The sequence below is a fragment of the Amycolatopsis sp. lyj-23 genome, assembly GCF_046549135.1.
In the GTDB taxonomy this organism is placed as follows: Bacteria; Actinomycetota; Actinomycetes; order Mycobacteriales; family Pseudonocardiaceae; genus Amycolatopsis.
Window position 1 is genome coordinate 1 of the sequence record NZ_JAJPWN010000013.1, and the last position, 224,205, is coordinate 224,205.

220 protein-coding genes, 1 tRNA gene and 5 pseudogenes (1 of these 226 only partly in view) are annotated in these 224,205 nt (G+C 70.5%); 111 read left to right on the plus strand and 115 right to left on the minus strand.

Features of this window, described 5'->3' with window-relative positions; genetic code table 11:
* The 6 genes and pseudogenes from ACLJPY_RS30310 to ACLJPY_RS30335 all read right to left on the minus strand — a co-directional run.
* A pseudogene (locus ACLJPY_RS30310) lies at nt 1-682 on the minus strand (hypothetical protein); the annotation flags it as partial.
* Nucleotides 679-900: a hypothetical protein gene (locus ACLJPY_RS30315; protein ID WP_410594080.1), complete on the minus strand. Its 222-nt coding sequence runs from the start codon at nt 898-900 to the stop codon at nt 679-681. The pseudogene ACLJPY_RS30310 and the gene ACLJPY_RS30315, both read right to left, overlap by 4 nt.
* A gap of 146 nt (nt 901-1,046) precedes the next feature.
* Nucleotides 1,047-1,412 (minus strand): hypothetical protein, encoded by a 366-nt coding sequence (locus ACLJPY_RS30320; protein WP_410594082.1) that lies wholly within the window; start codon nt 1,410-1,412, stop codon nt 1,047-1,049.
* A gap of 166 nt (nt 1,413-1,578) precedes the next feature.
* Nucleotides 1,579-2,163: pseudogene (locus ACLJPY_RS30325) on the minus strand (DNA cytosine methyltransferase); the annotation flags it as partial.
* A complete protein-coding gene (locus tag ACLJPY_RS30330; RefSeq protein WP_410593563.1) occupies nt 2,160-3,356 on the minus strand; it encodes a TRM11 family SAM-dependent methyltransferase in 1,197 nt (398 codons plus the stop codon). The pseudogene ACLJPY_RS30325 and the gene ACLJPY_RS30330, both read right to left, overlap by 4 nt.
* Nucleotides 3,353-4,051: a hypothetical protein gene (locus ACLJPY_RS30335; protein WP_410593565.1), complete on the minus strand. Its 699-nt coding sequence runs from the start codon at nt 4,049-4,051 to the stop codon at nt 3,353-3,355. The genes ACLJPY_RS30330 and ACLJPY_RS30335 overlap by 4 nt, the downstream gene beginning before the upstream one ends.
* Before the next feature lie 100 nt (nt 4,052-4,151).
* Here ACLJPY_RS30335 and ACLJPY_RS30340 point away from each other — a divergent pair, with 100 nt between their 5' ends.
* The 3 genes from ACLJPY_RS30340 (at nt 4,152) to ACLJPY_RS30350 (ending at nt 6,554) form a co-directional block, all read left to right on the plus strand.
* Nucleotides 4,152-4,322 carry a hypothetical protein gene (locus ACLJPY_RS30340; RefSeq protein WP_410593567.1) on the plus strand — a complete coding sequence of 57 codons (171 nt, stop codon included), beginning with the start codon at nt 4,152-4,154 and terminating at the stop codon, nt 4,320-4,322.
* 805 nt (nt 4,323-5,127) lie between these two features.
* Nucleotides 5,128-6,033, plus strand: coding sequence for a hypothetical protein (locus ACLJPY_RS30345; RefSeq protein WP_410593569.1), 906 nt, complete (start codon nt 5,128-5,130; stop codon nt 6,031-6,033).
* A gap of 155 nt (nt 6,034-6,188) precedes the next feature.
* On the plus strand, nt 6,189-6,554 hold the full coding sequence (locus ACLJPY_RS30350) for a pilin (protein WP_410593571.1): 366 nt from the start codon (nt 6,189-6,191) through the stop codon (nt 6,552-6,554).
* Nucleotides 6,555-7,576: 1,022 nt separating this feature from the next.
* Here ACLJPY_RS30350 and ACLJPY_RS30355 read toward each other — a convergent pair.
* Nucleotides 7,577-7,924, minus strand: a complete 348-nt coding sequence (locus tag ACLJPY_RS30355) for a hypothetical protein (protein ID WP_410593573.1) — start codon at nt 7,922-7,924, stop codon at nt 7,577-7,579.
* A 153-nt stretch (nt 7,925-8,077) separates the two neighbouring features.
* Here ACLJPY_RS30355 and ACLJPY_RS30360 point away from each other — a divergent pair, with 153 nt between their 5' ends.
* The 6 genes from ACLJPY_RS30360 (at nt 8,078) to ACLJPY_RS30385 (ending at nt 16,737) form a co-directional block, all read left to right on the plus strand.
* Nucleotides 8,078-8,704: a hypothetical protein gene (locus tag ACLJPY_RS30360; protein WP_410593575.1), complete on the plus strand. Its 627-nt coding sequence runs from the start codon at nt 8,078-8,080 to the stop codon at nt 8,702-8,704.
* Nucleotides 8,701-9,966: a PrgI family protein gene (locus ACLJPY_RS30365; protein ID WP_410593576.1), complete on the plus strand. Its 1,266-nt coding sequence runs from the start codon at nt 8,701-8,703 to the stop codon at nt 9,964-9,966. The genes ACLJPY_RS30360 and ACLJPY_RS30365 overlap by 4 nt, the downstream gene beginning before the upstream one ends.
* A complete protein-coding gene (locus ACLJPY_RS30370; RefSeq protein WP_410593577.1) occupies nt 9,966-11,918 on the plus strand; it encodes a VirB4 family type IV secretion system protein in 1,953 nt (650 codons plus the stop codon). Before ACLJPY_RS30365 ends, ACLJPY_RS30370 begins: the two co-directional genes overlap by 1 nt.
* Nucleotides 11,919-11,972: 54 nt before the next feature.
* Nucleotides 11,973-14,621 (plus strand): helicase HerA domain-containing protein, encoded by a 2,649-nt coding sequence (locus tag ACLJPY_RS30375; RefSeq protein WP_410593579.1) that lies wholly within the window; start codon nt 11,973-11,975, stop codon nt 14,619-14,621.
* 69 nt (nt 14,622-14,690) lie between these two features.
* Complete coding sequence (locus ACLJPY_RS30380; protein ID WP_410593581.1) at nt 14,691-15,758, plus strand: replication-relaxation family protein; 1,068 nt, start codon at nt 14,691-14,693, stop codon at nt 15,756-15,758.
* A 7-nt stretch (nt 15,759-15,765) separates the two neighbouring features.
* Complete coding sequence (locus ACLJPY_RS30385; protein ID WP_410593582.1) at nt 15,766-16,737, plus strand: NlpC/P60 family protein; 972 nt, start codon at nt 15,766-15,768, stop codon at nt 16,735-16,737.
* On the opposite strand, the gene ACLJPY_RS30390 is transcribed toward ACLJPY_RS30385, so the two are convergent.
* Nucleotides 16,706-17,143: a hypothetical protein gene (locus ACLJPY_RS30390; protein ID WP_410593583.1), complete on the minus strand. Its 438-nt coding sequence runs from the start codon at nt 17,141-17,143 to the stop codon at nt 16,706-16,708. The two genes, ACLJPY_RS30385 and ACLJPY_RS30390, sit on opposite strands and share 32 nt — an antisense overlap.
* 103 nt (nt 17,144-17,246) lie before the next feature.
* Complete coding sequence (locus ACLJPY_RS30395) at nt 17,247-18,131, minus strand: hypothetical protein (RefSeq protein ID WP_410593584.1); 885 nt, start codon at nt 18,129-18,131, stop codon at nt 17,247-17,249.
* A 320-nt stretch (nt 18,132-18,451) separates the two neighbouring features.
* Here ACLJPY_RS30395 and ACLJPY_RS30400 point away from each other — a divergent pair, with 320 nt between their 5' ends.
* On the plus strand, nt 18,452-19,342 hold the full coding sequence (locus tag ACLJPY_RS30400) for a MarR family transcriptional regulator (RefSeq protein WP_410593586.1): 891 nt from the start codon (nt 18,452-18,454) through the stop codon (nt 19,340-19,342).
* 76 nt (nt 19,343-19,418) lie between these two features.
* Here the strand turns inward: ACLJPY_RS30400 and ACLJPY_RS30405 are convergent, their stop codons facing one another.
* From ACLJPY_RS30405 to ACLJPY_RS30435, 7 genes are all read right to left on the minus strand, one after another.
* Nucleotides 19,419-19,667 carry a hypothetical protein gene (locus tag ACLJPY_RS30405; protein ID WP_410593587.1) on the minus strand — a complete coding sequence of 83 codons (249 nt, stop codon included), beginning with the start codon at nt 19,665-19,667 and terminating at the stop codon, nt 19,419-19,421.
* A gap of 424 nt (nt 19,668-20,091) precedes the next feature.
* The gene (locus tag ACLJPY_RS30410; protein ID WP_410593589.1) at nt 20,092-20,319 is read right to left on the minus strand and encodes a hypothetical protein; all 228 of its coding nucleotides are present in this window, start codon (nt 20,317-20,319) and stop codon (nt 20,092-20,094) included.
* 231 nt (nt 20,320-20,550) lie between these two features.
* Nucleotides 20,551-20,703 carry a hypothetical protein gene (locus ACLJPY_RS30415; RefSeq protein ID WP_410593591.1) on the minus strand — a complete coding sequence of 51 codons (153 nt, stop codon included), beginning with the start codon at nt 20,701-20,703 and terminating at the stop codon, nt 20,551-20,553.
* Between the two features lie 34 nt (nt 20,704-20,737).
* Nucleotides 20,738-21,076: a hypothetical protein gene (locus tag ACLJPY_RS30420; protein ID WP_410593592.1), complete on the minus strand. Its 339-nt coding sequence runs from the start codon at nt 21,074-21,076 to the stop codon at nt 20,738-20,740.
* Between the two features lie 282 nt (nt 21,077-21,358).
* A complete protein-coding gene (locus ACLJPY_RS30425) occupies nt 21,359-21,613 on the minus strand; it encodes a hypothetical protein (protein ID WP_410593593.1) in 255 nt (84 codons plus the stop codon).
* 44 nt (nt 21,614-21,657) lie between these two features.
* Nucleotides 21,658-23,415 (minus strand): VWA domain-containing protein, encoded by a 1,758-nt coding sequence (locus ACLJPY_RS30430; protein ID WP_410593594.1) that lies wholly within the window; start codon nt 23,413-23,415, stop codon nt 21,658-21,660.
* Nucleotides 23,416-23,460: 45 nt separating this feature from the next.
* Nucleotides 23,461-24,189, minus strand: a complete 729-nt coding sequence (locus ACLJPY_RS30435) for an AAA family ATPase (RefSeq protein WP_410593596.1) — start codon at nt 24,187-24,189, stop codon at nt 23,461-23,463.
* Nucleotides 24,190-24,241: 52 nt separating this feature from the next.
* On the opposite strand from ACLJPY_RS30435, the gene ACLJPY_RS30440 reads away from it, so the two are divergent.
* The gene (locus ACLJPY_RS30440) at nt 24,242-24,400 is read left to right on the plus strand and encodes a hypothetical protein (protein ID WP_410593597.1); all 159 of its coding nucleotides are present in this window, start codon (nt 24,242-24,244) and stop codon (nt 24,398-24,400) included.
* 301 nt (nt 24,401-24,701) lie between these two features.
* Here the strand turns inward: ACLJPY_RS30440 and ACLJPY_RS30445 are convergent, their stop codons facing one another.
* Nucleotides 24,702-25,151, minus strand: coding sequence for a hypothetical protein (locus ACLJPY_RS30445; protein WP_410593598.1), 450 nt, complete (start codon nt 25,149-25,151; stop codon nt 24,702-24,704).
* Between the two features lie 539 nt (nt 25,152-25,690).
* Between ACLJPY_RS30445 and ACLJPY_RS30450 the strand changes: the two genes are divergently transcribed.
* Complete coding sequence (locus ACLJPY_RS30450; protein WP_410593600.1) at nt 25,691-26,161, plus strand: winged helix-turn-helix transcriptional regulator; 471 nt, start codon at nt 25,691-25,693, stop codon at nt 26,159-26,161.
* A 70-nt stretch (nt 26,162-26,231) separates the two neighbouring features.
* Here the strand turns inward: ACLJPY_RS30450 and ACLJPY_RS30455 are convergent, their stop codons facing one another.
* The 13 genes from ACLJPY_RS30455 to ACLJPY_RS30515 all read right to left on the minus strand — a co-directional run bounded on the left by ACLJPY_RS30455 (nt 26,232) and on the right by ACLJPY_RS30515 (nt 38,474).
* Complete coding sequence (locus ACLJPY_RS30455) at nt 26,232-29,414, minus strand: BTAD domain-containing putative transcriptional regulator (protein WP_410593602.1); 3,183 nt, start codon at nt 29,412-29,414, stop codon at nt 26,232-26,234.
* A 104-nt stretch (nt 29,415-29,518) separates the two neighbouring features.
* Complete coding sequence (locus ACLJPY_RS30460) at nt 29,519-29,968, minus strand: hypothetical protein (protein ID WP_410593604.1); 450 nt, start codon at nt 29,966-29,968, stop codon at nt 29,519-29,521.
* Between the two features lie 47 nt (nt 29,969-30,015).
* Nucleotides 30,016-30,507: a pilus assembly protein TadG-related protein gene (locus ACLJPY_RS30465; protein ID WP_410593605.1), complete on the minus strand. Its 492-nt coding sequence runs from the start codon at nt 30,505-30,507 to the stop codon at nt 30,016-30,018.
* Entirely contained in the window at nt 30,504-30,917 is a 414-nt protein-coding gene (locus ACLJPY_RS30470; protein ID WP_410593606.1) for a pilus assembly protein TadE, read from the minus strand. Before ACLJPY_RS30470 ends, ACLJPY_RS30465 begins: the two co-directional genes overlap by 4 nt.
* Before the next feature lie 141 nt (nt 30,918-31,058).
* Nucleotides 31,059-31,562, minus strand: a complete 504-nt coding sequence (locus ACLJPY_RS30475) for a TadE/TadG family type IV pilus assembly protein (protein WP_410593608.1) — start codon at nt 31,560-31,562, stop codon at nt 31,059-31,061.
* Nucleotides 31,563-31,567: 5 nt separating this feature from the next.
* Complete coding sequence (locus ACLJPY_RS30480; protein ID WP_410593610.1) at nt 31,568-31,756, minus strand: hypothetical protein; 189 nt, start codon at nt 31,754-31,756, stop codon at nt 31,568-31,570.
* 36 nt (nt 31,757-31,792) lie between these two features.
* Entirely contained in the window at nt 31,793-32,686 is an 894-nt protein-coding gene (locus ACLJPY_RS30485) for a type II secretion system F family protein (RefSeq protein ID WP_410593612.1), read from the minus strand.
* 5 nt (nt 32,687-32,691) lie between these two features.
* Complete coding sequence (locus tag ACLJPY_RS30490) at nt 32,692-33,624, minus strand: type II secretion system F family protein (RefSeq protein WP_410593613.1); 933 nt, start codon at nt 33,622-33,624, stop codon at nt 32,692-32,694.
* The gene (locus ACLJPY_RS30495) at nt 33,612-35,120 is read right to left on the minus strand and encodes a CpaF family protein (RefSeq protein ID WP_410593615.1); all 1,509 of its coding nucleotides are present in this window, start codon (nt 35,118-35,120) and stop codon (nt 33,612-33,614) included. Before ACLJPY_RS30495 ends, ACLJPY_RS30490 begins: the two co-directional genes overlap by 13 nt.
* Nucleotides 35,117-36,019 (minus strand): chromosome partitioning protein, encoded by a 903-nt coding sequence (locus ACLJPY_RS30500; RefSeq protein WP_410593616.1) that lies wholly within the window; start codon nt 36,017-36,019, stop codon nt 35,117-35,119. The genes ACLJPY_RS30495 and ACLJPY_RS30500 overlap by 4 nt, the downstream gene beginning before the upstream one ends.
* Nucleotides 36,019-36,732 (minus strand): SAF domain-containing protein, encoded by a 714-nt coding sequence (locus ACLJPY_RS30505; RefSeq protein ID WP_410593617.1) that lies wholly within the window; start codon nt 36,730-36,732, stop codon nt 36,019-36,021. The genes ACLJPY_RS30500 and ACLJPY_RS30505 overlap by 1 nt, the downstream gene beginning before the upstream one ends.
* A 114-nt stretch (nt 36,733-36,846) precedes the next feature.
* The gene (locus ACLJPY_RS30510; RefSeq protein WP_410593619.1) at nt 36,847-37,884 is read right to left on the minus strand and encodes a hypothetical protein; all 1,038 of its coding nucleotides are present in this window, start codon (nt 37,882-37,884) and stop codon (nt 36,847-36,849) included.
* Nucleotides 37,878-38,474 carry a hypothetical protein gene (locus tag ACLJPY_RS30515; protein ID WP_410593621.1) on the minus strand — a complete coding sequence of 199 codons (597 nt, stop codon included), beginning with the start codon at nt 38,472-38,474 and terminating at the stop codon, nt 37,878-37,880. The genes ACLJPY_RS30510 and ACLJPY_RS30515 overlap by 7 nt, the downstream gene beginning before the upstream one ends.
* Nucleotides 38,475-38,742: 268 nt before the next feature.
* Here ACLJPY_RS30515 and ACLJPY_RS30520 point away from each other — a divergent pair, with 268 nt between their 5' ends.
* Nucleotides 38,743-39,381 carry a prepilin peptidase gene (locus ACLJPY_RS30520; protein ID WP_410593622.1) on the plus strand — a complete coding sequence of 213 codons (639 nt, stop codon included), beginning with the start codon at nt 38,743-38,745 and terminating at the stop codon, nt 39,379-39,381.
* Nucleotides 39,382-39,470: 89 nt separating this feature from the next.
* Here the strand turns inward: ACLJPY_RS30520 and ACLJPY_RS30525 are convergent, their stop codons facing one another.
* Nucleotides 39,471-40,562, minus strand: a complete 1,092-nt coding sequence (locus ACLJPY_RS30525) for an RNA polymerase sigma factor (RefSeq protein WP_410593623.1) — start codon at nt 40,560-40,562, stop codon at nt 39,471-39,473.
* 885 nt (nt 40,563-41,447) lie between these two features.
* On the opposite strand from ACLJPY_RS30525, the gene ACLJPY_RS30530 reads away from it, so the two are divergent.
* From ACLJPY_RS30530 to ACLJPY_RS30545, 4 genes are all read left to right on the plus strand, one after another.
* A complete protein-coding gene (locus tag ACLJPY_RS30530; RefSeq protein ID WP_410593624.1) occupies nt 41,448-41,657 on the plus strand; it encodes a hypothetical protein in 210 nt (69 codons plus the stop codon).
* Nucleotides 41,658-42,340: 683 nt separating this feature from the next.
* Entirely contained in the window at nt 42,341-43,159 is an 819-nt protein-coding gene (locus ACLJPY_RS30535; protein ID WP_410593626.1) for a helix-turn-helix domain-containing protein, read from the plus strand.
* 40 nt (nt 43,160-43,199) lie between these two features.
* Nucleotides 43,200-43,439, plus strand: coding sequence for a DUF397 domain-containing protein (locus tag ACLJPY_RS30540; RefSeq protein WP_103349814.1), 240 nt, complete (start codon nt 43,200-43,202; stop codon nt 43,437-43,439).
* Between the two features lie 247 nt (nt 43,440-43,686).
* Nucleotides 43,687-45,096 (plus strand): helix-turn-helix domain-containing protein, encoded by a 1,410-nt coding sequence (locus ACLJPY_RS30545; RefSeq protein ID WP_410593628.1) that lies wholly within the window; start codon nt 43,687-43,689, stop codon nt 45,094-45,096.
* Here the strand turns inward: ACLJPY_RS30545 and ACLJPY_RS30550 are convergent, their stop codons facing one another.
* A complete protein-coding gene (locus ACLJPY_RS30550; RefSeq protein ID WP_410594054.1) occupies nt 45,097-45,783 on the minus strand; it encodes an HAD family hydrolase in 687 nt (228 codons plus the stop codon).
* Nucleotides 45,784-46,143: 360 nt separating this feature from the next.
* Between ACLJPY_RS30550 and ACLJPY_RS30555 the strand changes: the two genes are divergently transcribed.
* On the plus strand, nt 46,144-47,349 hold the full coding sequence (locus ACLJPY_RS30555) for an inositol monophosphatase family protein (protein ID WP_410593629.1): 1,206 nt from the start codon (nt 46,144-46,146) through the stop codon (nt 47,347-47,349).
* Nucleotides 47,350-47,635: 286 nt separating this feature from the next.
* Here ACLJPY_RS30555 and ACLJPY_RS30560 read toward each other — a convergent pair whose 3' ends face one another.
* From ACLJPY_RS30560 to ACLJPY_RS30580, 5 genes are all read right to left on the minus strand, one after another.
* Nucleotides 47,636-48,001: a trypsin-like serine protease gene (locus tag ACLJPY_RS30560; RefSeq protein WP_410594056.1), complete on the minus strand. Its 366-nt coding sequence runs from the start codon at nt 47,999-48,001 to the stop codon at nt 47,636-47,638.
* Between the two features lie 931 nt (nt 48,002-48,932).
* Complete coding sequence (locus ACLJPY_RS30565) at nt 48,933-49,925, minus strand: SAM-dependent methyltransferase (RefSeq protein WP_410593630.1); 993 nt, start codon at nt 49,923-49,925, stop codon at nt 48,933-48,935.
* Nucleotides 49,926-50,446: 521 nt separating this feature from the next.
* On the minus strand, nt 50,447-50,773 hold the full coding sequence (locus ACLJPY_RS30570) for a helix-turn-helix domain-containing protein (RefSeq protein ID WP_410593632.1): 327 nt from the start codon (nt 50,771-50,773) through the stop codon (nt 50,447-50,449).
* A gap of 285 nt (nt 50,774-51,058) precedes the next feature.
* The gene (locus ACLJPY_RS30575) at nt 51,059-51,199 is read right to left on the minus strand and encodes a hypothetical protein (protein WP_410593633.1); all 141 of its coding nucleotides are present in this window, start codon (nt 51,197-51,199) and stop codon (nt 51,059-51,061) included.
* A gap of 935 nt (nt 51,200-52,134) precedes the next feature.
* The gene (locus ACLJPY_RS30580) at nt 52,135-52,629 is read right to left on the minus strand and encodes a hypothetical protein (RefSeq protein ID WP_410593635.1); all 495 of its coding nucleotides are present in this window, start codon (nt 52,627-52,629) and stop codon (nt 52,135-52,137) included.
* Between the two features lie 751 nt (nt 52,630-53,380).
* Here ACLJPY_RS30580 and ACLJPY_RS30585 point away from each other — a divergent pair.
* The 5 genes from ACLJPY_RS30585 (at nt 53,381) to ACLJPY_RS30605 (ending at nt 57,054) form a co-directional block, all read left to right on the plus strand.
* The gene (locus tag ACLJPY_RS30585; protein WP_410593636.1) at nt 53,381-54,361 is read left to right on the plus strand and encodes a radical SAM protein; all 981 of its coding nucleotides are present in this window, start codon (nt 53,381-53,383) and stop codon (nt 54,359-54,361) included.
* A gap of 148 nt (nt 54,362-54,509) precedes the next feature.
* A complete protein-coding gene (locus ACLJPY_RS30590) occupies nt 54,510-55,082 on the plus strand; it encodes a hypothetical protein (RefSeq protein WP_410593637.1) in 573 nt (190 codons plus the stop codon).
* A 68-nt stretch (nt 55,083-55,150) separates the two neighbouring features.
* Nucleotides 55,151-55,921 carry a hypothetical protein gene (locus ACLJPY_RS30595; protein WP_410593638.1) on the plus strand — a complete coding sequence of 257 codons (771 nt, stop codon included), beginning with the start codon at nt 55,151-55,153 and terminating at the stop codon, nt 55,919-55,921.
* 7 nt (nt 55,922-55,928) lie between these two features.
* Nucleotides 55,929-56,537 carry an AAA family ATPase gene (locus ACLJPY_RS30600; RefSeq protein WP_410593640.1) on the plus strand — a complete coding sequence of 203 codons (609 nt, stop codon included), beginning with the start codon at nt 55,929-55,931 and terminating at the stop codon, nt 56,535-56,537.
* 43 nt (nt 56,538-56,580) lie between these two features.
* Nucleotides 56,581-57,054, plus strand: coding sequence for an NUDIX hydrolase (locus ACLJPY_RS30605; protein ID WP_410593642.1), 474 nt, complete (start codon nt 56,581-56,583; stop codon nt 57,052-57,054).
* A gap of 95 nt (nt 57,055-57,149) precedes the next feature.
* Here ACLJPY_RS30605 and ACLJPY_RS30610 read toward each other — a convergent pair whose 3' ends face one another.
* Together ACLJPY_RS30610 and ACLJPY_RS30615 are read right to left on the minus strand one after the other, a co-directional pair.
* Entirely contained in the window at nt 57,150-57,479 is a 330-nt protein-coding gene (locus tag ACLJPY_RS30610) for a hypothetical protein (protein ID WP_410593644.1), read from the minus strand.
* Nucleotides 57,476-58,033 carry a hypothetical protein gene (locus ACLJPY_RS30615; RefSeq protein ID WP_410593645.1) on the minus strand — a complete coding sequence of 186 codons (558 nt, stop codon included), beginning with the start codon at nt 58,031-58,033 and terminating at the stop codon, nt 57,476-57,478. Before ACLJPY_RS30615 ends, ACLJPY_RS30610 begins: the two co-directional genes overlap by 4 nt.
* A gap of 794 nt (nt 58,034-58,827) precedes the next feature.
* Between ACLJPY_RS30615 and ACLJPY_RS30620 the strand changes: the two genes are divergently transcribed.
* A complete protein-coding gene (locus tag ACLJPY_RS30620; protein WP_410593646.1) occupies nt 58,828-59,091 on the plus strand; it encodes a helix-turn-helix domain-containing protein in 264 nt (87 codons plus the stop codon).
* 37 nt (nt 59,092-59,128) lie between these two features.
* On the opposite strand, the gene ACLJPY_RS30625 is transcribed toward ACLJPY_RS30620, so the two are convergent.
* Nucleotides 59,129-59,392, minus strand: a complete 264-nt coding sequence (locus tag ACLJPY_RS30625; protein WP_410593648.1) for a hypothetical protein — start codon at nt 59,390-59,392, stop codon at nt 59,129-59,131.
* Nucleotides 59,393-59,776: 384 nt separating this feature from the next.
* The gene (locus ACLJPY_RS30630; protein WP_410593649.1) at nt 59,777-60,157 is read right to left on the minus strand and encodes a response regulator transcription factor; all 381 of its coding nucleotides are present in this window, start codon (nt 60,155-60,157) and stop codon (nt 59,777-59,779) included.
* An 825-nt stretch (nt 60,158-60,982) separates the two neighbouring features.
* Here ACLJPY_RS30630 and ACLJPY_RS30635 point away from each other — a divergent pair.
* The 3 genes from ACLJPY_RS30635 (at nt 60,983) to ACLJPY_RS30645 (ending at nt 62,715) form a co-directional block, all read left to right on the plus strand.
* Nucleotides 60,983-61,129: an ANTAR domain-containing protein gene (locus ACLJPY_RS30635; protein ID WP_410593651.1), complete on the plus strand. Its 147-nt coding sequence runs from the start codon at nt 60,983-60,985 to the stop codon at nt 61,127-61,129.
* 202 nt (nt 61,130-61,331) lie between these two features.
* On the plus strand, nt 61,332-62,036 hold the full coding sequence (locus ACLJPY_RS30640) for a hypothetical protein (RefSeq protein ID WP_410593652.1): 705 nt from the start codon (nt 61,332-61,334) through the stop codon (nt 62,034-62,036).
* A gap of 55 nt (nt 62,037-62,091) precedes the next feature.
* The gene (locus ACLJPY_RS30645; protein WP_410593653.1) at nt 62,092-62,715 is read left to right on the plus strand and encodes a GNAT family N-acetyltransferase; all 624 of its coding nucleotides are present in this window, start codon (nt 62,092-62,094) and stop codon (nt 62,713-62,715) included.
* A gap of 324 nt (nt 62,716-63,039) precedes the next feature.
* Here the strand turns inward: ACLJPY_RS30645 and ACLJPY_RS30650 are convergent, their stop codons facing one another.
* Nucleotides 63,040-64,608 (minus strand): helix-turn-helix domain-containing protein, encoded by a 1,569-nt coding sequence (locus tag ACLJPY_RS30650; protein WP_410593655.1) that lies wholly within the window; start codon nt 64,606-64,608, stop codon nt 63,040-63,042.
* Between the two features lie 212 nt (nt 64,609-64,820).
* Between ACLJPY_RS30650 and ACLJPY_RS30655 the strand changes: the two genes are divergently transcribed.
* A complete protein-coding gene (locus tag ACLJPY_RS30655; RefSeq protein WP_410593656.1) occupies nt 64,821-66,119 on the plus strand; it encodes a hypothetical protein in 1,299 nt (432 codons plus the stop codon).
* A gap of 82 nt (nt 66,120-66,201) precedes the next feature.
* Here the strand turns inward: ACLJPY_RS30655 and ACLJPY_RS30660 are convergent, their stop codons facing one another.
* Nucleotides 66,202-67,206 (minus strand): hypothetical protein, encoded by a 1,005-nt coding sequence (locus ACLJPY_RS30660; protein ID WP_410593657.1) that lies wholly within the window; start codon nt 67,204-67,206, stop codon nt 66,202-66,204.
* Nucleotides 67,207-67,449: 243 nt separating this feature from the next.
* Between ACLJPY_RS30660 and ACLJPY_RS30665 the strand changes: the two genes are divergently transcribed.
* The 4 genes from ACLJPY_RS30665 (at nt 67,450) to ACLJPY_RS30680 (ending at nt 75,752) form a co-directional block, all read left to right on the plus strand.
* Nucleotides 67,450-68,109, plus strand: a complete 660-nt coding sequence (locus tag ACLJPY_RS30665; RefSeq protein WP_410593659.1) for a hypothetical protein — start codon at nt 67,450-67,452, stop codon at nt 68,107-68,109.
* Nucleotides 68,110-68,403: 294 nt separating this feature from the next.
* A complete protein-coding gene (locus ACLJPY_RS30670; RefSeq protein WP_410593660.1) occupies nt 68,404-69,876 on the plus strand; it encodes a hypothetical protein in 1,473 nt (490 codons plus the stop codon).
* A gap of 872 nt (nt 69,877-70,748) precedes the next feature.
* Nucleotides 70,749-72,941, plus strand: coding sequence for an ATP-binding protein (locus ACLJPY_RS30675; protein WP_410593662.1), 2,193 nt, complete (start codon nt 70,749-70,751; stop codon nt 72,939-72,941).
* Nucleotides 72,942-72,980: 39 nt separating this feature from the next.
* Complete coding sequence (locus tag ACLJPY_RS30680) at nt 72,981-75,752, plus strand: TIR domain-containing protein (RefSeq protein ID WP_410593664.1); 2,772 nt, start codon at nt 72,981-72,983, stop codon at nt 75,750-75,752.
* 68 nt (nt 75,753-75,820) lie between these two features.
* On the opposite strand, the gene ACLJPY_RS30685 is transcribed toward ACLJPY_RS30680, so the two are convergent.
* Nucleotides 75,821-76,153: a hypothetical protein gene (locus ACLJPY_RS30685; RefSeq protein WP_410593666.1), complete on the minus strand. Its 333-nt coding sequence runs from the start codon at nt 76,151-76,153 to the stop codon at nt 75,821-75,823.
* A 240-nt stretch (nt 76,154-76,393) separates the two neighbouring features.
* On the opposite strand from ACLJPY_RS30685, the gene ACLJPY_RS30690 reads away from it, so the two are divergent.
* A complete protein-coding gene (locus tag ACLJPY_RS30690) occupies nt 76,394-77,806 on the plus strand; it encodes a hypothetical protein (protein ID WP_410593668.1) in 1,413 nt (470 codons plus the stop codon).
* A 17-nt stretch (nt 77,807-77,823) separates the two neighbouring features.
* On the opposite strand, the gene ACLJPY_RS30695 is transcribed toward ACLJPY_RS30690, so the two are convergent.
* Entirely contained in the window at nt 77,824-78,834 is a 1,011-nt protein-coding gene (locus ACLJPY_RS30695; protein ID WP_410593670.1) for a hypothetical protein, read from the minus strand.
* A 108-nt stretch (nt 78,835-78,942) separates the two neighbouring features.
* Nucleotides 78,943-79,980: an SEFIR domain-containing protein gene (locus ACLJPY_RS30700; RefSeq protein WP_410593672.1), complete on the minus strand. Its 1,038-nt coding sequence runs from the start codon at nt 79,978-79,980 to the stop codon at nt 78,943-78,945.
* 802 nt (nt 79,981-80,782) lie between these two features.
* Here ACLJPY_RS30700 and ACLJPY_RS30705 point away from each other — a divergent pair.
* Both ACLJPY_RS30705 and ACLJPY_RS30710 read left to right on the plus strand, forming a co-directional pair.
* Nucleotides 80,783-84,505: a helix-turn-helix domain-containing protein gene (locus tag ACLJPY_RS30705; protein WP_410593674.1), complete on the plus strand. Its 3,723-nt coding sequence runs from the start codon at nt 80,783-80,785 to the stop codon at nt 84,503-84,505.
* Between the two features lie 144 nt (nt 84,506-84,649).
* Nucleotides 84,650-85,114: a hypothetical protein gene (locus tag ACLJPY_RS30710; RefSeq protein ID WP_410593676.1), complete on the plus strand. Its 465-nt coding sequence runs from the start codon at nt 84,650-84,652 to the stop codon at nt 85,112-85,114.
* Nucleotides 85,115-85,215: 101 nt separating this feature from the next.
* Here the strand turns inward: ACLJPY_RS30710 and ACLJPY_RS30715 are convergent, their stop codons facing one another.
* Both ACLJPY_RS30715 and ACLJPY_RS30720 read right to left on the minus strand, forming a co-directional pair.
* Nucleotides 85,216-86,391, minus strand: a complete 1,176-nt coding sequence (locus tag ACLJPY_RS30715; RefSeq protein ID WP_410593678.1) for an FAD-dependent oxidoreductase — start codon at nt 86,389-86,391, stop codon at nt 85,216-85,218.
* A gap of 26 nt (nt 86,392-86,417) precedes the next feature.
* The gene (locus ACLJPY_RS30720) at nt 86,418-87,194 is read right to left on the minus strand and encodes an SDR family NAD(P)-dependent oxidoreductase (protein WP_410593680.1); all 777 of its coding nucleotides are present in this window, start codon (nt 87,192-87,194) and stop codon (nt 86,418-86,420) included.
* A gap of 105 nt (nt 87,195-87,299) precedes the next feature.
* Here ACLJPY_RS30720 and ACLJPY_RS30725 point away from each other — a divergent pair, with 105 nt between their 5' ends.
* Entirely contained in the window at nt 87,300-87,950 is a 651-nt protein-coding gene (locus tag ACLJPY_RS30725) for a TetR family transcriptional regulator (protein WP_410593682.1), read from the plus strand.
* Nucleotides 87,951-88,045: 95 nt separating this feature from the next.
* On the opposite strand, the pseudogene ACLJPY_RS30730 reads toward ACLJPY_RS30725, so the two are convergent.
* From ACLJPY_RS30730 to ACLJPY_RS30760, 7 genes and pseudogenes are all read right to left on the minus strand, one after another.
* Nucleotides 88,046-88,376, minus strand: a pseudogene (locus ACLJPY_RS30730) (MerR family transcriptional regulator).
* Between the two features lie 823 nt (nt 88,377-89,199).
* A complete protein-coding gene (locus tag ACLJPY_RS30735) occupies nt 89,200-89,916 on the minus strand; it encodes a hypothetical protein (RefSeq protein WP_410593683.1) in 717 nt (238 codons plus the stop codon).
* A gap of 90 nt (nt 89,917-90,006) precedes the next feature.
* Nucleotides 90,007-90,393: a hypothetical protein gene (locus ACLJPY_RS30740; RefSeq protein ID WP_410593685.1), complete on the minus strand. Its 387-nt coding sequence runs from the start codon at nt 90,391-90,393 to the stop codon at nt 90,007-90,009.
* Nucleotides 90,394-90,652: 259 nt separating this feature from the next.
* Nucleotides 90,653-91,381, minus strand: coding sequence for a type 1 glutamine amidotransferase domain-containing protein (locus ACLJPY_RS30745; protein ID WP_410593687.1), 729 nt, complete (start codon nt 91,379-91,381; stop codon nt 90,653-90,655).
* Nucleotides 91,378-92,010, minus strand: a complete 633-nt coding sequence (locus ACLJPY_RS30750) for a TetR/AcrR family transcriptional regulator (protein WP_410593688.1) — start codon at nt 92,008-92,010, stop codon at nt 91,378-91,380. The genes ACLJPY_RS30745 and ACLJPY_RS30750 overlap by 4 nt, the downstream gene beginning before the upstream one ends.
* Before the next feature lie 59 nt (nt 92,011-92,069).
* On the minus strand, nt 92,070-92,993 hold the full coding sequence (locus tag ACLJPY_RS30755; protein WP_410593689.1) for an NAD-dependent epimerase/dehydratase family protein: 924 nt from the start codon (nt 92,991-92,993) through the stop codon (nt 92,070-92,072).
* Between the two features lie 17 nt (nt 92,994-93,010).
* The gene (locus ACLJPY_RS30760) at nt 93,011-93,937 is read right to left on the minus strand and encodes an acetoacetate decarboxylase family protein (protein WP_410593690.1); all 927 of its coding nucleotides are present in this window, start codon (nt 93,935-93,937) and stop codon (nt 93,011-93,013) included.
* 155 nt (nt 93,938-94,092) lie between these two features.
* On the opposite strand from ACLJPY_RS30760, the gene ACLJPY_RS30765 reads away from it, so the two are divergent.
* Together ACLJPY_RS30765 and ACLJPY_RS30770 are read left to right on the plus strand one after the other, a co-directional pair.
* Nucleotides 94,093-94,593, plus strand: coding sequence for a SigE family RNA polymerase sigma factor (locus tag ACLJPY_RS30765; RefSeq protein WP_410593691.1), 501 nt, complete (start codon nt 94,093-94,095; stop codon nt 94,591-94,593).
* Nucleotides 94,593-95,633, plus strand: coding sequence for a hypothetical protein (locus ACLJPY_RS30770; RefSeq protein ID WP_410593692.1), 1,041 nt, complete (start codon nt 94,593-94,595; stop codon nt 95,631-95,633). The genes ACLJPY_RS30765 and ACLJPY_RS30770 overlap by 1 nt, the downstream gene beginning before the upstream one ends.
* Before the next feature lie 49 nt (nt 95,634-95,682).
* Here the strand turns inward: ACLJPY_RS30770 and ACLJPY_RS30775 are convergent, their stop codons facing one another.
* The gene (locus tag ACLJPY_RS30775; RefSeq protein WP_410593694.1) at nt 95,683-96,153 is read right to left on the minus strand and encodes a MarR family winged helix-turn-helix transcriptional regulator; all 471 of its coding nucleotides are present in this window, start codon (nt 96,151-96,153) and stop codon (nt 95,683-95,685) included.
* A gap of 78 nt (nt 96,154-96,231) precedes the next feature.
* On the opposite strand from ACLJPY_RS30775, the gene ACLJPY_RS30780 reads away from it, so the two are divergent.
* The 3 genes from ACLJPY_RS30780 (at nt 96,232) to ACLJPY_RS30790 (ending at nt 98,431) form a co-directional block, all read left to right on the plus strand.
* Nucleotides 96,232-96,783, plus strand: coding sequence for an NADPH-dependent FMN reductase (locus ACLJPY_RS30780; protein WP_410593695.1), 552 nt, complete (start codon nt 96,232-96,234; stop codon nt 96,781-96,783).
* Nucleotides 96,780-97,760 (plus strand): amidohydrolase family protein, encoded by a 981-nt coding sequence (locus tag ACLJPY_RS30785; RefSeq protein ID WP_410593697.1) that lies wholly within the window; start codon nt 96,780-96,782, stop codon nt 97,758-97,760. The genes ACLJPY_RS30780 and ACLJPY_RS30785 overlap by 4 nt, the downstream gene beginning before the upstream one ends.
* A gap of 122 nt (nt 97,761-97,882) precedes the next feature.
* Complete coding sequence (locus tag ACLJPY_RS30790; RefSeq protein WP_410593698.1) at nt 97,883-98,431, plus strand: RICIN domain-containing protein; 549 nt, start codon at nt 97,883-97,885, stop codon at nt 98,429-98,431.
* A 67-nt stretch (nt 98,432-98,498) separates the two neighbouring features.
* Here the strand turns inward: ACLJPY_RS30790 and ACLJPY_RS30795 are convergent, their stop codons facing one another.
* The 3 genes from ACLJPY_RS30795 to ACLJPY_RS30805 form a co-directional block, all read right to left on the minus strand.
* Nucleotides 98,499-101,378, minus strand: coding sequence for a BTAD domain-containing putative transcriptional regulator (locus ACLJPY_RS30795; protein WP_410593699.1), 2,880 nt, complete (start codon nt 101,376-101,378; stop codon nt 98,499-98,501).
* 139 nt (nt 101,379-101,517) lie between these two features.
* Nucleotides 101,518-102,045 (minus strand): CHAP domain-containing protein, encoded by a 528-nt coding sequence (locus ACLJPY_RS30800; protein WP_410593700.1) that lies wholly within the window; start codon nt 102,043-102,045, stop codon nt 101,518-101,520.
* A 138-nt stretch (nt 102,046-102,183) separates the two neighbouring features.
* Nucleotides 102,184-103,071, minus strand: coding sequence for an XRE family transcriptional regulator (locus tag ACLJPY_RS30805; protein ID WP_410593701.1), 888 nt, complete (start codon nt 103,069-103,071; stop codon nt 102,184-102,186).
* Nucleotides 103,072-103,207: 136 nt separating this feature from the next.
* Here ACLJPY_RS30805 and ACLJPY_RS30810 point away from each other — a divergent pair, with 136 nt between their 5' ends.
* On the plus strand, nt 103,208-104,092 hold the full coding sequence (locus ACLJPY_RS30810) for an XRE family transcriptional regulator (RefSeq protein ID WP_410593702.1): 885 nt from the start codon (nt 103,208-103,210) through the stop codon (nt 104,090-104,092).
* 137 nt (nt 104,093-104,229) lie between these two features.
* Nucleotides 104,230-107,199, plus strand: a complete 2,970-nt coding sequence (locus ACLJPY_RS30815) for a trypsin-like serine protease (protein ID WP_410593704.1) — start codon at nt 104,230-104,232, stop codon at nt 107,197-107,199.
* Between the two features lie 66 nt (nt 107,200-107,265).
* Here ACLJPY_RS30815 and ACLJPY_RS30820 read toward each other — a convergent pair whose 3' ends face one another.
* Nucleotides 107,266-107,925 carry a hypothetical protein gene (locus ACLJPY_RS30820; RefSeq protein WP_410593705.1) on the minus strand — a complete coding sequence of 220 codons (660 nt, stop codon included), beginning with the start codon at nt 107,923-107,925 and terminating at the stop codon, nt 107,266-107,268.
* A 387-nt stretch (nt 107,926-108,312) separates the two neighbouring features.
* Between ACLJPY_RS30820 and ACLJPY_RS30825 the strand changes: the two genes are divergently transcribed.
* Complete coding sequence (locus ACLJPY_RS30825; protein WP_410593707.1) at nt 108,313-108,885, plus strand: dihydrofolate reductase family protein; 573 nt, start codon at nt 108,313-108,315, stop codon at nt 108,883-108,885.
* A 24-nt stretch (nt 108,886-108,909) separates the two neighbouring features.
* Here ACLJPY_RS30825 and ACLJPY_RS30830 read toward each other — a convergent pair whose 3' ends face one another.
* The gene (locus tag ACLJPY_RS30830) at nt 108,910-109,902 is read right to left on the minus strand and encodes an RNA polymerase subunit sigma-70 (protein WP_410593709.1); all 993 of its coding nucleotides are present in this window, start codon (nt 109,900-109,902) and stop codon (nt 108,910-108,912) included.
* 120 nt (nt 109,903-110,022) lie between these two features.
* On the opposite strand from ACLJPY_RS30830, the gene ACLJPY_RS30835 reads away from it, so the two are divergent.
* Nucleotides 110,023-110,958, plus strand: a complete 936-nt coding sequence (locus tag ACLJPY_RS30835) for a hypothetical protein (protein ID WP_410593710.1) — start codon at nt 110,023-110,025, stop codon at nt 110,956-110,958.
* A gap of 57 nt (nt 110,959-111,015) precedes the next feature.
* On the opposite strand, the gene ACLJPY_RS30840 is transcribed toward ACLJPY_RS30835, so the two are convergent.
* From ACLJPY_RS30840 to ACLJPY_RS30855, 4 genes are read right to left on the minus strand one after another with little or no spacing between them, the layout of a single operon-like run.
* Entirely contained in the window at nt 111,016-111,771 is a 756-nt protein-coding gene (locus ACLJPY_RS30840) for a hypothetical protein (protein ID WP_410593711.1), read from the minus strand.
* Nucleotides 111,772-111,796: 25 nt separating this feature from the next.
* On the minus strand, nt 111,797-116,365 hold the full coding sequence (locus tag ACLJPY_RS30845) for an RHS repeat-associated core domain-containing protein (protein ID WP_410593713.1): 4,569 nt from the start codon (nt 116,363-116,365) through the stop codon (nt 111,797-111,799).
* Nucleotides 116,362-116,697 (minus strand): type VII secretion target, encoded by a 336-nt coding sequence (locus ACLJPY_RS30850; protein WP_410593715.1) that lies wholly within the window; start codon nt 116,695-116,697, stop codon nt 116,362-116,364. Before ACLJPY_RS30850 ends, ACLJPY_RS30845 begins: the two co-directional genes overlap by 4 nt.
* A 14-nt stretch (nt 116,698-116,711) precedes the next feature.
* Entirely contained in the window at nt 116,712-117,239 is a 528-nt protein-coding gene (locus tag ACLJPY_RS30855) for a YbaB/EbfC family nucleoid-associated protein (protein WP_410593716.1), read from the minus strand.
* A 590-nt stretch (nt 117,240-117,829) separates the two neighbouring features.
* Between ACLJPY_RS30855 and ACLJPY_RS30860 the strand changes: the two genes are divergently transcribed.
* The 3 genes from ACLJPY_RS30860 to ACLJPY_RS30870 all read left to right on the plus strand — a co-directional run bounded on the left by ACLJPY_RS30860 (nt 117,830) and on the right by ACLJPY_RS30870 (nt 120,326).
* Nucleotides 117,830-118,654 (plus strand): DUF72 domain-containing protein, encoded by an 825-nt coding sequence (locus tag ACLJPY_RS30860; protein WP_410594058.1) that lies wholly within the window; start codon nt 117,830-117,832, stop codon nt 118,652-118,654.
* Nucleotides 118,655-118,758: 104 nt separating this feature from the next.
* Nucleotides 118,759-119,121, plus strand: a complete 363-nt coding sequence (locus ACLJPY_RS30865; protein WP_410593717.1) for a YciI family protein — start codon at nt 118,759-118,761, stop codon at nt 119,119-119,121.
* The gene (locus ACLJPY_RS30870) at nt 119,118-120,326 is read left to right on the plus strand and encodes an RNA polymerase sigma factor (RefSeq protein WP_410593718.1); all 1,209 of its coding nucleotides are present in this window, start codon (nt 119,118-119,120) and stop codon (nt 120,324-120,326) included. Before ACLJPY_RS30865 ends, ACLJPY_RS30870 begins: the two co-directional genes overlap by 4 nt.
* A 1-nt stretch (nt 120,327) precedes the next feature.
* On the opposite strand, the gene ACLJPY_RS30875 is transcribed toward ACLJPY_RS30870, so the two are convergent.
* The 3 genes from ACLJPY_RS30875 to ACLJPY_RS30885 all read right to left on the minus strand — a co-directional run bounded on the left by ACLJPY_RS30875 (nt 120,328) and on the right by ACLJPY_RS30885 (nt 123,367).
* Nucleotides 120,328-121,767 carry a family 43 glycosylhydrolase gene (locus tag ACLJPY_RS30875; RefSeq protein WP_410593719.1) on the minus strand — a complete coding sequence of 480 codons (1,440 nt, stop codon included), beginning with the start codon at nt 121,765-121,767 and terminating at the stop codon, nt 120,328-120,330.
* Between the two features lie 295 nt (nt 121,768-122,062).
* Nucleotides 122,063-122,791 (minus strand): cupin domain-containing protein, encoded by a 729-nt coding sequence (locus ACLJPY_RS30880; protein WP_410593721.1) that lies wholly within the window; start codon nt 122,789-122,791, stop codon nt 122,063-122,065.
* An 18-nt stretch (nt 122,792-122,809) separates the two neighbouring features.
* A complete protein-coding gene (locus tag ACLJPY_RS30885; RefSeq protein WP_410593722.1) occupies nt 122,810-123,367 on the minus strand; it encodes a TetR/AcrR family transcriptional regulator in 558 nt (185 codons plus the stop codon).
* Between the two features lie 187 nt (nt 123,368-123,554).
* Between ACLJPY_RS30885 and ACLJPY_RS30890 the strand changes: the two genes are divergently transcribed.
* The 4 genes from ACLJPY_RS30890 (at nt 123,555) to ACLJPY_RS30905 (ending at nt 126,955) form a co-directional block, all read left to right on the plus strand.
* Nucleotides 123,555-124,436 carry an RNA polymerase sigma-70 factor gene (locus tag ACLJPY_RS30890; RefSeq protein WP_410593724.1) on the plus strand — a complete coding sequence of 294 codons (882 nt, stop codon included), beginning with the start codon at nt 123,555-123,557 and terminating at the stop codon, nt 124,434-124,436.
* Nucleotides 124,437-124,453: 17 nt separating this feature from the next.
* Entirely contained in the window at nt 124,454-124,816 is a 363-nt protein-coding gene (locus ACLJPY_RS30895) for a hypothetical protein (RefSeq protein ID WP_410593726.1), read from the plus strand.
* A 92-nt stretch (nt 124,817-124,908) separates the two neighbouring features.
* Nucleotides 124,909-126,327, plus strand: coding sequence for a fatty acid desaturase (locus ACLJPY_RS30900; protein WP_410593727.1), 1,419 nt, complete (start codon nt 124,909-124,911; stop codon nt 126,325-126,327).
* A gap of 1 nt (nt 126,328) precedes the next feature.
* Nucleotides 126,329-126,955, plus strand: coding sequence for a TetR family transcriptional regulator (locus ACLJPY_RS30905; protein WP_410594060.1), 627 nt, complete (start codon nt 126,329-126,331; stop codon nt 126,953-126,955).
* Nucleotides 126,956-126,970: 15 nt separating this feature from the next.
* Here ACLJPY_RS30905 and ACLJPY_RS30910 read toward each other — a convergent pair whose 3' ends face one another.
* From ACLJPY_RS30910 to ACLJPY_RS30925, 4 genes are all read right to left on the minus strand, one after another.
* Nucleotides 126,971-127,801 (minus strand): haloalkane dehalogenase, encoded by an 831-nt coding sequence (locus ACLJPY_RS30910; protein WP_410593729.1) that lies wholly within the window; start codon nt 127,799-127,801, stop codon nt 126,971-126,973.
* 10 nt (nt 127,802-127,811) lie between these two features.
* Entirely contained in the window at nt 127,812-128,249 is a 438-nt protein-coding gene (locus ACLJPY_RS30915; protein WP_410593731.1) for a MarR family winged helix-turn-helix transcriptional regulator, read from the minus strand.
* 77 nt (nt 128,250-128,326) lie between these two features.
* Nucleotides 128,327-129,448 (minus strand): kynureninase, encoded by a 1,122-nt coding sequence (locus ACLJPY_RS30920; protein WP_410593733.1) that lies wholly within the window; start codon nt 129,446-129,448, stop codon nt 128,327-128,329.
* Between the two features lie 77 nt (nt 129,449-129,525).
* On the minus strand, nt 129,526-129,897 hold the full coding sequence (locus ACLJPY_RS30925; RefSeq protein ID WP_410593734.1) for a DUF5997 family protein: 372 nt from the start codon (nt 129,895-129,897) through the stop codon (nt 129,526-129,528).
* Nucleotides 129,898-129,939: 42 nt separating this feature from the next.
* On the opposite strand from ACLJPY_RS30925, the gene ACLJPY_RS30930 reads away from it, so the two are divergent.
* Nucleotides 129,940-130,644 carry a LysR family substrate-binding domain-containing protein gene (locus ACLJPY_RS30930; protein ID WP_410593736.1) on the plus strand — a complete coding sequence of 235 codons (705 nt, stop codon included), beginning with the start codon at nt 129,940-129,942 and terminating at the stop codon, nt 130,642-130,644.
* Between the two features lie 4 nt (nt 130,645-130,648).
* Here the strand turns inward: ACLJPY_RS30930 and ACLJPY_RS30935 are convergent, their stop codons facing one another.
* Nucleotides 130,649-130,930, minus strand: coding sequence for an isoamylase (locus ACLJPY_RS30935; RefSeq protein ID WP_410593738.1), 282 nt, complete (start codon nt 130,928-130,930; stop codon nt 130,649-130,651).
* A gap of 205 nt (nt 130,931-131,135) precedes the next feature.
* Here ACLJPY_RS30935 and ACLJPY_RS30940 point away from each other — a divergent pair, with 205 nt between their 5' ends.
* Nucleotides 131,136-131,654, plus strand: a complete 519-nt coding sequence (locus ACLJPY_RS30940; RefSeq protein WP_410593740.1) for a hypothetical protein — start codon at nt 131,136-131,138, stop codon at nt 131,652-131,654.
* A 49-nt stretch (nt 131,655-131,703) separates the two neighbouring features.
* On the plus strand, nt 131,704-131,871 hold the full coding sequence (locus ACLJPY_RS30945; RefSeq protein WP_410593742.1) for a hypothetical protein: 168 nt from the start codon (nt 131,704-131,706) through the stop codon (nt 131,869-131,871).
* A 531-nt stretch (nt 131,872-132,402) separates the two neighbouring features.
* On the opposite strand, the gene ACLJPY_RS30950 is transcribed toward ACLJPY_RS30945, so the two are convergent.
* On the minus strand, nt 132,403-133,362 hold the full coding sequence (locus tag ACLJPY_RS30950) for a hypothetical protein (protein WP_410593744.1): 960 nt from the start codon (nt 133,360-133,362) through the stop codon (nt 132,403-132,405).
* Between the two features lie 178 nt (nt 133,363-133,540).
* On the opposite strand from ACLJPY_RS30950, the gene ACLJPY_RS30955 reads away from it, so the two are divergent.
* The 4 genes from ACLJPY_RS30955 to ACLJPY_RS30970 all read left to right on the plus strand — a co-directional run bounded on the left by ACLJPY_RS30955 (nt 133,541) and on the right by ACLJPY_RS30970 (nt 139,152).
* Complete coding sequence (locus ACLJPY_RS30955) at nt 133,541-134,506, plus strand: hypothetical protein (protein ID WP_410593745.1); 966 nt, start codon at nt 133,541-133,543, stop codon at nt 134,504-134,506.
* Nucleotides 134,507-134,817: 311 nt separating this feature from the next.
* On the plus strand, nt 134,818-135,705 hold the full coding sequence (locus tag ACLJPY_RS30960; protein WP_410593746.1) for an NAD(P)H-binding protein: 888 nt from the start codon (nt 134,818-134,820) through the stop codon (nt 135,703-135,705).
* 310 nt (nt 135,706-136,015) lie between these two features.
* Complete coding sequence (locus tag ACLJPY_RS30965; RefSeq protein WP_410593748.1) at nt 136,016-137,218, plus strand: cytochrome P450; 1,203 nt, start codon at nt 136,016-136,018, stop codon at nt 137,216-137,218.
* Between the two features lie 5 nt (nt 137,219-137,223).
* A complete protein-coding gene (locus ACLJPY_RS30970) occupies nt 137,224-139,152 on the plus strand; it encodes a multicopper oxidase family protein (RefSeq protein WP_410593749.1) in 1,929 nt (642 codons plus the stop codon).
* Nucleotides 139,153-139,379: 227 nt separating this feature from the next.
* Here the strand turns inward: ACLJPY_RS30970 and ACLJPY_RS30975 are convergent, their stop codons facing one another.
* A complete protein-coding gene (locus tag ACLJPY_RS30975; RefSeq protein WP_410593751.1) occupies nt 139,380-140,216 on the minus strand; it encodes an LLM class F420-dependent oxidoreductase in 837 nt (278 codons plus the stop codon).
* A gap of 91 nt (nt 140,217-140,307) precedes the next feature.
* Here ACLJPY_RS30975 and ACLJPY_RS30980 point away from each other — a divergent pair, with 91 nt between their 5' ends.
* Entirely contained in the window at nt 140,308-141,192 is an 885-nt protein-coding gene (locus ACLJPY_RS30980; protein ID WP_410593752.1) for a LysR family transcriptional regulator, read from the plus strand.
* A 19-nt stretch (nt 141,193-141,211) separates the two neighbouring features.
* Here ACLJPY_RS30980 and ACLJPY_RS30985 read toward each other — a convergent pair.
* Nucleotides 141,212-141,288, minus strand: a tRNA-Ile gene (locus tag ACLJPY_RS30985).
* A gap of 190 nt (nt 141,289-141,478) precedes the next feature.
* On the opposite strand from ACLJPY_RS30985, the gene ACLJPY_RS30990 reads away from it, so the two are divergent.
* Together ACLJPY_RS30990 and ACLJPY_RS30995 are read left to right on the plus strand one after the other, a co-directional pair.
* Nucleotides 141,479-141,742 (plus strand): hypothetical protein, encoded by a 264-nt coding sequence (locus ACLJPY_RS30990; protein WP_410593754.1) that lies wholly within the window; start codon nt 141,479-141,481, stop codon nt 141,740-141,742.
* A 156-nt stretch (nt 141,743-141,898) separates the two neighbouring features.
* Nucleotides 141,899-142,891 carry a teichoic acid biosynthesis protein C gene (locus tag ACLJPY_RS30995; protein ID WP_410593756.1) on the plus strand — a complete coding sequence of 331 codons (993 nt, stop codon included), beginning with the start codon at nt 141,899-141,901 and terminating at the stop codon, nt 142,889-142,891.
* A gap of 37 nt (nt 142,892-142,928) precedes the next feature.
* Here the strand turns inward: ACLJPY_RS30995 and ACLJPY_RS31000 are convergent, their stop codons facing one another.
* Nucleotides 142,929-143,453, minus strand: a complete 525-nt coding sequence (locus tag ACLJPY_RS31000) for a dihydrofolate reductase family protein (RefSeq protein ID WP_410593758.1) — start codon at nt 143,451-143,453, stop codon at nt 142,929-142,931.
* A 64-nt stretch (nt 143,454-143,517) separates the two neighbouring features.
* On the minus strand, nt 143,518-144,486 hold the full coding sequence (locus ACLJPY_RS31005; RefSeq protein ID WP_410593760.1) for a bile acid:sodium symporter family protein: 969 nt from the start codon (nt 144,484-144,486) through the stop codon (nt 143,518-143,520).
* Between the two features lie 96 nt (nt 144,487-144,582).
* Here ACLJPY_RS31005 and ACLJPY_RS31010 point away from each other — a divergent pair, with 96 nt between their 5' ends.
* Complete coding sequence (locus ACLJPY_RS31010; protein WP_410593762.1) at nt 144,583-145,416, plus strand: LysR family transcriptional regulator; 834 nt, start codon at nt 144,583-144,585, stop codon at nt 145,414-145,416.
* A gap of 100 nt (nt 145,417-145,516) precedes the next feature.
* Here the strand turns inward: ACLJPY_RS31010 and shbA are convergent, their stop codons facing one another.
* Nucleotides 145,517-146,113: an RNA polymerase sigma factor ShbA gene (gene shbA, locus ACLJPY_RS31015; protein ID WP_410594062.1), complete on the minus strand. Its 597-nt coding sequence runs from the start codon at nt 146,111-146,113 to the stop codon at nt 145,517-145,519.
* Nucleotides 146,114-146,259: 146 nt separating this feature from the next.
* The gene (locus ACLJPY_RS31020; protein ID WP_410593764.1) at nt 146,260-146,748 is read right to left on the minus strand and encodes an RNA polymerase sigma factor; all 489 of its coding nucleotides are present in this window, start codon (nt 146,746-146,748) and stop codon (nt 146,260-146,262) included.
* A 509-nt stretch (nt 146,749-147,257) separates the two neighbouring features.
* On the opposite strand from ACLJPY_RS31020, the gene ACLJPY_RS31025 reads away from it, so the two are divergent.
* The gene (locus ACLJPY_RS31025; protein ID WP_410575302.1) at nt 147,258-147,521 is read left to right on the plus strand and encodes a WhiB family transcriptional regulator; all 264 of its coding nucleotides are present in this window, start codon (nt 147,258-147,260) and stop codon (nt 147,519-147,521) included.
* 161 nt (nt 147,522-147,682) lie between these two features.
* Here ACLJPY_RS31025 and ACLJPY_RS31030 read toward each other — a convergent pair whose 3' ends face one another.
* A complete protein-coding gene (locus ACLJPY_RS31030; RefSeq protein ID WP_410593766.1) occupies nt 147,683-148,669 on the minus strand; it encodes an RNA polymerase subunit sigma-70 in 987 nt (328 codons plus the stop codon).
* 40 nt (nt 148,670-148,709) lie between these two features.
* Between ACLJPY_RS31030 and ACLJPY_RS31035 the strand changes: the two genes are divergently transcribed.
* Entirely contained in the window at nt 148,710-149,453 is a 744-nt protein-coding gene (locus ACLJPY_RS31035; protein ID WP_410593768.1) for an SDR family NAD(P)-dependent oxidoreductase, read from the plus strand.
* A 207-nt stretch (nt 149,454-149,660) separates the two neighbouring features.
* Nucleotides 149,661-150,875 (plus strand): LCP family protein, encoded by a 1,215-nt coding sequence (locus ACLJPY_RS31040; protein WP_410593770.1) that lies wholly within the window; start codon nt 149,661-149,663, stop codon nt 150,873-150,875.
* A 4-nt stretch (nt 150,876-150,879) separates the two neighbouring features.
* On the opposite strand, the gene ACLJPY_RS31045 is transcribed toward ACLJPY_RS31040, so the two are convergent.
* The 7 genes from ACLJPY_RS31045 to ACLJPY_RS31075 all read right to left on the minus strand — a co-directional run bounded on the left by ACLJPY_RS31045 (nt 150,880) and on the right by ACLJPY_RS31075 (nt 157,592).
* Entirely contained in the window at nt 150,880-152,076 is a 1,197-nt protein-coding gene (locus ACLJPY_RS31045; RefSeq protein WP_410593772.1) for an acyl-CoA dehydrogenase family protein, read from the minus strand.
* Nucleotide 152,077: 1 nt separating this feature from the next.
* On the minus strand, nt 152,078-152,983 hold the full coding sequence (locus ACLJPY_RS31050) for a 3-hydroxyacyl-CoA dehydrogenase NAD-binding domain-containing protein (RefSeq protein WP_410593773.1): 906 nt from the start codon (nt 152,981-152,983) through the stop codon (nt 152,078-152,080).
* A complete protein-coding gene (locus ACLJPY_RS31055; protein WP_410593774.1) occupies nt 152,980-153,726 on the minus strand; it encodes an acetoacetate decarboxylase in 747 nt (248 codons plus the stop codon). The genes ACLJPY_RS31050 and ACLJPY_RS31055 overlap by 4 nt, the downstream gene beginning before the upstream one ends.
* On the minus strand, nt 153,723-154,472 hold the full coding sequence (locus ACLJPY_RS31060; RefSeq protein WP_410593776.1) for a crotonase/enoyl-CoA hydratase family protein: 750 nt from the start codon (nt 154,470-154,472) through the stop codon (nt 153,723-153,725). Before ACLJPY_RS31060 ends, ACLJPY_RS31055 begins: the two co-directional genes overlap by 4 nt.
* 48 nt (nt 154,473-154,520) lie before the next feature.
* Nucleotides 154,521-155,660: a CaiB/BaiF CoA transferase family protein gene (locus tag ACLJPY_RS31065; protein WP_410593778.1), complete on the minus strand. Its 1,140-nt coding sequence runs from the start codon at nt 155,658-155,660 to the stop codon at nt 154,521-154,523.
* A gap of 116 nt (nt 155,661-155,776) precedes the next feature.
* Nucleotides 155,777-156,682 carry a LysR family transcriptional regulator gene (locus ACLJPY_RS31070; RefSeq protein ID WP_410593780.1) on the minus strand — a complete coding sequence of 302 codons (906 nt, stop codon included), beginning with the start codon at nt 156,680-156,682 and terminating at the stop codon, nt 155,777-155,779.
* A gap of 358 nt (nt 156,683-157,040) precedes the next feature.
* Nucleotides 157,041-157,592, minus strand: coding sequence for a TetR/AcrR family transcriptional regulator (locus ACLJPY_RS31075; protein ID WP_410593782.1), 552 nt, complete (start codon nt 157,590-157,592; stop codon nt 157,041-157,043).
* Between the two features lie 83 nt (nt 157,593-157,675).
* Between ACLJPY_RS31075 and ACLJPY_RS31080 the strand changes: the two genes are divergently transcribed.
* Complete coding sequence (locus ACLJPY_RS31080; RefSeq protein ID WP_410593784.1) at nt 157,676-158,038, plus strand: ester cyclase; 363 nt, start codon at nt 157,676-157,678, stop codon at nt 158,036-158,038.
* Here the strand turns inward: ACLJPY_RS31080 and ACLJPY_RS31085 are convergent.
* The 6 genes from ACLJPY_RS31085 to ACLJPY_RS31110 form a co-directional block, all read right to left on the minus strand.
* A complete protein-coding gene (locus tag ACLJPY_RS31085) occupies nt 158,013-159,368 on the minus strand; it encodes a sensor histidine kinase (RefSeq protein WP_410593786.1) in 1,356 nt (451 codons plus the stop codon). The two genes, ACLJPY_RS31080 and ACLJPY_RS31085, sit on opposite strands and share 26 nt — an antisense overlap.
* Nucleotides 159,365-160,051: a response regulator gene (locus ACLJPY_RS31090; protein WP_410593787.1), complete on the minus strand. Its 687-nt coding sequence runs from the start codon at nt 160,049-160,051 to the stop codon at nt 159,365-159,367. Before ACLJPY_RS31090 ends, ACLJPY_RS31085 begins: the two co-directional genes overlap by 4 nt.
* A 45-nt stretch (nt 160,052-160,096) precedes the next feature.
* A complete protein-coding gene (locus ACLJPY_RS31095) occupies nt 160,097-160,288 on the minus strand; it encodes a hypothetical protein (RefSeq protein WP_410593789.1) in 192 nt (63 codons plus the stop codon).
* Nucleotides 160,285-160,704 (minus strand): hypothetical protein, encoded by a 420-nt coding sequence (locus ACLJPY_RS31100; protein WP_410593790.1) that lies wholly within the window; start codon nt 160,702-160,704, stop codon nt 160,285-160,287. Before ACLJPY_RS31100 ends, ACLJPY_RS31095 begins: the two co-directional genes overlap by 4 nt.
* Nucleotides 160,705-160,773: 69 nt before the next feature.
* Nucleotides 160,774-162,525 (minus strand): CocE/NonD family hydrolase, encoded by a 1,752-nt coding sequence (locus tag ACLJPY_RS31105; RefSeq protein ID WP_410593791.1) that lies wholly within the window; start codon nt 162,523-162,525, stop codon nt 160,774-160,776.
* Nucleotides 162,526-162,537: 12 nt separating this feature from the next.
* A complete protein-coding gene (locus ACLJPY_RS31110) occupies nt 162,538-163,080 on the minus strand; it encodes a TetR/AcrR family transcriptional regulator (protein ID WP_410593792.1) in 543 nt (180 codons plus the stop codon).
* Between the two features lie 23 nt (nt 163,081-163,103).
* On the opposite strand from ACLJPY_RS31110, the gene ACLJPY_RS31115 reads away from it, so the two are divergent.
* The 3 genes from ACLJPY_RS31115 to ACLJPY_RS31125 all read left to right on the plus strand — a co-directional run bounded on the left by ACLJPY_RS31115 (nt 163,104) and on the right by ACLJPY_RS31125 (nt 164,719).
* Nucleotides 163,104-163,529, plus strand: a complete 426-nt coding sequence (locus ACLJPY_RS31115; RefSeq protein ID WP_410593794.1) for an SRPBCC family protein — start codon at nt 163,104-163,106, stop codon at nt 163,527-163,529.
* 40 nt (nt 163,530-163,569) lie between these two features.
* Nucleotides 163,570-163,941 (plus strand): winged helix-turn-helix transcriptional regulator, encoded by a 372-nt coding sequence (locus ACLJPY_RS31120; RefSeq protein WP_410593796.1) that lies wholly within the window; start codon nt 163,570-163,572, stop codon nt 163,939-163,941.
* A gap of 70 nt (nt 163,942-164,011) precedes the next feature.
* Nucleotides 164,012-164,719, plus strand: coding sequence for a M50 family metallopeptidase (locus ACLJPY_RS31125; protein ID WP_410593798.1), 708 nt, complete (start codon nt 164,012-164,014; stop codon nt 164,717-164,719).
* Here ACLJPY_RS31125 and ACLJPY_RS31130 read toward each other — a convergent pair.
* Together ACLJPY_RS31130 and ACLJPY_RS31135 are read right to left on the minus strand one after the other, a co-directional pair.
* Entirely contained in the window at nt 164,713-165,366 is a 654-nt protein-coding gene (locus ACLJPY_RS31130) for a response regulator (protein ID WP_410593800.1), read from the minus strand. The two genes, ACLJPY_RS31125 and ACLJPY_RS31130, sit on opposite strands and share 7 nt — an antisense overlap.
* Nucleotides 165,341-166,576 carry a sensor histidine kinase gene (locus ACLJPY_RS31135; protein ID WP_410593802.1) on the minus strand — a complete coding sequence of 412 codons (1,236 nt, stop codon included), beginning with the start codon at nt 166,574-166,576 and terminating at the stop codon, nt 165,341-165,343. Before ACLJPY_RS31135 ends, ACLJPY_RS31130 begins: the two co-directional genes overlap by 26 nt.
* Nucleotides 166,577-166,733: 157 nt before the next feature.
* Between ACLJPY_RS31135 and ACLJPY_RS31140 the strand changes: the two genes are divergently transcribed.
* The 4 genes from ACLJPY_RS31140 (at nt 166,734) to ACLJPY_RS31155 (ending at nt 170,594) form a co-directional block, all read left to right on the plus strand.
* Entirely contained in the window at nt 166,734-167,387 is a 654-nt protein-coding gene (locus ACLJPY_RS31140) for a GOLPH3/VPS74 family protein (RefSeq protein ID WP_410593803.1), read from the plus strand.
* 432 nt (nt 167,388-167,819) lie between these two features.
* A complete protein-coding gene (locus ACLJPY_RS31145; RefSeq protein WP_410593805.1) occupies nt 167,820-168,593 on the plus strand; it encodes an isocitrate lyase/phosphoenolpyruvate mutase family protein in 774 nt (257 codons plus the stop codon).
* A gap of 278 nt (nt 168,594-168,871) precedes the next feature.
* Nucleotides 168,872-169,885: an aminotransferase class V-fold PLP-dependent enzyme gene (locus ACLJPY_RS31150; RefSeq protein ID WP_410593807.1), complete on the plus strand. Its 1,014-nt coding sequence runs from the start codon at nt 168,872-168,874 to the stop codon at nt 169,883-169,885.
* Nucleotides 169,886-169,997: 112 nt separating this feature from the next.
* Nucleotides 169,998-170,594 (plus strand): DUF1634 domain-containing protein, encoded by a 597-nt coding sequence (locus tag ACLJPY_RS31155; protein WP_410594064.1) that lies wholly within the window; start codon nt 169,998-170,000, stop codon nt 170,592-170,594.
* Nucleotides 170,595-170,709: 115 nt separating this feature from the next.
* Here the strand turns inward: ACLJPY_RS31155 and ACLJPY_RS31160 are convergent, their stop codons facing one another.
* A complete protein-coding gene (locus tag ACLJPY_RS31160; RefSeq protein ID WP_410593809.1) occupies nt 170,710-171,648 on the minus strand; it encodes a ferritin-like domain-containing protein in 939 nt (312 codons plus the stop codon).
* A gap of 122 nt (nt 171,649-171,770) precedes the next feature.
* Here ACLJPY_RS31160 and rimP point away from each other — a divergent pair, with 122 nt between their 5' ends.
* The 7 genes from rimP (at nt 171,771) to ACLJPY_RS31195 (ending at nt 178,517) form a co-directional block, all read left to right on the plus strand.
* Nucleotides 171,771-172,304 (plus strand): ribosome maturation factor RimP, encoded by a 534-nt coding sequence (gene rimP, locus ACLJPY_RS31165; RefSeq protein ID WP_410593811.1) that lies wholly within the window; start codon nt 171,771-171,773, stop codon nt 172,302-172,304.
* Complete coding sequence (gene nusA / locus ACLJPY_RS31170; protein ID WP_410593813.1) at nt 172,301-173,347, plus strand: transcription termination factor NusA; 1,047 nt, start codon at nt 172,301-172,303, stop codon at nt 173,345-173,347. Before rimP ends, nusA begins: the two co-directional genes overlap by 4 nt.
* Before the next feature lie 140 nt (nt 173,348-173,487).
* Nucleotides 173,488-173,754: a YlxR family protein gene (locus ACLJPY_RS31175; RefSeq protein ID WP_410594066.1), complete on the plus strand. Its 267-nt coding sequence runs from the start codon at nt 173,488-173,490 to the stop codon at nt 173,752-173,754.
* A gap of 78 nt (nt 173,755-173,832) precedes the next feature.
* Nucleotides 173,833-176,832 (plus strand): translation initiation factor IF-2, encoded by a 3,000-nt coding sequence (gene infB / locus ACLJPY_RS31180; RefSeq protein ID WP_410593815.1) that lies wholly within the window; start codon nt 173,833-173,835, stop codon nt 176,830-176,832.
* A 70-nt stretch (nt 176,833-176,902) separates the two neighbouring features.
* Nucleotides 176,903-177,196 (plus strand): DUF503 domain-containing protein, encoded by a 294-nt coding sequence (locus ACLJPY_RS31185; RefSeq protein WP_003083991.1) that lies wholly within the window; start codon nt 176,903-176,905, stop codon nt 177,194-177,196.
* Nucleotides 177,197-177,215: 19 nt separating this feature from the next.
* Nucleotides 177,216-177,695, plus strand: a complete 480-nt coding sequence (gene rbfA / locus ACLJPY_RS31190; protein WP_410593817.1) for a 30S ribosome-binding factor RbfA — start codon at nt 177,216-177,218, stop codon at nt 177,693-177,695.
* A 3-nt stretch (nt 177,696-177,698) separates the two neighbouring features.
* Nucleotides 177,699-178,517 carry an alpha/beta hydrolase gene (locus ACLJPY_RS31195; protein ID WP_410593819.1) on the plus strand — a complete coding sequence of 273 codons (819 nt, stop codon included), beginning with the start codon at nt 177,699-177,701 and terminating at the stop codon, nt 178,515-178,517.
* Between the two features lie 15 nt (nt 178,518-178,532).
* Here the strand turns inward: ACLJPY_RS31195 and ACLJPY_RS31200 are convergent, their stop codons facing one another.
* From ACLJPY_RS31200 to ACLJPY_RS31210, 3 genes are read right to left on the minus strand one after another with little or no spacing between them, the layout of a single operon-like run.
* A complete protein-coding gene (locus ACLJPY_RS31200; protein ID WP_410575270.1) occupies nt 178,533-179,627 on the minus strand; it encodes a hypothetical protein in 1,095 nt (364 codons plus the stop codon).
* Between the two features lie 25 nt (nt 179,628-179,652).
* Entirely contained in the window at nt 179,653-180,270 is a 618-nt protein-coding gene (locus tag ACLJPY_RS31205) for a class I SAM-dependent methyltransferase (RefSeq protein WP_410593821.1), read from the minus strand.
* Nucleotides 180,267-180,809, minus strand: coding sequence for a TetR/AcrR family transcriptional regulator (locus ACLJPY_RS31210; protein WP_410593823.1), 543 nt, complete (start codon nt 180,807-180,809; stop codon nt 180,267-180,269). The genes ACLJPY_RS31205 and ACLJPY_RS31210 overlap by 4 nt, the downstream gene beginning before the upstream one ends.
* Nucleotides 180,810-180,963: 154 nt before the next feature.
* On the opposite strand from ACLJPY_RS31210, the gene ACLJPY_RS31215 reads away from it, so the two are divergent.
* Entirely contained in the window at nt 180,964-181,191 is a 228-nt protein-coding gene (locus tag ACLJPY_RS31215) for a hypothetical protein (RefSeq protein WP_410593825.1), read from the plus strand.
* Nucleotides 181,192-181,212: 21 nt separating this feature from the next.
* Nucleotides 181,213-182,358: an SPFH domain-containing protein gene (locus ACLJPY_RS31220; protein WP_410593827.1), complete on the plus strand. Its 1,146-nt coding sequence runs from the start codon at nt 181,213-181,215 to the stop codon at nt 182,356-182,358.
* Nucleotides 182,359-182,367: 9 nt separating this feature from the next.
* Here the strand turns inward: ACLJPY_RS31220 and ACLJPY_RS31225 are convergent, their stop codons facing one another.
* Nucleotides 182,368-183,399 (minus strand): TRM11 family SAM-dependent methyltransferase, encoded by a 1,032-nt coding sequence (locus ACLJPY_RS31225; protein ID WP_410593829.1) that lies wholly within the window; start codon nt 183,397-183,399, stop codon nt 182,368-182,370.
* A 25-nt stretch (nt 183,400-183,424) separates the two neighbouring features.
* Here ACLJPY_RS31225 and ACLJPY_RS31230 point away from each other — a divergent pair, with 25 nt between their 5' ends.
* The 3 genes from ACLJPY_RS31230 to ACLJPY_RS31240 all read left to right on the plus strand — a co-directional run bounded on the left by ACLJPY_RS31230 (nt 183,425) and on the right by ACLJPY_RS31240 (nt 187,422).
* The gene (locus ACLJPY_RS31230) at nt 183,425-184,414 is read left to right on the plus strand and encodes a DHH family phosphoesterase (RefSeq protein ID WP_410593831.1); all 990 of its coding nucleotides are present in this window, start codon (nt 183,425-183,427) and stop codon (nt 184,412-184,414) included.
* 82 nt (nt 184,415-184,496) lie between these two features.
* Nucleotides 184,497-185,816: an MATE family efflux transporter gene (locus ACLJPY_RS31235; RefSeq protein ID WP_410594068.1), complete on the plus strand. Its 1,320-nt coding sequence runs from the start codon at nt 184,497-184,499 to the stop codon at nt 185,814-185,816.
* Nucleotides 185,817-186,099: 283 nt separating this feature from the next.
* Nucleotides 186,100-187,422, plus strand: a complete 1,323-nt coding sequence (locus tag ACLJPY_RS31240) for an MFS transporter (RefSeq protein WP_410593833.1) — start codon at nt 186,100-186,102, stop codon at nt 187,420-187,422.
* Here ACLJPY_RS31240 and ACLJPY_RS31245 read toward each other — a convergent pair whose 3' ends face one another.
* The gene (locus ACLJPY_RS31245; RefSeq protein ID WP_410593835.1) at nt 187,423-187,803 is read right to left on the minus strand and encodes a VOC family protein; all 381 of its coding nucleotides are present in this window, start codon (nt 187,801-187,803) and stop codon (nt 187,423-187,425) included.
* Between the two features lie 179 nt (nt 187,804-187,982).
* Here ACLJPY_RS31245 and truB point away from each other — a divergent pair, with 179 nt between their 5' ends.
* From truB to ACLJPY_RS31290, 9 genes are all read left to right on the plus strand, one after another.
* Nucleotides 187,983-188,888 (plus strand): tRNA pseudouridine(55) synthase TruB, encoded by a 906-nt coding sequence (truB, locus tag ACLJPY_RS31250; RefSeq protein ID WP_410593837.1) that lies wholly within the window; start codon nt 187,983-187,985, stop codon nt 188,886-188,888.
* Between the two features lie 28 nt (nt 188,889-188,916).
* Nucleotides 188,917-189,900 carry a bifunctional riboflavin kinase/FAD synthetase gene (locus ACLJPY_RS31255; RefSeq protein WP_410593839.1) on the plus strand — a complete coding sequence of 328 codons (984 nt, stop codon included), beginning with the start codon at nt 188,917-188,919 and terminating at the stop codon, nt 189,898-189,900.
* A 79-nt stretch (nt 189,901-189,979) separates the two neighbouring features.
* Nucleotides 189,980-190,453 carry an XRE family transcriptional regulator gene (locus ACLJPY_RS31260; RefSeq protein ID WP_410575261.1) on the plus strand — a complete coding sequence of 158 codons (474 nt, stop codon included), beginning with the start codon at nt 189,980-189,982 and terminating at the stop codon, nt 190,451-190,453.
* Nucleotides 190,453-190,959 carry an RNA 2',3'-cyclic phosphodiesterase gene (thpR, locus tag ACLJPY_RS31265; protein WP_410593841.1) on the plus strand — a complete coding sequence of 169 codons (507 nt, stop codon included), beginning with the start codon at nt 190,453-190,455 and terminating at the stop codon, nt 190,957-190,959. Before ACLJPY_RS31260 ends, thpR begins: the two co-directional genes overlap by 1 nt.
* Nucleotides 190,960-191,091: 132 nt before the next feature.
* Entirely contained in the window at nt 191,092-191,361 is a 270-nt protein-coding gene (rpsO, locus tag ACLJPY_RS31270; RefSeq protein WP_003084034.1) for a 30S ribosomal protein S15, read from the plus strand.
* Between the two features lie 231 nt (nt 191,362-191,592).
* On the plus strand, nt 191,593-193,848 hold the full coding sequence (locus tag ACLJPY_RS31275) for a polyribonucleotide nucleotidyltransferase (RefSeq protein ID WP_410593843.1): 2,256 nt from the start codon (nt 191,593-191,595) through the stop codon (nt 193,846-193,848).
* Between the two features lie 81 nt (nt 193,849-193,929).
* A complete protein-coding gene (locus tag ACLJPY_RS31280; protein ID WP_410593845.1) occupies nt 193,930-195,294 on the plus strand; it encodes a M16 family metallopeptidase in 1,365 nt (454 codons plus the stop codon).
* Nucleotides 195,291-196,031 carry a 4-hydroxy-tetrahydrodipicolinate reductase gene (dapB, locus tag ACLJPY_RS31285; protein ID WP_410593847.1) on the plus strand — a complete coding sequence of 247 codons (741 nt, stop codon included), beginning with the start codon at nt 195,291-195,293 and terminating at the stop codon, nt 196,029-196,031. Before ACLJPY_RS31280 ends, dapB begins: the two co-directional genes overlap by 4 nt.
* Nucleotides 196,028-196,486, plus strand: a complete 459-nt coding sequence (locus ACLJPY_RS31290) for a tetratricopeptide repeat protein (RefSeq protein ID WP_410593849.1) — start codon at nt 196,028-196,030, stop codon at nt 196,484-196,486. Before dapB ends, ACLJPY_RS31290 begins: the two co-directional genes overlap by 4 nt.
* Here ACLJPY_RS31290 and ACLJPY_RS31295 read toward each other — a convergent pair.
* Nucleotides 196,472-197,434 (minus strand): 4,5-dihydroxyphthalate decarboxylase, encoded by a 963-nt coding sequence (locus ACLJPY_RS31295; RefSeq protein WP_410593851.1) that lies wholly within the window; start codon nt 197,432-197,434, stop codon nt 196,472-196,474. The genes ACLJPY_RS31290 and ACLJPY_RS31295 overlap by 15 nt on opposite strands.
* 58 nt (nt 197,435-197,492) lie before the next feature.
* Between ACLJPY_RS31295 and ACLJPY_RS31300 the strand changes: the two genes are divergently transcribed.
* The 3 genes from ACLJPY_RS31300 (at nt 197,493) to ACLJPY_RS31310 (ending at nt 199,437) form a co-directional block, all read left to right on the plus strand.
* Nucleotides 197,493-198,341, plus strand: coding sequence for a LysR family transcriptional regulator (locus tag ACLJPY_RS31300; protein ID WP_410593853.1), 849 nt, complete (start codon nt 197,493-197,495; stop codon nt 198,339-198,341).
* A gap of 70 nt (nt 198,342-198,411) precedes the next feature.
* Nucleotides 198,412-199,245 (plus strand): Scr1 family TA system antitoxin-like transcriptional regulator, encoded by an 834-nt coding sequence (locus ACLJPY_RS31305; protein WP_410593855.1) that lies wholly within the window; start codon nt 198,412-198,414, stop codon nt 199,243-199,245.
* A 12-nt stretch (nt 199,246-199,257) separates the two neighbouring features.
* Nucleotides 199,258-199,437: a DUF397 domain-containing protein gene (locus ACLJPY_RS31310; protein WP_410593857.1), complete on the plus strand. Its 180-nt coding sequence runs from the start codon at nt 199,258-199,260 to the stop codon at nt 199,435-199,437.
* On the opposite strand, the gene ACLJPY_RS31315 is transcribed toward ACLJPY_RS31310, so the two are convergent.
* Nucleotides 199,402-199,920 (minus strand): hypothetical protein, encoded by a 519-nt coding sequence (locus ACLJPY_RS31315; RefSeq protein ID WP_410593859.1) that lies wholly within the window; start codon nt 199,918-199,920, stop codon nt 199,402-199,404. The two genes, ACLJPY_RS31310 and ACLJPY_RS31315, sit on opposite strands and share 36 nt — an antisense overlap.
* 242 nt (nt 199,921-200,162) lie before the next feature.
* Here ACLJPY_RS31315 and ACLJPY_RS31320 point away from each other — a divergent pair.
* Nucleotides 200,163-200,468, plus strand: a pseudogene (locus tag ACLJPY_RS31320) (GtrA family protein); the annotation flags it as partial.
* A 66-nt stretch (nt 200,469-200,534) separates the two neighbouring features.
* On the opposite strand, the gene ACLJPY_RS31325 reads toward ACLJPY_RS31320, so the two are convergent.
* Nucleotides 200,535-201,092, minus strand: coding sequence for a GNAT family N-acetyltransferase (locus ACLJPY_RS31325; RefSeq protein WP_410593861.1), 558 nt, complete (start codon nt 201,090-201,092; stop codon nt 200,535-200,537).
* Nucleotides 201,093-201,207: 115 nt separating this feature from the next.
* On the opposite strand from ACLJPY_RS31325, the gene ACLJPY_RS31330 reads away from it, so the two are divergent.
* Nucleotides 201,208-202,422, plus strand: a complete 1,215-nt coding sequence (locus ACLJPY_RS31330) for a winged helix-turn-helix domain-containing protein (RefSeq protein ID WP_410593863.1) — start codon at nt 201,208-201,210, stop codon at nt 202,420-202,422.
* A 110-nt stretch (nt 202,423-202,532) separates the two neighbouring features.
* Here ACLJPY_RS31330 and ACLJPY_RS31335 read toward each other — a convergent pair whose 3' ends face one another.
* Both ACLJPY_RS31335 and ACLJPY_RS31340 read right to left on the minus strand, forming a co-directional pair.
* On the minus strand, nt 202,533-203,456 hold the full coding sequence (locus tag ACLJPY_RS31335) for a DUF4097 family beta strand repeat-containing protein (RefSeq protein WP_410593865.1): 924 nt from the start codon (nt 203,454-203,456) through the stop codon (nt 202,533-202,535).
* Nucleotides 203,457-203,468: 12 nt separating this feature from the next.
* Nucleotides 203,469-203,990: a toxin-antitoxin system HicB family antitoxin gene (locus ACLJPY_RS31340; RefSeq protein ID WP_410593867.1), complete on the minus strand. Its 522-nt coding sequence runs from the start codon at nt 203,988-203,990 to the stop codon at nt 203,469-203,471.
* Between the two features lie 120 nt (nt 203,991-204,110).
* Between ACLJPY_RS31340 and thyX the strand changes: the two genes are divergently transcribed.
* The 8 genes from thyX (at nt 204,111) to ACLJPY_RS31380 (ending at nt 213,434) form a co-directional block, all read left to right on the plus strand.
* Nucleotides 204,111-204,863, plus strand: a complete 753-nt coding sequence (gene thyX, locus ACLJPY_RS31345) for an FAD-dependent thymidylate synthase (protein ID WP_410575247.1) — start codon at nt 204,111-204,113, stop codon at nt 204,861-204,863.
* Nucleotides 204,863-205,258, plus strand: coding sequence for an ACT domain-containing protein (locus ACLJPY_RS31350; RefSeq protein WP_410593869.1), 396 nt, complete (start codon nt 204,863-204,865; stop codon nt 205,256-205,258). The genes thyX and ACLJPY_RS31350 overlap by 1 nt, the downstream gene beginning before the upstream one ends.
* A 160-nt stretch (nt 205,259-205,418) precedes the next feature.
* Nucleotides 205,419-206,660, plus strand: coding sequence for an Nramp family divalent metal transporter (locus ACLJPY_RS31355; protein WP_410593871.1), 1,242 nt, complete (start codon nt 205,419-205,421; stop codon nt 206,658-206,660).
* A gap of 5 nt (nt 206,661-206,665) precedes the next feature.
* Nucleotides 206,666-207,100, plus strand: coding sequence for a hypothetical protein (locus ACLJPY_RS31360; RefSeq protein ID WP_410593873.1), 435 nt, complete (start codon nt 206,666-206,668; stop codon nt 207,098-207,100).
* A 191-nt stretch (nt 207,101-207,291) separates the two neighbouring features.
* Nucleotides 207,292-208,770, plus strand: coding sequence for a serine/threonine-protein kinase (locus tag ACLJPY_RS31365; protein ID WP_410593875.1), 1,479 nt, complete (start codon nt 207,292-207,294; stop codon nt 208,768-208,770).
* 90 nt (nt 208,771-208,860) lie between these two features.
* On the plus strand, nt 208,861-209,937 hold the full coding sequence (gene dapA, locus ACLJPY_RS31370) for a 4-hydroxy-tetrahydrodipicolinate synthase (RefSeq protein ID WP_410593877.1): 1,077 nt from the start codon (nt 208,861-208,863) through the stop codon (nt 209,935-209,937).
* Between the two features lie 44 nt (nt 209,938-209,981).
* Nucleotides 209,982-211,631, plus strand: coding sequence for a ribonuclease J (locus tag ACLJPY_RS31375; RefSeq protein WP_410594070.1), 1,650 nt, complete (start codon nt 209,982-209,984; stop codon nt 211,629-211,631).
* A gap of 159 nt (nt 211,632-211,790) precedes the next feature.
* Nucleotides 211,791-213,434 (plus strand): VWA domain-containing protein, encoded by a 1,644-nt coding sequence (locus ACLJPY_RS31380; protein ID WP_410593879.1) that lies wholly within the window; start codon nt 211,791-211,793, stop codon nt 213,432-213,434.
* Here ACLJPY_RS31380 and ACLJPY_RS31385 read toward each other — a convergent pair.
* The 5 genes and pseudogenes from ACLJPY_RS31385 to ACLJPY_RS31405 form a co-directional block, all read right to left on the minus strand.
* Nucleotides 213,431-214,792 (minus strand): deoxyguanosinetriphosphate triphosphohydrolase family protein, encoded by a 1,362-nt coding sequence (locus ACLJPY_RS31385; protein ID WP_410593880.1) that lies wholly within the window; start codon nt 214,790-214,792, stop codon nt 213,431-213,433. The two genes, ACLJPY_RS31380 and ACLJPY_RS31385, sit on opposite strands and share 4 nt — an antisense overlap.
* A gap of 172 nt (nt 214,793-214,964) precedes the next feature.
* Nucleotides 214,965-216,337 (minus strand): annotated as a pseudogene (locus ACLJPY_RS31390) (amino acid permease).
* A 78-nt stretch (nt 216,338-216,415) separates the two neighbouring features.
* The gene (locus ACLJPY_RS31395) at nt 216,416-217,363 is read right to left on the minus strand and encodes an EamA family transporter (RefSeq protein ID WP_410593882.1); all 948 of its coding nucleotides are present in this window, start codon (nt 217,361-217,363) and stop codon (nt 216,416-216,418) included.
* A 49-nt stretch (nt 217,364-217,412) separates the two neighbouring features.
* Nucleotides 217,413-218,027, minus strand: a complete 615-nt coding sequence (wrbA, locus tag ACLJPY_RS31400) for an NAD(P)H:quinone oxidoreductase (protein WP_410593884.1) — start codon at nt 218,025-218,027, stop codon at nt 217,413-217,415.
* A gap of 34 nt (nt 218,028-218,061) precedes the next feature.
* Entirely contained in the window at nt 218,062-218,877 is an 816-nt protein-coding gene (locus ACLJPY_RS31405; protein ID WP_410593886.1) for a lysophospholipid acyltransferase family protein, read from the minus strand.
* Between the two features lie 156 nt (nt 218,878-219,033).
* On the opposite strand from ACLJPY_RS31405, the gene ACLJPY_RS31410 reads away from it, so the two are divergent.
* Both ACLJPY_RS31410 and ACLJPY_RS31415 read left to right on the plus strand, forming a co-directional pair.
* Nucleotides 219,034-221,523, plus strand: a complete 2,490-nt coding sequence (locus tag ACLJPY_RS31410) for a DNA translocase FtsK (RefSeq protein ID WP_410593888.1) — start codon at nt 219,034-219,036, stop codon at nt 221,521-221,523.
* 38 nt (nt 221,524-221,561) lie between these two features.
* Nucleotides 221,562-221,978, plus strand: coding sequence for a hypothetical protein (locus ACLJPY_RS31415; protein WP_410593890.1), 417 nt, complete (start codon nt 221,562-221,564; stop codon nt 221,976-221,978).
* A 102-nt stretch (nt 221,979-222,080) separates the two neighbouring features.
* Here the strand turns inward: ACLJPY_RS31415 and ACLJPY_RS31420 are convergent, their stop codons facing one another.
* The 3 genes from ACLJPY_RS31420 to ACLJPY_RS31430 form a co-directional block, all read right to left on the minus strand.
* Nucleotides 222,081-222,251 (minus strand): nitroreductase family protein, encoded by a 171-nt coding sequence (locus ACLJPY_RS31420; protein WP_410593892.1) that lies wholly within the window; start codon nt 222,249-222,251, stop codon nt 222,081-222,083.
* Nucleotides 222,252-222,490: 239 nt separating this feature from the next.
* A complete protein-coding gene (locus ACLJPY_RS31425; RefSeq protein ID WP_410593894.1) occupies nt 222,491-222,925 on the minus strand; it encodes a phospholipase in 435 nt (144 codons plus the stop codon).
* Between the two features lie 91 nt (nt 222,926-223,016).
* The gene (locus ACLJPY_RS31430; RefSeq protein WP_410593896.1) at nt 223,017-223,535 is read right to left on the minus strand and encodes an amino-acid N-acetyltransferase; all 519 of its coding nucleotides are present in this window, start codon (nt 223,533-223,535) and stop codon (nt 223,017-223,019) included.
* 87 nt (nt 223,536-223,622) lie between these two features.
* On the opposite strand from ACLJPY_RS31430, the gene rimO reads away from it, so the two are divergent.
* Nucleotides 223,623-224,205 carry the start of a 30S ribosomal protein S12 methylthiotransferase RimO gene (gene rimO / locus ACLJPY_RS31435; RefSeq protein ID WP_410593898.1) on the plus strand. It continues 845 nt past the right edge of the window, so only the first 583 of its 1,428 coding nucleotides appear in the window; its start codon is at nt 223,623-223,625; its stop codon lies off the right edge, out of view.

Consider the following 224,205-nt stretch of genomic DNA (forward strand, 5'->3'; position numbering starts at 1 on the left):
TGAAGTACAGCTCCAACGAACCCTCCGCATATCCATGATCAACAGTCATTGCGGAGGGCCTAACGAGCCACGAAGAGAGTGGCATCTGGGTGAAGCAATGAGACGGTTCCAGACAGGCTGGAGAACCGCCTGAGTCGCACGCCCACGGCCCGGTCGCGCGCGGCAGGCTGCGCCGGTCAGCCAACCTGCGGTGGGAGACCAACAGCGGGACACCGAGATCGCGGGCGAGCCAGGACGGCTGATGGGTGCCAAGGAAGAACCTCATCGCGACACCGCCCGCCGAGCGACCTTCGCCAGCAACAGCGCCGCGACGGCGAGCGCGGTCGCGGCCGTCTTGCCGAGGATCTGACCCGCGCGCCAAGCCGCGGCTGCCGTCTGGGTTGAGCACGTGCAACGGCATCGACACGAACCGGTGGGCGGGGTCGAGCGCGTCGTCGCGGATGTTGCCCGCCGACACCGTGCGCACCGGAATGCCGCACTTTGCGGCGTGCGCGCGCAGCCGGGCGAGGTTCGCGTACACCGCGTGTGGTTCCCAGCCGGTGTCGGCGAACAGCGCGACGTCGAAGCGCGGAATGACGCCCTCGCAGGCCAGCAGCAGGACGGCGCTGCTCTGGACCCCGGCGCCCAGCGAGAGGCATCGCAAGGCCGGACCGGCGTCGTGAGTGGAGGCTGGTTTGGTCATTCCGCGTTCGCCTCCTCTGCGTATCCGGAGGGCTCGGTGGAACCGGCGCCGAGGAGCGCGGCGAGGTCAGCGAGCAGCAACCCGACGGCGTACGTGGCCTGCTGCGGGACGACACCGTTGCCCAACGCACGAAGCTGCGCGGTGCGCGGCAGCGGAAGAGCCGTCACCCAGCCCGGCTCGAGCCCTTGGAGCCACTCGACGAAGGCAGGAGCCAACACGGGACGCCCATGGACACCCGGTTGCGTGGGAAACGGTGCCGGTCGCCCGAGCACCTGTTCCCAGCGCCGAACGGCCGGCGCGTAGTCGCCCCAGTCCACCTCGAGATGCACGGCTGCTGGCGAGGTGAGATCCGGGTCGGCGACGGCTACGAGATGCCGCCGCCCGCTTCCGGGACGAGTAGGCGCATCACCGCCGACGGCAGCATCAGGTCGCCCTTCGACCCCCGCTGCGCCGGACAGCCCTTCGTCCCGTCGGTCGCCCGCGGCGTCGGCAAGAACGCCTCGGGGTCCACCAGCGGCAGCACCTGCTGCGACAGCGGCGGCCGGAATCCCGCACCCGCCTGGCGTCCCGCCGTGCCCGTGTCCGACGCTCTCGGCGTCGGCAGCAGCCGCGCCTCGTCGGGCAGCGACGGACCACCACCCTGCGTCCTGCGAGTGCAGTTCTTCGCATCCGAGGCGGTCGGCGTAGGCAGCAGCTTCATCACCGCGTCCACCGCGTCGTGCAGATTCACTTGATGCCCACCAGCTCGACGCCGCACCGGGTCCGCCGGACCTCGGTTGTCGCCGTCGCGCGCCTGCGGGGTCGGCAGCATCCGGGGAGGCAACGAGGCGGGGCCAGGCGAGCAGGAACACTCGCTCGCGGCGGTGTGCCGCGCCGACGTCGGCGGCGCGGACGCTACGCCAGAGCGCGTCATACCCTGCTTCGGCCAGGTCGCCGAGTACACGGTGGAGACCTCCGCCTTTCCAGCGAAGCGCGGCGACGTTCTCCACGACGAGCAGCGCGGGTCGTAGTAGCCGAACGCCCGCCACGATGTCTGTCCACAGTCCACTGCGGTGGCCTTTCTCGATGCCCACGCGCCGCCCGGCGGCGGAGATGTCCTGACACGGGAACCCGGCTGTGAGGACGTCGACCGGCTCAACGTTCGTCCAGTCGATGGCACGGACGTCGCCGAGGTTGGGGATGCCCGGCATCCGGGCGGCGAGGATCGCGGCGATGTGCGGGTCAGGGTCGGCGCACCAGGCGAGCCGGCCCCCGCCGAGCGCGGTGATCACCCCGTGGTCCAGTCCGCCATAGCCGGTGCAGACCGACCCGACGACCGGTCCAGGGCTCGCGCCGACTGACACGTTCTGCCGTACTTCGTCCGGAACGGTCTGCGCGGTGGCCGCCCGCACCGCCCCCGCCGCCGTCGTGGTGACGGCGACGAGGGCGGGGGCGGAGTTGCGCCCCGACCGAGCTCGGGTGCGGGGTGGCCGGGTGGTCATGCCGCCCTGCTCTCCGACACACCCGGCTCGACGCTCGGGTTCCCGGCGTGCCGTGCTCGGCCGGTGAGGAACCGTCGGGAATCCTGGCGTTCCGTCGAGATTCCTGAACCCGCCGAGTGGCGCAGGGCCGTGCGGAAGATCAGCACATCCTCGTGGCTGATGAGGTGCAGCGGCAGCCCGGCTTCGCGCTGTTTGCGGATGAAGTCGCGCTGGAAGAAGCTGCCGCGCGCGACGAGGTCGTGCTCGGCCGCCCGTGCCAGCAGTGCGACGCAGCGTTCGACCGGGATCAGGCCGGCGTGCAGTCCGCAGGCCAGGATCTGCGAGGGCAGGTCGATCAGTTCGGCGTGTTCGCGCCAGGGCCGGATGGTGATGGCGATGTGCCCGCCCGGCCGCAGGAACTGGACGAGTCCGGCGAGGATACGGGTGAACCCGGCCAGCAGCCGGTGGTGCCCGATGTTGGCGAGGTTTCCGCGGTCGAGGGTGTTGCCGTAGAGGTGGTGGTACTTCTGAATTCCCTTGCCGGGGCCGTTGATTACCTGCCCGTGGGTCGACGGCCCGTATGGCGGAGACGTGACGACGAGCGCGGCCTGCCCGGCGTACTCCGGCGGGAGTAGCGACGCGATCTGGCGGGCGTCGCCGTGGAACACCCGGCCCTCGTGCTCCACCCCGGCGTCGTGGGCGAGCGCGAGGTTGGCGCGGGCGACGTCGACCCAGTGCGGCTCGTACTCGATCCCGACCGCACGGCGCCCGGCGTGCAGCGCTTCGACGAGCGTGGTGCCGATCCCGCACATCGGGTCGAGCACCAGGTCGCCCGGCTCGGTGTAGTGGGCGATCGCGTGCGTCGCGACGGCCGGGAGCATCTTCGCGGGATGCGCGGTCGACTCGGGCGTGTAGCGGCCCTTGCGCTGGGCGGCCGGTGAGGTCTGCGCGGTCGTCCACACCGACACCGCAACGTCTCCGGCCGAGTCGTCGGCAACCCGCTCGGGCGTTGTACCGGTGGTGCCGTCGAGGTCGTCGATGAGTGCGCGCGGGATGCGCTGGGTCGGCCCGTCCACCGGGTTCTCCTCACGGGCCGGGGCCGGGGTGGTAGCTGCGTTGGACAGGGCGTGCGGGAAGCGGTCGTCGGCCACGGCCGTGCCTTCCTGGCGGTGGTCTTCGGGCTGGGCGGGGTTCGGCACCTGGGCGTGGGTCATCGGATGACTCCGCTCTCGAGTGCCGCGTCCGTCGGGCTCACGCGAGGCGGCTCGTAGTCGTGTGGCTGTGCGAAGACGAGGACGTCGGAGTGGATCCGCCGATGCGGTGCGGGCAGCCCGCGCACGACCGCGCGGTGTCGAGCCCGCGCCTCGTTCCCGGCCGTCGGACCGTCGGGCTCGGTGAGGGATTCGGCAGCGAACCGGCCGCCGCGCACCGACGCGCGCAGGGCGACGATGTGCTGCAGGTAGAGCAGGTCGGCGTTCTGCGCGGAGGCCACGACCGCGCCGGTCGGGTCGATCAGCTCACCGGCGGGCCAGTCACAGTAAGTGAGGACGACGAGGATGCCGCCGACCCGCAGCAGTCGCGCCGCGACCAACGCCACGAGGTCGCTGGACTGGTCGCCGCCGTGCTCGGGGCGCAGGCTCGTGATGATCAGGTCGGTGTCCGCCGGCGCGTCCCCGGCACCGTCGAACGCCCCGTCGCCGATGCCCGTCCGCACCGACGGGAAGGCGGTCACGGCCGAGCGATCGGCGTCGCCGACAAGGTCCGCCCAGAACGGTCGCGCACCCGGACCGGTGGCGGTCGGGTCCACCGCGACGCGCACCACGCGGCCGGTCCGGTCAAGCGCCTCGACGGCGGCGAGCGCGTCGGCCAGCGCGTGGTCCGGCTCGGTTGCCGGGGCGTGGTCGATCACCCCGTCCGCGCCGATCGACGCGAGCGGCGCACGGCTGCCGGAGGTCGGCCAGGGCAGCAGGGCGACCCGCCCGCCGGACTCGCTGAACGAGCTGACGATCTTGCTGACGATAGGTTCCGGCCAGGCCGTGTCGAGCTCGATCGGAGCCGGGCCGGCCGTCCAGACCGTCGCCGGGGTGGGCGTCGCCGTGGACCCGCGCGACCGGGAGCGAGTGCTCGCCGAACCGGGCTTGGCGGGACTGACCCTGGTGGTGGTCGACGCGGTCGGATAGGGGCGGCGATCCCCGCCTCGGCGGGTGCCGGAGCGGGTGCTCGCTGGGCGACTCGTGTCACCGCGCCGCTTCGGTCCGCGGCTCGTGGGGCGGTCGGACTGGGTCATGGAATCCTCGCAGAACCTCTGGGGTGCGCGCCGCGATACGTGGCGCTCTGTGACACCCCCCGACTCCGAAAAACGACCCACTTTTCCAGGGCTGTTACCTAATCTTTATCGTCAATATTAGGCGCGATTCTGGGTCGAATAATGCACATGAGGCTCGCGCGCGCGTGCTCGCTTAGAGCTTGTGTCGAGCCGTCCGTCGCGCGGGCTCCACAATTTTCCGGCAACCTCAATGCGCGACGACAGTCCGGGCCGCCTCGCGGCCTGACCCTCGCCCCGTGGGCTTATTACCGGATCGCCACCAAAACGCCACCAAACACTGTTACTGCAGCTCAGGGCCTATTTCCGACGATCAACAAATGATCTTGTCTGACCTTCGCAGCGGGCGCTGCTCCAGGCTGTAGATGATCTTTGTGGCGCCTGGAGGCGGCTGTTCAAGATCATCGGTGGCGCTTTGGAGGCCATTTGGTGGCGGTTTCGTGGCGTTTTGGTGGACCTGATTTGGCTTCCTTGCGTGGTCACTGTTTCCCGGACCACGCAAAGGAGCCGTCATGGCCCCGAATCGCATATTCCGCCGCACGTCTTTCGAGCGTGACTCGCTTCCGCTGGATTCCGCGCGGACGGCGTTCGAGTGGTTGGTCACCGGGCCGAGCCCGGTCTCCATCGAGGGCTGGCTCTTCCCCGGTCTGCCCCGGCGGCGGGTGCCCCTGGACGAGCTGCGGGACCTGCTTCTCGACGCCAACCTTCCGATGTCCACCGTGGACCCGATCTGGGTCCACCTGGTCACCCGTTCTCGCGACGAGGGCGGCACCTGGACCGTCGCGTGCGTCGGCGTCGCGCTGCCCGCGCTGTTCGCCATTGCCGCCGAGTTGTCCGCGCCGTACGCCGACGACCACCGCGACATCCACGCCGCGATTCTGACCGGCTTCCTGTCCGAGCTGGCGAGCATCGACCTCGCCAAGCCGTGGGTCATGTGGCGGCTGCGCTGCGCGGGCCTACGCGCGGGACACCTCTTCATTCGCGAGGCACTCGACCGCCCGATGCCCACCGATGAGGACTTCCACTCCAGCGAACCCACCCCGCCGTGGGGGCATCCGGACTTCGTCCTCGCCCGCGCCGTCGCCGACGGGGCGATCACCGGCGACGAGGCCGAACTGATCGGCTCCACTCGCCTCGAGGACTACACACTCACCGCCGCCGCGGCCGACCGTGGCGTCAAGGTCACCACCCTGCACTGGGTCCGCAGTCAAGCCGAAGCGCGCCTGCTCGCATGGCTCACCGACCAGGCCCCGCACGACGATCCCGCCGACCGCCGCGAGCGCGACGTGGAGATCCGCGCGGTGTACGCGACGGCCATCACCGCCGCCGCGAGCGACGCCAACCGTGCCGCACTCCGGACGACCCGAAAGTCACGCACGGTGACCAAGATTGGCGGAAAGTCGTTGGCCACGGTTCGGTCACGCGCCTGGAAAAAGGCCCCCAAATCCGGAGTCGAGGGCTGCGGGAGGACCCCAGCCGCTCCCGCGCACACCACCTCGCTCGACCGCTCGACCGGAACACCCCGGCGGCTGCCGAGCACGACTCCGGAGGTGCCGCGATGCGCCTGACCCATTCGCCCGTCCGCCGCCGGCCAAACCGTCGCAATAGCGACCGTCGGCCTCGCCGCGGACCCGTCACCCTGCCTCGCGGGGACGCTCGCCGAGCCCGTCGGACTACCTCCTGCACCTCACGGCCGACCACTCCCGCGGCCACCACACCTCGGATGTCTTCCGTGTCGGCTTGCCGTCGTCGGACCACGCTTCGGCGGAACCTCGCGCTGCTCACCGGCGTGACCGTTGTCGCGCTGTTCGTGCCCGTCTCGGCCGCACACGCGGACACCGTGGTGGTCGCCCTGGCCGGATCTGTTGATCAGGTTCTGACCAACATCCGCAACTGGGTGATGGGCGTGCTCGCCGGTTTGGCGACCGTCTTCCTGTCCATCGGCGGGGTCCGCCGGGTGATGGGCGGCGGCGATCCCGGCGAGCAGGAAAAGGCCAAGGAGTGCTTCAAAGCCGCCGCGATCGGCTACGGCCTTGCCGCGCTTGCACCCCTGGTCGTCACTGTGCTCCAGGGCATCGTGGGGGCCTGAGCCATGTCCACGACCGGGGCCGCCCGTCGTCGGACATCGGCCGCTCCGACCGTTGCCAGCCTGCGCTCAGACGAGCCCGCCCAGGCTCGCGCGGAGGCCACCGGCGCCAACCGGGAACTGCTCGCGCCTCCGGCCGCGAGCACGCGGCGTGCCGGTGGCCGGCGCACCCGCACAGGCCGCTGGACCGGGCAGCTGCGCATGGTGCGAAGCCGAGCGCTGGTGATGCTGGCGCTGAGCCTGGTCGTCCTGCTCGGCGGCACCCTCGCCGTCAGCGCCGCCGCAACGCCCGGCGGTCCGGCCGCCGCGCAACCCGCGCCCACACCACCGCTGCCGTTGCCGACCGGCGACCCGTGCACGCCGGACTCGCCGTTGCCGGTCTGCCACCTTCCCTCGCCCACGACGGCACCGGCTCCTCCCTCGTGCACGGGGGAGGGCTGTATCCCGCAGCCGTCGACCCCGGCGCCGCCCACCGTTCCCGGCACCGGCCAGCAACCCAGCAACGGTGACGACGGCGAGGCCGACTGCGGGATCACCGACATCGGCGGCTGCATCACCAACGCGATCAACTCGTTCTTCCGGGGCATCGTCACCGCGGCGTTGAACCCGCTTCTGGACTTGCTGTCCAAGACGCTGCTGACCACCCCCACGCCCGACTCGCTGCCGCGGATCGGGGAGCTGTGGACGAACTCCTGGCAGATCCTGCTCGCCTGCTACGGGATGTTGATCGTCATCGCCGGGATCCTGGTGATGGGCTACCAGACCCTGCAGACCCGGCACTCGATCAAGGAGATCGCACCCCGGATCGTGATCGGGTTCCTCGCCGGAGCCCTGTCGCTGTGGGTGGCGACCAAGGCCATCGAGCTCGCCAACGGACTGGCCCAAGCGGTCATGGGCGATGGCGTGGACGCCAGCTCGGCCGGCGAAACGTTGAAGAACCTCGTCCTCGGGGCGTTCAACGGCGGGATCTTCACCATCTTCCTCGGCATCTTCATCGTGGGGATGCTGGTCGTCCTGCTGGTCACCTACATCGTCCGGGTCGCGCTGACGGTGATCCTGATCGCCGGGGCACCGATCGCGCTCATGTGCCATGTCACTCCACAAACCGAAGGCGTCGCCTTCTGGTGGTGGAAAGCAGGTGGTGGCTGCCTGGCCATCCAGGTCGGGCAGTCGCTGGCGTTGGTCACCGCGATGAAGGTGTTCCTCGCGCCCGGCGGGTTCACCTTGTTCGGCCCGACCGTCAGCGGGTTGGTCAACCTGCTCGTCGCGCTCGCGCTGATGTACATCCTGTTCAAGATCCCGTTCTGGGTGCTGTCCTCAGTCAAGGGCAACGGCGGTCGCTCGATCCTCGGCTCGATCGTGCGCGGCTTCATCGCCTACAAGACCTTCGGCCTGCTCGGCGGCCGAGGCGGCGGTGGCCGCAAGCCACGCCCGTCCGGCGGTGGTCGCGGAGGCAACGGGGGCGGCGGCGGTCGCGGACCGACGGACCCCTATGCCCACCCCGAACCACCGCCGACGGCCAGTACGTGCTGCCGCTGGCCGGTGTGCGCCGCAGCCGCCCGGCCGCCAAGCCCAAGCCCGCTCCCGCGCCGAAACCGAAGGCCGGGCAGGGCCGCCAGCTGGCGCTGCCACTCGGGGACGACTGGCCGGAGAACAAGCCGGTCCTCGGGCGCGACGGCCAGTACCGGTTGCCGATCGATGCCGAGCGGGTCAAGCCGGTGCCGCCTCCGGCATCACCCAACCAGCCGGGCGGTCGGCGTCGGAGCGGGCAGCAGATGGAGCTGCCGTTCGACCCGTACAAGGGCAACCGGCCGACTAGCTTCGGGCAGTACCCGCTGCCGCTGGACGGCGTGCGCCGCACGCCGCGCCCGTCGAGCCCGCCGCCTCCGGCCGCACCCCCGGCTCGGTCGCGCGGCACTCAGATGGAGCTGCCCTTCGATCCGTACAAGGGCAACCGGGCCACCCGCTCCGGGCAGTACCCGCTTCCGCTGGACGGCGTGCGCCGCACACCACGCCCTTCGAGCCCGACACCGACGACGCCACCAACGCGACCCGCCTCGCCCGCCGGGCAGCAGCTCCGGCTCCCGCTGGACCTGCCGAAACCACCGCGGCGCATTTCGCCGCCACCACTCAAGCCCGGAGGTAAGTCGTGACTTCGCCCGTTCGCATTCCCGCCGACGTCGACATGGCCGACAAAGTGATCGGCCCGTTGACCGCCCGCCAACTAGCGATCCTCGCGGTGACCGGCCTCGTGCTCTACGCCGGGTGGACCACCACTCGAGCGGTTGTGCCGCTCCCGGTGTTCCTCGCGCTGGCTATCCCGATCGGGGTGAGCGCGGCCGTCATCGCGCTCGGTCAGCGCGATGGGATCTCGATGGACCGGCTGCTGGTCGCCGCGATCCGGCAACGCATGGGACCGCGCCACCGGGTCGCCGCCCCCGAAGGCGTTCGCCCCGCCCCGGAATGGCTGACCAGCCAGACCGCCGCCACGAGTGCGAGCCGGGCCGCTGGCAAGGGCAAGTCGGCCAAGGCCAAGAGCAAGGCGGCGGCGCCCGAGCAGATCTCGCCGTCGGCGTTGCGGCTGCCCGCCGAGGCGGTCACCGACACCGGCGTGGTCGACCTGGGCACCGACGGCCTGGCCGTCGTCGCGGTCGCCTCGACGGTGAACTTCGCGCTGCGGACACCGTCCGAGCAGGAGTCCCTGGTCGCGTCCTTCGGCCGCTACCTGCACAGCCTGACCGCGCCCGTGCAGGTGCTGGTGCGCACCGAACGGCTCGACCTGTCCGGCCAGATCGCCGAGCTGCGGGCGCGCGCGGGCGGGTTGCCGCACCCGGCGCTGGAGGCCGCCGCCGTCGAGCACGCCGACTACCTGGTGCAGCTCGGCGAGCAGACCGACCTGCTGCGCCGTCAGGTGCTGTTGATCCTGCGCGAGCCGATGGGTGCCGCCGGGCCGACCGATGGGCTGGGCGGCCCCGGCCCGCTGGCGGTGCTGTCCTCGATGACCCGCGGCAAACGTCGCGCGAATGCCGAGACCACACAGGCGAGCGCCGGGGCGCGGCGGGCGGCGGAGTCACGTTTGGTGCGCCGCCTCAGTGAAGCGATCGAGCTGCTCGCGCCCGCCGGGATCGTGGTCACCCCGCTGGACGCCGGGCAGGCCACCGCCGTGCTCGCCTCGGCGTGCAACCCCGACACCCTGCTGCCGCCCTCCGCGGCCCTGGCCGGCGCCGACGAGGTCATCACCACCGCCGGCAGCACCGACCTGGACGACGGCGACCTCGCCGAGGACCGCCCGTTCTGGCAGGGCGACGACCGTGCCGCGGTCGACCAGGACGAGTACGGCCCGGACGACGGCGAGGTCGACGACTGGGACTACGAGGACGAAGACGACGACTACCCGGAGAGGGGGCGGTTGTGATGACCACCCGAACGCGGCGCGGCCAGCGCCGTCCCAGCACTCGGCCCGCCGCGCACCACCGGGCAGCCGCGTTCACGCCGGACGCGCTGTCCGTCGGTGCTCGGCACCTGGAGGTCGGCAACGAGTGGGTGTCGAGCTTCGCCGTGACGGGTTTCCCGCGTGAGGTGCACCCCGGCTGGCTCGCGCCTCTGTTGACCTATCCCGGCCGCCTCGACGTCGCGCTGCATGTCGAGCCGATCGACCCGGCCACCGCCGCCGCCAGGTTGAAGAAACAGCTCGCCAAACTCGAGAGCGGCCGGCGGCACACCGCCGAACACGGCCGCCTCTACGACCCGCAGGTCGAAGCCGCCACCGAGGACGCCTACGACCTGTCCTCCCGTGTGGCGCGCGGTGAAGGCAAGCTGTTCCGCGTCGGGCTGTACCTCACGATCCACGCCCCGTCCGAGCGCGCGCTGGCCGACGAAGTAGCGGCGCTGCGCTCCCTAGCGGCGAGCCTGCTGCTCGATGCCAAACACACCACCTACCGGTCGCTCCAGGGCTGGGTGTCGACCCTGCCGATGGGCCTGGACCTGATCGGGATGCGCCGCACCTTCGACACGAGTGCGCTCTCGGCGGCATTCCCGTTCACCTCGCCCGACCTGCCCGCGGCCGACCCGACCTCGGTGGCCGCGCCGTCCGGCGTGCTCTACGGCTACAACGTCGGATCGCAGGGCCTGGTGCACTGGGACCGGTTCGGCGAGGGAATGCACAACCACAACAGCGTGATCCTCGGGCGCAGCGGCGCGGGCAAGTCCTACCTGGTCAAGCTCGAACTCTTGCACAGCTTGTACCGGGGGATCGAGATCGCGGTCGTCGACCCGGAGGACGAGTACGCTCGCCTGGCCGCCGCCGTGGGCGGCACCTACGTCCATTTCGGTGCCCGCGACGTCCGGCTCAACCCGTTCGACCTGCCCATCCACACCCGCTCCGACGGCCGCCGGACCGCACCGAAAGACGCCCTCGTGCGGCGGTCGCTGTTCCTGCACACCGTCATCGCGGTGCTCGTCGGCAGTGAGCTGGAAGCTGCCGAGCGGGCCGCGCTGGACCGGGGCATCGCCGCCACCTACCAGTCGGTGGGGATCACCGCCGACGCCCGCACATGGACTCGTCCCTCGCCGACCTTGCGGACCTTGCGCGACCAGTTGGCCACCGCGGGCCAGGCCGGCGACCGGGCCGCCGCCGAGCTCGCCGCTCGGTTGTACCCGTTCGTCGAGGGCGCGTTCAAGCAGCTGTTCGACGGCCCGACGACCACCAATCCCGAAGGCCACCTGGTGGTGTTCAGCTTGCGGGACCTTCCCGACGAGCTGAAAGCCATCGGCACGCTGCTCACCCTGGAAGCGGTGTGGCGGCGGGTGTCCAATCCCGCGGTTCGCCGCCCGCGCCTGGTGGTTGTGGACGAGGCGTGGCTGCTGATGAAAGAGAAGTCGGGTGCGGAGTTCCTGTTCCGCATGGCCAAAGCCTCCCGGAAACACTGGGCGGGCTTGACGGTCGCGACCCAGGACACCGCCGATGTGCTCGGGAACGATCTCGGCAAAGCCGTGGTGGCCAACGCAGCGACCCAAGTGTTGCTGCGGCAGGCGTCGCAGGCCATCGACGAGATCACCCAGACCTTCGACTTGTCGGCCGGGGAACGGCAATTTCTGCTGTCGGCCGATCGAGGTCAGGGATTGCTGTCGGCGGGCACCCAGCGCGTCGCGTTCCAAAGTATTGCCTCGTCCACCGAGCACTACCTCGTCACGAGTAATCCGGCCGAACTCGCCGGATACGCCGCGGACGTCGACCCCGGCGAGTCCGACGCCGAGGAGCAGTCCTTCGTGGACCTGGGCTTTGCCAGCGAGCAGGCGTACGCGGCTGAGGGCGATGAGTTCGGTTCGTTCGGTGCTGATGACGACATCGAACTCGACGCCGCCTGACACCGGCCGTCCCTTTTCACATTGAGCATTTCCCATTTTCCGGAAGGACCCGTAATGCTTTCCTGGATACCGGCTGCCCTCAACCATCCCGAGCTGTACACAGCGCCGGCTGCTCACGGAATCGTGCGGACGAGCCTGTTGAATGGGTGGCTCGGGGACTACCTGCGCGACCCCGGTGGTGCGCTGCTCAGACTGCTGGGACATCTGCGGGAGTGGTCGATCATCTGGGGGCCGTTTGTCGGCCCGGTGCTCGCGGTCGGCATCGCGGGCTTCGTAGTTGGCCGGCGCCGGTGGGCGCGGCGCTGCCACGCGAGGCTGCTCGCCGACGCCCGCCAGGTCACCGTGCTCGCCCCGCCCACCGTCGATCCTGCGGGCGGCGCGGCGTTGTGGTCCAACCTCGTCGGGCTGCTGCGCCCGGCCTGGCGGCGTTGGTTCACCGGCCAGCCCCACGTGGCCTGCGAGTACACGTTCTCCGAGGCGGGGGTCGGCATCCGGCTGTGGGTGCCCGGCGTGATCCCACCGGGCCTGGTCGAACGTGCCATCGAAGCCGCCTGGCCCGGCTCACACACGCGAGTCGGCACCGCCGACCCGCCCCTGCCACCGTCGGAAGCCGGGCAGCGTCGCCTGGTCGTCGGCGGCGAACTCCGTCTTGCCCGCTCCGAGGCGCTGCCGATCCGCACCGACTTTGACGCTGACCCGCTCCGCGCCCTGATCGGCGCCCCGGTCGGGCTCGGCCGCGACGAGTACGCCTGTGTGCAGATCCTCGCGCGCCCGGTCACCGGCCGCCGGGTCGCCCAAGCCCGGCGCTCCGCGCGGCGGGTGCACACCGGCGGCTCCACCCGAGTGGTCGGCCGCCTGCTCGACCTGGTTACTCCCGGCGTGAAATCCAGGTCCACGCGGAACACCGCGAAGTCCGCGGCACTGCACAGCGATCCGCAGACCTCGCTCGAGTACGCGGCGCAGAATCGCGCCATCGTCGGCAAACAGCGCGGCTCGCAGTACGAGACGGTCATCCGCTACGCCGTCGCCACCCTCCTGCCCGCCGACGCCGCCGAGAACGAGGTCCGCCAGGCGCGGGATGTCGCCCGCGGCCGGGCACACGCGCTGGCCGCGAGCTTCGCCTCCTACACCGAGCACAACCACTACACCCGTCACCGCGTCCGCCACCCCGGCCCGGTGCTGGCCGACCGGCGCCTCGGCGAGGGCGACCTGCTGTCGGTGGCCGAACTGGCGGCGCTGGCGCACTTGCCGACCGACGAGGCGATCCCCGGCGTGCAGCGTGCCGGCGCCCGCGCGATCTCGCCGCCACCGGGCATCGCCACGCCCGGCCCCGAGGCCAAGCCGATCGGCGTCACCGACACCGGACACGAACGCCCCGTGGCGTTGCGGGTCCCGGATGCCCGGCACCACCTGCACGTCATCGGCGCGACCGGCTCCGGTAAGTCCACCCTGCTGGGCAACATGATCTTGGCTGACGCCGAGGCCGGGCGCGGGATCGTGCTGATCGACCCGAAGGGCGACCTCGTCACCGACATGCTCTCCCGCCTGCCTCGCTCGGTGGCCGATCGTGTCGTGATCTTCGACGCTGACTCGAAGTTGAGGCCGCCGTGCCTGAACCCGTTGGACGGCGGAGAAACCGACCTGACTGTCGACAACCTCGTCTCGGTGTTCCGGCGGGTCTACAGCGCATTTTGGGGGCCGCGTACCGACGACGTGATGCGCGCCGCCTGCCTGACTCTGCGCACCCAGGAAGGCGTCGCCACGCTCGCCGATCTGCCCAAGCTGCTGGCCGATCCCGCCTTCCGGTCGCGAGTCACCGCCGGGATCACCGACCCGGTGCTGCGTGGGTTCTGGTCCTGGTACGAGGAACTCACCGACTCCTCCCGCAGCCAGGTCATCTCGCCCCTGATGAACAAGCTGCGGGCCTTCCTGCTGCGGCCGTTCGTGCGCGACGCCATCGCGGGCGGACACTCCTCGGTGGACATGGCGGAGGTGCTCGACGGCGGGATCTGCCTGGTGCGCATCCCTAAAGGCTCGCTCGGCGAGGAGACCACCCGGCTGGTCGGATCGCTGGTCGTCGCCCGCACCTGGCAGGCCACCACCGCCCGCGCCCGCACACCGCAACGCCAACGGCGGGACGCCTCGATGGTGATCGACGAGTGTCACAACTTCCTGAACTTGCCGTATCCGATCGAGGACATGCTGGCCGAGGCACGGGGCTTCCGCGTCGCCATGACCTTGGCGCATCAGCATCTCGGTCAGCTGCCCCGCGAGTTGCGGGAAGGCATGTCCACCAACGCTCGCAGCAAGATCTTCTTCAACGCCTCTCCAGAGGATTCCCGTGAGCTGTCCCGCCACACCGCGCCCCGGCTGTCCGACCACGACCTAGCCCACCTGGGCGTCTACCACGCCGCTGTCCGGCTCGTGCTCAACGGTGAAGAGGCGCAGCCGTTCACCATGCGCACCCAGCCGCTTCCTCGCGCGATTCCCGGCCGCGCACGAGAAATCCGCGGCATCGCCCGCCGTGCCTTGCGCAGCCGAGTTCCCGGTGCCACGGCGTCAGCAAACGGTTCGCAGTCACTAACCCGGCCACCGCAGCGACCCGCCGGAACACCGGGGCAGACGCGGCCGACCAACGGCGATCACCGAGGCCAGTCCGGCGTCCGGGCACGGAGCGTCGACCCGCGCCGCCAGCAGTCCTGACCCGACTCGACCGCACACACAAAGACGGGCGAAGTCTTTTCCGCTCACCACTTCCCGGAGGTCCACGTCATGATCACCAACCCGACCAGGCAGCGCACTCTTCGAGGTCACAAGGCAACCCGGCCCACCCCTCGCGCGGCGAACAGCGCCGATCATCAGGCGGTGCTGGCGTGGCGGCTGACCCCGCGCGACCGGTGGATCATCCGAATGCTGCACGAGCACCGCGTCCTCACCTCCCACCAGATCACCGCGCTAGCGTTCCCGTCGTTCCGCTCGGGCCGGATGCGGCTGCGGGAACTGTTCCAGTGGGGCGTGGTGGACCGGTTCCAGCCGTTCATCACCGTCGGCACCGCGCCGATGCACTACGTCCTCGCACCCGCCGGGGCCGCGGTACTGGCCGCCGAGGACGGCCTGGACGTCAAGGAACTCGGCTACCGCCACGACCGCGCCTTCGGAGTAGCCCATTCGCTGCGGCTCGCGCACACCGTCGGCGTCGCCGAGTGGTTCACCGCCCTCGTCGACCGCGCTCGCCACAGCGACGCCGACGAGCACAGCACGCTCGGAGCGTGGTGGTCGGAAGCCCGCTGCGCTCGGCACTTCGGGGACCTGATCAAGCCCGACGCCTACGGCCGATGGGCCAGCGCCGACGGGGAGATCGAGTTTTTCCTCGAATACGACTTCGGCACCGAGGTCCTGGCCAAACTCGTCGGGAAACTAGCCGGCTACGCCGCGCTCGCCGAGGCCACCGGAATCACCACTCCGCTGCTGGTGTGGCTGCCGACCTCGCGGCGCGAGGCCACCGCCCGCCGGCTGCTGGCGCGGGCCTGGCGCGAACTCGACGATCCGCGCTCGGTCCCGGTGGCCACCGCCGCGGCCGAGCTGCTCAACCCCGAGGCCGCGCACCCCAGCCCGGCCGACAAGGTCTGGCTACCCCTGGACACCACCACCGGCAGCGCGGGGAGCGCCCGGCGCGAGTTGCACCGGTTGCTCGACGCCTGGCACGTCGCGCCACCCAGCACCGAGGCGGGCAGCGAGTCGGCTCTCGGGCCGGACTCGACGCTGGCGGTGATGGCCCCGGCGCCCGCGCCGATGCCGCCGGCACCCATCTCACGCGGACCGAGCACAGGCACGCGGTGAGTACCCGATGATCCTGAAAGTCGGCGCCATCGTGATCGGTGTGATCATCTTCATCCCGACGTTGATCGGGAACGGAGTGTCAGCCGCGATCTCGGCCCTGTTCGGTAGCGGAAACAGCCAGCCCAGCGCGACCGCGCTAGCCGACATCCCCGCCGACTACCTCGCGCTGTACCGCGCGGCGGCCGGCGAGTGCCCAGGGCTGGACTGGTCGATCCTCGCCGCTATCGGCAAAATCGAAAGTGATCACGGCCGCTCACCCCTGCCCGGCGTCCACAGCGGCGAAAACGGCTATGGAGCAGGCGGGCCGATGCAGTCTAAGTCTGCCACCTTCGACGGAGTGATTGCCCGCCACCAGATACCTCCAGGCGGTGCCAGCCCGCCCTCGCGTTACAACCCACACGACGCCATCTACGCCGCCGCCTTCATGCTCTGCGACGACGGAGTGCGGCGTGGTGATCTGCGGGCGGCGATCTTCGCCTACAACCACGCCGACTGGTACGTCAAACAGGTCATCGACCAAGCCAAGCAATACGCCGACGCCGCCGCGACGGTCGGCACCGGCGACTGCAACGCCATTCAGGCCACCAACGCGGTCGCGGTAGCGGCGATTAACTACGCCTGCGGGCAGAGAGGACTTCCGTACGTCTGGGGCGGCAACGGGCCTCAGGGCGGGCACGCGGGCTTCGACTGTTCGGGGTTGACCAAGGCGGCCTACGCCGCCGCCGGAGTGACCTTGCCGCGCACCGCCCAGACCCAGTTCAATACTGGTCCCCACGTTCCGCCCGGACAGCCACTTTTGCCGGGTGACCTCGTTTTCTACGGCACACCCAACAATATCCACCACGTAGGTCTCTACATTGGCGGAGGTTCCATGGTGGACGCGCCGGACTTTGGCCAGGTTGTGAAGGTGCAACCGTACCGGTACAACGGGGATGACTATGCGGGCGCTACACGTCCCACCGGTTCTGTTGCGGCGTAACAACTTCCACGTCGCCAATTCCTGCGCCGATCATAGCATTGAACGGTCGGCCGTCACTGTCGACGAGCAGGATGCGTTGGGTGAACAACGGCGGCGTGGTGGCGTCGAGTGCGACGATGTTGTGGTAGCTGGCCAGTTCGAAGAGCGCGTAGGTCACCTCGCGAATCGTCAGGCGATCGGGGTCGGCCTCGACGGACAGGCCCTCGACCCGGATCTCGATGACCCGCTGCTGCGGCAGCACCGTGGTCACAGTGCGTACGTGCGCAGGGATGCCGCCGTCGTCACGGAACTCGGCGATGTCCTCGACCAGCCGCACGGCGGCAGCCTCCAAGGTATAGCCGACGCCGACCCCGGCGCGTGCGCCCCACAGCACGAGACAATCCACCGAGGAGTCGTAGCGGCTCATGGCGATACTACCTCCGGACCGCCGGATCCGCTGTGCGACTGGCGGTTGCCCACCGCGCAGCGGATCCGATGCGGAACATGCGCGAGACGGGTTCGGCGTGGACTTAGTGCCCGCGCCGTGCGCGGAGTTCCGTGCGGAGGTGGTCCAAGGTGCGTCCGTCGGAAACCCGCCGAAAGGCGTTCCATCTATTCTGGTGGTTGCCGCCCAGAGCGGTGGTGGCACCGCACGGGTTGGCGAAGACACGGCCGTCGGCGAGGATGAGGGTGCCGTCGGCCCGGATGCGCGCGGTGTGCCGGACGCCGAGGTTACGGCGGTTCCAGACCAGTTCCTCGCCCGCTGTGACCAGTCCGGCGTCCAGCAGTTCGGCGATGCCACCGCGCGCCCACTTGATCAGCGGCGGCGAGGTCGACGGCGGCGGGGTCTCCGACCAGATGGCGGCCTCGGTGGCGTCACCGTCCAGACCCATCACGACGGCGGCGGTGGACGCGACGAGACTCGGCCAGCCATCGTCGAGCCCGTGCCACTGGCCAACCCGCTGCCAACGTCCCTGGTACGCCAGCAGCATCTCGACATCAGTGGCGTGGTCGCGGGGCAACGGGTACCTGCGATTGGCCGGGTGGGACAGGCACACGACGAGGTCGCCGTCGTACAAGCTGTCAGGCGGGGGCTGGTCGGCCACCCAGTTGCCTGCGAACAACGCCACCTCGCCCGCGCGGTCGGGATCAGCGTCGCCGACGATGTCGATCGCCGTCACGAGCATCGCCCACACGTCGTCGGGGCATCGCATCGGCGGCGGGGCGAACGCCGGGGCGAGGATCATCGTGTCCGGCGGCAGCCCCTCCCACGCCCGCATCGCCGCCTCATCGGGCGACTGTGACGCCCCGGCGATCGCGGCGGTGTCATCGGACTGGGGGTCGGTTCGCGGTGCGTCGACGGCCGCGTCGGCGGCCAATTCGGGTGGTTCGTGGATGTCGCGGTCGGTCGTCATTGTCTATACAAGCCCTTCGGTTCCGGTGTAGCCGGCCGGGTGGCCCGACGTGTATTGACGCTTCGTGATCGCGTAGTTGTCAACAGACATGTGTACAACGGGGGCCGAAGTAGACCCGTGTGGCGCAACAATCCCCAGGATCGCGCCACCGTCTACACGAGACAGACGTCTTATTTGCCGAACCCGCTTGACTTCATGGGTCGAAGGAAGCGTCCATAGTCGTGTAGCCCGAACACACCGGCAGCGCACCGGGGGCCACACCCGCTCCGGCCGGGGCATGACCACCCGCCACCGATCACGAACGCGAATCGAGGGATGTCATGTCCAGCAAGACCCGCACCCGCAAAATCCCCACTACCACCAGCACGACCGGAACCGACCGGACGCTGCGGTCGGTTTCCGAGCAGACCGTCGCCACGAAGGTCCGCACGGAAACCGAAGACAAACTGTGGGAGGCGTTGCACGCCGCCCCGAACAGCACCGCCGCCGACCTGTCCACGGCGGCGAAGATCGGGAAGTCGACCGCGCAGAAGATCCTCGTCAAATGGGTTGCGGACGGCAGCGTTACCCGCACCGCCGGGATCGTCGAGGGTGGGCGGCGCGCCGCCGACTTGTGGGCAATCACCGAAGTCGACACCACCCAGGTCGACCCGGCTCCGGTGGACACCGCTGCGGCGGACGACACCGACGCGACCGACACCACGCCCACCGAGCCGGAGGTTCCTGTCGTCGGTCCGGTCGTCCCGGACGCGCCCGCCGCCGACGACGAGGGTGACCCCGTCGAGCCGACGGACACCACACCGACCGACGCCGCAGCCGATGACGCGCAGGACCCGGTCGAGACCGAAGCGGCCGACCTCGTGAAGGCTGAGCCTGTCGTCGCCGAGGTGAGCGAGCCCGCCGCCGACGGCGCGGCGACCGACGTCGACAAGCCGACCGAGGATGGCGCGGACGCGACGGGCGAGAAAAAGGCACGGCTGGCACCCGGTGGGTTGCGGGGGATGGTCGAAGACTACCTGCGAGACCACCCCGGCGAGGAGTTCGGCCCCACCGCGATCGCGAACGCGTTGGGCGGGAAGTCGTCGGGCGCGGTGAGCAACGCGCTGGACAAGCTGGTCGAGGGTGGCGTGGCGGCGAAGACGCAAGACAAGCCGAGGCGGTTCGCGCTCGCCCCGGCAGAGCAGGAGGCTGCCCCCGCGTCGACGAACTAACGCCCGACGACATGGCGAATGTGGTTGTGTCCCAACGTAATCCCCGTTGGGACACAACCACATTCGCGTCCGCTCGCTATCCGGTCGGCAGATCTCCGGGATACGGAGACGGCGCGTGTGCCTGGTCGGCCAGATGCGCCCACCAGGAACCGGTGTGCCGGACCGACACGGCAACCCCGAGCGCGGTCAGCACCCGCAGTACGTAAACCTCGATGAACGAGATCTGGTTGCGCACTACCTCGTGCGTTGCCGCGAAATCGCCTGCGTCGAGGGCGTCGCTGAACGCTTGGTCGGCGGCGCGGTTGTCGCGGTCGGCCTCGCACAACGGCCGTCAGGGCGGCATCGGTGGCGACGGTGTGCCCGGCTTCGGCGGCCCAAGCGACAGCGGCCTCGGCGATCGCTGCCATCGCCCTGGTGTCGGCGACCGCTGCCCGGCCCGCGCTGTCGGCTGGGGCGTTGAGCACTGTGATCCACCGGTGCCCGTCAGGGCTGTCGGCCAGCAGCAGCGCGGTGTCGCTGTCCTCGACGACCGCAATCAGCACGGGCGCGGCCGTGGCCTCGACGAGTGCGGCGGCCCAGCCGGGTACGTCCGGGAAGTCCCCCATGACGGCGGCGAGCTGCCAGTGGTCGCCGTGACGGCCGACGAACTCCGCCTCGAGCGGTGCCAGCGTGTCGGTCAGCACGACCCGAGTAGAGCGAGGATGAGCGAACCGGTGAAGCCCATGATCGGAACCTTGTCGTTCGGGTGGTCAGCGCGGTGGCCACGGGTGCGGTTGGTGGGTGCGGTGGGCGGTGACGGCCTGCGCGGCGACGTCAGCGGCGGACTCCAGCAGCTCACGGGCGTGATCAGGGTTGCTGCCCTCGGCGTCGCGGTCGGCATCGAGCACGAACCGCAATACGGTCACCACCCGCTCGTGGGCGAACGGCGCATCGACAGGCAGCACGTGCAGGCCACGAGCCGAGGCGGGCCGCAGCACTCGTGCAGGACCCTGCGGATAAGCCGGAGCGGCGAGGTCGGTCAGAGGGGGGCCAAGGCCGGCCCAGCACGTTAAGGGGGTCAACTTTCCGCGGCGCCGGCCCACGGGCGAGGGCGACCTCGCCGCGGGGTTTGGCCGCGAAACGGTAGGCCGGCGGCAAGGTGGGCTCTGATCGGGATCTGCAGGCCCCGGTAGCCGGGCCAGGTGAGAGTCGCGGTCTTGGGGGTGGTGTCACCGAAACACTGAGAGCACGGCGGGCGTCTCGGTGTCGCCCGCCTCGCCGAGGCGGGGCCAGCTCGACCGGCTCGCCGACGTCGCCAGTGAGCCCCGCCAGCGGGCGTTCGGTCCGGTGCCGACGTAGAAGTCGGCGTCATCACGGGTCATGCTGGATACCACCGGGTGGTAGCGCGGCCGAGGCTCAGACGGCTTTCACCCAGAGGCACCGCGCGGGATCCCAGGTCGCCTCGGTGTAAAGCCGGTTGAGGTCAGGCAAACCAGGGCCGATCATCCAGCCGAGTTGCTCGCAGTCGACCAAGCCGGGCCACCACCCGGTCCAGACGTCCCGGCCGCAGTCGTGGTCGAGGTCGCACATCAGCCGCTGCAGCCCGGTCACCAGGCACCGCGCGACGTCACACCCGCCGTCGTACTCGTCGTATTTGTGTGGCTCGCCGACGGCGACGGCGCAGTCCGGACAGGTCGCCTCGAAGTCCAGGAGGCGGAACTGTTTGCCCTGAGCGTTTTCGTTGTTGTCGTTCATCGCGTCTCCTGCGTCCGGCGGTTTCATCGTCGGGCTCGTCCCAGAAGTTCGTTCCATGCTTTGGCCTCATGCGACGCGTTCATCCGGATGGACTTCCATGCCGGGTTCGTCTCGGCGATCGCGAGCTCGGTGACCAGTGACGACCCTTGGGTCATGACCTCGGCGATCCGCAGGTGCCCCCCCGGGCCCCCCGCGAGGCGCCGGCGAGGCCCGCCCGTTATTGGGGCCTTGGGGGCAACGGCTCGGCCAGCGCGGCGGTAAGTCCGGGCGCGGTCGTTGTCATCACGACCACCCCAGGGCGTTGGCGGCGAGCGCGGGCAGGTACCCGACCTGCGCGCCCGCGCCGAGCCACACCACGGGCGGGTCGGTGCGCGTGGGGCCTTCGTACTCGGCGTCGTCCGGGGTGCACGCGACCCGCGCGACGAAATTCTCCAGTGGGTAGCCGGGTTGCGTGGCGAGCCGTACCGGGGCGGTCGGGTCGTACTGGCCGAGGGCGGCGATCAGGTCACCCACGGTCGCGACGTCGGTGTTGGTCATCGAAGGTCATCTCCAATTCCGGCGTTCCGGGTGTGCGGGTTGTTTCAGTGGGTGGCGCGCAGGGCGGCGGTGGCGGCGCCGCCAATGGCCTGCGCGGTGGTAGTGGGGTCGGTCATCACGTGCACGGTCGCCCCGGTCATCGGCTTGCGCCCAAGGACGTCCGGGGCGATCCACAACACGGCGCAACCGGTGGCGCGCAACCGGTCGAGAAGCTGCTGCCCGTTGCGGCGGGGCGCGTCGCGGAATTTGCCGTCGGACACGATGACCAGCAACCGCGCGGCACCGGGGCGCGACAGCCCGAGCGCGCCGTCGAGGGCGTCGATCGCGGTGTCGATGGCTTCCCAGTTGTCGCGGGTGGCGAAGTCGGTCACGGCGGCGGGGGCCTTGCCGGGGCGGGTGATCGGGCGGACGTGGTGCCCGAAGATCACGGTGGCGGTATCGGCGGGCACCGGACTCTGCGCGGCGGCGTTGGCCAGAATCCACGCGGTCGAGGCGACCGGTTTCGCGAAGCTGCCCATGGAACCGGACACGTCGCACGCGATGCCCAGCCGCAGCGGCGGGGTCGGTACGGGCGTGCGGGCGGTGCGGGTGAACGGTTCGGCGGTCGGCATCGCTCCGGCGGCGAGTTGTGCCTCGCGTGCCAGTGCACCGCGCATCCGAAGGCGTCCGGGCGGAATCGGCGAGGTCGTCTTCGTCGCCACCCGGTCACGCACCCCGGCGGTGGTCAACGCGCGCCCGAGCACCCGCGCGGCGGTGCGTTCGCCCGTGGTCGGCGGGCGGGTGCCGATCGTTTCGGTACGCCCGTCAGGGGGACAACCGACCGTGAACACGGTGCGGGCGGCGTCATCGGCCTTCTTCTCGGCGGCGTCGGCGGCGGCCTTCTTGCGGGCGGCGATCTCGGCGGGGTCCTCGGGCAGCTTTGCCCGCGCCACCGCGCGCGCCACCTTTCCCAGTGCTTTGCCGATCGCGTCGGCCAGCGGGGAGGGCGACGGGGTGCCGGACGGGTCGGGGGTGGCCGACGGGTCGGCGAGGTGCGGCGGGGTGGTGTCGGGGTCCGGTCCGATGATCTCGCACCACTGGCGGCCGAGTTCGATCATGGCGGCGGTGTCGTCGTCGGCGGTGCGGAACGCCTGACGCCACACCGCGCGCAGCTTTCCGAGTTTATCCGCGCCGAGCACGTCTTCCACGGCACGCGCGACGGGCGCGGTTTCGGTGCGGGTGAGGATGCCGCCGTCGGTGCGTCCCAGGAACAGGGCGGCGGTGTGGGCGGCGTCGCGCGGGGTCATTTTCGGGGCGAAGGCGGGGTCGTCGAGTTTCATGCCGCCCGTGACGATGGTTTTCACGCACGCGCGCAACCAGTGGCGGTCGTCGGGGCGGCGGCGGATTTGTGCCCGTTCGATCCGGGGCTCTTCCAGCAGCAGGGCGGCGTCCACCACGCCGGGGCCGGCTTCGGCGGGGACGGCGGCGAGCCATTTGGTGTGTTTGCTGTGTGCGCACTCGTGGGTCAGCGCGCCCCACGTGGGGGCGTAGCGTTTCCGATCGCTCATCCGGTGCGGTTTGGCGGTGGCGGGGTCGACCGGGTGCAGGTGGGTCCCGTCGACTTCGATCATGGCGGTGGCGGGCAGGAAACACGCCGGGGCACCCTGTCCGGCACCGGGCACGATGGTGACCAGCAGGTCGTCGCGGTCGGCGATCGCGGGGACTTCGGCGGTCAGCGCGGCCGATAGCGCGTCCCATCCGGGGGCGGCGGGGAACACGGCCGAGGCGGTGGCGGCGGGGTCGGCGATCATGTGCGCGGTCATCGCGGTGTGTCCTTTCCGGACGGTTAGGGTGCGGGCGGCGGTGGGTCAGATACGGGCACCGAGTGCCAGCGGGGCAACGGTTTTGCCGAAGGCGGCCTTGACGGCGGTTGCCACGATGTCGCGGTCCTCTTCCGGGGCGGTGCCGATCAGGTTCCCGGCTGCGGCGTCGGTGCCCAACACGTCGGCGATCTTCTGGAATGCCAGCAGTTCGCGCAGTTGCGGTGCCCACCGGATCTCGCCGTTGGTCTGTCGGGTGGACAGGTTGCGCGCCACGGACACGGCGCGGGTGTCGATCTTGAGTTGGGTGGCGAGGTCGTAGTCGGTGGACACCTGGATCTGCACGGAAAACCGCGACGCCAACGCATCCGACAGCACCGCGCCGTGCACGCCGGGGTTGTGTCCGGCCACGACGTAGAAGCCGGGCGCGGCGTCGATGACCTCGCCGCCGTTGGCCTTGATCATGATCTGGCGGCGGCCGTCCATCGCGGGGTACACCACGGCGAGCACGGTCGGCGGTATGAGCGTGGCGTCGTCGATGAACAGGGTCCGGCCTTCGTGCATCGCGCGGACCAGCGGACCGTGCACGAACACGAATTTGCCGTCCGGGGTTTGGGTGTACTCGCCCACGATGTCGGCGACCGTGGTGTCCCCGTCGCCCTGAACCGTGACCAGGTCACCGAAAGCGGCCTCGACGACCGAGGTCTTCCCGGTTCCGGGTGGTCCGTACATCAGGGCGGCGACCCCGGCGTCGCGCAACTTGCGCAGCGCGGTCACGTCCGGAAGTCCGGACAACTTGCGCGGGTGGTAGAGCTGCCCGTTTGGGCGCGTGACCGGACCGGTCACGGCCGGAGTCGTTGCCGGGGCGGCGGGTGTGGTCGTCGCGGGCAGTGTCGTCGGGCGGGGTGTGCGGGGGCGGCGGGGTGTGCCGGACGGGACCGCCACGGGCGCGGCGGCGGCGTCGGCGGTGGTCGGGGTCGACCGGTAGCGGACCGGTTTGGCCGAGGTTTGTTCGGCGTAGCCTCCGGCGGTGAGCGCGGCGAGCGCGTTGCCGATCGCGCCCGATGACTTCCCGCCGAGTGCGGCGGCGATGTTGCGCGGGGTCAGTTCGGTGCCCGCCTGATCGGTGAGGACTTGCGCCACCTGTCGGCGGAGTTCGCCGTTGGGCAACCGCCCACCCGCCGGGGCGGTGGTCGTCGTGCCGGATGCCGCCGGGGCGGTCGTCGGCGTGGCTGGCGTGGTCATCGCGGGTGGGTCCTTTCGGATCTAGTGCGGGGCGGCGGGAACGGTCAGGCCGCCACGGCGGCGGTGTCGTCGATGACGTCGGGCGCGTTCTGGTGGGCTTCGGCGGCGGCGTCGGCCGATTCCGGGGTGTGGCCGTATTCGACCCACCCGCAGTAAAAAAACGCGGTCACCGTGTTGTCGGTTTCGGTGGCGGTGTCGGCGTAACACATAATCGGTCCCATTCGTCGGACATGGCTCGCGCCGGGTGTGGTATTCGGTGCGGTTTCCGGTTTCCCCGGTGGTAATTCAATTATGACTCTGCCACGCGCCGCGCGCAATAAAAATGGCCACCCATTTTTAAGACTCTTTTCGTAGTCGTCGCGGGGAAATAGAAAGCCGTCCGTACGGTCACAATTCCAGTCGTCATTGCACCAGTTTTCGCAGGTCGGCGACCCCCTTGTCGTGCGCCGGCCACCGCGGACGGGAATGTCAAGGCAAGGGGCAAGGAATGCCATCGGCAGAGGATAAGAAACAAAACAATAGGGAAAGTGAGTAAGGGTCAAGGTGAGAGATAGCCAAAAGGTGAGAACAGATGAGCGATGAGGGCGCCGGCCACCCAGTCCGCCCCGATGTGTCTACCGGCTTGTGAACAAGCGAGTCTGGGATACCAGCGGATCCCCCTGCGGCGTCACTGACCAGCATCTCCGCAGGCTGCAGGGGGTGGTCCTCTAATCTGATCCCCCGTATGAACCCCATCATGAACCCCCGTATGAACCCCCAAAGGAAGCCACTGTGCGTGTAGATGATCTCCAGTGCGACTACTGTGAGTGACATTCGGTCACGGTTCGCCTTGAGTAGGAATACGGTGGGCCGGTTCCGCCGTTCGGCGTAACGTGGAGGGCTCTACTGCTACGAGACGAGGAGGCCAGGACCGGCTCTGCGGCCGTGCTGACCAGGCACGACCGTTTAGGTGGCAGTCGCAGGGGGCACGTCGCCGGACAAGGGGACGACGGGCGCGGCGCGAGGGTCGGGTCAGTGCACACGGGGAGGCGCTATGAAGGTCGGGGACGAGGGGTTCCTTCGGGGTTTGTACAACCTGAAGTATCTTTTCGGAGACAAGTGGGCACCGGCCATCCTGGTCACGCTCTCGGGTGGCCCCATGCGGCGAAAAGAAATTCTCTCCACGATCAGCTCGTATTCCATTGGTGAAGAATGGTCGGACAAACACGCCGTCCTACACGATAGCATTCTGGCCCGCACATTGAAAAAGATGACCGAAGAAGGTCTGTTGAAGCGGGTCCGGTGCACAAAGACTTTTCCGGTCACGGTTACTTACGAGTTGAAGCCGGAAGTCTTGGAGTTCTTGACGCTGACTGAGACACTCGTGGCCTGGGCTGATGAGCATCAGGAACTCATCGCGCAGGCCCAGGCATACAGTCGCCAGAATGGCGACGAGATGGGCACCCTGACCGGAATCGCCGAGCTGGACGAACTCAATCTCGGCGATGAAGTGGACGACGAATAGGCCGAGCTGGCGCACGCCCGCACGGTCCGGGCCGGCAACGACAAGCCCTCGCCGCCGTTGCCCCACCGCCTCAGCTGGCCGCGATGCGACCACGTTCACCTTGGGCTTGTGCACTCGCGGCGTCAGCTGAGCCGACCTCGTGGCGCTGCTCCAGCCGGGCAGCCAGCCCACGAGCCTGCGGAGTCGGCGTCGCGTCGACCTCGGCGAGCCGGGTGGTCAGCAAGGTCAGCGTCCGCGGGATGGCGTCCAGCTGCCCGAGACGTTCCTGCAGCCGCATGATGTCGCGGTAGAGCAGCTCGTTGTGCGGATCGAAGGCCCGCGCGACTTCCAACAGATCCAGGGTCTGCTGTGGATCGGAGTCCACCAGCGCGCGGGCCAGCGCCGCGACAGCGTCGATGGCGTCGCGGCGGATCGCCTCGCGGGCGGGCTCGATCCACTCGTTCGACATGCCCTCGGCCAGCGGCCCGCCGTAGCTGTTGACCACGTCGCGGTACGCATCGACACGCGCCGAGTCGGTGGCAGCGGCGCGGCGGGCGGCCACGGCGTGCGCGAAGCGCCAGTAGTCACTGCGAACGCGCGCGGGATCGAGCTGGTAGCGCCCGTTGCTGGCGGAGACGACGTCGGTCACCGCGCCGTTCGTGGCCGTGGCCAGCGCGCTGCGCATCCGCGACAACGCCGTGTGCAGGGCGTTGGTCGGCCGCGCCGGCGGGTCCTGGCCCCACAAGGCCGAGACGAGCGTCTCGCGGGTGGCACCGTCCGGATGCAGCGCCAGCAGCACCAGCAACTCCTTGGTCCGGGGCTGCAAGGCGCCGGTGATCTCGCGCGCATCGCCGGTGTCACCGGGTTCGGGGTGCCAGTGCACCCGCAGGTCACCGAGCACGGTCACGGTGAGCAGCGCTCGGCTGGTGTCCGGTTCACCGCCGCTGGTGGTGGTCGGCGGTGCCTCGGCCACGGGTTTGGCAGGCTCGCTGGTGGACGCCGGTTCGTCGGCTTCGCCCTCGTCGTGGTGCTCGGTCTCGTCGGCCAAGCGCGACGGGACCTGCCGGACACCGGAGGCCGGTGGGCGCAGCCGGGCACCGGGCGGCTGAACCTGAGCGGGGCCGAGGATCTCCAGATCGGTGTCCGGGAGCGCCGGTTGCGTGACCGCGACCGTGACTTCCAGCTCGATCTCGTCCGCGCCCGAGCCGCCGGTCTCGAGCGGGTCGGCCTCGCCTGGCGCTTGGTCGTTGCCGGCGGGGTGCGCCGCCACGATGCGAGGACGCGGCACGGGCGGCGCGACGAGGTCGTCGGTGGCCGGCGGGTCAGGTTCGGCTTGACGCAGCAGGGCCAGCAGCGCGGCGGCGTCGCCGCCGCCCAGGCGGAACATCCGGGTGCCGCGCAGGGCCTCGCCCAGACCAGGGCCGGTAGCCGAGATCGAGCCATCGTCGCGGACGTAGGCGGTAACGCCGGGTTGCCACTGGCCCAGCAGCAGACCGGTGACGCCGAACGGCGCTCCGTTGTCCAGGACCGCCTGCAGTCGTGAGTGGTGTGCTGGTGGTCGTGCCACCAACACCAGCGGCGGCCACGTCCCCGGCTCGGCCTCGGGTTCCCGGCTGGCCGTGGCTCGCACCAGGGTCTCGGCCTCTACCGCGTCCAGCGCACTGTCCAGGTCGGCGACGACCCGCACGGCCGAGGGCAGGTGCTCCCGGGTTGCCCCGCGGCCGAGCACCGAGACCAGGTCGTCGGCCGGGACGATGACGATCGCCCCGGCCGACGTCGCCGGGTGGTCTGGGGAGCTGGTGAGCGCGGTGATCAGCAGAGCGCGGGCCGCGGCGGGAGCACCGGCGCCGACCAGGCCGAGGCCGCGGGCGGTCGCGAGGTCGAGGGCGACCTCGCGACCGTCGCGGACACCCAGACCCGGCGCGACGGTGGGGGGTCGGCCGGCGCCGGTCTGGGGTGCGCCCACCACAAGGGGCGGCGCGGGCGGGACACGCTGCGGACGCTGCTGGTCCTCGTCGTCCGGGTAGTCCTCGTCGAGGTCGATCTCGTCGTCGGTCTCGGAGCGCAGGTGTGCCAGCCGCAGCTGGTAGACCACCGGTGCGACGGGCAGGTCGTCGCGGTTGCCGCTGCCGGGCCGGTATCGGCTGTTGTGGCGGCGGCGGGCGACGAGCAGTGCCGCGCTGATCGCGGCGGCCAGGCCGAGCCCGACAAATAGCTCCGCTCCCCAGCGGAAGCCGGGTTCGCTCGTCGTGGGAGCCGAGTTGGTGCCGGTCGCGGTCGGTGGTGCCTGCTGGGTGGACGGCGCTGGTTGCGCTGGTGTGGACGGTTGGATGCTCGTCGGTGGCACAGCGGTGGTCGGCGGGGCGGGCGCGGTCGGCGGGGCGGGAGTGGACTGGTCCGGGTCGGCTGGCTGCTGGGGTGGCACCGTGGGCGCGCTGGCGTCGTGCGGCAGTGCGAGTTCCTCGCCGGGGAAGATCAGGCTGGGTTTGGTGAAGGTATGCCCGTTCGGTTGCGGCTTGCCCTTGTTGAGGTCGAAGATCTCCGGCCACCGCGCGCCGTCGCCGAGGCTGCGTTCGGCGATGCGCCACAACGAGTCGTGCACCCCGTTCTGCGGTGCCAGCACGACCACCGACTCCGGATATGTGGGAGCGGCGAGGATGGTGCTGTCTCCGGTGGTGGTCTGGGTGGCGAAGACCGCGTTGCGCACCATCGGGGTCTCACCGGCGGGGCCTGGGTGTTGCCGGGCTGGGGCGGTCGCCACGACTTGCGATCCGGTCCCGAGCGCCGCGGACAAGGAGGTGGATGGTGCCGGAGCGGGCCGGTTGCCCAGCACTGCCAGCAGGACCGCGCCAACCAGCACGGCCGCCAGCGCGTGCATCGGACCGGCGGCGGAGAAGTCCGGCAACCGGGCCGCGTCGAACCCGCTGCGTGCCAGGTCGACTGTGCACCGCAGGACGTCGATGGTGAACGCGGCCCAGGTGATCCAGCACAAGCAGGCGAGAAAGCTCAGCAGGAACGTGGTCGTCATCGAGCCGAGCAGCACGCCTTGGACCTCGGCCCACGTCGGGACGTGGTTCGGCAACGGCCAGCCGACGTAGTGCCACAACGCCCAGGGCAAGCCCACCACAAGCGCGAGCAGCACCGCGGCGGAGATAAGCCCTCGGAGCACCCGGCCGACGAACCGGAACATGCTGGTCAGTGCCCACCACACGCGGCGGCCCGTGCCCGGTGGCCGGGTCGGCTCCCGGCCGGACTTGTGCGATGTCGAGGTCACAGCTGACTCGTTTCCTTGGTAGTACGGGGCTTTAGGGTTCGATGCCCACCACCTCGACGAGGCAACGGATGGACGCGTCGGCGTGTCTTGGTGACAGCCGCCTGTCAGGTCACCCCCGCCGTGACGCGTTCAGGCGTGTCCGCGGTGTCGGTGCGAGGTGCGGCGGGCTCGCGCGGCACGGACGCCAGGCCGTTCGTCGGTGCCTTCGCCGCGGACGGTCCTCGGGCTGTGGTGCTCGGCGCGGTCACGGCGGGCTTTTTCTTTTTGGTGGTGCGGTTCGGTTTCCGGGTCGTGAGCCATCCGGTCAGGTCGGCTGCCGGAATGTTGGTGAACCGCGCCAGCTCGTCGATGTCCAGCACGTCGCTCGCGTCAGCGAGTACGTCGCCGAGCTGTCGTTCGACCTCGTCGAGTTGCACGGCGAGCTCGCTTCGGGTTTTGGCGAGTTCGCCGACTTGCTTTGCCGCGGCGGATCGCTTCAGACGCCGAGCCGTGTCGGCCGCCTCGACTCGGCGGTCGATCTCCTCAGCCGTGGCGATCTCGTCGGTCGTAGCCATCCTGATCTCCTCTGTGTTGACGTACTGGTGTGAGCGTTGGAGTGCCGCTATGGGTCGATGGTCACCACCCCGCGCTGGGGATGAGCGCTACCGGTGCCGTGAACGGTCAGGCTGGAGATCCCGACCATGCCCAGCAGTTGCGTGTTCTGGGAGGCGGTGATGGTGACCGTGACGGTGTCGCCGGAGACGGTCACAGTTCCGGAGGCGCCGACGGTGGCGAGATAGCTTTGCGCGTCGGCGACCGCCTGGACCCGCACCAGTTGCAGGGTGCCGGTGCTGCGGTACGCGGAGAGGTCGATGGCCTGGGCGCCGGCGCGAGCGGCGGCCTCCGCCTGCCCGTTGGCCTTGACCTTGGCGGACAAGGCCAAGCCCCCATCCAGGGTCAGCCCGGCCAAGGCGAGGATCCCGATGGCGAGCACCACGACGAACGCGGTCGCCGTGCCGTCGTCGGCCCGCCACCAGGTCCGCCGCTGCGATCGCCACCAGCGGCTCCACCGTGTCCACCGGAGTGTCGACTTATCGAGTGCCTGGCGGATCATGCGCCGCCTCCGGAGGCATGTCCCGAGACCGAGCGCCAAGTATCGACTGGTTCGATCGCGGTGGCGGACAAGCGTTTCTGACCGGGAACGCCGAGGATCAGCGCGTCGCCGAAGTCGACCGCACACGACACAGTCACGCTGACCGTGCCGCCCGGTCGCATCCCGCCGGTGGCGGTGTCCACGCTCAGCGACGCACAGGTCACTGAAGCCGAGGACAGCGCGTTCGTGGCGGTGGACTGAGCCGCCGCGGTCGCGGTGGCCGATGTGCGTTCGATGCTTGCCGCGCGGGCCGCTTGGTGCGCGGCATCGTCCAGCCGCAGCCGGGCATCCACCCCTCGGTGGATCACCACAGCGACGAACACGAGCAGCATGACCAGAAACGGCGCCGCTAGGGTGACTTCCGCAGCCACTGAGCCACGGTCCGCGCGCCACCAGGCCACCCACCAACCCCAGCGCGGGTGATCGCGCCCCAGCGGGCGTTCTGGACTACCGGACGGGCACGTGGCGCCTGTCCGGGCGGCGGGCGAGTTCGTGGTCGTCATGGTGTCGGATCACCCACCGCTGGCCAGATCGGGAACGAACCGTTCGACCGGGCCGGACGCCTCGGCGTGCACCGGCAAGCTGAGGAACGGGACCACCGACGTCGCGGTCCCGGAGATCCGGATCGACGCCGAGTTGGCGGTGCGGTCGGCACCGACACCGGTGCCAGTCAACGGGCCGCGTGCGAGCTGGTCGAGCATCTGCTGCGCGCTCGCGCTGCCCGCGGCCGCGGTGCCGTTCTGGGCTCGCGCGGCGGCGAGCCCTTGAGACGCGGCGGCCTGGGCGATGTGCGTGGCGTGCGACCACAGCGCGAACTGCACGATCGCCAGCAGCATCAACAGAAGGAGCGGCGTCGCGATCACCAGCTCCGCACTGACCGCGCCACGGTCACCGCGCAGCAGCCGCCGGATACGGCCTCGCGAGGCCGTCCTCTTGTGCGCGGGCCGCGGCCGGCTATCACCGCGGGCTCTGTCGGCGCGGCGGTGACGCCACCGCTGTGCCTGCTCCCGGCTCATCACGGTTACAGGTTGATGCCGTTGGCCTTGGCGGTGACCTTCGCGATGATGATCGCGATGATCGCCAACGCGGCCACTACCAGCAGCGCCGTCACCAGTACGGTTTCGGTCGAGTACCCGGCCTCGGGTTCCCGGCGCAGCAGTTCCCACCGCGCTTTTACCGTCGTCCACAATGTCACCAGGTAGAGGTGCATCGCGCCTTCTCCTCCCATTTCCACGTGCCCCGCAACTCACAATCCATTGAGGACCTGTGTGAGTCCGGGGTAGGCGATGAACGCCAAGAAGCCCAGGAACAACGCCATCACCGGCAGCGACATGCGTTCGGTGGCGGCCTGGGCGTCGCCTTCGGCGTCGGTGATTTGATGCGTGCGCAGCGCACCGGCCTTGGCCGCGAGCGAGGTGCGGACCTTGGCGCCCTCGGTGCCGGCCAGGCTGACCGAGGCGGCGAGCTCGGACAGCTCGGTGACGTCGAGTTCCTCGCCGAGCTGGCGCAGCGTCGCCCACGGTGTCGTGCGGGTCAGCCGGGCGGTGTCCAGGGCTCGGCGGATCTGCTCGAATGCCCAGCCGCGGCCGATGGCGATTGAGTCGTTGAGCGCGCTGTCGACCCCGGCGCCACCGGCGAGGGTGATCCACACCAAGTCGAGGTAGGCGGATAGGGCGTGGCGGAACCCGGTGCGCAGCTTCGCCGCGTCGGATTTCGCCTGCAGGTCAGGCAGAACGAATCCGGCGGCGGCCAGAACGAGTCCGGCGATGATCGGGAACTCGATCCCCAGCGACAACCCGGCCAGGGTGAGCAGCAGTTGCAGCAGGACGGGCGCGAGCAATCCGGCGATCGCCAGGGTTGCCTTCTCGGCCAGATGGGTCGCGACCGGGCGGCCGATGACCGCCAGATCGCGAGCCAGCCGGTCGCCGGGCAGACCGAGCGCGCGCAGCGGGGCGATGAACGGGCGGCCGAGCCTGGCCGCCCACCCGGTGTCCTCCGTGGCCAGGATCGGGGTCGGCGCGGGCGCCGCCGTGCTGCGTGCCAGGACCGCGCCCAGAGCGGGCCGGGGCGGGAACGCCCACACCGCCAGCGCCCACAGGCCCAGGCCCAGCCCGGCTCCCAGAATCAATGCGGTGATCACGGTGGTCACACCTGCCTCTCGGCGACGAGCGCAGGCCGGTCCTCGGAGCTGGCGGCCAGGGACAAGAACCGTTCGGGCTCGGCGACCCTGGCGACCCGCACCAACCACGCGAAACCCAGTCCGAACAGAATCCCGATGCCCAGCAGGACAATTTGCCCGGTCGGGGAGTCGTAGGCGGACAGGTACGGGCGGTTGAGCAGCACCACGGCCACGGCGAAGCACAAGGTGGTGCCGACGATCACCCGCACGCTGGTTCGGGTCCGGGCGCGTCCGGCTTCGACTCGCATCCGCATCGAGGCTTGCTCGCGGGCGGTGTGTGCCAGGGAGCCGAGCAAGTCGCCGAGCTGGCGGGCCTGCTGTTCGGCCGCGAGCACCAAGGCGGCGATGACGAGGTCGCCGGTGGGGTCGGCGAGCTGGTCGGCCAGGTGGCGCAGGGAGGGCGCCAACCGGTCTCCGTTCTCGATGCGGACGGCGAGGTCGGTGATCTCGCCGCGGATGGCCGGCGGCGCCAGCGGAGCGGTCGCGAGGATGGCCTGCTCCAGCCCAGCGGCGGCCGAGAGCGTGTCCCTGAGCATTTCCGTCCAGGTCGCGATCGCCTCGATCCGCGCCACCCGGCGTGCGTGCTCGGGGTCGCGGCCCAGGACACGGGGCAATGCCCAGACCGCGAGCCCGGCCAGCACGGCGCCGACAACCCAGCCGGTGGCAACACCAGTGAGCGCGCCCACCGCGACCGCCAGGCCGATCCGCAGCGCCTGGCGCTGATCTCGCGGCGCGGCTTGGGCGCGGCGCGTCTGCCCGCGGTGGAACAGTCCGGAGCGCCGGTTCACGTCCACACCGCGCCAGCCGATGATGACCAGCAGCAGCCCGACACCGACGCCGACGCCGAGCAGGGCCGAGAGGGCGGTGGTGGCGCTGATCGTGATGTTCACCGCGGCCACCACCCCTCCGGCTGCTCAAGCAAGCCGGGGTCGAACCCGGTATCGACGAGGTCGTCGAGGGTGTCGGTGCGCAGTGCCCCGGCCACCGGCCCGGCGCGGCGGTCCGCGCCGGGCCGGTAGACCTCGTTGGAGACCACCTGGGGGCCGTCGGCGCCGACGACCTCGCGGATCGAGGACACGACGCGGGTGGTGCGGTCGGTGCCGCGGGCCAGGTGCACGACAAAGTGCACCGCCGAGGCGACCAGCAGGTTCGTCGCGTCCAGCGGGAGGCGTTCGACGCCTTGTGCGGCGTAGGAGGCCAGCCGGGTGAAAGCGATCCGTGAGCTGGAGGCGTGCAGGGTCGCCATCGAGCCGTCGTTGCCCTGGCTCATGGCGTTGCACATCGGGATGACTTCCGGTCCCCGGATCTCCCCGACGATCACCCGGTCCGGCGACATGCGCAGGCCCCACCGGACGAGTTCGGCCTGGGAGATCGCGCCCTCGCCCTCGACGTTGGCTTCACGGGCCTGGAAGGCGGTCACGTCGGCGTGGACTTCGGGGTCGAGTTCCAGGCCGAGCTCGAAGGCGTCCTCGATGGTCACGATCCGCTCCATCGAGTCCATCTCCGAGGCCAGCGCCCGCAGCAGGGTGGTCTTGCCCGCGCCGGTACCACCGGTGATCAGGATGTTCTTGCGCGCCCGGACCAGCGCGCGCAGGAACTGCTCCAGGCCGGGGTCGATGGTGCCGCGAGCGCGCAGTTCGGGCAGGGTCACCGTGAGGTAGCCGTGCCGGCGGATCGACAGCGAGGTCACCCCGCCCGCGGTCAGGCCCATCACCGCGAACAACCGTTCCCCGCCGGGGAGTTGGAGGTTGACCGCCGGGGAGCCGTAGTCGAAGCGGCGTTCCTGGCTGGACGCGCGGGCCGCGAGCAACCGGACCAGGTCGGTCAGCTCCTCGTTCGACGAGGCGATCGGGGCGACCCGCGCGCGGCGGCCGTCGTTGTACTGCACGAAGACCCGGTCGTAGCGGTTGGCGTTGATCGTCTCCACCGTCGGGTCGTCCAGCAGCGGCTGCAGGCCGGCCATGCCGAACAGCTCGTTGATGACCTCGGTGATCACCCGCTGCTCGACATCCCGGCCGACCAGCGACCGGTTGTCCATCAGCTCGTTCTCGCTGTGCGCGGCGACCGCGTCCTCCAGGATCGTCCGCGCCAGCTCGCGGCGGGCTTCCCTGGTGACCGGGGCGCCGGTGCGGCGTTGCTGGGCGTCGACCCGCAGCGGCAGCTCGGTGCCGAGCGTGTCGCGCAGGTGCTGGCGAAGCCGCCCGACGGCCTCGGTCGCCTGCGCCTGCGCCGGCTCCGGGCCGCTCGGCGCTGGTTGCGGGGTCGCACGCGCCCAGCTGGGGTGGCCGGACGTGTTGGCCGGTTGCCAACCTGACGGTTGTCCCTGCTGCTGCGGACGCAGGGGGACCGGAGCCGGATAGCCATTGGGTGGAGGACAGTTGGGCGGGTACGTCATGACGCTTGCCCTCCGCGCGAGGTGGTCTCGGTGTTCGGTGGCAGGGGTGCAGGTGCCAGTCGCAGGCCGTTGGCCGAGACCGCGAGGGTGGGCACGCCGGGCACCGCGCGCAGCATGGACATCGGCTGGTTGTCGGCCGGTGCCTGTCGGGGCAACGCGGGCGGCGGTGTTTGTTCGGCGATGAGCACTTTCGCGACCCTGTGCGCGACCTGTCCCAGCGCGGAATGGGCCGGTTCGCTGCGGCCCCACCGCAGCGTGCTGGGCCGTCCACACAGCACAGCGGCCCCGTGCGGGTCGTCGGGAACGCGGCCCAGCGGCAGAACGCCGAGTTCGCGGGTGACTTCGGCGGTGGAGTACCCCTCGCCGACCAGCAACATCGCCGGATGCGCGGTCCACCTGCCGATCGCCGGCAGGCGACGGGCCAGGTGGGCGAGGTCGTCGGCGTGCGCACGGGTCAGCAAGACCATCGCGTCGGCCGAACGCACGATCGGCATCGCCGGAGACCCAGCGTCAATTCGGCCGCAGTCCACGATCACCACGGACTCCGGCGCGCCCGCAGCTGTCCGCAGCACCCCAGCGCCTGTAGTCGGGTCGGCCAGCGCGGACAACGCTGCTCGCGCGCGGTCGGCGTCCGGTGGTGCGGCCACCACCGGCAGCCCGCCCGGCAGGGCCTGCGCGTGCTGCCACAGCAGCGCCGGGTCGTCGCTACGCCGGGCGGCGACCGCCAAGCTCATCAGCCCCGGCGCCGATTCCAGCGAGAACCGCGTCCCGACGTCCCCGCCGGAGGGGTCGGCCTCCACCAGCAGCGCGCGCGAGGGCGATGGCCAGCGCGCGGCCAGCGCGACCGAGAACGTGGTCACTCCAGGCGACCCTTTCACCGACAGCACCGCCACCAGCATCACTGACCACTTCCCGGAAGCATCACGATCGACAACTGACCCGCGGGCACGGCGGCGATCTGGCGGGCGGCGGCCTGGCTCAGCTGCACCGACACCACCGTGACCTGCTGATTCGGCGGCGAGGTCACGCTGGTGACCACGGCCGGCCACACCGTCGTGGCGTCCGGCGTCGGCGGGCTGGCCAGCGCAGCGCCCAATTGGCCCGGCACGAACACCACTGACACGTGCGCGCCTGGCGACACCTCCACCGGGAACTGGCCCGCCTTCAACGACAAAGCCGCGATCGCTTGGCCTGTCACAGGAACACCGGCACCGCTCACCGCGTCCAGAGTCAGCAGCGCACCGGCGGGCAGACTCGCGGACATCGTCTTACCCACCACGTTCGTAGCCTGGTTCGCGTCCACAACAGAAACGCCGGGGTCGACGGCGATGTTTACCTGCTTGAGATCCTGCGCGGTCAGCACCTGCCCGACCGCAACCGGCCGCGCCAACGCCAAGACCGATTGCCGGTTCCCGGAGTTCAGCGAAACCACTAGGAACGCGGCCGCACACGCCAGCACAAGCAGCGCACCCAGCAGTAGGTGCGGGATGCTGCGACGTCGTTTTGTTCCGCGCAGCCGCGAGGCGGGCTTCTTGCCGTCCGCCACCCAGGGGCCGCTGGCCGACTTCGTGGGTCGGTCGGTGTCCGGCTGGGTCGTGATGTTCGTGGTCACGCCGGTACCTCCTCCAGGCATGGGAGTAGTGCGCCGCGTCGCCAAGGTTCTTCAGCGAGCGGAAGGACGAGTTGCTGTTGGTGTTGTCGTGAAAGGAGGTGCTGCCTGGGAAGGTCAGCCGCCGCCGTTGTTGAGGGCTTGGGACTCCGCGACACGGAAGGCCGCGTTACCGGTCGTGGTCAGGTCCGGGAACGTTCCACCTTGCCCCGCGCCCGCCCAGGTGACCGTCCATTGCACCGTCGCGGCGACCGGGAACGCTTGCCCCGCTCGCTTCGCGGACGAGGCGCGATAGGTGTGGCCACAGTCCGGCGACGGCGCCTTCGGGTCAGCCCCGGCCCGGAACGGCGTGCCCGCCCCAGTACACGTCACCGTGCTGCCGTCGCCCATGGACCACGTCACCGACGTCGGCGTCGCGGTGGCCGTCACCGACACGCCCGGCACGGAGGCTGTCGCCGATACCGGCCCCCACCCGCTCGAGAGCCACATCCACGTCGGCAAGTTCACCAGCTGATCGCCGACAGGGTTCGCCGCGATCGTCGGCGTGGGCAGCCGCAACTGCTTGCGCGCCATCTGCGCCAACTCGGCCGGCGAGGGCAACTGCGCCGCACCGGGTTGCTGTCCATCCGCGATCCACACCGGGGGCCGGTACAGCCCGTCGGTGACGCCTGCTGTCGAGCATTGCCATACGTACCAAGAACCCTGCTGGCCCTGCGCTGGTTGGGCGGCTTGCGCCAGAACCACACCATCCGCTGCTGGACGGGCGAGGACAGCGGGTTGCGCGGACGCGCCGCCGGTGCTCAGTGGCTTGGTGAAGGCGGCGGTGACCACACCACCGGACGGCGGCTGGTAGTTGCTCTTCACGTAGGAACACTTGGCCAGGTTCGAGTTCCCGCCGATGATCGTGTCGCCGGGGTTGCTGCTGTCCTTGCCTGGGTTGCCGGTGCCCGGACGTCCGGGTTTGTTTCCGTTTCCTGGGTTCCCCGGTTTGCTGTTGTCGCCGCCTTTGCTCGCACCGAGGTCACAGACCGGGGCCGGCGTCTGGTCGCACGTGGTGCTGCCGTAGCCGCCGTCGGCGAGCGCTGGCGCCACACCGCATATGCCGCCGACGACCACCAGCCCTGTCACGATTGAAACGCGTCGTAGTGTCAACATGTCCCCGCCTCATGAACCCCGTACTCCGAGACTTTCCACGGTCCATCCGCCTGCTTCTGGACGATCGCGTTGATGAGGTGCCGACCGCCCGGAGTGTCGTTAGCGAGCTGCCCGGTGTCGGCCTTGTACTTCAACCAGCGCGAATCGTCGGAGCAGTCAGCGATCACGATCTTGTTCGGGTTGTCAGGAGGTTCGACAGAGGACACCGAAGGCTCGTAAGTGGGTTCGCCTTTGGTCACCAAGCCGTTGTAGTGATCTGCGTACAAGGCCCGTGACATGTTCGTCAGCGCGATCCCGGTCGCGTACCGCCCCAGCTTCGGCGACTGCCAGTCCGACGTGGTGCCAGCGGTGACGAAGTCCTGCCACATCCCTCGGTACGACGCGAGGGCGTCCTGCTTGGCTTTGTCCACCACGGACAAAGCCGTGGTCGGCGGAGCCGACGTCGCTGGCGCCTGCCCGGACGGCTGGATCGTGCCGGACGTTGGGGTAGTCGTGCCGGAACTACACGCGGCAAGGATCGCCAACGTGGCTCCGAGCCCGAGCACCGCCTTGGCTTGGCGCCCACCAACGATCAAGACCTTGCGAGCCACCACACCCCACCCCCCAGACATCAGCGAAGATCGTCAATCTTTTTCGTGATACACACCACGTCTACACCACCGACCCCCACCGACTGCAAAGGGTGTAAGTGACTGACTTTGAAGTAGGAATGGGTTTTCTAATGAATCTTCACTCTTTCGAGCTATAGGCATCACTGTCCGAGGTTGCCTGGGGTGACACTAGGGATGTGACCAGCGGCTTCCGGGGGTGAGGGGTGGCAAATTGGCTACCGAACGTAACTAAGACCGGTCGTCTCTGATGTTCGCCGCATTCACCATGGCGTGGACAGGAGTGGGGTTCCTCGTGGGCGCCGCGCTGGCGCTCGGCATTCGTTCCCTGGTCACGATAGCTCCGCCCGCCTCCAACGCGACGCGGCTCACGGCTGCGATTCTGACCGCCCTCGCCTTCGGTGCTCTAGCCTGGCGCTTCGGACACCTGTTCGATTTGCTGCCTTACAGTGTTCTCGCCGCGATCGGCGTGGCACTGGGCGTGATCGATATTCTCGAGCAACGGCTACCGAGCGTGCTCGTCTACTCGGGCGTCGCCCTCGTCGGCGTACTGTTCGCGACCTCGGCCATCCTGCATTCCAGAGGACCGGACTTTCTGCGTGCGCTGGTCGGGATGGCGGTCATCGCCGTGTTCTACCTCGCGCTCGCGCTCATATCCAGAGGCGGGCTGGGAGCCGGCGACGTGAAGCTGGGCGGCCTGCTCGGACTCGCGCTCGGCTGGCTGGGCTGGTCGGCACTCGTCACGGCCACCATCCTCGGCTGGTTCGTAGCCGCCCTGGTGTGGCTGCTGCTTCGAGCGGCCCGACGAAGGCGGCGCGGCTCGCTGGTACCGATGGGGCCGTACCTGTTGCTCGGTGCGTTGCTCACGATCACGGTCGTTCCGACGTGACGTTCGCCGAAGGTGTGGCCGCCGTCACGATCCTTCGAGGCAGGAGCACAGTAACCCGATCGGGGGAGCCGTGGTCGGCCTGTTGCTAGCTAGCTCGCCAACTTCGTGGTGAGGAGACGGTGTCCAGTCTCCATCGTGAGGCTCTGTCGGCGGGCATCGGCCTGGCGGACGCTCTTGCTGCGCTTGGAACGCTTCGAAGGCGCCTTTGCACCGCTACGGAAGGAACTGTTGATTTCGGCAAGTTCTGCGGATAGCGCTCGGCATGGTGCGCATGCGTCGAGGTGTGTTTCAACTTCTTCGGTCTGCCGCTTGGGCAGGCCATCTCGTGTCCAAGAGCCGAGCACCTCGATCGTCGGTCCGCACTGCTTCGTCTGAGCTGCAGCCAAATGAGCCTGCAGATAGCCCTGACGGAGAGCTTCCCGAGCTCGGTATGCCAGGGCCGACACTCCGTTGGGTGTGAGGCCGAGGCTCGGCGCCACTTCCGCTGGTGTGCGCCCTTCGACCTCGGTGAGCCACAGCACCTTTCGCCAGCGATCGGGCAGTCCGACGAACGCCCTTTTCGCGAGAACTCTTTCACTGCTCGTCATCACGGTGTCATTGAAGGGGACGCTGACAAGGGCGGGATCCACCGCTTCTGTGATGTCGTCGGACAGTTCCACGCGGCGTTCCTTGCGAGTCCTGTCGTACGCCGTGCGCCGAAGCGCTGCGAGGAGATATGCGCGGAACGCTGAGTCAGGGCCACCGCCGGCGCGGAGAATTTGGAGGACCCTGATGAACGCTTCCGAAACGAGGTCGTCGGCTTCGGTTGCTGTCCGGGAAAGCTGGCGAGCAAGATTACGAGCTGAGACCACGTGTCGTGCGTAGAGGCCGCCATACGCCGCAATGTCTCCACGACGTACGGCTTGGATCAATCGAGCATCGTCACCACCATGAACGTCACAGGTCGACCGGACAGCTCCGCGAGAAGCCCTCGGACCGGAAGCTGGTGGCTGGGACGGTTGTGGCTGCTGGGCTGCGACGATTAGCTCGGGTGCTCCCACTTCTCGCTGGGGAGGACGAGTGCGACGGTCCCCGCACTGGCGTCGCGGGCTGCCAAAGGAGTCGAGTTGACCTACCTGTCCGCTGCAGCCCTCTACGAGACTGGTGGCCATAACCGCACTCCAATTCCTCATAGTTTTCATGAGCCCGCGGACTTGATCGCCGGGATCAACATGGTCTGCTCTTCTGGGCGTTCCGGCGGAGCCTGCTGACGTTGATCGGCGAGCTCGTGTCTGCCCGTTCCTGGTGGGAGAGTCAGCAGAGACTCGGAGAAGGCTGGGAACAGGGCGACCATTGCGCGGACGCAGCACAGTGGACAGAGGGTGTCCGGAACCGGCGGCCGCTGCTCCCAAATCTCTTCGATTGGAAGGCTGCACAGGCCGTAGAACTCGTTGTGGGGCCAGACGACGTGCACGCGTCCGGCATAGCGATCCGCTGTTCCGCCCTGCTGGTTGGTTCCCCAGTACAGCGGTGGTTCAGGTCCTTGCTGTGGCTCGGCCATGACTCACCGGGCCGACCTAGTTGGACAGTCGTGGCGGCGAGCAACGGCGGCCGGGAGCCTGTCTTGGCCGACAACACCATTCCTGTCACCTGGTTGTTGACGGCAACTCGCCTTGACAGGCCTCGCGGTGTCGAAAGCGTTCTCTCGCAGGGTGACCGTTGACAGGGCCAGCGGGGACTGGGAGAGCAAGATCGTTCGGCTCATCATCGATGTCCTTTCGTCCCTTACTCGACGCGGGCCGAGTCGGTTTCGGGAACCGGTGTGCCGGATCCAGGTCGGCGCCGGATCGGCACACCCGGCGATCGAGGGGCTTGGCCGCCGACGTTCGCCGGCGTGGACCCGGTCACCGTCCCGCTGAGGCCATGGCCCTCGTGGTAGCGATCACTGTCGTCTGCGGCGGGAAGTCCTTCAGTGCGTTCGGAGCGCACTCCCAGCACCAGAGACCGAGTCGCTCGTCGTCTGGGGATGGCAAGACGATGTTGTCGCCTTCGGGAGCGGCCGACACTCCCAGCCGAAGAAGGTCGGCGTGGACCACGTCGTCGAGTGCATGGCCGGGGCCGGTGATGAACGTCCATCGCTGGGTCCGCGCGCGTCCAATGACCGGACCGGCGAGCATCCGGACCTGAAGGCCGGCTTGGACACGCCGACCGAGTTCGATCGGCATGTTGATCGCGCCCAAGAGCCCACCGACGGGCATGAGGATGCGCTGCGTCGAGCGGTCAACGGTGGCTGGTAGCCCGTATTCGCTGCGATAGGAGTTGCAGCGTTCTTCGGAAGTCAGGTCCGAATGTGCGACTGGAGTGCGAGTGGTCGACGTTGTCACGGCGAGCCACCTCCTTCGACAGAGCAGGGGTTCAGGCAGCGCGAGTCAAGCTGCGCTGCGGCGATGTGCCACGCGGGGTCGCTCGGCGGCGAGCCGTCGAGCGGCTTGTCGGCACTGCGTGCCGGGGGCTGCGTGACCGGGCGACAGGTTGATCAACACCCTGGGAGGCGAGGGTGGGACCCGTCGTCAGCGGTGCCTCGGGGCGCGGGCTCGGCGGTATGTGTTCACGGCAGCGTCGGACTCGACGCCGCTCGCCTACGTACCACCAGCCGGCACCGACTCCGGCCACGCAGCCCGCCATGAGAAGGAGCGCCGCTGCGATCGCCAGCCCAGACCCCCACAACGTCTCAGTGGGGGCTTGTATGGCACTGGGGGCGACCACGGCCGTCGCAGCTGCGATGTTAACTTGTGTACTCATCGCTCTGCGCTCCTCTCTGGCCTGGGGTGCTGTCGCGTCGATGCCTAAACCGTAACTTGTGTACTCAGATTAACTAGCCGACCGATCGGGTGAATTGCGGATACGCTATGCAACCAGACACCCTGTGGAGGTGGAGGAGTCCGTGAACCAGCCGCGCCGGGAGCTACCTCCGGCTGTCATGAAGATCGTCCTCGGCAACCAGCTCGCCCGTCTACGTGAGGCAGCTGGCGTCACGCAGGAAGACGCGGCCGGTGTCCTCGGATGCACCCAGCAGAAGATCGCTCACATCGAGGGCGGCAGCGGCATCCAGTTGATCGAGCTGAATGCTCTGCTCGATCGGTACGCCGCGAACGAAGCTGACCGGGCCTACACGCGAGACTTGCAAGCTGAGAGCAAGCACCGCACGAAGCGTGGCGCCTTCAGTACCAGGTTTCGCCAATACCTGCGCTTGCTGGTCGACATGGAACCGAGCTGCAACCGGTACTTCGCGTACCAGGCCCTGGTCGTCCCCGGGCTGCTGCAGACTGAGGACTACATGCGAAGGAACGCGCGGGCCTGGCGGCCCTCGCTGTCGCCCGAGGAGATCGACAAGTACGTCGCCGACCGCATCGCCCGGCAACCCGTACTGGACCACGTCGACCAGGAGTTCTGGTTCATCATCGACGAGGCGGCCCTGCGCCGGACCGAGGGCGGTCCGGTCATGAAGGCCCAGATCGTGAAGCTCGTCGAGATCATCGACAGGCCGAACGTCGAACTCCAGATCGTGCCGTTCAGCGTCGGCTACTACATGGGGCAAGGCCACGACTACACGATCTTCGGCTATGACACGAAGCCGGCGGTTGACATCATCTACCTGGAGCAGCATGACGGCGGGGAGTACGTCGAGAACAGCAAGAGGACGGCGCGGTACCTGACTCTCTGGGACCACCAGCGGGCCGCGGCCAGCGGGCCCGAGCAGACGCGACGGACCTTGCTGGAGATCGCCGCGTCGTTGTAGCTGACCTGCGACTTGAGATCGAAAGGGCACGAGGAAGCAGATGAACATCCAGGACGCAAACAAGCGCCACCTCGACACCAACTTCACCAAATGGCAGAAGTCGCCCCTGAGCAACCCTCCGGACAACCAATGCGTCGAGGTGTCGTTCAGCAGCAACGCCGTCGGGTTGCGAGACAGCCGGAACCCGGACGGCCACGTACTGGTCTTCGATTTCGGGGAGTGGGAGGCGTTCCTCGGCGGAGCCGCGGCCGGGAGCTTCAACCTGCCGAAGAACCAGTAGTGCGCCCGGGCGGCGATCCCATCGCCGCCCGCAGGCCAGCACCCGGTTGTCTTCAGTCACAGTCTTCGGTATCCCTGCGTTTGCGCTGGTAGCGGTCCAAGATTGATCGAACCCCCACCACGGGCGAAGGACTACCGTCCAGAACCCGTCCGCTACCCGCCCATGTTCCCGCCAACGTCGCGCTCGGTTACGTCAGCTCCTACCCTCGGGCAGAACCGGATCACCAAGTCGATCGGAGGTTGGTGCAGTGGGTACACGTCGAACATCGGCGCCGAAGCACCCTCCAAACACGCGGCTGCGATGGCAACGGCTTCAGCGTGGTTGGAGCCAAGAAGAAGTCGTCGAACAGATCAAGCGGAGCCTGGAGCAGGCCCATGAAGGCGAGTGCGGCCTAAACGCCGACACCGTGCGACGTTGGGAAACCGGCGACCGCAAGCCCGACCCGCGCTACCAGAAGCACCTCGTGCTGGTCTTCGGGCTACCGGCCAGCGAGCTCGGCCTGCTCTCAGCCACGGAGATGGCACTGTACCCTGCAGATCCGGCGGTGCCTGCGCCTACGGCCAACATGCTCGTCAACGAGCAATTCATCGACGCTGTCGTGAAGAAGGTGATAATGGTGCTGCTGGGCGGCAACGCTGAGTTCAGCCGGCCGGTGTTCTTGAAGGGCCTGCTCGGGGCGAGCCTCGCAGCACTGCTCTCGAACGACATCTCGATGCCCGACGGTGTCGAAGCGCTTGCCCGTAACCAACGGACGCAGTTGGATTCGCGAGCAGTCGACGCGTTCGCTGCGATCACCGCCTCTCATCGTGACTTGTACTGGACGAGCGCTGCAGTTGAACTTCTGCCCTCGGTTACAGCTCATGCTCGCCTCGGCGAAAGCTTGATCAAGTCGACTTCGGAAGCAGACTCGCCGCATGCTCGTCGGCTAGCTTCTGCCGTCGCCGAGTCCGCGCTCCTCGTTTCCCGACTACTGTTTTTCGACCTGGGCCAAGAAGACGCGGCCGAACCGTTCTTCCAGCTTGCCGAGGACGCGTCTGCCAGCTCGCTGGATCACCCCTTAGCGGCTGCGGTACTGGCGCACCGAGCGTTCGTCCCAGGCTTCGCTGGACAGGAACAGCCCGCCCGCGACTACCTGTCGGCCGCTCATGCTCACGCACGGTACGGGGCGGGGCCGCTGCTGCGGTCGTGGCTGCACTGCGTCGACGCCGAGGTATCCGCCCGCGTTGGCCAGTCGAGTATCAGCCTTACTCGTGTCCGTTCTGCCGAGGATGCGCTGGCGAGCGCCGGAGCCGACCCCGGCTGGCTCGACTTTTTCGACACCTCTCGACTCGACGGCTTCGCCGGCAACGCCTTGCTGCTGGCAGGCCGAACCCGCGAGGCAGCAGGCCGACTCCAGAGCGCGTTGGACAGCCTCTCCGAGAGCGCCATGAAACAGAGGGCCGTCCTGCTGTTCGACCTCGCCGCGGCGCAGGCATCGATCGATCCCGAACGCGCCGTCGCAACCGTCCGACAAGCATGCGACCTGGTCAGTAAGGCTCCTTACAGCACCGCGCTCCAACGCGTGCCCGAAGTTCGTGCGGCTCTGAGCGCTACGCCCTACGTCGACGAGCTCGATGAACGAGTCCGAGCAATGACCGGGCTGGTCGCCAAGGCTTGATCAGCTGCACTCGGCGTTGTGGGCGTCAACGCGCGCAGGTAGTTCAGCGAGGCTCGTCAGCTGGAACAGGCAGCGCTCCTCAATCTCGGGCATTCGGAGGATGTGTCCCCACGGTCCGCGGCGGACGAGCGCAGTCGAGATGCCGGCCTCCTGGGCCGGCCGGACGTCGTTGTCTAACCGATCGCCGACGTACAGCACCGAACTCGCTGGGACCCCGGCCTCCTCGATGACCCGATCGAAGAATCCGGGCGATGGCTTCTCAACGCCCCAACCGTCGGAAGTACCGATGACGTCGACCGGCAGTTCTAGCGCTTTGAGGATCTCTTCCGCCCGTGCGGTTTGGTTTCCGGCCAGGCCGACCCGAAGGCCGGACTCCTGGAGCTCCCGCAGGCACGGCCGCACATCGCTGTACAGGTTCTCCTCGGCGAAGGTCTCCGGCTGGCCCGCAGCGGCCCGTCGCTCGCGTTCCACGGCGAGGTCGAAACCAGGCTTGAAGACCTGGAAGGTCTCTCGGTAGTCCTTCCCCTGAGCAATCACGGCGCCGAAAACAGCCGAGAACGTGTGACGAGGCACTCCAAGCCAGTCAGCCCAGGTTCCGTACTCGCGGGTTTCGTCGACCAGTATCTCGCCCACGTCGAAGAAGACCGCATTGATCCTTGCCACGTGAAGATCCTTCCTGCCCAGCATGACGGTCACTGCCATGGTGCCCGATGTGGTTGCGCCAATGCTCGGGAGGCTGCCCTGCGGTCGTCCAGCGGACGTGTTGTGGACGGTACCTCGTGCCGACGCTGGCGAGTTGACTATGCGTCTCGGCTCATGCACTCAACGTTATAGAAGATGTTTGTTGTATCGGGCACGCAAGGCCCTCGGCCTTCGTGGCCTGCAGTCGTGCGCGTCGACCTGGTCACGCTCTCATGAACGCACCGGCTGCGGCGAGGGACGCCCCTCGACCTCGCCGCAGCCGGTTGCCCAACTCCAACGACGACGCAGGACGCCCCGTATTCCACCTGGGACCACCCTCTCGCCAGAAGGGCAATCGGGCTCGTGATGAGTACGTTCGACGCGGCACGCCTGCTTGACGTTGCGCTCGGCGCTATGGATAAGGCGATCAACATCCTGATGCGCGAACAAGCCGGCGAAGTTCGGGCCAAGGGCGATCGCGATCTGGTGACCGACGTCGAGCTAGCCATCGAATGCTTCGTACGAGACCACCTTCAGGATCAGACACCGGACGTCGGCTTCGTCGGCGAGGAAACCGGGGCGACCGGCAACCCGGACGTGTACTGGGTCCTCGATCCCGTTGACGGGACTGCCAACTTCGTCCACGGGGTCCCGTTGTGCGCGGTGGCTCTCGGGCTCGTCCACGCGGACCAACCCCTTCTCGGCGTCATTGACGCGCCGTTCCTCCACCACCGGTACTGGGCTACGATCGGCCAGGGGGCCTTCCGAGACGGCGACCCGATAGCCGTCTCTCGCACGAAAACCCTCGAGGAAGCACTGATTTCTCTTAGTGATTACGGATCAGGAGAGGGAGGTGTAGCGCGAACGAGGGCGTCCGCCAGGTTGGACCAGGCACTTTCTCGACGCGCACAACGAGTTCGACGACTTGGGTCATCGGCGCTCGAGCTGGTCTGGGTCGCAGATGGCACTCTCGACGCCAGTCTCACGCTTGGCAACCGCAGCTGGGACACGGCGGCTGGAGCGATCATCGCCCGGGAAGCCGGCGCGCTCGTCGTTGACGCGGACGGTAGCGAGCACAACACGAGTTCGCGTTGTACCGTTGCGGTGGCCCCCAGCTTGGCGGACACGCTGCTCCCTCTTCTGCGCATCCTTCGCGGTACTCGATACTGGCCGATCTCAACGACCGAAGGCGAGACAGCCGCGACTGCGCGGCCTGCAGGAAAACGCATCGTCGGCGCCACGGCCTTCTTGGCGACGATCGGTGTGGGTCTCGGTGACGACGACACCGCAGACACGCTGGCCGAGGGGGAGTTCAACTCATTGCCCGATGCCCAGACTTGGATCGAGCAAGAACTGCCCGTGGCTCAGTTCCCCACCTGGATCCTCCAACGCCCGCGTGGTGCAGCGGGGGCGTTCCTCTTCGGTGCGATTCAGCGCGGGCGTTATGCGATCGAAGCTAGTGGTCGCGTTGCATGGCAGGCAGAAGAAAGCTCGGCGGACGATGTAGAGGCGTACCTGGTCGAAGGGCAGCTGCGATGGCGGGATGCGTCGAGTCGAGGCGCGGCTGTGTGACAGCTGGAGATCCGCGAGGTTCGTGCCGTCAACGTTGCGGCAGGCAGCCTGGGCGCATCGACGGGTGGCGTGCTGGAAGGCATGGGGGGAGCCAGGACCTTTCGGCTCGCTGTCGTGGTGTGCGGCGGCGATCGGGACACAGCGGTGTCGGGTCCGGAGTCGTTCGGCATGGACGAGGGGCTTCCTGTGCTGGTTGCCGATCTAGACGTCCCCGGACCCGTCAGGTCGGATCGGTGTGGCCGCGGCGTCGAGGTGCGCCACGGCCACACCGATCCGGGGGCCGGGGTCAGCTGGTGGCTGTGGCGGCCAAAGCGGAGTGCCTGGTGGCGGGAGGCGCGCCGGGCAGCAGCTGGTGAATCTGCTGGTTGATCCACCATTCGTAGCTTTTGAGGTTGGTGTAGATGGCGGCGCTGCCGCAGAACTCAGCGATGGTGCGGGACGCGTCCCCCAGCAAGTACCAGTCGCCACCGTGACGCTGAAGCAGCCCGGAGCCGGAGTCACCGTTGCAGACGCCGCCGCCGGTGGACGGGACCCCGGCGCACAGCTCGCCGGCACCGATAAGCGCCAGGGCTGCACTTGGCGGTGCGTAGAAGCGGGACGTCGAGCTGGCTGAGCTGAGCCGGTGCCGGACCGGTCCAGGCGGCCGGGTCAGTGGTCAGCCCCCAGCCGATCACCAGCGCGGGTTGCCACGGCCACGCGGGGGCAATGCGGGCGGGCCGGACACCATTGACGTGACCGTTGAACCGGATGAGGGCGAGGTCCCAGATCTTGCCGTCCTTGTCCGGCATGCCCCAGGCCCAGGCAAGCTAGTGGTACCGCAATTTTTGCCCCGGTGCGTACGACACCGCCTTGGAGTCGGTTCGTGGACCCGAACCGGGCGTGGTAGATCGCGGGATTTCCCCGGTCGATGGCCGGGTCGCGCAGGTCGGTGCGGAAGCTGGTGAAGATCTTCTTCGCGGCCGGGGTCATTCGCGCTTGCACTTCGGGGCCGGGCGCGTTGCTGAGGCAATGACCAGCTGAGACCGCTACCGAGGCGGGGACGCCGCCCTCGTCGTAGCCCTGAGCGAGCAGGGTGACGCCGCAGGAGTGCCAGTTCGGGTCGTCGTGATCGAGCAGCTGCAGAGACCCCGCACCGGCGTAGGCGACCGGTGCCGGGGCGCCGCCGATGATTCGTGGGGAGGCTGTGGCGGCTGGCGGTGGTGCGGTGTCTGCAGCGGTCGCGGCGGAGACCCCGACCAGCATGGGAAGAAGCGCCAAGGCAGTCGTGAGTGTTGTTCTGAAGCGCACGAGGAGAAAGATCCTTTCTCGGTACTACTTACAAGTGCTGTCGCGCAGATGCGACGCGCCGGGTGCGGCGTGGATGCCTGGCCACGCACGAGGACTGGTTTGTGCGTAGCCAGGCACCACGGATTCCCGCGAACCAAGGAGGCCGACTTCTTGACTTCGCAGGTGCACGGGAGCTGAAAGGCCAACCCCGGGTGGCTGGTCGAGTCCGGCCGATGCCGACGGATAGGTATTCGTGTGACGGCATCGGTTCGGGTTTTCTGATCATTCGCCTTATCGGGATACGGACGGTCGAGAATCTAAGTATCTGTCGGTCGCCAAGGAGGTTCCGGTAAGTCGCTGTCTGGTGCGGGTTTCTGGGCGAGGACGGCGGCGGTGAAGCTGCCGCAGACCGGCGGGTCGGTGAGTGGCCCGTCGGGATACCAGGTGAACGCCGGGACGATGCCGGGTGGCAGCTCGACCGTGCCCTCGATCATCGTCTCGATTTCGTGGCGGGTGGCTAGACTTCCGGTGCCGGGACCGTGAAACTGCAACGCCTCTTCGAATTCACGAGCCTGGGCAGCGAGGTCGGGGTGTTCGGGCAGCAGCAGGTGCGTCATGGCCAGGAACCCGCCGTCAGGCAGCCGTGCGAGATGGCCCTGCACAACGTGCGCGACGTCGGTACGGCTGCCGCCATGGAAGGACATCACCCCGCCTAGCAGCAATGCCACGTGGTCGTGGCAGAACGAGACCATTCCCGGGTTTTCGCTACTAGTATTGTAGAGGGCATTCCACATCGCAGCCGGGTCCCAGGGATCGGCGTCGACGACGTAGACGCCGTTGTCGTCGTCGGCGATCGTGCGTAGCTCGGCGAGGGTGAGCGGGTCACGTTCGACGTAGATCACGCTGGCGCGGGTGGTGTGTTGGGTGCGGTTGCGGTTGTTCGCCTCGCCACGGCGGACGTGGGAGTGCAGGTCGTCGTCACCGGCGATGTGGGGCAGCCCGGCGCCGGCGACCACGATGGCGCTGACGGACTGGTGGGCGACGAGGTAGGCGGCGACGCGGTCGAGGAACGCGCGCTCGGAGCGGAACACGAATCCTGCGTCGTGCACACGGGCGGTCATTCGACGGGCGGCATCGCGTTCATTGATATGAGCGAACTTGACGGACGCGACGGAGCGACCGTCGCTGTTTTTGGCTTCGCGGAAGGCATCGAACAGGTAAGCGAGGTTGATCCGGCCCTGGTCAACTCCACAGGGGCGCCACCACGGCGCACGGTCAGCGGGCTGGTGGCTAGTGGTGTGCGGTGTCACTTTTGTTGATGTCATTGGTGTACTGGTGCCTCAGTGGAAAGCTGGATGGTTGTGTGCGCGATACTCAGGCGGCATCGATCCGCGAGGTTCGCGAGGTCGACGGCCCGAGCCAGAAAACGGTGCTTCGCCAGCTCGCAGCTCGTCTCCGTGCCCAGCGGGCCACGGGGCGTAGCGCGTCGAGCCGAGCGGCGGCGAAGTCCACGGCGAGGTTCGGGTCCCTCCATCACACGTCCCTACGTGCGAATTTGTCGATTCTTAGTTAGCGGAATTGGTCAGCGACTGTAGGTTTTGACGTCCTCCCGTTCGACCTCCGCGACGACGCGTAGCGACACGCCGACGACGACACTCCGAGCGCGTCCGCCAGACGCAGGATCTGCCGCGCGTCCCGCAGGTCCCGGTACCCGTTCTCCAAGCCCCACAGGTGTGACTTAGAGATCCGCGCTCGCTGGGACTATCGTGTCCGCGCGCTCGCCCTGTTCCTGACGTTGCTCCCGTAACCAGCCGCCCCACCGGCATTCCGTTCACTGGTCCTCCGGCCTGCGGAAGTCCCACACCGCGCGGATCACCATCTCCTCGCGCGACACACCCAACCCGTCCGCGATCTTCACCGCGGTCTCCACCTGAGTCAGCGCCCGCCGGCCAGTCTCCAAGGCTCCCAGCGTGCCCGCCGACAACCCGATCCGCCTGGCCGCAACCTTCAGCGGGAGGTACGCGCGTTTGCGGCGCCATCGGATCCAGCCACCGACCATCCGCGTATTGGGCACCGGCACCGGCTCCTCCGGCCCGCCGAGGACCACCCAGTCCGCACACGCCCTCAGCAAAGCCGATGACGTCGCCTTACCCGCCACCGTGACCCCTCTCGAACTCCCGTAGCGCCAACACCGCAGGCACCGCGCGGTCCACCCCGAAGGCATCGGCCAACGCCGCCATATGCAGCAGCGACCACGATCGGCGATGCTCGCAAGCAATCGCGTAGATCGTGTCCACTGACACCCCGGACCGCCGCGAAAGCTCCAGATGCGACCACCCGTGAATAGCGCACGCCCTGTTCAGCCACGTTCCCAGCCGCAGTTCCGGCAGGATAGGCAGCCACACCGCCAGCGGCCGAGGTCCCGGACCGATCCGGACGTCCATCACCGCACTTCCCCTTCCCCGGCCTCGTCCGCCTTCGCCCCGTCCGGATCGGCCTTGTAGTCTTCTTTCCACTCGAGACGCTTCGTCAGCCGCTCCACACACCGCAGCTGAATCGCGTGATTGGCCAGCGCCTCCAACATGTGGTCCCGATCGGTTTCCGCCAACCGATATGAACATCCGCGCGTCCCAGGCGATGCGGCGTTCGAGCACGTACCGGCCGCTCGGAGGACCGCAACCGGGTCGAACAGGCCGGCGTCGGCGAGCTGGAGGCGGGATAATCGATGGGGTCGCCTCCTCCCGCGTGATCAGTGCTCGCGCCTTCGCCTGGTTTCCGGACCACGCGGCGAGCGCAGGGTAGGACCAGCCGCGACTTTCTCGTCGCTGCTGTAGTTCCGTGCCCACGGCGGCGATGGCTGGCTCGCCGGTATCGGTCGTGGTCATCAGGATCAACCAAGGCTTCCTGGAGCGGGGAGATGGTGTGCGGGGGGTCGGGATCGCGAGTTGGCCAATGCCGCAGTCGGGCCGTGGGTGTGCGCGCGTCGAGATAGTCGTGCAGCGGGCGCGCGCGTGCGGTGCTCCACCAGTAGGTCTCGGGTCTCGCGCCGTCGGTCACTGGCATGACGGCTCCGCGGTAGCCGCAGACTCGGTCGCATCGCCTGGCGGCTCGGCACCGGCGTTGCCCTCGCTGCATCGAGGTTTCTCGCAAGTCACAGCGGCTGAGGTGTCGCGGTAGCGAGGGCAGCGGGATCGCGCAGCATCGATGGCGTCGCGGCGGGACTCCGCTGACGCGCACGCGGGTGCGAGCACACCGGTGACGTCGAACGTAGCGCCATGGACGCGGTGGATCCGCGGATAGTTGCTGGACGGCGACCGCAGAACGGTCGCGCTCGGTCGACTGGCTAAGGCCGTGATCATGACAAGGCCCCTCGCTCCCAGCGGTGATTACGCTTCGAGACGGACGGTTGGGCCGGTCGCTTACTCGTACTCGGCGTGGCCGTGAGAGCAGCTCCCGTCTTCTTCCGGCTGGCTCTTGGATTCGCATGCCGCTGATCGGCCTGAGCTTCGGTGCAGTCCCTCATGTGGGGTCACCGTCCGAACGTCCGCCGCCGTCCTCGTCGTCGGTGGTGTCGTCGTGGTTCGCGCCGAGCGGGTTGACCTCGGCGATGACCGCGGGGGACAACCCCGCCGAAAGTCGGTACAGCCGCCCGGCGGCCTGAGCGCAATCCTCGGCCAATGCCTCGATATCCATCGCCATCGAATCGGCCTTCGTCGGGTTGTCCGCCACCTGTTCGGCCAGGCGGAGGGTGGTCCGTAACTCATCGGCCACCTCCGCCGCAACCTCCCGAGGGTCACCGGCCGACTGGTCGCGACGCGCGTAGGAGTGGACGAGGACCCGCGCTCCGGTTCCGACCAGGTCGTAGCCGAGCTGCCTGTATGACGTCCAGTCATGCCGGTCACGCTCGGCATAGGCAAGCCGAATCAACGCAGCCGTGTACGCATCGGTGATCAGGCTGAGCAGTTTGATCGGCGGTGCGCCCGGCTGATCTGGCGATCGTTCGGATCCAGTCATCAAAATGGTCCAGAGTTGTGGTCAGCTAGTCGATGCAGGCAAACCTGCGGGCTGCGTCCCGAGTGCAAGTGCGAAGTACTCCGCCAGCCACCTGCGGTACAGCGTCACGCAATACTTTCGCCCATTCAAAGGTCGAGCTTGCTGTATGTTCGGCATGTGGAGACTTCCTATGAAGTGGTGAACCAAGACGCATAGTCAACTCGTCAAGATCGTCGCGAGGTACCGTCCACAACCCGCCCACTGGGCGTCCTTGAAGCAGTCCGCGGTTCTCGGATCGGCCCCTCAGGTGCCAAGACAGCGACGTACGGGTAAGTAGGACGGATCGTCACATAGCCAGTCTTGAGGCAGCCTTCTTCGGGGCGGGTGAGGTATTGGCCAGCGAAACCGCGAGTACGAAGCCTTTGCCGACCGGATCGAAGCTCCGCATCATACGTTGTTTTCCGCTTTAGCGCTGTGATTGCGTGTGGCATGAACTGTTGAGAGACGGGCCGTCGCCAGTCAGGCCGGGAAATATTCGGCGCTGTGCTGTCGACGATCGACGTGTCTCCACAACGTCCTCCTCCGAGCGGCCCGCTGGCCTTCACCCGAAGGTAGGAGCTGGAGCGGCCGGACGCGACGTTCGCTTGAATACGGACGGTTCGTGGACGGTCTCTGGGCGGTAGCCCCTCCGCTGACCCTCAAGGTTCGATCGACGAGGGGCTGCCAGAGCAAGCGGCTCTGACGCCCTAACTTGGATACAAGAGGAGTCAGCGTGACCGAACTTGGAATGCCCACTGTGATGTCGCGCCCTTCAGCGCCGTCCGGTCCGGTAGTTTTCACGCAGGGGCATCATTTCCAACTGAACGGTGGTACTTCCGTCGATGATCTCGTCGGGAGCCTTCATGCTCCACTCTCGGTCATCCTGCAGGTGACCAAGCGTTGCGACTTCGACTGCGATTTCTGCTCGGAAATCCTGCAGTTGCCTGATCCCACGCTCGGTCAGCTCGACACCATGCGCACCAACCTGGCCGGCGTCAAGCGAGTGTTCCTTTCCGGCGGAGAACCCCTGATGCGCAGGGATTTCGGCGATGTGGTTGGCATGTACTCCGACGACTTCATCCTCGGCATCCCGACGAACGCCACCCGAGCGTTACAGCACGCCAAGCGGCTCGCCGGCAAGGTCGCCTACGTCAACGTTGGCCTGGAAGGACCACGCTCGATCACCCAACGAGTCCGCGGTGACTACGACAAGGTCATGGCCGGTATCCGCATATTCCAGGAGCACGGGCTCCCACTCTCGCTCTCGTGCGTCGTGCTGCGGTCGGATCTGCATGGCCTACCGTTCACCTACCAGATCGCCGACACCCTCGACGCAGGCAAGCTCAAGCTCATCATGCCGCTGCGCAAGGGCAATGCCCTCGACCTCGACGAGCACGAGTTCATCAGTAATACCGAGGCCGAAGCGAAGTTCAACGAGCTGGTCGGGCTCGCATCGACCTTCGCGTGGCGGCCGGCGCTGCGACTGACCGCATGGACGCCGGAGACCGAAGGGCACATGATCTGCATCGAGCCGACCGGCAAGGCCAACGCCTGGCCCGTCTACGACGCACCCGACCTGTTCGAGCCGCTGGGAAACGTGCTGGAGGAACCGGTCAGCGAGATCTGGAATCGCTACCGATTCAAACGCAACCACGTTTCGAAGTACCTCGGCACCAGCATCCACACCACGCCACGCGGCGGCAGTGATGCGTAGCACCAGCAACATCACCCGGCCGACGACACCGTTCGGTGCCGGGCAACGCCCGTTCGGGAAAGACCGGCCTATTCTCGCGGCTCTCGCAATGGGTTGGACCGGCGACATCCATCTCCCCGTCTGGGCGTGCGCTGTCTACTTGACCACGGTGAGCACTCGCACCCTCAGCCTGGACGGCCGGCACCTCAACTTCGGCTTCGAGGTGCTGAGCAGACAGGAACCGGACTCACCGACCGAGTTGGTGCACCGACTGGACAACATCTTCGTGGCCTGCCGTCGGCAGGCCAAGACGCTCGCCGGACACAACCTCGATCCCGACCTCGCGAGGCTGGCCAGCTTCGCGAGTCACCAACGACGGTTGCCCGGCGTCGACACAGTGCGCCAGCACTGGGCGAACCGATCGGTGAAGGGGCGTGGCACGGCTCGGATGCTCGACACTGCCCACGACGTCGGCCAGGCGGCGGAGAGCGACTTGACCGCCATCTGCGATCGTGTCGCGCTGAAGGCCAGCTCGGTCACCGATCCGGACAGCCGTGCCTCGCCTGCTGACACAGCTCAGCGCGCGCTGACGCGGACCTTGGCGATTGCCTTGATAGCGGCCCGAGCCGCCGGCAGATACGACTGGACCAGCACGATCGACCTCGACGAGCTGGTCCTGAGTGCGGCCTGGGACCAACTCGACCACCTCGCCACCGTGCCTCCAGCTATCCCGGCCCCCTGATTGGCCCGTGGTGGTGGCCTGGCAGCACAATGGCCGGGCCACCACCTCGACACCGCGAAGGAGCGGACGTGATTGTCAGCACCAACATCGCGGGCAGGAAGGGCCGGGCACCCCGTCGTCCCGCAGGGACGACGCTGTGGGCATCCATCGACGTCGAGTGGACCAAGAATTACCAAATCAAGAACGGGAACAAGCCGTTCTGCTACTCGGTCATCTATGCCGCGATCCCCTGTGGCACGACTACTACGAATCTGGCGGACCTCCCGTTCTCCTTCACCAGCGTCTATCTCGAAGACCCTGAAGAGACCGCCGAACTGCTGGCCTCGGCCAACGCCGCAGTCCGCACCGCCTTCGCGTCCGCAGACCGCGTGACCGGCCACCAGTTCACCAGCGACCTGGGTGTCCTGACCAACGCCAGCGTCACCCCGTTACCGGATATCGCCGCAGCCCGGGCACGCTGGCTGGACCGCCGCACCGACGCGCTCGCCGACCGCCGGGTCATCGACACCCGCTACGATACCGACCACGTTCTGACCTGCACGTCCCGTCGGCTCGTCGACGTCTGCGCCGAGCTGAACCTCGACGTCACCCAACCCGAGCTGCGCGGCACCTCCATGACCGCCCTGCACCACGCCTACCTCGAACGGCACTCCGACGAGGCTCGCGAGCGCATCAGCGTCCTCAATCTCCGCCATAGCCTCTCGACCGCTCTGGTCGCCCTGCGCGCGACCGGCCACGTCAGCTGGAACGGCACCCTCAACGTCAACCAGATGCTCGCCACCGGACTTGACGGAGCATTCTCCTGGCTCGGCCACCGCACCTTCACCGACCTGCTGTGAGAGGACCATGCCGATTCGCGAATGCCGAGTGGCAGCTGTCGACGGCACCCACGCCTCCGGCAAAACAACCCTAATCCACGCCTTGACGGCCCATTTTCGCCGCCGAAGCGTGAACGTTGCCACGATGGACGAGCCGGCGCGATCCAGTCCGTTCATGGAAGAGATCGTCATTCACGGACGCGGCACCTTCGATCTGGCCGCAGAAGTCGACGTGTTCGCCGCGCACCTTCAACTCCAGCTGCGCATAGCGCGCAACCACCAACTGCTCATCGCAGACAAGACGATCATCAACGTGCTCGCCTACGCCAGAATGCTGCTCGACATCGCCCCCGGCACCCTGGACGCCACGGTCCTCGATGCCATGGAGCACTTCTGCCGAGCGTGGGCGCCGACCTACGACGTCGTGTTCTTCACCCACGACCAGTACAGCCAGCCCAGCGACGCCTTCCGCGCCAAGGTCGCCGGCATGCAGGACACTGCGGCCACCGCGCTGCGCACGCTGTACGACCAACTTGGAGTTCCCGTGATCGACGTCCCGGTAGGCCTTGAGACGGAACAGCGGGTCGCGTGGATCGCCCGGCGAGCCGCCGACACTGGTCTCGTCCTCGCGGGATAGCCTGTGGCCTTCAACGCCGCCGAACAGCCCAGGAAGACTCGCCGTGCCCTACACCAGCTTCGTTGACGTCCTGATCATCCTGGAACGTGACGAGCAGGTCCTGCTCGCCCAGCGCGCAGGTACCGGATACGCCGATGGCCAGTGGAATTTGCCTTCGGGCAAGCTCGAAGATGGTGAGGACATGGTCGCTGCCATCATCCGCGAAGCCAAGGAAGAGATCGACGTCGAAGTAGACCGCGATGACCTGGAAATGGTCACGTCAGTTCACTACCTCAACCCTGAGGGGCAGGCCAGGGTCGGGTTCTTCTTCCGTGCTCGACGATGGCGGGGAGAACCGCGCAACGCTGAGCCGCACAAGTGCTCGCAGATCGCATGGTTCCCGAAAGATTCGCTGCCGGACAGCACCGTTCCATACACGCATGCCGGTGTGGAGCTCTACCGTCGTGACGAGCGGTTCGGGCTCCAGGGCTGGCCGCACCCAGCCATGCCGGCTTTGACTTGGACGCTGACTTGCTGATCCAGCGCAAAAGGGACCCAGGCTCGCGGCGTTGAACGTGTGTTCGCATTGAGTAAACGCCTGCTCCGTTGTGGAATGACAGGGAAGCGGGTGGGTCAGATGTGGATGGGCGGCGTGGCGCTGTAGTCCGCGTGGAAGACGTCGTCGTCGACGACGAGCAGGCGGTCGGCGGCGTGGATGATCCAGTCCTGGAAGTTCAGCGTGAGCTCGGGCTCGGGCTGGCGGGGTTGGCGGATCGTCGCGGTGTTGCCGTGGACGGTGATGGTGGTGCCAGCGTGCAGGACGGCCTGGGCGGCGAGCTGTTCGACCCAGCCGCGGATGATGTCCAGGGTGTCGGGGTCGGTGTTGCGGGCCGCTTCGATCATCAGCCCGGCTCTGCGATCGCCGTCTGCCCGGAGGGCCCAGTAGAGGTTGATCACGGTCATCGGGGGACCTCCTTGGAGGTCGGGGTGGTGCGGACGTCGCCGATGGTGGTTCCGGTCATGGCCTGGCCGACAAGTGCGACGACGAGGGCAAACAGCGGCCACGTCCAGGTGCCGGTGGCGGTTTCGAGCAGGCCAATGCCGAGGGCCAAAACGCCGGCGAAGGTGTAGCCGAGGCCTTGGACGACCGACGACAGGGCAGCGGTGGTGTCAGGGTCGCCGCGGGTGCGGCGGCCCAGGTCGACCAGGGCGAGCGCGAGGGCGCCGAGGCCAAGGCCGAGTAACCCTGTCCAGAGCCACGTGACTGTGGCGGAGCTGATCATCAGACCGGTGACGCCGGTGATGCTCGCTCCCGCGAACGAGATGGCGAGCGGGGCATGCGGGACGCGGTAGGTGAGGTAGGGGACGGCGAGGGAGACAGGGACGCCCAGCACCATGACGGCGGCGAAGTGGAGCTCGGATTCGGCCGGGGTGAGCCCGGCGGCGTGCAGGATCGCCGGGAGCCGACCCATCAGCACGAAAGTCACCGCCGACAGCAGTCCGAAATGGATCGTCAAGGTGGCAACGGTGCCGCGGGGAAAGAGGGTTCGCGGGCTGACCCGAATAGCTCGCGCCGATCCGGCCAGTGCGGTGAGGTGACGGCTGCTGCCGATCCAGATGACGAGTGCGACCGCGGCGAGGATCGCCCAGCAGCCGAGCCCGACCTGCCAGGCCAGACCGGTCGGGGTTAGAAGCGCGCCGAGCGCGGATCCAGCTCCGAGGCAGGCGGTGTAACAGGCAGCGGAGCTCGGGGTCGCGGTACGAACGACGACGGGCAGCAGGGCTCCGAACCAGCGTGGCGGCGAGGACGGAAGACAGATCGGCTGCGGTCTCCATGCGGGCGAGCAACGCTCCCATGCTCGTGACCGCGGGCCGGAGGTTGAGCGCGAGGACGGCAATGGTGAGACCGGTGGCGACAGGGCTCAGGACCGCGGCGCGGGGAACGCGGGCCGTGGTCATGAGACACCGCCAGGGCCTCTGACCACGATATTTACCAGCCGCGTCCTGGCGGAGCGGGCGCAGGTAGCGCCCGCGTAGCGCCAGGCCCTCCGCGCTGAATTGACGTCCGACGCGGTGGGGACGGCGCCGATGACGGACCGTAGGAAGAAGTCGGCGTGGGTTGAGCAGTTGGTCCCAGCCAGCGGGCAGCGCCACTCGGTGCGCAGGCTGAAGCCCATCCGGTGACCAGTTAACGCGATTGAGGTAACAGAAGGTGAAAGTGTCACCTGCAGGTGTAGTTCATGTTCGACATTTTGTGCAAGATAGTCGACGTTGTGAGGGTGAGTCTCTGGCCCGGTAGGCTTCCCGGCCAATGACGCAGCGCACGGATGAGTCGCCTGATCACGACCTAGAGCAGCACCTCGCCGCGATGGGGTTGCGTCTTCGGGCTGCCCGTCGAAGGGCGGACCTGACTCAAGGGGAGCTCGCTGACCTCAGCGGGGTGGATCGCGGCTACATCTCGCGCGCGGAGCACGGGGCCACCAACGTCACCGTGCTGACGTTGTGGCGTTTGGCTCGCGCGCTGAAGATACACGCCGCTGACCTGCTAGATGATCGGCCGAGTAGCGACGACTAGATCGGCTGGCCTGCAGCCTATTACGCTCTTCTGCCCGTCAACAGGGCTCGACCAGCCATCCGCCGCCGCGGTCGTCGGCGTCAACGAGGGCGGGGGCTGTGGTGGCCCAGCGCCAAGCTTCACGTAAGGCCGTTATCAGCTTCTCGTCGTCGGCGAAGGTGGATTGGTCTCCCATTGGCAGCCATACTTCGGTGTCCGGCAAATCGCCGCGGAGCCGGGTCAGCAGGATTCCGGTGTAAATGAGTTGCCGCTGCCCGTGTTGTTCGCCGGCGGCGTGGTTGGTCTTCTGGTCGCGGGCCAAGGGAGTCAAGGGGGCGTCGAAGATAACGCTGCGGCGCTGGGCTCGTAGGGTCACCCGGCGTGGCGGTTCGGCCATTCGGGGTGCGCTTTCTATGGGCGGCTGACAGTGGTGTGCTCCCTCCCATTGTGTAAGTCGTCACGCAGACGGAGCTAGTTGCGGCCGGACTGAGGCTTCTTGCTGGACGGACGCTGGCGGCGACCTGCGCCGTTGTCCGCTCAACCCCCCAGTTGACTCTCCAGCAGTAGGCCCGGTTCGCCCGTTCGTGCCGAGGCGGAATCCGTCGCCCGTCCCACTTGGCCACATCGGTCGGCGCGGTCACGACTGTCCTTGGATGCAGGTCGACGCGGGCCGCCGAGTCGATCGTTCACACGAGGCCGTGTGGCACTAGGGATGGTCGGCGTTGCGTGCAACTCGGCAAACCGCGTCGAGGACCAACTGGATGTGGACGCCTTTGAACAGTAGTTCGGCGATCCCCATGCTCTTGAGCTGCTTTGCCGAGAGCTGCAGATCCAGGCCGGAGAAAGCGATAATTCCGACACGGGGTTGATGCTGATGGAACAGGCGCAGCGCGCGCAGCGGTTGACCCTCGAGTTGAGCGTCGAACACCGCGACCGACGGCCGATGCCAGGTGGCCAGCCGAATGGCCTCAGCGCCGTCTCCGGTGTCGGCGACAACATCGACGTCGGGCTCGGCAGCAAGCACGTCGCGTAGCGCGGCCCGCACCAGTGGCGACTGGTCCACGAGCAGGACGCGGACCAGGCTCATCGGGTGGCTTGCCCCGGATGGGGCACGTGTGCCTCCCGGGACTTCGGCATCCCAGAACGCTATCGATGGGTCGCAGATCAGGCATGACGCAGCTGCACTACTCGGTGTGACAACTACCTGGGTGGCGCAGACTTCATCTGTTGGAGGTGATGTGGATGTGGGCGGCCGACCTGTCGTGAAACCGCTCCGCGGGGGCTCGACGTCGGCCCCTGCTGTCGCTCCCTGCGGCCAGAGCCGTTCGACTCTGGTCGATACCCCATGCCACCGCCATTCTCGGTACACGTCGTCCGGCGATGCGGGTATCCCCCCGGCCTGCTGCCGGTCGGCCAGGTCTGCCGGGCATCACTGCGCGCCCGGCAGGCCGCCTCGTTGAACGCCGGCTTTGTTCATCGGCTTGTGGCAAGTCGCTGTCATAACCCGCCCCGCCGCCCGTGAGGCGGCGTCAACATCCGGTGTCGCGGCCCGCCGACGTGGGCATCCACGGACCGCCGTCGAATGCCCCTAACCCCGAGGGGCTCGATGCACCGCGCTGCGCCGAGCATCGTTGCTGCACTCGGGGCAGCGCGGCGGTGCGGATGGCTGACTGCTTAACCACCCGCGACGCCGCGTTTACCCCAAGCTAAGGCTGGTACACCCGTAAGGCGACGTGTATCGCTTGCTCGTCGATTCGTGCGCAGTCGGCCCTGAGGGCATCCGCCTGGCGCTCGTGCACCTCTCTGGCTCGGGCAACTGCGCCGTGGGCAGCGATGACGGCCGAGCGCTTCGCCTTCGCGCTAGTGGTCCCCGGCGTTGGAGGTGGTCGCTCGGGTGGTGTGAGATTCGGCGGTGACGTCATGGAGAGAACCGGGTGATCCGGCCGTCGAGGTGGAGCAGTTGAAGGAAGCGTTGGCGACGCAGCCGGTGATCGAGCAGGCAAAGGGAATGATCATGCTGGTGCGGGCCTGCACCTCTGACGATGCGTTCATCGCGTGACGCTTGACTTCCGCGACCTCAAAGGCACACTCGCTGACCTCGACCGGACGCTGCTGACCGAACTGCGCCAGGCTGGCTCGGCTTGACAGACGTCCTCCGCGTCTCGCAGTATCCGAACAAGTGTTCGATTACTGTTCGGGTTCGCTCGCGGCTTCCCCGCGCGGGTGTCTCCGGTGCGTGTTCGTGGTGCTGGAGGTGCGTGGTGGCGGTACCGGAAGCGGTGGCCGGGCTCGCGGCGATCCCTGGGGTCCGCACGGCCGCGCAGCTCGGCGAGCCGACCGTGGACACGTCAACGTCCGCCGGTTCGTTGCCGGTGGCGGCGGCCCTCGCCGGGCTGTTTCCGAGTGGCTTGAGGCGCGGCAGCGCGGTGTCGGTCGGCGGCTCGACCGCGCTGGTCTTGGCCTTGCTGGCCGAAGCGACGCAGGAAGGATCGTGGGCGGCGATCACCGGCATGCCTGAGGTCGGTGTGGTGGCGGCGGCCGAGCTGGGGGTCGACCTCGATCGGCTCGCCCTCGTGCCCAACCCTGGAGCAGAGCTGGTCGCCGTCGTGTCGGCGTTGATCGATGGGTTCGACCTGGTCGTCCTCGGCCCGTCTGCCGTCCGCGGGGTACAGCCGCAGTTGGCGCGCCGGCTCGCCGGCCGGCTCTGCAACCGGGGCGCGGTGCTGGTGGCTGCCGGTCCCTGGCCTGGCGCTGACCTCGAACTGCGTGTGTCGAAACGCCGGTGGCGCGGTCTGACGGATGACGGTTTCGGTCACCTGGAGTTCCGTGACGTCGTGGCGACCAGCCGCGGCCGTGGCGCTGCGGTTCGTCCGCGTAGCGTCGAGCTGCGACTCCCCAGCCCCAGCGGTGCAGTCGCCGCTGTGGAGGCATCCGCTGGCCAGGCGCTGACCGAGGTCGCCGGATGATCCGCATGTCCCAGCGGTCGTACCCGAACCGGGCGGGACTCCCACGAGGTGCTCCATGATCGACCAGGCCGACGGCGCCGTTCGGCCCGGTGCGCGCGGCGAGTTCGGCGGGCTGATCCCGGTCCGACCGGCGACCGGCAAGCTCGTCGTCTGCCTCCGTGGCCACCGGCTCGACCTGGACCTCTACGACAAGCTCAAGCCCTACAGCCACTGCTACCGGCTGCACGGCACGCTCTGCGAGGTCTGCCGTGCACAGGAAGGCTGCGACCCCGTGGCCCGGCGCCTCGCCGAGTGGGCGCACCTCGATGTCACGATCCAGCACGGGCCCGGCCCGGCCCCGGGTGACGGGCTCGTCCTGGTCGCCTGTCCGCCGACTGCGGGAACGCTGGCCGGTCGGATCGAACTCCATCTCGACGCCACCAAGGTTGGCGCGGTGACCGCCAGCCTGTGCGCGAGCTGCCGGACGGCCACCCTCGACTACGTCCACGTCGCCGCCGAGTATCGGCGCCTCGGCTTCGGTCGGACGCTGGTCGCGGCTGCGGTGGCTCGTGCGCCGTCCTACCGGTGGACGGCGCCGCTGCCGGACGGTCCGGTGGCGCAGTCGTTCCGTGCCCGGATCGCCATGCGCCGAGCTGGTCAGCGATGCGTCCACGCCGGTGCGCTCGGTCTCACGCGATGAGCGCCAAGGGCGTGAGCGGGGAAGTGGTCATCGAGTGCAGTAGGCCCGGCAGCTCGACGGGCAGAAGTTTGTCGTGGAAGGCCGAGACGCAGTGGCCGACCACCGGCGGCACCCGACGAGACCGGCACGCTCGTGGCGGTATAGCCGGCCTGCGCGGCGTTCGTGTCGGTGCGGACTTTCCGGAAATGTCGGAGATTGTGCTTACCGTTGTCGCGTGACGGGGGTGCAGTTACCGCGGACGCCGTTGCGGCGGTTCCTTGGATCGGGAGCTGTCGCTGCTGCCGATCGCAGCCAGGCCCGGCCTCGATTTCCCCAGCTGAGTGCCTACGAGGTCCACGAAGATTCTGCTCGGACGCCTTGCTCCTGGATGAATACGTAGACGTCCTGGGTGTAGCCATCCCAGCCGTCGTACTGGAAGGCAGCGCGCTGGGCGTCGCGGTCGATCGTATGGAGCGCGGCGGCGAAGTGCTGATCGTCGCCTGGGTAGATGATCTCCCGCATAGCTGGCTCACGAATCAACCGTTGTGCAGCAGGCCGGGTCCGCTCGGCGTAGAACCGCGCGAAGTGGGGAAAAAGGCCAACCTTATTGGTGCTGTCAGCCATCGCGACCACGCCAGCGAGGAAGTCGAACTGGGTCAGGCCGGTGAGTACCTTCTCGTCTTCGGGTTCAACGTCGGGGCGCAGCCACTCCAATTGCCGAGCTACATTACGAGCACGGCTCAGAATGGAGTCGAGAACCTCCTGGTTACCGTCGCGAGCCGTTAGCAGTTTGGCACGGCTAGCCATCGTCATCGCGTGCCGAAGCCAAGTCGTGTACTTGTCGCGCATTTCGAGATGTCGTCGAGCCACCAAGTTCCGTACCGCCCACCAGTCGCTACGGCGAACGGCCAACGAACCGAGCGCTAGGACTCGCTCGATGATTGCCAGCCACAACACCGCGGACCGGCGTGGCGGATCGTTGACGATCGGGGCTTCGGTTTCGAGTCCGATGCCGTAGATCGACACCAGTGTGTCGATGACCTGCTCAAACCACTCGTGACGCTCCAGGTCCAGGAAAGTCGCAGCGAGAGACGTGAGCCGGTCAAGAATCCCCGTGACGCCGTCCTCGTCACCCGACCGGAACAAGTCGCGCAGGTCTGGGACGGCCCGACTCAGCAGTCGCCGGAGAGGGATGTCGTCCTTGGCGCGTAGGAGCTCGATCGCGGCCTCAACCAGCACATCGGGTTCGAGAGTGAGGTTGAACTCGACGGCTGGGCCTTGAGCAACGTGCTGGCCGGCGGAGCCAGCCCGGAGTTCGTCGGCGAGTCGTCGGTAGCTCTCGGTGTGCTCAGCCTGCCACCGCGCACGCTGGTGTTCGACTCGCCGGCGGATGACTTGTTCGAGACCTTGGTGGTTGAGCCTGACGCTCTGCGTACCGTCGCGGTAGAACACGTCTCCTTCGTGGAACACGACCTTCGGCGATCTGCCAGGCTGGTCGTACTGGCCGTCTGCCCGGAAGAACGCACAGCCTGCCGGGTTCGGAGCAATGTGCACGAGCACGACCTGGTGCCCGTCGAGGTCGTGGACCTGGGAGTAGATCTCCAGGGTGTCCGGTAGCCACTTCAGGAGCTTCGGGCGCAGGCGTGCTTCGTCGAAGAGTTTCGCCTGTTCAGCCGTCACGCTGCCCGTGGGATTGCCCTGCCCGTCGACGCCGATGACGAGGAACCCCCCGCGCACCGACATGGCACCGACGTGCTTGGCGAGGTCTACCTGGTCGTGCTTCTCCTTCAGGTCGTAGCCCGACTTGAAGTCGAGTGTCGGATACTCGGTCTCCAGGGCGAGCAGTTCCCGCAGCTTCTCGCGGTTGACAACGGGCTCGATCACCACGGGTTCAGGGGACTGCGGCTGCACCATCAGCGGAGGATACGGCGTCGAACGCGAGCGCTTGTGGAGAGCGTCGGCGTGTCCACTTCAATCTGCTTGGCCTGCTCGTTGCTTCGTGGCATCCTGGCTAGCTCGCGTCTGCTTGGTCCTCGGCGAGCAGGACGCGATGAGTTGGGATCAGGTAGATGCAGGCGTGTGAGAAGTCGCCGGTTCGAGCGGCTGTTGCGTCGTTGGTGGTCGCTGTGCTGGGTGATCTCGCGGGGCGCGACGGTGTTCCGAAGATCGACAAGATGCCCGATCTTCGGAACTGGTGGCGGTACGGCCAGGAGTCTTTCGCCGCTGTGCGGCCGGATGCTTGGTACATGCCCGAGCGGGTCACCATGGTCAACTGGTTGGACACCTTCGCCGAGATGGTCGCAGTCCGCAACTCGATCGATGCCGACCCGATCTTGAGCACCCGCATCGACACCCTGGTCGGCACCGAGTTTTCGCTTCAACACCGCAGGCTCGACTGGTTGCTGGTCGAGTGCCTGCTCGAACCGATGATCGTCACCACCCGCACCTACACGTTCGACGAAGCGGTGTTCGATCTGCACTACAACCGGCTCGAAGCCGGCCTGATGGCGGAGCCCGTCCGACTCGTCGAGGTCATCCCACTCAACGGCTTCGTGGCAACCAAGACCGAGATCCCGCTACCTGACGGCGTGGTCCTTTGCTCGATGACCGACCGGCAGATGAGCCGGGCCATCCAGGTGCTCGCGGTGCCGGTCGAGTTCGGTGGTGGGCCCAACAGCGTGCAGGTCTCGCGCTTCCACCAGTGGGCCGTGACCAAGGAGCGGAGCTACCCAGTCCGGTCCTACAAGCAGGGGGTGCCCGAGCAGCCGCAGGCCCCGAGCTTTCCCAGCCTGGAGGAACCTGCTGCACGGCTGGTCACCGCGCTGCGTGTGGTGTGCGGTGGGTCGGCGGTTGCCACACGCCCCATCCACATGCAGCACGACGAGGACTTCCCCCATGACATCGAGGGCAGCGCTGCCCTCTCCGCAGTCGTTTTCGCCGACGTCAACCGGCCGACCCTGTTGCTGGCCGAGGACCAAGTCGACGCTGTGCTCAAGGTGTACGCGATGCTCGCTGAACCCGCCGTCGTTCAGGATCGATCCTTGCAGGTCGCCCTGCGGCGGTTCGTCTTCGCCGGCTCGAAGCCTCTGCCTGCAGACCGGCTCATCGACCTCAACATCTGCTCCGAGGCCCTGTTCATCCAGCGAAACAAGATCAAAACCATGAAAAAGGCGGACACGGTCGCCGTGTCAGGCGGTCAAATGCTGGCCGATGACCCCGTGCTAGGGGTCAGCCGCGGGATCATCGAGCAGTTCCTCAGGAAGGCATATCTCCTGCGTAACGCGGAGATACACGGCAACCACACCAGTTCGAAGACGATGACGCTCCTCAATGGCGACAAGACGACCGATCTCGCCCGCTTCGTCGACGACCTGACACACCTTATGGGGCGTGCGATTCAGCTGGCACTCGCCGAACACGCGTGATCTCAGCATGCAGGTTTAACGAGGTTCGAGCAGGTAAGGCGGGGATCAATTTATTTTGCTTGCCCTGGTGTGCAGGCCGGTATCAAAATGAGAGCTCCGGCTTGATGTTGTTCGCGAGAATGGTAAGGGCCGATTGCTCCTCTGCCGGCCGGAATGTCATCCAACGGCGCACAAATTGTTCGGCGGCCATCGACGCCGCGTAGTCCTCATCGAGGTCGCCAGGAAGCCTGAGCTGCTCGATCCGTGTGACCCACTCCGTGAGGTCGTCGGCGCCGTCTGACACGGGCTCCAAGACTCGGAGCGCTTCCTCAAGCGAGTGGGCCGTCAGGGTGAGCCCACCGGCGGGATCGAACCAGAGGCCGTAGGCGAGGCCGAGACGATAGTCACGTGGCCAGGTGTTCAGATCGTCCGAGTCCAGGCACGGCTCCAGCCCGTCGCGCCGAACCACGAATGTCCCCCGCATGACGCGCTGGCCGACGGCGACACCGATACTGCGCTGATGCCGGGGCTCCAGCGCTGGGAGGTTGGCGGCAAGCAGGCGCCGTTCGAGCGTGCCGGAGTAGAAAGTCTGGGATGTCACCACGAGGTCGTTGATGAGCGAGGTCGGGCGACCCTCGGCGAAGTAGCCGAGTCGGCGTAACGCCCACCGGGCCCAGAGCAGTCCGCCATCGAGCGCCAAGGCGACCATCTCATCGCGGAGGTCCGGTGTTCGTGCTCGGCCGTGTCCGCCGCCGAACTCGTTCCTGATACCGCCGAGGTTCTTCGCGATCTTGCTTGCCTGGGTCGCGAGCTGGCCGAACGGAGACTGGTTGGCCAGCTGGTGGCCAGGTTGGCCGGTCAGCAGCGTGTGCGCCTGAGCGACGACCGTCTCGAACCCGGTGTTCGGCGCTGCGGGCGTCCCGTCGATGTCCAGCACGACGCGCGAAATGCTCTCGACCAGGCATTTGATGTCGCTGAGGGCTTGTGAACCGTCGTCGGCGGCCAGTGATCGCCACAGCCGGTCTGCTTCGCGTTCGACGCAGGCCCAATGGTCGTCACCGAGATAGTCCGGGCGGCCGATCTCGAACCGCGAGTACGGGTCGGTCATGCTTCCGAGCATTGCACGTGGTCCGTCGCTGGCTGGCTCGGCACGCCTCAACGATCGAGGGCGGAAGCACGGCATCGGGCCGCGCGCCTGCCGGACCGGGCATGGCCTTATTCCCCCAGGGCAGCCGGGGCGAGCTGTGCAGAAGCGTGCGCAAAACGAAAAGCCCAGGTCAAGCGTACCGCCACAGGGTAGCCGTTCTCTCACAGTAGGTGCTACAGTCAGCCTGCCCTTAATCTGCCTGCCATGAGCGAAAACAGGATGGGCATGCACCGACGGGGCGACAAAATCCACTTCCGGTGGCCCGATACTGATCACTGGGTTCCAGGTCGGGTTATCTCAGGTGACCCCCACACGACTCGCGTTTGCGCAAGCACCCCGCGTGCAGTTCCTGTGAACTGGGGTGTTCGGTGGCTGCCAGTCGGCACGCCGACCTATGTTGCCGTGCCGCATGACGAAGTTCATTTCGTCGAAGCCGACCCGGCATGGAGCCCCTATTCTGTCACTCCCTTCCTGGAGCCAAATGAGTACCGCTTGCTTGGCGAAGCGCCGACTCTTGTTCGCCGCTTTCGCGCGAGTCATTTCGGGGCTTATATGCCTGCGACCTACTATGCACCTAATGACCCGGTGTGGGTTTGGGAGAAATCCTGGCTTCGGGCTGTCGTCGTAGACTCATCCCGATCTTGGGTGAACGTCTGCATTCTCGACGAGCACAGCGACAAAAAGGGGAGTGTGAGCTCCAAAGGTTATCATCCTCCTTACGTGTGGCCGGCGATCTGCGATTACCCGGCACCCGTGTTGCATATCTTCACTGGAATTATTGAAAATTTGCCCGAGGACGAATCTATTTCTACGCGCAGGCGAGGCGCCTCGGTGGGTCGCTGGATGGAGTCGAGGCTTCGATGATAAGCGATCCTGACGAGTCGATGCTCGAATCTTACATAACAGGCTCATAGAGCGGAATTTCGCCGACAAGCCGTACCCATGACGCCCCTTTGGGTCTCTGGGTTACGCCGCGAACCGTGCGTCTTCATCGCCGCTGGGGCGCTCGGCGTCCTGCGCCACTAAGGACCAGGCGGGACGCCGATACTGATGCCGCCCTGGGGTTATCACCGGCGCGACACCGCTGTCAGCGTTCCTTCGCGCCACGCCGATGTCCGGCCAGCTCGATCACCGGGAGAGCGTGGGGATAATGCTCGGGTGAGCAACCACTCCGATCTTCGTAGCGCCTGCCGGGCGTTTGTCGCGTCTGCGTTCGCTGCGCTCGCCGACGAGCACGTGCTGCCCACGCCCCGCTACCAGGCGTACATGGCCGTTGGTCGCGATTACTTCGGCGGCAGCATCATGCCGCTCGCCGAGTTCACCGCGTTGGAGGCACTGCTGGACAAGCGCTACACCGAGCGTTTCGCCGAGCCGCTCAAGCGCAAGCATGCCGAGTTCGCCAAGACCTATATCCTCGGCCTGCTGGAAGCATGCATCACCCGCTGCGCGCAGACCGGAGACTTCAGTCCGACCGGGCCGACGGTCGAAGAGTCGATCGACGAACTGCTCGCGGTCTTGGGAGCCAGCACCTACGAACTGGTCTGCGCCCGGCACGTCTCCCATCTCACCACTGCGGGCAACGCCGAGATCCAGATCGGGGACATCACGATCATTCCCGAGCCCGAGGATGCCCACAGGTTCCTTGCCGACCGGATTCGACGAGAGATCCCCGGCGCACCTCGTGCCTGGAACCGCGACCTGCCGCGCCCCTTCGACCCTCCGCACGCACTGCTGCTCATTCGTGAAACCACCGACGCCGCCGACCCGTACGTCGTCCGGAGCCGGCTATCGGCCAAACTGGAGCGGTTTCTCCTGCTTGCGCGCTTACTGACCGCCGGCACCGTTCAGTCGGACTACGAATCAAGTGGCATGACGACGCTGATCGCGTGCATGAACCCGCAGATCCACACGTCCGGCAAGGGCATGCTCGACACCCTGGTTCGCCGCACGGTCCGGTTGACCGGCGACGAGGCGGCCGTCTTCACCGCGGTCAGCAACATGATCGACACCGCCGACATCAAGCGGGATGGCATCGTCGCCACCTCCTTCGATGTCGCCCTCAGTAAGTACAACCAGTCCCATACCATCGGCAGCCCCTACGAGCATCTGGTCGACCTGGCCACAGCATTGGAAGGCGTTCTCATCGGCGCCGAGAACGAGGGCGAAGGACTGACCCTTCGCCTGTGCACCCGAGCCGCCGCACTCCTGGCGAGGGACGACGACCCGGCAACTGCGGTCTTCAATGACGTCAAAGAGCTGTACGGCCTGCGCTCAAAGCTCGTCCACGGCGGTCAGATCACCGAAAAGGACCTGCGGAAGGTCTTCACCCGCGTCTCAACCGTACCCGTGGGCGATGCCGAACACCGATTTGGCATGGCCCTCGCTTACGCTGTCGACCGAATGCGCGATCTGGTTCGGCGGGCCATCCTCGCCCGCCTTTGTCTTGCCGAACACCCCAACCCCGCCTGGCCGTTCACTGGACGCGCCGCCGTCGACGCCATACTCGCCGACGACCACCAACGGGCCACATGGCGAAGCCACTGGCACAACCGCCTCGCCTCGCTCGGAGCCGAATATGCTGGCGGCAAACCCCGTGCTGCCGTCGACACCATCTCACAGGAGGATCGATAGACGAGGGCAAGCGCGGTCGGTGACGCTGAGCTCGTCGTCTGGCGCGGTGACCTGCTCGATGCCACCGGAATGGGTGAGGGAAGTTCCCGAACAGTTTGTCGAGCGTGTCGAACATGCTCCTCCGGTGGCGAACAGCACGGGCAGAAGCAGAATCGCGTACCCGGCGTAGGGGCCGGTTCGCAACGTGTAGCGTCGGGAGACTCGCCGACAGGTCCCGGTGCGATCGGCGCGTGGTCTCCGCAGCCCGGACAGCAGCTTGGCGGTTTGCTGTCTTGGCGGAAAACTGCCTGGTCGTCCAGGCCGGCGATTGTCATGGACGGGGAGTGAGGCTCACCGTCGGCGACTTCGCCTACCTGCTCAAGGCAGCGCTGGCCGTCCACGGTCACCTCGGAGGACCGGCCGATCGGCTTCCCGATCACAAGTGGCGAGGACCCCGCCGGCGTCCCGATCATCACGAGCGGTCACCCAATCCAGCCGCCTTCGCCCGCTTGGTGACACAAACGAGGGAGCATTTATGCTGCATAAACGGCGACGATCGACGTCGATTGACGCCGAATCAGGGCATGAGCGAATGCAAATATCCCAGCTAGATCGACTGACGTCGACCCACGGCTAGAACCTCCAATTAACCGGAGGGTTCTTGGTTCGAGTCCAAGCGGGGGAGCAAAAGCCCAGGCCAACGGCCTGGGCTTCTTTGTGTCCAGGACCAAAAGACCCGGACTCTCCAGAAACTGTCCAGATTCAGGAGCCTGTCTCCGGCTCGCCCCACATGCCCTCAAGCGCGGCGGCCGTCGCCTCGACCACCCCCTCGGACGCAGTGGCAGACCGTGCTGAACGGCGATACTGAGCGTCTGGCCGAGGGGGTGCGGGGCATGGACGAGAGGGCGACGTTCGGCGGCGAACTGCGGAGGCTGCGACAGAACGCCGGTCTCTCCTTGGCGGGGCTTGCGGCTCGCGTCCACTACAGCAAGAGCTACCTCAGCAAGATCGAGAACGAGCTGATGCCGCCGAATGCGGCGTTCGCGGAGGTTTGCGAGACCGAGCTGGGCGCAGCCGGCGTTCTGAAGGCGCTGCTGCCTGCAGGCCCGGCCCGGCGCCGCACCGCGCTCGACGTCGTTCCCTCGGGGCTGCCTCCCGTCACCACACTCTTCACCGGGCGGGTGACCGAACTGCGTGCGATCCGGGAAGTGCTCCGGAGCGAGGGCGGGATATGCGTTGTCTCCGGGCTCGGCGGTGTCGGCAAGACGGCGCTGGCCGTCCGGTGTGCTCAGTTGCTCGAGCCCGACTTCGCCGATGGGTGCTTGTTCATCGACCTTCGCGGACTCGGTGAACCTCCGGTCTCGCCGTCGGTGGTGCACGACCGGGTGCTGCGGCTTCTGGGGGTTCCGGCCGAGGGCGTCCCGGCCGATCCGGAAGACCGGGCGGCCGTCTACCGCGCACACCTGCGGGACCGCCGCACCCTGCTCGTCCTCGACAACGCCGGGAGCGCTGCCCAGGTCCGGTCGCTGCTGCCCGGCGGCCCGAAATGCCGGGTCCTGGTGACCAGCCGCTCGCGGCTGACCGCGCTGGACGAGGCCGGGCACGTCCCGGTCGACGTGCTGCCGCTCCAGGACGCCACCGAACTGTTCGCCGTCCTGGTCGGGGCGGACGGGGTTGCTGAAGGCGGCGCCCAGGTCGTGCAGCGGTGTGGCCGCATTCCGCTGGCCATCCGGATCGCGGCCGCGCGGTTGCGCGCCCACCCCGTGTGGGACATCGGCGACCTCGATCGCCGGCTCGCCGATGAATCGGCCCTGCTCGGCGAGCTGGACGACGGCGAACGCAGCCTCGCGGCGACGTTCCGGCTGTCCGCCCGGGACCTCGAGCCGGCCGAAGCGCGGTTGTTCAGCCTCCTTGCCCTGCACCCCGGAGCGGATTTCGACGTTGCGGCGGCGAGTGCGCTGGGCGGGCTGCCGGTCCGGGACGCCGACCGCCTCGTCGAACGGCTCTACAACGCCCACCTCCTCGGCCAGCCGGCTGTGCACCGCTACGGCTTCCACGACCTGGTGCGGACGTTCGCCGCCACCCTGCCAGACGCTTCTTCGGAGGGCCGCGAGGCACTGCGCCGGCTGTTCGACCACTACCTGGCCACCGCCTCGGCAGCTGACCGGCTGATCACGCCCGGGCGGTTCCAGGTGGCCGCCACCACGAACCGGCCGGCGGGGCCGGAGCTGCTCGACGCCGCCACCGCGATGCAGTGGCTGCGCGCGGAACTGCCGGCCCTCGTCGCTCTCGTCCAGGTCGACGAGAGCGCACTGGACCGGCACCGCTGGCAGCTCGCGTTCACCCTGCGCGGGTACTTCTACCTGGCGAAGGAACTGGAGGCTTGGCTCGAGACGCACGTGGCCGCCTTGGCGGCGTGCCGGCGGCTGGGCGACCGCCGGGCCGAAGCGCTCACCCTCAACAACCTGGGCATGGGGCTCGCGGCGGCCGGGCGGCTGGACGAGGCCACGGACCAGCACTTGGCGGCCCGCGCGTTGTTCGACGCCCTGGGCGACCGGCACGGCGTCAGCGACTGCCTGGCCAACCTCGGAGCGGTGCTGGCGAGGCAGGGCCGCTTCGCCGAGGCGCTCGAGCACCAGCAGCAGGCGCTGCAGTACTACTCGGCCGCCGGGCTGACCCGCAATAGCGGCATCACCCTGCGGAGCATGGCCACCGCGCACCTGGCCCTCGGCGAGGTCGACGAGGCCGTCCGATGTGCCGCCGAAGCCTTGGCCCTCGCGCTCGGGCGTCGGCACGACCTGGATGTCGCCCAAGCCGCCAATGCCCTCGGCGCAGCACGGGAGCGAAAGCAGGACTACTCGAACGCCGAGGTGGCCTGGCGGCAGGCGCTGGCTCACGGCGAGCGGTGCGGCAGCGTCCACGAGCAAGCCACGGCCCGATGGGGGCTGGGCAGAATCGCGATGGCGACCGGCCGGATCGGCGAAGCCGAAACGTTCCTCCGCGCCGCCCGGGAACTGTACGAACTGGTGAAATCGCCGCGAGCGGACGAGGTAGCGGAATCACTCGCGGCATTCGATCCCTCTTGAAGACCGATTTCCGCCGCGGTGATGCGTTATCGTTCGGATGTGCCGTCTACCGCTCATGCGCACCGGAAAAAGATCTTCATCTCCTATTCCGGCAAGTCGTTCCCTCGGATGGAGCAGCTGGTCGCCCGATTGGAGTCCAGGGGACACCCCGTTTTCATCGATCGCCTGGGAAACCACCTCGGCGACCCGGTCAGCGCGAAGATCGAAGAGGAGCTGCGCGGCAGCACGATCTGCCTGGTCTACTACTCGGAGCGCTATTCGGCGCGACACGCGTGCCAGAGCGAACTCATGCACGTCCTGGTCGCCGACCAGCGCGAAGGCGGGCTGGCCCGCACGCTCGTGATCAATCCCGGAAAGACCAAGGCGCACATCCACCCGGCCGCGCTGAAGGACCAGATCTACCTGCCCGACGATGGAAGCGAGGCGGCACTCGCCCGGATCGTCGACGAGGTGGAACTCCGGCTGTCGCAGCTCACCGGAACGTACCCGGGAATCGATTTCGGCGCGTTGCCGCGCATGATCGGCCGTCGACCGGGGGTCGAGCCCCGGATCCGCCGCTACGGCGCCATGTGGCAGCTCCACACGGCCCTGCACGCCGGGCGGTACGGGTTGACCCACCCGCCGGTGAACGGGATCGCCGTTCTCACCGGACTGCCCGGAGCGGGCAAGACCGCCCTCGCGGCCGACTACCTGCTCCACTTCGCCCACGAGTACGCGCTGGTCGTCCACGTCGACCTCGGCGAGGCGACCGGCATCACCAAGGACACGGCGTTGCGCGAGGCCACTGCCCAGGCCCAAGCCGAACTCGGCACGGCCACCGGGCAAGCCCTGGTCGTCATCGACAACATCCCCGCCGCGGTGGCGCACGACTCGTTCACCGCCGGGTTCGACAGCCCGGACGTCCTGATGCTGTTGCTCACCGAACACACCGAGTACGCCGCGCTCGGCAGCGAGGTCCGCCTCGCCGGACTGACCGACGACGAAGCACGCGAGCTGTTCCGCGGCCTGCACCCGTTCGACCGGAAGGACGAAACCACGAGCCGGCTGGTGGACCAGCTGCTGGCCGCCGTGGACAACCACCCCATGGCGGTCGCCCTGCTGGCCGGCTCGGCGACGGCCCGGCTCGGGCTCACCACGCTGACCGAGCACGTCGGACGGGTCCTCGACGGCTCGTCGGACACCACGGCGAGGGTGGCCGAGCTCTTCGCCGACCAGCTGGAGAGCCCCGACGCCTACGAGCTCGCGGTCCTGCGGCTGATGGCGGCTTGCGGTCCCTCGGCGGTTCCGGTCCGGCTCATCCGGGACATGCTGGCCGAACTGGGCCTGGACCCGAGTCGCGTGCCTGAGGTCCTGGAGCGGTTGCGCGCCAGGATGTTGCTCGGTGCGGACCGGAGCTTGTGGTCCATGCCCGGTCTGGTCCGGCAGGCGGTGCGGCGCCGGCACGATTCCGCGACCGTGGACTGGCTCGCGTCGGCCTGCGCCGGATACCTGGCCGGGGCGCTCGGGGCCGGCCGGGAAACCCATGAACCCGGGGAATGGGCGCTGCTCGTCCGGCACGCCCGGTACCTCGTGGACCGGCCGGGCGTGCCGGCGGCGACGGTGAACGCCCTGCTCCCGCTGATCGCCAGGGAGCTTCGCGAGGCGGGACAGCCGGCGTCGGCGGCCCGGTACCTGGATCGCCTGCTCGTGGCGGGTGCCGCGGAGCCGAGCCTGGCGGTGGACGCCGCGTCCGACCACTACGAGGTGGGCGAATACCAGGACGTCGAGCGGATCGCGGTGGCTTGCGCTCCGACGTGCCCACCCCGGGAAGGGGTGCTCCTCGCGGGCTTGCACGCTGCGGCGCTGGACGCCATGGGCCGTTTCCCCGACGCCGATCCGCCGTGGCGGCACGCGACCGGCCCCGCGAACGACGGCTCGCTGGCGGAAGCCGAGCGGCTGTGGATCCGGCTGCTCTGGCTCCGCGGCCGTCGCCTGCGGGGGACCGTGAAGGAGAACTTCGCCGAACTGGAGGAGGTGGTCGCCGCCGAAGCACGGCTGCCCGGGAAGATCGTGCACCTGGCCGAACTCGAACTCGCGCACCTGCGGATGACCATCGGAGACCAGCGCACGGCCCGTGAGCTCGCCCGCCGGGTCGTCGACTTCCACGGGCGCCGGGCGCAGCAGCACCACCCGATCGCGATCGACGCCGAATACGTGCTGGCGACCGCGGAGCTCCGGCTGCACTTCACGGACCTGAAGCCGTCCCCGGCCCAGTGGGCCGCCGCCGAGGAGAAGCTGCGCCGCATCGCCCGGCAGCGCGAAGAAGAACTGGGCATGCGCAATGTCGACGTCCTGGCGACCAAGGTGAGCATCGATCTGGCGGTCGTCTCCCAGGGCAGGCCCAAGGAGGTGCTGGCGAACACCGCTGTGCTGCTTCCCGTGCTGACCGGCCGGCTGACGGAGCAGCACCCGGTCGTTCTGCGGGAGTACTACGTGCAGGGGCTGGCCCACTCCCAGCTCCGCCGGTTCGACGACGCGGTTCGTGCGCTCGAACGTGCCCACCGCGGACAGGTCGCCGTTCTCGGCCCGGCTCATCCGGAGACCTTGCAGACCCAGTTCGAGCTGGCGATGGCTCTGAAGCTGCGCAACGGCCAGGGCGACCCGAGGCGCGGGAACACGTTGCTCGATGAAGTGAACCGGCTGGCGCCGTCCGTCGTCGGGAGGAAGACGGATCTCCCGTGGCAGGCCTTCACCGGGGCGACGCTGGCGCGTTGGGCCCCCGGTTCGGTGCTCAGGTGGGCCCATCGGAAGAACCACGAAGACAAGTGGTGAGGCCGATCCGGATACCGGCTGCCGCGGCCGGTATCCGGATCCAGGGCTCTCGGACGGTGAGCCCGGGCTCAGCAGTGCCCGACCGACGGCTGCTGGGACACGACACCGGAGCTCAGGTACCCCACCTGCGAGTAGTAGGTGGCCTTGAACCAGCGGTTCGACCCGAAGCCGTTGTCACCGGCGTCCAGCCAGCAGTTGATGTCCACCCACTGGTTGTAGATGGTCACCTTGATGGCGGCCCCGAGATTCGGGTCCGAACGCAGGTTTCCCTGCGTGACGTACCCGCGGGCGGCCTGCACCGAGTCGTGGCTCGCCGGTGCGGCGGACGCGGTCGCGGTGCCACCCGCGACGGCAGCCACTGCGATCGCCGTCGCTGCCAGCGATTTGCGCACGATCTTCATGATACCTCCTCGTATTTCGCGGTCACCGGCTCACGTTAGGACGGCGGGTGAGGTGATCGGCGTGCTCGTTGCCGAGACGAATTACTGCGCAACACGGTCTTCCGGGTCTTTCCGGCCCTTTTCTGTCCGGTTATTGTCGGCACAGTTCGGCAGGGAAGCGCGGAAAGGGTGTGGTAGCAAAGAAAGGTGGTGAATTTCGGGCGAAGCGAGAGCACCCGGAGACTGGGCTGGCTGTTGCGAGTGAGCCGGGGAACCCGCGGCTTGCGGGAGTTCGCCGCCACGATCGGCCACGCGACCGCGCCCAGCACTTTGAGCCGCTGGGAGCGGGGAAGCAGCACAGTCACCCATCTCGCGGTCCGCAGCTATGCCGACGCGCTCGGCCGGCCGGAACTGCTGACCGTCGCCGACAACATGGCGCGCTATTACGGGAACCGGCTGGGACCGTCACCCGCCCTGCCCCGGCCGCCCCTCGAACCGGCTGCGGTGTCCGCGCGGCTCGATTCGCTCATCGACCGGGCCGTCGGCAAGGACTTGTTCACCGGCCGGGACTGGGACGAGCTGACCGATCTCCTGTCACGGGGCGTCGTCGTGTTGAGCCCCCGCTCGACGTGGGAAACGCTGGCCGAGCGGCTGCTCTCGGAACTGGCGATCGCCGACGGAACCCACTGGCTGTGGCGTGCGGAGGCGCTCCACCGTCTGCTGGCCCATCGGGTGGGTGGCGAGGTCGCGGTGGCCACCGCGGCGGCGGCCGCCGCCGATCGGTCGGCCCAAAGCTTGATCGGGACCCTGTCCGTCCTCGACGCCACTTCGTCACCTCTCGCAGCATCGGTCGTCCTTCGGCACTTGAGGAACCCGACGTCGAACCGCTCCTTTTCCGGTGCGCTGTTGTCCTGTCACCGCAAGGTCCGGCTCGGCCACTTCACCGCCGAACAGCTCGCCCACGTCGGTGGCACCTTGGCCGACGTGGACGACCAGCCCCTGGTCGCCGCGATCGCCGCGTGCCTTCCCCTGCCCCTGCGCAAGCGGTTCTCGTTTCCCCGGCGGGAGGACCGCGGCCGTCCGGGTGGCCGGCCGAACCGGATCGGTGTGGCGGCCGCTGCGGTCAACGACAGGATCGGTACCGCGGACGATCCGGTGCTGACCGATCTGCTCGCCGAGTCGCTCGGCGCCGACGTCTTCGACGAACGCATGCACGCGCTGTTCCTCCTCCAGGCCAGCCCGTACCGCGCGTCGATCGCGCGAGAACTCGGCCGGGCGCTGGCCGGCCGGCACAGCGGCGCCGAGTTGGTGACGGTGGCGGAGGCGGCGCGCAACTTGGGCGGTCAGCGCGAACGCGGCGTGCTCGAGCAGCTGGTACTCGCGGCAGGCACGTCGCCGGACCTCCGCGAGACGGCGGCCTTCGCCCTCGGTCACGTCGGTGGCACGAGCGAGGACACCTTCTGGCGCGCCGTGCTCGCCGTCGCCCGGCAATGGCGACCGGACGCCGGCACCGCGTCCGTGCTCGACCGCCTCGTCTACGCCGCCGGTCGTGCCGGCCACCACCGGTTCCTGCGGCAAGTCGTCGCGACGGCGGGCCTGCCCGAGGTCGCGAGGGTTTCGGCGCGGTGGTGGCACGGGATACCGCCGCACATCCGGCTGAGCGCCGGGATGTGACCGGAGCCGTCCGGTCGTCACCTCCCGGCTGCGACGACGAAGGGAGATCCCCAGACGGCGTTGCCGCTCCGGCAGGGCTTTCCGGAAGGGCTCGTGAACGACGTCCGGAGCGTTACCGCGTAGACGTCCCGAGGCAGCTCGACCGACAGCGGCTTGCTTTCCCCCGGGTTCACCACGACGGTCTGCTTGGCGTTGACTGCGTCGTCGTTGACGAAGACCTCGAACTTGACCGCGAGGTCCGGGGACGCGGTCGAGTCGGTTCCCACCGCTTTCGCTTCCAGCCGGGTGAAGTTCTTCAGGCGGAACTGCTGTTCACCGCGGTAGGCGCTGCTGTTGCAGGTCGCCAGCATGTTCCACATCGAGTTCTGGTACTGGGTCAGCTGGACGTCGTGGTCACCGTGTTCGAAGTGCCAGTCATCGCTGGGACGTGGCAGGTCCACCAGCAGGACGGGGGAGTCCTTCGGCACACTGCCGCCGTCCCCCGAGACGGCCTGCCCGGCGGAGCCGGTGGCGGACGTCGTTGTCGACGTCGTCGCCGACGCCGATGATTCGGTGGCTTCCGTGGCCGGCGCGCTGCTGGCCGCCGGGCTCACGGTGACTGTTGCCGCCGGAGCGGCCGCCGGCGGCGTGGGCCGGGGTGCGCTCACCCGGCCCACCACGAAACTCGAGGCGAGCAGGACCAGGCCACCGAGGGCCAGGAGGGCCACGCGGGCTCGTCGCCCGGGGTTCATCGCCTTGCGCACCTTCCGCCCCGCGAGAGCCGAGGTCAGCTCCCGGGCGAACGCTTCGTCCCGCGCTGTTTCCTGCCCGAGGTACAGCCGCATTGTTTCGGCTTCGACCATCCCCGAAGGGCGCTCGGCGAACCGCGCGAACACCTCGGCGAGGAACGGATCGGCGAACCGCGCCTGCACTCGGCCCAGAAGGTTCTCCAGCGGGCCGTCGTAGGCTGCCGGTCCGGCACTTGACCTTCGCTGCAGGTAGTGCGACAACACGGACACCGCTGTGCGATTCAATTCCTCTTCGGTCATCGACACTGTTCGCCCCTTTTATCGGTTTCAGGTCTGTGGACGAGTTGGCGGGGGTATCCGGCGGTCGGGTTGCGTGGATCAGGCCGCCCGGGGCCGATCACCCGTACGTCAGGCGTAGAGAGCCGGATTTCCCCACGCCAGCTCCGGCAGCTTGTTCGACTGCCCGCCGGCCAGCAACGCTCCCGCGAGCATCGGGTTCTTCGTGGTTCCGGGACGGTAGGCGACCAGCTTGAGGCGTAACACGCCGACGACGTCGTACCGCAGCCAGGCGGGCTTTCCCATCCGGACCGCGACTTGCTCCTGGGCGACGCCGTCGAGGAAGACCTGGAAATATCCGACCTGGTCGGCGTCGACAGCGTCGTCGAGCACCCCGGCAACCGTTTCGAACCCGGTATAACGCCGGGACAGGTTGTACTCGACGACGGCGCGAGGCTCGTTCGCGAAGAGGGACGGCCGGTACACGATGCTGTCGCCGCGGTGCACGCCGTCGATTTCGGCGCTGGTCATGTGGATGTCGGAACCGCAGCTGGCCGGTGCGAGAACGGACGTCAGCAGGACCGGCGACGGTTGCGTAGCGGAGTTCGACGCCTCGGCGGCCGCTTTGCGGGCGCGCGCGAAATCGCCGAGCTTGGGCAGCGAAAACCGGGCCACTCCGGTCAGCGCGACGAGGAGGTCGGCCACGCCGGCCGGCGTGAACTCCTTGATCTCGTAGCGGGTCGTGGAGTGGGCGTTCAGGAAGGACGGGATCTCCTCGACGCGCCGGCCGGGCAGGACGACGGGCAGGATCCGCCGGGTGGCCTTCGGCAGGTCCTGAGTGATGTTGTCGCGGATCATCGCCGATTCGAACTGCGCGCCGCGACCCCGGTGCGGCGCCTCCGTGCCCTCGGCCCGCCGCTTGTAGTCCGGTGACGCGATCACGAGCACGAAGTCGGCCTCGGCGAGTTGCTCGATCGCCCACAACGACCAGTCGCGGCGTCCGTCGTCGGCCCACTGGTCGAGCCGGACGTCGAGTCCGACATCGGTTCGCAAGAAGGTGGCGAACGTGCGAACGAGTTCGCGGTGCTGATCGTTGTCGTGCGAGTAGGTGATGAAAACCCTCGGCGGTTTTTCTGCGGCGGCCTCGGTCGTCACTTGCTGCTCCAACATCTTGCCGAATCTCCTGGGGCACGGTCGATTGCGCAGATTGAACCCCAGGACGCGAGCCGCCACGGCGGACACGGCACAGTGACCGCTCTTTGTCCTGGTTCTGTCAGTTCCGGAAGATCATTCGTCGACGTTTCGGATCATCACCCGACACCGTCCGGTACCGCGGGGAAGCCGAGGATGGCCAGAGCGCCGAGCACCGAGCACGCCGCGGCAGCCGGCAAGAACGTTGGCGGGCGCAACTGTCGGTAGGAATTGTTCACCGAATCTTCGTGGTTCATCGTGGACCCTTCAACAGCACCGAATGCCGCCGGCCGGTACGGCCATGGCACGGTAATCGACGACGGTCGGAACGTCGTTACCGCATCGGATAACGATCGGGCAGCCGGCTTCTTCGCTTTGGCGAAGGTGTCGAGTTTTTGTCCAGAATTTCGCCGAACCGGAGTCCGCGGCCGAAACGGCGGGTCCCGTCGAGCACGCGAAGGGTTTCGTTTCGTTACGTGCATACGTCCGAACGGGTGTCGTGACAACTCGGGTGCAACACCGGAGCGCAGGCGGCCGACAGGTCTGCCATCGGCAAGGGGTTTGGTTCTCGGCCGTGGTGTTCGTTCGATGTCCGGGCTTGACTCACGGCGTGCTGCTGCCTTCTCGACTGCATCACCCATCAGAAGTACCCGGCTGGCTTCTGAAACATCGATGAATGCATCTCCCCCCATTGTCGAGTCACCGGAGCCAGCTGTCGGTAGCGGAAACCGCTACGCTCACGATGATCTTGTTCGTGAGACCAGCACCACCTGGGAGACCCGTGGAGCCTGATCCGGAGCTGAATTTCGCTTCACAGCTACGCAAACTGCGTGCGCTGCGCGGACTGTCGCTGGCGGAGCTGTCCCGGCTGACCCATTACAGCAAGGGCTACCTGAGCAACATCGAAAACGGCCGCAAACCGGCCACCGCCGATTTGGCTCGCAGGCTCGACGAGGTGCTCGCGTGCGACGGGGCGCTGATCGCCATTGTGGAGGCCGGTGACACTTCTGCCTGCCCCTATTTGGGTCTTTCGGCCTTCGGGGCGGGTGATGCCGGGCGGTTCTTCGGGCGGGGACGCATCAGCGCGGCCCTGACGAGCCGAGTTGCGGCGGGCCTTGACCATGGCCTCCCGCTCGTTGTCTTCGGGGCCTCCGGTGCCGGGAAGTCGTCGTTGCTCCACGCTGCTCTGATCCCGGCGCTCGCCCGCGGTGTTCTGCCGGTGGCGGGGGCCGCGAAGTGGCCGGTGCTGGTGATGACGCCCACCGCGAGCCCCGCCCGGGCGCTGGGTGAAGGTGCGGCGAAGGTCCTCGGGACCTCCGCGTCGGGCCTACGGGACAGCCTGGCCGTGCACGGCTGGACGGACGCGCTGCGGACGGCGCTGGGCCCGGCGAACTCGCGCCTGGTCATCGTCGTCGACCAGTTCGAGGAGGTCTTCGCGCTCTGCGAGGACGAGGGCGAACGCCGGCAGTTCATCGCGGCGCTCTGCGCTCGTCCCGACGGGGAATCCGCCGTCCAGCTGGTGGTGCTCGGCGTCCGTGCCGACTTTTACGGCCGCTGCCTGGCTTATCCCGAACTGCTGGACGCCGTGCAGCACAACCAGTTCGTGATCGAGGCGATGAGCGAAGCGGAACTCGTCGAGGCCATCACCGGCCCCGCCCGGGAGGCCGGTGTCGACCTCGAACCCGGCCTGGTCGAGATCTTGCTCCGCGACCTCGGCTTCCCCCGCAGCGCCGGCGAGCCCGGCACGCTGCCGCTGCTCTCGCACGCGCTCCTGACGACCTGGCAACAGCGCGAAGGCGACCGCTTGACCGTTGCCGGGTACGAGCTGACCGGGGGCATCCGCGGGGCGGTCGCGGCCACGGCCGAGCGCGTCTACACCAGCCTCGACGACGACGGCCGTCGCGCGGCTCGGCGGCTTCTGCTGCGGCTCGTCCACGTCGGCGAGGACGAAGACACCCGCCGGCGCGCTGACTTGGACGGGTTGCTGGGGGACGGCCCCGAACGGGAACCGAACCTGGTCGCCCTGCGGGCCCTGGTCGCGGCCCGCCTGCTCACCCTGGACCGGCAGACCGTCGAGATCACGCACGAAGCCCTGCTGCGGGCGTGGCCGCGGCTGCGGGCGTGGACCGAAACCGACCGGACCGGTCTTCGCGCGCACCAACGGTTTTCCGAGGCCGCCGAGGTCTGGCGGCGCCACGGCCGCCCCGTCGACCTGCTCCAGCGGGGCGCCCCGCTGGCCGGTGCGAAGGAGTGGGCAGCCGAGCATCCCGACCGGCTCACCGCCTTCGAACGCGAATACCTCCAGGCCGGCGAGCGGGAGGAACAACGCGGTACCCGCCGGCTGCGGCGGCTCGTCGCGGGTCTCGCGGTCCTGTCGCTGCTGGCGGTCGCCGCCGCGGGTTGGGCGTGGGTGGCCGAGCACCGGGAACACCGGCAGCGGGATCTGGCGTTGGCCGAGAAGGTCGTCGCCGAGACTCCCGCGCTGCACGCCTCGAACCCCGGGCTGGCGGTGCAGCTCTCACTGGCGGCCGCCCGGCTCGCGCCCGGCGCCGAGACGCTGAGCGGCCTGCTCAGCGCGGTCGCCAGTCCGCACTTCACCCGCCTCGACCACTCGGACACGGTCACCTCGGCCGTGTTCAGCCCGGACGGGCACACGCTCGCCACCACCGACGACGACCACGAGGTCCGGGTGTGGGACGCCGCTTCCCCTGCGGAACCGCGGGTGCTGGCCGGGCACACCGGCGTCGTCACGTCTTCGGCCTTCAGCCCCGACGGGCGCACGCTCGCCACCGGCAGCGAGGACGGCACGGTGTCACTGTGGCACTTCGGCGGAACGCCGGCGCGCACGGTCCTGCGCCTCGGGAGCCCGGTGCGCTCGGTGGCGTTCGGCCCGGACGGCCACACGCTCGCCACCGGCGGCGACGATCGCGTCGCACGGCTGTGGGACGTCTCCGGACCGGGACCGCAGCCGTCGGGGACGATGCCGGGCCACACCGGCTCGGTCAACGCGATCGCCTTCAGCGCCGACCGGCACACCCTCGCCACGGTCGGCGGGACCGTCCGGCTGTGGGACGTCACCGACCGGCCGCGGCCGAGGCCGCTGGCGGAACTCGGCCAAGCGGTGGACACCGCGGCGTTCAGCCCGGACGGGAAGACGCTGGCCACCGGGGGAGGAGATCACCTCACCCGGCTCTGGGACGTCGGCACGCCGGGCCACCCCGCGGCGCTCGGAGTCCTCGCGACGCACACCGACAAGGTGAACTCCGTCGCGTTCAGCCCGGACGGGCGCACCCTCGCCACCGCGAGCGACGACCGGACGGCCGTGCTCTGGGACGTCACCGACCCCGGGAACCCCGCCACCTTGTCGGTCCTGGCGGGCCACACCGAGGCCGTCACCACCGTCGTGTTCGGCCCGGACGGCCACACCCTGGCGACCGGGAGCGACGACAACTCCGCCCGGCTCTGGCGGTTACCGGTGCCCGAGTTCACCGGGCACACCGACCGCGTCCTCACGCTGGCCTTCGCCCCCGACGGCCGGGTGCTGGCCTCCGCGGGCCTGGACCGGACCATCCGGCTCTGGGACACGGCCGCTCCCGGCGACCCGCACGCGCTCGCGACGATCAGCGCGCCCGAGCGGCTGCGCGCGCTGGCCTTCCGCCCGAACGGCCGCCTGCTCGCCGTCGCCGGCGCGGAGGGCGGTGTCACCCTGTGGGACCTGGGTGATCCGCGCCGGCCCCGCGCGTCCGGGAAGCTGGCCGGCAGCAGCGAGCGAGTACGTGCACTCGCCTTCAGCCCCGACGGCCGCACGTTGCTGACCGGGGGTGACGACCACACCGCCCGGCTCTGGGACGTCACCGACCCGGCGAAACCCGCTGCTCTGGGCCGGCTCGACGGCCACACCGACCGGGTGATGACCGTGGCCTTCGGCGCCGATGGGCACACCGTCGCCACCGGCAGCTACGACCGCACGGCCCGGCTCTGGGACACCACGGACCCCACCCGCCCGCGCGCGCTCGCCACCCTGGCCGACCACACCCACGTCGTCCGTTCGGTGGCCTTCAGCCCGGACGGGCACACGCTCGCCACCGGCGCCTGGGACCACACCACGAAGCTGTGGGACGTCGCCGACCCGGCGCACCCCCGAGACGTGGCGACGCTCTCCGGGCACTCGGCCCCGGTCAACGCCGTCGTGTTCAGCCCGGACGGCCGGACCCTCGCCACGGCGGGTGACGACGGCGACGTCCGGCTCTGGACGGTCGGTGATCCGGCGAAGCCGGGTGTGCGGGCGATCCTCACCGGGCACACGGACCTCGTCTACGCCCTCGCCTTCCACCCCGACGGGCACACGCTGATCAGTGCGGGGCGCGACCGGATCATCCGGCGCTGGGAGACCGACGCGGACCGGGCCGCTCGCCTGGCCTGCGACCTCGCCGGCACCCGGGTCACCCCGGCGCAGTGGTCCGCGGCGTTCGGCGACTCCGCCTACGACCCACCCTGCCCGTGAGCGTTTCCGCAGCTCAGCGGGGGTATCCCGGTATTCCGCCGGCGCGGGATACGGGGAACCCCTGCCGCCTGGCGCGGGTCGCGGCCAAAGCTGGTGATGCCCGGCAGACCGGGCTGCCACACCAGACAGAACGGGGAATCCACGATGTTCACACGAACCATGCTCGGCGCCGCCGGCCTCGCGATCGCCAGTCTCGCCGCGCTCACCCCGGTGGCGAGCGCCGCCCCGGCGAGCGTGCTGGACGACGGCCTGGTCAAGGCCACGGTGCGGTTCCACACCACCGACAACGACAAGGACCACGACTCCCACGTCACCGTGTACGTGAAGGAGAAGGACGGCACCATCGCCGCCCGCACCGACTCCGACTTCGGCCAGTTCCCGGACAACAGCGACAACGGCCCGTTCGGGATGCAGGTTCTCGACGCCGCCACCCGGGACGACTTCGCGGGCGGGACGGCCGTGGTGCGGATCGACCCGAAGGGCAACGACACCTGGCAGTTCACCATGTACGTCGAGCTCGACTTCGCCAACGGCCGGGTCAAGAACTTCCAGTCCGAGAACCTGAGCCTCAGCGAGGACGGCCGTCAGCAGACGTTCCCGATCCAGTAGCGGCTCCGGCCGCGCCGAGCCGGAGGAGGTCCGGCGAGGACGGGGAAGGGGGACGAAGCAGGCCCGGACGCCATGGACGTCCGGACCTGCTTCGTTCCCGCTCACCGGCGGGCTTGTGCGGCGGCGAAGTGGGCGAGCAGGGGCGCGGTCCCGGCCGGGTTCAGCAGCAACTCGCCGGCGGCGCCGGTGTCGAGGATGACGCCGGTCATGCGATCCAGCATGCGGCGCTCGAACGCGGTGATCGCTTCGTCGACGGTGGCGTGCTCCGGGGAGAACAGGGCGTGGACGAGTTCGACGGCGTCGAGCAGCGCCATGTTCACGCCTTCTCCTCCGAAGGGCGGCATCACGTGGGCTGCGTCGCCCAGCAGGGTGATCCCGGAGTGCTGGTGCCACTGCTGGTGCGCGGGCATCCCGTAGAGCGGCCAGTACGCGAAGTCGCCGTCGAGCTCGTCGAGCACGTTCAGTAGGTCCGGGCTCCAGCCGGCGAAGGTCTCGCGCAGCCGCTCCCGGACGGGGGTGGGGTCGCCGAAGTGTTCGCCTTGGACGCGGGCCGGGTCTTCGGCCGTGCGCACGGCGAAGTAGACGCGCACCGACCGGTCGGCGGCGCGCTGGGCCAGGATCGCCCTGTCGTCGCCGAGTACGTGGAGAGCACCCTCACCGGTGTGCCGGACGACGAACGAGCCGGGGCCGGGGTTGCGTACATCAGCGTGGATGAAGGTGATGCCGCTGTAGGCCGGTTGTTCGGTGGTGACGAGGGGACGTGCGCGTGAGCGGATGCCGTCTGCGGCGATGACCAGGTCGGCGTCGAGACGGCGACCGTCGGCCAGGCGCACCCGGTGCCGGCCGTTCGCGAGCGGTGTGACGTCGCTGACCTCGGCACCCCAGGTGATCGTCTCCGGCGGCAGGGCGTCGATCAGGAGCTGCCGGAGCTGCACGCGGTCGATCTCCGGCCGGTACTCGCCCGCTGCTTCGTCCACGTCGACCCGGACGGTCCCGTCCGGGTCCATCAGGCACAGCCGCTGCCCCAGCGGCCGGGCCAGCGCCTCGAACTCCCGGCTGAGCCCCATCTCCCGCAGCGCCAGCTGGCCGCCCTGTCCGGCGAGGTCGAGGCTGCCGCCCTGCGACCGGGCGTGCTGACTGGCGTCGCGTTCGAGGACGCGCGGGGCCAGGCCGCGCTGGTTCAGCAGCCGGGCGGCGGCGAGCCCGGCGGGACCGGCGCCGAGGATGACGACCTCGGCGGCGCGTAGGGCCTGAGCTGCGGTGCGGTGTTCGGTCATGGCCGACTCCTCGTGTTCGAGCTGGTTCAGATTTGGGCGAGACCGCCGTCGACGACGATCTCCGAGCCGGTGATGTACGAGGCCTTTTCGCTCGCGAGGAAGACGACCGCGTGCGCGACGTCTTCGGGGCGGCCCCACCGGGCCATCGGCACGGTGCCGGTGACGTAGTCGTCGATCGCGGTCTGCAGGTCCGGATCCGTCTGGGCGGTCAGCGGGGTCGCGATGCAACCCGGGGTGACCGCGTTGACCCGGACCCCACGAGCCAGGACCTCCTCGTCCACCGCGAGGGTTCGCACGAGACTGCGCACCGCGGCCTTGCTGGCCGAGTACAGCGGATCACCGGGACGGCCCTTGGCCTCGGAAACCGAGCTGGTGACCACCACCGACCCGCCCCGGCGCACCAGCGGCAGCAGCTTGGTCACGGTGAAGAAGACGCTCCTGACGTTCGTGGCCATCATCAGGTCGAAATCCTGCTCGAGGGTGTCGAGGATCGGCGGCGCGTCCGACTTGCCGGCGTTGGCGAACACCACGTCGACGTGGCTGTACCGGGCGCGGACCTCGTCGGTCATCCGCTCGGTACCGGCCACGGTGGCCAGATCGGCGGCCACGCGGTGAACCGGCGTGCTTCCTCCGAGGTGTTGTGCGGCCGCGGCCAGCTTGCCCGGGTCGCGACCGACGATCACCAGGGCGTATCCGTCCTTCGCCAGCTCGGCGGCCGTCGCCAGGCCGATGCCGCTGCTTCCCCCGGTCACCACCGCGACCCGGCCGGTCCAGTCGTTCATCACGTTCTCCCTCGCGTCCATGACTACAGTGAAGCGAAAAAGTTAGTGAGTTACTTATTTTACCGAGTGATGTGACGTAGCGGACTCACCAAAGTTGTCGAGAGAAGAAGGTGTTACCGTGCCCGGATGGCAGGCGACCATGGCGAACGGCTGAGTCTGCGCGAACGCAAGAAGCTGATCACCCGGCAGGCGCTGATCGACGCCGCCGAGGCCATGTTCGCCGAGCGGGGGTTCGACCGGGTTACCGTCGCCGAGATCGCCGACGCGGCGAACGTGGCGGCCAAGACCGTGTTCGTCTACTTCCCGGCCAAAGAGGACCTGGTCTTCCACGGTGAAGACGAGGTGCTGCGCAGCCTGGTCGACGGCATCCGCGAGCGCCCCGCCGGCACCACACCGCTCGACGCCGTGGTGAACGTGCTCAGCACGAGCATGACCAGCAGCCCGGTCGGGGCGGTCGCCGAGCTGGAACGGCTGCACGGCATCGTCGGTGACAGCCCGGGACTGCACGCGCGGATGCGGCTGATGTGGGAACGCTTCGAGCACGCCGTCGCCGCCGAACTCGCGGCGGAAACCGGCGTACCGCCACATTCACCCCAGCCGCGCGTCGCCGCCGCGCAGCTGGTGATGATCTACCGCACCATGGCTTCTCCGGACGTGATGGCTTACATCCGGTCTCACCCGAAAGCCCGGCAGGGCAAGGCCTTCGGCGATTGGCTGGAGGCGGCGCGTGACATGGTGGGCCACGGGATCGGTGACTACGCCCGCCGCGAGGGATGACGGCCGCGCTGTCGAAACCTTGAGGAAGCGTGCTCGTCCTCGGCGGTCGAATCGAGGTGTACCACCTGCGGGGGCCGGCGGTACACCTCGCGGGTTCAGTCGGCGGGGTGGAGGCTGGTGTTGCGTCGTTGGGCTTCGTGGAGCTGGTCTTCGAGGGAGATGATGCGGCAGGCGGCGTCGATGGCGGTGCCTTCGTCGACGAGGTGCCGCACTCGGGCGGCGATGCGCAGCTGGTGGCGGGAGTAGCGGCGGTGGCCGCCGGTGGAGCGCTGGGGGGGTGATCAGGCCGGCTTCGTCGAGGCTGCGCAGGAAGTTCTGCGTGGTGCCCAGCATGTCCGCGGCCCGGCCCATGGTGTAGCCGGGGTAGTGCTCGTCGTCGAACTTGTCGGCCGCGGGGGTGGCCGGGGCGTGTTGGTCAGGGATCATTCCACCTCCGCATCACAAGGGACCCCGGGTGCCATGCACGGCACCCGGGGTCCCAGGGGTTTGGGTTTCACCATTGTCAGCCGGCGCGACCGCCGGCTTCCTGTACTCGCGTCGCCCGGCCGAAAGGCGGACGAGGCGAGGATCGCTTACTCGTAACCGAGAACCACCTGCCAATCCGATGGGACTACGGTGCCCGCGCGGCGCTACTGGCCAGCCGCTGCGGGCGATCCAATGATGTGCCCTTTCCCTTCTCTTCTGTGTTTCCTTGGTGCTGCGTACTGCTTCCGCGGTCACCACCGGCTGGAACCCTTCCACTGATCGGCCCCAGCACGCCTGATACCGCGAGCCACTGCCCGGAACCCCTTACATTGATCGGCTCCGGCCACCTGGCTGGCACTGCGTACTGCGATCTATCCGACTTCACCGGGACCACTACTTCTGCTTCGTCTTCAAACCCGGTCCCGGGCACTGCTCCGGTCACCAGCCGAGACCTGTTCACTGATTGGCCCCGTGCTGCCTGACCGCTTGTCTCACTTCGCGGGTAGTTACGTCCTCTCCCGCGCCTGCTTGACGTTGTCTTTCTCGGTACGAGGAGGACTCTACACACACCCGGCGTCGAATGTCTAACCCGGTCGACGTAGATTTTGCGTCATGACCCGATCGGGGTACCTCGCGTCCACGGAACCGCAGGTGAGCCCGCAGTGCGCGGACGGGGAGGGCAGTGCGATGAGTGACCAGCGCAGCTCGACCCGACGGGCAAGCTGCACCAGCTCGCCGCGACCACGGCCAGCGGGGCAGCTGGGCGCGGTTCGCGAACGCCGGGTCAGCGGCGGCCGCGGCGGGTGTGCACCTTCATCTCGAAGGTGATCTTCAGTGCATTGCGCGCCTCGCGCCACTCCCTGATCTCCGCCTGCCGGTCGGCGATGCCCTTGTAGTACTCGGATTTCTCCTCGCGATTCATTCTTTCGATCTCTTCCTCGGGCTTGATGATGGGATTCGCCGGGCGTGACCAAATTGAGCCGTCGTCGTTCTTCGGGTTGTAGGCGGCGAGGAAACCGAGGCCGAGCAGCTGGCCGAGATCCGCCACGTCGATCCGCACCACGCCGAAGTGCTCGGGCTCGCAGACCGTCCATCGGCCTTTCGACACGTACACCCCGAAATGGTGATGTTCGGTTTCGAAGTAGAAGTAGTACTCCATGCTCCGCGCACCATGTGCGACGCGATCCTGCACCAGTTCGGCGATTGCGGGGCCGGCGTCGGCGATGCGCCGGGTCGCCTGGGACTTCTCCGTGTGCTCCCAGGCGTCGGTCATCTCCGGTTCGTCGGCGAGGCCGAGCAGCGAGTTCGGCAGCTTGCCGTACTTCTCATCCGGCTCCTTCCCGTCCATATCGCCCCAAGCGGCGATCAGTGCCCGGACAACTTCGCCGGCTTCCCGCCCCTGGCTCGAGTCGACCAGCCTCTTCTTCAGTTCGCCGACGAGGGACCCCAGGTCCTTCAGGACGGGCGCGTCCACATTGCCTTCGATCTGCCATGCGGACAACGAACTCCACAACGACAGCAGCCAATCAGGCTCAAGGCGGTGGATGGTGGCCCACCCGCCGCACAGCCCGTTGTCGCGAACGGGGGCGTATCAGTCCTTCAGTTCGGTCGCATCGCGAGAGGCGGTGTGCGGTGCGGCCGCCGATCTGCTTTTGGCTTCGGCCTCCAAGAGGAGGTATGCCGCGTAGAACATCCGCTTCTGGATCTCGGCTTGCGGCAAGGTGTCCGGGTAGTCGGGCACGCGCTCCACATCGTCCGGTTTCCTGGGCTCGTCGGCTACCTCTTCCTTTCGCTCAGTGCCGGTCTTCTTTTTGCCTCTCTTCCTCTTGTCGCCTTTCTTTTTACCTACTACTTCTTTCCCCTTGTCCGGCCTGGCTTGCGACTCCTTGCCCCGCTGGACGACCACGTCACCCGACGCGGGGACACCGCGCCCCAGCAAACGCACGACAGCGGCGTTGCCTGCCGTGCGCTGCAGCACCAGGGCGTCGACCGGACCCGGTGCTCGTTGGCCTGCGGCCGACCTGCCGGCCCGCCGGGCGACCCGGTCCGGAGTTCCCCGTTCCCGCGAATCGTGACCGTGCATCACCGCTCCTCGCATGTGCTCGGAGTAGTAGCATCACCACGCGCCGTGGCGGACGGCAAGATCGGGTCGAGCAGTCATGCGGGCAGCGTTCGCTGCCTCCGGTGCGAGGCCATCGTCGGCATCGCCGAGTCCTGCGGGAAGTCGCCGGCTCAGGTCATGCTCCGCTGGGGCTTGCGGATTGCTTTCCGGTGACGTCGGTGACGAGGCGGCGGGCAAGCGCGGCCGAGGAGCCCGGGTTCTGTCCCGTGTAGACGTTCCGATCAACGACCACCTTGGACTTCAGCGGCAGTCCGGACGTGTAATCGGCGCCTGCTTCCTTGAGGCGGTCTTCCAGCAGCCACTTGGCTTTCCACGCGAACGGGTTGAGCCGTTCCTCCGCATTGGACAGACCGGTCATCGTGTACCCGGCGAACGGCCAGCTGCCGTCCGGGTTCGTCGCGGCCAGCGCCGCCGCCGGTGCGTGGCACAGCAGTGCCACCGGGCGGCCGGAGGCCAGGCGCTTGGTCAGCAGCGCCCCGGATGTCGCGTCGACCGCGAGGTCCTCCATCGGGCCGTGGCCGCCGGAGTAGAACACGACGTCGAAGTCGTCGGGATCCACCTCGGACAGGTCGGCCGGCTGCTCGAGCACGGAAGCCAGCCGGGCGAGCTCGGCCTTGAGCTTCTTGGCCGTGTGGGGCAGGACGCCGCCTTTGACGCCGAGGCTGAGGCGGTCGACGACCGGTTCCTCGCCGCCGGGGGTGGCGAGCGTGACGTCCCAGCCGGCTTCGGTGAACAGCCTGTACGGGACGACGAACTCCTCGGCCCAGAAACCGGTCGGGTGCTCGGTGCCGTCCTTGAGCGTCCAGACGCGCGCGGCGGAGAGAACCTGCAGAACCTTGATCATCGCGACTCCCGGACGGTCGTGTTCACGGTGCTGGCAGCGAGGTCGTCGACGGCGGCGCGGGCTGCGAAAATCGCGGCAAACGAACTGCGCACCTGGTTTGCGACGTCCTCGGCCGACACGCTGGTCAGCTTGCCGTCGAGGTGCAGGCAGGCCAGTCCGTGCACCAGGCCCCAGCCGGCGGTCGCCAGGGCGGCCGGGTCGACGTCGGGGAAGACGCCGGAGACGGCGGCGCCCAGCAGTTCGTGCACTTCGGCCGCCGCGCGGACGCGGGCGTCGTTCGCGTCGTCGCAGGGGTGGCCGAACATCAGCCGGAACAGCGCCGGCCGGCGCAGGGCGAAGTCGACGTAGGCGACGCCGAGTTCGGCCAGGTCGGCCACCGTGGCGGGCGGTCCGCCGCTGCCCCGGAGGAGGTCGGCTTTGAGGTTGCGCAGCCCTTCGGCGGCCAGTGCCGACTCCAGCGCGTCCCGGTCGGCGAAGTGGCGGTAGGGGGCTGTCGGCGAAACTCCGGCTTCTCGGGCGATCGCCCGCAGGGAGAACGGTTCGCCCGCCTCGAGCATGCGCATCGCGATCGTCATCAGCGTCGCCCGCAGGTCGCCGTGGTGGTAGCTGCCCTTGGCGGATGTCGGCACGGTTACCCCCGTCTCATGTGAGCACCGCAAACATACCGCACGCCGGTGTCCCGCCACGGCTACTGGCCCGCGAGGATCTCGGTGATCCCTTGGCGGTAGGTCGTGACCGCGAAGCCGGGGAAGCGCGCGGCGAACTTGGAGGAGTCGAAGACGTTGTCGACGCGGTAACGCGGCAGCAGTTCGGAGGCTTCCTTCACCGGCTGGCTGAACAGGGCGCCGAGCTTGAAGGCCGCCGCCGGGACGGTCGTGTAGCGGATGTCTTTGCCGGTCACCTCGCCGGCCACGGTGATCATGTCCGCGTAGCTGAGCCGCTGCGGGTCGACGGGGAGGTGCCAGGTCTGGCCGTAGGCGTCCGGGGTGTTGCCGATCAGCCCCATGCCGCGGCTGGCGTCCGGCGTCCAGATCAGGGTGCGCTTGGTGTGGGCGTCGAGCGGGACCAGGGGCCGCTTGCCCCGCTTGATCCGGTCGAAGACGGCGGAGTTGGTGAGGCTCTTGGTCTTGCCGGGACCGTAGAATTCGGGCGCGCGGCAGATGACGGCGTCGATGGTGCCCGCGTCCATCTCCCGCTGCAGCGTGTCCGCGATCCGCGCCCGCACCGCCGCCTTGCGTCCGGCCGGCTCGAACGGGGTGTCTTCGACCTGGCGGGCGGCGGTTCGCGGGTACATGTAGGTGTTGTCGAAGAACACCAGCTTCGTACCGTGCCTGCGGCAGGCGGCGATCGTGTTGGCCATCATCACGGGGAACCGCTGTTCCCACACCGCGGAGTCGATGGGGAGACCGACGGTCAGGTAGGCGATGTCGCTGTTCGCGACGGCGGCCGCGGTCGCTTCGGCGTTCATCAGGTCGGCCTTGACCAGCTGGTCGGTCTCGTGGATCTTGCGGGGGTTCCGGCTGACCAGGCGGATGTCGTGGGTGACGTGGTCGTGGAGGTAGCGGGTGAGCTCTTCGGCGATCTGGCCGTTGGCTCCCAGTACGGTCTGCATTGCGTTCCTCGCCGCGCTCATCGTGCCGGGAAGGAGACGGGGACCGGGAGGTGCAGCGCGTTCTGGCCCTCGGTGACCACGTCGAGCCGCAGTGGCTTGATCGGCTTGAGGGAACGGATGTCGTCGGTCAGGCGTCCCGACCCCAGTTCGAGGAGCACGTCCCGCGGGAGCAGCTTTCGGCCGGTGGCGAGGTTGTTGGTCTGGCTCAGCGTCGCGTTCCAGCCGCCACCGAGCTGCGTGTACGAAGTCAGCGTGGACACGCTCGTGCCGCTGGGCACCCGCTTCTGCTGCGGCGTGGCCACGTTGAGCGCGATGTCGGTACCGCCCACGTCATTGGCGACTCGCGCGACCGTCTTGCGGTCGTCGATCTCGACGTCGATTTCGGTGACCCACTTGGGAAATCCGTAGCCGTCATGCCCGCGGACCTGCGCGATCTCGGTGTTCACCGGCAACGACAGGACGTAGGCGTGCATGGCGTCGTTGGACAGTGCCGACAGGAGGTCGGCGCCGACCGGACCGCCGTGCCGCGCGGGTCGCACCGCGACGCCGACGGTGGCCTCGGTGTAGAAGTCGATGTCGCAGACGTCGTAGCGGAAGAAGACCACCGAGAACAGCCCGAGGCCCGGAGCGATCAGCAAGGGGTCGAGTTCACCGGGAAGGCGGGATCGCAGCGCCTGCGCCGGGGCGAGGTAGGTGATCTGCGCCTTCGACATCGCGTAGTAGAAGTTCGGGGTTCGGGTGGGCCCGATCGCCGACCGGACCTCCGTCTTCGGCAACGTCCGGAAGAAGTCGACAGTGCGCACGCGTGGGTCTTCGGCGACCTCGTCGAGATCGGTGTCCATGCGGTAGCGGTCGTACAGCCCGCCTTTCGGCACGGTGACCGTGCGGCCGCCGAGCTCGACCTCGACCACCTCCCTGGCCTGGCCGGTCTTCAGCGACGTCATGAGGACTCCTTCGGGATGTGTGCAGTGCTTACATCACCGTAACGCGCAATGTAAGCAGAGTCAACATTGCCGTCGTGACGGCGCGCCGCACCGAGCTCGCGAGAAAGTTCTGCCGGGCGGTACACGGATCGTGCGCGTCGGCAGTCTTCAGGGTGATGGCTGACTACGAGAACTTCGTGCGGGCGCACCTGCCGCGGTTGCTGCGCTACGCGACGATGCTGACCGGGGAGCGGGAGCAGGCCGCTGACCTGGTGCAGGACGTGCTGGTCAAGGTGTACCGACGGTGGTCGCGGGTCAGTGACGCCGAACATCCCGACCGCTACGTCCTGCGGATGGTGACCAACGACTACCTGTCCTGGCGGCGCAGCCGGTCGGCGCGGCTGGTCGCCGTGGGCGATCCGCCGGATGCCGCGGGGCCGGAGGACTTCGCGTCGGTCCACGCGGTGCGCGAGGACATGTGGCAGCGGCTGGCGCGGTTGCCCCGGCGCCAGCGTGCGGTCGTGGTGCTGCGGTACTACGAGCAGTTCGCCGACGCCGATATCGCCGACCTGCTCGGCTGCGCACCGGCCACCGTGCGGGCCCACGCCCGCAAAGCCCTGACGACCCTGCGAAACGGCCTGAACGTCGACCGGATGGCTCAGGCGAAGGAGAGCTGATGGACATCGAGAACCTGATCAAGGACACCTTCACCGCCCACGAGCCCGACGCTCCCGACAGCGACCAGGTGCTGGCGGCCACCCGGCAGCGCCTCGACCGCAGGCGCGCCTTGGTGAGCCCTCCGCTCGCGGCCGGGGCCGGGGTGGTCATGCTCGTCCTGGCCGCGGGAGCCGTCGTCGCGCTGAACCGGCCCGCGCACGACAACCCGGTGGCCACGGGCAGCGGCCCGAGCAGCGGTTCGGTCGCCGTCGCGGCGCCGGCCAAGGCGGCCATCGCGGAGCTGACCATGCCCTTCTCGCTCGGCTGGCTGCCGCCGGGCAAGGCCGACTACCTCGCGCGCCGGATCAACACCGGGGCCAGTGCGGCGAACCCCGGTAGGCCGGTGTACGGCGGCGAGTACCTGCTGAACGTCACGTCCGGGGGGCAGGTTCTGCTCGTGGACGTGCAGGAAATGCGGTCGATGCCGGTCGGGGAGGCCGCCTTCAAGTCCGGTCCGGGCCGGCCGGTCACCATCGGCGGGCGGGCCGGGGTGGAGAGCTCGCGCTCCGGCGGCCCGGGCGGCTACGAGCTGTACCTGACCCACCCCGAGGGCGGCTCGCTGTACGTCAACGTGGCCGCGGAGCCGGGCAGCACGGCGTCGGCGCAGCAACTGATCGACGCCGGCCGCCGCGTCGCGGAGAACGTCGCCTTCCCGGGCACCACCACCGTCACCCCGGCGTTCGGCCTCGGCACGCTGCCCGACGGCCTGCGGATGTGTGCGTTCGACGTCGAGAAGGGTCCGAGCGGTCCGCAGACGAGCTACTCGGTGGGCACCTGCAGCACCCTGACGCCGATTCAGGTGCGCAGCGGCGAGGCCGATCAGGTCCGCGGCGACGCGGGGCAACCGGTGCAGGGACACGCGACGCGCTACCTGGACGAGAACGGTTACCGCACCCTCTGGATCCTCGAGGCCGTCCACGACGCGCCGATCGCCATCGCCGGTCGCGGCACGCAGGCGGAGCTGTACGCCATCGCCGAGCACCTCGTCCTGCCCCGCTGAGATTCCCGTGGGTCCTCTTCGGACGCATCCGAAGAGGACCCACGGGACGTCATCCGGGTCGGTCGTCGACCCGGGCCAGCACCTTGTCCGCGATCCGCCGCAGCGTGCGCAGCTCCGCGGTGGTCAAGGCGTCGGCGAACAACTCCCGCACCCGCTCCACGTGAGCGGGCGCGACTGACTCCAAGTGCGCGAAGCCCGCATCCGTCAGGATGGCCTGCGTGTACCGCCCGTTGTCCGGATCCGGTTCGCGGCGAGCGAAGCCGCGCTTCTCCAAGCGGCCGATCAGGTGGGACAGCCGGGACAGCTCCGTGTTCGCCAGCGCCGCCAGCTCGCTCATCCGCGCCCGGCGTCCGGGCTGCTCCGACAGGTGCGCGAGCACGTAGTACTCGAGGAAGCTCAGCCGCGCGTCGCGCTGCAGCTGCGTCTCCAGGGAAGCCGGGAGGCGCTGGGCGAGCCTCATGAACCCGCGCCACGCCGACAGCTCGTCGCTCGTGAGCCAGCGCTGCTCGGGTTCCGCCATGACCACAGTCTAGCTGACTTGAAAATTCACGTCGGCGTGCTAGCCTCTCACTTGAACATTCAAGTGAGAGGAACCCCTGTGAAGATCGCGATCATCCTCGGCAGCACCCGTCCCGGCCGGAAGGGCGCAGCCGTGGCCGAGTGGGTGCTGGCCAAGGCGAAGGACCGGCCGGACGCCGCCTACGAGCTGATCGACCTGCTCGACCACCCGCTGCCGCACCTGGACGAACCGGTGTCGCCCAGCCGGGGGAACTACGCCAACGACCACACCAAGGCCTGGTCCGCCAAGATCGCCGAGTTCGACGGGTTCGTCTTCGTCACCCCGGAGTACAACCACTCCACCTCGGGCGTCCTGAAGAACGCCATCGACTACCTCTACGCCGAGTGGAACAACAAAGCCGCCGCCTTCGTCTCCTACGGCGCGCTCGGCGGCGCCCGAGCCATCGAACACCTGCGGGCGATCTGCAGTGAGCTGCAGATCGCCCACGTGCGCCAGCAGCTGTCGTTCTCGCTCTTCACCGACTTCGAGAACTTCGCCGAGTTCGCGCCGTCCCCGATGCACGACGACGCTGCGTCGGTGCTGTTCGACCAGCTCGAAGCCTGGGCCGGCGCGCTCAAGACGATCCGGTGAGGCTCTACGGGCTCGAGGAGCACTTCGCCACGCCCGACGTGGTCGCGGCGTGGCGGCGGCACGACCCCGCGCTCGCCGCGCCGATGATGGGCCGGGCCGTCGCCAGTGCCGCGCTGCTCGACCTCGGCGAAGGCCGCGTCGCCGCGATGGACGACGCCGGGATCGACACCGCCGTGCTGTCGCTCACGACGCCCGGCCTGCAGGACCTCGACCCCGCCGAAGCCGTCGCCCTGCAGCGCCCTGTCAACGACGTCCTCGCCGACGCCGTCGCCCGGTTCCCGGGGCGGTTCCGGGGGTTCGCGGCTCTCGCGACGTCCACTCCGGCGGCGGCGGCCGACGAACTGCGGCGGGCCGTCACCGACCTCGGCTTCGACGGGGCGCTGGTGAACGCGAACTCCCGCGGCCAGGCCCTCGACGAGTCCCGCTTCTGGGACATCTTCGAGGCCGCCGAGGACCTGCGCGCCCCGGTGTACCTGCACCCGAGCGTGCCGGTCCCGGCGGTGACCGGGGCCTATTACCGGCGTTTCGGCGGCCCGGTGGACGAACTGCTGGCCACCGGGACGTTCGGCTGGCACTACGACGCCGGGCTGACCGCGCTCCGCCTGATCGTCGCCGGGGTTTTCGACCGGTTCCCGGGACTGCAGCTGATCCTGGGGCACTGGGGCGAGGTGGTGCTGTTCTACCTCGACCGCGTGGCGGCCCTGGACGCGGTGACATCGCTGCAGCGCCCGATCGCGGAGTACTTCCGCACGAACGTCTTCATCACCCCGGGCGGCATCGCCAGCCACCGGTACCTGCGGTGGAGCCTGGAGACCGTGGGCGCGGACCGGATCATGTACGCCTCGGACCACCCGTTCAACCGCGAGCACGGCGGCTCCGCCCGGCGGTTCGTGGCGACCGCGCCGATCGGCGACGCCGACCGGGCGCGAATCGCCCACGGGAACTGGGAAACCCTGATCGCGGGCATCCGGCGCTGAGTCCGCGGCAGTGGTCTTGACCAGCGCACTAAGGCGCCACCAAAGGCTTTCTACGCCTTCGCAGGGCACCTTTCCCGGCGGACCGCTGTCACCGGACAGCGCCGACGAGAAAAGGGGAGAGCATGAGACGTGGTCTGATCCGTGCCGTCACCGCGGTCGCCATGGCCGCCGCCGCGGCGGTCGGGGTCGTGGTCCCGGCGACGGCGGCGACCTCCGCGAAGGCCTCGCCGGCCGGTGTCGTCGCCGACGGCACCTACCGGTGGGCCAACGCCAACAGCGGGCTGTGCCTGGCCTACGCCCCGGACGCGCGGGGCGCGAACCGCCAGGAAGGCTGCGACAGCGGCGACTACACCATCTTCTGGGACGCCGTGAACGTCGGCGGCAACAACTACCGGCTCGTCAACGAGCACAACGGCCAGTGCCTGTCCATCTGGCGCGGCGACACCGGCGACAACGCCCAGGTCGGCATCTACGCCTGCGTCGACACCCCGGCGGAGGTCTTCACCCTGGTGCCGGCGACCTCGCCGGTGTTCGCAGGCGCCTACCAGCTCGTGAACGTCAACAGCGGCAAGTGCGTGGCGGTCGGCGGTGGCCGGACGAACGCGGGCGCCTGGGTGATCCAGTGGACCTGCGCGCAGAGCGGCGAGTTCATGTGGCGCCCGTACAACTAGTGCCGCGCGTTTGAGGTTCGCCGACAGCGGCTCGGCTCAAGCGCCCCAAGGCGGCCTTGGTTGCGTCTCACGCACCGAAGGCCGCCTTGGGTGCGTCTCCCTCGTGCCGGTCCGGGGGACGGTCACCGGGACCCTTCTCGTCGAGGGTTTCCAGCTGCCGCCGGACCCGGTCGGCGTCGGAGTCGCGTCCGTGCGCTCCGTACAGCTCCGCCGCTTCCCGCCACGCCTCCCGGGCCTGCTCGGGCCGGCCGAGGGCGATGTACGGGTGGCCGAGCCGGTCGAGGGTGGCGGCGGACTCGTAGGTGTTGCCCAGCCGGCGCAACAGCGTGAGCGCCTGCCGGTAGTGGTCGACGGCCCGGTCGTGGTGGCCGGTGTGGTGGTCGATGTAGCCGAGGCTGTCCAGCGTGTCCGCCTCGCCGCTGGGGTTGTCGTGCCGGCGGTGCAGGGCCAGCGCGGCCTGGCAGCACGCGCGGGCGGTGTCGTGGTCACCGAGCCGGGAGGCGTGCCAGCCCACGCCGTTGAGCGCGTGCGCTTCCCAGGCCGGCCGGTCTAGGGCGCGGCACAGCTCCAGCGCCCGGGTGGCGTGCTCCAGGGCCCGGCGGTGGTCGTCCCGCCGCTCCCACGCGCGGGCGAGCTGGTGGTGGGCGAGCGCCTGCTCGGCCGGGTCGCGGTGGCGCTCCGCCAGGGCGAGGGCCTGGTCCAGGTGCCGGCTCGCGTCTTCGTGGCGGTCCAGTTCGCCCTCGGCGCGACCGAGGTAGCGGTGCGCGCGGGCGGCGGCGAGGCCCGGCAGGTGCGCGGCGGCGGCCACCGCGGCCCGCCACGCGGAAAGGTCGTCCTGACGGTGTCCGCGGCGGGCGTGGAAGGTGGTCAGGACCCAGGCCAGCTGCCAGACGGGGGAGTGCCACGCGCGCTCCTCGGCGGCTCGCTGGGCATCCACGAGGTTGGCGTGCTCGGTCTCGAACCAGGCCATCGCCGCCGCCATGTCCCGCGGCTCGTCGGCGTCCGCACCCGGGGCGCGCGTCTCGAGCGGGACATCCGGGCGGCGGGCATCCAGCAGGCGGTCGGCGGCGTGGGCGAGGTGGAGGTAGTGGTCGAGCACGCGCCGCAGCGCCGCGTCCCGTTCGGCCGGGTCGTGCCGCCGGGTGGCGTGTTCGGTGGCGTGGAGGCGGACCAGGTCGTGCATCCGGTAGCGGCCCGGCGTGTGCTGCCGGAGCAGGCAGGCGTTCTCCAGCTCGTTGAGCAGCAGCCGGGTCGCGCCGGACGGCCGGGCCAGCAGGGCCGCGGCGGCCGGCAGCCCGATGTCGGGGCCCGGTGCCAGGCTCAGCAGGCCGAACGCGGTCCCGGCCGCGTCGGACAACGCGTGGTGGGACCAGGACAGGACGGTGCGCACGGTGGTCCGCGGATCGCCGGGGTCGAGTGCGTCCAGCCGGCCGGACCGGTCACGCAGCTCGTCCGCGAGGACGGCCAAGGGGAAGTCCGGGTGGCGGGTGGCGCGGGCGGCCACGATGCCCAGCGCCAGCGGCAGGCCCGCGCAGCAGGCCACCAGCTCGTCGACCGCCTCGGGTTCGGCGGCGACCCGGTCGTGGCCGAGGTGGCGGGTGAGCAGGTCACGGGCCTCGTGCTCGGGGATGACGTCCAGGTCGACGCAGTGCGCCCCGTGGGTGGTCACCAGCCCGCCGAGGTGGCGCCGGCTGGTGACGAGCACCGTGCAGGTCGGGCTGCCGGGCAGCAGCGGGACGACCTGGGCCGCGTCGCGGGCGTTGTCCAGCACGATCACCATGCGCTTGCCGGCCACCAGGCTGCGGTACAGCCGCACCTGGGCGTCCGGGTCGGCCGGGATCGTGCCCGGGTCGACCTCGAGGCCGTCCAGGAAACCGCGCACCGCCGTCACCAGGGGAACGGGTTGCCCGGCGGGGTCGAAACCGCGGAGGTCGACGTGCAGCTGCCCGCCCGGGAACCGGTCGAGGCGCGTGTGGGCCCAGTGCAGCGCCAGCCAGGTCTTGCCGATCCCGCCGGTCCCGCCGATCGCGGAGATCACCACCGCGCCGCCGGTCTCCGGCCGGTCGTCCAGGAGCGTGTCCAGCCGGGCCAGTTCGGCGGCGCGGCCGGTGAACAGCCGCGGCGGGGCCGGCAGCTGCCGCGGCACCGGAGTGCGGGCCGGCTCGGTGCGGACCGCGGGTGCGGCGCGGGCCGTCGGCCCGGCGAGTTCGGGGGCGGCGTGGAGGATCTGCTGGTACAGCCGGCGCAGCGGCGGGCTCGGGTGCACGCCGAGTTCGTCGGCGAGAGCGCGGCGGAGCTGTTCGTACCGCGCCAGCGCGTCGGCCTGCCGGCCACTGCGGTAGAGCGCGAGCAGGAGCTGACCGGCGAGGCGTTCGTCGAGCGGGTGGCGTTCCACGCGGTCGGACAGTTCGGCGAGCAAGCCGGCGTGCTGCCCCAGGCGCAACCGGATGTCGGCGAGGTCGAGCTCGGCGGCGTGGCGCTGTTGCAGGAGCGTGGTGCGCACCGAAGCGACCCAGGCCGTGTCCGGCACGCCCGCGAGGGGATCGCCCCGCCACAGCCCGAGCGCCTGGCCGAACGCAGCCACGGCGGCTTCGTCCCGCTCGCCGGCGCGCGTCCGCTCGACGAGGGTCCGGAACCGGTGCAGGTCGACCAGCTGCGGATCGACGACGAGCCGGTAGCCGCCCGGGTGCGTCGTGACGGCGACGTCCGGCACGGCGGCGAGTGCCTTGCGCACCAAGGCGATGCGCTGGTGAACGGCGTCGCGCGGGCGCCGGGGGAGGCGGTGCGGGCGCCACGCCCGATCGAGCAGCTGGTCGGCCGACACGACGTGGCCCGCCTCCACCAGCAGCACCGCCAGCAGGCAGCGCAGCTGGGCGAAGCCGATGTCGGCGGGCACACCGTCGACGGCGGCCTCGACCTCGCCGAGCAAGCGGAATTCCACCGTCACGCGAGCCCCTCCAGCCACCCCGACTTCCCGCACCCATACCTATCGGCCCGCGCCCGCCGGCACAACCAACGACCGGGCGAACCCGGGCCCCGCCGCACGGCGGCATGATCGTGCGTCCCGGCGCGGGCCGGCCACCGGGTCAGTTGTAGAAGTGGATGTAGCGGAAGGAGGACGTGCTGACGTCGTGGACGAGGTAGTGGCCGTCGCCGTTCCAGTTGTAGTCCTCGACCGTGATCGTGCCGCTGTGGACGCTGTCGACGATGGCGACGTGGCCGTACGTACCGTTGTCCGTCTGGGCGATGGCGCCGACCGTCGGGGTGTTGTCGACGCGGTAGCCGTCGTAGCGGGCGTTGTCGTCCCAATACTTCGCGTCACCGTAGTTGTTCGCGCTTTCGCCGTGGCGGGCGATGTTGAAGGCCGCCCAGGAGACGCACTCGCGGTTGTACATGTTCCAGTCGTCGACGACGGAATCCTGCGGGACGTTGCGCCACTTGGCCGGGTAGATGTCGCCGATGGTGCCGGCCGCGGAGGAGGCCGGGGCGGTGCCGTACCGGGCGGCCATCGAGGCGGTCCGGGCCGCGGGGGCGGCGGTCGCGGTGGCGGTGCCGCTGACGGCGAAGGCGATGACGGCGGCGAAGGCGAGCAGGACGCGGGACGGTCGGCGCATGATGACGCCCTTCCTATCCGGGGAGTGTGTGCGCCGTGACGGTAAGTCCATGATCACGGTGGGCCCATACCTTTGTGAACGACGCGTCGCCGCCGGGACGAACGCCCAGGTCGACGTGGGTCGTTCACAGAATTGCCGTCACCACCGCCAGCCGGTGCCGTAGATGCCGGGCCGGACGTCGCGCAGCGCGAGCGTCGCCGTGCGGGTGCCGCCGGCCGACAACGGGGTGCCGGGGTGCTCGGGGCCACCCAGTCCTCGCTGCTCGAAGGAACGGATGCTTCGGGGCTCCCGCGGCCCGAAGCCCACCTGGCAGACGTATTCGGTGATCGGCCGGGTGAACCGGCGGTGGTAGTGGTCGATCGGGGGCCCGGGCGGGAAGCGGATCTCGTACTCCACCACCGTCACCGCGCCCAGCGCGAGCGGGTGCGTGAGACGCAGCTCGCCGGCGACCATGCCGGTCTCGCGGTCCACGCAGACCTGCCCGAGCCGGGCCGACCGGACGTAGTGGTAGCGCGGCTCGGCGGTGAGGAACGAGTCGGCCTGGTAGTAGGTCATCAGCCGGTCCACGCCGTCGACGGCGGCTTCGGCGACCATGCGGACCTGCAGCGCGCGCTCGCCGCCGTGCTCGTCGAGCAGCATCCGGTCGTGGATCGACCAGAACACCAGCTGGCCGTCCGGCGGCGGTTTCAGCTCGCCGGCGAAGGCCCGCAGCTGCGGCCACAGCCGGCCGCGCTCGATCCGGCCGGTGGGTTCGCCGAGCCAGCGCCCGCGGGGTGCCTTGGGGCCGAGCCGCGAGGTCAGCGTCCCGGCTTCGAGCCCGAGCACCGACTCCAGGTGCGTGACGGCGACCATCGACGTCTCGCGTTCGGGCTGGGACCGGCCGCGCCGCCAGTAGGACAGTGCCGAGCGCGAGAGCCGCACCCCGCGGGCGGCGAGGTGGTGCTGGAGCCGATCGAGGGACAGCCCGGATTCGTCGATCGCGGCGTCCAGCGTGACCGCGAACGAGCCCGGCGACGGCCGATTCACCCGTCCAGCATGATCAGGAAGGCGGCGCTGCGGAACCAACGAAAGTCCTGCTCCTCGCCCTCGCGTCCCAAGGCGTGGACAGATCACCGACGAACGGCGGTGGCCGGCCGGGTTCGCGGGCGGCACAGTGGGCGCCGTGCCGCCACCCCGTGAGTCGTTCGCCGGGGCCCTGGACGCCGCGATCAGCGACGCCGGGCTGACGCTGGACCGCGTCCGCGAACACCTGGCCGCACGCGGGGTGTCGGTCTCGCGCAGCGCGCTGGTGTACTGGCGCATGGGGCGGTCGAAGCCCGAGCGTGAAGCGTCGCTGCGCGCGGTCGTCGAACTCGAGCGGGTGCTCGGGCTGAGCGTCGGCGCGCTCACCTCGTTGCTCGGACCGGAAGAACGGCGGTGCCTCCGGCGGGGCAGCCGGACGCCGCTGCTGGAGCGGCGCCGGCTGTGGCCCTCGGTGCGGCCGGCGGCTCTCGACTTCGAACTCCCGCCCGAGGACGACGTCCGGCTGAGGTCGGTGCACGACGAGCTCGTCGTCGACGACGACCACCAGGAACGGCTGCTCCGGGTCCGGGTGGTCGCCGAGGCCACGACGGACGGCGTCACCCGGCTGCCGGTGTATTACCAGACCGAGGACCTCACCCGGCCGCCGCCGCGCTTCGCCGCCGTGTTCTGCTGCCGGGCGGGCCGCGTCCGCCGGGACGCGGGCAGCGGCCTGCTGGTGGCCGAGCTGTGCTTCGACCGCGAGCTGGCCGCCGGGGACGTCGCCGCCGTGGAGTACGAGCTCGTGTTCCCCCGCGGCCTGCCGGTGCTCGGCTACCACCGCAGACTGACCCGGCCGGCTTCGATGTACACGTGTCACGTGCAGTTCGGCCGGACCGTCCCGCGCAGCGTCGAACGCTTCGAGCGACGGGATCTCGCGGCCCCGCGCCGCAGGGTCGAACGGCTGCGCCCGGCGGGCGGCCGGGGCGTGACCGTGGCCGCCCGCAATGTCGCTGCGGGGATCATCGGTGTCGAGTGGGTGTGGTAGCAATTCTGTGAACACGGCCCGTTGAGCAGCGGATATCGCTCCGGCGCAGTGTGGTCGTCACTTCTCCTGGAGATTCGGGAAGCCGGTTTCCTACGGTCCGTGGTGCTGTATTCCTCCTCACCTCCCCGGAGCAGCACATGCGAAAACCAGCTCTGCTCGCCGCCGTTTTCCTGGCGACGGCGGTCATCTCCCCACCGCCGGCCTCGGCCGCGCCCCCGCCGCTGGTGCCGCTGGGCACGGCTCCCGCCGTCCCCGCCGGCGCCACGGCCGACAGCACGGCGGTGCCCGGGAACGTCACGGTGTCCGTCGCGCTGAAACCCCGGGACGCGGCGGGTGCCGAACGGTACGTCGCCGCCACGGCCGACCCGGCTTCCCCGCTGTACCACCGCTACCTGAGCGCCGCGGAGTACACCGAGCGGTTCGGGCCGTCCCCCGGCGCGGTCGACCAGGTGCGGGCGTACCTGACCGGCAAGGGCCTGCGGGTCGGCGACGTGACGGGCAACCGGCAGGTCGTCACCGCGTCCGGCTCGCCGGAGGCAGTCGGGAACGCCTTCACCACAACGATTTCCGGCTTCCGTTCGGCGACCGGTGCGCGGTTCTTCAACGCCACCAAGCCAACCGCGGTGCCGGCGGACATCGCTTCGGTTGTGCGCGGGGTCACCGGCCTGACGAACCGGCCGGCCGCGCACCGGGCGGGGTCGCCCGCGGGGCCGGCCGGGCCCGCCGGCGGGTACACCCCGGCGCAGCTGCGCACCGCCTACAGCATGAGCGGCCTCTCCGGCGCCTACGACGGTTCGGGCGAGACGGTCGGGCTGATCGAGTTCGACACCTTCAAGCAGTCCGACATCGACGCGTGGACGCAGTACTTCAAGCAGCCGGCCGTCACCCCGGAGATCGTCAAGGTCGACGGCGGGGTCAGCAGCCCGGGCAGCGACCAGCTGGAGGTCACCCTCGACGTCCAGGCCGTCGCCGCCACCGCGCCGAAGGCCAAGCAGGTCGTCTACACCGCGCCCAACTCCGACCAGGCGTGGGTGCACGAGATGGCGCAGATCGCGTCGGACAACAAGATCACCGTCCTGTCCGGCTCGTGGCTCAACGGCGAGGTCTGCGAGTCCGACCCGATCGCGGCTTCGCACGACTCCTACACCCAGCTCGCCGCCCAGGGCGTCACGCTGCTTTCGGCGTCGGGCGACTGGGGCGGCACCGGCTGCGGCTACCAGGGCGACAACAAGACGATCCAGGCCGACTACCCGGCCAGTGACCCGCTGTTCACCGGCGTCGGCGGCACGCAGCTGCGGACGTCCGACAGCGCGGGCACCTGGCAGGCGGAGTCGTGCTGGAACCAGGGCAGCAGCGGCAACACCCGCTCCGGCGGCGGCTACTCGAAGATCTACGCGCGGCCGGACTGGCAGCCGGGCACGAACCAGTACCGCTCGGTACCGGACGTCTCGCTGCTGGCCGACTACGGCGCCGGCGCGCTCTCGGTGTACATGAACGGCGGCTGGCAGGACGTCGGCGGCACCAGCCTGTCCTCGCCCCTGTGGGCCGGGTACGTCGCGATGCTGAACCAGAAGTCGCTCGGCGGCGGCAAGGCGCGGCTCGGGCAGCTGAACCCGAACATCTACAAGATCGCCGGTTCTTCCGACTACGCCTCGACGTTCCACGACGTCACCGCCGGCGGCAACGGCACCTACAACGCGGGCACCGGCTACGACCTGTGCACCGGCTGGGGTTCCCCGAAGGCGGACGCGCTCGGCGCGAAGCTGACCGGCGGTGACACCCCGCCGCCGCCTCCGTCCGGCGACTTCAGCCTGTCCGCTTCGCCGTCCTCGGGAAGCGTCGCTGCCGGTGGCTCGGTGAGCACCACGGTCACCGCGACCGCCACGACCGCGGTGTCGCCCGCCGCGTCGCCGAGCGTCGTGGGCGGCTCGCCGACGACGACGGCCGCGCACCCGTTCCTCGTCTCGATGCGGCGTGAGGGCTCGGCGTTCCCGGGCCAGCAGTCCTGCACGGCCACGCTGTTCGGGCCGCACACCGTGCTGCTGGCCGCGCACTGCCTGCTGGAGAAGGCGGGCCACAAGTGGTTCGTCTACGGCGCCGACGACCTCACGCAGAACACCGGCACCACCGCGGAAATCGCGTCGCAGTGGGTGCACCCGGGCTACACCGACTGGAGCGCGGGCGCCGACATCGCGGTCGTCACCCTCGACCGGGACATGCCGGTCCCGGCCGGGATCACCTACCCGAAGCTGAACACCGACCCGAGCCTCGAAGCGGCCGGGACGAAGGGCATCTCCATCGGCTGGGGCGAGACGGGCGCCAACACCTACACCAACGTCCTGCGCCAGGCCGACGTCCCGGTGGCGGCCGACAGCGCCTGCAAGGGCCGGTACACCGACCCGCAGGGGCAGGAGCAGTACAAGACCCCGGCGATGCTGTGCACCGGCTACGCCGACCACCACGCCGGTGCGTGCGTCGGCGACAGCGGCGGTCCGTACCTGGTCGGCAACGCGGTCGTGGGCGTGTTCTCGTGGATGTCGACCGGGTGCGACTGGTACGCGGTCTACGCGCGCGTGTCGACCTACGCCGCCGACATCGCCCCGCACCTGCCCGGCGGTGACACCCCGCCGCCCTCCGGCGCGATCAGCCTGACGGCGTCGGGCCTGCCCGCGGGCGCGACGGCGGCGTTCAGCCCGGCGAGCGTGGACCTGGGCGGCCACTCGACGCTCACGGTCACCACGAGCGCGAGCACGCCGGCCGGGACCTACGACGTCACGATCTCCGGCAAGAGCGCGAAGTCGACGCAGACGGCCCGCTACAGCCTGACGGTGACGGGCGGGCAGAACGCCGACCTCAAGCTGGCCAACCCGGGTAACCAGAGCAGCTGGACCGGGCAGCCGGTGAACCTGCCGCTGCAGGCCACCGGCGGCTCCGGCGGGTACCGGTGGTCCTCGACCGCATTGGCGCCCGGGCTGAGCCTCGACCCGGCGAGCGGCGTCATCTCCGGCACGCCGACCCGGGCGGACAGCCGGCAGGTCACGGTGACGGTGACCGACTCGTCGGGAAAGAAGGCGTCGACGGCGTTCTTCTGGTTCGTGTTCGGCTGAGCCCCTCCCACCAGGCGGTGCCACCCCCGGGGACGGGGTGGCACCGCCGTCCACTTCGGCCTGCTGTCACAGGGCGCCGAGCTTCGCGGGGAACTTCTGGATGGTGGCGGTGGTGGTGTCCGGCTCGTCCGGCAGCACCAGGTCGACCGGGTTCTGGAGCTGGTACAGATCGCCCCGCGGCGGGAACTGGGTGAGCCGGCCGACCAGCTGGGCGGGGTTCTTGGTGACCAGCACCAGCGGCTCGCGCCGGGCGTCGGGCTGGTCGACGGTCATGGTGAACGACAGCACCATGATCTGCTCGTAACGCGGCGGGAACTGCTGAGTGCGCCGGAGCAGGCTCGGGGCGTCGACGTCGACGTCGTCCTGTTCCAGGGTGATCGTGCCACCGCTGCGCCGGAAGCCGCCGCGATCGCCGCCGGGCAGTTCGCCGCTCACCTTGAACCCGACGATCCGCAGCCGCCTGCTGTTGACCGGGTCGTCCGGGTTCACGTCGACCCGCACCTTGATGCCGCCCCGGAAATCGACGGTGACCAGTGAGCTCCGGATCTGCACGGGCGTGTTCAGTGCCAGGATGCTCATCGGGATTTCCGCCCCGACCGGCGGCAGGTCGTCCTGCCTGGGAGTGACGGCGTGGGCGGCCGGCGTCCCGCCGACCAGCAGCACGGCCGCCATGCCGGCCGCCGCCACGGACCACGACCGGGCAAATCGCTTGACCTGGGCAAACACGACGCTCACCTTTCCTGAGAACGATCTTCCGACCTCCTCACCCTCGGGCACCGCGAACCGCCACGCCAACCCCATTCACCCCGCGGTGGAATGACCCCCGCGCCGACGGCCGGAGAGCGCGCGAATACCCGGGCGAACACGGACGAATCCGGGTGGCAAACCGCAGTGGCCGCCACACCGGGACCTGTTCAAGGGTGGTCGAATCCTTTGCGGGGCGGTTCGAGGCGACGAGCCTGGTCACCTGCTAGCCGGCCGGTCGGGCCCGCCCGCACCCACCGCGGCCGGGCCCGGCCGGGTGGGCGGTCGCAGGCCGCTCCGCCGCACCGATCAGGTTTTCGCGCCGCGCCCGTCTGTACTCGTGAGATCGACTCACGAGAGGCTGGCACGATGCGGAAACTGATCTTCGGCATGAACCTGAGCCTGGACGGCTACGTCGCCGCGCCGGGTGACGACCTGGGCTGGAGTGCGCCGAGTGACGAGCTGTTCGAATGGTGGCTCGAGCGGGAGCGGGCGATCGGCCTCTTCCTGTACGGGCGCAAGCTGTGGGAGACGATGAGCTCCTACTGGCCCACCGGCGACGAGCAGCCGGGCGCCACCCCGGCGCAGGTCGAGTTCGCGCGGAACTGGCGGGACACGCCGAAGGTCGTGTTCTCGTCGACCACCGGCGAGGCCGGCTGGAACACCCGCGTGGTGACCGGCGACGCGGTGGAGGAGATCACCCGGCTCAAGGCGGGGGACGGCGGGCCGATGCGGGTGGGTGGCCCGGCGCTCGCCGGGGCGGCCGTGCGGGCCGGGCTGGTCGACGAGTACGAGATCGTGACCCACCCGGTGCTGCTGGGCGGCGGCACCCCGTTCTTCACCGCGGTCGACCGCTGGGTGAACCTGCAGCTGGCCGAGACGCGGACGTTCCCCGGCGGCGTGGTGCTGACCCGGTACGTAACGAAGCCGGCACAGGCTTGACGGGGCCGACCGGCCCGCGGCTCGTCACAGTGCCGCGGGCAGGTCGAGCCAGGGTTCGCCGGCGGCCTCGAAGCCGGTGAGCTCGGCGATCTTGCCCTCGGCGACGCGCAGGACCGCGACGGCGAACAGCCGGTGCTCCGCGTCGCCGGGGGTGCGCAGGTACAGCGCGGCGGCAGGCATGCGGTTGAACGTCGTGGGGATGCCGCGCCAGTCGTCGTGGCCGGGCTGGAAGAGCCCGCCGGAGACCCAGCCGTCGACGGCGTCCTCGGCCGTCGTGGTCACGGTGCCCGGATCGGGCAGCATCGCGAAGCGCAGTTCGTTGCGCAGCAGGGACTTCAGCCCGTCGAGGTCGTTGCGCTCGTGGGCGTCGATGTAGGACTTGACCACTTCGCGCTCGGCGTCCGACAGCTCGTGGGTGGCGGGGCTGCGCCAGTCGAGGCGGCGGCCGGGCAGCTGTTCGCGCATGGTCACGCGCGCCCGCTGCAGGGCGCTGGTCACCGACGCGACGGTCAGCCCGAGTGCGTCGGCGGCCTGCGGCGCGGGCCAGCCGAGGACGTCGCGCAGGACGAGCACCGCCCGCTGCCGCGGCGGCAGGTGCTGGACGGCGACGATGAACGCCAGCTCGACGGTTTCCCGCGCGACCACCGATTCCTGCGGGTCTTCGGGGAGCATGCGGTCGGGGTACGGCTGCAGGTGCGGCAGTTCCGAGCCCGGCAGCGCGGACGGCACCGGGGTGCGTTTGCCGAGGAAGTCGAGGCAGGCGTTCGTCGCGATCCGGTACAGCCAGGTCCGCAGCGCGGCGTGGCCCTTGAACGACTCCCGCTTGTGCCACGCCCGCAGGAACGTCTCCTGCGTCATGTCCTGGGCGTCCTCGTAGTTCGCGAGCATCCGGTAGCAGTGCACCTGCAGCTCACGCCGGTGGCGCTCGGTGATCAACGCGAACCGCGCCGGGTCGCCGGAGCGGGCGGCGGCGATGAAGGCGGCCTCGTCGGCGTCCAGCGGTCCGGCGTCGTTCATGGTCGCCGATCCTGCCACGGGTGGGAGGGGGAAGGCTTTCGACCAGGTTGAAATCCCTCGTACTCCCGCTCCGGATTGTGGTTGGCTGTAACCGACAGCAGCGTGCACAGGGGGGATCACATGAGAGTTCGTCCCAGAGTCTTCGCGGTTCTGGCCGCCGGAGTCCTGGCGCTCGGCGCCGCACCCGCCCAAGCGAGTGCCGACACCCTGGTTGCCGAGCCCACCGTGACTTCGGCCGAGTACCCCGACGACGGTGCCTGGCACCCCGGGGCCGGCGTGCCGGGCTCGTTCACCTTCGGCGCCAACGGCGACGACGCCGTCGTGGGGTTCTACTACGGGAACAGCGATCCCGCGACCACCTTCGTGGCGGCGGACCACCCCGGCGGGTCGGCGACCGTCTCCTACACCCCGCAGTCCTCCGGCCCGGACAACCTCTACGTGGCGAGCGTCGACGGCGCCGGCAACCGGTCGGCTCAGCACGTGCACCGCTTCTACGTGCAGTCGACCGAGCCGCGGGTCAGCGGGCCGCGGGAGACCGGGGTCGGTGTGCCTGCCCAGTTCCGCTTCACGCCCGGCCTGGCCGATGTCGTCTCCTACACCTACCGGATCGACAACGGGCCGGAGACCACCGTCGCGGCTTCGGCCGGCGGCACCACGACCGCGGACGTCGTCACGGCGAACCTCGGTTCCCACACGCTCAAGGTGTGGAGCACCACCGGCACGGGCCTGCGGTCCGGCACCGCGAGCACGACCTACACGGCCAGTGACGCTCCGCTGGTGGCGAGCACGGTCTACCCGGACTCCCAGAGCGGCGGCGGTCCCGGCGTCCCCGGCGTCTTCACCCTGACGCCCCGCACGCCCGGCGTCGTCGACTACGTCTACTACCTCGACTGGGACTACGACAACCCGATCGTGGTCCCGGCCGGCGCCGACGGCGGGGCGAGCTTCACCTTCACGCCCGACGCGTCGGGCTTCCACGACCTCGAGGTCCACAGCCGGACCGCCGCCGGCACGCAGTCGAACGTCGGCCGCGAGTACTACATCCTGGTGAAGTAGGCCGGCTCGCCGAACCCCGGCCGCCGCTCTCACCGAGCGGCGGCCGGGGAATCCGGTTCAGCCGGGGAACTCCGCGTGCCCGGCGTTCGGGCCGTACAGCGCGGCCTTGACCGCGGCCAGCAGTTCCTCGAGGCCCACCTGCGTGGCGTCGCCGTCCGGCCCGGTGAAGGTCCAGGTCGTCGTCCACGTGATCGTGTACACCTCGTGGCGGTAGTTCTCGAACTCCACGAACAGGTCGTCCCGGCCCTCCCCGCGGGTCACCGTGCTCACCATGGACTTCAGCCCCGCGAACCCGCGTTTCGCCTGGACCGAACCCGTGGCGCCGCGGTAGCGGTACTTCAGGTACGGCGACGGCGGGCGGTCCCAGCGGGTGCCGCGGATGCCGGTGCCGCGGCTGTAGCGGTACTCGGCGTCCTGGAGGCTCTCGTCGCCGGCCACTTCGCAGCGGTAGACCGGGATGACCGCCCGGACGGCGTCGTTCAGCTCGGCGTCGTCCGGGTACAGGCGGTGCAGGGGCGGGGCCGCGGCGGCCACCGCGTCGAAGCCGTAGCCCGGGTGGGAGAAGCCTTCGGCCAGGGTCAGCGGCGCGTCGGAGGTCAGTTCGGTGCTGTGCGCGCGGGCGAAGGACAGCAGCGCGACGGCCAAGCCTTCGTCGTAGGAATCCAGGGCGTAGGCCTGGAACGCACGCTTGCCGTCGGCGTGCAGGGCAGCGGCGGAATCGAAGCCCGGGGCGGTCGCCCAGTGCCAGGCGTCGGGCAGGTCGTCCAGCGCGGCGACGCCGGGCACCGCCGCGTAGGTCTCGCGTGGATCCACTGTCCGCCTCCCGGTTTCGCCCTGGTCAGTGCAAGGTACACGGATGCCGCGGTCCCGGCTCCGTATCCGCGTAGCGCTCGGTGAGCTGTGCGCCTTCGGACGAATTCTGCGACCGGCCCATGGCCTCCATGTCGTCGGTGTTGTTGTACCAGTCCGCCCGCTCCGCGTCGGTCATGTTGTGGCCCTCGTCGCGCCAGTGCTCCACGACCGGCGGGACGTGTTCGTAGGTCAGGTTCCGGTTGCCGTTCGCGTCGTAGTACGGGATCGGGCGGCCCTGCGCGTCGACCCAGCTCAGCTGGTCGTGCGGGATCCGGGCGCCGGACGCGTCCCGCGGGACGTCGCCGAGGGTGCGGCCTTCGAGTGTCCACTTCGTCGCCATCGCGTCGTGGGTCGATTGCCGGTAGTTGCCGGGGTATTCGGTGCCGCGGTTGTGAACGTGGTCGGCGGGCGGCAGCGACGGGTTGCGTGCCCAGCGGCCGGTCGCCGGGTCCTGGTAGCCGGCCAGGCCCAGCGGGTCGGCGACCGCCAGCGGGTTCGGGACGTAGGTGTAGTGGTTCGCCGACGGGGCCAGCCCGATCGGGTCCGGCGACAGGTACCGCGCGGTGTGCGGGTCGTAGTAGCGGTGCACGTTGTAGTGCAGCCCGGTTTCGTCGTCGTGGTACTGGCCCGGGAAGCGCAGCGGGCAGGTGGCACCGTCCGAAGTGGACATGGCGATGGTGTTGCCCCACAGGCCGCTCGTCCGGTACCAGGCGACCCGGCCGGCCGCGTCGACCAGTTCGGTCGGGGCGCCGATCAGGTCGGCGACGATCGCGTGGAAGCGCGTGTCGACGACCTCGGCGGGCGCGTCGGCGAGCCAGGACCGGGTGGTCTGCGCGATCGGTTCCGCGGAGGCGCCGCGGTAGTCCCAGGACGTGACGGTGGTCCGGCCGTCGACGGTGTGCGCGGCTTCGGCCGGCACGGTGCCGTCCCAGGAGAACGTGGTCTCCTCGGCGATGCCGCCGTCGGCGGCCAGGCGCTGTTTGGCGATCCGGCGGCCGAACGGGTCGTAGCGGTAACGCCAGCGGGTGCCGTCCGGGGTGGTGACGCCGATCAGCTGGTCGCGCTCGTCCCACGCGTACTCCCGGACCCGCCGGCGGCCGGACAGGCTGCGGCGGACCTCCCGGACGACCCGGCCGCCCGCGTCGTAGGAGTAGGAAGTCCGCCCGGCGCTGCGCAGCAGCACGCCGTCCAGCGCGCGGGGGCCCGCCACGTCCGCCCCGTCCTCTGTGGACGGACCGGGTTGCGCGGAGACCAGGTTCCCCAGCGCGTCGTAGGCGTACTGCTCGGTCCAGCCGGCGGCCTGCACGCCGGTGACCCGGCCGCCCGGGGTGAGCGCGAAGACGCGCGGGCCGTGCACGCGGTCGTCGATCGCGAGCACCTGACCGTCGGCGCGGTACCGGAAACTGCGTTCCTGCAGCACGCGCTCCGGATCGCCGTCGGCGAAGAGCCGTTGACCGGTGAGGCGCCCCAGTTCGTCGTGCGTCCGGGCCAGGCTCGCGCGTTCGCCGAGGTGGCGCAGCACCTCCCGGCCGTCCCGGTACTCGAAGGCGACCGTTCCGGCGGTCCCGGTCATCGCGGTTTCCCGCCGCAGCCCGTCGTACTCCCAGCGCGTTTCGACGCCGGACGGGGTGATCCGGCGGACGCGGCGGCCGGCCAGGTCGTACTCGCTGCGCAGCACCCGGCCGTCGACTGATTCGGCGACCGGCCGGCCGAGCGGGTCGCGTTCGTAGGTGACTTCGACGGCGTCGCCGGCGACCCGGCGCAGCCGGCCGCCTTCGTCGTAGTCGTAGGCGATGGTCGTCCCGCGGGAAACCTGCCGGGCCACCCGGCCGCGGACGTCGCGGGTCAGTTCGGTCACCGAACCGTCCGGTTCGGTGCGCGAGGTTAGTGCGCCCATCGCGTCGACGCGGTATTCGAGCGTGCGGCCGGTGAAATCCTGTTCGCCGACCAGGTTCCCGGCCGGGTCGTAGCGGTAGGACCAGGTCTGCCCGGCCGGGTTGCGGACGCCGGTGAGCCGCAGTTCGGTGTCGTGGGTGAAGGTGTGCCGGACGCCGTCCTGGCCGGTGCGCCCGGTGAGCAGGCCGAACGGCCCCCGCTCGAAGACCGTGGTGGCGCCGGTGGCCGAGCGGGCGCGGACCAGGCTGCCTTCGAGGTCGTAGAACCGTTCCTCGCGGTCGCCGTTGGCGGCGGCTCGCCAGGCCAGCGCGCCTTCGCGGGTCCAGCCGTACCGGGTGGTGCGCCCGCGCGGGTCGGTCGCTTCGACCGCCCGGCCGAAGCCGTCGAGCCGGAAGGTGGTGGTTTCGCCATCCGGCGAGGTGATCGACAGCGGGCGGCCGGCGTCGTCGCTGGTGTAGGTCCAGCGGGCGCCGTCCGGTTCGACGGTGGCCACCAGGTGGCCCCGCTCGTCCAGTTCGCTGGTCGCGACCGCGCCCATCGGGTCCACAGTGGACACGATGCGGCCGGCGTCGTCGTAGGTGTGCCGCCAGACCGCGCCGTTCGGCTGGGTCACGGTGACCGGCAGCCGCCACCGCGGGTCGTACTCGATGGTGAGCGCGGTGCCGTCGGGGTAGGTGATCCGCGTCGGGTCGCCGTTGCCGTCGCGTTCGTAGCGGGTGACCGCACCGTTCTTGTCCGTGAACGACAGCAAGCGGTGGAACCGGTCGAACTCGGGGCGTTCGACACCGGAGTTCGGGTCGACCACCGCGGTGATGTGGTTGTGCTCGTCGTAGTGGTACTCGGTGCGCTGCCCGAGGCTGTCGGTGACGACGGTGACCCGGCCGGCGAGGTCGTAGGCGAAGGTCGCGTCGAGGTAGCCGCCGAGGCCAGCGCCGCGGACGACCCGCCCGTCCGGGCCGTAATCGTAGGTGTAGCGGTAGCCGGTGCGGTCGGTCCAGGCGACGATCCGGTCGGCGTCGTCGTAGTCGTACTGGTAGGGCGCGCCGGTCGAGTTCACGATGCCGGAGAGGCGGCCGCGCCGGTCGTAGCGGAACGACACGATCGGCACGTCTTCGCCGTGTTCGCCGCCGCCGAGCAGGCGGTACCCGGTGATGCGGAGGCCGTCCGCGCCGTCGGCGGTGTCGACACCGACCCGGTAGCCGCCGGAATGGGTGACCGCGAGCGGACGGCCGGTTTCGTCGCGCAGGTAGTCGACGCGGTGCCCGCTGCGGTCCGAAAGCGAGCTGAGCTGCCATTCCCCCGCGGCCGTGGGGTGCGGGGCGAACCGCCGGGTCCAGCCGGATTCGACGTCGACGAGCAGGTAGTTCTCCGTGGCCGCATCCCAGCTCAGCGGCCAGCGGGCGCCGTAGCTCGGCAGCACCGGCGAGCCGTCGCGGGCGGGGTGGATGTAGCTGAGGACTTCTGCGTCCATGCCGTAGTAGCGGACGAAGTCGTCGGTCAACACCAGCCGTTGGTCCACTGTGGACGCCCAGCCGGGCCCGAAGGACCGGCCGTCGGCGTAACCCGAGGCGTACGCGCGGTTCAGCACCAGCGGCAGCAGCCCGGGCAGTTCGACGTCGGTGCCCGCGGTGATCATCTGGCCGGACACCGCGTCGACCGGGTCGCCGCCCTTGCCGTCGCAGCCGCCGGTGCCCTCGGACTTCTGGCCGCCGGCCGCCTCCGGATCGGCGCGGCCGGGCGCGCCCGGCTCGCCGCCGTGGTTCCCGGACGGCGTCCCGTCGGGCAGGCCGCCGTCCGGCTCCGGCGCGGACGACGGCGAAGTGCCGTCGTGCGGGGCGCCGGGTTCGTGCGGGGCGGGGTGGCCCGGCTCGGCCGACGAAACGTGCGTGCCGCCTTCGCCGGGACGTCCGTGCACCTCGGACATCACCTTCTTGACCGCGGCGAAGATCTCCTCGAGCTTCGCCAGCAGCGGCCGCAGTTTCTCGACCGAGTTGATCAGCTTCTTGACCAACGCGCCGATCTTCTCGATCCACGCCGACACCTGCTCGACCACCTGCGCCACGACGACCGGCGTGCCGAGCCCGAGCGAGCAGACCTCCTCCAGCGCGTCCTGGATGAAGTCGCCGACCGCCTGGGTGATCATGTCGCGGACCATCGCGCGCACCGCGGCCGTGATCACCCCGACGACCTCGACCACGGTGCTGATGCCCTTCGCGCAGGTCGCGGCCGCGTTGAGGTGGTCGATCTTGTCCTTGACGTTCGCGCGGTAGGCGTCGGCGGCCCGGCCGGCCCAGTGCGCGGTGTCCTTCCGCACGCTGTCGCCGAGGTCTTTCGCCGCTTGTTCCACCGCTTGGGCGATGTTGGCCCAGGTCTGCGAGTAGGCGGTGATCTGGTCGGCGTCGCCTGCCAGCTGGTTCAGCGCGTCCTGCAACGGCTGGACGTGCTCGATCAGCCAGTTGAGCCCGTAGGAGATGAGCGTGCCGACCGGGTTCATCGCGATGGTCAGCAGGTCCATCGCGGTGCCGAGCGCGGCGATACCGCCTTCGATCCAGGAACCGGACTTGATGCCGTCGTAGGCGCCGATCGCGTCGTCGAGGACGTTGATGCCGGTGTGCCAGGTCGTCGAGTCCTGCTTGGCGGCGATCAGCGGATTGCTCACGCCAGGTCCTTGCCGAGGCCGGTGATCCGCTGCGAGTGCGCCTGTTCGGTGTCCTGGTAGGTCTTCGCCGCCTGCCGGATCGACTGCGACAGCGTGCCCATGGCCTGCTGCGCGGCCCCGAGGGTGAGCAGGCCCGGGGTGCTGACGCCGAGCACCATCGGCACGAAGAGCGGGCCGCAGATCAGGCCGTACGCCTGCACGCCCATGGTGACCTGCTCGGCCGCGGCGAGCGCCTGGCCCAGCGTCTGCCCGACCCGTTCGACCGCTTTCGCGTGGGTGAGCAGTTCGTCCGGGCGGACTTCGTAGCCGCCGTCGGTCGCCCCGTCCGGCATGGTCGCCTCCTCGGCTACTCGCGGATCATGACCGGGCCGCCGAAGCCCTCGTCGTCATCGTCGGGCGGGGCCGGCCGCCGCGGCGGCCGCGGTGGCGCGGCTTCGGGTTCGTCGGGGAGCCCGCCGATCCGGGCGGCGGGCGGCGTTCGCTCCGGCTCGGGTTCCGGCTCCGGGAACTTCGCCCGGTAGCTGCCGAGGATGACGTCGCGGGTCCGCGGATCGTCGGCGATCGTGTCCGCCATGACCTCGCCGAGCCGGTCCGGCAGCTTCGACTGCGCGGTGCGGAGCGCGGACAGGACCGCCTTCGCGACCTGATCGCCGGACATCTCCCGGACGCGGTCGGTGATCCGCAGGTCGGTGACGTTGCCGGCGGAGTCGACGGTGACCGTGGCGGTGCCGTCCTGGCTGGCCGCCGACACCGAAACCCGCTCGACGGCCTGCTGCATCGCGCGGTACCGCTCGGCTTTTTGCTTCGCTTGCGCGACCAGCTGATCGACGCGGGCCGCCGCATTCTCTGCTTTGTCCGATATCGGGTCGCTCATCCGGTTTTCGCCCGCCCCCTCGCCGAGTCCGTACGAGGAAACCATCGAATGCGAGCGGGCGTGCGGCGGACGTTCGCGAATTACACCGAATGGCCCACGGCCGTGCCGCCCCGGTGCGCGGCGGGCAGGATGGTGCGGGAGTCCACGTCGACGGTGTACCGGTGCTTTCCTGCGTCCGGCGGGAGAACGCTGGGCGGATCGGGTCGAAGTGCCCGGCGACGGCGCTGCGGAGGTCGTGCTCCGCGAGATGTCCGCTGGGTGGCGGCGGTCCCGCGGTCCCCCGTGGACGAACTGGTGGCCCCGTGGCACCCGGCTGCTCCGGGCGGCGCACCGCATGACCTGCAACCTGTCCGCGCGACGGCCACCGGCTGACTGGGGGAGCGGCCGCGCCGCCTGTACGAGCGGCACGGCTTCGAGGTCTTCGAAAGCCCGGTGAGTGTCGCCGTCCCTTGAGGATTCGCAGCCCCTTTCCCGCGTTGCTCGTGGAAAAGCGGAACAGTCGGGAAAGACCGGCTCGCCCGGCCCCCGCTGTGGCCGCGTAGTAGCTTTTTCCCATGACCGAGGCGGCACATCTGCACGTCGGCTGCGCGATGTGGAACCACAAGGCGTGGCCCGGGCGGTTCCTGCCGCCGTCGCTGCCGGCCAAGGAACGGCTGCGCGCCTACGCCGGCTGGTGCAACGCGGTCGAAGGCAACACCACGTTCTACGCGACGCCCACCCGGGACACGGTCGCGACGTGGGCGCAGCAGACCGGGCCGGAGTTCCGGTTCGTGGTCAAGCTGCCCAGGACCGTCACGCACGAGCGGCGGCTGACCGGGGTCGAGGGGCCGATGCGGGCGTTCCTGGACGCGATGGAGCCGCTCGGCGAGCGGGCGGTGCTGTGGACCCAGCTGCCGGCCTCGTTCGGGCCGCCGGACGTCGACGTACTCGGCCGCTTCCTGCGCCGCCTGCCGGCCGGGCTCCGGCGCGCGGTGGAGGTCCGCCACCCGGACTTCTTCACCGACGCGGCCTCGACGTCGTCGCTGGAGGGCGCGCTCGCGGCCGCGGACGCCGAGTGGGTGCCGTTCGACACCACGGTGTTCTTCCGGCGCCCGCCGGTCACCGAGCTGGAGCAGGAGACGTGGACGATGAAGCCGCGCCTCCCGCGGCGCACACGCGCCCTGACCGACCGCCCGATCGTCCGCTACCTGGGCCGCGATTCGGCGGAGGAAACAGCCGAGGGCTGGCAGCCGTGGTTGGAGGTCGTCGCCGCCTGGCTGCGCGAGGGCCGGAAACCGACGGTGTTCGTCCACACCCCGGACAACGTCGACGCACCGGCGCTGGCCCGCCGGTTCCACGAGGACGTACGGGCGTTGGTGCCGGGGCTGGCGCCGTTGCCCGACCCGGAACCGGTCGAGCCGGCGACCCTGTTCTGAGCCGTCCGGGAAAATATCCTCGGGACCCGTGTCGATCCGCGCGCCGCTCGTTCGACCTGGGGGCGCAGGGCCGGGAGGCGGCCCGCCGGACGAGGAGAGCCCAGATGCCGAAGTACCTGCTGGTCATGCGGGGGACCGACGAGTCGAACGCGGCCATGGTGGCGGACATCGACGCGATGATGGCCACCAGCCGCCAGTTCATCGACGACCTGTTCAAAGCCGGTGTCTACGTCGCCGCCGAAGGGCTGGACGATCCTGCTAAGGGGGTTGTCGTCGACTTCAGTGGGGAGACGCCCGTCGTCACCGATGGGCCGTACGGCGAAACCAAGGAGCTCTTCGGCGGGTTCTTCCTGATCGACGTCGCTTCGAAGGAAGAGGCCGTCGAGTGGGCCAAGCGGGTGCCCGCCGCTCGCGGGGCCAAGGTCGAGGTGCGGCGGGTGCCCGGCAGCGACGAAACCCCGCTGTGAACACCGTCGAGGCCGTCTGGCGGATCGAGTCGGCGCGGATCGTGGCCGCGCTGACCCGGTTCACCGGGGACTTCGGGCTGGCCGAGGACGCGGCTCAGGAGGCGGTGGCCGAGGCGCTCGTGTCGTGGCCGCGGACCCCGCCCGCCGATCCGGCCGGCTGGTTGCTGGCCACGGCCCGGCGGCGGGCGATCGACGTCATCCGCCGCCGGGTCGCCCTCCGGGACCGCTACGCCCTGCTGGCCGCCTCGCCCCCGGTGGCCGAAGAGCCCGATCCCGACCGGATCGACGACGACGTCCTCGCGCTCATGTTCGTCAGCTGCCACCCGGTGCTCTCGCCCGAGGCCCGGGTGGCGCTGACCCTGCGGGTCGTCGCCGGCCTGTCCAGCCAGGAGATCGCCCGGGCGTTCCTGGTCCCCGTGCCGACCGTGCAGGCCCGCATCACCCGCGGCAAGAAGGCGATCGCGGCGGCCGGGGTGCCCTTCGAACTGCCGCCGCCCGCGGAACGCCGGGAGCGGCTGGCCGGCGTGCTCAGCGTCGTCTACGTCATCTTCACCGAAGGATCGACGGCCACCGCGGGTGACCGGCTCGTGCGGCCCGAAGTGGCGTACGAGGCCATCCGGCTGGCCCGCACGCTGGCCGCGCTGCTGCCGGACGAGCCGGAGGTGCACGGCCTGCTCGCGTTGTTCGAACTGACGGCCGCGCGCTTCCCCGCCCGGACCGGCCCCGGCGGATCGCCGATCCTGCTGGCGGACCAGGACCGGCACCGGTGGGACGTCTCGGCCGTCCACCGCGGGCTGGCCGCGCTGGCGAAGGCCGCCGCGGGCGGCCTGGGTCCGTACGGCCTGCAGGCCGCGATCGCGGCCACGCACGCGGCGGCGCCTTCGGTCGAAGCGACCGACTGGGACCGGATCGTGGTCCTCTACGACGCACTGGGCCGGGTCGCGCCGTCACCGGTGGTCGAGCTCAACCGGGCCGTCGCCGTGGCCATGGCCTCGGGCCCGGCGGAAGCGCTGGCCATCGTGGACGACCTGGTCGTCTCCGACCGGCTCTCCGGTTCGCACCTGGTCCCGGCCGTGCGCGGCGAGCTGCTGGCCCGCCTCGGCCGTCGCCCGGAGGCGCGGGCCGAGCTGGAACTGGCGGCCCGGCTGTGCGCCAACGAGCGCGAACGTGCGGTCCTGGTGGGCAAGCTGGCCGCGCTGGACTGACTCAGCCGGTCGCGTACCGGAATTCGCGCAGGGACACGGTTCCGCCGAGAGCTTCGACGCCGATCATGCGGCCGGTGAAGCCGGCCGCGACCTCCGTGGACAGGTAGCGCCCGTCGAACGCGCCGAGCACCTGCGCCCGGTCGTCCGCGCCGAGCACGGACAGCTCGACCAGGTCCGGCTCGGTGACTTCGTGGAGCGGTCCCGAAGGAGCCGGCCGCCGCGCCCGGATCCGCAGGGACACCACGGGACCGGCCGGAACGGTGGTGACGACGTGGCGGGCCGGGCCGATGGTGAGCGTGGCCGTGACCGTCTCGCCGTCGGCGGTGAGGCCGTACCAGTGCCGGTCGTCGATGCGCACGACGAACGCCGCGGTGCCCCGGGAGACGTCGAGGCGCGCCACCGCCGTCCAGTACTCGTCGAGCGCCCGGGTCAGCAGGGGACGCGCGGCGGTGAGGACCAGCTCGCCCGGCGCCGCCCAGCGCGTGAACGTCTCCGGTCCGGCGCCGGGCGCCACCCAGCGCGGGTGCAGCTGCGGGCTCGCGAAACCGTCCGTGAAGCTGTGGTCGGCGGGCTCCACCGGGAACCGGTCCTCGACGACGACGGGCCAGCCGTCCACCCAGTCGACGCCGGCGAGGAAGGTTTCGCGGCCGTTGACGTGGAACTGCGGTGTCTTGCCGCGCGGCCGCACGCCGAGGTACACCATCGCCCAGCTGCCGTCGGGCCGCTCGACCAGGTCGGCGTGTCCGGTGTTCTGCACCGGGTGCGTGGTGCTGCGGTGGGTCAGGACCGGGTTCGACGGCGCGGGCTCGTACGGCCCGTCCGGCGTGCGGGCGCGCGCGACGGTGACGGCGTGGCCGCGTTCGGTGCCGCCTTCGGCGAGCAGCAGGTACCACCAGCCGCCGACGCGGTACAGGTGCGGGCCCTCCGGGGCGGCCAGGCCGGTGCCGGTCCACAGCCGCCGCGGCTCGGCCAGCACCGCTCCGGTGGCCGGGTCGATCGGCGCGCTGGTGATGCCCGGGCGCTCCGGGTGGAACGACGTCCAGGTGAGGTGGCAGACGCCGGCATCGTCCCAGCAGAGGTCGGGGTCGATGCCGTCGGTGCCGGCCACGACGACCGGGTCCGACCACGGCCCGGCCGGGTCTTCCGCCGTCACGATCAGGTGGCCCGGCCGCGGGACGTTCGTGGTGACCAGGTGGAAGCGGCCGTCGTGGTGGCGCAGCGTCGGCGCGAAGACGCCGGTGTTCGCCGCGCCCTCGCTCGGCGGCAGCTGGCTCGGCCGGGTCAGCGCGTGCCCGGCCAGCTCCCAGGAGACGAGGTCGGTGCTGCGCCGGATCGGGACGCCCGGCACGTATTCGAAGCTCGAGTTGGCCAGGTAGTACGTGTCGCCGACCCGGCAGATCGACGGGTCGGGGTGGAACCCCGGAACGATCGGGACCGTCATCGTGTCTCCTCGCGGGTGCCCGCCGCCGTCCGGGTTGGAGTGCTGGTTCTCGTTCCGGCCGCAGTCCACGGTGAAGGTGCCGGTGGCCACGGCCAGCGCGAGCAGGCCCGTGGCGATCTTGGTCCGTCGGGAGATGCGGTGCTTTCCCGCGTTTCCGGGCGATCAACGGGAGGCGGGCACGGCGTAATCGTGACCCGTGCCCGCCCCGTTGTCCAGTGCTTCGCCTGTGAGGAAAGAGTTCTGCAGGAGTGGTGAACCGGGAGCCGTGTACCCGGGTGGAGCGCGGAGTGCGGGGTCAGTCGTCCAGCATGGTCAGGCTCGGTGTTTCCCCGGGGCCGACCGGGAAGTAGGCCAGGAACGTGACGCCGTCACCTTCCGGGTCGAACCGGGCGATCCGCGCCGATTCGGGCTCGTGGAAGACGTCGCCGGGGGCGAGCACGGTTTCCGGCTCGCCTTCGATCTGATAAACGGCCGAGCCCGTTTCGATGCTGCCGAACACCGGTCCGTTGTGGACGTGCCGGCCGAGGTGTTCGCCGGGGGCGATGGTGATCCGGCGGATTTCGACGTGATCGACGACGCGGGGCGCCGGGAGCTGCTGGTTCAGCAGCAGGGTGCGGGTGATCGCCGGGACGGCGGCGGGTTCGCCTTCGCCCACGGCGTCACCGAGCTCGGTCGGCGTGCCGTCGGCGGGCAGTTCTTCGATGGCCAGGTGGGTCATCGGTGTCGTGTCGGTGGCGCCGTGCCAGTGCCACTCGCCGGCGGCGACGCGGACCGTGTCGCCCGGCCGGATCAGCTGCGCCGGGCCACCGCGGCGCTGGACGTAGCCGGTGCCTTCGGTGACGACGAGGACCTGGCCGAGCGGGTGCCGGTGCCAGCGCGTGCGGGCGCCGGGAGCGAACTGCACGCGGTCGACCCGGGTCCGGGACGGGCCTTCGGGGACGGCGAGCGCGGTGACCCAGGCGCTGCCGGTGACGGCTTCGGCGGGCGCGGGCACGCTGGTGGACGGAACGCGGCGGACGTGCACGGCGGGTTCTCCTGGGGGTCAGAGGGCGGCGAGCAGGGCGAGCACGCCGGAAACGGCCTGGTCGAACGGTTCGGGGGCGTTCGCGGCGCGGGCGAGCACGTAGCCGCCCTGCAGGACGGCGATGATCGTGGCGGCCAGCGCGGCGGTGTCCAGTGCCGCGGGCAGCTCACCCGCGTCCCGGCCTTCGTCGAGGACTCCGGCCAGCCGGGCGCGCACCCGGGTGAGGGTTTCGTCGACCGGGCCGCGCAGGACAGGGTCGGCGACGACGTCGGGGTCCTGCGCGAGCCGGCCGATCGGGCAGCCCTTGAGCACTTCGCGCTCACGTCGCAGGTAGGCGGTGATGCGCTCGACGGCGGTGCCGGGCCCGCGCAGCTGCGCGTCCGCCGAGGCCAGGAGTTCTTCGGCGCTGCGCCGCACGGCGGCCAGTGCGAGGTCCTTCTTGCCGGCGAAGTGGTGGTACATGCTGCCCTGGCCGGCGCCCGCGCGCTGCTGGATGGCCTTGGGGCTGGTGCCGACGTAGCCGCGTTCCCACAGCAGCTCGCGGGCGCTGTCGACGAGCTGGTCCCGGGTTCCCATGCCCGCAGACTGTACATACCAGTAGGTACAGACGCAACGTTGTCACAGGTCCTCGCCGGGCGGTGTCTTGAGGGCCGGACACCGCCGTCGGCGGGGTGCTGCCGGCGGAGTGCTGCCGGTGGTGGGTGCGATGATCACGCACGTGCGGCACGGCAGCGCCGGGTTCGCCCGTGCTGAAGGAGCCGTCATGAGCGATCCGACCGAGGCGTTCGTCGCCCACCGGAACCTGCTGTTCACCGTCGCCTACGAGATGCTGGGCTCGGCGGCCGACGCGGAGGACGTCCTCCAGGAGACGTGGCTGCGCTGGGCCGAGGTCGACCCGGCCGAGGTGCGCGACGAGCGCGCGTACCTGGTCCGCATCACGACCCGCCTGTCGCTGAACCGGCTGCGCACGCTGCAGCGCCGCAAGGAGGCGTACGTCGGGCCGTGGCTGCCCGAGCCGTTGCTGACCACACCGGACGTCGCGGAGGACGTCGAGCTGGCGGAAAGCGTGTCGATGGCGCTGATGCTGGTCCTGGAGACGCTGGCGCCGACCGAACGCGCGGTGTTCGTGCTGCGCGAGGTGTTCGAAGTCGGCTACGACGAAATCGCCGAAGCGGTGGGCAAAAGCCCGGCGGCGGTCCGCCAGATCGCCCACCGCGCCCGCCGCCACGTGGACGCCCGCCGCCCGCGCGAGGTCGTTTCGGCGCGCGAGACACGGGCGGTGCTGGAATCGTTCCAGCGGGCGCTGGAGGGTCAGGACCTGCAGGGCCTGCTGGACTTGCTGGCACCGGACGTGGTGCTGCTGAGCGACGGCGGCGGCGTGAAGCAGGCGGCCCTGCGCCCGGTGACGGGAGCGGACAAGGTGACCCGCTTCATCATCGGCGGCATCGGCCGGACGGCGCTGCAGGTGACCACGGCACCGGTGACGGTGAACGGCAACCCGGGGCTGGCGCTGCACGTGGACGACGTGTTCGACGGCATCATGGCGGTCCGCGTGGAAGGCGGCCGGATCAGCGGGTTGTACTTCGTGCGGAACCCGGAGAAGCTGACCCGGGTGGCGGCGCAGACGCCGTTGACCTTGCGCTGAGGGGAAGTGGTGGCGACGTGTGCCGGTACGCGGAGGTGACGTACAAGGTCCACTACGTCTGCGTGCCGTGCCGGCGGAGCCTCAAGCGCCTCTGGAGCGGGAGCGGGCCCCCTTGTCCCGGGTGCCGCCGGCCGATGGTGTTCGCCGGGCACGACTTCGCGGCACCGCCGCGGCGCGACGGCTCCGGGTGGGCGGCGGTCGCGGCGGTCCTCGCCGCCGGTTTGCGGTACGAGGGCTTCGAGCCGTGCGGGTGCGGCCGCGAACCGTCGTTCCGGCCCCGGACCGCGGCGCAGGTGCGCGCCCGGCGGCGGGTGGCCCGGCGCGAAGGCGTCCCCGAAGCCGAGGCGCTCGCCGCGCGGGACCCCCACGACCTCGGCTGAACCATCGCGGCTGCTTTACATCAACTGAGTGATTGTCAACCGAGCTGTACATCACCTATCGTCTTGTCCACTCAGCCGCCAAGGAGGGTGTGATGGGCGAAGCGATCGGAACCGTGCCTGCCGGCTCGACGGACCTGTGGCGCGACCGCAAGCGGTACCTCTGGCTGATCGGCCTGGTCGTGCCCTCCCTGGCGTTCCTGGCCATCGGGCTGCACGCCGCCACCGGGTGGGGCGGGTGGTTCTGGATCGGGCCCGTCGTGATCCTCGTGGTCGTGCCCCTCATCGACCTCGTCGCCGGGCTGGACCGGAGCAATCCGCCCGACGACGTCATCGCGCGGCTGGAGAACGACCGCTACTACCGGTGGATCACCTTCGCCTTCCTGCCGGTCCAGTACCTCGGCTTCGCGGCGGCGTTCTGGCTGGTCGCGCACGGCGGGCTCACCGTCGCGGACAAGGTCGGGCTGGCCGTGTCGATCGGGTGCATCGGCGGCATCGGCATCAACACCGCGCACGAACTGGGGCACAAGAAGGAAAGCCACGAGCGCTGGCTGTCGAAGATCGCGCTGGCGCAGAGTTTCTACGGCCACTTCCACATCGAGCACAACCGCGGCCACCACGTCCGCGTGGCGACGCCGGAAGACCCGGCGAGCAGCCGCGTCGGCGAAAGCTTCTACCGCTTCTGGCCGCGGACGGTCTTCGGGTCGCTGAAGTCGGCGTGGCGGCTGGAGCGCAAGCGCTACGCCCGGCGCGACCGCCACCCGTACCGGCTCGGCAACGACGTGCTCAACGCGTGGCTGATGTCCGCGGCGCTGTGGGCGGCGATGGTGCTGTGGCTCGGTGCCGGTGTCCTGCCCTACCTCGTGATCCAGGCCGTCGTCGGGTTTTCGCTGCTGGAGGTGGTCAACTACATGGAGCACTACGGCATGCTGCGGCAGCGGGTCGGCGAGCCCGGGCGGCGCCGGTACGAGCGCGTCGATCCCAGCCACAGCTGGAATTCCAACAACATCGCCACGAACGTCCTGCTCTACCACCTGCAGCGGCACAGCGACCACCACGCCAACCCGGTCCGCCGCTACCAGACCCTGCGCGACTTCGCCGAGTCGCCGGTGCTGCCGACCGGGTACGCCGGGATGATCGTGCTGGCGCTCGTCCCGCCGCTGTGGCGCCGGGTGATGGACCCGCGGGTGCTCGCCCACTACGGCGGCGACATCTCGCGCGCCAACATCCAGCCGGGCAAGCGCGCGAAGGTGCTGGCGCGCTACGGAACCCGCGTCACGGCCGCCGCCCGCGAGATCGCCGACACCCGCGGCGACGCCACCGAAGGCGGCCGGTGTCCCGGCTGCGGGTACGTCTACGACGAGCGGCGCGGCGATCCGCGGGAGGGCTTCCCGGCGGGCACGCCGTGGGCGGCGATCCCGGACTCCTGGTGCTGCCCGGACTGCGGCGTGCGCGAGAAGGTCGACTTCGTCGCGCCGGGGCGGGTGGGGCCCGCCGTGGGTGGCACGACCTAGAATACCGATCATGAGCAGGGCGCTTCCGGTGCCGGCGGAGGGCGGTCAGCACCGGCGGCCGATCATCGCCGCGGCGATCGAGCTGACGGCGAAGTCCGGCTGGCAGGCGGTCACGATGGCCCGGCTGGCCGAGCTGGCGGGCGTCAGCCGCCAGACGGTGTACAACGAGATCGGCTCCAAGGCGGCGCTGGCCGAAGCGATGGTCGCGCACGAGCTCGACCGGTTCCTGTCGGTGGTCGGCGCCGCGTTCGACCGCCACCCGCAAGACCTGGTCGAGGCGATCTACGACGCGGTCCGCGCGGTCCTCGAGCTGGCCGACGACAACACATTGCTGCGCGCGATCGCCTCCGCAACGCACGGCACGGCCCCGGAGCTCCTGCCGCTGCTGACCACGGACGCCAGCGCACTGCTGACGCAGACGAAGACCGTGCTGGCCGCCCGCGTCGCGGCGTACCACCCGCCTCTGGGCGACGACCAGGTGACGGTGGTGATCGACCTCGTCGTCCGCACGGTCCTCAGCCACGTGATGCAGCCGTCGGACACACCGGCCCGCACCGCGGACGCCGTGGCGTGGGTCGTGGCGCGGCTCCTCGGGATCACGGCGGACCCGCCGTTGCGGCACACTTAAGGCCTCGCTCCAGGCTCAGCGCAGCCCGTGGCGGTCCAGCCAGCCCGCGATCTCCGCGGCGATCTCCTTGGGCCGGTCTTCCTGGGCGTGGTGCCCGGCCTCCCCGCCGTCGACGATCTCCAGCGCCGCGATGTGCTCGGCGCACCACTGGGCCATCTTCTCGCCGATGAGCAGCGTCGGCGAGCCCTCGAACGTCATGAGCAGCTTCGGCGTGTTCTCGCTGCCGGCCAGCCACTCGTCGTAGGCCTCGATGCGCGCGACGAGCTCCGCCGGGTCGCCGCCGAGGGGCAGCTGGCGTGCCCAGGCGAGCACCGGGCGGCGGCTTTCCGGGGTCGGGAACGGGGCGAGGTGGGCGGCCAGGTCGTCGTCGCTCACCGGGGTGCGCACGCCGCCGGTGAACGCCTGGCGGATGAACAAGTCCCGGGCCAGCACCAGTTCTTCGCCGACGCCGGGCGTGCGGATCTTGCGCGAGCGCTCGGCCGCCTGCGGGCTCAGGTCTTCCCAGGCCATCGGCTTCACCATGGTCTCGAAGAACGCCAGCCCGCGGACCCGGCCGGGGTGGCGGGCCGCCCGGTCGAACGCGAGCGCGCCGCCCCAGTCGTGGCCGACCAGGACGACCTCGTCCAAGCCGAGCGCGTCGAACCACGCGTCGAGGTGGGCGGCGTGGTCGGCGAAGGTGTAGGCGATGTCCGGCTTGGGCGAGCGGCCCATGCCGATGAGGTCGGGGGCCAGCAGCCGCCCCGCGCCGATGTGCGGGAGGACGTTGCGCCAGCTGTGCGACGAGCCGGGGTTGCCGTGCAGGAAGACGATCGGGGTGCCGGTGCCGGTTTCTTCGTGGTGCAGCATGACTTTCCCTTCAGGAATCGAGTGGGGTGTCCAGGAGGACGGTGAGTTCGCGCGCCAGTGCCGCGGTGCGCTCGCCGTGCCGGCCGCCGAGCGGGGCGAGGAGCCGGTCGAGCAGCTCGGCCACGGTGTCGATCGCCGGCTCGGTCACCTCGCGCCCGCGGTCGGTCAGGCGCAGCCGGACGGTCCGGGTGTCCGCCGGGTCGCGGGTGCGCTCGACGAGCCCGTCGGCGTCGAGCGTGCGGGCGAGCTTGGAGACGTAGAGCGCTTCCAGTCCGGTGTGGTCGGCCAGCTCACGCTGGCTCGGGCTCGCCCCCGCGCGCTCCAGGCCGAAGAGCGAGGACAGGAAGACGTACTGCGCGTGCGTCAGCCCGATCGGGGCGAGCGCGCGGTCGACGGCGACCCGCCACTTCGTGGAGAGGCGCCAGACGAGGTGTCCCGGAGTGCTCATGCCAAAAACTGTACATGGCTACTAAATACATGGCTACTAATTTCGATCGCCGCCGGCGCCACCGGGTGCGGTGCCGGTCAGCCGGCGAGTTCGCGGATGCGCTCCATGGCCCGCCGGACCTCGGCGAAGCCGGTGGTGAGCGGGCTCAGCCCGATCCGGATGCCGTCGGGACGGCGGAAGTCGATGAGCACGCCGTGCTCGATCAGCACGCGCGAAAGCCGTTCGGCGTCCGGGTGGCGCAGGGTGACGTGCCCGGCTCGGCGCTCGTCGTCACGCGGGGAAGCGACCGTGAACCCGAGCGGGACGAGCCACGCGTCGGCCAGCGCGAGCACCCACCGGCCCAGCGCCACGGCCTTGGCCCGCACGCGGTCGATGCCCGCTTCCGCCAGCAGCGCAACGCCTTCCTGGACGCCGACCATGCCGAGCACCGGCGGCGTGCCGGAGAGCGCCCGCCGGATCCCGGGCGCGGGCACGTACTCCGCGGCCATGCCGAAGGTGTCGGCGGCACCCATCCAGCCGGTGACGGGCTGGCCGAACGTCTCGTGGTGCCGCGCGTTGACGTAGAGGAACGCGGGCGCGCCGGGCCCGGCGTTGAGGAACTTGTACGTGCAGCCGACGGCGAAGTCGGCCTCCGCCGCGTCGAGCTCGACGGGGATCGAGCCGACGCTGTGGCAGAGGTCCCAGACGACGAGGCCGCCGCGCTCGTGCACCAGCCGCGTGACGGCGGCGAGGTCGGTGATCGCCGCGGTCCGGTAGTCCACGTGGGACAGGGTGACCACCGCGGTCCGCGACCCGGTCACCGCGGCGACGTCGTCGCTCCCGGCCCACCGGACGGTCAGGCCGAGTTCGGCCGCGACGCTCTCGACGAGGAACCGGTCGGTGGGGAAGTTCGCGGTGTCGGTGACGATCTCGTCCCGGCCGGGCCGCAGCGCGACGGCGGCCCGCAGCGCCTTGTAGAGGCAGACGGAGGTCGAGTCGGCGACGATCGTCTGTCCCGGCGCGGCGCCGAGCGCGACGCGGCCCAGCTCGTCCCCGATCTCCTCGGGCAGCGTGAGCCAGCGTTCGTCCCACGACCGGATCAGCCGGGCGCCCCACTCGTGCGTGACGAGCTCCTGCAGCCGCTCGGCGGTGGCCCGCAGCGGACGGCCGAGCGAGTTCCCGTCGAGGTAGGCGACGACGCCGGGGTCGGTGATCGGCACGAACCGTTCGCGGAAGGCGGCGAGTTCGTCCTCGGCGTCGAGGCGGTTGGCGTGCTGGGCTGAGGTGTCCGCGGCGGTCAGCGGTCCTTCTCCTTCACCCGCACCGTTTCCTTCCGCACCTCGGCCTGGGTGGCGCGCTCCCGGACCAGCCAGTCCGGGCTTTCCGCCTTCAGCGCTTCGATCTGCTCGGTCGTCAGCGGCTCGGTGATCCCGCCGCGGGTGAGGCCGCCGATGGAGACGCCCAGCTTCGCCGCGACCACCGGACGCGGGTGCGGACCCGTGCGGCGCAGCTCCCGCAGCCACTCCGGCGGGTCGGTCTGCAACGCGTTCAGCTCGTCGCGCGTGACCACGCCCTCCTGGAACTCCGCGGGGGTGGCTTCGAGGTACACACCCAGCTTCTTCGCCGCCGTCGCGGGCTTCATCGTCTGGGTGGTCTTGTGCGACGTCATGCCGTCCAGGGTAGCCAGCGTCACTCCCGGTAACCTGACCCGGTGACCTCTTTCAAGCTCGCGTACGTCCCGGGAGCGACGCCCGCCAAGTGGGTGCGGACCTGGGCCGAGCGGGTGCCGGAGGTGCCGCTGACGCTCGTCCCGGTCGCCGCCGCGGACGCGACCGGGCTGCTGCGCGCCCGGGACGCCGACGCGGCGCTGCTGCGGTCGCCGATCGACCGGGACGGCCTGCACGCGATCCCGCTCTACACCGAGACGACGGTCGTCGTGGTGCCGAAGGACCACCTGATCGCGGCGGCGGACGAGGTGTCCACGGCGGACTTGGCGGACGAGGTCGTGCTGCACCCGCTCGACGACACGCTGGAGTGGCCGGCGTGGCCCGGCCGTCCCGCGGTGTCGCGGCCGGAGACGACGGCGGACGCGATCGAGCTGGTCGCGGCCGGGGCCGGGGTGCTCGTCGTCCCGCAGTCGCTCGCCCGGCTGCACCACCGCCGCGACCTCACCTACCGGCCGGTCGAGGACGCGCCGCAGTCGGACGTCGCGCTCTCGTGGCTGGAGGAGGAGACGACGGACCTGATGGAGGAGTTCATCGGGATCGTCCGCGGCCGGACGGTGAACAGCACGCGCGGGCGCCCGCAGGCGCCGGCCGAGCGCAAGCGCCCGGAGCGCAAGCCCGCCGCGGCGAAGGCCGCGGCGAAACCGGCCCGGCGGGGCGGCGGCGCGGGGAAGCGGCGCCGGCGGGGCTGAGCCGTCACGACGTCGTGCAGACGCAGTTGCCGTCGGCGCGGTCGGGCAGGTCGGGGTCGTCGAACCAGTGGCCGTCCTCCCCGAGGTACCGGAACTGCAGGACCGTGCCGGGCACGACGTCGACCGACGCCGACCGGCGGCCGTTGGACCGCGGGGTGAGGTGGTGCCGGCCCGGCGTCCAGTCGTTGAACGAGCCAACGACGCTCACCCGGCCGGGCGGCGCGCCGACCGGGAGGCTGAAGGTGACGCGCTGGGTGCCGGCCCGGCTCTTGCTGATCTTGATCACTGGTGGGCCTTTCGGGGAACGGGTTTTCGGAGGGCGTGCTCGGCACTGAGCGCCGACATGATGGCACGGCTGTGACGATTCGGTCACGCCAAGTACCCGATTGGGTTACGGCACGGCCCAACGGTTCGCCACCGACCGGGTGGTCCTCGGGTGAACCATGATCATCTTGGGGTTGTCCGGGTGTGGCGGTGGGAAACTGACAGCCGTGACCGTCGCCGCTGATCGTCAAGTCAAGGACCCGTGTGCCTGGCTCAGCGCCGTCACCCACGAGCTCGCCGACGCCCCTCCGGCCGACACGCGAGCGGTGCTCTTGACGGTGTGGGACGGGTTGGTCGCCGCCCGGCTGGCCGGGCTGTACGCCGCTGCGGCTTCGCCGCGCTGGCGCGCCAGACAGCGTCACGCCGAAGCCGTCGAGTTCGACCTCGCCGTGCTGCTGTCGCGCAACTGCACCGTCGGCACCGGCCTGGCCATCCCGGCCCGGCTGCCGCGAGCCGCGGTCCCCTGGGCCGCCGAGCGGGCCGACGCGGCGGTCGCGGCGGTGGTTTCCTTCTGCGGCACGGCGGAAGCGATGCTGCGCCGGGCGGGCGAGCTGACGCCCGTGTGGGAGGACAGCCTGCTCGGGCCGGTCGCGCTGACCCGCTGGCTGGCGGACTGCTGGACGGGCCGCCACACCGGCGGCTGCCCCCTGCAGCTCCCGGTGCCGCCGCCCCCGTGGTGGCGCTGACGGGCGTGTCCGTCAGGTGAAGGCTGGTGCGCCGGAGAGGAGGCCGAGGGTGACGGACCCGCGTTCGAGACTCCCGGAGCCCACCCGCGCGGCGGTGCGCGCCCTCCTGCTGGCCGAGCTGACGGCGGCGGGCAGACGGGCCCGAGCGGCAGGCTGCTCACCGGAGGCCCTGACGGCGCTCTTCGAGGCTCGGCGCCGTTCGGTGGAGGAAGGCTGAGCGGGCTCCGCCGGTCGGCGGTCCCGAGCGCCCCAAGGCGGCCTTGGTTGCGTGAGACGCACCCAAGGTGGCCTTCGGTGCGCTGGACGCACCCAAGGTGGCCTTCGGTGCGCTGGACGCACCCAAGGTGGCCTTCGGTGCGCTGGACGCACCCAAGGTGGCCTTCGGTGCGCTGGACGCACCCAAGGCGGCCTTCGGTGCGTGGGTCCCGAGCGCACCAATGTGGCCTTCGGTGCGTGAGACGCACCCAAGGCGGCCTTCGGTGCGTCGGACGCAACCAAGGCCGCCTTGGAGCGCTTGCCTCAGCCGAGCAGGACCGGCTGGGCCGAGCGGGGCGGGCGCGGCTGAACCGGACCGGGCGGGAGTCGCGGAAGTTGAGCAGGACGGGCGCGGAGCGGGTGCGGCAGAGCGGAACTCGGCGTGACCGGGTGGGAGCGGTCGGAGCCGAGCGTGAGTCTGAAGCTGAGCCGGACCGGGCGAGAGGCGCGGGAAGCGCGTGCGAGCCGAGGGGCAGCGCGCTCTGTCCGGAGCTCACCGCCCCAGGACGGCCAGCACCGTCTCCACGATCCCCGCCAGCCGCTCCTGGTCGGCCAGTGCCGCCGCCAGCCAGTCGTCGCTCGGAACGTCGTCCGGGGACTGCTCCCCGAACACCGTGCCGATCACCGCCGTGACCGCCGCCGCCGGGTCCTCGCCCCGGTTCAGCCGGGTCTCGATCGCCTGCAAGGCCTGCTCGGCCAGTCCCGCGAGCCGGGCGTCCGCCAGCTCGTGCGCGCCGACCAGCTCCAACGCCGGGAAGTCCGCCGGCGTCGGGGCCACCGGTGCCTGCTTGCGGCCCAGCGGGCGCTCGACGTGCGCGGTGTGCCACGCCGGGCGGGTGCGCATGGCCGTCAGGACCTGCTCGACCTCGCGGTCGAGCAGCTCGCGGCCGGCCACCGGCTCGCCCGTGATCTCGGTGCGCCGCGCGGCCCAGCCGTCCAGGGGCCACAGCTCCGCGCCCGCCGTCGCCGGCACGCCGACCCACACCAGGACCTGCACCGCCAGGTCGCACAGCCACGGGTCGCCGCCGAGCGCGTCGCCCAGCCACGCCGGCAGGCGCGGCCGCTGCAGCGCCCCGATTTCGCCGCGGCGACGCCGGTGCGCGTCGACCGTCGCCGGGGTCAGGCGGGTCGCCAGCCAGCCCTCGAGGTTCTCGATCGGGTCCGTCGCGCGCCGCAGTGCGTGCTCCACCACCGCCTCGACGTCGTCGTGGAAGCCGTCCAGGCAGTCGGGCCGCAGCCAGGGGAGCCCGCGGGCGCAGTCCGCGTGCCGGCGCCGGTGCTCCAGCGGCTTGGTGATCCGCGTGAACACCAGCGGCCACGCCACGGTGTACACCCCGCCGCGCAAGCGGGCGAGGGCGCGGGGGCGGGCGGCCGCCGCCGAGCCGGCGAGCAGGCCGTCGCGGGCCAGCCGCCGGACCCCGGCGACGTCGGCCGGGCCGGTCGTGTCGAGCACCCTTTCCTCCCCGATGCCGACGGGCGGGTCGACGGGAAAATGGTCGGGCAGCACTCGAATGGGAAAAGGCCGCACGCGGGCCGAAATACCGGGGAACTGGCCATGGCCTGGCCACCGTGGAATCACCTGATCGGCGCAGCCGACGCCGCCGATCGCCGCGTGCCACAATGAAAATCCCATGGCGAACGAGAACGGACTGCTCCGGGAACTGACCGCGTTGCGGCGCGGCTGGGGGCTGGAGGCCGAGCGGCTGCGGAGCCGGCTCGGGCCGCTCGTTTCCGGCTGGTGCGAAATCCACCGGACGACGAGCGACCGCGATGCGCGGCGCGTTCTCCGCGAAGCGGTTTCCGCCGCGATCGCGGAATTCCCCGACGACGACAGGCTGGCGGTGAACGTCGCGCTGGGCATCGCCCCCGGCGCGCAGCACGCGCTGCTGAGCGCCCGGATCGGCGTCCTCGCGGATGAGCTGCGCGTCTCCGAGCGGACGGCCCGGCGCCGGGTCGACCGGTCGTTCGCCCGGCTCGCCGCGGAGATCGAAGCCGGTGCGCGGCCGGGCGTCGCGCTCGATCCGCGCGAAGGCTGGTTCGTCAAGCGGCTCAAGGTGCTCGTCCGGCTCGACACCGCCGAGCCGCAGGTAACCGAGGAACGGCTGATCGTCGCCACCCGCGACGGCCTCGACCGCATTTCCGCGCAGTTCACGGTCCCCCGCACCGAGGACGGCCGCGACGGCGAGCGCGATGTCGCCGTGGACGCCCGCCACGGCGTCCGGATCGGCGCGGGCACCCGGGACGGCCAGCGGCACTTCCGCTGGCTGCTCGACCTGCCGCGGGCCCTCTCCCGCGGTGACAGCCACACGTACTCGCTGGAGTACCGCATCCGGGACGGCCTCCCGATCCGGCCGTCGTACGTGTTCGTGCCGCTGGTGACGTGCGAGTCGTTCGAGGTGCGCGTCCGCTTCGACCCGTGCCGCCCGCCGCGGGTGGTGTGGCGCCTGGACCGCGTGCCACCGTCGGTGCTCGCCGACCCGCCGCAGCCGGGCGAGCCGCTGCCGCTCGACGGCGCCTGCGAGGTGGCGCAGGAGTTCGCCGCGCCGCAGCTGGGGTACGCCCACGGGCTGCGGTGGCTGGCCGAAGACAATTCTTGACGTGGAAGTTCCGCCGGCTGACCTGCGCGCAGCGGGCCCGGTGGGCGTCGGGACCGGCTGGAACCAGGTGCTCGACGACGCATCTGGGAGAAGGCGACGACGGCGGTTCTCGGGCGCGGCGGCCCCCGGCTGTTCGACGACGGCCTGCCCGCGTCGACGTGGCAGCTGACCTGCGCGGCAGCCGGGATCGGTTGACGGCACCGGGTGGCTGGCTGATACTTGCTCACCGGAGGCGAAGCTCGTTGACGTCCACAATGGACGTTCTGCAGCACGCGGCGCGCTCGCCGAAAGCCAAGCTACCTGGGGAAATCATGACGATCCTGGTGACCGGCGCGACCGGCAACGTCGGCCGAAACGTCGTAGACCTGTTGGTGCGGGCGGGTGCCGACGTCCGCGCGACCTCGCGCAACCCGGACGCGCTCGACGTGCCGGCGGGCGTCGACGTCCGCCGGGTGGACCTGGCCGAACCGGAAACGCTCGGGCCGGCCCTGGACGGTGTGGAGAAAGTCTTCCTGTACACCCAGCCGTCCGGGATCGACGGCGTGCTGGACGCCGCGAAGGCCGCCGGCGTCGGGCACGTCGTGCTCCTCTCGTCGCTGGCCGCCGCCGGGCGCGACCCGGACCACTGGATCGCCCGGTGGCACCTGGCCGAAGAGCAGGCGATCGAGCGGTCCGGGTTGGCGTGGACGTTCGTGCGCCCGGGCGCGTTCGCGGTGAACTCCCTGCAGTGGGCCGAGTTCGTCAAGCGGGGCGAGCCGGTGCCGATCCTCTACGCCCACTCCTACCTGTCCTCCATCCACGAGCGGGACATCGCCGAGGTGAGCACCACCGCGCTGCTGCAGGACGGCCACGCCGGCGCGAAGTACCACATCACCGGGGGCGAAAGCATCACCCAAGCCGAGCAGCTCGCGCTGATCGGCCGGGCGATCGGCCGTGACCTGCCGTTCGTGGACCTCACCGGTGACGCTGCGCGCGCGGACTTCCGGGCCCGGATCGGCGGGCGCTTCGAAGAGCTGGTCGAAGAGGGAACGGTCGGCCGCGGCGACGCGTCGAGCATCATCGAGACGCGGATCCGCTACTACGAAGAAGCTCTCGACGGGCCCGAGGAGATCGACCGGACGGTCGAAAAGGTCCTCGGCAAGCCCGCGCGCACCTTCGCCGAGTGGGCCGAGGACCACAAGGCGGACTTCACGAACTAGGGGCGCCCATCTAGCACCCCGCCGCCCGCAGGGCAATCCCGCACGTGGACCCGGTACGCAGGGTCACGCGTCGCACTTCGGTGTCCATAAAGGACTCGGGGAAGCGGTTTCCGCTGGGAGTGCCCTTGTGGCGGCGGGGTTTTTGCTGCGCCGGTCACGGCGGGGGCGCGGCGCCGGGACGCCGAAGAATACCAAGTGTGGGGATGCGCCGCCGGTTATCGCTTGGTTAACGTGGGCGAATCCGCGTCGCGCCGACCCCGCTCCCAGGCCGTGCGGATCGCCGGTATTCCCCGTGCCCGGAGGTTCCCGCATGACCGAATCCGTGGTGTTCCCACAGGACCGCACCTGCCCGTACCAGCCCGCACCGGCCTACCTCACGCTGGCCGAGCAGAAGCCGCTCGCCCAGGTCTCGCTCTACGACGGCCGCCGCGTCTGGGCGATCACCAGCCGCGACGTCGCCCGCCGGCTGCTCGTCGACCCGCGGATCTCCAGTGACCGCACCAATCCCGCGTGGCCCATGATGTTCGCGAAGATCGCCGCCACCGTCGGCGACGTCGAGCAGAAGGTCATGAAGGTCGTCACCGCGCTGGTCGGCGTAGACGGGCCGGTGCACAACGCCCGGCGGAAACTGCTGATCCCCAGCTTCACGACCCGGCGGATCAACGCCATGCGCCCGCAGATCCAGGCGATCGTCGACCGGCAGCTGGACGAGCTGGTCGCGGCCGGGTCGCCCGCGGACCTGATCCCCGCGTTCGCCGGGCCGGTGCCGCTGATCGCGCTGTACCGGCTGATGGGCATCCCGGAGGGTGATCACGAGTACTTCGAGAAGAAGTCCTACCAGCTCGCGGCCGGCCCGGACGCCAACGCGGCCTACGACGAGCTCATGGGCTACATGGCCGAACTGATCGCGGACCGGCGGCGGCACCCCGGCGACAGCGTCCTCGACGACCTCCTCGCCGAACGCGGCTCCAAGGGCGAGGTCGGCGAAGACCTGATCTCGACGCTGGTCCTGCAGGTGGCGGGCGGCCACGGCACCACCGGGACGATGATTTCGCTCAGCACGTTCGTGCTGCTGCAGAACCCCGAACGCCTGGCCGAGCTGCGCGCCGACCCGTCGCTGCTGCCGACCGCCGTCGACGAGCTGCTGCGCGTACTGTCCATTCCGGACGGTGTCACGCGGCTGGCCGTCGACGACATCGAGGTCGAGGGCGCCACCATCCGCAAGGGCGACGGCGTGTTCTTCATAACCTCGCTGATCAACCGCGACGGCGCCGTCCACGAAGCACCGGACACCCTCGGCTGGCACCGCACCACCGCACGGGACCACGTGTCGTTCGGGTTCGGCGCCCACCAGTGCCTCGGGCAGAACCTCGCGCGCATCACGATGGAGATCGCGCTCGGCACGTTGCTCGAGCGCCTGCCCGGGCTGCGGCTCGCGGTCCCGGCGGAGGAGATCCCGTTCAACCCGACCGCGGGTTTCCAGGTGCTGGACGAACTTCCGGTTGCCTGGTAGGGAACGTGAACGACTCCGTCGACCGGCGCACCTTCCTCGCCGCCGCCGCGCTCGGTTCCGCGGGCGTGGTGGCGGGCGTGCACCTGCTCGGTCCGAACGCCCCGCGAACGGCGTCGGCGGCGACAGTGCCGCCGGCGCCGTCCGCGGCACCGAACTTCGGCCTCACCAAGTTCCTCGACCCGCTGCGGATCCCGCCGGTCGTCCAGGCGCATTCGCGGCGGAACGCCGGCGAGCTCACCATCACGATGACGCCGGCGCGGACGCGGCTGCACTCGCAGCTGCCGGAAACCACGCTGTGGACCTACGAAGGCCACTTCCCCGGCCCGACGATCGAGGTGCGCAGCGGACGGCGGCTGCGGGTCGCGTGGGCCAACGAGCTGCGGGGCACGGTCCCGCTCGTCGCGGTGCGGGCGCCGTACGAGGTGCCGACGCCGGCGAACCGGCCCGGCTACCGCGCCGCGGACGGCAGCCTGCCCGCCGGGGTGGAACTGGTCGAGGGCGTCGCCGAGCTGCCGCCGTGGAACGTCGTGCACCTGCACGGCGCGTTGACGAACGCCGGCAACGACGGCTGGGCGCACAACGGCATTTCGCCCGGGCACACGCAGCTCACCGAGTACCCGAACCGCCAGGCCGCCACCGCGCTCTGGTACCACGACCACGCGATGGCCGTGACGCGCTTCAACGTCCATTCCGGACTCGCCGGGCTCTACCTGGTCCGCGACGACGAAGAGGACCGGCTCCGGCTGCCCGGTGGCGACCACGAGATCCCGCTGGTCCTGGCCGACCGCAACTTCGACACGGACCCGGCGACCGGCGCGCTGACCGGCCGGCTGCTGTTCAAGTTCCAGTACCTGCCCGCGTCCGGGACGACGGCGCCGGTGACCGGCCCGTTCACCCTCGTCAACGGTGGCGTCTGGCCGCACCTGGACGTCGACGCGCGCTGGTACCGCTTCCGCGTGCTCAACATGGCCAACGGCCGGTTCTTCCGCCTCGACCTGGTCGACGAGGCGGGTGCGGTGCACAACGACGCGGTCCGGATCGCCGCCACGGACGCCGGTCTGCTGCCCGAACCGGCGGCGGTGCCGTCGGGTGGGCTCACCCTGACCCCGGCCGAGCGCGTGGACCTGCTGATCGACTTCAGCCGGTTCCCGGGGCAGCGCCTGCGGCTGGTCAACACCGGCGCCTCGGTCGAGCCGGACATCATGGAGTTCCGCGTCGAGAGCCGCCGCCGCACCGACGGGTTCCGGCTGCCGGCGCGGTTGTCCGCGTCCTACGCCCGGCTGGCGGGGGTGCCGGAGGACCACGACGAGGTGTTCGTGGCGACGACCCCGCCGGGCGTGGCCGGTCGGGCGCACCCGGAGATGTGGGAGCTGGCGGAGATCACCGACCCGGCCGAGCTGCCGGCCCGGTTCCCGGCGGAGGGCGTCATCCAGCTCACCGACCCGGAGATGGGGCACACCAGGACGTTCCGCAAGGTGGCCCGCCTGTTCGACGACACGACGACGATCTTCATCGACCGCGGCCGCTGGGTGGTGTGGAACCTGATCCAGCTGGGCGGGGCACCGCACCCGATGCACATCCACATGGCCCGCTTCCAGCTGCTGACGCGCCGCAAGTTCGCGGATCTGACGGCGTTCGACCTCGCGGCGGGCGGCACGACCCGGCCCCTGCCCGCCCCGGCCGGCGCGGCGATCGAGAAGCACGAGGAGGGCTGGAAGGACACGTTCAACCTGTGGGCGGGGGAGTGGCTCCGCGTCGCCGGCCGCTTCGAGGACGCGACCGGCGAGTTCATGTACCACTGCCACATCCTGGACCACGAGGACGAGGGCATGATGCGCCCGTTCGTGGTCCACCCGCCCGAGGTGAGCCGGTTCCACATGCACGCGGGGAGCTCGGGGCACGCCCCGGGCATGCCCGGCCACGGGGGGCATTAGGGGTCAGCCGGGTTCGGGTGGGGTCGGGTGCCGGGTGCGGGCGGGTTTGGGGGTGACCGGACTGCGGCGGGTGTGGTTTAGGTCTGCGTGGTGGCTGGCGGTGGACCGCTTGCCGTGCCTGCGCCGCTTGGATCGTGACCGCGGCCGCCTGCCCGGGCCAGCCCGCCCCACCCGCGTCCACCCCCGCCCGGCCCGCGGCGGCGATTCCCCCACAGGCGTCCCACTGCTCACCACCGCAGCGTCGCGTGCCGCTCCAGGAAGCGGGCCACCTCCGCCGGGTCTTCCAGCGGCAGCGGGTACACCACCAGCCGGTCCACCCCGAGGGCCGCGTACCTCTCCGCCGCGCGGGCGTCCACCTCCACCGGGTCCAGCGGGAGGTAGCTGATCTCCAGCCGGCCCAGCCGCGCCGGGCGGTCGACCTCCTCGGCCGCCCGCCGCAGACCCGCGAGGTGGCGGGGCAAGTCGGCCAGGCCGCCGTTGCCGAACCAGCCGTGACCGCGGGACACCGCGCGCCGGAACGCCGCCGGGCTGTGGCCGCCGACCACGATCCGGGGGCGCGACGGCCGCGGGTGCGCGTCGACGTCGTGGAACGCGACGAACTCGCCCTGGTAGGCCGGTGCCGGGTCGGTCCACAGCGCGGTCATGGCGTCGAGGTACTCGTCGGTGCGCCGGCCCCGCTCGGCCATCGCCACCCCGAGCGCGCGCAGCTCCGGTTCGAGGTAACCGGCGCCGACGCCGAGCAGCAGGCGGCCGCCGCTGAGCACGTCGAGGCTCGCCGCCTGCTTGGCGAGGACCAGCGGGTGGCGCTGCGGCAGGATCACGATCCCGGTGCCGAGTTCCACCCGTTCGGTGACGGCCGCGACGAAGGCCAGGTGCACCAGCGGGTCGAGGATCGGGTCGGTCGGCTCCATCGGCGAGTCCGGCACCCGCGGGCTGGGCAGCACCACGTGGTCGCCCGCCCACCAGGACGCGTAGCCGAGGTCTTCGGCCAGCCGCGCGAGCCGGACCGTCTCGGCCGGCCCCAGCGTCGCCTTTGCGTTCAGACCCGAAACTCCCAGCTGCATGTGCCTCGCCTTTCGCCGTCGTCGGTACCCGTGCCCATCGTCGGGCCGTCCGGCGGCGGGCGTCCAAGATCGGCCGCTATAGCCTGTGGCTATGGATGTCCACGTCCGCGACCTGCGGTACTTCGTCGCGGTGGCGGAGGAGCTGAGCTTCACCCGGGCCGCCGGACGGCTCTTCATCGCCCAGCCGTCGCTGAGCAAGCAGATCCGGCGGCTGGAGACGTCGCTGCGGGTGCCGCTCTTCGAGCGGGACCACCGCACGGTCGCACTGACCGCCGCGGGCGCGGCACTGCTGCCGCAGGCCCAGCGGATCATCCGGCAGTGGGAAGACGCGCAGGGCGCGCTCGCCGAGGTGGCCGCGGCCGGCCGTAGGACATTGACGGTCGGGTTCCACACCCGCATCGGCCGCGGTCTCATCCCGAACGTGACGGCCAGGATGGCGACGGCGCTGCCGGAGTGGAGGTTGCTGTTCCGGCAGATCCCGTGGCGCGACCCCACGGTGGGGCTGGCCGACGGCGAGGTTGACGTGGCCGTCGCCTGGCTGCCGGTCCCGGCGGAGTTCCCGCGGAAGGTCGTCGCCACCGAGGACCGCTGGGTCGCCCTGCCGTCGGGGCACCGGCTGGCCGCGCGCGAAGCGGTGGCGTTGAGCGAGCTGGCCGACGAGCCGTTCATCGCCTTGCCGAGCACAGCCGGGCCACTGCGCGAATTCTGGCTGGGCAACGACCAGCGTCCGGCGCCCGCGCGGGTGGTCGCCGAAGCGGAAACCGCCGAAGAATCCCTCGAAGCGGTGGGTTCGGGGTTGGGCGCGCTCCTGCTTTCCGCGGGCAACGCGCGGATCTACCAGCGCGACGACATCGTGTGCCGCCGCGTCACCGGCCTCGCGCCGAGCGAACTGGCTGTCGTCTGGCGGGCGGGCGACGAGCGCCGGGCCGTGCAGGTCTTCGTCGAGGCGTGCGAACGCTGCCTCTGCGGCGGGTGACGTTTCGCTTCAAGACGAATGGTGGGGCGGGCGGGGCTCGAACCCGCGGCCAAGGGATTATGAGTCCCCTGCTCTAACCAACTGAGCTACCGCCCCCTCACCCCGGCGCAGCGGCGACACGGGGTTTGCACCTGCACAGAACACTCAGTTCGCTTCAAGTTATCACAGCGGCCATCCGGGCAGACCCGGTAGGCCAAACAGGTTGAAGTGGCCGCCGACCGGCGCACGCTCGTCTAGGTTGCAAGGGCGTCACCGCTGACCGGAACGGCGGGAGGGGAAGCTGGCCATGGCCACCACGTCCCGTTCCCGGGCGATCCGGCTGGCGTGGCTGGACGCGTTCACGGCGGGGGCGGGCCTGGGCTACCTCGCACACGAATACCGGGAGGTCGTCGTGGCGAACCCCGCGCTCATCGGCCTGGCCCTGCTGCTCGTGTTCGCCTTCGGCTACGTGGTCCGAACCCTCGTGCGCGCCCTGCGGCGCGCGAGTTCGCGGGTCGACACGATTTTCGCGGAAGAGCTGGAAAAGAAGCCTTCGCCCCGCCCGCGGTGACGGAAAGCCTTGGCGGGCCGGGCGGAAACCGCGGATCCCGCCGTCGGTGTGGTCGAATCGGCGCGAGACTGTTCCGTCTTCTTGTATCCGGCTTTGTACGTCGTCTGTACACGGCCGGCGGAAGCTCCTACCGACGTTCGAACCAGGAGGCGATCCGTGTTGCAGAACCCCGTTCCGTGTCCCCCTTCGAGAGCGCTTTCCCGGCGCTCGTTCTTCCGCGCCGGCGCCGCGACCGCCGTCGCGCTCGGGGCCGGTGCCCTGCGCACCGGCACCGCCGCCGCGGACGACGGAATTCCCGTCTCGCCCTACATCGACATCACGCAGCCGTCTTACGACCTCTTCCGCAGCAAGATGCTGCACGAGTCGCACCACGTCATGCAGGGCTTCGCCTTCGACAACGTGAACCGGCGGCTCTTCGTCGTCCAGGCGCAGAACGGGACCTCCGGTGACGACCTCTGCCTCAACCAGCTGAGCTTCAGCGGCGAGGTGCTCGGCTCCATGCACGTGGCCCACGCCGGGCACGGCGTGTCGATCGGGGTGGAGCCGGTCGGGACCGCGTCCTACATCTGGATGGAGTGCGACGCCGACGGCACGACCACCGACGCCCGCGGCACCGCGCTGGCCCGCTTCAAGTTCGTCGACGGCGGTACGCCGTCGGTGAAGAAGTTCCTCACCGGCAGCAAGGCGATCACCTGCGCCACCGACCCGGTGTACCGGCGGCTCGCCGTGCGCCGCAGCGAAGGCGGCCGAATGTGGTACAGCGTCTACCCGCTCGCGAGCGCCGCCGCCGGCGACTTCTCCACGCCGCTGGTGCACTTCCCGCAGCCCGCGCTGAGCACGTCGAGCGTCGTCTTCCAGGGCTACTCCATCCTCGGCAGCAGCCTGTACACATTGGACGGTTCCGGGCACGCCGACGCCGCCGGCATCGACTCCTGCGTGACGCGCATCGACATGAACACCGGCCTGGTGCGGGACCGCGCCCTCACCCGGGCCGGCTCGACGCTCGTCTACCGCGAACCCGAAGGCCTGGCCGTCTACCGCACGGCCGGCGGCGAGACGCGCCTGTTCCTCGGCTTCGGATCGCGCAGCAGCATGGACAACGTCGACCGCTACGCCAACCTGTTCTACAAGAACGTCCTGGTCGGGTGATCGCGCGAAACCGGCAGACCCGGTCCTCTGTGGACGCTCACCGGCGAACCCGGTACCACAGGTTGGCGATCGGCCCGGCGTGGCTCAGCTCCACGGCGTCGAGCCGCACCCGGGTCCCGCCCGGGTGGTCGAACAGCCGGACGCCGTCGCCGAGCAGGATCGGCGCGACGTGGACCAGGACTTCGTCGAGCAGCCCGGCTTCCAGGCACCGCCGCGCGGTCGTCGCGCCGAGCACCGCGACGTAACCGTCACCGGCCGCGGCGGACGCCGCCGCCACCGCGTCGCCGAGCCGCTCGACCAGCGTGAAGCCGTCCGACGGCACGGCGTCGCGGGTCACCACGAAGACCGGGCCCCGCCAGCGGCCGCCGTACACCCGGCCTTCGGCCGTGGTCGCCGGGGCGTGGGTGCGGTGGCCCATCACCACCGCGCCGATCCCGCCGAGCAGCCGCTCGACGACCGGGTTCGGCCCGGCGGGCAGGCCGGCGAGCCACGTCATGTCGTCGGCGGGCCCGGCGACGAAACCGTCGAGGGACATCGTGATGTGGTACAGGAGCTTGGCCATCGGGCTGCCTTCCGGTCGGTGACGTCATCCCGTACCGACGGGACCGGGCCGGAAAACTCATCGGTCAGGCCGGCGTGAACTCCTGCGCGGCGGCGTACCGGCGGGCCAGCGTGGCGCAGACGATCAGCTGGAGCTGGTGGAACAGCATCAGCGGCAGCACGATCAGCCCCACCTGCGTGTGCCCGAACAGCACCGTCGCCATCGGCAGGCCGCTGGCCAGGCTCTTCTTCGACCCGCAGAACACGATCGTGATCCGGTCCGCGCGGGCGAAACCCAGCAGGCGCGCGCCCCAGCCGGTCGCGGTCAGCACCGCCGCGAGCAGCACGCAGCACACGACGACGAGCACCAGGAGGTGGCCGAGGTCGAGCCGATGCCAGATGCCTTCGGTCATGCCCGCGCTGAACGCCGTGTAGACCACCAGCAGGATCGACCCGCGGTCGACCAGCTTCAGCGGCGCGGCGTGGCGGGTGATCCAGCCGCCGATCCAGCGGCGGGCCAGCTGGCCGGCCACGAAGGGCGCGAGCAGTTGCAGCACGATGCCGAGCACCGCCGAACCGTCGACACCGGCGCCGTCGCCCGCCAGCAGGAGCGCCACCAGCAGCGGCGTCAGCACGATGCCGGCCAGGTTGGACAGCGACGCGCTGCAGATCGCGGCCGCGACGTTGCCGCGGGCGATCGACGTGAACGCGATCGACGACTGCACGGTCGAAGGCAGCACCGCCAGGAACAGCACCCCGGCGGCCAGTTGCGCCGGCAGGACCGACGACGGCAGCAGGAACAGCGCCAGGCCGAGCAGCGGGAACAGGACGAACGTGGCCGCGAGCACCACCGCGTGCAGCCGCCAGTGCCGCAGCCCTTCGAGGGCTTCCTGCGTCGACAGGCGGGCGCCGTAGAGGAAGAACAGCAGGCCGACGGCGACCGTGGTGGCGACACCGAAGCCGCTCGCCACGGCACCGGAAGCGGGCAGCAGGGTGGCGACCCCGACGGTGGCGAGGATCGCGAGGACGAACGGGTCGAGCCGGAACCGGGACATGGATCTCCTTCCCCGGCCATTCTCGGCGGTCACCCGATCATTCGGAACCCCAATGACCGGACTGACTGTCATCGCGAATCGCGATAGGCTCGGCAGGTGCTCGAGCCCCGCCTGTGCCGTTCGTTCCTCGCCGTCGCCGAGACGCGCAGCTTCACCGCGGCCGCGCGACGGCTGGGTGTCGGCCAGCCCACGGTGAGCCAGCACGTCCGGCGGCTCGAGCGCGACGCGGGCGGGCTGCTGTTCGCCCGGGACACCCACACGGTGGAGCTGACCGCGCGCGGGCAGGCGATGCTCGGGTTCGCGCAGACGGTCGTCGACACCGAAGAGCGCGCCCAGCGCCACTTCCGCGGCGCCGAACTGCGCGGCCGGGTGCGCTTCGGTGTGTCCGAGGACTTCGCGCTCGGGGAGCTGCCGGAGATCCTGCACCGGCTGCGGCGCAGTCACCCGCTGGTGGACGTCGAGCTGACGGTCGAGCTGTCGGACGTCCTGACGCAGCGCCTGCGCTCGGGCCGGCTCGACCTGGTGCTGGGCAAGCGCCGCCCGGGCGCCCAGCACGGCCGCCTGGTCTGGCGGGAACCGCTCGTCTGGATCGGCTCGCCGGCGACCGTGCTGGAGCCGGGCCGGCCGGTGCCGCTGGTGCAGTACCCGCTGCCGTCGATCACGCGCCAGCTGGCGGTCGAGTGCCTGGAGCGAGCGGGCCTGGAGTGGCGCGCGGCCTGCCAGACGTCGAGCCTCACGGGCCTCCGCGCCGCCGCGGCGGCGGGCCTGGGGGTGACGTTGCACGCGCGCAGCCTGGTCCCGGCGGATCTGGTGGAGCTGGCCGGCCTGCCGGAACCGGGCGAGATCGAGTTCATGCTGCTGGCTCGCGAGTCGATGGAAGGGCCGGCCGCGGCGCTGGCGGAGTTCATCCTCGAGCGGGTGCAGCGGTAGCTCGGTTCGCCGGAGTGCGGGGTCGCGGGCCCGGCTTTCAGCCCACAGCTTCGGTCGCTTTCGCCGCCTGGCGCCCGCACGTCGCCGAGCGAGTCCGGAGCTACTCCTCCTCCCCGGTGAGCAGCCTCCGCAACCGCCCCAGCGCCCGGTGCTGAGCCACCCGGACCGCCCCGGGCGTCGATCCCACCGCCGCGGCCGTCTCCTCCGCCGACAGCCCGACCACCACCCGCAGGACGACGATCTCCCGCTGCTTCGCCGGCAGCACGTCCAGCAGCCGGGCCAGCTGCTCGTTCAGCTCGAACCGCAGGGCGCGCTGCTCCGGGCCGACGGCCTGGCTGATGCCGTCCGGGACCTCCGGGACCGGGTCGGCGCGGTTGCGGGCCGCCGCTCGGTGGGCGTCGGCCACCTTGTGCTGGGCGATCCCGTAGACGAACGCCAGGAACGGGCGGCCCTGGTCGTGGTAGGACGGCAGCGCCGTCAGCACCGCGAGGCAGACCTCCTGGGCCACGTCGTCCGCCGAAGCGAACGAGCGCTCGTGCCGCCCGACGCGGGCGCGGCAGTAGCGCACCACCAGCGGCCGGATCGTGGCCAGCAGGCGGGCGGTCGCGGCGTCGTCGCCGGCGATCGCCGCGGCGACCGGCTCGTCGTGGCGCCGCCAGTGCGGCGGGAACGCTTCGGCGGGCTGCGTCGCGGCGATTTCCCGGACCAGGGCCCGGCTGCGCACCCGCAGCAGGGTGCCCTCGACGTCGAGCCCGACGCGCAGCGAATCGTGCAAGGCGGCGTTGGACTCCCGCAGCTGCGCGGTGATCACCCGATCCCCGTATTCGGTTGCCGGCATTTCGCTCACCTTTCCCTGTCCCGCTGGTCACCGGGCCGCGCGGCCCGGACTCGCCTGAGGCGTTCGCGCACGTGGCGGAGAGTGGACCGGACGGTCGCGGGCGCGATCCGGAGCGCCTCCGCGATCTGCGACGGCGTGAACCCGTCGAGCGACCACGCCAGCACCATCCGCTGCTTGCCCGGCAGGGAGGCGAGCAGCTCGATGAGCCCCGCGTGCTGGTCGACCAGCCCGGCGAGCTCCTCGTCGTCCTGCGGGTCGCCCACCGGGGCCCAGTCCACCCGCGCGCCGGCCGGTGCGTCGATCAGCCGCCCGGCGACCCGGCGCACCCAAGCCCGCGGGTCCTCGACGACCGGCCACGCCTCCAGCGCGTGCAGCATCGCCTCGGCGGCGACGTCGCGGGCCGTTTCGACCTCGAACCCGGCCTTGCAGAGGAACGCCACGAGGGCCGGGAAGTCGGCGCGGAAGAACGCGTCGAACTCGTCGTGACCGCACACGGAAACCCCACCACCCCTCGCCCTCACAAGGACAGGTGCGCTGAGGTGACCGCTACGTGTAACGATTCGGTCAAGACTGCCCGGTAGGAGTAATGGACCGCGTTGCCTTGGTGACAGCTCGTGACCACCGGCCGTGCAGGCGCTCGGGGCGGCGGGGCGAGCGGCGGATTCCGGACACGCCGTCGACGCCGTCGCGAACCGCCGCGTTTCGATCACTGCGGGCCCGGAAACCCCTACCGGACAACCCAGAAGCGGGCCGGTGACGACCGGCCCGGCGGCACCCGGCGGCCCACCGGCTTCGCCGATCGGGTGACGTGATCGACATCGAGATCCCCGGAAGAAAGGCGTACTCTCATGTGTTGCAGTCTTGGTTGCCCGGTGGGTGAGCCGGGGACCGAAGCCAAAACCCCCTTGACCGAGGCGGATACGCTCGCGCGTCCGCCGAAATCAAGTCGGTTGACGCGCCCCAACAATGGGAAGCAGTAAGAGATAGGAGGTGAACGAAGGAAATGGAAGCCACGATGACGGGCTGGGCGGAACTCGCGGCCTGCAAGGACGAGGACCCGGAACTGTTCTTCCCGATCTCCGAGGTCGGCCCCGGCGCCCGGCAGACGGCGCAGGCGAAGGCCGTGTGCGCGCGCTGCCCCGTGCGCGCCGAATGCCTCGGCTACGCGCTCGACAACGGCCTTGACCACGGCGTCTTCGGCGGCACCACCGCGGACGAACGCCGCCGGCTGGTGCGCACCGCGCCCGAGCGGCACCGAGCAGCCTGACGCACCGCCCGGTGACCTCTTCCCGGCGGACTCGAGCACCAGCACCGAATCGCCGAAGAAATCCGATTCCGGCCGAGTGCGGGCCCGGGTGGGTGATTCCCCGTGAATCACCCGCCCGGGCTTTTTTCACGGCGCGATATCCATGCGCCGCTTTGCATCTTTCACGCGGACCCCGGCTCCGGCCACGTCTCCGGCAGGTCCCACGTCGCCGCCGTCGCGGACTCGAATGCCGCCATCGCCGTGATCAGCCCGTCCTCGACCGTGAGCAGCGTGACCCCGAACCACCGGTGCTCGTGCTCTCCCGGGCGCCGCAGGTACGTGGCCACGGCGGGCTGGCGGTTCGCCCGCACCGGCCGCATCCGGAACCGCCCGACGCAGTGCGGCGACGCCGGGTCCATCGAGAGCGAGAGCGCCCGCACGATCGAGGCGCGGTTGCCGAACCACAGCGGGTACGGCGGCATGATCGCTTCGGCGTCCTCGTGCAGGAGCCGGGCGACCGCGGCGGGGTCGCCGTCTTCGTACGCGGCGATGAACCGCTTCAGCAGCGCCGTTTCCTCGGCGGAGGGCTCGCCGACCGTCCACTCGGCACGCCGCGCGGGCAACCGCTCACGCAACGTCGCCCGCGCCCGCTGCAGCGCACTGTTGGCCGACGCGACGCTCGTCTCCAGCCCCGCCGCCGTCTCCTTCGCCGACCAGCCGAGCACGTCCCGCAGGATCAGCGCCGCCCGCTGCCGCGGCGGCAGGTACTGCAGGGCGGCCAGGTACGCCAGCTCGATGGTTTCCCGCTCGACGACGGCGTCGTCCGGGGCCGCGCCCTCGAGCAGCCGGTCGGGGCAGGGCTCCAGCCACGGCAGGTCGACGGCCGCGATCGGCCCGTCCGGCTCCCCGGCCGGGCCGAGCTGGTCGGGCAGCACGCGACGCGGACGGCGGGCGAGGACGTCGAGGCAGGCGTTCGTCGCGATCCGGTAGAGCCAGGTCCGCACGCTCGCCCGGCCTTCGAACCCGGCGCGGCCCTTCCACGCCCGCAGGAACGTCTCCTGCGTGAGGTCCTCGGCGTCGGCGAGCGAACCCAGCATCCGGTAGCAGTGCACCTGGATCTCCCGGCGGTGCCGTTCGACGAGCGTCTCGAAGTCCTGAGCGTGGCCCACCCCGGCACGCTAGCGCACACGGGCTGCGACACTGCTGCGCATGAGCGGAACGGTGCTGGTGCTCGGCGGACGCAGCGAAATCGGCCTGGCCGTGGCGAAACGCCTGGTCAGCGGGGACGTCCGGCGGTTCGTGCTGGCCGCGCGGCCGGGCGCGGACCTGACCGCGGAGGTCGCCGCGCTGCGCGAGGCCGGCGCCGAGACGGTCGAGACCGTGGACTTCGACGCCGACGACCTCGCCGCGCACGGGCCCTTCCTCGACGAGGTCGCGGCCGGGCACGGGCCGCTCGACACCGTCGTGCTCGCCTTCGGCGTCCTCGGCGACCAAGCGCGTGCCGAGCGCGACGCCGCGCACGCCGCAGCGATCGTGCACACCGACTACGTCGCCCAGGTCGGCGTGCTGACCCACGCCGCGAACCTCCTGCGCGCGCAGGGCCACGGCCGGCTCGTCGTCTTCTCGTCGGTGGCCGGGGTGCGGGTGCGCCGCGCGAACTACGTCTACGGTTCCGCCAAAGCGGGTCTCGACGGCTTCGCGAGCGGCCTCGCCGATGCCCTGCACGGCTCCGGCGTCCGGCTGCTGCTCGTCCGCCCCGGCTTCGTCATCGGCCGGATGACCGAAGGCATGGCGCCCGCGCCGTTTTCCAGCACCCCGGACCAGGTGGCCGAAGCGACGGTCGCGGCGCTGCGGCGCGGCCGTGGGGTCGTCTGGGTGCCCGGCGTACTCCGTCCGGTCTTCTTCGCGATGCGCCTGCTGCCGCGCGCGATCTGGCGCAAACTGCCGCGCTGACGCGATAGCGCCCTCCACTGTGGCCGGGCCCACAGCACCGTCCCGTGCGCGTTTCCCTACGGTGCGTGGCAAAACCGGCCGCCAGGCCCTTTTCCGCTCGGCCGATCGGGCACCGTCACAGCTTTCCGACAACTTTCTCAGCTGATTCCCAGCTAACGCGGTGACCCTGGACAGGAGGGAACCGCTTGGGGAAGCAAGGGGAAAGCTGTGCTGTTGTCGTCGCGGGGGCGCCGGATCGGCGGCCGGGTCGCGCTCGGCGTCGTCTCGACGGTGGTGCTGGGCGCCACCGGCTACCTGTGGACGCAGCTGAGCTCCCTGGACGCCGGCATCGTCACCGCGGACGTCATCCCGCCGGCCGCGCAGGTGGACAACGAAGATGCCCCGGCAGGCGAGCCGCTGAAGGTGGCCCAGAACCTGCTGCTCGTGGGGATCGACGCGCGGACGGACGCGTACGGCAATCCGTTGCCACAGAGCGTGCTCGACGCGCTGCACGCCGGCAGCGGCGACGACGGCGGCGACACGACCGACACGATGATCGTCGTCCACATCCCGGCGGGCGGCGCCGCGGCCACCGCGATCTCGATCCCGCGGGATTCCTATGTGGACATCGCGGGCGGGTACGGCAAGCACAAGATCAATTCCGCCTACAGCCGTGGCAAGAACGCCTCGATGTCCGGTTTGCGCGCCCAGGGGCTCTCCGGCGCGCCGCTGGAGGTGGCCGCGAACGAGGCCGGCGCGAGGACGGCGATCCAGACCGTCGAGAAGTTCACCGGGCTCACCATCAACCACTACGCGGCGATCAACCTCGCGGGCTTCGACGCGCTCTCGCAGGCCGTCGGCGGCGTCGAGGTCTGCCTGAAGGCGCCGGTGCGCGACAGCTACTCCGGCGCGGACTTCCCGGCCGGCACGCAGACGCTGTCCGGGGCGCAGGCACTCGCGTTCGTCCGGCAGCGCCACGGGCTGGCCAACGGCGACCTCGACCGCATCGCGCGGCAGCAGGCGTTCCTGTCCGGGATGGCGAAGAAGGTGCTGAGCGCGGGCACGTTCACCGACCCGTCGAAGCTGGGTTCGCTGGTCAGCGCCGTGCAGGGCTCGGTGGTGCTGGACAAGGGCTGGGACGTCCTCGGGTTCGCCCAGCAGCTGCGGGGGATGACCTCGGGCGCGATCGCGTTCGCCACCATCCCGGTGCAGAGCCTGTCCCTGCCGACGCCGTCGGACGGCGACGCGGTCAAGGTCGACCCGGCGCAGGTCCAGCAGTTCGTCCGCACGGCGATCAGCACCCCGGCGGTCCGCGCCGCGGGTGAGGACACGATCGGCAGCGTGAAGCCGGTGGCCGCCACCGGCACGAAGGCGCCGACGCCGGGGACCTCGCCGGACACGAAGCAGCCGGCGACCAGTACGGCCGCCGGCTGCGTCAACTGAAGGCTCACACGAACGCGGACTGCCCGGTGATCGCCTTGCCGACGATCAGGGTGTTCATCTCGCGCGTGCCCTCGAAGGAGTAGATCGCCTCGGCGTCGGCGAAGAACCGCGCGACGTCGTATTCGAGCACGATCCCGTTGCCGCCGAAGATCTCCCGGCTCCAGGCGACGACCTCGCGCATGCGGGCGGTGACGAACGCCTTGGCCAGCGACGAGTGCTCGTCCTGGAAGATCCCCGCGTCCTGCAGCCGGGCCAGCTGCACCAGCATGCCCCAGGAGGCGGTGATGTTGCCGAGGCTCTTCACGAGCAGGTCCTGCACCAGCTGGAAGCGGGCGATCGGACGGCCGAACTGCTTGCGCTCCTTGGCGTAGCCGAGCGCGAGCTCGTAAGCGCCGACCATCACGCCCAGCGCCTGCCAGGCCACGCCGCCGCGGGTGGCGCGCAGGATCTCGGCGACGTCGCGGAAGGAGTTGATGCCCTGCAGGCGGTTCTCCTCCGGCACCCGGACGTCGGTCAGGGTGATCTCGGCGTTCTCGACGATCCGGAACGCCGTCTTGCCCTGGATCTTCTCGGCCACGAAGCCCGGCGTGCCCTTCTCGACGACGAAGCCCTTGACGTGGTTGTCGTCGAGGTCACGCGCCCACACCACGACGTAGTCGGCGAAGGTCGCGTTGCCGATCCACTTCTTGGCGCCGTTGAGGACCCAGCTGTCTCCGTCACGCTTCGCGGTGGTCCGCATGCCGCCGGCGACGTCGGAGCCGCCGAGCGGTTCCGTCATCGCGAACGCGCCGATCTTGTCCATCGCGGCCATCTCCGGGAGCCAGCGGTCGCGCTGCTCCTGGCTGCCGCCGGAGTGGATGGAGTACATCGCGAGTCCGTTGTGGACACCGAAGAACGTCGCCACGGAGGCGTCCGTGCGGCTCATCTCCATCGCCATCATGCCGGTGAGCAGGTGGCTGACCGCCGGCTTGTGCTCGCCGTAGCCCTCGTAGGGCAGGCCCGCGAGCCCGCTCTCGCGGAACATCCCGATGAGCTCCTTCGGGAACGTGCCGGCTTCCCAGTTCTCGTTCACCAGCGGCTTGACGTCGGTGCGCATGAACTCGCGCGCCTTGACCAGCAGCTTGCGCTCGTCGTCGCCCAGCAGCGTCTCGTAGTTGTAGAAGTCGGCGGTCAGCTGGCCTTCGAGTGCTTCCATGCCCATTTCAGTTCTCCTCCACTGCGTTCAGCACTGCGAGTTGCTTGCGGTCGCGCGTCTCGGCGAGTTCCGAGTACGTGGCGGAGCCGTAGGCCTTTTCGACGGCTTCGATGAGCCGCTCCTGCTCTTCGGGGCTCTGGCTGGGGTTGCCCAGGCCGGCCCACATCTTCTTCATGGACTTGCCGATGTGCTCGGCCATGTGCCGGTAGCCACCGGGGCCGCCGCCGAGGTGCGAGCCCAGGAACGGCCCGACCGTGGCCCAGCGGATGCCGAGCGAATTCGTGATCACCTTGTCGAGGTCCTCCGGCGTCACGACACCCTGCTCGACGAGGTAGATGGCCTCGCGGCTGAGCGCGTTCTGCAGCCGGTTGCCGACGAAGCCCGGCATCTCCTTGCGCTCCACGACCGGCGTGCGGCCAAGGGCGGCGTAGAACCCGACGGCCTTCTCGACCGACTCTTCGCTGGTGCGCTCGCCGGGGACCACCTCGACGAGCGGGATCAGGTGCGGCGGGTTGAACGGGTGGCCGATGAGGACCCGTGATCCGTCGATCTCTTCGGTGAACGCCGTCGACGGGATGGCGCTCGACGAGCTCAGCAGCAGGGCGTGCTCCGGAGCTTCCTCGACGAGCTGCTTGAACAGCTCCTTCTTGAATTCGACGTTCTCCGGCCCGTTCTCTTGGACGACGTCGGCGTCTTTCACGGCGTCGGTGACGTCCGCGGCGATCTGCACCCGGCTCGCCAGCTCGTCGGCGGTGGTGCCGAGGTGCGGGGCGAACTGGGCCAGCGCCTGCGAGACGGCGTCGGCGAGGTCGGGGCGGGGGTCGGTGACCCGGACGGTCAGGCCGTGGTGGGCGAACAGCGCCGTCCAGGACAGGCCAATGGTGCCGGCACCGATGACTGCCGCGGTTTTCATGCCAAGGCTCCCTTCAGGTAGTCGAAGACCGGCTTGACCGGGGCGAGCGTCAGGTCGGTGCGGATGTGGCTCGCGGAGACGACCTCCAGCACCGGCAGGTCGGCCAGCGGGGCCAGCACGTGCTGGAACAGCTGCAGCCGCGCGGGGCCGGTGTAGGCCTCCTTGACCACGACGTCGCTGATCTCGGTGCGGACCAGCTCCTGGACGCGCGGGGCGCCGTCGTAGCCGGGGATCGTCTTGAGCATGAACGTCGGCACGGTGATCTGGCGTTCGGCCTCGCGGGCGTCCAGCTCGTGGTGCTTGTAGCCCATGGTCGCGGTGGCCACCCGCAGCGTCCCGTAGTCCAGCGTGCCGACGAGAACGCCGTTGTCGACATAGAGCTCCGGGCGGCCGACGGTCTTCGGGTAGGCGCTGACCTCGCGCCCCGACGCGGTGGCCGGGAAGTTGTCGAGGTACATCGCGTGCAGGTACTCGCCGCGCTCGCCGTCGAAGCTGACTTCGACCGCCTGGCCGGACTCGGTGTACGGGCCGTAGCCGGAGACGTCGCCCATCTTCATGACTTCGAAGCGCACCAACGGTTCTTCGACTTCGAGCGGCTCCGGGACGACCGCGCGCAGGGCGTCGGCGTCGGTGCGGTACACGATGTTGAGGTATTCGCGGTCGGTGAACCTCGGGACCACGGGCGCGAACGCCGGGGCGGTCAGCGGGGTCGTCACGTGCCGTCGGACTTCTTCGATCTTCATTCGCCTGTCCACTTCGGAGCGCGGCGCTCGGCGAAGGCGGTCATGCCTTCGCGGACGTCCTTGGACTGCATCAGCTTCTGTGTCTCTTCACGCTGCACGGCGAAGGCTTCCGCCTCCGAGCCGCGCACGATCTTCTTGACGGCGGCCAGCGCCAGTGGCGCGTTCTCCGCCAGCTTCTCGGCGAGCTGCAGCGCGACGGCGGCGGCGTCGCCGTTCGGCGTCACGCGGTTGACCAGGCCGAGCTCGCCGGCCCGGCGGCCGCTCACCGGCTCGCCGGTGAGCAGGAACTCCATCGCCAGGTGGTGCGGGATCCGCTTCGGCAGCCGGAGCACGCCGCCGCCCGCGGCGATCAGGCCGCGCTTGACCTCGGGCAGGCCGAACTTCGCGTCTTCGGCGGCGACGATCAGGTCGCAGCCCAGGGCCAGTTCGAACCCGCCGCCCATGGCGAACCCTTCGACGGCGGCGATCAGCGGCTTGGTCAGCTCGGCCTCGGTCAGGCCGCCGAAACCGCGGCCGGGGACCTCCGGCGACTCGCCTTGGAGCGCGGCTTTGAGGTCCATGCCGGCGCTGAAGGTGTTCTCGGCGCCGGTCAGGACGCCGGCCCGGAGGGTGGGGTCGCTCTCGAGTTCGTCGAGGGCGGCGGCCAGCCGGGTCGCGACGGCGGCGTTGACCGCGTTGCGGGCCTGGGGCCGGTCGATCGTGATCAGCAGGGTGCTGCCGATCCGCTCGGTGCGTACTTCACTCATGACTTGCTTCTTCCTCGACGTCACTTCCGCAGGGGAGGTGACGGTGGTTCAGGCCAGTTCGGCGAGGACTTCGGCGGTGTCCTGGCCGGCCAGCGGGGCCAGCCGGCGGATCGAGCCGGGCGTCGCGGAGAACCTGACCGGGATGCCGACCGTGCGGATCGTGCCTTCGCTGGGGTGCTCGACGGTGTCCAGCAGGTGCCCGTCGCGGACGTAGGGGTCCTCGTGGGCCTTGTCCAGCTCCAGCACCGGGGCCATCGGGATGCTGTGCTTGGCGCACACCTCGGCCCACTCCTCGGTGGTCAGCGCCGGGGCGCAGGCCGCGATCTGCTCGGTGAGCCACTCGTTGTCGGCGCGGTTGATGGCTTCGCCGTTCACCCGCGGGTCCCCGGCGAGGTCGGGGCGCTCGGCCGCGGCGAAGAAGTCGCGGAAGTTCTGCGGGTTGTAGGGGATGACGCAGGCGAGCCCGTCCTTGGTGCGGACCGCGGCGTGCCCCTTCGTCATCGACAGCGCGAACCCGGTGGGGCTCTCGGCCGGCTCGAAGGTGTGCCCGGCGAGGTGTTCGACCAGGTTGAACGCGATCAGCGTGTCGGTCATCGGGATCTCGATCTGCTGGCCCTCACCGGTCCTGTCGCGGTGCAGGAGCGCGGCGAGCACGCTGTAGGCGATGGTCAGCGACGACACCTTGTCGCCGATGATCGTCGGCAGGTAGACGGGCTCGCCCAGCGCCCGGTTGGCCACGTCGACCAGGCCGGAGGAGGCCTGCACGGTCTCGTCGTAGGCGGCGTTCCCGGCGCGGTCGGAGTCGGCGCGGAAACCCTGCGCGTGGGCGTAGACCAGGCGGGGGTTGCGCTCGGCGACGTCGGCGTAGTTCAGGCCCAGGCGGGCCAGCGCGCCGGGACGCATGTTGGTGATCAGCACGTCGGCGGTGTCGATCAGCTTGAGGGCCTGCTCGCGCTCGGTCTCGTCCTTGAGGTTGAGGGCCACGCTGCGCTTGTTGCGGTTGACGTTGAGGTTCAGCGCGGTCATGCCCGGCGTGCCGCGGTACTCGCCCACCCGCACGGTGTCCGCGGGGGACTCGATCTTGATCACGTCGGCGCCCAGGTCGCCCAGGATCTGGGCCGCGTACGGGCCCATGACCACGGTCGAGAGGTCGATCACGCGCACGCCGTCCAGCGGTCCGGTCGTCATCTTGTCCGTCCTTTCGCGCCTTGGAAGTTTCTCTACTTCCGAACTTAGGTGCGGGTGGCGGAAAAGGGAATGATCATGATGCGAACAATGGTATGACTCTGGCGGTCATACCATTGTCAGCTGGTGAGCGGCTCGGCGAAGATCGCTTTTGCGGCGTCGACGAGGTCGCGCAGGTCGCCGTCGGTGCGATCACGCCGCCAGAGCAGGCCGGTGTCCAGCTGGGGACGGAAATCCGTGAAGGGCAGGACGATGACGTTGTCGAGCCGGTAGCCGTGCATCGGGCTCCTCGCGTCGAGCATGGAAATGGAGAACGCTTCGCCGCTGGAGATGATTTCCGACGTCCCGCCGTAGCCGGTGTTGGTCAACCGGATGCGTTTCTTGACGCCCAGTTCGTTCAATTGGTGGTCGAGTTGTTCGAAATAGGCGGGCACGATTTCACCTGGTGAGGCCACGTACGGGAGTTCGGTCAGCTCGGCGAGGCTGACGGAGTCCCGGCCGGCGAACAGTTCGGCGGGCACGACGGCGCCGAGCCGTTCGGTCATCACGGGCAGCTGTTCCAGCGCCGGGTCGGTGACCGGCAGCCGCGCGAGGGTGAGGGCGAGCTTTCCGTCGTGCACGCCCTGCACGAGGTCGGCGGTGGTGCCGGGCCAGCGTTTGAGCTCGTAGGCGTGCTTCACCCGCTCGGCGAGGGCGTTGACGCGCTCCCGCAGATCGGGGTGCACCCCGGCGGGCATCCCGAGGAAGACGGTGCTGCGTTCCGGCCGGGTCGCCTCCGCCAGCTTCCACGGAATGGCGCTGACCTGCTCGAGGACGTCCCGCGCGAGGGGGAGGAGGGCGGTCCCGGCGTCGGTGAGGGTGACGTGGTGGGTGCTGCGGTCGAACAGCTGCTGCCCGAGTTCGTGCTCGAGGTCCTTGATCCGCTGGCTGAGCGGCGACGCGGCCATGTGCAGCTTCCGCGCGGCCGCGGAAAAGTTCAGTTCCTCGGCGACCGCGACAAAGTACCGCAGGTGCAGCATCTCCATCCCCCGACCTAATCACCCGACCGTCCCGGTACGCGAGCCGACCGTCCCGATACGCAACCCGACCCTCCAGGTACGCAAGATGCCCCTCGGATCACGTGTGATGCCCCTCCAGTCACGCGAGATGCCTCCCGGATCACGCGAGTTCCGTGTCTGATCACGCGAGTTCCGGCCTGGATCACGCGAGTCCCGAGTCCGCGTACCGGACCGGCCGGCTCGCGTGCCGGAAGGGTCGGTTCGCGTATCCCGAGGGTCGGTTGGTGTACCCGGAGGGTCGGGTCGTGTGATCCGGCCCGCACCTCGCGTGGTTGAAGGCGGAACTCGCGTGATTGGCGGGGCATCTCGCGTGATTGAGGGGGCATCACCCGGGATCTGCCGGTGAGACGCTGCGGCGGACCAGGGCCAGGAGGCGGGGGGTGCGGGCCGGGGCGTTGGCCAGCGCGATGCCGGTGGCCAGCAGGAGGAGGTCGAGCGGGTCGGTGTCCGGTTCGACGGCGTCGGCGGCTTTCGCGCGGTCGACGAGCGCGGCCGCGGTCTCGTTGACCGTCTCGTGCCAGTGGGCGAACAACGTCTCGTGGTCGCCGGCCGGGGTGGTCAGGGACAGCGCGAGGTCGCGCTTGGTCCGGACGTGCTCGACGAACACCGCGAGCCAGCCGAACAACGCCGCCCCCGGGTCCGCCGCGTCGAGACGCGCGCGCGAAGCCAGCGACGCGACTTCGTCGGCGTACACCGCGATGACCAGTTCGCGACGGCTCGGGAAGTGCCGGTACATCGTCGCGTTGCCGATGCCCGCGCGCCGGGCGATCCGGTCGAGCGGGGCGTCCGGTCCCTCTTCGGCGAACACCTCGCGGGCCGCCGCCAGCAGGAGCGCGTGGTTGTCCCGGGCGTCGGACCGGCGGGCTCGTGCGGGCATCGGCACTCCTGGACAAGCGGGGAACTCCCCGGTTATCCTAGCGTCACCCTAACCGGGGAACTCCCCACTTACTGGAGGCGACGATGACCCCGTCCGAAGTCCACGCCCGGCTGGTCGAACTCTGGACGGCCGGACGCTTCGAGGAAGGCCTGCGCCTGATCGACCCCGACGTCGTCGACCACCGCGGCGGTACCGCGGGCGACCACCACGGCATCGACGCCTGGCGAGCGAAGTGGGACCAGAAGGCCGACGTCGCCGTGAAGGTCGAGCAGAACGTCAGCCAGGGCGAGTTCTCGGTGAACCGCTACGCCAGCTCCGGCCCCGGCTACACCGTCACCGGCATCGACATGATCCGCGTCCGCGACGGCCGGGTCGTCGAGCACTGGGCGCTCATGGACGTCGCCGCCCGCGCCGCCCAGCTCAGCGCGGGGCGAGCGGGAAGCTGAGGGTGAAGGCGGCGCCGCCTTCCGGGGCCGGGCCGGCGGTCAGCGTCCCACCCATCCGGGTGACCAGGGCGTGGACCAAGGCCAGGCCGATGCCGGACCCGACCGGACGGCGGTCGCGGTACCGCGCGTTCAACACCCCGCGCTCGAACGCCACCGGGTAGTCCTCCGGCGCCAATCCCGGGCCGCCGTCGCGAACCGCCAGCGAAGCCGACGAACCGGACACCGACAACGCGAACACCATCGGCGCCCCGGCGGGGGTGACGCGCAGGGCGTTCTCCGCCAGCCCGTCGACCACCTGACGCAGCCGCCGGGCGTCCGCCACCACCGGCACCGGCGACGACGGCGCCGACACCGACAGCGCGACGGACTCCCGCGAACACCGCAGCTGCCACACCTCCCCGCAGTCGCGGACCAACGCCCCCAAGTCCAGCGGAGCCGGGTCCAGCCGGAACTCGTCCGCGCCCAGGCGGGCCAGCTCCAGCAGGTCCTCGACCAAGCGCGAAAGCCGCGCGGCCTCGCGCTGGATCGTCTGCCCGGCCCGCACCGCGTCGTCACCTGACGCGACGCCGTCCGCGATCGCCTCCGCGAACCCCGTCACCGCCGTCAGCGGGGTCCGCAGCTCGTGCGACACCGACAGCAGGAAGTCCCGCTGCCGCGCCTCGCTCACGGCCAGCGCGTCGGCGAGCGAGTTCAGCGACCCGGCCACCTCCGCCACCTCGCGCGGCCCCTGCACCGGCACCCGCACGTCACGACGGCCCGCCCGCAGCGATCCCGCGGCCAGCGCGGCCCGCCGCAGTGGACGGCCCAGCAGCCGGCCCGAGACGAACCCGGCGAACGCGGCCACCAGGAGGCCGATGCCCAGCGCCAGCAGGATGTTGCGCACCAGCGCCCGTTGCGTCGCTTCGGCGTTCCGCGCGGGCAGGACCAGCGCGAACGCCGCCCCGCGCGCGCCAACCACGCGCGCCTCGACCAGGTACTGCGACGCCGCGACCGTGACGCGCCGGGACGCGTCCGCGCCGAGCCCGCCCTTGACCGCGGCCTGCACCGCGACGGCGTCCCCGAGCGCCGGCCCGCCCGCGCGCCGGACCACCACCGAGATGCCCTGGCCGCGCACGACGTCGGCCACCTTGCCGACGCCCAGCCGGTTGCCGATGCCCGTTTCGTCCAGCTGGGACGCGACGACGTCGGCCTGCGCGGCCAGCGACGACTGCAGCACGTTGTCCGCCGTGGTCCGGATCAGCCGGGCCGCGACCAGGCCCGCGACGATCACCGCCACGCCCGCGACGGCCAGGCACACCAGCGTGATCCGCGCGGTCAGCGACACCCTCATGCCGGGTCCGCCGCGTACCCGATGCCCCGCACCGTCCGGATCGGACTGGACGCCCCCAGTTTCGCCCGCAGCTGGGCCACGTGGACGTCGACCGTGCGCGTACCCGCCGCCGCCGCGTAGCCCCAGACGGCGCTCAGCAGCTGATCGCGCGAAAGCACCTGCCCCGGGTGCCGGAGCAGGTGCGTGAGGAGGTCGAACTCCGTGGACGTCAGCGTGACTTCGGCGTCGCCCGCCCACGCCCGCCGCCGGAGGACGTCGACGCGCGCGCCGCCCACGGCGAACGTCTCCGCGGCCGGCGCCGGCCCGGAAGCGCGGCGCAGCACCGTCCGCACCCGGGCCGCCAGCTCGCGCGGGCTGAACGGCTTGGTGAGGTAGTCGTCCGCGCCGATCTCCAGGCCCAGCAACCGGTCGAGCTCGTCGTCGCGGGCGGTCACGAACAGCACCGGCGTCCAGTCCCCGGCCGCGCGCAGCGCCTTGCAGATCTCGATGCCGTCCATTCCGGACAGTCCGATGTCGAGCACGATCGCCACCGGCTTCAGGCGCCGGACGGCGTCCAGCGCCCGGCCGCCGTCGGCCTCGACGTGCACGCCGAAGCCGTCGCGCTTGAGGTAGAGCGCCGCCAGTTCGGCGATCGCGGCCTCGTCCTCGACCACGAGGACGAGGCCGCGTCCCGGTGACCCCATGCCTGCTCCCGTCTCCGCCGCGTTCAGAGGGGAGACGCTAGCCGGTCAGGGCGAGCCATCGCTGTTCATGTCCGACTCGATGCCGTTCAGCGTCGACTCGATCCCGCTCAGGTCGGCGGACGAAGAAGACGGCGACGACTCCCCGGGCGAGCCCATCAGGTTGTCCCGGCAGGCCGAGCAGCCGAGCGCGATGAGCGCGGCGGCCCCGACCGCTGCCGCGACCCTCGCGCCCCTCACTTCGTCGGCGCCGTCGACGGCGCGGCCGGCTTGCAGTGCGCGGACGCGAAGGCGTCGAGCTTCTGCTTCGCCGCGTCCAGCTCACCGATGCGGCCCTGCCGCTTGGTGGCGCGCTGGTCCAGCTGGTCGGCACGGGCGGTGTGCCCGGCCGTCCGCTGGTCGGCCGCCCGCGCCTTGAGGTTGGCGACCGAGCCCTTGACCTCGGGACCGCCGTTGATCCGCTTCTCCAGGTTCTCGGCCTTCTTCTGCAGCTTCGGCACCCAGTCCGAACAGACCTGCTGCGCCTCCGCCGGGCTGAGCGTGATCGGCGCCACCGGCGCCGACGTCTCCGCCGAAGCCAGCGGCGCCGCCACCAGCAGGCAGGCCGCGCTCGCGCCGCCCGCCAGCGCGAGCCGCGTCCAGGTGGTTCCTCGCATCGTTTCTCCTCGTATCCGTTCCGGGGTACGGGAAGAACTCTGGCCGGGCGGTGTTCGGAGGGCGTCCGCCTAGTGTTCGGGCTTTGTAAGGCCGACGGTGACCGACGTCCGGGCGAGGTCGAACGTCAGCGTGTCGCCGAAGGCCGGCAGCGCCGGGTCGAACAGCAGCCCGTCGGTGCCGCCGAGGAGCAGCCCGAGCCGGTGCCCCGCCGGGACGACGTGGTCGAGCGCGGTGAGGCCGAACGTCATCGTGTACGCCCGGCCCGGGACCAGTGGCTCGCCGTGCCGCAGCGAGGCGTGGTGCCCGAGGTCCGCCCACCCCGCCGCGACGATCCGGTGGTCGACGCGCACGACGTCCGCGGCCGTGTCGAGGAAGCACGCGCTGTCGCCCGCGGAACCGGCGCCCCAGCACGAGCGCGTCGCCAGGTTGCGCACGCCGCTGCCGTACTCCGCGGTGTCGCGCAGCTCGGCCGGCCCGTAGTCGACGAGCGCGACGCCGAGCCGGGCGGCGGTCTTGTCCGACGCCGCCGTGATCGTCACCGACGGCGACCCGGCCAGCCGCACCGGCGTCGGCAGGGCGGGTCCGGTGAACCGCGCGGCCGACACCCCGGCCGCCCACTGTTCGCGGGTGACGGCGGGGTCGTCGACGACGGTGGCCGTGCCGGACCCGGTCAGGCCGAGCGTGCCGCCGTCCGACGGGCGGAGCGTTGCCGGCAGCGTGGCGGGCGGCCAGCTCTGGACGTCGGTCCACCGGTCCGGCGCGGTTTCGAGGTGCACAGCGGCCTCACGCTCGACGCCGTTGCGCAGGCCGAGCAGCCAGCGGTCGAACCACCGGTGCAGCGTCTCGACCCACTGCGCCCGCTGCAGGTCGAAGGGGTCGGTGTGGCCGGCCTGGCTCAGCCACGCCTTGCGCGGGACGCCGGCCCGGCCGAGCGCGTCCCAGTAGCCGGCGAACTGGTTCGGGGCGACGACCCAGTCCCCGAAGCCCTGCGCGATGAGCATGCTCGCCTGTCCGGGCCGGGGCACGTAGTGCACGCTCTGCCAGTAGGCGTTGTAGTCGCCGTTCGTGCCGGCGCGCGCCTTCTGCGCGGCGTCGAACGGCCCGCACAGCTGCGTCGCGCGCTCGTTGTAGGTGAACGGCGACCCGGTGTTCTCCGGGGTGGCGAAGGGCGCGCCGTTGCCGATGACCTGGGCGTAGTTGTCGGCGACGCCTTCGATCGGCACGATCGTCTTCAGTCCCGGGACGCCCGAGGCGGCCATCCCGATCGCGGCGGCGCCGTCCTGCGACTTGCCGATCGCGCCGACGTCCCCGGTGGCCCAGTCCGCGGGCACCGGACGGCCGCCGTCGGGCGCGTCGAAGGCCTTCGCCCGGCCGCCCAGCCAGTTCACCACCGCGATGCCGGAGTCGACGTCGTCGAAGCAGCCGGACGACCGGTTCGTCCCGCCGACGTCGGCCAGCACGACGGCGTAGCCCCGTGGCACGAAGTAGTTGTCGTAGAACAGCGGGAACTGCCGCGGCGTGCCGTCCGGCGCGTACGTCTTCTTCTGCTGTTCGTTGCCACGGCCGCAGCACGCGTAGTACGGGCTGACGTCGAGGATCGCCGGGACGCGCACGGGCGCGGCGGGCCGGATGACGTCGGCGGCGATGCGGTCCGGTTTGCCGTCGTGGTCGTTGTCGGTGCCGGTCTCCACCCACGCCGTCTCGCGGATCGCGTCCGCGTAGGAATAGACCGGACGGCTTTCCGCCGGTGCCGCGGAAGCCGCGGGTGTGAGCCCCGCTGTCACGAGCACCGCGGCCGAGAACCCCAGTAGCAGTCGCATCCGGTCAGTGCATCACGGGTTTTCGTACCGTGCCAAGAACTTCTCCATCGCGGCGTCGACGGCTTCGCGGTCGCCGGTGGTGACGAGGTCGAGCAGCAGCCCGCGCGCCACGGCCAGCCCGAGCCGGGCGTGCGCCGGCCGGTCGGCCTCCGGGACGCCGTAGCGGGCCAGGAGGGCTTCGATCGGCCCGAGCCAGCCCTCGACCACGCCGTCGAGGAATTCCGCCGTGCCCGGGGTGCCGCCGAGGGCCTGGCCGTAGAGCTGGAAGAACAGCTTTTCGTTGGCGCGCAGGCCTTCGTCGGTGAGCCGCCGCCAGAACTCGCGGCCCGCGTCCGCCGGGTCGAGGCCGGCCAGCGCCGCGCGCTGCCGGGCCTCGACCTCCTGCGCCACCGCCGTGAGCAGGCCTTCTTTCGAACCGAAGTGGTAGATCAGCATGCGGTGGCTGGTGCCGAGGTCCGCGGCCAGCGCCCGCAGGCTCCGGTCCGCGCCGCCGTGGTGGCCGATGTGGTCGATCGCCGCGTCGAGCAGTTTGGCGCGCGGGCTTGCCTCGATCATGTACCGGATGGTACACGTACCAAATGGTACAAAGCATTTCGGTGCGCACCCGGTCGGCGGCGCCGGCCGACGCCCTGTACGAGTTGCTGCGGGACGGCTCCAGCTGGCCGAAGTGGTCGCCGCTCGGATCGTTCGAGCTGGTCCGCGAGGGGGCGGGCGAGCCGGAGGGGCTCGGCGCGATCCGGCTGTTCCGGACGAACGGCGTCCGCTCCTACGAGAAGGTCGTGGCGCTGGAGCCGGGCCGGCGGTTCGGGTACTCGCTCGAACACGGCCTGCCGCTGCGGAACTACGTCGCCTACGTCGACCTCTCGCCGCGCGACGGCGGCACTGACATCCACTGGCATTCGACGTTCGAGCCGAAGATCCCCGGCACCGGCTGGTTCTACCGGTGGTTCCTCGGGTCCTTCATCAAGCGGGTGGCCGACGGGCTGGCGCGCGCCACCGTCTGATCGGCGTGTTACTCTCCCTGGGAGAGTGAGGAGGCACGCCGTGGGGCCCGATCCGTACGACCGCAACTGCCCGACCCGCCAGCTGCTCGACCGCATCGGCGACCAGTGGACGGTGCTGATCGTCGGCGCCCTGTCCGGCGGCCCGCTGCGGTTCACCGAGCTCGGCCGCCGCGTGGACGGGATTTCCCAGAAGGTCCTGACGCAGACGTTGCGCAGCCTGGTCCGCGACGGCATCCTCACCCGCACGGCGTACCCGACGATCCCGCCGAAGGTCGAGTACGAGCTGACACCGCTGGGCCGCAACCTGTCCGAGCCGCTGGACGTGCTCGACCGCTGGGCCCGGCAGCACATGACCTCGGTCCAGGAAGCCCGGGACGCCTACGACGCGGAGCACACGCCCGCGTCGGCGTAGCACTTGACAGCTCCTGGACAGTTCACCCGATCCGGGGTCCCGCGGCGCCGGACGCGGGGACACTGTCGCCGTGCTCAACGAGACCGTGCCCGCACCGGGCTGGGGAGTCGTCGGCCTCACCGCGCTGTTCGCGTTCGCGGTGTCGCTGACCTCCGTCGTCACGCCGCCGAGCGGCCGGCGGAGCGCCCTGCGCAACGCCAACGTCCTGGGCACCCTGTTCCACGAAGGCGGCCACGCGGTGGTGGCCCTGCTGGTGGGCGGGAAGGTCTCCCGCGTCAAGATCGAGGACGCCGAAGGCGGCGCCACGATGACGAGCGGCAATGTGGGCCTCGCCAGAGTCCTCGTCTACGCCGCCGGCTACGCGGTGCCGCCACTGGCCGGGCTGGGCGCGGCCGTCCTGCTGCACCGCGGGCACGTCCAGGCCGTGCTCGTGCTGACCCTCGTCGCGATGGTGTTCCTGCTGCTGTTCGCCCGGGACCCACGCACGTTGATCATGGTCGTCCTGGTGGGCGCGCTCGTGTACTGCGCCTTGCGCTACGCCCCGGCCTGGCTGCGCACCGCGGTCGCGTACACCGAAGCCTGGCTCCTGCTGACGAGTGAGCTCGCGGGCGTACGAGTGCTCGTCGTGAACCGGAGGAGCAGCGGGTACTCCGGCCACAAGGACGACGCCGCGAAGCTGGCCAAGCAGACCAAGATGCCGTCACCCCTGTGGATCGGCGGCTGGTTCCTGCTGAACGGCTGGGCGTTGTGGCACGCCGTCCCGCTGCTGTTTCACTGACGGGCCACCAGGCCGGCCTCGTGGGCGAGCAACCCGGCCTGCGTCCGGTTCGCGCAGCCGAGCTTCACGAGCATCCGCGAGACGTAGCTCTTCACCGTCGCCTCGGCCAGGTGCAGCTTCGCCGCGATGTCCGCATTGGACAGTCCTTCGCCCAGGCGGGCCAGCACATCGCGCTCGCGTTCGGTGAGCGCCGAGATGCGCCGCCGGGCGTCTTCGCCGCGTTCGCGGCTGTCCGAAGACAACGCCACCAGCCGGCGCGCTGCCGACGGGGAGAGCACCGTGTGGCCGTCGGCCGCCACGCGGACCAGGCCGATCAGGTCCTCCGGAGGTGTCGACTTCACCAGGAAGCCCGCCGCGCCCGCGCGCAGCGCCCGGATCACGTAGGTGTCCGCGTCGAAGGTCGTCAGGGCCACCACCGCCGGCGGGTCCGGCAACGCCGTGATGCGCGCGATCGCGGTGAGCCCGTCCACGCCCGGCATCCGCAGGTCCATCAGCACCACGCGCGGCCGGTGCCGGACCACGGCCTCGACGGCTTCGGCGCCGTCGGCGGCCTGGGCGACGACCTCGATGTCGTCCGCCGAACCCAGGATCGTGCGCAGGTGCGCGCACACCATCGGCTCGTCATCGACCACGAGCACCGGGATCACAGTGCGTGCCTTCCGCCGTCGGGACGTAGGCGGGCAGTATCGCACCGACGCGGAACCCGCCGCCGGGTGCCGGGCCCGCCTCGAAGCGCCCGCCGACCAGTTCGACGCGCTGCCGCAGTCCCGCCAGGCCGGTCCCGGAACCGCTGCGCGCCAGCGCCGGGTCGGGCGGGTGCGCCGCCTCCGTGCTGTCCACCGAGACGTCCAGACCACCCGGGTGGTAGCGCAGGGACACCGCCGCCGACGCGCCCGGCGCGTGCTTGCGCACGTTCGTCAGCGCCTCCTGCACGAGCCGGTACGCGGTGCGCGCGACGGTCGGCGACACCTGCGCCGGGTCGCCGTCCACCACGAGGTCCGTCGTCACCCCGACCGACCGGGACTCCTCGACCAGCCGCGCCGGATCGCCGGGTGCCGCCGGGCTGAGCGTCCGCGGCCCGGGTTCGGTGCCGTTGCGCAGGACGCCGACCAGGTCGCGCAGCTCGTCCAGGGCCAGCGCGCCTTCGCGGCGGATGTCCTCGGCCGCCGTCCGCGCGGCCGGGTCGGCGCTGGTCACGCCGAGCGCGCCGGCGTGCAGCACCATCAGGCTGAGCCGGTGCGTGACGACGTCGTGCATCTCGCCCGCGAGCCGCCGCCGTTCCGCCGCCCGGGCCTGCTCGGCGAGCAGGTGCTGCTCGCGCTCGGCGCGTTCGGCCCGGTCCCGCAGCGACTGGAGGAGTTGCTTGCGTGCTTCGAAGTACAGCGAAGCGAGTGCCGGCAGCGCGGTGCTGAGCAGGCCGAACGGCGTCGTCGACCAGCCCGGCGTCCAGGGCCGCGCGGCGATCACGGCCAGGACGCCGGCCACCCACAGCACGGTTCGCTTGTCCAGCACGCGGGCCGACTGCGAGAGGATCACCGAGGTGATCGTCGGCACCGTCGTCAGTGCGAGCGGCTGATCCGGCACGAGCAGACCGGGCGCGAAGGTGTCGCTCGCGAGCATCGCGAACGCCGCTGCGGTGACGAACGCGCACACCGGGCCCGGGAACCGGAACAGCAGCACCAGCGAGAGGTCGCAGGCGATCTGCAGGACCAGCCCGGCGGCCGGGCCCCACGCGCCGGTCGTCCGGTCGCCGAAGACGTAGAAGACGGTGTTCAGCCCGGCGAAGGCGAGGGCCGCGAAGATCAGCCAGCAGGCGTCGGAGCGGCTCGGCCACAGCGGCCGCCGGGCGGTGGTCACGCGGTCACGGTAACCGCTGCCGCGGGCCGCCGCCCCGGCCGCGCAACCAAAGTTGCGGCCCGCCCGGCAACGTTCGTCGCCGCGATCACTCTCCTCGTCCGGTTCCGCCGGACGGCCCGGATCCGGTGGACTGGGGGCCGACGACGGACGGAGTGAGATGAGCGAGCTGTCCTTGCCCGCCCGGGCGTACCTGCTGGCGTGCGACACCGCCCGCGCCCGGTTGCCGGATCGGGAACGCGTGGCGCTGCTGGTGCGCGCGGCGGCGTTGACCGATCTGGTGCTGCGCGGCCGGTTGGCCGACGACGGCGGGCGTCCGGTGGTCACCGGGGCCGGCGGCACGGGCCACCTGGTGCTCGACGACCTGCTGGCCGAGCTCGCCACCGACCCGCACCGGAAGTGGCGCGCCCGGGTGCGCCGCGGCGCGCGCGAGACGTTGCGGTCCCTGGAGGCCCAGCTCGACGCGGCGGGCGTCATCGGGCTGCGGACCTCCCGGGTGCTGGGGCTGTTCCCGCGCCGCCGTCCGGAGGTCCGCGAGCCCGCGGCGGCGGCCGCGCTCCGCGACGAGGTGCGGGCGGCCCTGCGCAGCGACACGCCGGTGCCCGCGGACGTCGCCGCCCTGACGGCGCTGGCCGCGGCGGTCGAGCTGAACGCGGTCCTCCCGCGGGGCGAGCGCCGCCGCCACCGCGACCGGCTCGCCCGCCTGGAGGAGCAGGCGGGCGCGGCGGTCCCGGCCCTGCGCAAGGTGATCCGCGAACTCCACGCCGCCCGCACGGCCCGGGTCGCCGCGGCTTCCGGCGGCGGCGGCGGATGACGCCAGACCGGCCCGATTGAGCACGCGTGCCGGCCCCGGGGCCACGCGCGCCGTCCCGTCCCGCACGAGCGGTTCGTGCGGACCGGGGCGGCACGCGTGGTTCGAGGAGCCGGCACGCGTGGTTCCGGGAGGACACGGGCAGGCCGCGAAGAGGCGGTAGTCCACTGTGGAGAGCGCTTCGGCCGGGGTGCGGTGGCCCATCGGGACTTCCGAGTCCCGCGCGGGCGCGCTCCGGCGGAGCGCGGCCATCGCCCGGGACGGGGTGATCGGCTGGACGGTGGAGCAGCCGGTGTTCCAGCGTCGCCGCGACCCCGGCCGCCGGTTCCGGCGCCGGCGCGATCCGGGACGCCGATACCGCGGAAGAGCTGGCGTTCGCGGACGGGGCCGTTCGCTTCGGCACCCGCCGAAGCGTCGCGGACCTAGGTTCGGGGCATGGACGAATTCCGTGCCCTGCACGTCCCCGGCTCCCCGCTGCTGCTGCCGAACGCGTGGGAGTTCGGCGTCGGCGCCTTCCTCGCCGCCCACGGCTTCCGCGCGCTGGGCACGACCAGCTTGGGCGTCTCCGCGGCGGCGGGCGAGCCGGACGGCGCACCGTCGACGCGAGAGGCAACCGTCGCCCTCGCCCGCCGCCTGGCGCGGCTGGATGCGCTCGTCAGCGTCGACATCGCCGACGGCTTCAGCGCGGACCCGGCCGCCGTCGCCGACCTCGCGGCCGAACTGGCCGACGCGGGCGCGGCCGGCGTCAACCTCGAAGACGGCCGGGCGGACGGCTCACTCGCTCCTGTTGAGGTCCAGTGCGCGCTGGTCACGGCGGTGAAGGACCGCGTGCCGGACCTGTTCGTCAACGCCCGCACGGACACGCACTGGGCGGGCGACCGATCGATCGCCGAGGCCGAGCGGCGGGTCCGGGCGTACGCGGCGGCGGGTGCCGACGGCGTCTTCGTGCCCGGCCTCGCCGAACCGGGCGACGTCGAGCGGATCGTCGCCGTCGGCCTGCCGCTCAACCTGCTGTTCCTGCCCGGCAAGGTCACCGTGGCCGGGCTGGCGGAGCTGGGGGTCGCGCGGGTCAGCCTGGGGTCGCTGCCGTACCGGATGGCCCTGGCGGCCGCCGCCGAAACCGCGCTGGCGGTGCGTGACGGCGGTGACTTGCCGTTGAGTCCACCGGGCTATGCCGACGTGGTGGCCTTGTTGCCGGAGATCGGGTGAACCGGCCCGCGCCGGCCGTGACCTGCCACTGAGCCCGCGGCACTACGCCGACGTCACCGTCCTGCTGCCGGAGATCGGGTGAACCGGCCCGCGCCGGCCGTGACCTGCCACTGACCCCGCCGCACTACGCCGACGTCACCGTCCTGCTGCCGGAGATCGGGTGAACCGGCCCGCGCCGGCCGTGACCTGCCACTGACCCCGCCGGACCACCCGACGTCACCGTCCTGCTCCCTAAAAACCGGGTGAACCGGCCGGGCCGGATCTGGTTACTTGGGAGCATGCGCGCCTTCGGAACCGACTTCGCCGCCCCGTCCGGATACCTCAACACGCCCAGCGTGGGCATCCCGCCCGCGCCGGTGGCCGACGCCGTGGGCGAGGCGGTGGAACGGTGGCGGATCGGGGCGGACCGGCCGGCGGACTTCGACCAGTACGTCACCCGGGCGCGGGCCGGGTTCGCGCGCCTGCTCGGCGTCGGGCCGGACCGCGTCGCCAGTGGCGTGTCGGTCTCGCAGCTGGTCGCCAACGTCGCCGCGGCCATGCCCGCCGGCACCCGCGTGCTCGCGGCCGAAGGCGACTTCACCAGCGTGACCTTCCCGTTCGCGGCGGCACCCGGCGTCACGGTGACCGAGGTGCCCCTGGAGGTGCTGCCGTCGCGGGTCGAGGGGCACGACGTCGTCGCGGTGAGCGTCGTCCAGTCCGCCGACGGCCGGATCGCCGACCTGCCGGCGCTGCGGGCCGCGGCCGAGGCGGCCGGGGCGGCGGTGCTGCTCGACGCGACCCAGGCGGCCGGCTGGCTGCCGCTGGACGTCACCTGGGCGGACTGGGTCGTCGGCACCGGCTACAAGTGGCTCGGCTCGCCGCGCGGCACCGCGTGGCTCGCGGTGCGCCCGGACGCGCAGGACCGCACCCGCGCGGTCGCGGCGAACTGGTACGCGGGGGAGGACCCGTGGGCCACGGTCTACGGCCTCCCGCTGCGCCTGGCCGGCGACGCCCGCGCGTTCGACCTCTCGCCCGTCTGGCTGGCCCAGGTCGGCGCGGCCGCGGCCCTGGAGTACTTCGCCGGTCTCGACCTCGACCGGGTCCGGGCGCACAACACCGGACTGGCCGACACGCTGCTGGAGAAGCTCGGCCTGCCCCCGCGCGGCTCCGCGATCGTGTCGCTGGACGCCGATCCCGGACGGGTGGCTGCGGCGGGCATCGTGTCGAGCGTCCGCGGCGGCCGCGTGCGGGTCGGCTTCCACCTCTACAGCACGCCTGACGACGTCGAACGCCTTTTACCCGCGTTCGAGTGAACCGCTGATGGCGGGTGAACTACCGTATGGCCCCGTGGTTGGTGCGCATTTCACCCCAGGCCCGTCCGACACGGCCCCGCTGGGCGCGGTGCCCCCGCAGCCCCGCCCGCCGGTGCCGGGGCCGCCGGCTCGCGACACCCGGTCCCTGCTGCTCAGGGGCGCCGGGCTGGTCGCGATCGCCGTCGTCTCCGGGCTCATCTGGTTCCTGATCCGGCACGGCTCGGCACCGGACGAGCCGGTCGCGCAGCCCCCGGCGCAGAACACCGGGCAGTTCGACTTCACGCTGGTCGCCGGGCCGGTGAAGACGACGGACTGCGTCGAGAAGTCCTACGGCGACACCCAGGGCTTCTTCAAGGACACGCCGTGCCGATCCCTGGTGCGCGCGCTGTACACGACGGAGTCGGGCGGCGCGAAGGCGCTGGTGTCCGTGGCGCTGGTGGGCATGCCGGACTCCACGACGGCGAAGGCCCTCAAGACGCTGACCGAGCAGGACGGCACGGGCAACGTCACGGACCTGGTGAAGGACAAGACGTTCGCCGGCTCGGGCACCCCGAGCGTGAGCAGCAAGGACGCGACGTACGCGTCGAGGGTCGACGGCACGAACACGACGATCGTGCTGGCCGACTTCTACGCCAAGCACAAGGACAAGGCCCTGATCAAGCGCATCGCCGACGACGCACTCCGCCTCTCGGCCGACCTGCACCCCTGACCGGCCCGAGCGCGCCCCGAGCGCCCCAATGTGGCCTTGGTTGCGTCAGATGCACCGAAGGCCGCCTTGGGTGCGTCAGACGCACCGAAGGCCACATTGGGGCGCTTGAGCCGGGTCAGCTGTTCTGGCCGGGCATCGCGATCGCGACCGGCTTCTGACCCGCCTCCGAACGCCACGGCGTGCCGCGCCGCGAAGCCGCCACCAGTGCGTGCAACGCCGTCGTGCGCAAACCCGCGTCGTCGGTGTGGTCGATCACCGCGAGCCACGCCGACGCGCAGTCCGCTTCCGCCGTCGCCACCACCTGCGACGCCGACTTCGCGTCCGTCACCGGGCTCTTCGGCACGTACGCCGCTTCCGGCGCCACCGGGGTCGCCCCCGCCGCCGAGAGCGTCGTCTGCAGGAAGTCGCGGCGCACGGCGTGCTCGGCCGCGCCGCTCTTCTCCGCGTCGCCGAACTCGCCCGGCAGGAACGCGCTGACGAGCCCGTACACCCACACCGCGGCGTGCTCGGCGGCCAGCGCCACCTGCAGCGGGTCCACCACCTCCGGTGGCACCGCGCCCGCCGGGGCGGCACCCACCTTCGGGGCGTCTTCGCCCGGCCCCAGCGCCGGGGCGATGCGCTGCAGCGACGCGCAGCCCGCCGCCACCGCCGCGACCAGCCCGGCGCGGTACCGCGGCAGGCCGCCGACGAGGTCTTCGGCCTGCTTGCGCGCCGTCGCCAGCCGCTCCTTCAGGTCGCCGAGCGCCGCGGGGTTCGGCGGGGCGGGTGCCGACGTCGGCGCGGGCCGGTTCAGCCGGTCCACTTCGGACTTCAGGGCGGCCGCGTGCGCCGCGCGCGCGTCGGCGAGCTGGCCGGCGGCGTCGGCGTCCTTGCCCGCGGACGCCAGCGCCCGCGCCGCGGCGGCGTCGGCTCGGGCGGCGGCGAGCAGCGGCTGCAGCGGGTCGGGGCTCTCGTCGTAGCCGGGCCCGCAGGCGGCGAGGGGAACGGCCAGTGCGGCCAGCGCCCCCGCGCGGAGGGCGGTCCGGCGGCTCAGCTCGGTCGGTCTTCCGGTCACGCCGCCCCATCCTGCCAGGCCCCGGAGCGGCCCCGCCGCTCGCGCGGGGTCAGCGGGCGACCGGATAAGCTGGTCCACCACCGACCGCGCAAACCCCCGGTTCGAAACAAGGAGAGCCCCACGTGCCAGGAGAACTCGCCAGCCGGCTTCAGCCGATAGTGGCCGAAGCCGTCACCGCCGCGGGTTTCGACCTCGACTCGTTCGAGGTGCAGCAGGCCGGCCGGCGCCAGCTGGTCAAGGTCGTCGTCGACGCCGACGACGGGGTCGGGCTGGACGAGGTCGCCGAGGTCAGCCGCAAGGTCTCGGCGGCGCTCGACGAGAACGACCACGTGCTGGCCAGCGCCTACACGCTGGAGGTCACCTCGCCGGGGCTCGACCGCCCGCTCACCCAGGCCCGGCACTGGCGGCGCGCGCGGTTCCGGCTGGTCAAGGTCACCCCGGCCGACGGCGAGGCCTTCATCGGCCGGGTCGGCCACGCGGGCGAGCACGCCGCCCGCGTCCTCGAAGGCGGCAAGATCCGCGACGTCCGCTACGCCGACGTGGCGAAGGCGGTCGTGGAGATCGAGTTCAAGCAGCCGCCCGCCGAGGACCTGAAACTGCTCGAAGACGACGCGTCCGGCTTGATCGCGGCCGAGACGGAGAAGGGGTCGAAGTGAACGTCGACATCGCCGCGCTGCGGGCGATCGAACGGGACAAGGACATCCCCTTCGAAACGGTGATCGAGGCCATCGAGACGGCCTTGCTCACCGCGTACAAGCACACCGAGGGCCACCAGCCGCACGCCCGCATCGACATCGACCGCAAGACGGGGCTGGTGCGCGTGCTCGCGCACACGCTGACCGGCGACGGCCAGGTGGACGAGGAGTGGGACGACACACCGGAGGGCTTCGGCCGGATCGCCGCCACCACCGCGCGCCAGGTCATCCTGCAGCGGCTGCGCGACGCCGAGCACGAGAAGACCTTCGGCGAGTTCTCCACCAAGGAGGGCGAGATCGTCGCCGGCGTCATCCAGCGTGACGCCCGCGCGAACGCCCGCGGCATGGTCGTGGTCCAGGTGGGTGACACCGAGGGCGTGCTGCCGTCCGCCGAACAGGTGGCGGGGGAGTCCTACGAGCACGGCAGCCGGATCAAGGCGTACGTCGTCACGGTCTCGCGCGGCAACCGCGGCCCGCAGATCACGCTCTCGCGCTCGCACCCGAACCTCGTCCGCAAGCTGTTCGCGCTCGAGGTGCCGGAGATCGCCGACGGGACCGTCGAGATCGCCGCCGTCGCCCGCGAGCCGGGACACCGCACGAAGATCGCGGTCAAGTCCACCGTGCCGGGCGTCAACGCCAAGGGCGCCTGCATCGGCCCGGTCGGCTCGCGCGTGCGCAACGTGATGAGCGAGCTGGCCGGCGAGAAGATCGACATCATCGACTACTCCGAGGATCCGGCCCGCTTCGTCGGGAATGCGCTGTCGCCCGCGAAGGTTGTTTCGGTACGAGTCGTGGACGAGCGGGCGAAGACCGCCCGCGTCGTGGTGCCGGACTTCCAGCTGTCGCTGGCGATCGGCAAGGAGGGCCAGAACGCCCGCCTCGCCGCCCGCTTGACCGGCTGGCGGATCGACATCCGCAGCGACGCCGCACCGGCGGACGACGAGGGTGATCAAGACCACGCCCGTCCGTCGCGGCCCGCCGCGACAACCGGTTCGGCTGAGTGAAGGTCGAAGCGCTAGACTCAGGAGTGGTTCGAAGCCCGCGGCGGGTAGCCGAGCACCAGCCCCACCGGATTTCCCCGGTGCGGACTTGTGTCGGCTGCAAGCGGCGGGCGTTGATCGGTGAGCTGCTGCGCGTGGTCGCGGTGGCCGGGCGGGTGGTCGTCGACGAGCGTCGGCGGCTGCCGGGCCGGGGGGCTTGGCTGCACCCCGACCCGGACTGCCTGGCCAAGGCCGAACGGCGGCGAGCATTCCCGAGGGCCCTGCGGGCTCCGGGAGCGCTCGACGTCCGAGAGGTCCGCGAGCACGTCGGGCGCACTGAAGCACCACGAACCGCGCACCACGAACCCGGGACGTCCCCGGGGTCGCGAGGAAGCAAGGAAGCAGGTCGACCCGTCATGAGTCAGCCGTGAAGCTGAAGCCATGAGCGTCAGACAATAAGGACGAGGTCAGCGGGTTTTCCGCCTGGCCTCCCCTAGATGAGGAGAGTTGTGCCAGGCAAGGCCCGCGTACACGAGCTCGCGAAGGAGCTCGGCATCACCAGCAAGGACGTGCTCGCGAAGTTGAAGGAACAGGGCGAGTTCGTCAAGTCCGCGTCGTCCACGGTCGAGGCGCCCGTCGCCCGCCGTCTCCGCGACGCGTATGCGCCCAAGGGCGCCAAGAAGCCCACTCCCGGTCCGTCGGCGCGCCCCGGTCCGCCGGCCGCCAAGCCCGGACCCGCCGCCCCGAAGCCCCCCGCGCCTGCCCAGCAGGCTCCGGCGGCCCAGGCGGCGCCCGCTCCGTCGGTCCAGGCGGCTCCGGCCGCACCCCAGCAGCAGGCGCCCGCGGCGTCGAAGCCGGCCACCCCGGGGCAGCGCCCCGGTCCGCGGCCCGGCCCGCGTCAGCAGCCCGCCGCGCCCGCACCCCAGGAGCAGGTCCCGGCCGCGAAAGCCGAGGCTCCGGCTGCGCCCAAGCAGGACACCCCGGCCGCGCCCGCGCAGGGCACCGGTTCGGTCGTCCCGCCGAAGCCGCAGGGCCCCAAGCCCGGCGGTCCCAAGCCCGGCCCGCGCACCCCGCGCGTCGGCAACAACCCGTTCGGCGTCGGTTCCGGCGCCCCGGCCCCGCGTCCGCAGGCTCCGCGCCCCGGCGGCGGCCAGGGCGGCGACAACCGGCCCCCGCGTCCCGGCGGTGGCGCCGGCGGTGACCGTCCGGCCCCGCGGCCGGGTGGTGGCGCCGGTGGCAACCGGCCGAGCCCGGGCAACATGCCCCCGCGGCCGAACCCCGGCATGATGCCGGGCCGCACGCAGCGTCCCGCCGGTCCCGGTGGCGGCGCCCGCGGTGGCCCCGGTGGCGGCGCCCGTGGCGGCCCCGGTGGCGGCGGCGGTCGTCCCGGTGGCGGTGGCGGCGGTTTCCGCGGCGGTCCCGGTGGCGGTGGCGGCGGCGGTGGCTTCCGTCCCGGTGGCGGCGGCGGTGGCGGCGGCGGCTTCCGCCCGGGTGGCGGCGGTCCCGGTGGGGGCGGCGCCCCGGCCGGTGGCGGCGGCTTCCGCGGTGGCGGCGGCGGTCGTGGCGGCCCCGGTGGCCGTGGCGGTACCGCGGGTGCCTTCGGGCGCCCCGGTGGTCCCTCGCGCAAGGGCCGCAAGTCGAAGCGGCAGAAGCGCCAGGAGTACATGGACAACATGCAGGCGCCCAGCGTCGGCGGCGTCCGCCTGCCCAAGGGGCAGGGCGAGACGATCCGGCTGCCGCGTGGTGCCTCGCTGACCGACTTCGCCGAGAAGATCGACGCCAACCCGGCTTCGCTGGTGCAGGTGCTCTTCCACCTCGGCGAGATGGTCACCGCGACGCAGTCCGTGTCGGACGACATCCTCGAGCTGCTCGGCGGCGAAATGAACTACACGGTTCAGGTCGTCAGCCCCGAGGAAGAAGACCGTGAGCTGCTGGAGACCTTCGACATCACCTACGGCGACGACGCGGGTGGCGAAGAGGACCTCCAGGTCCGGCCGCCGGTCGTGACCATCATGGGTCACGTCGACCACGGTAAGACCCGCCTGCTCGACACGATCCGGAAGACGAAGGTCCGCGAGAGCGAGGCCGGCGGCATCACGCAGCACATCGGTGCGTACCAGATCGAGACCGAGCTCGAGGGCACCCCGCGCCTGATCACCTTCATCGACACCCCGGGTCACGAGGCGTTCACCGCCATGCGTGCCCGTGGTGCCAACTCGACCGACATCGCGGTGATCGTGGTGGCGGCCGACGACGGTGTGATGCCGCAGACGGTCGAGGCGATCAACCACGCGCAGGCCGCCAAGGCCCCGATCGTGGTCGCGATCAACAAGATCGACAAGGAAGGCGCGAACCCGGACAAGATCCGGCAGCAGCTGACCGAGTACGGCCTGGTCGCCGAGGAGTACGGCGGCGACACGATGTTCGTCGAGATCTCCGCGCGGCAGAACATCAACATCGACGGCCTGCTCGAGGCGATCCTGCTGACCGCGGACGCCGCTCTGGACCTCCGGGCCAACCCGGACATGGAGGCCCAGGGTGTCGCGATCGAGGCGCACCTCGACCGCGGCCGCGGCCCGGTGGCGACCGTCCTGGTCCAGCGCGGCACGCTGCGCGTCGGTGACTCGGTCGTGGCGGGTGACGCCTACGGCCGCGTCCGCCGGATGGTCGACGAGCACAACGTCGACGTCACCGAGGCGCTGCCGTCGCGGCCCGTCCAGGTCATCGGGTTCACCTCGGTGCCGGGTGCGGGTGACACCTTCCTGGTGGTCGACGAGGACCGCGTCGCCCGGCAGATCGCCGAGCGCCGGTCGGCTCGCACGCGGAACGCGCTCAACGCGTCGCGCCGCAAGCGGGTCAGCCTCGAGGACCTCGACTCCGCCTTGAAGGAGACGAACAGCCTCAACCTGATCATCAAGGGTGACAACTCGGGTACGGTCGAGGCCCTCGAAGCCTCGCTGCTCCAGCTGGACGTCGGCGACGAGGTCGAGCTGAACGTGGTCCACCGCGGTGTCGGTGGCGTGACCGAGTCGGACATCGACCTGGCGACCGCGTCCGACGCGATCGTCCTCGGGTTCAACGTCCGCGCCCAGGGCAAGGCGACCGAGCGGGCCACCCGCGAGGGCGTCGACGTCCGGTACTACACGGTCATCTACCAGGCGATCGACGAGATCGAGCAGGCCCTCAAGGGCATGCTCAAGCCGGAGTACGAAGAGGTCGAGCTGGGCCGCGCGGAGGTCCGCGAGGTCTTCAAGTCCTCCAAGATCGGCACGATCGCGGGTTGCCTGGTCATGTCCGGCGAGATCCGGCGCAACGCCCGGGCCCGTCTCCTGCGCGACGGCACCGTCGTGGCGGAGAACCTGCCGATCAGCTCGCTGCGGCGGTTCAAGGACGACGTGGTCGAGGTCCGCGAGGGCTACGAGTGCGGTCTGACGCTCGGTTCGTACGGCGACATCAAGGTCGACGACGTGATCGAGACGTACGAGCAGCGCGAAAAGCCGCGAGCGTAAGGATGTTCGACACCGGGTGTGCGTTCTCGCGCACACCCGGTGTCTCCCTACTACACCACCAAAACTGCCTATGTTCGTCGGAGCTCTCGAGCTCGACATCCTGCTCGGCGACGTCCATTCGCTGAAGCAGAAGCGATCCGTGGTCCGTCCGGTGCTGGCCGAGGTGCGCAAGCGCTTCGCCGTGTCGGTGGCCGAAGCCGGGCACACCGACCTGCACCGCCGGACCCTCATCGGGGTGGCCGTGGTCGCCGAAGGTGGCGAGCACGTCCGGGACGTGCTCGACTCGTGTGAGCGGTACGTGGCGAGCCGGCCGGAGTTCGAACTGCTGTCCGCGCGCCGCCGGCTGCTCGGCCCGGACGATTAGATTTCCCTAGGAGAACGACATGGCTGATCCTGCTCGGGCTCGCAAGCTCGCCAAGCGGATCTCGCAGATCGTCGCGTCGGCGATCGAGCACGAGGTCAAGGACCCCCGGCTGGACTACGTGACCATCACGGACACGAAGGTCACCGGCGACCTGCACGACGCCACGGTGTACTACACGGTCCTCGGCGAGAAGCTGGACTCCGTCCCGGACTTCGCGGGCGCGGCGGCCGCGCTCGAATCGGCGCGCGGGGTGCTGCGCACGAAGGTCGGGCAGGGCACCGGCGTCCGCTACACGCCGACGCTGACGTTCGTCGCGGACACGATCCCCGAGGAGTCGAAGCGGATCGAAGACCTCCTGGCCAAGGCCCGCGAGGCCGACGCCGAGGTCGCACGCCGGGCCACCGGCGCCCAGCACGCGGGCGACGCCGACCCGTACAAGGCCCCGCGCGAAGAGACCGAAGACGACGACGAGCTCGCGGAGGAGGAGAGCCGGGGCTGACCCGTGCTTTCCCGCCGCGGCCTGCTCGCCGGCAGCGCACTGGCGCTGCTGGCGGGCTGCTCGTCTCCGGAACCCCCTCCTGGCCCGCCTCCGGTGCCGGCACCGACTCGCCCGGCGGCGTTGCCCGGACCGGTGACGGTCCAGCGCATGCCCTCGGCGGCCCGCGGCACCGACGTCGACCTGGTCCTGATCACGCCCAAAGGCGTCCCGGCTTCGGGGTTGCCGGTGTGCCTGGCCCTGCACGGCCGCGGCGCCCAGGCCCGGACGTTCCTCTCCCTGGGCGTCCCGGCGTTGCTGACCGCGGCGGTCCGCTCCGGAACGCCGCCCTTCGCGATCGCCGCCCTCGACGGCGACCACTACTGGGTGAAAACCGGCGGTGACGACGACCCGCAGCGCATGCTCACGGACGAAGTCCCGGCCTGGCTGACGGCCCGCGACCTGCGTCCACCCTCGGCGGTGTTCGGCATTTCGATGGGCGGCTTCGGCGCATTGCGGCTCGCCCGCACCCACCCGGACCTGAAGGCGGTGGCGACGGTGAGCGCCGCCCTGTTCGTCAGCTGGCCGGACGCCCGCAGCCGCAAGGTGTTCGCGGACGAGGCGAACTGGCGCGCGGAGGAACCCCTGCTGCACCCGGCGGAGCTGCGTCCCACGGGCTTGGGCGTGTGGTGCGGTGAGTCGGACCCGTTCCTGGCCGCGGACCGGCGCTTGGTGCGGGCGGTTTCCCCGGAGGTGTCCCGGTTTTCCCCGGGCGGCCACGACGACGCTTACTGGCGGGGGATCCTGCCGGACGTCCTGGAGTTCGTCGGGCAGCGCCTGTCGTGACCGGTTCTCCGGGCGTCAGGCCACGATCGCGAAAGCGCCGTAGTACTCGCCGTCCATCTCCCGGGTGCCGCTCCGGTCCGGGCTGACCTCGGCTCCCACCCAGCCCTGGAACGCCCCCGAGTCGTCGATCACCTGCAGCAGCGGCCGCACGTGGCTGTTGCCCAGGTAGCACCCGTCGTAGGACAGGCACTCGCACCAGAACTCGTAGCTGTTGCGCCGGCCGCCGAAATCGCCGGTCAGGTAGTAGAACCGGCGGTCGCCGCTGTCGGCGAGCTTCTTCACGCACGCGTCGTACTCGGCGGTCCCCGGGTTCGGGCAGCAGGATGCCGCGTCGCAACCCGCGTTCTTCTGCACATACCCGAGGCACGAGCCGTCGGTGCAGGCGTTCCAGGTGGGGCCCACCGTGAAGCTGCTGCCCGATCCCCGGGCCACGGTGGTGACTTTCAGCTTGTTCCAGCTGTGGGCCTCGTACTGGTACGACCGCTGCGTGGCGCGGATCGTGCTCATCGACGCCTTGCTCGTCTGCGCCAGCGAGGCGTTGCTCCCGTACGCGTAGCCGCCGGTGATCGAGTAGGTGTCGGTCACCAGCTGCATCCGGCCCAGGCCGGGGTGCAGCTCGGAGACCGCCCAGGTCTCGCCGAGGTTCACCGCGGTCGTCGAGCCGTTGATCGTGCTGCTCGTCCAGGTGATCGTCACCTGACCGGACGCCGAGTCGTAGGCGTACGTGCCGGTGAAGTGGCCGTTCGGGTCACCGGTGAACCCGGGCGCGGTCTTGATCGGGCAGTTGTTCCGCGGGTTGGTGCCCGGCTGGAACTCGCCGCAGTAGTAGACGTCCCCGCTGTTCACCGGAACGGGGTAATCGCGCTGGCTCCACGTCCAGAAGTTGTGCTGGACGGCGTTGCTCGACGGATCGAACACGAGGTAGCCCAGCCGCAGGTAGTTGCTGCCGGCCGCCGAGGTGAACCCGGCGACGCTGACCACCCAGTTCTGCTTGCCCAGCGGCGGTGGCGCGGCGTGCGCGGCGGACGCGCCGAGCAGCAGTGTCGAGGCGAGCGCCGAAAGAATGATCGTCACGAACACGCCGAACCGGCGGAAAACCCCCATCTGCATGGGCGAAGCGTAACTCACGGACACGCTATTTCGAAGCGAACAGAATCGCCTGCGAAACCTCGGCCTCCGGATCGAGCAGCCATTCCGCGTCCACGGTGAACCCGGCGTCCCGCACCCGCCGGGCCAGCCACCACGGCTGCCGCAGGTGGACGTGGACCCGCATCGGGTGGCCGCCGTAACCCTGCGTCTTCAGCCGGGTGCCCACCCCCACGTGGTACCCGATCATCAGCAACCCTCCCGGCCGCAGGACGCGGTGGAAGTGCCCCAACGTCACCGGCACCGACTCGTCCGGGACGTGGATCAGCGACCAGGACGCCAGCACTCCCGCGACCGACGCGTCCGGCAGCGCCAGGTCCGTCATCGACCCCACCTCGAACCGCAGCTGCGGGTGTGACCGGCGGGCCAGGTCGACCATCCCCGGTGACAGGTCGACGCCGGACGCGTCGACGCTCAGCGAAGCCAGGTACGCCGTGAAGTGCCCCGGACCGCAGCCGACGTCCACCACCGGCCCGTCGACCTGCGCCGCGAACAGCGTCAGCGCCGCCTTCAGGTACGGCTGCTTCTCGAGCGCGTCCGACACCCACTCGGCGTAGCTCGAGGCCACCGTGTCGTACGAGGTGGCGGTGTCCGCGAGCCAGCTCATCGGGCCCGTAGGCCGTCGAGGACCATGCCGAGCGCCCGCCGCCAGTCCGGGGTGGCGGTCGCCGCGGCGAACACGATCGCCAGGTCCGTGGCCCGGAAGTCCGGCCGCAGCGCCCCCGCTTCCTGGGCGCGCGCGATGATCCGGTTGATCCGGGAACCGTTGGCCTGTTTGGCTTTCTCCAGTCCCGAAGCCGGGTCGAACGTCCGCGAGCACACCTCGGTGAAGCCGCGGTCGGAGACCTGCATCCGCACCGAACGCTCCAGGAACAGGACGAAACCGTCCCACGCGTCCACGCACGCGAGAGCCTCGTCCAATACGGCGTGCGCTTCCTGCAGCGACGGCAGGAAGGCGGCTTCGACGAGGTCGGCCCGCGTCGGGAACCGGTTGTACAGGGTGCCGATCGCGACTTCGGCGCGCCGCGCGATCTCGTCGAGCGGGGCGTCGACCCCCTTGGCCCCGAACACTTCCCGCGCCGCCGCGACCAGCGCCTCCCGGTTGCGCCGGGCGTCCGCGCGCAAGGGGCGTTCCTCGACGGTCACGGTCTGCGAGTATAGCCGTGTACGCCCGAGCGGCCCGTCCGGTTGCCTGCCTGATCGGAACCTCACAGTGGCCGCCGGGTGCCTCCGGCGGGAGCACAATGAAACGAGCGGGGTGTTCCCCGCACCGAGACGGCCACCGAGGGAGGTCGGCACTGTGCACTCCGACCTTTCCCCGTCCGGCCGCACCGGAGTCCTCCTCGTCGGCACCCGCGGGCAGCGGGGGCCCGGGGAGGTGCTGATCAGGATCAGGGGCGGCCTGGAAACCTTCCTTGCCTGGTCCGACACGGAGCTGCCGAAGGGCACGACCGTCCTGGTCGTGGAAACCCGGGGACGGCGCACGGTCGACGTCGTGGCGTGGGACGCCTCGGATCCCGATTCTTAGTGCTTGCGAAAAGGACAGCCGATGTTCGGTTATCGCGTGCCCGCTCCCAACGAGGCGATGCTGATCTCCGGGGGCAAGAACAGCAAGGGCGCGTCGCCGTTCCGGGTCGTCACCGGCCACGGTGCCTTCGTCATGCCCGTCTTCCGCAAAGTCCGGTTCCTCACGCTGGCCATGTGCGAAGCCGAAGTGACCGAAGTGTGCGTCACCAAGCAGGCCATCGCCCTGACGGTCCGGGCGGTGATCGCGTTCAAGGTCGGCAACGACACCGAAAGCATCGTCAACGCCGGCCAGCGGTTCCTCTCCGACCAGGACCAGATGTCCGTGCTGACCGGCCGGATCTTCGCCGGGCACCTGCGGTCCATCATCGGGTCGATGACCGTCGAGGAGATCATCACCGAGCGGCAGAAGCTCGCCACCGAGGTGCTGGACGGCTCCGCGGTGGAGATGGCCAAGATCGGCCTCACCGTCGACGCCCTGCAGATCCAGTCGATCGACGACATGAAGCTCGGCTACATCGCCGCGATGGCCGCCCCGCACAACGCCGCCATCCAGCGGGACGCCCAAATCGCCCAGGCCGTGGCGAACAAGACCGCGGCGGAGGCCGAACAGGAGTCGCAGCGGACGCAGGCCGAGTACGCCCGGCAGACGTCCATCGTGCAGGCGCGGTACCGCGCCGAGGTCGAAGCGGCCCAGGCTCAAGCAGCTCAGGCCGGCCCGCTCGCGCAGGCGAAGGCGCAGCAGGAGGTCATCGACGCGCGCACCGAGCTGGCCCAGCGCGAAGCCGAGCTGCGGCAGCAGCAGCTGGTCGCCGAGGTCATCAAGCCCGCCGACGCCGAGGCCGAGCGGATCCGCATCCTCGCGCTCGCCGAAGCGGAGAAGATGCGCGTGCAGGCGGAGGCCGCGGCGTCGAACAACCGGGTCGCGCTCGACCGGATGCTGATCGACCAGCTGCCGCAGATCGTCAAGGAAGCCGGGCGGGGCCTGTCGGGGGCGAACGTCAACATCCTCAACGGCGCCGACGGCCTCGGCGAGATGGCCGCCGGGCTGGTCGGCCAGGGACTGTCCATCCTGGACTCGGTGAAGCGCGGCCTGACCACCGCGCCGCCCGCGGCCGCGCCCGAGACGAACGGGCAGGCGCCCAAGCCGGGCGAGCTCACCGCTTCCTGACCGGGCAGCTCAGGACGCCGGTTTCACCGCGACGACCAGGTCGCGCAGGATGGCCTGGTCGACGCGGTGGGCGAACTCCGCCCACGGCCCGCCTTCGCGGACGTCGAGCCCGGCCTTCCGCAGCACCTCGACCAGCTCTTCGCGCGGCAGCACGGTGGTGTTCCACGAAATCCCGAGCGCTCCGCCGGGCTTCAGCACGCGAGTCCACACGGGAACGGCCGCCGCGAGCAGGTCGCGCGGGCTCCGCTGCAACCCGGCCTCGCGGTGGCTGCCGTGCTGGACGCCGTACGGCGCGTCGGTGACGATCACGTCGCAGGAGTTCGCGCGCAGCACCTCGTCGGTGGTCAGCGTGTCGGCGTTGAAGTAGGTGAGCTTGCGCGTGTCGCCCGCTTTGTACGCTTCCTTGTCGAGGGCGTACTCGATGTCGAGCCGCCGCCCGAGCCGCGCCTTGTTGCGCCGCAGCTGGCCGGACTCGGCGGTGTGCTTCACGCGCTTGTTCCGCAGCCACGTCTTGATGAACGCTTCGTAGGCCTCGAAGTCCTTCGCGTCGACGTCGAGGCCGGTCGCGTGCAGGCCGTACATCATCGCCTGGTTCAGCGTGGTCCCGCGGCCGCACAGCGGGTCGAGCAGGTACTTCGGCTCGGCCGGGAACGGGTCCGCCGTCGCCATCAGCGTGACGTTCACCAGCAGCTTGGTGAACAGCTCGTTCGTCTTGCCCGCGTACTTCTGGATGGTCAGCAGGTCCGAGTCCGCCTTCGCCAGCGGTGTCACCCGGACCGGCCGGAGGACGTCGTCACCGAGCTCGAACAGCGCGTACAGCGACGAGAGGTTCGACAGCAGCGCGAGGTCGCGCTCGCCGAGCGGTGCCGAGCTGGTGAAGCGGACGTAACCGACGCCGCCGAGCTCGACCTCCTCGATCGCGGACAGCTCGGCCGCCAGACCCGCGCCGAACACCGCCAGCTCGGCGCGCAGCAGCGCGGGGGCGGAGGCGGCGTAGACCCGGTTGGCCGACGGGTAGACCAGCATCGCGTACTCAGGCATCCCGCAGAGCGTAGCGTGACGCACCGTGACCCCTACTTCGGCGCAGGACATCCGGGACGCGGCCGCGCTGCTCGCGTCGGCCGGGGACGTGACGATCCTCGGCCACGTGCGGCCGGACGCGGACGCGCTCGGCAGCGCGCTGGCCCTCGGCCGGGCGCTCCGGCAGCGCGGGGCCCGCGTGCGCGTCTCCTTCGGCGAGCCCGACGAGGCTCCCGAGTCGCTGCGGTGGCTCGACGAGGACGGCCTGCTCACCCACCCGGACGCGCTCCCGGACTCCGAAGAACTGCTCGTCTGCGTCGACACGCCGACACCGAAGCGGCTCGGCCGGCTCGCCGGGCGCGTCGAACTCGCCGGCGCCGTGCTGGTGATCGACCACCACGCGACGAACACCTTCTACGGCACCTGCCACGTCGTCGACGAGAGCGCCGAGGCCAGCGCCGTCCTCGTGTTCCGCGTCCTCGACGAGCTGGGTGCCGAGCTGGACGAGCCGATCGCCCGGGGGCTCTACGCGGGGATCGTCACCGACACGAGCGGGTTCCGCCGCGCGAGCCCGGAGACCCACCGGATGGCGGCCCGGCTGCTGGAAGCCGGGGTGGAGGCGGAAGCGGTGGTGCGGCGGATCGTCGACGAACGCCCGTTCGCCTGGCTGCCGATGCTCTCGTCGGTGCTGCGCGGGGCCCGGCTGGAGCCGGAAGCCGCACAGGGCCGGGGTTTCGTGCACGCCGTGGTCGGCATCGACGCGGCCCGAACGGTCCGCGGCGAGGAGGTCGAGTCGGTGATCGACGTCGTCCGCTCGGTGCGCGAGGCGGCCGTCGCGGCGGTGCTCAAACAGGACCTCGCGCAGCCGGGGCAGTGGCAGGTTTCGTTGCGTTCCACCGGGATCGACGTTTCGGCGGTCGCGGCCGAGTTCGGCGGCGGCGGGCACCGGCAGGCCGCGGGCTGCACGGTCGCGGGTTCGGCCGACGAGGTCGTGGCGGGCCTGCGCGAGGCGCTGGAGCGGGCACCGCTGCTGTAGCGCGTCGGATGGCGGGGCCGGGAAGTTCCCGGGTTCCCGCCGGTCAGAACGGCCGGTGGCGGCGGTTAGAGTCCGGTTCGTGGTGAACGTGGAGGAGACCGAGCGGGTTCCGGCGAAGCGCGTGCTCGGCCTGGCCGTGCCCGCGCTGGGGGTGCTGGCCGCCGAGCCGCTGTACGTGCTGGTCGACACGGCCGTGGTCGGTCACCTCGACGCGTTGTCGCTGGCCGGGCTGGCGCTCGGCGGCGTCGTGCTGGCCCAGGTGTCGGGCCAGCTGACGTTCCTGTCCTACGGCACGACGTCCCGCACCGCCCGGCTGCACGGCGCCGGCCGCCGGGCCGACGCGGTCCGCGAGGGCGTGCAGGCGACCTGGCTGGCGATCTTCGTCGGGCTGTTCGTGCTGGCCGCCGGGCAGCTGCTGGCGTGGCCGATCGCGCGGGTGCTGTCGGGGAATGACGAGATCGCGTCCGCCGCCGTGTCGTGGCTGCGGATCGCGCTGTTCGGGGCCCCGCTGATCCTGGTCACCATGGCCGGCAACGGCTGGATGCGCGGGGTGCAGGACGCCGCGAGGCCGCTGCGGTACGTCCTGGCGGGCAACGGGATCTCGGCCGTCCTCTGCCCGGTGCTCGTGTACTGGGCCGGGCTGGGGCTGGAGGGCTCGGCGATCGCGAACGTCGTCGCGCAGGTGATCTCGGCCACGCTGTTCTTCGCGGCCCTGGCGCGCGAGAAAGTCGGGCTGCGGCCGAACTTCAAGGTGATGCTCGCCCAGCTCGGCCTCGGCCGCGACCTGGTGCTGCGCAGCCTGGCGTTCCAGGCGTGCTTCGTCTCGGCGGCGGCGGTGGCGGCCCGGACGTCGACCGAGGCCGTCGGGGCGCACCAGGTGGTGCTGCAGCTGTGGACGTTCCTCGCGCTGGTGCTGGACTCGGTGGCGATCGCGGCGCAGTCGCTGGTCGGCGCGGCCTTGGGCGCGGGGTCGGCGCGGCAGGCGCGCGGGGTCGCGTCGCAGATCACCGGGTACGGGCTGCTGCTGGGCTGCTTCCTGTGCGTGCTGTTCGCGGCGCTGTCGTGGGTGCTGCCGCACGCGTTCACGTCCGACCCGGGCGTGCTGGCGGAGATCCCGCACGCGTGGTGGTTCTTCGTGGCTCTGCAGCCGATCGCGGGCGTGGTCTTCGCCCTGGACGGCGTCCTGCTCGGCGCGGGCGACGCGGCCTTCCTCCGCAACGCGACGCTCGGCAGCGCGGCCCTGGGCTTCCTCCCGCTGATCTGGGCGTCCCTCGGCTTCGGCTGGGGCCTCACGGGCATCTGGACCGGCCTGTCCCTGTTCATGCTCCTCCGCCTGGCCGCGGTCCTGGCCCGCTGGCGTTCCGGAACCTGGGCGGTAACCGGCGCCACCCGCCCCACCTGACCCCGTATCCGAACGGTCGGCCTGCGTACCCAGGGGGTCGGCCTGCGTACCTGGAGGGTCGGCTCACGAACCGACCCTCCAGGTACGCAAGCCGACTCTCCAGGTACGCAAGCCGACCGTCCGGGTACGCAGGCCGACCCGCTGAGCTCGGGTGATGGGGGTTACCTGTGGGGAAAACCACCCGGGTCGCGGCTATGGTTCTTCGTTGCTTAGGCGCTACAAATACTGAGGACGGCAGCGTGGGCGTCCTGCGCCCTGAACTCGCTCAACCCTGGAGGAAGCCGTGCCCGCCACCGGCCGTGCCACCGCCCGGTCCTGGCTGATCTGGCTCGCCGCCGTCACCGTGTACCTCCTCGCCGTCTTCCACCGGACGTCGTTCGGGGTCGCCGGGCTGCAGGCCGCCGAACGCTTCGGCGTCGGCGCCGCCGCGCTCGGCACCTTCACCGTCCTGCAGGTCGGCGTGTACTCCGCGATGCAGATTCCGACCGGTGTCCTGGTCGACCGCTACGGCCCCCGCCGCGTCCTCGTGGCCGCCGTGCTGATCCTCGGCGCCGGCCAGCTCCTGCTCGGCGTCGCCCACTCCTACGGCCTCGGCCTGTTCGCCCGCGCCGTCCTCGGCCTCGGCGACGCACTCACGTTCGTCAGCGTCCTGCGCCTGGTCGCGGCCCACTTCCCGGGCCGCCAGTACGCGCTGCTGACGTCGTTCACCGCGGCCGTCGGCTACATCGGCAACCTCGCCGCGACCGTCCCGCTCTCGCTGGTGCTCGACAGCGCCGGCTGGACGCCCACCTTCCTCGCCGTCGGAGCCGTCACGGTCCTCTACACGGTCGTCGTGGCCTGGCGGGTCCGCGACGTCCCGGCGGGCGAACAGCCGCCGGTCCGCGAGAGCGTCCGCCCGCGCGAGCTCGCGGGCCGGGTCGCCGAAGCCTGGCGGACGCCGGGGACGCGCCTGGGCTTCTGGGTCCACTTCAGCACGATGTTCGCCCCGAACGCCCTGACGCTGCTGTGGGGCGTCCCCTGGCTGGTCCAGGGCCAAGGCCAGTCGAAGGCGACGGCGAGCGCACTGCTGACGGTGTTCGTGTTCGGCTCGATGGCGGGCGGCCCGCTGCTCGGCGGCCTGATCGGACGGCGCCCGTCGCTGCGGATGCCCCTGGTCGGCGGCTACATCGGCGGAGCGGCGCTGGTCTGGGCGGTGCTGCTGGGCTGGCCGGGCCAGGTGCCGCTGCCGGTCCTGGTCCCGGCGTTCGCGTTCCTCGCACTGGGCGGCCCGGCGTCGATGATCGGTTTCGCGCTGGCCCGCGACTACAACCCGCTGAGCCGCGTGGGCACGGCCACGGGCGTGGTCAACGTCGGCGGCTTCGTGGCGACGACGATCGCGGCACTGGCGGTCGGCGTCCTCCTGCAGCTGACCGGCGGAAACTTCCGGCTGGCGCTGCTGGCGCTGGTCGCGGTGCTGGCGTGGGGGACGTTCCGCCTGCTGGTGTGGTGGCGCCGGACGCGCGCCCACCTGTTCCTGGCCGAGGCCCGCGGCGAGGAGCTCCCGGTCCGCATCACCCGCCGCCGCTGGGACGCGGCCCTCCCCGAGACGCCGATCGTCGCCGCCTGATCACCCGCGCCGGGGCACCAGCCAGCACAGGCAGAAGGGGTGCCCGGCCGGGTCGGCGTACACCTGGAAGTCGTCCCCGGACGTGCTGCCCGCCGCGGGCTTCAGCACGGTCGCGCCGAGGGCCGTGACGTGCTCGTGCGCTTCGGCGAAGTCCTCGACCCACAGGTCGAGGTGGATCTGCTGCTTCACCGGGCCGTCCGGCCACTGCGGCGGCGTGTGGCCGGGCGCGAGCTGGACGCCGATCCGCGGCGCCCCGTCCACCAGCACCATGTGCCAGTCGCCGTCCTCGTCCACCTCCCCGCCGAGGACCCCGGCCCAGAACCGGCTTTCGGCCGCGAGGTCGGCCGCGTCGAAGGTGACGACCTGGTGGTTGATCCGCATGGCCCCATCCTGCCGGAATCACCGCCTGATCGGCGCCTGCCTCAAGCGCCCCAAGGTGGCCTCCGTTGAGGGTGGCGGCGGGGGCATGGATGGAGCAACCAAGGCCGCCTTGGGGCGCTTGCCGAGCCGGGCCGAGCGGCCTGATCGATCCCCAACAAGCGGCCAGTAGGGTTTGCCGCGTGTCGAGCCCGAAACCGCCCCGCCGCCCCGCCCCGCCTCCCGGCCTCCTCATCGTCGACAAGCCCGCCGGCATGACGTCCCACGACGTCGTCGCGCGCGCCCGGCGGATCATGGGGACCCGCAAGGTCGGGCACGCCGGCACGCTCGACCCCATGGCCACCGGCGTCCTCGTGCTCGGCATCGAACGCGCCACCAAGCTCCTCGGCCACCTCGCGCTGGACCGCAAGACCTACCTCGCCACCCTCAGCCTCGGCAGCAGCACCACCACCGACGACGCCGAGGGCGAAGTCCTCACCGAGGCCGAGACCACGAACGTGAAAGACGAAGACATCGCCACCGGAATAGCCAAGCTCACCGGCGACATCCAGCAGGTGCCCAGCGCCGTCAGCGCGGTCAAGATCGACGGCAAGCGCGCCTACGCCCGCGTCCGCGCCGGCGAGGACGTCGTCATCCCGGCGCGCCCGGTCACCGTCTACCGCTTCGACGTGCTCGGCGTCCGGCACGAGGAGGACCACGTCGAGGTCGACGCCGTCGTCGAGTGCTCCTCCGGCACCTACGTCCGCGCCCTGGCCCGCGACCTGGGGGCCGACCTCGGCGTCGGCGGCCACCTGAAGGCCCTCCGGCGCACCACGGTCGGCCCGTTCACCCTCGCCAAGGCGAGGACCCTCGACCAGCTCGAAGAACAGCCCGAACTGAGCCTCGACCTCGACGCCGCCGTCGCCGCCGCGTTCCCGCGCCGGGATCTCGACGCCGCCACGGCGAAGGCGGTCCGGCACGGCCAGCGCATCCCCGCGGCCGGCGTCGAAGGCACCTACGGGCTCTTCGGACCCGACGGCCGGGTGCTCGCACTGGCCGCCGACGAACAAGGCGTGTCCCGCGCGGTGGTCGTGTTGCTGCCCGCCTAGGGTGGGCCCGAGAGACAGGGAGTGTGACGTGCTGCGGTGGCGTGGACTGGGGGACCTCCCCGGCAGCTGGGGCCGGTGCGTGGTCACCATCGGCGTGTTCGACGGTGTCCACCGCGGGCACCAGGAGCTGATCAGCCGGACGGTGGCCGCGGCCGCCGAGCGCGGCCTGCCGGGCGTGATGCTGACGTTCGACCCGCACCCGTCCGAGGTGCTGCGCCCGGGCAGCCACCCGGCGCAGCTGACGACGTTGCGGCGCAAGGCCGAGATCGTCGAGAGCCTCGGCATCGACGTCTTCTGCGTGCTGCCCTTCACCCTCGAGCTGTCCCGGCTGCAGCCGGAGGAGTTCGTGCACGAGGTGCTGGTCGACCGGCTGCACGCGGCCGCGGTGATCGTCGGCGACAACTTCACCTTCGGGGCCAAGGCGGCCGGCGACGTCGCCATGCTGCGCACCCTCGGCCGCCGGTTCGGCTTCGCGGCGTTCGGTGCCGAGCTGCAGGGCAAGGAACTGTCCGAAGAGGACCAGTCCGCGATCACCTTCTCGAGCACCTACGTCCGGTCCTGCATCGACGCCGGTGATGTCCTCGCCGCCGCCGAAGCCCTCGGCCGCCCGCACCGCCTCGAGGGCATCGTCGTCCGGGGCGACGGGCGCGGCCACGAGCTCGGCTACCCGACGGCGAACCTCTCGACGCCGCGGTTCGCCGCCGTCCCGGCCGACGGCGTGTACAGCGCGTGGTTCACCCGTTCGGCCGATCCGACACGTCGGCTGCGCGCCGCGGTCTCGGTGGGCACCAACCCGACGTTCTCGGGGCGCGAGCGGACCGTCGAGGCGTTCGTCCTCGACGTCGACGAGGACTTCTACGGCCAGCACGTGGCCATCGACTTCGTGACTCGGCTGCGTGACCAGGTGCGGTTCGCGGACTCGGCCGGGCTCGTCGCGCAGATCGACGACGACGTGGTCGAGACGAGAAAGGCACTGGAGGTGCCCCCGGACGCCCTGACCGGGGACGAATAGGGGATAACGCGGTCACGGCCGGGGCAGCGATGGCAAGATGCTCACGGACGGTGTGCGCGAAAAAAAATAAGGGGAGCTGGTGGAGGACCACAAGATCGTCCAGCGGAACATCGCGTTGCAGCGTGAGTGGTACGGGGAGCCGCTCGGCGACCGCGTGCGACGGCTCGTCGTCGCGTTCGACGTTTCGCAGGCGTTCCTGGCCGAGGTCCTCGGGATCAGCGCTCCCATGCTCAGCCAGGTGATGAGCGGGCGGCGGGCGAAGATCGGCAACCCGGTCGTGCTGGCCAGGATGATCATGCTCGAGCGCAAGATCCTGGTCCCCGAGGTCGCCGCCGGCAACCGCGAAGCGATGCTGGCCGCGATGGAGGACGTCCGCGACTCCCGGCCCACCGTCGGCCGCGACAACATCCCGGTGGTCAACGAAGACCAGAAGGTCCTCGCCTACCTGCGCGACCTGGCCGAGGACGAGGACCTCGGCGAGGCCGCCAAGCGCCTCGACGACGACTTCCCGGCCATCGCCGACCTGCTCCGCCGGGCGGGCAACGGCTCCTGATGCCGGTCCTGTTCAGCGCCCTGCTCCCGCCGGCCGACGTCGTCGAGCAGGTCGCCGCGGCCCTCGGCGAACCCGGCGACGGCCTGCGCTGGGAGCCGCCGGAGCGCTGGCACATCACCCTCGCCTACTACGGGCCGGACGACGTCGGGACGCGCGCCGCCCGGCTGGGCGAGCGCCTGGCCGGCCGCGGCGCGGTCGACGTCCGGCTGGAAAAGGCCGCGACGTTCCCCGGGGTGCTGTGGTTGACTGCCACCGGACCGGAGCTGACGCCGCTCGCGCACGCCGCGGGCGCCGACGCCGAACCGAGGCCCTACCGGGCCCACCTGACGCTCGCGCGGTTCCCCCGGGAAGAACCCGGGCTCGCCGCGCGTTGGACCAAGAGCCTCGAGAGCTTCACGAGCCGGCGCTGGCCGGCCACCGAGGTGGCGCTGATGACCAGCGAGCGTGAGGCCGGTGGCCCCCGGTACCGGGTGGCCCGGAAGTTCGCGCTGGAGCCACGCAGCTGAAGACGCAGTTCAGCGGGCTGGTAACCTCAACGATCGGGTCCGGCTGCAGTCCGTGGCGGCCGTGACCGTCTTCCCGGCGTGCATCCGGCGTCCGGGGCCGCACGGCACTGATTATCTCGAGGAGCAACACAAGTGGCGCTGTCCACCGAAGAGAAGAAGTCGATCCTGGCCGAGTACGGCGTGCACGACTCGGACACCGGATCCCCCGAGGCCCAGGTGGCGCTGCTCACCAAGCGCATCGTCGGCCTCACCGAGCACCTCAAGGCTCACAAGCACGACCACCACTCGCGTCGCGGGCTCCTGCTGCTGGTCGGCCGTCGCCGCCGGCTGCTGAACTACGTGATGAAGGTGGACATCGAGCGTTACCGTGCGCTGATCCAGCGCCTCGGCCTGCGCCGATAGCTGCAACCGAGGGGGAGTGACCACCGGGTCGCTCCCCCTCGTCGCAGGAACAACACCAAACGGCGCGAGCGCGCACGAGGGTCCGTCCGCCGGTCCTCGGTAGTGGTTCCCGGGTAGCGTCCCGTGAACTTCGATCGAAGACCGGCCTCATTCCTCGAGCGTCCTCAGGCGAAACGGGTCCCAGGGTGGGAGACTCGCGTCGTACGAAGGAACCAAAGAGGAGAAACATCTATGACCGACTCCACCGGAGTCACCGTGCACGAGACCGAAGCCGTCATCGACAACGGCAAGTTCGGCACTCGCACCGTTCGTTTCGAGACGGGCCGCCTGGCCAAGCAGGCCGCCGGCGCCGTCGTCGCGTACCTCGACGAAGAGACCATGCTGCTCTCGGCGACGACCGCGTCGAAGCACCCGAAGGACCACTTCGACTTCTTCCCGCTGACCGTGGACGTCGAAGAGCGCATGTACGCCGCGGGCCGCATCCCCGGCGCGTTCTTCCGCCGCGAGGGCCGCCCGTCGACCGACGCGATCCTGACCTGCCGCCTGATCGACCGGCCGCTGCGCCCGTCGTTCGCCGACGGTCTCCGCAACGAGATCCAGGTCGTCATCACCGTCCAGAGCCTCAACCCGGACGACCCGTACGACGTGCTGGCCATCAACGCCGCGTCGGCGTCGACCCAGATCGCCGGCCTGCCGTTCTCCGGCCCGGTCGGTGGCGTCCGCGTCGCGCTGATCGAGGACCAGTGGGTCGCGTTCCCGACCTGGTCGCAGCTGGAGAAGGCGACCTTCAACATGGTCGTCGCCGGCCGCATCGTCGGTGAAGACGTCGCGATCATGATGGTCGAGGCCGAGGGCACCGAGAACACGCTCGACCTGATCGCCGCCGGCGGCAAGGCGCCGGACGAGGCCGCGGTCGCCGCCGGCCTCGAAGCCGCGAAGCCGTTCATCAAGGTGCTGTGCGAGGCCCAGCAGAAGCTGGCCGACGTCGCCGCCAAGCCGACCGGCGAGTTCCCGGTCTTCCTGGCCTACGAGCAGGACATCTACGACGCCGTCGCGGCGATCGCCACCGATGACCTGGCCCGTGCGCTGCAGATCCCGGGCAAGCAGGACCGCGACGCCGCGACCGACGAGGTCAAGGCCGCCGTGCTGGAGAAGGTCGGCCTGGGCGAGGGCGAGGCCTTCGAGGGCCGCGACAAGGAGATCGGCGGGGCGTTCAAGGCCCTGACGAAGAAGATCATGCGCCAGCGGGTCCTCACCGAGAAGATCCGCATGGACGGCCGTGGCCTCACCGACATCCGGTCGCTCTCGGCCGAGGTCGCCGTGATCCCGCGGGCGCACGGTTCGGCGCTGTTCGAGCGCGGCGAAACCCAGATCCTGGGCGTCACCACGCTGAACATGCTTCGCCTGGAGCAGCAGATCGACTCGCTGTCCCCGGAGACGCACAAGCGCTACATGCACCACTACAACTTCCCGCCCTTCTCCACCGGGGAGACCGGCCGCGTCGGTTCGCCGAAGCGCCGCGAAATCGGCCACGGCATGCTCGCCGAGCGCGCCCTGGTGCCGGTGCTGCCGAAGCGCGATGAGTTCCCGTACGCGATCCGCCAGGTCTCCGAGGCGCTGGGCTCGAACGGCTCGACCTCGATGGGCTCGGTCTGCGCGTCCACCATGGCGCTCTACAACGCCGGCGTGCCGCTGAAGGCGCCGGTCGCGGGCATCGCGATGGGCCTCGTCTCCGACGAGGTCGACGGTGAGACCCGCTACGTGGCGCTCACCGACATCCTCGGTGCCGAGGACGCCCTGGGCGACATGGACTTCAAGGTCGCCGGCACCAAGGACATCATCACCGCGCTGCAGCTGGACACGAAGCTCGACGGCATTCCGTCGGAGGTGCTCGCCGCCGCGCTGAAGCAGGCGAAGGACGCTCGCCTCACCATCCTGGAGGTCATCGCCGAGGCGATCGACAGCCCGGACGAGATGAGCCCGTACTCGCCGCGCGTCACCAGCGTGAAGATCCCGGTGGACAAGATCGGCGAGGTCATCGGCCCGAAGGGCAAGATGATCAACTCGATCACCGAGCAGACCGGTGCCGACATCTCCATCGAGGACGACGGCACGATCTACGTTGGCGCGTCCGACGGCCCGTCGGCGGAGGCGGCGATCGACCTGATCAACGCGATCGCCAACCCGCAGCTGCCCAAGGTCGGCGAGCGCTTCCTCGGCACCGTGGTGAAGACGGCCGCGTTCGGCGCGTTCGTTTCGCTGCTGCCGGGCAAGGACGGCCTGGTGCACATCTCGAAGCTGGGCAACGGCAAGCGGATCAACAAGGTCGAGGACGTGGTCAACGTGGGCGACAAGCTCCGCGTCGAGATCGCCGACATCGACAACCGCGGCAAGATCAGCCTGATCGTGGTCAAGGACGACGAGGCCGCCAAGCCGGCCGAGGGCGACGAGAAGCCGGCCGACGCCGAAAAGGCCGAAGCCAAGTAAGCACCGCTCGTTTCTGATCCGTGAAGGCCATCTCGGGGGTGTCCCCGAGGTGGCCTTCACGGCGAGTTGAGTAAGGAACCCATGGCACGGCAGGTTTCCGGGCACGAGCAGCCCGTCGGCACCACCCGCACGCTGGAGTCCACTTCGGACGGTGCGGTCGTCAAGCGCAGCGTCCTGCCCGGCGGCCTGCGCGTGATCACCGAGCACGTGCCCGCGTCCCGCTCGGCCACGGTCGGGCTGTGGGTCGGCATCGGCTCCCGCGACGAGCCCGCCGCCGTCGCCGGTGCCGCGCACTACCTCGAACACCTGCTGTTCAAGGGCACGAAACACCGCGACGCCACGCAGATCGCCGAGGAGATCGACGCCGTCGGCGGCGAGTTCAACGCCTTCACGGCGAAGGAGCACACCTGCTACTACGCGCAGGTCCTCGACGCCGATCTGCCGCTCGCGATGGACCTGGTCACCGACGTCGTGTTCGAGGCGCTCTGCACCGATCGCGACATGGACATGGAACGCAGCGTCGTCCTCGAAGAGATTTCGATGCGCGACGACGACCCCGAGGACCTGCTGCACGAGACGTTCGTGACGGCGATCCTCGGCGACCACGCGCTCGGCCGCCCGGTGCTCGGCACCGAGAAGTCGATCGTGGAGATGTCGCCCGGGGCCCTGCGGAACTTCTACAAGCGCCGCTACACGCTGCCGCGGATGGTTCTGTCCGTCGCCGGGAACATCGACCACAACCAGGTCCTGCGGCTGGTCCGCAAGGCTTTGAAGGAGCGCTTGGCCGGCACCGCGACGCCGATCGCGCCCCGCGAGGGCCGCGCCCGGATCAAGACGGTCCCGAAGCTGGCCCTGCACACCGACGACACCGAGCAGGCGCACGTCATGCTCGGCCTGCGGTCGCTGTCGCGCCACGACGACCGCCGCTTCGCCCTCTCGGTGCTCAACGCGGCCCTCGGCGGCGGCATGAGCTCGCGGCTGTTCCAGGAGATCCGCGAGCAGCGCGGGCTGGCCTACCAGGTGTACTCGTCGGTCGCGAGCTACTCCGACACCGGGCACATGGCCGTGTATGCGGGCTGCCAGCCGGAGAAGCTCGGCGACGTCGCCGGCGTCATCCGCGAGGTGCTCGACAAGGTCGGCGTCGACGGCCTGACCGAAGCCGAGGTGGCCCGCGCGAAGGGTCAGCTGCGCGGCGGGCTGGTGCTGGGGCTGGAGGACACGTCGTCGCGGATGTCGCGGATCGGCAAGAACGAGCTCAACTACGGCCGCTACCTGGGCGTCGACGACACGATCGCCCGCATCGACGCGGTCACCACCGACGACGTGTGTGCGCTCGCTCGCACTTTGTTCGCGCGGCCGGGCGGGGTCTCGGCGGCGGCGGTCGTCGGGCCGTACGCTCACGCCGACGACCTTCCTGACGACCTGCACGAGGTGATCGCTTCATGACCATCAACGTCGGTGTGCTCGGTGCGCGCGGCCGCATGGGCGCGACGGTGGTGAAGGCCGTCGAAGGCGCTTCGGACCTGAAGCTCGTGGCGGCGTTGGACGCGGGCGACGACTTCGCGGCGCTGGCCGACGCCCAGGTGGTCGTCGACTTCACCCACCCCGAAGCCGTGATGGGCAACCTGGAGTACCTGGTCGAGCACGACATCCACGCGGTCGTCGGCACGACGGGCTTCAGCGAATCCCGCTTGGCCGACCTGCGCGCGCTGCTGGAGCCGAAGCCGCAGCTGGGCGTGCTGATCGCGCCGAACTTCGCTCTCGGCGCGGTTTTGGCGATGCGCTTCGCGGCCCAGGCGGCGAAGTTCTACGCCTCGGCCGAGATCATCGAGCTGCACCACAACCGCAAGGCCGACGCGCCGTCCGGCACCGCCGCGCACACCGCCCGGATGATCGCCGCCGCGCGTGCCGAGGCCGGCGTGACACCGGGTCCGGACGCGACGACGGACGAGTTCGACGGCGCCCGCGGCGCGACGGTCGAGCAGGTCCGCGTGCACTCGGTCCGCCTGCCGGGCCTGGTCGCGCACGAGGAGATCCTGTTCGGCGGCGAAGGGGAGACCCTGACCATCCGCCACGACTCCCTCGACCGGACGTCCTTCATGCCGGGCGTGCTGCTCGGCGTCCGCGAGGTGCTGAAGCGCCCCGGCCTGACGGTCGGCCTGGAGAACGTCCTCGACCTGTGAGGGCCCGCAACGTGGCGCTGCTGCTGACGGCGGCGCTGGTCGTCTACCTGTTCCTGTTGGCGGACAGGGCGTTCGCGCTGTTCAAGACGGGCACGGGGGCCGGCATCGCCCTTGGCGCCGGCGTGCTCCTGCTGCCGGTTCTGGGCGTCTGGGTCATCGTGGTGACCTGGCGCAGCGGCCTGCAGGTCCAGCGCCTGTCCCGGCGCTTGGACGCCGAAGGCGCGCTCCCGGACGTCTCCGACCTCCCCCGCCGCCCCTCGGGCCGGGTCGATCGCGAAGCGGCCGACGCGTGGTTCGAGCAGCGCCGCGCCGAGGTCGAGGCCGACCAGGGCAACTGGCGCGTCTGGTACAAGCTCGCGTACGCCTACGACATCGCGGGGGACCGGCGCCGGGCCCGCGAGACGATGAAGAAGGCCGTGGACCTGGAAGCCGCCGAACGCTCAAGTGCCGGCTAGCTCCGGCGCGAAGACCTCCTCGACCTGCCACCGCCGCGACGAGAGACCCTGCTCGTGGTGGTACCGCAGGTACGTGTCGAGCGCGGTGCGGTTGGCGGAGATGCCGTAGGGCCACCAGTCCTCGCCGAACTCGGCGAGCGTGTCGTCGACCAGCGCGTTCGCCCACGGGAGCATGGTCTGCACCTGGTAGAGCCGCCGGCCGCGGCGGTAGCGCTCGGCCGCGGCGTCCTTCGCGGTTTCGAACATCGTGTAGACGCGACGGGCGAGGCCGGGGTCGTCCCGCAGCAGGTCCCGCCGGACGACGACGGTGTGCATGATCGGGAAGATCCCGGTCCGGCGGTGGTAGTCGCGCTCCCGGTCCCGGAAGTCGGGGAACAGCCGGGCGACGTTCGGCGAGCCGTCGAGCACGCACTGCGGGACGTTCGCGGAGAACAGCACGTCGATTTCCCCGCTGTCGAGCATGGCGCTCAGCGTCTTCCCCGCGCCGGCCGTGGTGACGTCGACGGCGCCGGGGTGCGGGTGCGGGACGAACCCGAAGGGCTCCGACGGGTGTTCGAGCCCGCCGATCACCCAGCGGTTCTCTTCGGGCCGGAAGCCGTACTCGTCCATCAGGACGCCCTTGGCCCAGACGCCCGAGTCCTGCCCGTAGGTCCCGAACTCGCCGATGGTCCGGCCGGTGAGGTCGCCCGGACCGGTGATCCCCGAGTGGGTGTTGACGAAGACGCACGAGTGCCGGAACACGCGGTTCGGGAAGATCGGCAGCGCCACGAACGGCGTGCCCCCTTCCAGTAGCCGCAGGTAGAAGGTCAAGCCGAGCTCGGCGACGTCGAATTCGCCGCGGACGGCCCGTTCGAAGATCTCGGGCAGGGTGGCCGCGGTTTCGACGTCGCCGGGCAGTTCACGGGTCGTGTCGTAGGTGAAGGTGCCGATGCGCATGGTCCCGATCATCGGCGCGCCGGGGCCGCGAGGTCCAAGACCGGTTGCGGCAACTCGATACCGTGGGGGTATGGACTTGCGGGTGCTCCGCTATTTCGTCGCGGTCGCCGAGGAACGGCACATCGGCCGCGCGGCGACGCGGCTGCACATGGCGCAGCCGCCGTTGAGCCGGGCGGTGCGCGGGCTGGAGGACGAGCTCGGCGTGACGCTGTTCGAGCGCACGCCCAAGGGCGTCACGCTCACCGACGCGGGCGCGGTCCTGTACGACGAGGCAGTGGCGCTGCTGGCCCAAGCGGGCCGCATCCGGGAGCGCGTGACGGCGGCGGCGACCCTGGCGGTGGGCACCCTGGCGGACGCCGCGGAGCAGGTGGGCGCCCGGCTGGTCGCGCACTTTCGCGAGCAGCACCCGCACGTGGACGTCCGGGTGCACGAAACGGACCTCACGGACCCGACGGCGGGCCTGCGCGCGGGCTCGGTCGACGTGGCCCTGACCCGCACGCCGTTCGACACCACGGGCCTCGGCGTCCACGTGCTGCGCCGCATCCGGGCGGGCGTGGTGCTCCGCGACGACGACCCCATGGCCGATCGGGCCGAGGTGTCGACGGCCGAGCTGGCCGGACGCCGCTGGGTCCGCCTCCCGGACGGCACCGACCTCCGCTGGACCGCCTACTGGACGGGCGGCCCGCCCGGCGAGGAGGCCCCGGTCATGCGGACGATCCAGGAGTGCCTGCAGGCGGTCCTGTGGAACGGCACGGCCGCCCTGGCCCCGGCCGGCCAGCCGGTGCCGGCGGGGTTGCGCGTGGTCCCCGTGTCGGACCGGCCGCCGAGTGAGCTGGTGGTGGCCTGGCCGAAGGCGGCGAGCAACCCGCTGGTGCGCAGTTTCGTGCGGATCGCCGTGGGTGGTTTCGTTTCGCCGTAGCGGCGGTGTGGCATTTCGCTGACAGTTGTCGTTCATTCGGGAAATGGGCGGCGTTCGTACTATCTGCCGCATGAAACCGACTTCGTCTTCTCCTGGTTGCCGGGCGTTGTCCGCGTCGCTGCGTGAGGTGCGTGAGGCGCGGAAGTTCGGGTTGCGCGAGCTGGCCCGGGCGCTGGAAGTGGATCCGCGGTTGCTGTCGCAGTGGGAACTGGGGGTCCGGGTGCCGCCGATCGAGGAGGTGGCGCGGATCCTGGGGTACCTGCGGGTGGATCGCGTGGTGACCAACCGGATCCTGGCCTTGGTGCAGCACGTGAAGGAGCCGAACTGGCTGGACTCCAACCCGGCGGATCTCCCCGCAGCGCTCACCGGGGTCATGCAGTGCGAGCGGACCGCCAGCCGGATCACGAACTGGTCCCCGCTGATCATCCCGGGTTTGCTGCAGACCCCGGACTACGCCCGCGCTTTGCTCGCCGCCTCCGATATCACCGTGGAAGAAGTCGATGCCCGGCTGGTGGCGCGCCTGAAACGGCAGCGCATTCTTTCCGGTTACGATCCGGTTCGGCTCAAAGCCATCATCTCCGAGCAGGCGATCCGCGAGGTGGTCGGCGATCCGGACATCATGTCCGACCAGATCGACCACCTGCTCCGGCTAGCTGTTACATCTAACATTTCAGTGCGCGTTGTGCCTGCTGATGTGGGCTACCACCCGGGTAAGGCGGGCGTGTTCACTCTCTACGACTTCCCGGCCGATCCGTCCATCGTCTACATCGAGCACCATCACGCCAGCGCCTTCATCAACGAGTTGGAGGCTACCGCCAGCTATCAGAAGCTAGTTAAGCTCTTGCAGGGCAAGGCATTCACTGAAGAGGCCTCGCAAGCTCTGCTTCGGGAGGCGGCGCGATAGGTCGGAGGCGTTGTGTACACCTGGCGAAAGTCGAGCTACACCGCGAAAGAAGAGTGCGTCGAGGTTCTTCTCGCCGATACTGTCGGCGTCCGCGACACCAAGGCCCGGCACCTCGGCCAGCTCACCGTCTCGCGCGCCGCTTGGTCCGCCCTGGTCTCAGTGGTGCAGCCAACCCGCGAACACCGCGGGTGAAGCCGCTATCAAACTGAAGCGGATCCACCTTCCGGCGAGTCCCGTCGTCAGGAAGGTCGCGAGCCGCATTCGCACCAGCCCGGCCAGCACGCTCGTCGCCATGAACGGGGGCAGCCCCACCAGCGAACTCACGCCGTACGTCCCGGCCATCCAGTGCGGGTGCCGCTGGCAGCGCTCGCGCAGCCGATCGACCCACCCGCGGATGCGCTTGGTCCGCAGCTGCCAGCGCACGCGCCGGGGCGTCAGCGGGCGCTCGCGGTGCAACCGGTCGTGCAGCGGCTTCGGCAGCTTGATCGTCCCGCGTGCGGCCAGGTAGTACAGCGTCTTGCCGGCGATCTGCCCGACCGCCACCGCCGCGCCGAGCCACAGCCAGTGCAGGCCCGGCTGGCTCGCGCAGAGCCCGAGGAGGAACACTTCCGCGTTGATCAGGGGCACGATGGCCGAACCGAACGCGACGCCCAGCGTCAGCAGGATCCAGCTCATCCGTCACCTCCTGAAAACCGCTCGCGTTCTTCCAAGTTATCAGTTCGAAATCTCCGCGCACGGGGGTTAGCCCCCGTCTTCGGCGGGTGGTCGGCACCAGAAGATCACCTGCCGGACGGCTGCCCGTCACCTCCCGTCGGAACACTGACGGGGTGGCCGCCGAGCAACCCCGTACGCCCGCTGACCGGTTCGGCGCTCTCTGCCGGGCCGTCGTGCGCGTACTGCCACTCGGGTTGTCGCGGGTGGTCGCGCCGACGTTTCTCGGCTTCTGCCTCATCAACGGGTTGACGTTCGGCGTCGACCTCGGGTTGCTGACCGTCTTCCACGGGGTGCTCGGCTGGCCGGTGTGGCTGGCGATCACGGTGGCGTACGCCTGCGCGTTCGGGCTGAGCTTCGCGCTGAACCGGACGTTCAACTTCCATTCCCACGCCGCCGTCGGAATCCAGCTCGTGCTTTACATCGTGGCCATCTGTGTCAATTACGCGGCGTTTCTGCTGGGTGTGGGCGCGGGGCTGACGGCGCTGGGCGTCGAATACCACGTCTCGCGGCTGCTCGCGGGCGTGTGCGAGGGCGTGTTCATGTACGCCGTGATGCGGTGGGTGATCTTCCGGGATTCAGGCCAGCGACAGGTCGAGGGTGCCGGTGAGCCGGACCTCGCGGAGGGTGCGCTCGCCGGTGTCGAGGGTGCGGACGGTGCCGTCGGGGTTCCAGCCGGCCCGGCGGTAGAAGCCCAGGGTGGCGTGGTCGCCCTGGGCGACCCAGGCGATGCCGCGGGAGGCGCCGTCGGCCCGCAGGCCCGCGGCGGCCGTCGCGAGTAGCCGTCCGGCGTGCCCGCGGCGGCCCCAGCGCGGCTCGACGAGCAGGGTGGCGATCAGCCCGGTCGTCTCGGCGTCCTCGGGCAGGCTGCCGTCGGCCTGGGCGACCTCGTCCTCGGGCGCGCGGCCGGCGACGCAGAACCCCACCGTGAACTCGCCCTCGGTGGCGACGTAGACGAGGCTGCCGGGGTAGTCGATGGTCTCGCTCCAGGTGCCGGCGAGGTCGGTGGCGTCCAGCTGGGCCACGGCCTGCTTGCCGAGCAGGTCTTCGTAGGCGGCGTGCCAGGTGTCGCGCTGGATGCGGGCGATCTCCGCGGCGTCGGACAGATCGGCGGGACGGACGGCGGCGTCGCTCATGGGCCTGAAATTAGTACAGCGGAGCGCAGCTCCTCCGTTGAGGGCGGTGGTGGGGGCATGGATGGATAGCGGGGCGCCGGTTTTTGTCGGTGGTGGGTGGCACCATGAGCGCACCATGCAAACGATCAGCGTCTCGACGGCCCGGAAGACGTTCCTGGCCGCACAGGGCTTCACCGACCCGCGTCCGTCCGGCGTGCCTTCGCGCCAGCACCTGAAACGGGTGCTGTCGCGGGTCCAGCTGCTGCAGCTGGACTCGGTGAACGTGGCGGTCCGCGCGCACTACATGCCGGTGTTCTCGCGTCTGGGCGCGTACGCCCCGGCGTTGCTCGACCAGGCGGCGTGGGCGAACTCGGCGCGCCGCCCGCGGATGCTGGTGGAGACGTGGGCCCACGAAGCGAGCCTGCTCCCGGTCGAGGACTGGCCCCTGATCCGCTCGGGCGCCAAGCGCGACGGCTGGTGGCGGCACTACGGGCCGTTGATCGAGAAGTCCCCGGGCCTGGTGGACGAGATCCTGTCGGTGGTGAAGGAGCTGGGCCCGATCGGCGCGGGCGGGATCGAGCGAGCGGTGGAGGCCGACGCCCAGCGGCGCGGGCCGGGCTCGTGGTGGGAGCGGTCGGAGGTCAAGCGCGTCTGCGAGTACCTGTTCGGCATCGGCCAGCTGACCACGGGCACGCGGCGCTCGTTCGAGCGTCTCTACGACCTGACCGAGCGGGTGGTCCCCCCGGAGATCCTGGCGCAATCGGTGTCCGCCGAGGAGGGCGCGCGCGGCTTGATCTCGCGGTCGGCGCGGGCACTGGGCGTGGCCACGGAGACGGACCTGCGCGACTACTACCGCCTGGGCCCGGCCCCGGCCCGCCAGGCGGTGGCGGAGCTGGTGGAGTCGGGCGAGCTGGAGCCGGTGGCGGTCCGCGGCTGGAAGCAGGTGGCGTACCGGCACGTGGCGGCCCGAACCCCGCGGACGGTGCCGGGCCGGGCGTTGCTGTGCCCGTTCGACCCGCTGATCTGGGAGCGGGCCCGCACGGAGCGGCTGTTCGGGTTCCACTACCGCATCGAGATCTACGTCCCGGAGCCGAAGCGGGTGTACGGGTACTACGTGTTCCCGTTCCTGCTGGACGGAGAGTTGGTGGCCCGGGTGGACCTGAAGTCCGACCGCGCGGCCGGGGTGCTGCGGGTCCAGGGGGCGTTCGCGGAGGAGGGGGTCGACGTGGCCCGGGTGCTCCCGGAGCTGGCGGCGGAGTTGCGGCACATGGCGGAGTGGCTGGGGTTGTCCGGTGTGACGGTCGGCCCCCGCGGCGACCTGGCGGAGCCGCTGGGCAAACTGGTCCGCTGACGGTTGTCCTCAATGGACTTTCCGGCGTCGTCGACGCCCGCAGCCTGTGTGCAGGCGAACGGGCCGTCCCCGGCACCCCCACCGGGAACGGCCCGTCCTTCCCCCTTTACTCAGCCCGCCGCGCGCGTCACCACGGCGTTGCCGGTGCCCGTGCGGGCTCGCACCTTCAGCTTCACGCCACCCTCCGGCGCCGTGTCCGCGACGTCCAGCTCACTGGACACCCGGCCCGCGCTGGAGGTCAGGTCGACCTCCGCCGACGTCCCGCCGCGGATGCCGATCCGGACTTCGCCGGACCCGGTGATCAGGTCGAGCGAGCCCGAGGCGGCGTCGGCCACCGACAGGTCGCCGCTGCCCGTGCGGGCCATCACCTCGCCCGAGACCGCGCCCAGCCAGACGTCGCCCGTGCCGGTGGCCAGCGAGGCGGAGCCGGTGATCGACGACGCTTCGACGTAACCGCTGCCGCTGCGCAGCTGCAGGCCGCCCAGCGTCGGGCCGAGCCGGACCGCGCCGCTGCCGGTGCGGATGGTGGCCGAGCCGTCGGCGCGGTCGAGCTTCACCTCGCCCGAGCCGGTCAGCAGGTCGACGCGGCCGGCCGAACCGGTCACCGTGACGTCCGCCGCGCCCGCCCGGACCTCGACGTGCGAGCCCGCCGGCGCGTGCACCTTCACCGCGAGCGCGGCGTTGCGCAGCTGCCACGCCTTCGGCGCCTGCACGACCAGGCGGTTGCCGAGCTTCTCGATCCGGCTCTGCCGCACCGCTTCGGCGGGGGAGGCGGCCGGGTCGACACCGAGCTGGTCGCCGAAGCGCTCGCCGACCCAGGACAGCAGGCTGTTCACGCCCGCCACCCACGGCTGCTGCTCGCCCCGGTCGTGCCGCAGCTCCACGCGGGCGCCGGAATCGCCTTCGAGGACGATCTCGACCCGGCCGATCGTGACGCTGACGTCCAGCTCCAGCGGGACGTCGGTCTGGAACTCGTCGATCCGGACCAGTTCGTCGTCCGGCTCGCCGGCCGGTGTGGTCTGTTCTTCACTCATCGTCTCGTCCCCTCAGCTTTCGACCCAGCCGTGCAGGTGCGACCCGCCGCCCTTGCCCTGGTGCTTGCTGCCCCCGCCGCCGCCGAGCACGCCGTGGCCCAGCGCGCCTTGCACGGCCTGCGAAACGAACGTGTTCAGCGAGACGCCCTGGGCGGCGGCGGCGCGTTCGGCCTGGCCCTTGATCTGCTCGACCAGCCGGAGCGTGATCCGGCTGATGTCGCCGCCGTCGATCGGCGACGACGGTGGTGGCGGTGTGGTGTCACGTGGTGTCGCGCGTGACGTCGTCTCCTCGGCGGTGCCGGTGACGACCACGCGGACGTCCCGCCCGTCGAGCCGCACGTCGACCACCTGGCCGGGCAGTGCGGCCGTGACCTCGGCGGCGAGGTCGGCGAGGGCGTTCATCAGCGTCAGGCGGACGGCGGGTTCGAGCGCGGAGGACAGCAGCGCGGCCGCCCGCCGGGTGTGCTCGTCCCCGGCGGCAGCCGTGTTCGCGAGGTCCTCGCGAAGGTTGGCGATGTACGGCGTCAGGTCCATGACACCACTATGACGTCATTCGTGACGTCAGTCAAGGCGGCCGCGATGTCACGTGTCCCTCGGAAGTGACGGCCCCACCCGCGGTTAGGCTGCGCGAGAGCCGGGAGAAGGAGTGCTGACGTGACCGGAACGGTGTCACCCAGAGTGCAGCTGATCGCGAAGACCGAGTTCTTCCCGCCCGGGGACGTGCCGTGGTCGACCGACGCGGACGGTGGCGAAGCGCTGGCCGAGTTCGCCGGCCGCGCCTGCTACCAGTCGTGGAAGAAGCCGAACCCGGCGACCGCCACCAACGCCGGCTACCTCGAGCACATCATCGACGTCGGGCACCTTTCGGTGCTGGAGCACGGTTCGGTGACCTTCTACATCACCGGCATCTCCCGCTCGCTGACCCACGAGCTGATCCGCCACCGCCACTTCTCCTACTCCCAGCTCTCGCAGCGGTACGTCCCGGAGCGCAACGCCGAGTTCGTCGAGCCCGAGGTGATCGCGAACGACCCGGTGCTGCACGAGAAGTTCCTCGCCGCGACGCAGGCGAGCGTCGACGCCTACACCGAGCTGCTGGCCGGGCTGGAGGAGAAGTTCGCCGACGTCCCGAGCGCGACCCTGCGCCGCAAGCAGGCCCGCCAGGCCGCGCGCGCGGTGCTGCCGAACGCGACCGAGACGCGCATCGTCGTCACCGGGAACTACCGGGCGTGGCGGCACTTCGTCGCCATGCGCGCGACCGAGCACGCCGACGTCGAAATCCGCGAGCTGGCCGTGGAATGCCTGCGGCAGCTGCAGAAGGCCGCGGCGAACGTGTTCGCCGACTTCACCATCTCGACGCTGCCGGACGGCACCGAGATCGCCACGAGCCCGAAGGTGCTGGAAGCCTGATGAAGCGACTCGCGATCGACGTCCGGCCCGGCGAGTACGCCGTCGTCCGGCTGCCCGCGGACGCGGCGGTGCCCGCCGAGCTCTTCGCGCCCGGCGACGGGTTCGTCTCGGTGACGCGGACACCCGAAGAGCTGTCGGTGATCTGCCCGGCCGGCCGCGAGCCGGGCGGCGCCACGGCCGCCGAGGACGGGTGGCGCCTGCTCTCGGTCCGCGGCCCGCTGGAGTTCACGCTCACCGGCATCATCGCCGCGCTGGCCTCCGAGCTGGCCGCGGCCGGCGTCGCCCTGTTCTCGATGTCGACCTACGACACCGACCACATCCTGGTCCGCGGCGCCGACCTCGACGACGCTGTCACCGCCCTGCGTGACGCCGGGCACGAGGTCACGCACGTCTGACCGCTGTCCGTGAAGGCCACCTCCGCAAGCCCGGAGGTGGCCTTCACGGCTTTTCGGGGTACTCCGGCGTCAGGGTGGGAGTCGTCACCCTTGAAAAGCAAAGTTCGGCGTGCCTAAACTTCGGTTTGGGTTTCCCGACATCCGGTGAGAGGCAGGTTCCATGGCGGTGACCGAGGCAGTCCGCCCGAGCCTGGTGACCCGCCTGCGCACCGGCTCGGCCCTGCTCGGGCCCGCGTTCGTCGCCGCCATTGCCTACGTCGACCCCGGGAACGTCGCGTCCAACATCAGCGCCGGCGCCCGCTACGGCTACCTGCTGGTCTGGGTGATCGTGGCGGCAAACCTGATGGCCGTGCTCGTGCAGTACCTGTCGGCGAAGCTCGGCCTGGTCAGCGGGATGTCGCTGCCGGAGGCTCTGCGCGCCCGCCTGTCCCGGCCGGCCCGGCTCGCCTACTGGGCGCAGGCGGAGATCGTCGCCATCGCCACCGACCTGGCCGAGGTGGTGGGCGGGGCGATCGCGCTCAACCTGCTGTTCGACCTGCCGCTCGTCGCCGGCGGGCTGATCACCGGCGCGGTGTCGCTGACGCTGCTGGCGGTCCAGGACCGCGGCGGCCAGCGGACGTTCGAACGGGTCGTCACCGGTCTGCTGGCGGTGATCGCAATCGGGTTCCTGGCGAGCCTGTTCGTCGAGCCGCCGTCGGCCGCGGAGACGCTGGGCGGGCTGGTCCCGAAGTTCGACGGCGCCGGCAGCATCCTGATCGCGGCGGCCATGCTCGGCGCGACGGTCATGCCCCACGCGGTCTACCTGCACTCAGGCCTGGTCCGCGACCGCCACGGCCCGCTCGAACCGGCCAGCCGCCGCCGGCTGCTGCGCGCGACCCGGGCCGACGTCGGCCTGGCGATGCTGCTGGCGGGCGCGGTCAACCTCGGCATGCTGCTGCTGGCGGCGACGAACCTGCAGGGCCGGCCGGGCGTGGACAGCATCGAGGGCGCCCACGGCGCGGTGGCTTCGGCGCTCGGCCCCGGCATCGCGCTGATGTTCGCGATCGGCCTGCTGGCCTCGGGCCTGGCCTCGACGTCGATGGGCGCGTACGCGGGCGCGATGATCATGCAGGGGCTGCTGCGCAAGCGCGTCCCGCTGGTGCTGCGCCGCCTGGTGACGCTGACCCCGGCGATCGTGGTGCTGGCACTGGGCGCGGACCCGAGCGCGGCGCTGGTGGTCTCGCAGGTGGTGCTGTCGTTCGGCATCCCGTTCGCCTTGGTGCCGCTGATCCGGTTGACGGCGGACCGGACACTGCTGGGCGAGGACGCGAACCACCGCCTGACGACGGCGGCGGCCTGGGTGGTGGCGGCGATCATCATCGCCCTCAACCTGGTCCTGATCTACCTCACCGTCGCCGGCTGAACGCGATGGCCCGGATCTATGCCCTCAACGCCGAGTGCGGCGAGCGGGAGAACCACGCCCACGACCTCGCGCACCACTTCGACGGCTGGCCGGTGCGCGTTTTCAGCGACGGCACCGGCTGGTGGTGCGGGGTGGTGCCGGAAGGTCTCAGCCGCTCCGGGATCGGCTCGCCCGAGGACGCGGCAGCGATGACGGCGGCCGGCCGCCGGCTCTACTGGCTGCTGCGGACCGCCCCACCGGTCTACCGGTACGCGCTCGCCGGCGTCGAGACCGACGAGTTCCGCACGTACGCGGAACTGATGGCCGAGGAGGACCTGACGACCTTCCCCGGCCTCGTGGTCAGCGAAGACATCTGGACCGCGGCCGGCGAACGCACCGAGTTCAGCGGCTTCGCCCCGGGCTACCGGTGGATCCCCTACCGCGGCGAAACCCACCACTGACTTCCCTCCTGGCCCGCCGACCCTCCAGGTACGCAGGCCGACCCTCCGGGTACGCGAACCGACCCTCTGGGTACGCAGACCGACCCTCCAGGTACGCGAACCGGCCGGTTCACGTCACGAATTCCGCGGAACCCGCGGCGCCCTGCGGCGGTCCGACTAGCATCTGCGCGACCGCCGCCAAAAGGAGCACCGTGACCGACGAACGAACCCGGCCCTACCCGCCGCAGGCATCCGTCACGCCTGGTCAGCGGGTCGTCGCCGGCCGCTACCTCCTGCTCGGCGAACTCGGCCGGGGTGGCATGGGCGTCGTCTGGCGGGCGCAGGACCAGGTCATCGGGCGGCAGGTCGCCGTCAAGGAACTGCGGCTGCCCGACGCCGAATCCGCCGCCGTCTTCTCCGAACGCGCCCTGCGCGAGGTCCGCACCGGCGGGCGGCTCAACGACCCCGCCGTCGTCACCGTCTACGACGTCGTCACCGACGGCGGGACCACCTTCATCGTCATGGAGCTCGTCGAAGCACCCAGTCTCGCCGACCTCGTGCGCCGGCGGGGCCCGATGCCCGCCGCGCAGGCCGCGCAGCTGGGGGAGCGGGTGCTGGCCGCGCTGCAGGCCGCGCACTCCGCCGGGATCGTGCACCGGGACGTCAAGCCCGCGAACATCCTCGTCGCGCCGGACGGCCGCGTGAAGCTCACCGACTTCGGCATCGCCCACGCCGTCGACGACCCGCGGCTGACCACCAGCGGCATGATCGTCGGCTCGCCCGCCTTCATGGCACCGGAGCGCGTCGAGGGCCGGGAAGCGATGCCCGCGTCCGACCTGTGGTCCCTCGGCGCGACGCTCTTCTTCGCCGTCGAAGGTTCGATCCCGTTCGAGCGCGCGACCACCGCCGCGACGCTGCACGCGATCATGACCGAGATCCCGTACCTCACCCGCGCCCAGGGCCCGATCGCCGCGGCCATCCTCGGCCTGCTCGTCACCAACCCCGACGCGCGGCTGACCGCGGCCCAGACCCAGAACCTGCTGACCACGGCGCAGGGCGTGCGGCCCACGCCGCCGCACGGCACCGCGATGCTCGGCGCCGCCGCGCCGCAGCCACCCGCGAAGAAGTCCCGCCTCGCCCTCTGGCTGACGGCCGCCGCGGTGCTCGTCGTGGCCGCTCTGGTCGGCGGGTTCTTCGCGGGCAAGGCCTACGAGACGCCCGCCGCCGACAAGCAGAAGCAGCCGACCATGACCTACGGCGTCGGCGGGCAGCTGCGCACCGACATCGGCAGCTACTACCGGTGCTTCAACACCCCGGTCCAGGACGGCTCGATCATCAGCGAGCAGGACAACAAGAGCGAGTGCGACAAGAGCCACACGCTGGAGGTCTACGAGATCGGCAACCTGATCTCCGTCGAGAACTGGAGCTCCGACGACGCCAAGGTCGCGGCCTACCCCGGCCTGCCCGCGGCGACGGCCAGTGCCGAGGCGGCGTGCGCGACCGCCTTCCGGTCGTCCATCGTGCCCGACACCAAGCGACCGGACCTCACCTACCGCGCGCTCGTGCCCACCCAGGCCGAGTGGGAAGCCGCGCCGGCCAAGAACGAGGAACCCGCGCGCGAGTTCTACTGCCTGCTCGCCAAGGCCGACGGCGGCCCCATCACCGCCCCGATCGTGACCAAGGTCAAGTAGAAGTTCCGCGACGAACGGCCGCGTCCGGGAAATCCTCCTGGTGACCAGGTCGACGCGGTTTTCGTCGGACCCTCGGGGTACCTTCTTCCCATGTCCAACCCACCTACCACAGGCAGTTCGGGGGTCCGGGTGGCGGAGCCCCCGGCCCGGAGCGAAGCTCCGGTTGTTACAGCAGCGCCCGGACGGCCGTTCGGGCGCGTGCTCACCGCGATGGCCACCCCGTTCGACGCCGACGGCGCGCTGGACCTGAAGCGGGCGCAGGAGCTGGCCGAGCACCTCGTGGAGCTGGGGAACGACGGCCTCGTGGTCAACGGCACCACCGGCGAGAGCCCGACCACGAGCGACGCGGAGAAGCAGGAGCTGATCCGCGCCGTGGTCGAGGCCGTCGGCGACCGCGCGACCGTCGTGGCCGGCGCGGGCACCAACAACACCGCGCACAGCATCGAGCAGGCCAAGCAGGCCGAAGAGGCCGGTGCGCACGGCCTGCTGGTCGTCACCCCGTACTACTCGCGGCCCAGCCAGGCCGGGCTGTTCGCGCACTTCACCACCGTCGCCGACAGCACCGGGCTGCCGGTGTTGCTCTACGACATCCCGCCGCGTTCGGTCGTCCCGATCGAGGTCGACACGCTGCTGCGGCTGGCCGAGCACCCCCGGATCGTCGCGGTCAAGGACGCCAAGGGCGACCTGATCGCCGGCTCCGAGGTCATCGCCAACACCCACCTCGCGTACTACTCCGGCGACGACGGCCTGAATCTGCCGTGGCTGTCCGTCGGCGGCGTCGGCGTGGTGAGTGTGATCGGTCACGTCGTCGCGGGCCGGATCCGCGCCATGCTCGACGCCTACGAGAACGGCGACACCTCCACCGCGCGCACCAACCACCGCGGCATGCTGCCGGTGCTGCGCGCGATGTCGCGGGTCGGCGGGGTCGCCTTCAGCAAGGCGGCGCTGCGGCTGCGCGGCTTCGACATCGGCGACCCGCGGCTGCCGATCGTGGCGCCCACCGCCGAGCAGACGGCCTCGATCGCTGCTGATCTTGCCCAGGGCGGCGTGCCGCTGGGCGACACGGCGGCCCAGGACTGGCATGGTGAGCGGGTGGCACAAGCAGACTCGCGAGCGGCCTACGTCGCGCCGACCTCGCACACCAGCGTTGGGACCCTGCCTCGGTGAGCTCACTTCTCGTCGGCCCAGGCCCCACCAACGCCCCGCCCGCTCTGCCTGAAGGAGCCCTGCGCATCGTCGCGCTGGGTGGTATCGGCGAAGTCGGGCGCAACATGACCGTCTTCGAGTACGGCGGCCGGCTGCTCATCGTCGACTGCGGGGTGCTTTTCCCCGAGGACGACCAGCCCGGCGTCGACCTGATCCTGCCGGACTTCCGCGCGATCGAGGACCGCCTCGACGACATCGACGGCCTGGTGCTCACCCACGGGCACGAAGACCACATCGGTGCCGTCCCGTTCCTCCTGCGCCTGCGGCCGGACCTGCCGATCTACGGCTCGAAGTTCACCAACGCCCTGCTCGCGGCCAAGGCCAAGGAGCACCGGCAGCGGCCGAACCTCATCCAGGTCCGCGAGGGCGAGCGCCGCGACGTCGGCGCGTTCAACCTCGAGTTCTTCGCGGTGAACCACTCCATCCCGGACGCGCTCGCGGTGGCGATCCGCACCCCGGCGGGCGTGGTCCTGCACACCGGCGACATCAAGCTCGACCAGCTCCCGCTGGACGGGCGCCTCACCGACCTGGCCGGCTTCTCCCGGCTCGGCGACGAGGGCGTCGACCTGTTCTGCGTCGACTCGACCAACGCCGAGGTCCCCGGGTTCGTCATGCCCGAGCGCGACATCGGCCCGGTCCTCGACGACGTCATCCGCCGCGTCGACCAGCGCGTGATCGTGGCCTGCTTCGCCAGCCACGTCCACCGCGTCCAGCAGGTCCTCGACGCCGCGCAGCGGCACGGGCGCCGGATCGCGTTCGTCGGCCGGTCGATGGTCCGGAACATGGGGATCGCGGCCGAGCTGGGCCTGCTCAACGTGCCGGACGGCCTGCTGGTCGACCTCGACCAGGCGAGCACCCTGCCGGAGAGCAAGGTCCTGTTCGTCTCGACGGGTTCGCAGGGCGAGCCGCTCTCGGCGCTGTCGCGGATGGCGCGCGGCGAGCACCGGCAGATCTCGATCCGCGCGGGCGACACCGTCGTGCTGGCGAGCTCGATGATCCCGGGCAACGAGACAGCGGTGTTCGGCGTGGTCAACGGCCTGACCCGGCTCGGTGCGAACGTCGTCCACCAGGGCAACGCGAAGGTGCACGTGTCCGGCCACGCGTCGGCGGGGGAGCTGCTCTACCTGTACAACGCGGTGCGTCCGAGCAACGTGATGCCGGTCCACGGCGAGTGGAAGCACCTGCGCGCGAACGGCGAGCTGGCGATCCGCACCGGCGTCGCGCCGGAGAACGTGGTCATCGCCGAGGACGGCGTGGTCGTCGACCTGGTCGACGGCAAGGCGTCCCGCACCGGCCGCGTCGAGGTGGGGCACGTGTACGTCGACGGCCTCTCGGTCGGTGACGTCGGCGAGTCGACGCTGTCGGACCGCCTGGTCCTCGGCGAAGGCGGGTTCATCTCGATCAGCGTCGCGGTGGACTCCAGCACCGGCCGCGCGGTCAGCAGCCCGACGGTGTCCGGCCGCGGTTTCTCCGACGACCCGAAGGCACTCGCCGCCGTCGTGCCGCTGGTGGAGATGGAGCTGGCGCGCACGGAGGCCGAAGGCATCACCGACACGCACCGGATCGCCCAGGCGGTCCGCCGGGTGGTGGGCCGCTGGGTGGCCGACACGTACCGGCGCCGCCCGATGATCGTCCCGACCGTCATCCCGGTCTAGGTTTTCCGGCCCGTGAAGGCCGCATCGAGGGACTCCGCGCCCCCGATGCGGCCTTCACTGCTTCCACGGCCCAGCTGTTAGGCCGTCTGGACCACGAACCGCCGCTTTGCTGCGGGATAACCTTGATCCCACCCCGCCTCGCGCAGAGAGGCCGCGCCGATGGGACGTCATTCGGACGGTAGACGACACCGGCTGCTCGTGCCCGCCCTCGCGACCGGTCTCGTACTCTTCCTCGGAGCCGGCGCGTGGGCGGCCGTGACGACCGTGCGCGCCCGGCCGTCGTGCGAACAGCCCGCGAAGGTCCTCGTCACCGCGTCGCCGGACATCGCACCCGCGTTGTCGCTCGTCGCGCACGGTCTCGACCTGAAGTGCGGCAGCATCGAGATCCAGACGCGGGACGCGACCCCGGCGGCCGAGCGGCTCGCGCTGTCCGACGGCAGCCCGCGCCCGCAGGTCTGGGTCCCGGACTCCACGCTCGCGTTGCGCCGCGCCCACCAGCTCGGCGCCTCCGACGTGCCCGAAAGCGGGGCGTCGGTGGCGAGTTCGCCGGTGGTCCTGGCGGTCGCGGCGGACGTCGCCAAAGGTCTCGGCTGGCCCGAGCGGGCGCCGACCTGGGCGGAGGTGCTGGCGGCGCCGGGCGTGGTCCCGGGCATGTCCGACCCGGCGCGCGACCCGGTCGGGGCGATGGCGCTGCTCGGCCTGCGGGACAGCGTCAAGGGATCACCCGAGCCATCGGCCGCGTACGTGGCGACGCTGCGGCGGTTCTCGGCCAACACCCTCGGCGCGGAGACGGACCTGATCGCGCGGCTGCCGGGATCGAGCGACGGCGGCGGCGCGGCCGCGGTGACGGCGTTCCCCGCGTCGGAGAACTCCTTGCTGCGCCACAACGTCGAGGACGCGAAGTCCCCGCTCGTCGCGGTCTATTCGACGGCGGTGCCCACATTGGACTACCCGTTCGCGGAGCTGGGCGGCATAACGCCGCAGCAGCGCCCGATCATCGACGCCCTGCGCGAGGCGGCGCTCGGCGACGCGGGCACGGACGCGATCGCCCGGACGGGCCTGCGCGCGGCGGGCGGCCAGGCGCTGCGCGACCACCCCGACGACCCGCGGGTGCAGCCGGAGGGCATCCGCGTGGCGAACCTCCCGCCGGCGCCGGTGGTCGACGAGCTGCTCAACCAGTGGGCGGGCATCAACCTGAGCGCGCGGGTGCAGGTGCTGGTCGACGTGTCGGGCTCGATGAACGCCCAGGTCCCGGGCACGGGCCTGGACCGCATGCAGGTGACGATGCAGGCGGCGGCGAAGGCGATGCGCCTGTTCAAGCCGGCGACCCAGCTGCGCATGCTGGCGTTCTCGACCCGCCTGGACGGCGACAAGGACTACCGCGAGCTGCTGCCGATGGCGTCGGTCGCCCAGCACCTGGCGAGCGGAGCGTTGGACAAGCTGGCCCAGGTGAAGGCGACCCCGGACGGCGGAACGGGCTTGTACGACAGCGTTTTGGACACGTATCGAACGGCCCGCCGGGAGTGGGAGCCGGGCCGGTTGAACCTGGTGATCGTGATGACGGACGGCCACAACGACGACCCGCACGGCATTTCCCGCGAGGAGGTGCTGGCGGAACTGGCCAAGCTGCAGGACCCCCGCCGCCCGATCCCGCTGATCGGAGTGGGCATCGGCCCGGACGCGGACAAGGCGGAACTGGACCAGCTGACGGCGGCCACGGGCGGCCAGGCGTTCGTGGCCCCCGATCCGGCGAAGATCACGGACGTGTTCTTCGGGGCCCTGTCGAGGATCGCCGGCGGTTAGCTGAACCAGGCCCCGAACATGGAGCTGTGCGAGCGGCCGCTCAATCGCTCGTCCAGGTCGACGGCTTGCGCTTCGGTCAGCACACAGATGTAATCGACGACCGCGCGCGCTTCCCGGGCTTCGGAAGATCGTGCATAGGCGGAGGCGAAGTCGCTGTCATGCCCGAGGTCCCGGTAGAGCGAGCGAAGCTGGATCGGCAACCGAGGACTCTTCGGTGACTCGGCCAGGCAGTCGCGGAGCCGGTCGTAGAGCGATTGGACGATCCGTTTCTGCCCCTTCTGCATCACTGCCAACGACGGTCTGTCGATGACGTAGAACCAAGTCAGCTCCTTCAGAGCTTCGACGAGGTATTGGCAACTTGCTTCCACCGTGACATAAGGAGGTTCGGCCACCAGGGAAACCGCGCCGACGCACTCCGTGAGGTTCATCGTCGTTATCGCGTTCATCGCGGAGCGGTTCTGCCGCGTATCCCAGCACGATGTGGTGATTCCCATTTCGAACCGCTTGATGACCTGCTTCAGTGCGGCGTCGAACCTGGCCGCATCGAAGTCCGCCATACCACCCAGCCGACGATGGGCGTGCCGGGCGATGCGGGAGCTGTCCCTGCGCAGATCATGGAGGGGGATCAGACCGGCTCTGAAGTAATCCTCGATGTCGTGGGTCGCGTAGGTGATGTCGTCGGCCCAATCCATCAGGATGGCGTTGGCCGATCTGACTTCGGCCCTAGCGCCCTTCCGTGCCCACCGGAAGTCTCTGAGCTCGCTCGAGTACGCGCCCCACTTGTTGCCGAAGCGGCGGTCCGTCCAAGGCGGGACGCCCAAGGCATCGCCGGCGGAGATCGGTCTCGGCCGGGGGTACTTGAGCATGGCGTCGAGGGTCGCCCGAGTGAGGTCGAGGCCCGGATAATCGGTCCTCCGCCTGGCGAGCTTCGTTACTATCCGGAACGACTGGGCGTTCCCCTCAAAGCCTTCCAAGCCGTCGGTGCGACGAAGGCAGGCGTCGAGGACCGGCTCGGCGATGTGCCCGAACGGTGGATGGCCGATATCGTGCACGAGACCGGCCGTCTCCACGACGTCCGCTTTGACGCCGGCCAGCTTCCGGAGTTCCCGTTCGTCCCTCGATTCGCCGTGTTTCAGCTGCTGGACCAGCCGACGGCCGAGCTGGGCGACCTTCAGGCTGTGGGTGAGACGGTTGTGCAGAACTCGCTGCTCGTTGACCGCGGCCACTTGGGCGACGCCGGACAGACGCCGAAACGCGGACGAATACAGCACCCGATCGCGGTCTCGCTGATAAGGAGAGCGGAACGGGTCATCTTCGACTTTGACGTGATTTCGTGCGCACCTTCGTGTCTTCCCCATGTCGACCCTCTCCGCTTGCAGTTGCCGTATATCAACGGCGCGGCGGGCGGCTTGTTACCGGAGTGAGGGTGGAAGGTTGCCGAAGTTGCCGTGTCGTGTCGGATTCGGAAGCGGATTGCGATCACCAAGCGTCGTTGGTTGCGATTCGGGATCTTCGGCGGCCGCACGACTCTCACTCACGGGGATCTGCCGCCCCTGTCGAGGATCGCCGGCGGATGACCGCGTAAACCCCCAGGATCACCGCCAGGCTGATCAAACTCAGGTACAACTGCGCCCGCGCGTCCTCGTCCACGAACAACATCGACGCCACCACCACCAGCGTCAACGCCAACGTCACCCAGCTCAGCCACGGATATCCCCACATCCGCAGCTTCAGCTTCTCCGGCTCCGAAGCTTCGAGAGAACGCCGCATGCGGATCTGGGAGCCGCAGATGATCGCGTACACGAACAACGCCACCGCGCCCGCCGAATTGATGATGAAGTAGAAGATCTTGTCCGGGGACACGTAACTCATCACCACCGCCACGTACCCGACCGACGTCGACGCCAGGATCGCCTTCCACGGCACGCCGCGCGCGTTCGTGTCCGCTACCCAGCCTGGGGCCCACCCGTGGCGCCGCAGGGCGAACAACATCCGGGATGCCGTGTACAGCCCCGAATTCAGCACCGACAGCGCCGCCGTCAGCACCACCGCCGACACGATCGTCGCCGCCGCCGGGACGCCGAAGCGGCCGAACGCCGCCGCGAAGGGGCTCGTCTCGGTCGGATTTCGCGCCATGGGGTGATCATCACCAGCAGGGCCACCGAACCGACGTAGAACACGATCACGCGCCAGACGATCGTCGACGTCGCCTTGCGGACCGCCGTCTCCGGCTGGTCGGACTCCGCCGCCGCGATCGTCACGATCTCGGCGCCGAAGTACGAGAAGATCACGATGACCACGCCGTGCACCACCGAAAACGGCCCGTTCGCGACGAAGCCGTCGAGACCGATGTTACCCACCGAGAAGTGCGCGTCCGGCCAGAGCCCGAGCACGAACAGCGTGCCCAGCAGCAGGAACACGACGATGGTGGCGACCTTGATCGACGCCAGCCAGAACTCCGTCTCGCCGAACGAACGCGCCGACGCCAGGTTCGTCGCCGTCAGCAGCAGCATCAGCCCCAGGGAAAACACCCACTGCGGCACACCGGGGATCCAGCCCTGCAGGATCTTCGCGCCGGCCACCGCCTCGAACGCCACCACGCCGACCCAGAAGTACCAGTACAGCCAGCCGATGGTGAACCCCGCCCAGCCGCCGAGCGAGTCGCGCGCGTACTCCATGAACGAGCCCAGCGACGGCGCCGCGGTCGCCATCTCGCCGAGCATCCGCATCACCAGGACGACGAGCAGCCCGCCGATGGCGTAGGACAGCACCGCCGCCGGGCCCACGGTGTGGATCACCGCGCCGCTGCCGATGAACAGGCTCGCGCCGATGATCCCGCCGAGAGCGATCATCCGGACGTGCCGCTGCCGCAGATCGGGCCGCAGCCCGGATTCGGTCGCCAAGGTGCTACCTCCCCGCAGAGGACCCGGATCGCGGAATTTTCGCACCCGCGGCTCGTCCGGTGCAGTATTTGCGCAACTTCAGGCCGTGAGGACCGCCGAATTGCGCTGGACGACGTACGCGCCGGCCAGCAGGATCGCCGAGCCGAGCAGCTGCGGCCAGGCGAGCTCCTCGCCGATCAGCACCCACGCCGCGGCCGTCGTGATCACCGGCTCGACCAGGCCGAGCACGCTCGCCACCGACGCGGGCAGGTGCCGCAGCGCCGAAATGCCGCAGAAGTACGCGAGCACCGTGGCGACCAGCACCAGCAGCGTCAGCAGCAGCCACACCGGCGGGTGCCAAGCGCCGAACCCGACGGGCACGTCGAGCAGCGCGGCCGGCCACGTCCACGGCGGCGCGGCGAAGCTGATCGCGACCGCGCCGACCACCATGCCCCAGGTGACCAGGCCGAGCGGGTCGATGCCGGCCACCGCGCGTTCGCCGAGCAGGAAGTAGGCCGCCGAGCACAGCGCCGCGCCGAAGCCGGCGAGCAGGCCGAGCCCGTCCAAGGTGACGCCGTCCCAGACCTGCGCGACGAGCGCGAGCCCCACCATGGCCAGCGCGATGCCGCCCCACACCGCCCGCGGCAGCCGGTGCCGCCGCACGAACCGGACCCACAACGCGATGAGCACCGGCGAGACGAACTCCAGCAGGATGGCGATCCCGACCGGGAGCCGCCCCGCGGCGACGAAGTAGAGCAGCTGGACACCGGCGACGCCGAGCAGGCCGTAGCCGGCCAGGACGGGCAGGTCCACCCGGCGCACCCGCAGCTTCCGCGGCGCGACCAGCGCCACTCCGGCCAGCAGCACGACCCCGGCCAGCGCGATCCGCGCCGCGGCCACCTGCTGCGGCGTGATCCCGGCCGTCATCACGGACTTGCCCAGGGTGCCCGACGTGCTGAAGAACAGCGCGGCGAGCAGGACGTAGGCGGTCCCGCGCCCGCGGTGGGCGACCCGGGGCGGGGTGAGGACGGGCAGTTCGGTGGTCACCGTCGCGACTGTAGGTGCCCCGGTGTCACCGCCGAAACCCTTTTCCCGGTTATCCGGGCTGCTTCAGCCCGGTCGCGACGTGCGTGGTGATCGTGGCCAGCCGCCGGCCCTGCAGGCGCAGGGCGTCGAGCGCGACGTCGTCCGGCGCCGCCGACTTGCGGGAAACGAACGAGCCGCCGTAGGGGTTGCCGGACTCCTTGAGGTGTGGGTCGGTGTAGCCGAGCGGCACGACGATCGCGCCCCAGTGGTAGAAGACGTTGTTGATCGCCAGCAGTGTCGACTCGAGGCCGCCGTGGGCGGTGGACGCCGTCGTGAACGACGTCGCCACCTTGTCCGCCAGCTTTCCCTGCGCCCACAGGCCACCCGTGCTGTCCAAATAGGACTTCAGCTGGGCGGCCGGCCCGCCGAACCGGGTCGGGCTGCCGACGGCCAGGCCGTCGGCCCACTCGAGGTCGCCGAGCGTGGCGAGTTCGTGGTGCGGCCCGGCGTCGACCCAGGCCTGCCAGCGCGGGTTCCGCGCGATGGCGTCGGCGGGGACGGTCTCCGGCACGGTCCGCACCCGCACGTCGGCCCCGGCCTCGCGCGCGCCCGCGGCGAGCGACTCGGCGAGGGCGGCGGTGTTCCCGGTCGAGCTGTAGTAGACGACGAGTATCCGTGTGCTCACGTCCGCCGACTCTAGGGCCGCGCGCCCGCGTGTCTCACGATCCGGACGACGGCTTCCAGGGGCTGACCGTGTCGGTGGGCCGCGTCGGGTCGTGGAAGCGGGGCCGGTCGAGTTCGCCGCGGCGCAGCGGGACGAGGCCGTCGGTGATCGCCTGCATGATCTTCGCGTGCGCCCGCACGCCGGCGCCCGGCCGCAGCGTGTCGATGTCGGAGAGGTCGACGGGGTCGCCGAAGTGCACCTGGAACCGCGGCCGGCGCAGCGGGGCGGACAGGCCCGAGCGGGCCAGCGGGACCAGGTCGGCCGGGCCGTTGACGGTCTCGGTGCCCCAGTAGACGGCCTCGTGCGCGCCCCACTGGCTGATCGGGATCACCGGGACGCCCGCCGCCAGCGCCAGCCGCGCGGCGCCGGTCTTGCCGCGCTCCGGCCACAGGCCCGGGTCGTGGCTGATCCGGCCCTCCGGGTAGACGATGATCGGCTCGCGGGTGGTCTTCATCGCCTCGACGGCCTCGGCGAACTGCCCGACGGCGGTCCCGGCGTGCTTGCGGTCGACGCGCAGGTGCCCGCTGACCCGCAGCGCCGGCCCGATGACGGGCGCGTCGAGGATGCCGCCGGCCAGCATGAACCGCGGGTTGATGCCGATCCGCTTGCACGCGGCCATCAGCACGAAGGCGTCGAACACGCCGATGTGGTTCGCGGCCATCAGCAGTGGCTTGCCCCGCAGCTGCGCGGGCACCCGGCCGGTGACCGTGAGCCGCCCGACGAGGTTCACCAGCCCGCGGTCGATGTTCAGCATGGTCCGCCAGATGGCGGGCGCCCGGCGGGCGGTGTTGTCGGAGTTCAGCGCGACCATGGGGCAGAGCATGGCAGACGCCGATTTCACCCGTTTGCGCACTGGGCGGATCAGTTCACCCGGATGGCCGCTCAACCCGCGGTGTGCGGCAGAAGTTCACCCTGGGCCGAGAGTGGCGCGTGGGACGAACCGCCACGGCCGGTTACCGTAAACGGCATGGCTGGGTCGGCGACGAGGAAGAGAAGCACGGGAAGCGGCGCGAAAGGGGCAGCGGCGCGTAAGCCGCGTACACCTGCGAAGCCGCGTACGTCGTCCACTCGCAAACCACCGCCACGCTCCCGGCGCAAGACACCCGGGATCTTCGGCAAGGGTGTCCGCGGCACCTGGAACCTGCTGGCCAAGGGCCTCGGCACGCTGGCCCGCACGGTCGGCCGCACCCGCGAACTCGAGCCGGAACACCGCCGTGACGGGCTCGCGCTCGGCCTGATCGCCCTGGCCATCGTCGCCGCCGTGGGGGTCTGGTGGCGGGCCGCCGGGCCCATCGGTACCGGGGTGGAGATCGCGACCCGGACCGTCCTCGGCGCCGGGGCCGTCACGCTGCCGCTGGTGCTGGTCGTCGTGGCCGTCGCGCTGATGCGGTCCGAGCCGCACCCGGAAACGCGGCCGCGGATGGTCGTCGGGACGATCATGGTCGTCCTGTCCGTGCTCGGGATGCTGCACATCTTCACCGCGCTGCCGGAGACCAACGACGGCCGGATGTACGCCGGCGGCATCGTCGGGGCCTTCTCCGGCGGCCTGCTCACCATGGGCGTCACCACCTGGGTCGCGGTGCCGCTGCTGATCCTCGCGCTGTTCTTCGGCGTGCTCGTGTTCACCGGCACGCCGGTCCGCGAGATCCCGCACCGGCTGCGGAACTGGGGTCTCGACGAAGACGAGATCGCCGAGGCCGAAGCGCAGCAGCCGGGCTTCGCCACCGACGAAGAGAAGGTCACCGACGCCGATCCGAAGGCCGCGCGGCTGCGCAAGCCGTCGCGCCGCCGCCAGTCCGCCGACGCCGCTCCCGAGCAGCTGGACATCGACGCGATGCTGGCCGAGGCGCCGACGCCGATCAAGCCGCCCAAGCCGAAGCCCGCGCCCGAGGTCGTCGAGAAGAAGCCGAAGAAGGCCCCGGAACCGCCGCTCGCGGTCACCCGCACGGTCGAGGGCGACTACCAGCTCCCGCCGCCCGACCTGCTGAAGCTCGGCGACGCGCCGAAGTCGCGCAGCAAGGCCAACGACGCCATGATCGAGGCGATCACCGGCGTGCTGGAGCAGTTCAACGTCGACGCGCAGGTCACCGGCTTCACCCGCGGCCCGACGGTCACCCGCTACGAGGTCGAGCTCGGCCCGGGCGTGAAGGTCGAGAAGATCACCGCGCTGACGAAGAACATCGCGTACGCGGTGGCCACCGACAACGTCCGGCTGCTGGCGCCGATCCCCGGCAAGTCCGCGGTCGGCATCGAGGTGCCCAACTCCGACCGCGAGATGGTCCGCCTGGGTGACGTCCTGCGGGCGCCGTCCACGGTCAAGGACAACCACCCGATGGTGATCGGCCTCGGCAAGGACATCGAGGGCCACTTCGTCACCGCGAACCTCACGAAGATGCCGCACCTGCTGGTCGCGGGTTCGACCGGCTCCGGTAAGTCGAGCTTCGTCAACTCGATGCTGGTGTCGCTCCTCGCGCGCTCGACGCCGGACGAGTGCCGGATGATCCTGATCGACCCGAAGATGGTCGAGCTGACGCCGTACGAAGGCATCCCGCACCTGATCACGCCCATCATCACCCAGCCGAAGAAGGCGGCCGCCGCGCTGGCCTGGCTGGTGGAGGAGATGGAACAGCGCTACCAGGACATGCAGGTCAACAAGGTCCGGCACATCGACGACTACAACAAGAAGGTGCGCTCGGGGGAGATCACCGCGCCGCCGGGGTCCGAGCGCGAGTACCGGCCGTACCCGTACATCATGGCCATCGTCGACGAGCTCGCCGACCTGATGATGACCGCCCCGCGCGACGTCGAGGACGCGATCGTCCGCATCACCCAGAAGGCGCGCGCGGCGGGCATCCACCTGGTCCTGGCCACGCAGCGGCCGTCGGTCGACGTCGTCACCGGCCTGATCAAGACGAACGTGCCTTCGCGGCTGGCGTTCGCGACGTCGTCGCTGACCGACTCGCGGGTCATCCTCGACCAGCCGGGCGCGGAGAAGCTGATCGGCATGGGCGACGCGCTCTACCTGCCGATGGGCGCCGGGAAGCCGGTCCGCATCCAGGGCGCGTTCGTCGGCGACGAAGAGATCGCCGCGGTCGTCAACTACGCCAAGGAGCAGGCGCAGCCGGACTACCAGGACGGCGTGACGGCGCAGAAGGCGGGCGAGAAGAAGGAGATCGACCCGGACATCGGCGACGACCTCGACGTCCTGCTGCAGGCGGCGGAGCTGATCGTGACGTCCCAGTTCGGCTCGACGTCGATGCTGCAGCGCAAGCTGCGGGTCGGCTTCGCGAAGGCGGGCCGGCTGATGGACCTGCTGGAAAGCCGCGGCGTGGTGGGCCCGTCGGAGGGCTCGAAGGCGCGTGACGTGCTGATCAAGCCGGAGGAGCTGGAGTCGGTCCTGTTCATGATCCGCGGCGGCGGCCCGGTGGACGCCGACGCGGGCGAAGAGGACGAGTAGCGGTGCAACCCGTGCTCGCCCGGTTCCGTCCTGTGCACGTGGACCTACCGCGATTCCTCGCCGGACTGTTCGCCTTCGCCGTCGTCACGGTGGGGAGCTCGGTCGCCGCCGCCCCGGCTCCACGGGCGGTGGCCTCGCCGGCCGTGAGCGTCACCGCCGGGCAGGACGTCACCCTGCGGCTCGGGCAGGAGGCCGCCGTGCAGGGCAAGGACCTGACCGTGCGCTACACGCGGCTCGTCGCCGACTCGCGGTGCCGTCCCGGCATGGCGTGCTTCTGGGAGGGCGAGGCGACGCTGGCGTTCCTGCTGAAGGAGCCCGGCCACGGCGAAAGCACCACGGCCGAGCTCCACAGCGGCCCGCGCACCGGCCCGCAGGCGACGACGTTCGCCGCCAGCCGGATCGAGCTCGTGGCGGTCAGCGAGGACGCCGGGGAAGCGACGCTCCGGATCAGCTGAGCGGCGTGCCCCAGTGGTCGAGGTAGGCCACGTCGGACAGCGGGGTGCGCGCGGCGGGCTTGAAGTCCGGCACCGTCGTGTACGCCACCGCCTGCGGGTCCTTCACGCTTGGTCGCGCACGACCAGCCGGCGCCACGCCTGGACGTTGCCCGGTGTCGGCGCCTGCAGCGCCAGGTTCAGGCACTCTTCGAGGACTTCCGGCTCGACCGGCCGGTCGAGGTCCAGCTTGCGGCGCACCGCGCGGGTCGTGCTGAGCAGGTGATCGATCTCCATGATCACCATCCTGGCCCGGATCGGCCGGATCAGCCGCCAAAACGGCGGCTGCCGTCCGGCTCTCGCCTCGCACCTCCTCGCTGGCAGACCGAGGAGGTGCGACAGGTCGCTCCTCCGGGCGATCGCCCCGCGGGCTGTGGTCCTTCGGGCGCCCGCTGCCTTGGCGCAGGCGTGGCAAGCCACCGAGCTGACTCGTCCTGGCCCGGATGCGCGAGGCACACCCGGGCCAGGACGCGCGCTCAGCCGCCGAACTTGCGGACCGCCTCGTAGTACGTCCACGCCGCGCCCTTGCACGCGATGTTCGACCCGCAGACGCTCTTCAGGTCCGTGTACAGGTTGTCGTCGATCTTCAGCCGGTTCGCCTCGGTGAACCGGCCCTGCTTCTTGTAGTTGCGGTAGCCGAAGTCGTGCCGGTGGCAGCCCGGCAGGAACTTCCAGCCGAACGGGTTGTCCGGCGCCCACGAGCAGCCGTCGGACGACCAGTCGAGCTGGCCGTTGTAGGGCGCTGAATTCCGGATCGTCTCGAAGCTCGACAGCGAGGTGCTGAAGAGGTACTGGTCGGTGACCGTCGGGATGTCGACGGCCGCCGCGGTGCCGGTGCCCAGCAGGGCGCCCGCGCCGACAGAAACGGCCACCGTCACGGTGGCCCCCAGGTTCCGCAGTGTCGCGCGCATTCGGTGTTTTCCTTGCCGATCGGTGGACGAGTGCGCGATCAGCTTCGGGCAGGGCAGTGGTGGCCGTCACCGCCCGAAAGGAGGTTTTCACTCAGAGTTCGAGCAGCATCCGCGAATTGCCGAGGGTGTTCGGCTTGACGTAGGGCAGGTCCAGGAACTCGGCGACGCCGGTGTCGTGCGAGCGCCGCATCTCCTCGTACACCTCGTGCGACACCGGCGTGCCGTCGATCTCGACGAACCCGTGCCCGGCGAAGAAGCGGGTCTCGAACGTCAGCACGAAGAGCCGCCTGAGACCGAGCTCACGCGCTTCGTCGACCAGCCGGGCGACCAGCACGCGCCCGACACCCTGGCCGCGGGCGGCCTTGTCGACCACCACCGTGCGCAGCTCGGCGATGTCCTCCCAGAGCACGTGCAGCGCGGCCGCGCCGACCACTTCGTCACCCACTTCGGCGACCCAGAACTCCTGGACCGCCTCGTACAGCGTGACCAGGTCCTTCTCCAGCAGGACGCGGCCCGCGTCCGAGTCGACCAGGGCCTTGATCTTGCGGACGTCGGCGATCCGGGCGCGGCGGACGGTCGGGCGGGGCGAGTCGGACGGCACGAGCGTCAACCCTGCCACATCGCCCGGAGCTCCGGTGGCCACTACCGGGCTACGCCGTCTTCGGGCCGTCCGGGACCGGCGGCTACCCTGAACGTCGTGCCTTCCCCTGCCGCGGACCCAGCTGCCACCCGACGCGTCTCCCTGTTGACCCTGGGCTGCGCCCGCAACGAGGTCGACTCGGAGGAGCTCGCGGGCCGGCTCGCGGCCGGCGGCTGGGAGCTGGCGGCCGATCCCGAGGACTCCGACGTCGTGGTGGTCAACACCTGCGGCTTCGTCGAGTCGGCCAAGAAGGACTCCGTCGACACGCTGCTCGCCGCGTCCGACACGGGCAAGAAGGTCGTCGCCGTCGGCTGCATGGCCGAGCGCTACGGGCACGAGCTCGCCGACAGCCTCCCGGAGGCCGACGCGGTGCTGGGCTTCGACCACTACGCCGCGCTTTCCGACCGCCTCGACGACGTCGTCGCCGGCCGCAAGATCGCCTCGCACACGCCGGGCGACCGCCGCAAGCTGCTGCCGATCAGCCCGGTCGAGCGGCCCGCCGCCGCGGAGACCGTCGAGGTCCCCGGCCACGGCTGGGGCCCGCGGGTGCTGCGCACGCGCCTCGACGACTCGCCGGTGGCGGCGCTGAAGATCGCCTCCGGCTGCGACCGGCGCTGCTCCTTCTGCGCGATCCCGTCCT

Bases quoted from the DNA above. Each gene is read 5' to 3' on its own strand.
- ACLJPY_RS30330 (WP_410593563.1), bottom strand. From the start codon at position 3,356: ATGACCCACGCCCAGGTGCCGAACCCCGCCCAGCCCGAAGACCACCGC.
- ACLJPY_RS30350 (WP_410593571.1), top strand. From the start codon at position 6,189: ATGTCTTCCGTGTCGGCTTGCCGTCGTCGGACCACGCTTCGGCGGAAC.
- ACLJPY_RS30355 (WP_410593573.1), bottom strand. From the start codon at position 7,924: ATGAAGCCGCGCACGATCGAGCCGAGGATCGAGCGACCGCCGTTGCCC.
- ACLJPY_RS30370 (WP_410593577.1), top strand. From the start codon at position 9,966: ATGACCACCCGAACGCGGCGCGGCCAGCGCCGTCCCAGCACTCGGCCC.
- ACLJPY_RS30375 (WP_410593579.1), top strand. From the start codon at position 11,973: ATGCTTTCCTGGATACCGGCTGCCCTCAACCATCCCGAGCTGTACACA.
- ACLJPY_RS30380 (WP_410593581.1), top strand. From the start codon at position 14,691: ATGATCACCAACCCGACCAGGCAGCGCACTCTTCGAGGTCACAAGGCA.
- ACLJPY_RS30385 (WP_410593582.1), top strand. From the start codon at position 15,766: ATGATCCTGAAAGTCGGCGCCATCGTGATCGGTGTGATCATCTTCATC.
- ACLJPY_RS30390 (WP_410593583.1), bottom strand. From the start codon at position 17,143: ATGAGCCGCTACGACTCCTCGGTGGATTGTCTCGTGCTGTGGGGCGCA.
- ACLJPY_RS30395 (WP_410593584.1), bottom strand. From the start codon at position 18,131: ATGACGACCGACCGCGACATCCACGAACCACCCGAATTGGCCGCCGAC.
- ACLJPY_RS30400 (WP_410593586.1), top strand. From the start codon at position 18,452: ATGTCCAGCAAGACCCGCACCCGCAAAATCCCCACTACCACCAGCACG.
- ACLJPY_RS30415 (WP_410593591.1), bottom strand. From the start codon at position 20,703: ATGACCCGTGATGACGCCGACTTCTACGTCGGCACCGGACCGAACGCC.
- ACLJPY_RS30420 (WP_410593592.1), bottom strand. From the start codon at position 21,076: ATGAACGACAACAACGAAAACGCTCAGGGCAAACAGTTCCGCCTCCTG.
- ACLJPY_RS30425 (WP_410593593.1), bottom strand. From the start codon at position 21,613: ATGACCAACACCGACGTCGCGACCGTGGGTGACCTGATCGCCGCCCTC.
- ACLJPY_RS30430 (WP_410593594.1), bottom strand. From the start codon at position 23,415: ATGACCGCGCACATGATCGCCGACCCCGCCGCCACCGCCTCGGCCGTG.
- ACLJPY_RS30445 (WP_410593598.1), bottom strand. From the start codon at position 25,151: ATGGCATTCCTTGCCCCTTGCCTTGACATTCCCGTCCGCGGTGGCCGG.
- ACLJPY_RS30450 (WP_410593600.1), top strand. From the start codon at position 25,691: ATGAAGGTCGGGGACGAGGGGTTCCTTCGGGGTTTGTACAACCTGAAG.
- ACLJPY_RS30460 (WP_410593604.1), bottom strand. From the start codon at position 29,968: ATGGCTACGACCGACGAGATCGCCACGGCTGAGGAGATCGACCGCCGA.
- ACLJPY_RS30465 (WP_410593605.1), bottom strand. From the start codon at position 30,507: ATGATCCGCCAGGCACTCGATAAGTCGACACTCCGGTGGACACGGTGG.
- ACLJPY_RS30475 (WP_410593608.1), bottom strand. From the start codon at position 31,562: ATGAGCCGGGAGCAGGCACAGCGGTGGCGTCACCGCCGCGCCGACAGA.
- ACLJPY_RS30480 (WP_410593610.1), bottom strand. From the start codon at position 31,756: ATGCACCTCTACCTGGTGACATTGTGGACGACGGTAAAAGCGCGGTGG.
- ACLJPY_RS30495 (WP_410593615.1), bottom strand. From the start codon at position 35,120: ATGACGTACCCGCCCAACTGTCCTCCACCCAATGGCTATCCGGCTCCG.
- ACLJPY_RS30500 (WP_410593616.1), bottom strand. From the start codon at position 36,019: ATGCTGGTGGCGGTGCTGTCGGTGAAAGGGTCGCCTGGAGTGACCACG.
- ACLJPY_RS30510 (WP_410593619.1), bottom strand. From the start codon at position 37,884: ATGTTGACACTACGACGCGTTTCAATCGTGACAGGGCTGGTGGTCGTC.
- ACLJPY_RS30520 (WP_410593622.1), top strand. From the start codon at position 38,743: ATGTTCGCCGCATTCACCATGGCGTGGACAGGAGTGGGGTTCCTCGTG.
- ACLJPY_RS30525 (WP_410593623.1), bottom strand. From the start codon at position 40,562: ATGAAAACTATGAGGAATTGGAGTGCGGTTATGGCCACCAGTCTCGTA.
- ACLJPY_RS30535 (WP_410593626.1), top strand. From the start codon at position 42,341: ATGAAGATCGTCCTCGGCAACCAGCTCGCCCGTCTACGTGAGGCAGCT.
- ACLJPY_RS30540 (WP_103349814.1), top strand. From the start codon at position 43,200: ATGAACATCCAGGACGCAAACAAGCGCCACCTCGACACCAACTTCACC.
- ACLJPY_RS30550 (WP_410594054.1), bottom strand. From the start codon at position 45,783: ATGCTGGGCAGGAAGGATCTTCACGTGGCAAGGATCAATGCGGTCTTC.
- ACLJPY_RS30555 (WP_410593629.1), top strand. From the start codon at position 46,144: ATGAGTACGTTCGACGCGGCACGCCTGCTTGACGTTGCGCTCGGCGCT.
- ACLJPY_RS30575 (WP_410593633.1), bottom strand. From the start codon at position 51,199: ATGTTGGAGGCGCTGGCCAATCACGCGATTCAGCTGCGGTGTGTGGAG.
- ACLJPY_RS30580 (WP_410593635.1), bottom strand. From the start codon at position 52,629: ATGACTGGATCCGAACGATCGCCAGATCAGCCGGGCGCACCGCCGATC.
- ACLJPY_RS30600 (WP_410593640.1), top strand. From the start codon at position 55,929: ATGCCGATTCGCGAATGCCGAGTGGCAGCTGTCGACGGCACCCACGCC.
- ACLJPY_RS30610 (WP_410593644.1), bottom strand. From the start codon at position 57,479: ATGACCGTGATCAACCTCTACTGGGCCCTCCGGGCAGACGGCGATCGC.
- ACLJPY_RS30620 (WP_410593646.1), top strand. From the start codon at position 58,828: ATGACGCAGCGCACGGATGAGTCGCCTGATCACGACCTAGAGCAGCAC.
- ACLJPY_RS30630 (WP_410593649.1), bottom strand. From the start codon at position 60,157: ATGAGCCTGGTCCGCGTCCTGCTCGTGGACCAGTCGCCACTGGTGCGG.
- ACLJPY_RS30645 (WP_410593653.1), top strand. From the start codon at position 62,092: ATGATCGACCAGGCCGACGGCGCCGTTCGGCCCGGTGCGCGCGGCGAG.
- ACLJPY_RS30650 (WP_410593655.1), bottom strand. From the start codon at position 64,608: ATGGTGCAGCCGCAGTCCCCTGAACCCGTGGTGATCGAGCCCGTTGTC.
- ACLJPY_RS30660 (WP_410593657.1), bottom strand. From the start codon at position 67,206: ATGACCGACCCGTACTCGCGGTTCGAGATCGGCCGCCCGGACTATCTC.
- ACLJPY_RS30665 (WP_410593659.1), top strand. From the start codon at position 67,450: ATGAGCGAAAACAGGATGGGCATGCACCGACGGGGCGACAAAATCCAC.
- ACLJPY_RS30675 (WP_410593662.1), top strand. From the start codon at position 70,749: ATGGACGAGAGGGCGACGTTCGGCGGCGAACTGCGGAGGCTGCGACAG.
- ACLJPY_RS30685 (WP_410593666.1), bottom strand. From the start codon at position 76,153: ATGAAGATCGTGCGCAAATCGCTGGCAGCGACGGCGATCGCAGTGGCT.
- ACLJPY_RS30695 (WP_410593670.1), bottom strand. From the start codon at position 78,834: ATGACCGAAGAGGAATTGAATCGCACAGCGGTGTCCGTGTTGTCGCAC.
- ACLJPY_RS30700 (WP_410593672.1), bottom strand. From the start codon at position 79,980: ATGTTGGAGCAGCAAGTGACGACCGAGGCCGCCGCAGAAAAACCGCCG.
- ACLJPY_RS30710 (WP_410593676.1), top strand. From the start codon at position 84,650: ATGTTCACACGAACCATGCTCGGCGCCGCCGGCCTCGCGATCGCCAGT.
- ACLJPY_RS30715 (WP_410593678.1), bottom strand. From the start codon at position 86,391: ATGACCGAACACCGCACCGCAGCTCAGGCCCTACGCGCCGCCGAGGTC.
- ACLJPY_RS30720 (WP_410593680.1), bottom strand. From the start codon at position 87,194: ATGGACGCGAGGGAGAACGTGATGAACGACTGGACCGGCCGGGTCGCG.
- ACLJPY_RS30725 (WP_410593682.1), top strand. From the start codon at position 87,300: ATGGCAGGCGACCATGGCGAACGGCTGAGTCTGCGCGAACGCAAGAAG.
- ACLJPY_RS30745 (WP_410593687.1), bottom strand. From the start codon at position 91,381: ATGATCAAGGTTCTGCAGGTTCTCTCCGCCGCGCGCGTCTGGACGCTC.
- ACLJPY_RS30755 (WP_410593689.1), bottom strand. From the start codon at position 92,993: ATGCAGACCGTACTGGGAGCCAACGGCCAGATCGCCGAAGAGCTCACC.
- ACLJPY_RS30760 (WP_410593690.1), bottom strand. From the start codon at position 93,937: ATGACGTCGCTGAAGACCGGCCAGGCCAGGGAGGTGGTCGAGGTCGAG.
- ACLJPY_RS30765 (WP_410593691.1), top strand. From the start codon at position 94,093: ATGGCTGACTACGAGAACTTCGTGCGGGCGCACCTGCCGCGGTTGCTG.
- ACLJPY_RS30770 (WP_410593692.1), top strand. From the start codon at position 94,593: ATGGACATCGAGAACCTGATCAAGGACACCTTCACCGCCCACGAGCCC.
- ACLJPY_RS30775 (WP_410593694.1), bottom strand. From the start codon at position 96,153: ATGGCGGAACCCGAGCAGCGCTGGCTCACGAGCGACGAGCTGTCGGCG.
- ACLJPY_RS30790 (WP_410593698.1), top strand. From the start codon at position 97,883: ATGAGACGTGGTCTGATCCGTGCCGTCACCGCGGTCGCCATGGCCGCC.
- ACLJPY_RS30800 (WP_410593700.1), bottom strand. From the start codon at position 102,045: ATGCGCCGACCGTCCCGCGTCCTGCTCGCCTTCGCCGCCGTCATCGCC.
- ACLJPY_RS30815 (WP_410593704.1), top strand. From the start codon at position 104,230: ATGCGAAAACCAGCTCTGCTCGCCGCCGTTTTCCTGGCGACGGCGGTC.
- ACLJPY_RS30825 (WP_410593707.1), top strand. From the start codon at position 108,313: ATGCGGAAACTGATCTTCGGCATGAACCTGAGCCTGGACGGCTACGTC.
- ACLJPY_RS30830 (WP_410593709.1), bottom strand. From the start codon at position 109,902: ATGAACGACGCCGGACCGCTGGACGCCGACGAGGCCGCCTTCATCGCC.
- ACLJPY_RS30835 (WP_410593710.1), top strand. From the start codon at position 110,023: ATGAGAGTTCGTCCCAGAGTCTTCGCGGTTCTGGCCGCCGGAGTCCTG.
- ACLJPY_RS30850 (WP_410593715.1), bottom strand. From the start codon at position 116,697: ATGCCGGACGGGGCGACCGACGGCGGCTACGAAGTCCGCCCGGACGAA.
- ACLJPY_RS30855 (WP_410593716.1), bottom strand. From the start codon at position 117,239: ATGAGCGACCCGATATCGGACAAAGCAGAGAATGCGGCGGCCCGCGTC.
- ACLJPY_RS30860 (WP_410594058.1), top strand. From the start codon at position 117,830: ATGTGGAACCACAAGGCGTGGCCCGGGCGGTTCCTGCCGCCGTCGCTG.
- ACLJPY_RS30865 (WP_410593717.1), top strand. From the start codon at position 118,759: ATGCCGAAGTACCTGCTGGTCATGCGGGGGACCGACGAGTCGAACGCG.
- ACLJPY_RS30875 (WP_410593719.1), bottom strand. From the start codon at position 121,767: ATGACGGTCCCGATCGTTCCGGGGTTCCACCCCGACCCGTCGATCTGC.
- ACLJPY_RS30885 (WP_410593722.1), bottom strand. From the start codon at position 123,367: ATGGGAACCCGGGACCAGCTCGTCGACAGCGCCCGCGAGCTGCTGTGG.
- ACLJPY_RS30890 (WP_410593724.1), top strand. From the start codon at position 123,555: ATGAGCGATCCGACCGAGGCGTTCGTCGCCCACCGGAACCTGCTGTTC.
- ACLJPY_RS30900 (WP_410593727.1), top strand. From the start codon at position 124,909: ATGGGCGAAGCGATCGGAACCGTGCCTGCCGGCTCGACGGACCTGTGG.
- ACLJPY_RS30910 (WP_410593729.1), bottom strand. From the start codon at position 127,801: ATGCTGCACCACGAAGAAACCGGCACCGGCACCCCGATCGTCTTCCTG.
- ACLJPY_RS30915 (WP_410593731.1), bottom strand. From the start codon at position 128,249: ATGAGCACTCCGGGACACCTCGTCTGGCGCCTCTCCACGAAGTGGCGG.
- ACLJPY_RS30925 (WP_410593734.1), bottom strand. From the start codon at position 129,897: ATGACGTCGCACAAGACCACCCAGACGATGAAGCCCGCGACGGCGGCG.
- ACLJPY_RS30955 (WP_410593745.1), top strand. From the start codon at position 133,541: ATGGCGAACGAGAACGGACTGCTCCGGGAACTGACCGCGTTGCGGCGC.
- ACLJPY_RS30960 (WP_410593746.1), top strand. From the start codon at position 134,818: ATGACGATCCTGGTGACCGGCGCGACCGGCAACGTCGGCCGAAACGTC.
- ACLJPY_RS30965 (WP_410593748.1), top strand. From the start codon at position 136,016: ATGACCGAATCCGTGGTGTTCCCACAGGACCGCACCTGCCCGTACCAG.
- ACLJPY_RS30975 (WP_410593751.1), bottom strand. From the start codon at position 140,216: ATGCAGCTGGGAGTTTCGGGTCTGAACGCAAAGGCGACGCTGGGGCCG.
- ACLJPY_RS30980 (WP_410593752.1), top strand. From the start codon at position 140,308: ATGGATGTCCACGTCCGCGACCTGCGGTACTTCGTCGCGGTGGCGGAG.
- ACLJPY_RS30990 (WP_410593754.1), top strand. From the start codon at position 141,479: ATGGCCACCACGTCCCGTTCCCGGGCGATCCGGCTGGCGTGGCTGGAC.
- ACLJPY_RS31000 (WP_410593758.1), bottom strand. From the start codon at position 143,453: ATGGCCAAGCTCCTGTACCACATCACGATGTCCCTCGACGGTTTCGTC.
- ACLJPY_RS31005 (WP_410593760.1), bottom strand. From the start codon at position 144,486: ATGTCCCGGTTCCGGCTCGACCCGTTCGTCCTCGCGATCCTCGCCACC.
- ACLJPY_RS31025 (WP_410575302.1), top strand. From the start codon at position 147,258: ATGGAAGCCACGATGACGGGCTGGGCGGAACTCGCGGCCTGCAAGGAC.
- ACLJPY_RS31035 (WP_410593768.1), top strand. From the start codon at position 148,710: ATGAGCGGAACGGTGCTGGTGCTCGGCGGACGCAGCGAAATCGGCCTG.
- ACLJPY_RS31045 (WP_410593772.1), bottom strand. From the start codon at position 152,076: ATGGGCATGGAAGCACTCGAAGGCCAGCTGACCGCCGACTTCTACAAC.
- ACLJPY_RS31050 (WP_410593773.1), bottom strand. From the start codon at position 152,983: ATGAAAACCGCGGCAGTCATCGGTGCCGGCACCATTGGCCTGTCCTGG.
- ACLJPY_RS31055 (WP_410593774.1), bottom strand. From the start codon at position 153,726: ATGAAGATCGAAGAAGTCCGACGGCACGTGACGACCCCGCTGACCGCC.
- ACLJPY_RS31060 (WP_410593776.1), bottom strand. From the start codon at position 154,472: ATGAGTGAAGTACGCACCGAGCGGATCGGCAGCACCCTGCTGATCACG.
- ACLJPY_RS31065 (WP_410593778.1), bottom strand. From the start codon at position 155,660: ATGACGACCGGACCGCTGGACGGCGTGCGCGTGATCGACCTCTCGACC.
- ACLJPY_RS31070 (WP_410593780.1), bottom strand. From the start codon at position 156,682: ATGGAGATGCTGCACCTGCGGTACTTTGTCGCGGTCGCCGAGGAACTG.
- ACLJPY_RS31075 (WP_410593782.1), bottom strand. From the start codon at position 157,592: ATGCCCGCACGAGCCCGCCGGTCCGACGCCCGGGACAACCACGCGCTC.
- ACLJPY_RS31080 (WP_410593784.1), top strand. From the start codon at position 157,676: ATGACCCCGTCCGAAGTCCACGCCCGGCTGGTCGAACTCTGGACGGCC.
- ACLJPY_RS31085 (WP_410593786.1), bottom strand. From the start codon at position 159,368: ATGAGGGTGTCGCTGACCGCGCGGATCACGCTGGTGTGCCTGGCCGTC.
- ACLJPY_RS31090 (WP_410593787.1), bottom strand. From the start codon at position 160,051: ATGGGGTCACCGGGACGCGGCCTCGTCCTCGTGGTCGAGGACGAGGCC.
- ACLJPY_RS31100 (WP_410593790.1), bottom strand. From the start codon at position 160,704: ATGCGAGGAACCACCTGGACGCGGCTCGCGCTGGCGGGCGGCGCGAGC.
- ACLJPY_RS31105 (WP_410593791.1), bottom strand. From the start codon at position 162,525: ATGCGACTGCTACTGGGGTTCTCGGCCGCGGTGCTCGTGACAGCGGGG.
- ACLJPY_RS31110 (WP_410593792.1), bottom strand. From the start codon at position 163,080: ATGATCGAGGCAAGCCCGCGCGCCAAACTGCTCGACGCGGCGATCGAC.
- ACLJPY_RS31115 (WP_410593794.1), top strand. From the start codon at position 163,104: ATGGTACAAAGCATTTCGGTGCGCACCCGGTCGGCGGCGCCGGCCGAC.
- ACLJPY_RS31140 (WP_410593803.1), top strand. From the start codon at position 166,734: ATGAGCGAGCTGTCCTTGCCCGCCCGGGCGTACCTGCTGGCGTGCGAC.
- ACLJPY_RS31145 (WP_410593805.1), top strand. From the start codon at position 167,820: ATGGACGAATTCCGTGCCCTGCACGTCCCCGGCTCCCCGCTGCTGCTG.
- ACLJPY_RS31150 (WP_410593807.1), top strand. From the start codon at position 168,872: ATGCGCGCCTTCGGAACCGACTTCGCCGCCCCGTCCGGATACCTCAAC.
- ACLJPY_RS31185 (WP_003083991.1), top strand. From the start codon at position 176,903: ATGTTCGTCGGAGCTCTCGAGCTCGACATCCTGCTCGGCGACGTCCAT.
- rbfA (WP_410593817.1), top strand. From the start codon at position 177,216: ATGGCTGATCCTGCTCGGGCTCGCAAGCTCGCCAAGCGGATCTCGCAG.
- ACLJPY_RS31200 (WP_410575270.1), bottom strand. From the start codon at position 179,627: ATGCAGATGGGGGTTTTCCGCCGGTTCGGCGTGTTCGTGACGATCATT.
- ACLJPY_RS31205 (WP_410593821.1), bottom strand. From the start codon at position 180,270: ATGAGCTGGCTCGCGGACACCGCCACCTCGTACGACACGGTGGCCTCG.
- ACLJPY_RS31220 (WP_410593827.1), top strand. From the start codon at position 181,213: ATGTTCGGTTATCGCGTGCCCGCTCCCAACGAGGCGATGCTGATCTCC.
- ACLJPY_RS31225 (WP_410593829.1), bottom strand. From the start codon at position 183,399: ATGCCTGAGTACGCGATGCTGGTCTACCCGTCGGCCAACCGGGTCTAC.
- ACLJPY_RS31245 (WP_410593835.1), bottom strand. From the start codon at position 187,803: ATGCGGATCAACCACCAGGTCGTCACCTTCGACGCGGCCGACCTCGCG.
- thpR (WP_410593841.1), top strand. From the start codon at position 190,453: ATGCCGGTCCTGTTCAGCGCCCTGCTCCCGCCGGCCGACGTCGTCGAG.
- ACLJPY_RS31275 (WP_410593843.1), top strand. From the start codon at position 191,593: ATGACCGACTCCACCGGAGTCACCGTGCACGAGACCGAAGCCGTCATC.
- ACLJPY_RS31280 (WP_410593845.1), top strand. From the start codon at position 193,930: ATGGCACGGCAGGTTTCCGGGCACGAGCAGCCCGTCGGCACCACCCGC.
- dapB (WP_410593847.1), top strand. From the start codon at position 195,291: ATGACCATCAACGTCGGTGTGCTCGGTGCGCGCGGCCGCATGGGCGCG.
- ACLJPY_RS31295 (WP_410593851.1), bottom strand. From the start codon at position 197,434: ATGATCGGGACCATGCGCATCGGCACCTTCACCTACGACACGACCCGT.
- ACLJPY_RS31300 (WP_410593853.1), top strand. From the start codon at position 197,493: ATGGACTTGCGGGTGCTCCGCTATTTCGTCGCGGTCGCCGAGGAACGG.
- ACLJPY_RS31305 (WP_410593855.1), top strand. From the start codon at position 198,412: ATGAAACCGACTTCGTCTTCTCCTGGTTGCCGGGCGTTGTCCGCGTCG.
- ACLJPY_RS31315 (WP_410593859.1), bottom strand. From the start codon at position 199,920: ATGAGCTGGATCCTGCTGACGCTGGGCGTCGCGTTCGGTTCGGCCATC.
- ACLJPY_RS31325 (WP_410593861.1), bottom strand. From the start codon at position 201,092: ATGAGCGACGCCGCCGTCCGTCCCGCCGATCTGTCCGACGCCGCGGAG.
- ACLJPY_RS31330 (WP_410593863.1), top strand. From the start codon at position 201,208: ATGCAAACGATCAGCGTCTCGACGGCCCGGAAGACGTTCCTGGCCGCA.
- ACLJPY_RS31335 (WP_410593865.1), bottom strand. From the start codon at position 203,456: ATGAGTGAAGAACAGACCACACCGGCCGGCGAGCCGGACGACGAACTG.
- ACLJPY_RS31340 (WP_410593867.1), bottom strand. From the start codon at position 203,990: ATGGACCTGACGCCGTACATCGCCAACCTTCGCGAGGACCTCGCGAAC.
- ACLJPY_RS31350 (WP_410593869.1), top strand. From the start codon at position 204,863: ATGAAGCGACTCGCGATCGACGTCCGGCCCGGCGAGTACGCCGTCGTC.
- ACLJPY_RS31355 (WP_410593871.1), top strand. From the start codon at position 205,419: ATGGCGGTGACCGAGGCAGTCCGCCCGAGCCTGGTGACCCGCCTGCGC.
- ACLJPY_RS31360 (WP_410593873.1), top strand. From the start codon at position 206,666: ATGGCCCGGATCTATGCCCTCAACGCCGAGTGCGGCGAGCGGGAGAAC.
- dapA (WP_410593877.1), top strand. From the start codon at position 208,861: ATGTCCAACCCACCTACCACAGGCAGTTCGGGGGTCCGGGTGGCGGAG.
- ACLJPY_RS31380 (WP_410593879.1), top strand. From the start codon at position 211,791: ATGGGACGTCATTCGGACGGTAGACGACACCGGCTGCTCGTGCCCGCC.
- ACLJPY_RS31385 (WP_410593880.1), bottom strand. From the start codon at position 214,792: ATGGGGAAGACACGAAGGTGCGCACGAAATCACGTCAAAGTCGAAGAT.
- ACLJPY_RS31405 (WP_410593886.1), bottom strand. From the start codon at position 218,877: ATGGTCGCGCTGAACTCCGACAACACCGCCCGCCGGGCGCCCGCCATC.
- ACLJPY_RS31410 (WP_410593888.1), top strand. From the start codon at position 219,034: ATGGCTGGGTCGGCGACGAGGAAGAGAAGCACGGGAAGCGGCGCGAAA.
- ACLJPY_RS31420 (WP_410593892.1), bottom strand. From the start codon at position 222,251: ATGGAGATCGATCACCTGCTCAGCACGACCCGCGCGGTGCGCCGCAAG.
- ACLJPY_RS31425 (WP_410593894.1), bottom strand. From the start codon at position 222,925: ATGCGCGCGACACTGCGGAACCTGGGGGCCACCGTGACGGTGGCCGTT.